Raw genomic sequence first — 230,686 nt, 5'->3', positions numbered from 1 at the left:
CCACTGGCCAAGGCCATGCGCGAACCCAATGGCCTGCTGGCTGCCGGTGGCGACCTGTCGGCCGAACGCCTGATCCAGGCCTACCGCCACGGCTGCTTTCCGTGGTTTTCCGAAGGCCAGCCGATTCTGTGGTGGTCGCCCGACCCGCGCACAGTGATTTTCCCCGACGAGCTGCATGTGTCACGCAGCCTCGGCAAATTATTGCGCCAGCAGCGTTACACCGTGACATTCGACCAGGACTTCGCTGCCGTCATCCAGGCCTGCGCGGCGCCTCGTGCCTACGCCGACGGTACGTGGATCACCGAGGGTATTCAAAGCGCCTATCAGGAGCTGCACCGGCGCGGCTATGCGCACTCGGTGGAGGTGTGGGACAACGGCGAGCTCGTCGGCGGCCTGTACGGCCTGGCCATGGGCCGACTGTTCTTTGGCGAATCCATGTTCAGCCGTGCCGACAATGCCTCAAAATTCGGCTTCGCCACCCTCACCCGCCACCTGCAGGCGTGGGGTTTCGTGCTGATCGACTGCCAGATGCCCAACGATCACTTGCACAGCCTCGGCGCCCGGGCCATCCCGCGCGAAGATTTCGCCAACTATTTGCACAACCACCTGGATCAACCCTGCTCTGGACCGTGGGTTTCCTAGGCGACTTGCTCGCACCTGGCTTACACTTATTTCAAAGCTTATCCGAGGGTTGATCATGACCGAGCTGGCGCGCTTGAAGTTTTATGCCACTCAAGCCCACTCTTGCAGCTATCTGCCCGACGAGCAGGCCACCACGCTGTTCCTCGACCCCAGCCAGCCCATGGACGTGCACGTGTACGCCGACCTGTCGGAGATGGGGTTCCGGCGCAGCGGCGATCATTTGTACCGCCCCCATTGCCAGAACTGCAACGCGTGCGTTCCGGCGCGCATCCCGGTGGCGCAGTTTCTGCCGGACCGTAACCAGAAGCGCATCCTCAAGCGCAATGCCGACCTGACGGTCACCGCCACCAAGCCGCACTTCAGCGAAGAGTATTTCGACCTTTACCAGCGCTACATCGAACAACGCCACGCCGACGGCGATATGTTTCCGCCCAGCCGTGACCAGTTTTCAACGTTTCTGGTGCGCGACCTGCCGTTTTCACGGTTCTATGAGTTCCGCCTCGACGGCCGCCTCGTGGCCGTCGCCGTAACCGACCTGCTGCCCAACGGCCTTTCGGCGGTGTACACCTTTTATGAACCTGCGGAAGAAAGGCGCAGCCTGGGCCGGTTCGCCATCCTGTGGCAAATCGGCGAAGCATTGCGCCTGGAACTGGAAGCGGTATACCTCGGGTACTGGATCAAAAACTGCAAAAAGATGAACTACAAGACCCAATATCGGCCCATTGAGCTGCTGATTAATCAAAGATGGGTCGTGCTTAACTAGAACCCCTTGGCTTGAACACCCTTTTTCGGGCACAATGCACGCCGCTTTTGCCTGGCGCAGTTGCACCGGGCCATTCACTGGATACCGAGGGCTTTACTGCATGTCGAAAGAAGACAGCTTCGAAATGGAAGGCACTGTCGTCGACACCCTGCCCAACACCATGTTTCGTGTGGAGTTGGAAAATGGGCACGTCGTAACCGCGCATATCTCCGGCAAGATGCGCAAGAACTACATTCGTATTCTTACCGGTGACAAAGTGCGCGTCGAGCTGACGCCCTATGACTTGAGCAAAGGGCGCATCACTTACCGCGCTCGCTAAGCAAGTCAATACAAAACGCCCGGTTATGCCGGGCGTTTTTGTGTGTGCGATTTACCTGATACCACATGACCCATGTGGGAGCTGGCTTGCCTGCGATAGTGGAGTGCCAGTTGCAAAATACTTTTCTGACAGACCGCCATCGCAGGCAAGCCAGCTCCCACAGGTGATCTTCATTTGATCCGACAGGCGAATTCCAACACAGCAAAAAGGCGCCTTTCGGCGCCTTTTGCTTTGTAGCGGTCAGTTATCAGGCCATTTCAGCCGTGGTTTCGAACTCGAAGGTCAGCTCGCCGTCCTTCAGGTCGATATGCACCACGCCACCATGGTCGGAAAGCTCGCCAAACAGGATCTCTTCGGCCAGTGGCCGCTTGATCTTGTCCTGGATCAGACGTGCCATTGGGCGAGCGCCCATGGCTGCGTCGTAACCACCCTCGGCCAGCCAGCTGCGCGCCGCGTCCGTAACTTCCAGCTGCACGCGCTTGTCTTCCAACTGCGCTTGAAGCTCGGTGAGGAACTTGTCCACCACGCTTTTGATGACCTCATGGCTGAGGCGACCAAACTGGATAATGGTGTCCAGACGGTTGCGGAACTCCGGCGTAAAGCTTTTCTTGATCACTTCCATGGCATCGGAAGAGTGATCCTGATGGCTGAAACCGATCGAGGCCCGCGCGGCCGTTTCGGCACCGGCGTTGGTAGTCATGATCACGATCACGTTGCGGAAGTCCGCCTTGCGCCCGTTGTTGTCGGTCAGGGTACCGTGGTCCATCACCTGCAGCAGCAGGTTGAAGACTTCCGGGTGAGCCTTCTCGATTTCATCGAGCAACAGCACGCAATGCGGCTGCTTGGTGATCGCTTCGGTCAACAGGCCACCCTGGTCGAACCCGACATAGCCCGGAGGCGCACCGATCAGGCGCGACACAGTGTGGCGCTCCATGTACTCGGACATGTCGAAACGGACCAGCTCGATGCCCATGGCCTTGGCCAACTGGCGCGCCGCCTCGGTCTTGCCCACGCCGGTCGGGCCGGCGAACAGGAACGAACCGACAGGTTTGTCTGGCGACTTGAGGCCCGCACGCGACAGTTTGATCGCCGTGGACAACGAGTCGATGGCCGCGTCCTGACCAAATACGGTCAGCTTGAGGTCACGCTCCAGGTTACGCAGCAGTTCCTTGTCGGAGCTGGTGACGTGTTTTGGCGGAATCCGCGCGATCTTCGCCACGATGTCCTCAACCTGAGGCACGTCGATACGCTTCACACGCTTCTCGACCGGTTGCAGACGCTGGAAGGCGCCCGCCTCGTCGATCACGTCGATGGCCTTGTCCGGCATGTGCCGGTCATTGATGTAGCGCGACGCCAGCTCAGCCGCCGAACGCAGGGCCTCATCGGTGTACTCGATGCCGTGGTGCGCCTCGAAGCGCCCCTTCAGCCCGCGCAGGATGCCGATGGTGTCTTCAACCGAAGGCTCGGACACATCGACTTTCTGGAAGCGACGCGCCAGGGCACGGTCTTTCTCGAAGATGCCGCGAAATTCCTGGAAGGTGGTGGAACCGATGCAGCGGATATCACCCGAAGACAGCAACGGCTTGAGCAGGTTGGACGCATCCATCACGCCGCCGGATGCCGCACCGGCACCGATGATGGTGTGAATTTCGTCGATGAACAGGATCGCCTGCGGGCGTTTTTTCAACTCGCCGAGCAGCGCCTTGAAGCGCTTCTCGAAATCGCCACGGTACTTGGTCCCGGCGAGCAGCGCGCCCAGGTCCAGAGAATAGACGACGCTGTTGGCCAGCAAGTCCGGTACCTGATTATCAACAATGCGCTTGGCCAGGCCCTCGGCAATCGCGGTTTTACCCACGCCCGCCTCGCCCACCAGCAACGGATTGTTTTTACGACGACGCGCGAGGATCTGCGCTACGCGCTCAACCTCAAGCTCACGCCCCACCAGCGGATCGATCCGCCCCTGGCGCGCCAGCTCGTTGAGGTTGCTGGCATAGGCATCCAGTGGGTTGCTTGAAGAAGAAGACTCACCGCCCTCGTCGTCCTGCATATCCTGCTCACCCTCGGAATGATCGCCGTGCCCGGGCACCTTGGAGATACCGTGGGCGATGTAGTTGACGACATCGATACGGGCAACGCTCTGCTGTTTAAGCAGGAACACTGCCTGGCTTTCCTGCTCGCTGAAAATCGCCACAAGCACGTTGGCGCCTGTAACTTCTCGCTTGCCGGAGCTCTGTACATGGAATACGGCACGCTGAAGTACGCGCTGGAAGCCCAGGGTTGGCTGGGTTTCACGGTCTTCATCGTGCACGGGAATAAGTGGCGTAGTGGAGTCGATAAACTCCTGCAGGTCATGCTTGAGTTTGTCGAGGTTGGCGCCGCACGCACGCAAAACGGTGGCGGCAGCTTCGTTATCCAAAAGTGCCAGCAGCAGGTGCTCGACGGTCATGAATTCATGACGCTTCGAACGAGCCTCCTTGAAGGCAAGATTGAGGGTGACTTCGAGCTCGCGGTTTAACATAGCTTCACCTCATACCCAAGTGGTCGGCGTTAACCGTCCTTCTCGATTTCACAGAGTAGCGGATGCTGGCTTTCCCTGGCGTACTGGTTGACCTGCATGGCCTTTGTCTCGGCGATGTCGCGGGTAAACACTCCACATACTGCCCGTCCTTCTGTGTGAACGGCCAGCATTACCTTGGTCGCCAACTCGCGGTTCAGGTTAAAAAACACCTCGAGCACTTCGACGACGAAATCCATCGGTGTGTAATCATCATTAAACAAAACCACCTTGTACATCGGCGGCGCCTGCAGAGCGGGCTTGGCCTCCTGAACAGCAATGCCTGCAGAACCGTCGTCGTCATGTTCCTGATCCGGGCGATCCTGATTGAATGTTAGTCGAATCTGGCTGTTTGCATGCATGGAAAGAAAGGTTCGTCAGTGGTTCAAATACAGTGGTGGGGGCGACCTGTCAGAAATTCAACTCTGAACGTCGGGCTGCCTTGACTATCGGTGAAACGGTGTTACAACCAATAGAACCCACAGTGGGTAAAAAAGGTCCGCGCAGTCAACCTTATTTATTCGGGTTAGGACGGATAAACTGGATGATACTCCAGTGATGGAGTCTGGTGCAGAGGGATATGGCTATGGCTAGCGGTAAAGTCAAGTGGTTCAACAATGTCAAGGGTTACGGCTTCATCAACGAAGACGGCAAGGAAGAAGACCTTTTTGCGCATTTCTCGGCGATCCAATTGGACGGGTACAAAACGCTGAAAGCCGGCCAAGCGGTTTCATTTGAGATTACTCAAGGACCGAAAGGCTTGCACGCTTCGAAGATCATAGTGCAAACCGCGACTGACACCCCAAAGGAAGGCCACACTCAACAATCAGTAAGACTACCGGCCTGACTGAGTAAACCCAATTAAAAAGCCAGCCACTCCGTTTCACAGGGGTGGCTGGCTTTTTAAGCGGCTGCGTTACATATGCGAAATCAACGCATCCCCAAAGCCAGACGACGACACCAGCTTCGCGCCGTCCATCAAGCGCTCGAAGTCATAGGTCACGGTCTTGGCCGAAATTGCGCCATTGGTGCCCTTGATAATCAGGTCGGCCGCCTCGGTCCAGCCCATGTGCCGCAGCATCATTTCCGCCGACAGAATCAGCGACCCCGGGTTGACCTGGTCCTTGCCCGCGTATTTAGGCGCCGTGCCGTGAGTGGCTTCGAACATCGCCACGGTGTCGGACAGGTTGGCGCCCGGCGCAATACCGATACCGCCCACCTCTGCCGCCAGGGCGTCAGACAAGTAGTCGCCGTTCAGGTTGAGAGTCGCGATCACGTCATACTCGGCCGGGCGCAACAGGATCTGCTGCAACATGGCGTCGGCAATCGCGTCCTTGACCACCACGTTCTTGCCGGTTTTCGGGTTCTTGAACTGCATCCACGGCCCGCCGTCGAGCAGGGTCGCGCCGAACTCTTCAGCCGCCACCTCGTAAGCCCACTCCTTGAAGGCCCCCTCGGTGAACTTCATGATGTTGCCTTTGTGCACGATGGTCAGCGAGTCACGGTCATTATCCACCACATATTGCAGGGCTTTGCGCGCCAGACGCTTGGTGCCCTCCTTCGAGACAGGCTTCACGCCAATCCCGCAATCCTGATCAAAGCGGATCTTGGTCACGCCCATCTCTTCTTTCAGGAACTTGATGACCTTGATCGCTTCGGGCGAGCCGGCCTTCCACTCGATCCCGGCGTAAATGTCTTCGGAGTTCTCACGGAAAATGGTCATGTCCACATCACCCGGTTTCTTGACCGGGCTGGGCACACCTTCAAACCAGCGCACCGGGCGCAGGCACACATAGAGGTCGAGCTGCTGACGCAGGGCCACGTTCAGCGAACGGATACCGCCACCCACCGGCGTGGTCAGCGGCCCTTTGATGGACACGACGTAATCCTTGACCGCATCCAGGGTTTCCTGGGGCAGCCAGGTGTCCTGGTCGTAGACTTGAGTTGCTTTTTCGCCAGCATAAACCTCCATCCAGGAGATTTTGCGCTTGCCGCCGTAGGCCTTTTCAACAGCGGCGTCGACCACCTTGATCATCACCGGGCTGATGTCGACGCCAATACCGTCACCTTCTATATAAGGGATGATCGGCTGGTCAGGAACATTGAGAGAATGGTCTGCGTTGACGGTGATCTTTTCGCCGACTGCCGGAACCTGAATCTTCTTGTATCCCATGTTGAACTCCATCTATGGATTGAACATCTGGCTGCGTTCGAGCCTACTCCAGATAAATGGCGACTGAAACCTCGCGCCATGCTCATTTGCATCGAAAACAGCACATTAAGTCGCCTACAAGCTTCAGATAGAAGGCAAAATCGCCAATCTTGAGCACATCGCGCTCACTGCAGCAGCGTCTGGCACCTGCGACCTTTAGACCAATGGACGACACACCTTTTGTATGAAGGCTCGGCGTAAGCATAGCGACCTATGTATAATGCCGCCGCTGACCCAAGAGTCACGACGGCGGACCGCTCTAGAACCGGGCCTTCCACCAGAAAGCAGGACTATTACAATAGTCCACCCGCTTGACGCTCGACTGATGCAACCCAACATCACCGCGAAGAAACCTCGACATTTCGCTCATGGATGACTTTGAACGAACGCGCTCCACCCGGCGCATCTCGAGTTTCTGCGCACGCTTTCAGCAAAGAAGAGAGTTAATCCGAATATGCCCACCCGCTCGAAGATCATCTACACCTTCACCGACGAAGCCCCAGCCCTCGCCACCTATTCACTGCTGCCTATCGTAGAGGCCTTCACCGCTTCAGCTGATATTGCTGTGGAAACCCGCGACATCTCCCTTGCCGGGCGCATTCTCTCCAGCTTCCCCGAGCAACTGGGCGCCAAAGCCGTACCGGACCACCTCGCCGAACTGGGCGACCTGGCCGTAACGCCTGAAGCCAACATCATCAAACTGCCTAACATCAGCGCCTCGACCCCTCAGCTGCAAGCTGCGATCAAGGAACTACAGGCCCTCGGCTACGCCCTGCCGGACTACCCGGAAACCGTAACCACCGACGCGGAAAAAGAAACCCGCGCACGTTACGACAAGGTCAAGGGCAGCGCCGTGAACCCGGTACTGCGCGAAGGCAACTCCGACCGCCGCGCACCGCTGTCGGTCAAGAACTACGCACGCAAGCACCCGCACAAGATGGGCGCCTGGGCTGCAGACTCCAAGTCGCACATCGCTCACATGAGCAGTGGCGACTTCTACGGCAGCGAAAAAGCCGTACAGATCGAAGCCGCTGACACTGTCAAAATCGAGCTGATCGCCAAAGACGGCACTGCGTCCGTTCTGAAGGAAAAAACCTCGGTACAGGCCGGCGAAATCATCGACACCGCCGTGCTGAGCAAAAAAGCCCTGCGCGCGTTCATCGCCGCCGAAATCGAAGACGCCAAGAAACAAGGCGTACTGCTGTCGGTTCACCTGAAAGCCACCATGATGAAGGTCTCCGACCCGATCATGTTCGGCCAGATCGTTGCCGAGTTCTATAAAGACGCCCTGACCAAACACGCTGACGTGCTGGCCCAGATCGGCTTCAACCTGAACAACGGCATCGGCGACCTGTACGCTCGCATCAAGGCTTTGCCTGCCGAGCAGCAAGCGCAGATCGAAGCGGACATTCAGGCGGTCTACGCCGCTCGCCCATCGCTCGCGATGGTCAACTCCGACAAAGGCATCACCAACCTGCACGTGCCGAGCGACGTGATCGTCGACGCCTCGATGCCGGCCATGATCCGTGACTCCGGCAAAATGTGGGGCACCGATGGCCAACTGCACGACACCAAAGCCGTGATCCCGGATCGCTGCTACGCCACCATCTACCAGGCGGTCATCGAAGACTGCAAGGCCAATGGCGCTTTCGACCCGACCACCATGGGCAGCGTGCCAAACGTTGGCCTGATGGCGAAAAAAGCCGAAGAGTACGGTTCCCACGACAAGACCTTCCAGATCAAGGCTGACGGCGTGGTTCGCGTCACCGACAGCAAGGGCACCCTGCTGATGGAACAGGCGGTTGAAGCCGGCGACATCTTCCGCATGTGCCAGACCAAAGACGCGCCGATCCAGGACTGGGTCAAACTCGCCGTCAACCGCGCCCGCGCCAGCAACACCCCGGCCGTTTTCTGGCTGGACCCGAAACGCGCGCACGACGGCGTCGTGGTCGAGAAAGTTCAGGCTTACCTGAAAGACCACAACACCGAAGGCCTGGACATCCGCATCATGTCGCCGGTCGACGCGATGAAATTCACCCTGGAGCGCACCCGCAAGGGCCTGGACACCATCTCGGTGACCGGCAACGTGCTGCGTGACTACCTGACCGACCTGTTCCCGATCATGGAACTGGGCACCAGCGCCAAGATGTTGTCCATCGTGCCGCTGATGAACGGTGGTGGCCTGTTCGAAACCGGCGCCGGCGGTTCGGCTCCGAAACACGTGCAGCAACTGGTGGAAGAGAACTTCCTGCGCTGGGATTCCCTGGGCGAGTTCCTGGCCCTGGCCGCCTCGCTCGAGCATTTGGGTGTGACGTACAACAACCCGAAAGCCTTGGTACTCTCCAAAACCCTGGACCAGGCCACCGGCCAGTTCCTGGACAACAACAAGTCGCCATCGCGCAAAGTCGGCAACATCGACAACCGCGGCAGCCACTTCTACCTGGCGCTGTACTGGGCACAAGCCCTGGCTGCCCAGACCGAAGACACTGCACTGCAAGCGCAGTTTGGCGAACTGGCCAAAACCCTGACCGAGAACGAAGCAACCATCGTTGCCGAGCTCAACGCCGTACAGGGCAAGCCAGTGGACATCGGCGGTTACTACTCGCCGAACCCTGAGCTGACCAGCAAAGCCATGCGCCCAAGCAACACCCTCAACGCGGCCATTGCCAAGTTGAAGTAAGGTTGTAAGGATGCAAAGAAGCCCCGGCCCCGTGCCGGGGTTTCTGTTTACACCCCGTATTCACTGAACAAACCCAATCAACTGTGGGAGCTGGCTTGCCTGCGATAGCGGTGTATCAGCCAAACACTGGCTGACTGACACTCCGCTATCGCAGGCAAGCCAGCTCCCACACTGACTGCGCCACGCTCTAAATCGAGGCCCCCTTATGACCTGGCAACCCCACATCACCGTCGCCACCATCGTCGAAGACAACGGCCGCTTCCTGATGGTCGAAGAACTCAAGGGCGGCCGCGCCGTGCTCAACCAGCCTGCCGGCCACCTCGACCCACATGAAACCCTCACCGAAGCCGCCGTGCGCGAAACGCTCGAAGAAACCGGCTGGGACGTGGAAGCCACCGGCATCGTCGGCATCTACCTGTACACAGCCCCAAGCAATGGCGTGACCTACCAGCGGGTTTGTTTCATCGCCAAGGCACTGAAACACCACCCGGACTATCAGCTCGACGAAGGCATCCTGCGCGCCCGCTGGCTGACCCGTGACGATCTGCTGGCCGTGCGCGACGACTGGCGCAGCGAGCTGATCATCCGCTGTATCGACGATTATCTGGCCGGCCACTGCCACAGTCTCGAACTGATCCGCCCTTCTCTTTAGCCTTGAAGGCCCGAGCCTGATAGAATCGCGTCCTTTTTCAAGACACCCGTTGAAATCCTATGCGTGATCCAGCCCCTTCTGACACACAAAAGAAGCGCGTCATCGTCGGCATGTCCGGCGGCGTGGACTCTTCCGTTTCCGCCGTTCTGCTCATGGAGCAGGGCTATGAGGTGGAAGGCCTGTTCATGAAGAACTGGGAAGAAGACGATGGAACGGAATACTGCACCGCCATGGACGACCTCGCGGACGCCCAGGCCGTGTGCGACAAGATCGGTATCAAGCTGCACACCGCCAACTTCGCCGCCGAGTACTGGGACAACGTGTTCGAGCACTTTTTGGCCGAATACAAGGCGGGCCGCACGCCGAACCCGGACATCCTGTGCAACCGTGAAATCAAGTTCAAGGCGTTCCTCGACTACGCCATGATGCTCGGCGCCGACCTGATCGCCACTGGCCACTACGTGCGCCGCCGCGATATCGATGGTCGCACCGAACTGCTCAAAGGCCTGGACCCGAACAAGGATCAGAGCTATTTCCTGCATGCCGTGGGCGGCGAACAGATCGCCAAGACCCTGTTCCCGGTCGGCGAGCTGGAAAAACCTGAAGTGCGCAAGATCGCCGAGAAACACGGCCTGGCCACCGCCAAGAAGAAGGACTCCACCGGCATCTGCTTCATCGGCGAGCGCCGCTTCAGCGACTTCCTCAAGCAATATCTGCCGGCACAACCGGGTGAAATCAAAACCACCGACGGCGACGTCATCGGTCGCCACCATGGCCTGATGTACCACACCATCGGCCAGCGCCAGGGCCTGGGCATCGGCGGCTTGAAAGACGCCGGTGAAGAGCCGTGGTACGTGCTGATCAAGGACCTGGAGCACAATGAGCTGATCGTTGGCCAGGGCAATGAGCACCCACTGCTGTTCTCGGGCGCCCTGCTCGCTTCGGAAATCTACTGGGTCAACCCGATCGACCTGAGCACCCCGCGCCGCCTGACCGCCAAAGTACGCTATCGCCAGAGCGACCAGCCTTGCACCCTGGAAAAAACCGCCACCGGCTACCGCGCCACCTTTGATGACCCGCAACGCGCGGTCACGCCTGGCCAGTCCGTGGTGTTCTACGACGGCGAAATCTGCCTGGGCGGCGGCGTGATTGAAGTCGCCGAAGCCTGGAGCACATCGGCATGAGCCCGACCCAGGAGCAATTGACGGCATTGGGCGGGGTGTTTCTCGCCGCCGTGCTGGTGGACAAGATTGCCAAAACCGGCCAGGTCACCGAAGCCGGCCTGACCTGCATGCTCGGCAGCCTGCTGATCCGCGACCCCAAGGACACCCTGGAAGTCTACGGCGGTGATGACCTGGCGCTGCGCGAAGGCTACCGCGCGCTGATCGGCGCCCTGGAGCGCGACCCGAGCACCCTGCAGCGCGAGCCGTTGCGCTACGCCCTGTCGATGCTCGGCCTGGAGCGCCAACTGGCCAAGCGCGAAGACATGCTGGAAACCATCGGTAAACGCCTGCCACAGATTCAGTCCCAGGTGGAACACTTCGGCCCCGCCCACGAAAACGTGATCGCAGCCTGTGGTGCGCTGTACCAGGACACCCTGAGCACCTTGCGCCAACGCATTCAGGTGCACGGCGACATGCGCAACCTGCAGCAACCGAACAACGCCTCGAAAATCCGCGCCCTGCTCCTGGCCGGCATTCGTTCGGCGCGGTTGTGGCGCCAGTTGGGTGGCCATCGCTGGCAGCTGGTGATCAGCCGGCGCAAATTGCTCAAAGAGCTTTACCCGTTGATGCGCAACGAATAAGTCGCACCAGCAGGCCATTTTCAAGCCGTTACGCGTAATACGCCGGTCAGTTGGCGACGGACCGGCGGATTTTTTCATGTATGATACGCGCCCCATTTCGTTGCCCGACTGTCCGAGAACACCCCATGCAGCTCTCTTCGCTCACTGCGGTTTCCCCTGTTGACGGCCGCTACGCCGGCAAAACCCAGGCCCTGCGCCCTATTTTCAGCGAATACGGCTTGATCCGTGCTCGTGTTCTGGTTGAAGTACGCTGGCTCCAGCGTCTGGCCGCTCACCCCGCCATCAGCGAAGTGCCAGCGTTCTCCGCCGAAGCCAATGCTGTGCTCAACACCCTGGCGGAAAACTTCTCCCTGGAGCACGCCGAGCGTGTGAAAGAGATTGAGCGCACCACCAACCACGACGTAAAAGCCATCGAATACCTGCTCAAAGAGCAAGCAGCCAAGCTGCCGGAACTGGCCCAGGTCAGCGAGTTCATCCACTTCGCCTGCACCAGCGAGGACATCAACAACCTGTCCCACGCCCTGATGCTGCGCGAAGGCCGTGATGACGTGATGCTGCCGCTGATGCGCCAGACCGCCAACGCCATCCGCGAACTGGCCATCCGTTTCGCCGACGTGCCGATGCTGTCGCGCACCCACGGCCAGCCGGCCTCGCCGACCACCCTGGGCAAAGAACTGGCCAACGTGGTGTACCGCCTGGAGCGTCAGATCGCTCAAGTCGCCGCCGTACCACTGCTGGGCAAGATCAACGGCGCCGTGGGCAACTACAACGCCCACCTGTCGGCCTACCCCGAGATCGACTGGGAAGCCAACGCCCGCGCATTCATCGAAGACGAGCTGGGCCTGGGCTTCAACCCGTACACCACGCAGATCGAACCCCACGACTACATCGCGGAGCTGTTCGACGCCATTGCGCGCTTCAACACCATCCTGATCGACTTCGATCGTGATATCTGGGGCTACATCTCCCTGGGCTACTTCAAGCAGCGCACCATCGCCGGTGAAATCGGTTCGTCGACCATGCCGCACAAGGTCAACCCGATCGACTTCGAAAACTCCGAAGGCAACCTCGGCATCGCCAACGCGCTGTTCCAGCACTTGGCCAGCAAGTTGCCGATCTCCCGCTGGCAGCGCGACCTGACCGACTCCACCGTACTGCGCAACCTGGGCGTGGGCTTCGCGCACAGCGTGATCGCGTACGAAGCCAGCCTCAAAGGCATCAGCAAGCTGGAGCTCAACGAGCAGAAAATTGCCGCTGACCTGGACGCGTGCTGGGAAGTCCTGGCTGAGCCGATCCAGACCGTGATGCGTCGCTACAACATCGAAAACCCGTACGAGAAACTGAAAGAGTTGACGCGCGGCAAGGGCATCAGCCCTGAAGCGCTGCAAACTTTCATCGACGGCCTGGATATGCCGGCTGCAGCCAAGGCCGAGCTGAAATTGCTCACCCCGGCCAACTACATCGGTAACGCTGTAGAGCAAGCCAAGCGCATCTGATCTTCGCAAGACCCTTTGAGACGCCCGGCCGCGCCGGGCGTTTTTATTCCAGTCTGAAAAGTGCTTTCTTTCAATAGGTTACACATGAATCCTGATATTCCTCTTCAACTTCTGGGCGGCATCACGGCGCGGGAATTCCTGCGCGACTACTGGCAGAAAAAACCGCTGCTGATCCGCCAGGCCATTCCTGACTTCGAAAGCCCGATCGACGCCGACGAACTGGCCGGCCTGGCCCTGGAAGAAGAAGTCGAATCGCGCCTGGTGATCGAGCACGGCGAGCGCCCGTGGGAACTGCGTCGCGGCCCGTTCGCTGAAGACGCGTTCAGCACCCTGCCCGAGCGCGAGTGGACCCTGCTGGTGCAGGCGGTCGATCAGTTCGTGCCTGAAGTCGCCGAACTGCTCGAACAGTTCCGCTTCCTGCCAAGCTGGCGCATCGATGACGTGATGATCAGCTTCGCCGCACCCGGCGGCAGCGTGGGCCCGCACTTCGACAACTACGACGTGTTCCTGCTGCAAGCCCAGGGCAAGCGCAACTGGAAGATCGGCCAGATGTGCAACTCCGAAAGCCCGCTACTGCAGCACGCTGACCTGCGCATCCTCGCCGAATTCGAAGAAAGCGCCGAGTGGGTGCTGGAACCGGGCGACATGCTCTACCTGCCGCCGCGCCTGGCGCACTTTGGCATTGCCGAAGACGACTGCATGACCTACTCGGTCGGTTTCCGTGCACCGAGCGCCGCCGAAGTGCTGACCCACTTCACCGACTTCCTCAGCCAGTACCTGACGGATGAGGAACGCTACACTGATGCAGATGCACAGCCTGTGAGCGACCCGCACCAGATTCAGGGCGACGCACTCGACCGCCTCAAGGGCCTGTTGGCCGAGCACATGAGCGATGAGCGCATGCTGCTGACCTGGTTCGGCCAGTTCATGACCGAGCCGCGCTACCCGGAACTGGTGGCAGGTGAAGAAGTGGGCGAAGAAGATTTCATCAGCGCCCTGCAAGACGGCGCAATTCTGGTGCGCAACCCGAGCGCACGCCTGGCCTGGTCGGAGGTGGACGATGACGTGCTGCTGTTCGCCAGCGGCCAGAGCCGTTACTTGCCGGGCAAGTTGCGCGAACTGCTGAAAATGATTTGCGCCGCCGACGCCCTGCACGCCGAAAACCTCGGCCCATGGCTCGCGGACGAAGACGGTCGTGATCTGCTGTGCGAACTGGTCAAGCAAGGAAGCCTGGGATTTGCCGATGAATAAGATTCACGTAAGTGTCGCGGACTGGCGAAAGGATATCGACGAGATTCGGCGCATTCGTGAAGCGGTATTTGTTGCCGAACAATCGGTTCCACCTGAATTGGAGTGGGACGCGGACGACGCAGGTGCGGTGCATTTCCTCGCATTTGAAGGCGACTTTCCGATTGGCACCGCCCGCCTGCTGCCCAGCGGCGAGATCGGGCGTGTGTCGGTGCTCAAGGACTGGCGCGGACTGAAAGTCGGCGACAAGCTGATGGAAGCGGTGATTGGCGTAGCCGAGAAGCGCGGCCAGACCCGGCAGTTCCTGAGTGCACAGGTCTATGCGGCGCCGTTTTATGAGCGGCTGGGCTTCAAGATCGTCAGCGAGGAATTTCTTGAAGTCGGGATTCCGCATGTAGATATGGTGCGCGGCGACTGATCCGCGACCGCGTCGCTTGCATCGCAGGCAAGCCAGCTCCCACATTTAGCCGAGTGATTTCCTTGGAACGCGGTCAACTGTGGGAGCGGGCTTGCCCGCGATAGCAATACCAAATGCCCTGCCATGTCAGGGCATTTTGCCGTCTACGATTCAACTTGCGACCTGCCAGGCCGACAAACTGGCACTATCAAGCCTTTGACTCGCAGAGATAACGGACATGTCCCTACGCACCCTGCTCACCGCCCTTCTCCTCACCGTCAGCGCCTCAGCCATTGCCGACACCGAAGTCGTCAACCTGAGCAACCGCACCAGCGCCGACCTGCTCCCGGTGGCGCAGAACTTCATCGGCAAGGACGGCGCCGTCAGCGCCTACGGCAACCAACTGATCGTCAACGCCGACCCAGGCAAGATCCAGGACCTGCGCGCCCTGCTCGCCCAACTGGACACGCCCGCCAAGCGCCTGCTGATCACCGTTGACACCAATGAGAATAACCAGCAGAACACCGGCGACAGCCAAACCCGCATCATCAGCTACGGCACCGCCAGCCGCGACGGCGGGATCCAGCAGATTCAGGCCAGCGAAGGCGTGCCCGCGCTGATTCAGGTCGGCCAGAGCGTACCGCTGACCACCACCCAGCAAGACAGCTATGGGCGTCTGCAAAACCAGACCCAGTATCGCAACGTCACCCAGGGTTTCTATGTGACGGCAAGCGTCACCGGCGAGACCGTTCACCTCGCCATCAGTACCAACCGTGACCGCATGAGCCAGGAACGTCCCGATGTAGTGAATGTTCAGAGTACCGACACAACCGTCAGCGGTCGCCTGGGTGAGTGGATTCCCCTGGCCGGCATCAATCGCGAGACACAGGCCGACAAATCCTCTGCAACCCGCAGCTACTCTACTCAGGGCCGTGATGACCTGACTTTGCGGGTCAAAGTCGACACTCTGAACTGAAGCACCAAAAACTGACTGTCGAGTCGTATTAGACCAAAGATGTAGTGCCATGAAAAAAGCACTACAAAACATTTGACGAGCCAAAAATCCATGGGCATGATGGCCTCGCTCCCGCTAATCAGGGGCCCTGGCAAGGGCCTTCGGATCGCCGCTCCAAGCTACCCACCCGAGCCGATTCGTGTCTGTACCGCCCACAAGGCGTGTTTGACTTTGGTTGCGACTGGAACGAAGTTGTCCCGAGGGACGGAAGCCAACCAGGTAAACCGGCTACACGCTGATGGAACGTACAAAGGCCCACGATGCCCGAAGACTGTCCGCAGTTCGCCCTTACCTGCTCAACTCCCCCTTGAGCACCACGTTCATCCCGTCGCCTTCCCCGCCAGACCCGACATGACCGCCTAAGCTTCTGGTCAGCGAGCAGCCCTGCCCACGCATTGAATGCACGGCTGGAAAACGGATCTTCTAAACGCGACGAGGTTTATCTCCATGGCACTGACACGCGAACAGCAAATTGCAGCCCTTGAAAAAGACTGGGCTGAAAACCCACGCTGGAAAGGCGTGACCCGCGCTTATTCCGCTGCTGACGTCGTCCGCCTGCGTGGCTCGGTTCAACCTGAGCACACCTTTGCAAAACTCGGCGCCGAGAAGCTGTGGAACCTGGTGACCCAAGGTGCCAAGCCTTCCTTCCGTCCCGACAAAGATTTCGTCAACTGCATGGGCGCCCTGACCGGCGGCCAGGCAGTGCAACAGGTGAAAGCCGGTATCCAGGCGATCTACCTGTCCGGCTGGCAAGTGGCAGCGGACAACAACTCCGCCGAGTCCATGTACCCCGACCAATCGCTGTACCCGGTGGACTCGGTGCCGACTGTGGTCAAGCGCATCAACAACTCGTTCCGTCGTGCCGACCAGATCCAGTGGAAAGCCGGCAAGAACCCGGGCGATGAAGGCTACATCGACTACTTCGCACCGATCGTGGCTGACGCCGAAGCGGGTTTCGGCGGCGTGCTGAACGCCTATGAACTGATGAAGAGCATGATCGAGGCTGGCGCTGCCGGCGTGCACTTCGAAGACCAACTGGCTTCCGTGAAAAAATGCGGCCACATGGGCGGCAAGGTATTGGTGCCGACCCAGGAAGCCGTACAGAAGCTGACCGCTGCCCGTCTGGCCGCCGACGTTGCCGGCACCCCGACCATCATCCTGGCCCGTACCGACGCCAACGCAGCAGACCTGCTGACTTCGGACTGCGACCCGTATGACAAGCCGTTCGTGACCGGCGAGCGCACCCAGGAAGGTTTCTACAAAGTCCGTGCCGGCCTGGACCAGGCGATCGCCCGCGGCCTGGCCTACGCGCCGTACGCCGACCTGATCTGGTGCGAAACCGCCAAGCCGGACCTGGACGAAGCCCGCCGCTTTGCCGAAGCGATCAAGAAGGAATACCCGGACCAACTGCTGTCCTACAACTGCTCGCCTTCCTTCAACTGGAAGAAGAACCTGGACGACGCGACCATCGCCAAGTTCCAGCGCGAACTGTCCGCCATGGGCTACAAGCACCAGTTCATCACCCTGGCCGGCATTCACAACATGTGGCACAGCATGTTCAACCTGGCGCACGACTACGCCCGCAACGACATGACTGCCTACGTGAAGCTGCAGGAGCAGGAATTCGCTGACGCCGCCAAGGGTTACACCTTTGTAGCGCACCAGCAGGAAGTGGGCACCGGCTACTTCGACGACATGACCACCGTGATTCAGGGCGGCACTTCGTCGGTGACCGCGCTGACCGGTTCGACCGAAGAAGAGCAGTTCCACTAAGCAGCAGCGAGTACACGGCCACTGCGGCCCCACGGAAGACCTAACCGCAGTGCCGCACAAAGATCACGCCCCGACCTGTTCGGGGCGTTTTTTTTGTTTCGGGCACACCAAAAATCAAATGTGGGAGCTGGCTTGCCTGCGATAGCGCCGGGTCAGACACCCCATTCATCTCTGATGCACCGCCATCGCGGGCAAGCCCGCTCCCACAGGGGGAATGAATTCAGTCAGGCGTTTTTTTGCGCAAAACATTGATCCAGAGCGGTATCCGCGCGAATCAAATCAGCTAAAAGATCCGTTCCAGCAACTAGCGACATTCAAGCAAGTAACAACAACTTCCCCCGCCACACGAGAAACATTCGCTTAAACCCCACGCAAACAATATTCATTATCATTTAGCGCATGAAAACTTCTTTACCGCTTAAACAAAACATAATTGGTGAAAAGCTCTCTAATCCCCGCCCGGCAAGGGCTGCAGCCCCACAAAGGTGCACTATGTCCTTATTCCATCGAATAATTTCGCCACAGGAATTTTACTTGCCCGGTGTTTAGCCATAAAATCACCGCGATTGATTGCAGTGCGACATATCGTCACTGCATCGTTACTTTTTCGAGCTCAGAGACCTTTGCTCTCTGTTAAGGATTTCCAGCATGACCGAAGCGACAGGACTCATGGCCCACAACTGGGGCTTTGCCATTTTCCTCCTCGGTGTTGTCGGCCTCTGTGCCTTCATGCTCGGTGTCTCCAGCCTCCTCGGGTCAAAAGCCTGGGGCCGCAGCAAAAATGAACCGTTCGAGTCCGGCATGCTGCCTACAGGTGGCGCCCGCTTGCGGCTCTCAGCCAAATTCTATCTGGTCGCGATGCTGTTCGTGATCTTCGATATCGAAGCCCTCTTTCTCTTTGCCTGGTCTGTGTCCGTCCGCGAAAGCGGCTGGACCGGATTCGTCGAAGCTCTCGTTTTCATAGCAATTCTGTTGGCAGGCCTTGTCTACCTATTCCGAGTGGGCGCCCTTGACTGGGCTCCGGAAGCTCGTCGTAAGCGGCAAGCGAAGCTGAAACAATGAGGCTTTGGCGATGCAATACAATCTCACCAGGATCGACCCGGATGCTCCTAACGAGCAGTACCCCATCGGCGAACGGGAAACCGTTTCCGACCCGTTAGAAGACCAAGTCCACAAAAACATCTACATGGGCAAGCTCGAAGACGTGCTGAGTGGCGCGGTCAACTGGGGGCGTAAAAACTCCCTGTGGCCTTACAACTTCGGCCTTTCGTGCTGCTACGTGGAAATGACCACCGCCTTCACGGCGCCCCACGACATCGCGCGCTTTGGCGCCGAAGTTATCCGGGCCTCGCCGCGCCAGGCGGATTTCATGGTTATCGCCGGTACCTGCTTCATCAAGATGGCGCCGATCATTCAGCGTCTCTACGAGCAAATGCTCGAGCCGAAGTGGGTTATCTCCATGGGTTCGTGCGCCAACTCCGGTGGCATGTACGACATCTACTCCGTCGTTCAAGGGGTGGACAAGTTCCTGCCCGTGGACGTCTACGTGCCTGGCTGCCCGCCTCGCCCTGAAGCGTTCCTGCAAGGCTTGATGCTGCTGCAGGAATCGATTGGCAAGGAGCGTCGCCCGCTGTCCTGGGTCGTTGGTGATCAAGGCGTGTATCGCGCCGAGATGCCTTCGCAAAAGGAAGAGCGCCGCGAACAGCGAATCGCAGTCACCAACCTGCGCAGCCCTGACGAAGTCTGATCCAGCCCGCTTCTTTTATAGAACGAACACCTGGCTTCATTCTTTACGTTGACCGAAAGCGATAAAAAAACCATGACTACAGGCAGTGCTCTGTACATCCCGCCTTATAAGGCAGACGACCAGGATGTGGTCGTCGAACTCAATAACCGTTTTGGCCCTGACGCCTTCACCGCCCAGGCCACACGCACCGGTATGCCGGTGCTGTGGGTGGCGCGTGCCAGGCTCGTCGAAGTCCTGACCTTCCTGCGCAACCTGCCCAAGCCGTACGTCATGCTCTATGACCTGCATGGCGTGGACGAGCGCCTGCGTACCAAGCGTCAAGGGCTGCCAAGCGGCGCCGACTTCACCGTGTTCTACCACCTGATGTCGCTGGAACGTAACAGCGACGTGATGATCAAGGTCGCCCTGTCTGAAAGCGACTTGAGCATCCCGACCGTCACAGGTATCTGGCCGAACGCCAGCTGGTATGAGCGTGAAGTGTGGGACATGTTCGGTATCGACTTCCCGGGTCACCCGCACCTGTCGCGCATCATGATGCCGCCGACGTGGGAAGGTCACCCGCTGCGCAAGGACTTCCCTGCCCGCGCCACCGAATTCGACCCGTTCAGCCTCAACCTCGCCAAGCAGCAGCTTGAAGAAGAAGCGGCGCGTTTCCGTCCGGAAGACTGGGGCATGAAACGCTCCGGCACCAATGAGGACTACATGTTCCTCAACCTGGGCCCGAACCACCCTTCGGCTCACGGTGCCTTCCGTATCATCCTGCAACTGGATGGCGAAGAAATCGTCGACTGCGTACCGGACATCGGCTACCACCACCGTGGTGCCGAGAAGATGGCCGAGCGTCAGTCCTGGCACAGCTTCATCCCGTACACCGACCGTATCGACTACCTCGGCGGCGTGATGAACAACCTGCCGTACGTGCTCTCGGTCGAGAAGCTGGCCGGCATCAAGGTGCCAGACCGCGTCGACACCATCCGCATCATGATGGCCGAGTTCTTCCGGATCACCAGCCACCTGCTGTTCCTGGGTACCTATATCCAGGACGTCGGCGCCATGACCCCGGTGTTCTTCACCTTCACCGACCGTCAGCGCGCCTACAAGGTGATCGAAGCCATCACCGGTTTCCGCCTGCACCCGGCCTGGTACCGCATCGGCGGCGTCGCCCACGACCTGCCAAATGGCTGGGAGCGCCTGGTCAAGGAGTTCGTCGAGTGGATGCCCAAGCGTCTGGACGAATACCAAAAGGCCGCGCTGGATAACAGCATCCTTAAAGGCCGTACCATCGGCGTCGCCCAATACAACACCAAAGAAGCCCTGGAATGGGGCGTCACCGGTGCTGGCCTGCGCTCCACCGGCTGCAATTTCGACCTGCGTAAAGCGCGCCCGTACTCCGGCTACGAGAACTTCGAATTCGAAGTGCCGCTGGCGGCCAATGGCGATGCCTACGACCGTTGCATCGTGCGCGTCGAAGAAATGCGCCAGAGCCTGAAGATCATCGAGCAGTGCATGCGCAACATGCCGGCCGGCCCGTACAAGGCGGATCACCCGCTGACCACGCCACCGCCGAAAGAGCGCACGCTGCAGCACATCGAAACCCTGATCACGCACTTCCTGCAAGTTTCGTGGGGCCCGGTCATGCCGGCCAACGAATCCTTCCAGATGATCGAAGCGACCAAGGGTATCAACAGTTATTACCTGACGAGCGATGGCGGCACCATGAGCTACCGCACCCGGATCCGTACCCCAAGCTTCGCCCACTTGCAGCAGATCCCTTCGGTGATCAAAGGCGAGATGGTCGCGGACTTGATTGCGTACCTGGGTAGTATCGATTTCGTTATGGCCGACGTGGACCGCTAAGCATGAACAGCACGCTTATCCAGACAGACCGTTTCACCTTGAGTGAAACCGAGCGCTCGGCCATCGAGCACGAGCTGCATCACTACGAAGACCCGCGCGCGGCGTCGATCGAAGCCTTGAAGATCGTCCAGAAGGAACGTGGCTGGGTGCCGGACGGCGCCCTCTACGCCATCGGCGAAATCCTCGGCATCCCCGCCAGCGACGTTGAAGGCGTGGCCACGTTCTACAGCCAGATCTTCCGTCAGCCGGTGGGCCGCCACATCATTCGCGTGTGCGACAGCATGGTCTGCTACATCGGTGGTCACGAGTCCGTGGTCAGCGAGATCCAGAACAAGCTGGGCATTGGCCTGGGCCAGACCACCCCGGACGGCCGCTTCACGCTGCTGCCGGTGTGCTGCCTGGGCAACTGCGACAAGGCGCCGGCGTTGATGATCGACGACGACACATTCGGTGACGTGCAGCCTGCTGGCGTGACCCAATTGCTTGAGGGCTACCCATGACCCTTACATCTTTCGGCCCGGCCAACCTGATCAAGCGTTCGCCTGAGACCCACCCGCTGACCTGGCGCCTGCGTGACGATGCCGAGCCGGTATGGCTCGACGAATACCAGGCCAAGAACGGTTACGCGGCTGCGCGCAAAGCCTTCGCCGACATGGCCCAGGACGATATCGTCCAGACCGTGAAAGACGCCGGCCTCAAAGGCCGCGGCGGTGCAGGCTTCCCCACTGGCGTTAAGTGGGGCCTGATGCCCAAGGACGAATCCATCAACATCCGTTACCTGCTGTGCAACGCGGATGAAATGGAACCCAACACCTGGAAAGACCGCATGCTGATGGAGCAACTGCCCCATCTGCTGATCGAAGGCATGCTGATCAGTGCCCGCGCGCTGAAAACCTACCGGGGCTACATCTTCCTGCGTGGCGAGTACACCACCGCTGCCAAGCACCTCAACCGTGCCGTGGAAGAAGCCAAAGCCGCAGGCCTGTTGGGCAAAAACATCCTCGGTTCGGGTTTTGACTTCGAACTGTTCGTGCACACCGGCGCCGGGCGTTATATCTGCGGTGAAGAAACCGCACTGATCAACTCCCTGGAAGGCCGCCGCGCCAACCCGCGCTCCAAGCCGCCCTTCCCTGCCGCCGTGGGCGTGTGGGGCAAGCCGACGTGCGTAAACAACGTCGAGACCCTGTGCAACGTGCCGGCGATCATCGCCGACGGCGTGGACTGGTACAAATCGTTGGCCCGCGAAGGCAGCGAAGACATGGGCACCAAGCTCATGGGCTTCTCCGGCAAGGTCAAGAACCCAGGCCTGTGGGAGCTGCCATTCGGCGTGACCGCCCGCGAGCTGTTCGAAGACTACGCCGGCGGCATGCGCGACGGTTACACCCTGAAAGCCTGGCAGCCTGGCGGCGCCGGCACCGGCTTCCTGCTCCCTGAGCACCTCGACGCACAGATGTATGCCGGCGGTATCGGCAAGGTCGGCACCCGGATGGGTACGGGCCTGGCGATGGCGGTGGACAACACCGTGAACATGGTCTCGCTGCTGCGCAACATGGAGCAGTTCTTTGCCCGTGAATCGTGCGGTTTCTGCACCCCATGCCGCGACGGTTTGCCGTGGAGCGTGAAGCTCTTGATGGCGATCGAGAAAGGTGAAGGCCAGCCAGGCGACATCGAGACCCTGCTGGGTCTGGTCGGTTTCCTCGGCCCAGGCAAGACCTTCTGTGCTCACGCACCGGGCGCCGTGGAGCCATTGGGCAGCGCCATCAAATACTTCCGCTCGGAGTTCGAAGCCGGCATCGCGCCCAAAAGCGCGGCCGTCCCGCCTCTGGCAAGGCCGATTGTAGTCGGCGCATAACGTTTCAAAAGGCGAAGGGTCCGTGCCCTTCGCCTTTCTCATGGGCTGACGCCGTAAAGGCTGTGTTGATGCCCATGAATAACAAGATTCCATTAGCCACGCCCGCTGACAACGGGCCAACGAAGAACTTTGAACCATGGCCACTATCCACGTAGACGGCAAAGCGCTCGAAGTCGATGGGGCAGACAACCTGTTACAGGCGTGTCTGTCACTCGGCCTCGATATTCCGTATTTCTGCTGGCACCCCGCTCTCGGTAGCGTCGGTGCCTGTCGCCAGTGTGCGGTCAAGCAATACACCGACGAGAACGACACCCGTGGTCGCATCGTCATGTCGTGCATGACCCCAGCCACCGACAACACCTGGATCTCCATCGACGATGAAGAATCCAAGGCGTTCCGCGCCAGCGTCGTCGAATGGCTGATGACCAACCACCCCCACGACTGCCCGGTCTGTGAGGAAGGCGGTCACTGCCACCTGCAAGACATGACCGTGATGACCGGCCACAACGAGCGCCGTTATCGCTTCACCAAGCGTACCCACCAGAACCAGGACCTCGGCCCGTTCATTTCCCACGAAATGAACCGCTGCATCGCCTGCTACCGTTGCGTGCGCTTCTATAAGGACTACGCCGGCGGCACCGACCTGGGCGTGTTCGGCGCCCACGACAACGTGTACTTCGGTCGCGTCGAAGACGGCGTGCTGGAAAGCGAGTTCTCCGGCAACCTCACCGAGGTCTGCCCGACCGGTGTGTTCACCGACAAGACGCACTCCGAGCGCTACAACCGCAAGTGGGACATGCAATTCGCCCCGAGCATCTGCCATGGCTGCTCCAGCGGTTGCAACATCTCCCCGGGCGAGCGCTACGGTGAACTGCGTCGCATCGAAAACCGCTTCAACGGTTCGGTCAACCAGTACTTCCTGTGCGACCGTGGCCGTTTCGGCTATGGCTACGTCAACCGCGAAGACCGCCCGCGTCAGCCACTGCTGGCCAATGGCGGCAAGCTGAGCCTGGACGATGCGCTGGATAAAGCCGCCGACCTGCTGCGCGGTCGCAACATCGTCGGTATCGGTTCGCCGCGCGCCAGCCTCGAAAGCAACTTCGCGTTGCGCGAGCTGGTGGGTGCCGAGCACTTCTACTCCGGTATTGAAGCCGGTGAACTGGAGCGCATCCGCCTGGTCCTGCAAGTGCTGAACGACAGCCCGCTGCCGGTGCCGAACATGCGCGACATCGAGGACCACGACGCCATCTTCGTGCTCGGTGAAGACCTGACCCAGACTGCTGCCCGTGTCGCCCTGTCCCTGCGCCAGTCGGTCAAGGGCAAGGCAGAAGACATGGCTGACGCCATGCGCGTACAGCCTTGGCTCGACGCCGCCGTGAAAAACATCGGCCAGCACGCGCTGAACCCGCTGTTTATCGCGAGCCTGGCTGAAACCAAGCTCGACGACATCGCCGAAGAATGTGTGCACGCCGCGCCGGACGACCTGGCCCGCCTCGGTTTCGCCGTGGCCCACGCCCTGGACGCCAGCGCGCCTGCCGTCGAAGGCCTGGACACTGAAGCCGTTGAGCTGGCCCAGCGCATCGCCGACGCCCTGCTGGCCGCCAAGCGTCCATTGATCATTGCCGGTACCTCGCTGGGTTCCAAGGCGCTGATCGAAGCCGCCGCCAACATCGCCAAAGCCTTGAAGCTGCGCGACAAGAACGGTTCCATCAGCCTGGTCGTGCCGGAAGCCAACAGCCTTGGCCTGGCCATGCTCGGTGGCGAGTCCCTGGACGCCGCGCTGCAAGCCGTGACCGATGGCAAAGCCGACGCCATCGTCGTGCTGGAAAACGACCTGTACACCCGCACCGATGCCGCCAAGGTTGACGCTGCGCTCAACGCCGCCAAGGTGCTGATCGTTGCCGACCACCAGAAGACCGCCACCAGCGAGCGTGCCGACCTGGTCCTGCCAGCCGCCACCTTCGCCGAAGGCGACGGTACCCTGGTCAGCCAGGAAGGCCGCGCCCAGCGCTTCTTCCAGGTGTTCGATCCGAAGTACATGGACGCCAGCATCCTGGTTCACGAAGGCTGGCGCTGGCTGCATGCCCTGCGCGCCACCCTGCTGAACCAGCCGATCGACTGGACCCAGCTCGACCACGTCACCGCCGCCACCGCCGCGAGCGCGCCACAGCTGGCCCGTATCGTCGACGCTGCACCGTCCGCCGCGTTCCGCATCAAGGGCATGAAGCTTGCCCGTGAGCCGCTGCGTTACTCCGGTCGTACCGCCATGCGCGCCAACATCAGCGTGCACGAACCGCGTACCCCGCAAGACCCGGACACCGCGTTCGCCTTCTCCATGGAAGGTTACTCGGGTTCGGTCGAGCCGCGTCAGCAGGTGCCATTCGCCTGGTCACCGGGCTGGAACTCGCCACAGGCCTGGAACAAGTTCCAGGACGAAGTCGGTGGTCACATCCGCGCTGGCGACCCGGGCACCCGCCTGATCGAAAGCACCGGTGACGCGCTGAACTGGTTCGCCGCCGTACCACGTCCGTTCAACCCGGCCCAGGGCACCTGGCAGGTTGTGCCGTTCTTCCACCTGTTCGGCAGCGAAGAAAACTCTTCCAAGGCCGCACCGGTTCAAGAGCGCATTCCGGCCGCCTACGTTTCCCTGGCCAAGTCGGAAGCCGACCGCCTGGGCGTCAACGACGGTGCCCTGCTCAGCCTGAACGTGGCCGGCCAGACCCTGCGTCTGCCGCTGCGCATCAACGAAGAGTTGGGCGCTGGCCTGGTTGCACTGCCGAAAGGTTTCGCCGGCATTCCAGCGGCCATCTTTGGCAAAACCGTTGACGGTCTGCAGGAGGCAGCGCAATGACTTGGTTCACTCCTGAAGTGATCGATGTGATCATCTCGGTTCTAAAAGCCATCGTGATCCTGTTGGCCGTGGTCGTCGCGGGCGCCCTGCTCAGCTTCGTCGAACGTCGCCTGCTGGGCTGGTGGCAGGACCGTTACGGTCCGAACCGCGTTGGCCCGTTCGGTATGTTCCAGATCGCGGCCGACATGCTGAAAATGTTCTTCAAGGAAGACTGGACCCCGCCGTTTGCCGACAAGGTGATCTTCACCCTGGCACCGGTAGTAGCCATGAGCGCCTTGCTGATCGCCTTCGCGATCATCCCGATCACCCCGACCTGGGGCGTGGCGGACCTGAACATCGGCTTGCTGTTCTTCTTCGCCATGGCCGGTCTGTCGGTCTACGCGGTGCTGTTCGCCGGTTGGTCGAGCAACAACAAGTTCGCCCTGCTGGGCAGCTTGCGGGCCTCGGCCCAGACCGTGTCCTACGAAGTGTTCATGGGCCTGGCGCTGATGGGCATCGTGGTGCAGGTCGGCTCGTTCAACATGCGCGATATCGTCGAGTATCAGGCACAGAACCTGTGGTTCATCATTCCGCAGTTCTTCGGCTTCTGTACGTTCTTCATCGCCGGCGTCGCCGTGACTCACCGTCACCCGTTCGACCAGCCGGAAGCGGAACAGGAACTGGCCGACGGTTATCACATTGAATATGCCGGCATGAAATGGGGCATGTTCTTCGTGGGTGAGTACATCGGCATCATCCTGATCTCGGCCCTGCTGGTCACGCTGTTCTTCGGCGGCTGGCACGGTCCGTTCAACATCCTGCCGCAGTTGGCCTTCTTCTGGTTCTTCCTGAAGACCGCGTTTTTCATCATGTTGTTTATCCTGCTGCGCGCTTCCATTCCGCGTCCACGATACGACCAGGTGATGGATTTCAGCTGGCGCTTCTGCCTGCCGCTGACCCTGATCAATTTGCTGGTGACGGCTGCCGTTGTGTTGTTGAACACGCCAGCCGGCGCGGTTCAGTGAGGATTTGACCCATGTTCAAATATATTGGCGACATCGTTAAAGGTACCGGTACCCAATTGCGAAGCCTGGTGATGGTGTTCGGCCATGGCTTCCGCAAACGCGACACCCTGCAATACCCGGAAGAGGCGGTCTACCTGCCGCCGCGCTACCGCGGCCGCATCGTGCTTACCCGCGACCCCGATGGTGAAGAGCGTTGCGTAGCCTGCAACCTGTGCGCCGTGGCGTGCCCGGTGGGTTGTATCTCCCTGCAGAAAGCTGAAACCGAAGACGGTCGCTGGTACCCGGACTTCTTCCGCATCAACTTCTCGCGCTGCATTTTCTGCGGCCTCTGCGAGGAAGCTTGCCCGACCACCGCCATCCAGCTCACGCCGGATTTCGAGATGGCCGAGTTCAAACGTCAGGACCTGGTGTACGAGAAAGAAGATCTGCTGATCTCTGGTCCCGGTAAAAACCCTGATTACAACTTCTATCGTGTTGCAGGTATGGCCGTTGCCGGTAAGCCGAAGGGCGCCGCACAAAACGAAGCCGAGCCGATCAACGTGAAGAGCTTGCTGCCTTAAGGAAGAAAGATGGAATTCGCTTTCTATTTCGCGTCCGGTATTGCAGTGGTGTCCACGCTTCGCGTGATCACCAACACCAATCCTGTGCACGCCCTGCTCTACCTGATCATTTCGTTGATCGCCGTGGCCATGACCTTCTTCAGCCTCGGCGCACCGTTCGCCGGTGTGCTGGAAGTGATCGCCTACGCCGGCGCCATCATGGTGCTGTTCGTGTTTGTGGTGATGATGCTCAACCTGGGGCCGGCTTCGGTCGCCCAGGAGCGCGTCTGGCTCAAGCCCGGCATCTGGCTCGGCCCGGTTGTGCTGGCAGCCCTGCTGCTGGGTGAACTGCTGTATGTGCTGTTCGCTCACCAGAGCGGCCAGGCCATCGGCCACACCACCGTAGACGCGAAGGCCGTGGGCATCAGCCTGTTCGGCCCGTACCTGCTGGTGGTCGAACTGGCGTCGATGCTGCTGCTCGCTGCAGCCGTCACCGCCTTCCACTTGGGCCGCAACGAAGCCAAGGAGCAATGACGATGCCTGCTATCCCTTTGGAGCATGGTCTGGCGGTCGCCGGCATCCTGTTCTGCCTTGGCCTGGTCGGCCTGATGGTTCGCCGTAACATTCTGTTCGTGTTGATGAGCCTGGAAATCATGATGAACGCCGCCGCACTGGCTTTCATCGTTGCGGGTGCACGTTGGGGCCAGCCGGATGGACAAGTCATGTTCATTCTGGTGATCAGCCTGGCAGCCGCCGAGGCCAGTATCGGCCTGGCGATCCTGCTGCAACTGTATCGTCGCTTCCACACGCTTGATATCGACGCTGCCAGTGAGATGCGCGGATGAACATGATCTTTCTGACTTTCGTATTCCCCCTGATCGGTTTCCTGCTGCTGTCGTTCTCTCGCGGACGCTGGTCGGAAAACCTCTCGGCCCTGGTGGGCGTGGGTTCCATTGGCCTGTCGGCCATCGTGGCCGCCTACGTCATCTGGCAATTCAACGTGGCACCGCCGGAAGGCGGCCACTACACCCTGGTGCTGTGGCAGTGGATGTCGGTGGAGGGCTTCAAGCCCAACTTCGCCCTCTACATCGACGGCCTGTCGATCACCATGCTCGGCGTGGTGGTGGGTGTAGGCTTCCTGATCCACCTGTTCGCGTCCTGGTACATGCGCGGTGAAGCGGGCTACTCGCGCTTCTTCTCGTACACCAACCTGTTTATCGCCAGCATGCTGTTCCTGGTGCTCGGCGATAACCTGTTGTTCCTGTACTTCGGCTGGGAAGGCGTGGGCCTGTGCTCGTACCTGTTGATCGGTTTCTACTACAGCAACCGCAACAACGGTAACGCGGCCCTTAAAGCCTTCATCGTGACCCGTATCGGTGACGTGTTCATGGCCATCGGCCTGTTCATCCTGTTCCAACAGGTGGGCACGCTGAACATCCAGGAACTGCTGGTGCTGGCACCGCAGAAATTCCAGGTTGGCGACTTCTGGATCACCCTTGCTACCCTGATGTTGCTGGGCGGTGCTGTGGGTAAATCCGCGCAACTGCCGCTGCAAACCTGGCTGGCGGATGCGATGGCCGGCCCTACCCCTGTTTCCGCACTGATTCACGCGGCAACGATGGTAACGGCGGGGGTCTACCTGATCGCCCGTACCCACGGCCTGTTCACCCTGGCGCCGGAAATCCTGCACCTGGTGGGCCTGGTAGGCGGTGTGACCCTGGTACTGGCCGGCTTCGCTGCGCTGGTACAGACCGACATCAAGCGTATCCTCGCCTACTCGACCATGAGCCAGATCGGCTACATGTTCCTGGCCCTGGGCGTTGGCGCCTGGGACGCGGCGATCTTCCACCTGATGACTCACGCCTTCTTCAAGGCCCTGCTGTTCCTCGCTTCCGGTGCGGTGATCGTTGCCTGCCACCACGAGCAGAACATCTTCAAGATGGGCGGCCTGTGGAGGAAACTGCCGTTGGCCTACGCCAGCTTCATCGTCGGTGGTGCCGCCCTGGCCGCCCTGCCGCTGGTGACCGCAGGTTTCTACTCGAAAGACGAAATCCTCTGGGAAGCCTTTGCCAGCGGTAACCAGAACCTGCTGTACGCAGGCCTGGTGGGTGCATTCATGACCTCGCTGTACACCTTCCGGCTGATCTTCATCACCTTCCACGGTGAAGCCAAGACTGAAGCACACGCAGGCCACGGCATTTCGCACTGGCTGCCCTTGTCGGTACTGATCGTGCTGTCGACCTTCGTCGGCGCCCTGATCACCCCGCCACTGGCTGGCGTGCTGCCAGAAAGCGCCGGCCATGCCGGTGGCGCTGCCAAGCACAGCCTGGAAATCGCCTCGGGCGCTATCGCTATCGCCGGCATCCTGTTGGCCGCGCTGCTGTTCCTGGGCAAGCGTCGCTTCGTGACCGCCGTGGCCAACAGTGGCATTGGCCGCTTCCTGTCGGCCTGGTGGTTCGCTGCCTGGGGCTTCGACTGGATCTACGACAAACTGTTCGTCAAGCCTTACCTGGCCATCAGCCATGTACTGCGCAAAGACCCGCTTGACCAGACCATCGGTTTGATCCCGCGCGCCGCCAAGGCCGGTCACACCGCCCTGAGCCGCAGCGAGACTGGCCAGTTGCGTTGGTACGCTGCTTCCATGGCTGCCGGTGCGGTACTGGTGATCGGCGCCATCGTTGTGGTAGCGGTCTGACTATGAACTTTGCCAACTTTGCGAACTTGCGAAAGGAAACGAGCCTGTCATGATTCTGCCCTGGCTAATCCTGATCCCCTTCATCGGCGGCCTGCTCTGCTGGATGGGTGAACGCTTCGGCGCCACCCTCCCCCGCTGGATTGCGTTGCTGACCATGTCCCTGGAACTCGCACTCGGCCTCTGGCTGTGGGCCCATGGCGACTATTCATTTGCTCCGGCACCGGGTGTCGATCCAACGTTCGCGCTTGAATTCAAGCACGTGTGGATCCAGCGCTTCGGCATCAACGTGCACCTGGCCCTCGACGGCCTGTCGCTGTTGATGATCCTGCTGACCGGCCTGCTGGGTATCCTCTCGGTACTCTGCTCCTGGAAAGAGATCCAGCGTCACGTGGGCTTCTTCCACCTGAACCTGATGTGGATCCTGGGTGGCGTCGTCGGCGTGTTCCTCGCCCTCGACCTGTTCATGTTCTTCTTCTTCTGGGAAATGATGCTGGTGCCGATGTACTTCCTCATCGCGCTCTGGGGTCACAGCTCTTCGGACGGCAAGAAAACCCGGATCTACGCGGCGACCAAGTTCTTCATCTTCACCCAGGCTTCCGGCCTGATCATGTTGGTGGCGATCCTGGGCCTGGTACTGGTCAACTTCAACAACACCGGCGTGATCACCTTCAACTACGCCGACCTGTTGAAAACCAAGATGTCCCTGACCACCGAGTACATCCTGATGCTGGGCTTCTTCATCGCGTTCGCGGTGAAGCTGCCGGTGGTGCCGTTCCACTCCTGGCTGCCTGATGCTCACGCCCAGGCGCCGACCGCAGGTTCCGTAGACCTGGCCGGTATCCTGTTGAAGACCGCTGCGTATGGTCTGCTGCGTTTCGCCCTGCCGCTGTTCCCGAATGCCTCGGCCGAGTTTGCGCCGATCGCCATGACCCTGGGTCTGATCGGGATCTTCTACGGTGCGTTCCTGGCCTTCGCACAAACCGACATCAAGCGTCTGATCGCCTTCTCGTCCGTTTCCCACATGGGTTTCGTGCTGATCGGCATCTACTCCGGCAGCCAACTGGCGCTGCAAGGCGCGGTGATCCAGATGTTGGCCCACGGTGTTTCGGCCGCTGCCCTCTTTATCCTGAGTGGCCAGTTGTACGAGCGCCTGCACACCCGTGACATGCGTGAAATGGGTGGCGTGTGGTCGCGCATCGCTTACCTGCCGGCGATCAGCCTGTTCTTCGCCGCCGCGTCCCTGGGCTTGCCGGGCACCGGCAACTTCATCGGCGAGTTCCTGATCCTGATGGGCTCGTTTGTGCAGACGCCGTGGATCAGTGCCATTGCTACCTCCGGCCTGGTATTCGGTTCGGTCTACTCGCTGATCATGATCCACCGCGCCTACTTCGGCCCGGCCAAGTCCGACACCGTCCTGCAAGGGATGGACGCTCGCGAACTGATCATGGTGCTCGGCCTTGCGGTATTGCTGATCTACATCGGCGTGTACCCGCAACCGTTCCTGGACACTTCTGCCGCAACGATGCATGGCGTGCAGCAGTGGTTCGGCACCGCCTTCTCTCAACTCGCTTCGGCCCGGTAAGAGCGCTATGGAATTCACGATCCAACACTTTATCGCGCTTGCGCCGCTGCTGATTACCAGCCTCACCATCGTGGTGGTGATGCTGGCAATCGCCTGGCGCCGCAATCACTCGCAAACGTTCCTGCTGTCCTGTGCCGGTCTGAACCTGGCCCTCCTGTCGATCATCCCGGCCCTCAAGGTCGCGCCACTGGCGGTCACGCCATTGATGATGGTGGATGACTTCGCCCTGCTGTACATCGCGTTGATCCTGGTGGCCACCCTGGCTTGCGTCACCCTCGCCCACGCCTACCTCGGCGAAGGCGGCACCGGCTACCCGGGCAACCGCGAAGAGCTGTACCTGCTGATCCTGCTGGCTGCAGCCGGTGGAATCGTGCTGGTCAGCGCACAGCACCTGGCGGGCCTGTTCATCGGCCTGGAGCTGCTGTCGATCCCGACTTACGGTCTGGTGGCCTATGCGTTCTTCAACAAGCGCTCCCTGGAAGCCGGCATCAAGTACATGGTGCTGTCGGCGGCCGGTTCTGCGTTCCTGTTGTTCGGTATGGCCCTGCTCTACGCAGAAGCCGGCAGCCTGAGCTTCACCGGTATCGGCCACGCTCTGGCCGCGACCAACATGCCTGCGCCAATCGCCCAGCTGGGCCTGGCCATGATGTTGATCGGCCTGGCGTTCAAGCTCTCCCTGGTGCCATTCCACCTGTGGACCCCGGACGTGTACGAAGGCGCTCCGGCGCCCGTGGCTGCGTTCCTGGCCACTGCGTCCAAGGTTGCAGTGTTTGCAGTGATGGTGCGTCTGTTCCAGATCTCTCCGGCTGCCAATACCGGCGTGCTGAGCACCGTGCTGACCGTGATCGCCATTGCGTCGATCCTGTTCGGTAACCTGCTGGCCCTGACCCAGAACAACCTCAAGCGTCTGCTGGGTTATTCGTCCATCGCCCACTTCGGCTACCTGCTGATCGCCCTGGTGGCGAGCAAAGGCCTGGCCGTGGAAGCCATGGGCGTGTACCTGGTCACCTACGTGATCACCAGCCTGGGTGCATTCGGTGTGATCACGCTGATGTCCTCGCCGTTCAAAGGCCGTGACGCCGACGCCCTGTACGAATACCGCGGCCTGTTCTGGCGCCGTCCGTACCTGACCGCCGTACTGACCGTGATGATGCTGTCCCTGGCCGGTATCCCGCTCACTGCCGGCTTCATCGGCAAGTTCTACATCGTCGCCACCGGTGTTGAAGCCCACGAGTGGTGGTTGGTCGCGTCCCTGGTACTGGGCAGCGCCATCGGCGTGTTTTACTACCTGCGCGTGATGGTCACCCTGTACCTGATCGAGCCAAACCTGCGCCGTGTTGACGCCGAGCTGCACTGGGAACAGAAGGCAGGCGGCGTGATGCTGCTGGCCATCGCCCTGCTCGCGTTCTTCCTGGGCGTGTACCCTCAGCCGTTGCTCACCCTGGTGCAGCACGCGGTGTTGGGGGTTTGATCGCTTAAGCAGATGCAGTAAACAAAACGGCGCCTTCGGGCGCCGTTTTTGCGTTCTGGCTTTTGTGGGAGCTGGCTTGCCTGCGATGGCATCAACGGTGTGTGCCTGATGTACCGAGGTGTCTGCATCGCAGGCAAGCCAGCCCTCACAGAAAAGCAGATCTGTGCAGATAGTGACGCCTTACTCGCGCCCACATTTGAACCGGCTCACACGCGGCAACCCGCGTCAGGCAAACGCCTCATCAAGACGCACGCTAAAGAGGCGCACGTTACATTTGTGCACACAGATACCCCCCTCTCCAAAAAATTGGTTCAGATAGCGCCGAACCAATCACATTTGACTCCAACGCCTCATACCGGTCCGTCCATACGCTCACTGCCATAAGCCCACCCCCCAGCAAAAGCGGACTGCCCTGCCAGCGAACCAATTGAAATTGGCATCACGCTTGCAATCCCCCTTCCACCGCAGATCGTGGGTCCACCCCCTCCCTGCTCGCATTTTCTGGTCAGTCACGAGAAACCATTATGGAAAGGTTCGAGACCGAAGCATCCCCCAACAAGTCCTCGAAAATGGCGCTGGACGTGCTGCGCCAAATGGTCGCCCAGCACGCCTCGACACCCCAGCGAGCGTTGCCTACCGAGCGTGAACTGGCTGCCGAGTTTGGCGCCAGCCGCCGGGCAATCCGGCATGCACTCGCCGTGCTCGAAGCTGAAGGGCGTATCTGGCGACGGCAGGGAAAAGGCACCTATGTCGGCCCCACCCCGCCGAGCGCCAGCATGACGTTTGCCAAAGTCGCCAGCCGAACCAATTTCAGCGAAGTCATGGAAGCCCGCCTCTACCTGGAGCCCGCGCTGGCCTCGCTGGCCGCCGTGCGTGCCAGCGGTGAGCAAATGGCGATTTTGCGCCGCTTGGTCGAGCGCACCAGCTTCCAGCAGGGCGTGGACGAAACCGACGCCGAATCCATCGAGCTCTGGGACAGCGCCCTGCATCGCGCCATCGCCGAAGCTTCAGGCAACCGCTTGATGCTGGACCTGTTCGAAATGCTCGATGCCATCCGCCTTGATCCGGTCTGGCGCGACCTGCGGCACAGGGCCCGCAGTAACGAGCGCCTGGAAATGTACAGCCATGACCACGACGACATTGTCAGCGCCATCGAAAGCCGTGACCCGGTCAAGGCCGCAACCGCCATGCGTGGTCACCTGCGCGCCCTGCAACAGGCCCTGGAAGCCGTCGTCCAGCAAGACCTTGAGGCCAGCCTATGAATCCCGACCTTTCCCCCGTACTGAGCATCGACAACCTGACCGTGCGCTTTAAAGGTGCCCCGGCCAACGTGGTTGATGGTGTGTCGTTCGCCGTGCTAGCCGGCAAGACCCTGGCCATCGTCGGCGAATCCGGCTGTGGCAAAAGCGTGACCTCAATGGCGCTGATGGGCCTGCTGCCCGACACCGCCACGGTTGAAGCCAGTGCCTCAAGCCTGTTGGGCGAAGCGTTGCTGCACATGGCCGACGAACGTTTGCTGGATGTACGCGGCAATCATATGGCGATGATTTTTCAGGAGCCGATGACCTCGCTCAACCCTGTGTTCACCATTGGCGAGCAGATCGCCGAGAGCGTGGTGCGGCACCAGGGGCTCTCCCCTGCGCAAGCCCGCCAGCGCGCGCTGCAGATGCTGGAAAAGGTCCGCGTGCCCGACGCCGCGCAACGCCTGGACGCTTACCCCCATGAGCTTTCGGGCGGGATGCGCCAACGGGCGATGATCGCCATGGCCCTGGCCAATAACCCGAAACTGATCATCGCCGACGAACCCACCACCGCCCTGGATGTGACCATTCAAGCGCAAATTCTCGCGCTGGTCGGCACGCTGCAAGCCGAAACGGGAACCTCGATGATCCTCATCACCCACGACCTCGGCGTTGTCGCCGAAGTCGCCGACGACGTCATGGTGATGTACGCCGGGCAGGTGGTTGAAAGCGGCCCGGTCAAAGCCCTGTTCGATGACCCGCAACACCCTTACACCATTGGCTTGATGGGTTCGATGCCCTCCATAGGCCCGCGCGAAGGCCGGTTGGCGACCATCAACGGGCGTGTGCCGACGCCCGCCGAAATGCCCGGCGGTTGCCGGTTCGCCGGGCGTTGCCCGTTTGCCCTTGCAGCCTGTCGCGAAGCGCGCCCGCCATTGCTGGAAGTCTCGAACGGGCATTTCGCCGCCTGCCTGCGCGTGCCACTGGAACAGCACCTGGGAGCAACCGCATGAAAGCACCCGAATGCAACCTCGGTACGAGCCCGGGCGCAGAACAGCCGATCCTGCAAAGCGTCGCCGTCAGCAAGCACTTCAAGCGCGAAACCGGGTTGTTTCAGCGCAAAAAGCCGCCCGTGCAGGCGGTCAATCAAGTGTCACTGGCGGTACGCAGGGGCGAAACCCTGGCACTGGTGGGGGAGTCCGGCTCCGGCAAGTCCACCCTTGGGCGCTTGCTGCTGAACCTGCTCAATCCGACCGCCGGTGATGTCATTTATGAAGGCCACAACCTGGCGCATTTGGCACAGGAACAGCTGCGCCAGGCGCGCCGCGATCTGCAAATCATCTTTCAAGACCCGTTCGCTTCGCTGAACCCGCGCATGAGCGTGGAGTCGATCATCGGCGAACCGATCTGGCTGCACACCGACAACAGCCGCAGCGCACGCCAAGACAAGGTCGCCGAACTGCTGCGCACTGTAGGCCTGGCCCCGGAGCACGGTCGGCGTTTTCCCCACGAGTTTTCCGGTGGACAGCGCCAGCGCATCGGCATCGCCCGGGCCCTGGCCTCTGAACCCCGTTTGATCCTCGGCGATGAACCCGTGTCGGCGCTGGACGTGTCGGTGCAGGCCCAAGTGGTCAACCTGCTCGAAGACCTCAAGCATCAATTTGGCCTGACCCTGGTCATCGTCGCCCATGGCCTGGCCGTGATCCGCCACATGAGCGACCGCGTGGCGGTGATGTACCTGGGCGAGATCGTCGAACTGGCCCCCGTGGACGCACTTTTCGAAACGCCACTGCACCCGTACACCCAAGCCCTGGTCGCCGCCGTGCCGGTCAGCCACCCCGACTTGCGCCAGCCGCGCCAGGTGCTGGGAGGTGACATGCCCAGCCCGAGCTCACCGCCATCAGGCTGCCGCTTCCATACCCGCTGCCCCCACGCCAAAGCAGTGTGCCGTGACGTCAAGCCGGTGTTTGAGAGCGTCGACGCCGAGCGTCAGGTCGCCTGCCATTACTGGCGTGAAATCGCCAACGCCGGCGCAGGTTCGCTGACGGTACCCACACCCAGCGCGGCCTATACCCAACGCCTGAGCCTGTTCAAAAGCCATCAAGCCCTATCTCTGGAGAGTCAGCCATGAAGTTCGCCCACCTCATGTCGGGAACGCTGCTACTGCTCGCTGCGAATGCTGCGGTTGCCGAATCCACGTTGCGCATCGGCATCCAGGATGACCCGGACGTGCTGGACCCGCACCGCTCGCGCACCTATTCAAGCCGGCTGGTCTATGCCGCGTTGTGCGACAAACTGGTCGACATCAATCCGCACCTCGAATACGTACCGCAACTGGCGACGGCCTGGCACTGGAGTGAAGACAACAAGACCCTGACCATGACCCTGCGCGACGGCGTGACCTTCCACGACGGCGAACCCTTCGACGCCGCCGCCGTGAAGTTCAACCTCGACCGCGCCCGCACCCTGCCCGACTCGCTGCGCAAGAGCGAATTGTCGTCGGTGGACAGCGTTGAGGTGGTCGATGCACGCACGGTGGCAATCAGGGTCAAGCAACCCGACGCCACGTTGATATCCCAACTGTCGGACCGCGCCGGGATGATGTTGGCGCCGAAAGCCTCGGCGACGGAGGTGGGCTCAAGGCCCATCTGCTCCGGCCCCTATAAGTTCGTGCAGCGCGTGCAGCAGGACCGCATCGTGCTGGAGCGCTTCGACAACTACTGGAACAAGCAGGCGTATCACTTCGACAAGGTAATTTTCCTGCCCATTCCTGACACTTCAGTACGCCTTGCCAACCTGCGTTCGGGCGACCTGCAGATGATCGAGCGCGTCGCTCCCACCGACGTCAAAACCGCCAGGGCCGACAGCAAACTGCAAGTCTTCAACACGCCGGGGCTGGGCTATATGCAGCTGATGTACAACACCAACAATGGCGAGCGCGCCAAAACCCCAATGGGCCAGGACAAACGCGTGCGCAAGGCTTTTGAACTGGCGATTGACCGCGATGCAATCAACCAGGTGGTGTTCGAAGGGCTTTATGCACCCGGCGCCCAACCGTTCCCCATGAGCAGCCCGTATTACGACAAAAGCCTGCCGGTCCCCGCGCGTGACGTGGAACACAGCAAAAAACTGCTGGCCGAGGCCGGCGTCACACTGCCGCTGGCAGTGGAGTTGAAAGTCGCCAACAACCCCATCGCGCAACAGGTGGGCCAGATCATTCAGGCGATGGCCGGCGAAGCAGGGTTCAAGGTCAACCTGGTCGCCACCGAGTACGCCACGCTGCTCAGCGAACAACAGTCGGGGAACTTCCAGGTCGGCATGAGCGCCTGGTCGGGCCGCCCGGACCCGGACGGCGACATCTATCAGTTCGTTGCCTGTAAAGGCGGCCAGAACGACGGCCACTTCTGTGACCCGAAACTCGATGCATTGCTCGACAAGGCCCGCACCGTCAACGACCAGGCGCAGCGTCAAGCGTTGTACTTCGAAGCGCTGCGCCTGCTCGCCGATGACGTGCCCGCCAGCTACCTGTATTTCGACCCGCGAATCATCGCCATGCGCGCCGACATCAGTGGTTTCGTGCCGAACCCGGACGGGCTGATCCGTCTGGAAAACGTCGTCATCAAGTAATGCGTTTGCACACCCCGATACTCTTTGAGGGTTCGTCATGCTGATCTATATCGTCAGGCGCCTGCTCAGCGCCATCCCCACGCTGGTTCTGGTCTCACTGTTCGTGTTCACCCTGCAAAAACTGCTGCCGGGAGATCCGGTGCTCGCCATGGCCGGTGAAGAGCGTGACCCTGCGGTGATGGAGTACCTGCGGGAAAAATATCGCCTCAACGACCCGCTGCCGCTGCAATACATTCATTGGGTCGGCAACGTGCTGCAAGGTGACTTCGGTACCTCGCTGCGCACCGAACAGCCGGTGACCACACTGGTGGCCTCCAAGCTGCCGGTGACGATTGAGCTATCGGTGCTGGCGCTGGTCATCGCGCTGCTGATCGGTATCCCCGCCGGGGTGATTTCCGCGGTGCGCAAGGGTACCGCCGTGGACTATGGGGCCAATATCGTCGCGTTGTCCGGGATCTCGATTCCGCACTTCTGGCTGGGGCTTTTGCTGATCATGATCTTCGCGGTGAAGCTGCAATGGCTGCCGGCGTCGGGCTTTGTGCCGCTGAGTGAAGACGTGCTGCAAAACCTGAAAACACTGATACTGCCGGCCTTCGTGCTCGGCGCCGGGTTGTCCGGCGTGCTGATGCGCCATACCCGCAGCGCCATGCTCGAAGTGCTGCGCGCCGACTATGTGCGCACGGCCCGGGCCAAAGGGTTGTTCCCGCGCACGGTGATTCTCAAACACGCCCTGCGCAATGCGCTGATGCCCATCGTCACCCTCACCACGCTGTTGTTTGGCGAGTTGCTGGGCGGCGCAGTGCTGACCGAGCAAGTGTTCAGCATTCCCGGCTTCGGCAAAATGATCGTCGATGCCGTGTTCAACCGCGACTACGCCGTGGTGCAAGGCGTGGTGCTGTGCGTCGCCATCGGTTTCCTGTTGTTGAATCTGTTGGCTGACGTGCTCTACCGCCTGATCAACCCACGCTTGAGGACGGCCTGATGACCGCTATCGCTTCGGCTGCTGCGCCTGTTGGCGACTGCGTATTGAAACCGCGCACGCGCTCGCCATTCGTACACAAATTCCTCGCCAACAAAGGCGCGGTGATCGGCGCAACGGTGCTGCTGGTATTTATCGCCGCTGCCCTGCTCGCCCCTTGGATCGCACCGTATGACCCGCTCAAGGCCAACTTCCTCGCGGTGCGCAAGGCGCCGTCGATGCTGTATTGGCTGGGCACCGACGAACTCGGTCGCGACCTCTTTTCACGACTGCTGTGGGGCGCGCGCAGCTCGCTGGTGGCGGGCGGAGTGTCGGTGGCGATTGCCATGGCCATCGGCGTGCCGCTGGGGCTGATCGCCGGTTACTTCGGCGGCAAGCTTGACGCGATGATTTCCCGTGTTGTTGACGCGTTGCTGTCCTGCCCGTTCCTGGTATTGGCGATTGCGCTGGGTGCGTTTCTCGGCCCGAGCCTGACCAACGCAATGATCGCCATCGGGCTCTCGGCCATGCCGATTTTTTCCCGCCTGACCCGCGGCCAGGTGCTGGCCATTCGTCACGAGGATTACCTCGAAGGCGCCCGCGCCATTGGCCTGCCGGACCGCTGGATCATCCTGCGCTACGTGCTGCCCAACGTGATGTCGCCGCTGGTGGTGCAAGCCACGCTGACCATCGCGTCGGCCATCCTCGCCGAAGCCAGCCTGTCGTTCCTCGGCCTGGGCCAGCAACCGCCCTCGCCTTCCTGGGGCTCAATGCTCAATACCGCGAAAAATTTCATGGAGCAGGCGCCGTGGATGTCAATCGCGCCCGGTGTGGCGATCTACATCACCGTCCTGTGCTTCAACCTGTTGGGGGACGGTTTACGTGACGCCCTGGACCCCAAACATTAACCACTGCCGAAAGAGAGCCACGCATGTTTGATGAACTGGATTACAGCCAACCCTACCCATCCGCGCGCTCACCCGTGATGGGCAATAACATGGTCGCCTGCTCCCAGCCACTGGCCGCTCAGGCTGGGCTGGAAATGTTGCGAAAAGGCGGCAACGCCGTCGACGCCGCTATCGCTGCCGCCATGGTGCTGACCGTGGTTGAGCCCACCGGTTGCGGCATCGGCAGCGATGCGTTTGCGATTGTCTGGGACGGCAAAAAGCTGCAAGGCCTGAATGCTTCGGGCCGCTCGCCGCAAGGCTGGACGGCTGAGCATTTTTCCGGCCAGGCGCAAATGCCCCAGCGCGGCTGGGGCTCGGTGACTGTTCCGGGGGCTGTGTCAGCCTGGGTTGCATTGTCCGGGCGCTACGGCAAATTGCCTTTTGCCACACTCGCCGAACCTGCGATTGCCCATGCGCAAAACGGTTATCAGGTCACGCCCATCATTGCCGAGTTGTGGCGCCTGGGTGCCGAGAAATTGAAAGACCAACCGGGGTTTGCCGAGTGCTTTTTACCCGGCGGTAAAGCACCGACAGCCGGCGAGAAAATCCAGCTGAAGGACCACGCAAACACCCTCAAAAGCATCGCTGATACCCAGGGCGAGTCGTTCTACCGGGGCGAACTGGCACACGCCATCATTGCCCATGCCAAGGCCAACGGCAGTGTGATGAGCCTGGATGACCTGGCCGATCACCACGTCGACTGGACCGAAACCCTCTCGGTGCCCTACGCCGGCGCCGTGGTGCACGAACTGCCGCCCAACGGCCAAGGCATCGCCACGCTCGCGGGGCTGAGCATGCTTGAAGCACTCGGTGTCGGTGAGCATCCGGTGGACAGCCCCGAGACGCTGCACCCGGTGCTGGAAGCGATGAAACTGGCGCTGGCCGACCTGCAGCATCATGTGACCGACAGCGACCATATGCGCCTCGACCCTCAGCGCTTGCTTGATCCCGCGTACCTGCGCGAACGTGCTGCGCAGGTCAATGAGCACGCCGCTGATCCGGGCCACGGCTCCCCCAAAGCCGGCGGTACCGTGTGCTTATCGGCGGCAGACGAAAGCGGAATGATGGTCTCATTCATCCAATCCAACTACATGGGCTTCGGCTCCGGCGTGGTGGTGCCGGGAACCGGTATCAGCCTGCAAAACCGTGGGGCTGCTTTCACGCTTGACCCTGAACATGTCAACGCCGTTGCGCCGGGCAAGCGGCCCTTTCACACCATCATTCCGGGTTTTGTGATGAACACCGACGGTACGCCGTTGATGGCCTTCGGCTTGATGGGCGGGCCGATGCAGGCGCAAGGGCACTTGCAGATGATGATGCGCATCCTGCGCTACAAGCAGAACCCGCAAGCAGCCGCCAATGCGCCGCGCTGGCGGATCGAGACCGGGCTGCAGGTGGCGGTGGAGCGCGCGTTCGATCAGCACGTGGCGCAGGCGCTGCGCGCCAAAGGCCACACCATCGACTTTGAGGACCCTAGTGGCGTATTCGCCTTTGGTGGCGCGCAGATCATCCAGCGCACCCGGCATGGTTATGTGGGCGGGACTGACCCACGCAAAGACGGATTGATTGCCGCTTACTGACACACGTCCCCAGCCTGAGCGCTGTCGATCGACAGGGTTCAGGCTGCTCTTTTTCTTTTACCTCCCCCCATCGCGGAAAATTCCCCGCCTCCCTGCCTCCTCCTCTGGCATCCACCCGTTGGAGGCCGCCGTATGGTGGCTGCGTTTTAGGAAAGTTCCCACAACCAGGTCACTTGACCTCAAGCGTGTGGGCCAACAAACTATACGCAGTCTACGTACAGAACATGGAAGCTCTATTTATCGAACTGCCGGCCTTCGAACGGCATCGCAAGGACTACTTGAGTGATGAGCTTTTTCACGGTTTTCAACAGGAATTAATGAAAAACCCGGAAGCAGGCGATGTGATTGAAGGAACAAGCGGCCTACGAAAAGTTCGTTTCGTCGATGAGCGACGAAACAAAGGCAAGCGCGGTGGCCTGCGGGGTCATTTATTACTGGTGGTCGGGCGGTACGCAATTCTGGTTGTTCACCCTGTACGGCAAACACGAACAGGACGACCTGACACCCCACCACAAAAAAGCGCTTAAACACATGCTGGACAGGGAAATCAAAGCGAGGGCACATGATGAAACGTGAAATCTTTTCCGAACTGGTCGAAGGCTTTGACGCGCTGGCGGACGAACGCCAAGGCAAAATCACCCTGCGTACCCACAAGGTTCACCTCAACAAGCTGGAACCGCTCACCGCCGAGGAAGTGGTCGCCGTCCGCCAGCAACTCAACCTCTCCCGGTCGGTGTTCGCGATGTATCTGCGCACCAACACCCGCACCCTGGAAAACTGGGAGCAAGGCCGGGCCAAGCCCAATGCCCAAGCCGTCACCCTGATTCGTCTGGTGGCGCGCTTTCCGGAAACCGTTGCACAATTGGCAGCCTTGGGTTCGTGAAGCCGTCGGGTTAAGAACACTATGGCGAGCGAGCTTGCCACAACAGGCCCGCTCGCTACAGCCCGCCAATCATATCGGCAAAAGTCTCGCCATCCGGCAACCCCTCCCCCACCCAGATCGACGGCGCCACTCGCGGCGAGCCTTCGGTCCAGAACAGGGAATGTCCGGCAAGTCCGAGCGCGTCGATCTGTGCACTCAATTGCGGCATGCCGTCGCCGATACGCTCCGGGTCCGGCAGATCAAGCCAGCGGGCCGGTGTCGACACATCATGTGTGTAGCTTGCCGGCGTCCAGCAGCCCGGCGATGGCAGCGCCAGCAACGCCTCATCAAAGGCGTCCAGGGAAAACACTTCGCTCAGCGCCGACAACGCAAGACGCTCCAGCTGACCGTACCAGAGCACATCGCGCTCCAGCCGCGCCAGCAATGGCACGTCTTCACCCGCCGTGGCGAGGGTCAGCGGAAAATACCGCCCCACGCGGTCCACACTGGGGATCATCACCCCCGCCCAACCGCTGTCACCACACACCCCCGCCGCCAGCGCGAAATGCCAGATCGGGCTGCACAGGTACACCTCCAGCCATTGCTCACCGAGGCGCTCGCGACTGCACTGCAAGCCGGCTTGCAGGCAGGCGTCCCAGGGGTTCAGAAAGGTCGACGGCAAACGCCGGCTGACAAAATCCCCCAGGCTTGCGACCTTGCCGAAAAATCCATTCATGGCTGATCCTTAAAAGCTGCTGGGGCAATGGAACGACTCTGAACCGTCGCGGCGGAACGGGTTGATCACACTGCTGGCGCGCAACTGGTACGCCACGCGGTGGCCCTCCACGGTGAAGGTCAATTGCAATTGCTCGTCCTGAGCGCTGACCGCCGCCTTGTCCATCATGCGCAGCCAGCCCCATGGGCCGTCACTGCGCAACGGGTTGACCAGCGCCGGCGTGGTGTCCAGGCGTACCAACCCGCCAGACTTGCCGCTGGGCAGGGAGATGCTGGTGAAATCCGGCGAAGTGCCGGTGTCGTACACCACGGGCTGGCCATCAATGTCCAGCGTCACTTTGGTCAACGCCGGGTCGGCCCCCAGGGCCTTGAGATCAAAACGCATCGACGGCTGGCGCGCCCCCGCCACAAAAAACATATCGCGCAGTTTGGCGCCACGCTGGAACTGGTTGAGCACATCCTGGGAGATATTCAGCGGCGTCACGCCGGTTGAACGCCAGCGCCACTGGCTACCGCTCATGTCGACGTAAGGCGCGAGGTTCTTGCTGAAAAAGTCATCCATCAAGCCGCCGGGGCCGAAGAATTTGCCGAAGTCATCGGCAGTGGCATCGCGGCCGGAGCTGCGCACCAACGGGTAACGCCCATCGATGGCAACTCGGCAAAACGGCGCGCCGGTGGCCTCCCACAGCGCGTTCAAACGGGCCTTTTCGTTGCCCAGCGTCAGCGCGGTACCACCGGCCTCCACATCGCGCAGCAAAGTCGACAAAGGTGCCGGCTGGGTATCGCCCGAGCGCTTCAAGCGCCCCAACACTTCATTGGACGGCGCCGGTGCAGCGCTGCGACGGGCGGCGTCGGCGCTGTCGAAGAACTGCCCGGCGTCTTTCAACGACGCCAGTACTTCGTCCAGTGGCTGCGGGCCACTGCCCGAGCCCACCAGGCGATGCAACGCGGCAAAATGCTGGTCCACCGGGTTGGCCGAAGCCTCCGCCACCGGCGCCGGACTGTCGCCGCCCAGGGCCGTTTGCAGCTTCTGGGTGGCGGCGGCGATCTTGTCGCGCACGCGCTGGTCGGTGTCTTTGCTGGTGGCCGAAGTCAGGGCGCCGTCCAGGGTGGTTTCCCTGGAGACGGCCTGCAGCAAAGCCTTCAGCGGTGAATCGGTGGCGGCCAGCGCATTGGTCACCTGGGACGCCTGGCCCAGGCTGGTCAAGGGCGACAGGTGCACGTCGGCCAGAAACGTGTCCCACTGGCGGATGTAATCGGCGTAATACAGCTCCAGCACCGCCGCCTGCATGGCCGGGTTGCCGCCGGCAATCTGCGCCGACTCCTGGCGATCAAGTACCCAACTGTCCTTGGCCATGTCGGCCACGGCTTGCGGGGTCTTGTCGGTCAGCTCACGGTAACCGGCGATCCGGTACACGCCGCTGACCCCACGGGACAACGGCTCACCACTGGCGCGGGTAAACAGCGACGATACGTCCCGCCCCACCGCGCTGTTGACGCTCAACTCCGGCAAATGCTGCTGATCCACCTGGCGTTTCACACGGTTATAGATGCGCTGGGACAGCGGCATGCTCGCCAGCGCCAGGCGCACCTTGGCGATCAACGCGCTGTCCAGTTGCACCGGTTCGGCCTCGTCGTCAGCTTCCAGCAGCGCCGCCACATGGTCCGACAGCTGCTGCAACTGCGCGGGCGTGGCCTGCGGCAGTTCGCGGCGCCAATCCACATCGACCCAGGCCTGCACGGAGGCCGCATCGAAGTACTGCCGTTCGCCGAGCATCAGGTAGGCGCGCAGGGTTTCATAGAGGAACTCCTGATTGCTGGCATCGCCCCGGCGCAATGCGTTTTCCATATTGGCGACGATGTGCGGCAGCAGCGTACTGCGCAGCAGACGGCGATACAGGGTGATCGCCCCTGCACCCAGCTTGTTGCCCTGGTACAGACCCATGCGGCTGAGCAGCGGCACGCTGTTGTCGGTGTCGGCGTAACCGCTCGGCAAGCTGCGCGCAGCGTTAAGCAATGGCAACGTCACCAGCACATCGCCTTCGGCGGGCAGCGCCTTGGCCAGTTGCGCGACATTGGCAGCGGCGCTCGACGCATCGGCGATCAGTTGCAGGTTGCGGTTGTAGCTGATGGTCATTGCCGCCAGCAGCAGCACGAACACCGCCGCCGCCGTGATCCGCCCGGCCCGGCCGAGCAAACGCCGACGCCGCTGTTCCTGATGATTAACCCCGGCCAGCCCGGCCTCCTTGAAAATCACCTCACGCAGCAAACGGGTGATGAAGTAGCTGCGCCCGCTGGCCACATTGGGCGCCAACACCTTGCGACCCAGGCCAAACGACGCCGCCAGCGACGTCAGCACGCGATCAATCGGGCTGCCTTCCTGGGTGCCGCTGGTGAAATACACCCCGCGCAGCAACGCCGGTTCCTGATAACGGTTGGCTTCGAACACGGTATTGAGAAAGCGTGTCAGGCCCTCGCCGAGGCTGGCGAACTGTTGCGGAAAGCTGTAGAGCAAGGCGCGGCGCGACAGGTCGCGCTCCTGCTGCAAACGCTCCAGCACGCGCCGCTGCAGTTGGCGCTCCAGCGCATCGAATTCGCCGGGGAACGACGCGAGGCCGGTATCGGCCTGTGGTGGTTGTGCCAGCGGGAACGTCACGCCCCACACTTGCGCGCGCTCATCACGGCCGAAGTGCTCGAAAAACTCCGAGAAGCCCGCGAGCAAATCGCACTTGGTGATAATCACATACACCGGGAAGCGCAGGCCCAGGCGCTCATACAACTCGTTGATGCGCGCGCGAATCGCCAAGGCCTGAGCCTGGCGTTGGGCTTCGGTCTGTTGCAGCAGGTCGCTGACGCTCAACGCGACAATCACACCGTTGACCGGGCGTTGGCGACGGTACTTTTTCAGCAGGTCGAGAAACCCGCCCCAGGCCGCACGGTCCACTTCGGTGTAGCTGTCCTGGGTGGTGTAGCGCCCAGCGGTGTCGAGCAACACCGCTTCGTCGGTGAACCACCAGTCGCAATGCCGCGTACCGCCCACACCGCCGATGGCGCCGCTGCCCATGGCCTCACGCAGGGGAAACTGCAGGCCGGAATGGGTCAGCGCGGTGGTCTTGCCGCTGCCCGGTGCGCCGACAAACATGTACCACGGCAGCTGATACAAATACTGCCCGCTCATCTTCCAGCCGGGGTTGGCCTTGCGCAGCACCGCCATGGCCGAACGCATGCGCTCGCCCAGCTCCGCCACTTCGGCCTGGGTTTCGCGCACACCGGGGGCCACCGCGGGCGCCTCGGCCACGCCGGCCATCAGGCCACGGTTGGCCCGCCACGCGCGCCACAGGCGCCAGGCAAAATAGCCTGCCCAAATCAGCACAAACAGCGCGATCAAACCCCACCGACGCGACTCCGGCGCCAACGGCTCGCTGCCGTTGAACGCTAGCAACGGGCCTTCGTACCACACCAGCAACGACAGCAGCGCCACGCCGATCAGCGACAACAACCACGGCTTGAGCAGCCACAGAATAAAGCGCTCCACCGGGGACCATAACAATGAGAAAAACGAAGAAAAGTTCATGGTTATTGCGCCTGGGAAGGGATCAACACGGTGATATCGACGCGGCGGTTACGCGCGCGATTGGCCGCTGAATCGTTGGGGACCAGCGGCTCGGTTTCGCCACGGCCCTCGCTGCGGTAACGCTCGGCCGGTCCGGCACGCTGCGCCAGCAACCGCGCCACGGTCTTGGCCCGCGCCTGGGACAGGTCGAAGTTGGAGCCTAGTCGCGAGGTCGCCGACGGCCGCACGTTGTCGGTGTGGCCGACCACCACCACATCCCCCGGCACCGTGGCCAGGGCGTCACCGATGCGCGCAAGCAAACCGTCGAAGTTGCTCGACACCTCGGCACTGCCGGACGCAAACACGCCGTCGCCGCGCAGGGTAATCACCGAACGGTCCGCACTGTCCTTGACCACCACCAGGCCCTGGGCCACTTCCGGCGCAAGAAAGCCAGACAAGCGCACCGGCGCCGGTTCCGCCGGCGCCGCTACCTTGAGCGGCGAGGCCACGCGGATCGAACCGAGCTGGGCAAACACCGGGTCGGATGCCCGGTTAAGCAACCAGCTGTAGGTCAACTGCACACTCAACAGCAGCACCGCCGCCACCGACGCCAGCACCCACAGCGGCACACGGCGCAGCATCGACGCCTGGGGCGCCTCGGCGCCGCGCCAGCGTGGCGACAGGTCCTGTTCCTGATTGCCGCGCTGCTGGTTGATCAATTGCAGCAGGCGCTCGCGCAACAGGCCCAGTTGGTCGAGGCCGCGGTCCAGCACGCGATAACGCCCTTCAAGGCCCAGCGCCATGCACAGGTACATCAACTCCAGCACATCGACATGGGTGCGCAGGTCCTGGCTCAGGCGCTGCAGAATCATGAAGAACTTTTCGCCGCCCCACGCTTCGTTGTGGAACGTCACCAACAGGCTGCGGCTGCCCCAAACGCCTGCGCCCCATGGCGTGCTGGCGATGGTTTCGTCCACCAGCGTGCACAGCGCGTAGCGCGCAGCGGCGACGGTTTCCACGTCCACCTGGCTGGCGCGGGCCTGGGCTTCGAAGGCCTGCACCGCCTGAATCAAACGCTGGCGCAGGCTTTCCATATCCGGCATCGCGGTCAGGGTGCGCAGCGGTACCACGAGGTCGAGCAACGGGTTGGCGGCGCGCACCAGCGGGTTGAGGCCCTTGCCATGCAGCACCAGGGCGGCGCGCTGCACATCACCGGCAGGCGCACTCGCAGGCGCGGCCCGGCGCCCACCGGGCGTGGGGATCAGCAAGGTGCGGTCAGGGTCCTGGCCGCCATCAAAAGTGTCGTTCACGTCAGTCACCCTGCCTTAGTTCCGAATGGCCCAGAACTGCATTTCCAGCCCCGGGAACACCCCGGCGATATGCATGGCAAAGCCGGCCGACTGGCTGAGCAATTGCCAATATTCGCTGCTGCGATCGAGTTCGAAATAGGTAAAGCCGGCATGGAACGGCAACTGCCGCGGCGCCACCGGCAATGGGCGCAGGCCGATGCCTGGCAACTGCAGGTTGACCAGGTCGCGGATCTTCTCCACCGAGCCGATCTTCACTTGCGGCGGGAAGCCGTTGCGCACGCTTTCGGCGGACATTTGTGCCTGTACCGCGAGGATGAAGGTGGCCGAACGCAGCAGTTCCTGGTCGGGCAACACCGCCACGCGAATCCCGTATTGGCGCTCCTCCAGCGGGATGGCGATGGCCCGCACGTCCATCACCGCCGACAGGGCGCGGCGCAGGTCGAGCATCACCGGGGCGAAGGTTTCCGCCAGCGCGGCATGGCGATACACCGGGTAGCTGGCAGCGCGTTTGTCGTCGCGGGTAAAGGTCGCCAGCTCACCGGCCAGCGACGCGAGGTCACGGTACAACTGCTCGGGGTGCAGGCCGGTCATCGCCGACAAATGCCGCACCAGCGGCAAGCTGCGGTTGAGCAACTGCAACAACAGGAAATCGGCGATTTCCGCCGCGCCGCTGCCGTCGGGGCGGGTCAGGCGCGACGCCAACGCTTCGACCCGTTGCTGCACCAGGCCCAGCAATTCATCGTTGAACGCCCGCAGGCGCTCGGCGGCGCGGATATCCAGGCACGGCGGGCAGTATTCGCGGTCGAGCACCACACTTTTGTCCGCGCGTTTTTCCACCACATGGGCGATGCCCAGCACGCTGTGGGTGTCGACCACATCGCCTTCAAATGCCAGGCGCAAACGCAGTTTGCCGATACTCATCAGCGCGCTGCTGTCCAGCCCATTGCTGTCCCAGGCCTCGTATTCACTGCTGCGGTGGCGAGCGAAGTTTTCAAAGCCGGGGGTGTCGTCAACCTCGGACACGCCGGGGCGCAGGCTCGGCAAGGCCAGCACCACCTTGAGGTCGCGGGCGTCGTCGGGGATCTCCAGCGGCAGCGGCATTTCATCATCAAACGGCAGGCCCACGGGCGTGCCATCGGGCAACACGCCGCTGTACGACAGCAGCGACAACTTGCCCATCGCCAACTGCTGCGGGTCGATTTCCAGTTTGGAAAACCCCCAGCCATAGGCACGCAAAGTGGCGACCCGCGCTTCCAGTTGGGTTTGCAGAAAACGGTCATGTTGCTGCAGGTGCTGAGGCTGCAACAGCATGCCTTCGGACCAGACTACCTTGTTATTCCAGGACATAAATTCTTCTCTCAAACTGAGCAGACAGTTGCGGCAAAAGGCCGTGGCAAGAGGCTTTCTGTGGCGAGCGGGCTTGCCCCGCGTTGGGCTGCGAAGCAGGCCTTTACTGCCTCATCCGCGCCACCTGCTCCTCATAAGCCTTGGAAAACAGCTCGCCGAACAACCGCTGCAAATCCTCATCGGCGTCCCGCGCCAAATCCTCGTAACGCTCCACCAGGCGGTCCCACAACCGCGCCTTGCGCCGCGCCGGCATCCATTTGTCGAGCGCACCGTGGGTGGTGCGACGCTGCTCCACACGCGCCGGATCAAAACGCTGCACCACCGCGCCCAACGCCGCGCGCATGCCGGCAATCACCGCCAGTTCATGGGCCTTGAGGTCATCGAAGGACGCATTCATGGCTTTGACCGGGCGCATATAGGCCGGCGAATCACCATTGAGCATCTGGGTGAGCGCGCTGTCGGCGTCGGGGAAAAACTTGAGCGGGTTGTTGGAATAGGCCCCGATCATGGTCATGTCGATGTGGCTTTCACGCTTGGTCAGCGCGCGGGCCATGAGCACGTCCATGGTGCCGCCGGTGGCGGCGCGCAGCATTTCACCGACCAGTTGGGCAAGCTCGGTGGGGGTGCGGGAGGTGTGGAGGTCGGGGAGGCCTAAACCTTGGAGCAATGCATGCAACACTGCGTTCTCACTGGTGGGCACTGTCGGTGTGGGAGCGGGCTTGCCCGCGATGGCCTCAGGGACAATGATTTTTTCCGGAATTACTTCAATCTCAGAGACCGCCATCGCGGGCAAGTCGAATCGTCGCACCGCCGCTCCCACAGTTGGTTCCGGGATGACTGCGGGTTGGGTGGCCAGCCCATGGAGCGGGTCGTAGTCATCCGGGATCACCTGGGGCTCGGCCTGCCAGATCGGCGGGGTGAATGCCTGCATCTGCGGCGCTACATGGTCGCTCTCGGTGCCCCGAAACACGGGTGTCAGCGACGGGTTCAAACCCAGCGGATCGGACAGCGGCATGGCGCCGTCAAACAGCGAGTTGCCTTCCAGAATGCGTGCACCGGCAAGGTCATCGTGCAGCAACACCGGCACCACCACTTCGGGGTCGCGCACCAGCGGCTGCGGCACTTCCAGCGGCGGCAACTCGGCGGCCACCGGCGGCGGTGGCGGTACAAACAGCGGCGGCAGGATGCGCGTGGCGAGCGCATCGTCTTCCGGCTCCGGCGCGACAGGCTGTTCCAGGCGAACCTCCAGCGCGTAGTCGCCGATCACCAGGCGGTCGCCCTCTTCCAGCGCGCGTTCGCGGCCATTGCCCAACGGGCGTTCGTTGACCAGGCTGGGGTTGCTGCCGGTGTCCGTGATAAAGAACTGCTCACCGCGCAACTCGACGCGCGCGTGCACACGCGAGATGTATTTGCCCGGGTCATCCAGGGTCAGGTCATTGTCCGGCCCGCGGCCAATGGAACCGCCGACCTCGGTAAAACGGCAGATCACGTCGCCGGGCATCGGTTGGTCGCGGTAGCTTTTAACCAGCAGGATCAGGTTCATAGCGGGCTCCAGAATGAATTACTTGCCATCGTCGGCCTCCTTGGGCGGCAGCGGCGTGCCGGCGGGTCCGGTGGCGGCCGTCAGGGCCAGGGCTTGCGCTGCCGAGGCGGCTTCGGGCAATGGCAGCGGGATGGTGGAGGCGACGATCATGGCCGGGGTCAAGGTAAGAAACGTCGAGCCGACTTTCAGGGTGATGGTCGCCCCGGCCTCGATCACCACGTTCATGCCGCCCTTGATGTAGGTGTCCATGCCGGCAGTGATGCCGGTCTTCATGCCACCGTTGATGATCATGTTGGCGCCCGCCGCCATCGACACGTCACCGGTGGCTTTCTCGTTGCGGTGGCCGCCCACCGAGGAATGCCGGTCACCGCCAACTTTCTCGCGCAGGTCTTTGTCGACCTTGGAATGGCGGTCGCCACCGACCCAATCCAAAGAATCCTTGAGCACGCGTTGGTCGAGGTTTTTCTGCGCGTGCAGGAACACCTGCTCCGAGCCTTTTTTGTCCTCGAAGCGCAGTTCGTTGTAGCCACCACCGCCCTTGGACGAGTTGCTTTTGATGGTCGAGCGCGTGGCATTTTCCGGCAGTGAATACGGCGGCATGGTGTCGGCGTTGTACACACTGCCGGTGACCAGCGGCTGGTCGGGGTCACCTTCAAGAAAGCTGACCACCACTTCCTGGCCGATGCGCGGGGTGTACAGCGCGCCCCAGCGCTTGCCGGCCCAGCTCTGCGCCACGCGGATCCAGCACGAGCTGTTTTCGTCGCGCTTGCCTTCGCGGTCCCAGTGGAATTGCACCTTGATGCGCCCGTACTTGTCGGTCCAGATTTCCTCGCCCTGCTTGCCCACCACCATGGCGGTCTGCGGGCCTTGCATCAGTGGTTTGCGCGACACGCACGGCGCGCGGAACTGCTGCTGGCGCGACAGCGCGACGAACTCGCAACTCAGTACCGGCGCGGGCTCGGCCGGTGGCGTCGGCTCGTAGGTGTCGGAGGACAACGCGTAACGCGCCTCCAGCAACAGGAACTGCGCGTTCTGCTCGCTGCGCGGGTGTTCGGTCAGGGTCACCAGCGCCCCCGGAAACAGGCCCCGAGCGCGGGTGGCACCGGTGACGCGCTGGGTGCCGGTGTGCAGGGATTCAATCAAGGTGCGCGCGTAGTTTTCACCGTTTTTGCGCTCGGTGTACTTGCCCGGATAGTCGTAGCGCTCATGCCGCGATTGCGGATAGCTGCCGGCCAGGGTGGATTTGGCCAGCAAGTTGGCGCTGGGCTTTTCGAAATCGAAATCCTGCAGGCTGTAGCCGCCCGGTTCCACATCGCCGCCCATGCGCCAGTCGTAGATCACTTCGCTTTCGCGCATGGCGTGGTCTTCGGCGGGCATGAAGCGCACCTGGGCGTAACCCGGCGCCGGTGAGTGGGCGCCGTAGGAATCGGCCAGCACCAGGGTGTGACGCCCGGCAGCACTCTTGAAGTAGTAGTAGATACCCTCCTGTTCCATCAGGCGGCTGACGAAATTGAAATCGCTCTCGCGGTACTGCACGCAGTAAGTCAATGGTTTGTAGCTGCCACTCAGGCCCGAAGTGTCGACGTCGGCGATGCTGTACGGCGCGAACACCTGCTTGAGGATGTCCGGCACGCTCAGCTCCTGGAAGATCCGGCAGTCGCTGGCCAGGGTCAAAAACCACAGCCACGGCCGCAGCACGGCTTTGTAGGTGCAGTAACGCCCCTGCCGCGTGCTGAACGAAAAGTGGCTGACATGCCCGCTGAAATAGCGGCTGCCGCCCTTGGGCAGGTCCACCGCCACCGTCATCTGGGTGGCCAGCAAGTCGTCGATATTCAGGTCGGCGCGCTCACTGTACAGCTCCAGCTGGTATTCGCTGAGCTGCGACAGACCCTCGGTGGCCTGCATGCGCCGAAACAGCAGCACATCGGTGCCGAGCACGCTGGTTACTTGTATTTCGCGGTGCTGTTGAAGAGTCGCCATCGTTGGTGTTCTACCTGCAAGGCAAATGGAAAATGCTGTCCAGGCCGTCCGAGCTACGCGCGATCAGTCCGCTCACCTGGACAGAACAGTCAGGCAAGCGGATTTATTCCACAGGAGGGTTCAGCGACCGCGTGAGGTGACGGTTCTAGGGCGCCTCGAAGCCATAGGTAAACTCGCCGCCCTCAACGCCTACCTGCACCCGCGTCGCCGGTTTCCCCAGCAGCAGGCGGTTGAGAAACTCGGTGCTGATGGCCGGCAGCATCGAGTTGGTCAGGATCGCGTCGATCATCCGCCCGCCGCTTTCCAGCTCGGTGCAACGGCTGGCAATCAGCTGCACCACGTCGTCGCTGTAGGTGAACGGAATTTTGTGGTTGTCTGCGATGCGTTTTTCGATGCGCCCCAGTTGCAGGCGGATGATGCTGCCCAGCATGGCGTCGCTCAGCGGGTAATACGGGATCACCACCAGGCGCCCGAGCAAGGCCGGCGGGAACACTTCCAACAGCGGTTCGCGCAGGGCCTTGGCGATATCGTCCGGCGCGGGCATGGTCTGCGGATCGCGACAAAGGCGGCTGATCAACTGGGTACCGGCGTTGGTGGTGAGCAGGATCAGGGTGTTTTTGAAGTCGATGATCCGGCCTTCGCCGTCCTCCATCCAGCCCTTGTCGAACACCTGGAAAAACAGCTCGTGCACATCCGGGTGAGCCTTCTCCACTTCGTCCAGCAGCACCACGCTGTAAGGCTTGCGCCGCACCGCTTCGGTCAGCACGCCGCCCTCGCCGTAACCCACGTAGCCAGGTGGCGCGCCTTTCAGGGTGGAAACGGTATGGGCTTCCTGGTACTCGCTCATGTTGATGGTGATGACGTTCTGTTCGCCGCCATACAACGACTCGGCCAGCGCCAGGGCGGTCTCGGTCTTGCCCACGCCGGAGGTCCCCGCGAGCATGAACACGCCCACCGGTTTGCCCGGGTTGTCGAGGCCAGCGCGGGAGGTCTGGATACGCCGCGCGATCATTTCCAGCGCGTGGTTCTGGCCGATGATGCGCTGGCCGAGGCGGTCGGCCAGGCGCAGCACGTTTTCGATTTCATTCTTGACCATGCGGCCCACCGGAATGCCGGTCCAGTCCTGTACCACCGAAGCCACGGCCTGTTCATCGACGCTGATCAGCACCAGCGGGTGTTCGCCCTGCTGCACCGCCAATTCGTCCTGCAACTGGCGCAGCTCGACCAACCCGGCCTCGCGGTCGCTGGAATCGGCCAACTGGCTGCGCAGGCGCTGAATCTGCTCCACCAGCGCCAACTCGTTGTCCCAGCGCCCTTCCACGTCGTCCAGGCGCTCACGTTCGGTGCTCAGCAAGGCTTCGACCGAGGCGCGGCGGCTGGCGGTTTCAACGCCAATCGCGGTTTCGCGCTCGATGATCGCCAGTTCGGTTTCCAGGGATTCAATGCGTCGACGGCTGTCGTCCACCTCGGCAGGCGTGGCGTGCAGGCTGATGGCCACGCGCGCACAGGCGGTGTCGATCAGGCTGACCGCCTTGTCCGGCAACTGACGCGCCGGGATGTAGCGATTCGACAAGCGCACCGCCGCTTCCAGCGCGGAATCAAGAATGTGCACCTGATGGTGGTTCTGCATGGTTTCGGCGATGCCGCGCAACATCAGCAAGGCGCGCGCTTCGTCGGGTTCATCAACCTGCACGGTCTGGAAACGCCGGGTCAGCGCAGGGTCTTTTTCGATGTGTTTTTTGTACTCGGCAAAGGTGGTCGCGCCGACGGTGCGCAAGGTGCCACGGGCCAACGCCGGTTTAAGCAGGTTGGCCGCATCGCCGGTGCCGGCTGCACCGCCCGCGCCGACCAGGGTGTGGGTTTCGTCGATAAACAGCACGATGGGTTTGACGCTGGCCTGCACTTCGTCGATCACCGAGCGCAGGCGCTGTTCGAACTCGCCTTTCATGCTCGCACCGGCCTGTAACAGGCCCACGTCGAGCGCGAGCAACTGCACGTCTTTCAGGCTCGGCGGCACGTCGCCACGGGCGATGCGCTGGGCAAAACCTTCGACCACGGCGGTTTTGCCGACGCCCGCCTCACCCACCAGAATCGGGTTGTTCTGGCGGCGGCGCATCAGGATGTCGATGACCTGGCGGATCTCTTCATCACGGCCCACGATGGGGTCCATCTTGCTGCTGCGCGCCTGTTCGGTGAGGTCGACGGTGAAGCGCTTCAAGGCTTCCTGCTTGCCCATCGCCGCCGGCGCCAGGGCACCGGCGTCTTCACCGGGCACCTGGAAGCCGTCACTGGCGCTCATCTGCGCTTCGGGGGAGTCCTTGAGCAACGCGCCGAATTGTTCGCTCAGGTCATCGATGCCGACCTTGTTGAACTCGCGGGACACGCCATACAAACCATTGCGCAGGCTCGGGGTTTTCAGCAGCGCCAACAGCAAGTGCCCGGAACGCACCTGGGACTCGCCGAGCATCAGGGTGGCGTAGACCCAGGCGCGTTCGACCGCCTCTTCCACCTGAGAAGACAGGTCGGTGACCGAGGTCGAGCCACGGGGCAGACGGTCCAGCGCGGCGGTCAGGTCGCGGGCCAGTACCGCCGGGTCGATGCCGTAATGGCGGATCAGCCGCAACAGGTCCGAATCGGTGAGCTGCAGGATTTGCTGCAGCCAATGCACCAGCTCAACGTAGGGGTTGCCGCGCATCTTGCAAAACACGGTACTGCTTTCGATGGCCCGGTAGCACAGGCTGTTGAGTTTGCCGAAAAGCGCGACGCGACTGATATCAGCCATGGGCAGATCCTTGAGAAGAGGTGGAGATTCGCGGATTGATCAGCAGTTGCCGGTCATCCTGCTCGGGAGTTTTGCTGCTCAGCCAACTGGTCCAGCCCAGGGGCGCGGAACCCAGGCGCAGGCCGGGCAATTGTTCTTTTTTGACGATCAGGTTGACGTCCCAGTCCATCGCTAGGCCGACGTATTGGCGCACCCAATCCTGCACGCGTTGCAGGCTGTCGCCGCCGGGCAACAGACGCCGGGTTTGTTCAAGGTCGAGGGGGCCTATCAGCAGGCGGAATTTGTGCTGGGTGTTCCAGACTTTCTTGCCCATCACGGTGGTCTGGCCGAGTACCGCGGCGTCTGGCCCGCTGCGCAGCGCGCACAGACCGTCGGCGGGCAAGGTCATCCAGTGGCCGACAAACTGTTCGACCTGCACCGGTACGCCGAGGTAGTCAGAGAGCAACGCCGCCAGGCCTTCGGCATTGCGCGTCTGCGGCCCGAGGCGCCCGGCGAAGTGCAGCTTGGCCACGTCCGGCACAGCGTTGCGATTGAGCAACGACGGCTGGCCGATGCCGATCAATGAACCCAGGTATTGGGCGAAACGGTCCGCTCCCGGCCGATCAAGGCTCACCGCTGGCTGGGCACTCGCCCAGGCGCGGTAGAACAGGCTGATCATGCGGTGGTGGAACACGTCGCAGAATGCGGCCAGGGTCGGGTCATTCAGGTTGCGCTGGCGGTCACGGATGTATTCGGTGAGGTGAATCGGCAGCGGGCCGTTGGCGCCCATCAGGCCGAAAAAATTCAATAGCAGCTTGGGCGTTACCCCAGGCTTGAGCGCGGCAATCATTGCCGGTTCGAAGGCCAGTGACGGTTGCTGGCCAAAACGCACGGCCTCATCCGCCGGGCGTGCGGCCTGGCCGATGCGTGGCAGTTGCGGGAAGGCGCACTCCAGCTGGCGCAACGCGCCATAGAAGTCGAAGCGCCCCGGGTGCGCTTCAAGCTCGCCCAGCAGGGTCAGAGGATCTCGCATCTGCCCACCCGCGCCGGCCATTGCATGATCACGCCGCGTGCCGTGCTTTTGATCACCGTTTCGGTGAAGGCATTGAGCGATACGTACTTGGCAAAAAACTGCTCCAGTACCGAGCCCAGCACAAATACCCCGGCACCTTCAAAGGCCGACTCATCCAGGGTCACGCCTATTTGCAGGCCGCGCCCGTAGGTGATCGGCCCCGGCAGCGGCAGGCGCCGCACGATGCTCTCGGCGGTGACGGAACGCAGGCCTTCAATCTGTTTATGCGCGGCTTCGTCGTCGATGCGGCAGTACAGGCGCAGCAGATCGCGCAAGGCCGTGGCGCCCTGCTCCTTGTCTTGATCCAGCAGCGACAGATAGTTGAGGGACAAATGGCTGACCAGCCGCCAGGCCGTCTCACCCTCGGCAAACGACGCCGCCGGCACCGTGGGCCCGGCCACGCAGCGCACCGACTGCACCGGCGCGCCGGACTCAACGGTGAAATCGGTACGCCCGCTGCCCACCGGCATGCTCAGCACCAGGTCGCGGTTGCTGCACAGGGTATCGATGCCCAATTGGCGCAGGTCACTGCGGTGCGGCGCTTCCTGGGCGTCCACCAGCGACAGGAACAGCTCGCTGCCGATGTAGCTGGAACGCGGGCCCTGGCGCCGCTGTTGTTCGGAGAGCACCCGCGCATCGCGGCGCACTTGATAAAAGGCTTTGGGCGGCGTGCGCGCGTGCAGGTCATTGGCGCGGTAAAACGATTCAAAGGTCTGGCTGGCCTCGGCACCGCTGCCGTAGCCGGTAACGCCTTCGATCTGGTAGATCTCGTAATCCATCGGCCGCGTGCGGTCGGGGATCACGTGGTATTCCGATTGCTGGTCCGACAGGTGCACGCGCTCGGTGCGCATCGGAAACAGGTTGATCGCGGGCGTACAGTACAACCCGAAATTGGCGGCGCTGAGGCTCTGTTCCAGCATCGGATCGAGCTTCTTGAACAGCACAATTACGTCCAGTTGCTCGGCAGTGCAGCGGCTGACGCTGTTCGCGAGCCCCGCCACGTCGGCGAACATGAAGCGCTGGGGCATGGCGAAGTATTCCTGCAACAGCCGGTAGCCCTGGAACGAACGCGGGCCGCTGGGCAGCAAGGCTTCACTGTCGCTGTAACCCATGCTGCGAATCGCGCTTTTGGGCAGGAACTGGTGCCAGTCGACATGCTCCTGCACTGGCATCACCAACACACCGGCCGTCTGGGCCAGCAGTTGTTCGAGGATGCGCGAAGGCATGACTTCGCCGCCACGAATGTGCAGCGGCAAATTATCCAGCGTCAGGTCACTGAAGGTGAGCCCGGCACCGACGCGCAAGCGCAGCCGCAGTGCCGCCTTCACGCCGCCCAGGCGTGACAGGTCGACCCCGGCCACTTGCGCGCCACAGGCAAAGTAGCGTGCTTCCACCAGTTCCACGGGCCACAGATCGACGTCGTGGGCAGTGCGAAATTCGCACGCGGTCTGGTCGCCCTTACCCAACTGGCTGTGCAACGCGGTGCCACGGGCTACCTTGAACCCGGCGGCCAGGCTGCCTTCGCTCATGTCCGGCTGCAATTGCACCACAGCCATCGAGGGCGTGGGCGCCAGGTATTGCGGGTACACCAGCTCCAGCAAATGGTTGGTAAAGCGCGGGAATTCGGCATCGATTTTCAGCTGCACCCGCGCCGCCAGAAAACTGAAACCCTCCAGCAACCGCTCCACATACGGGTCGGCGCAGGCGTAGGTTTCCAGCCCCAGACGACCGGCGACCTTGGGGTAATCGCGGGCGAACTCGCCGCCGACTTCCCGCAGATGGGCCAGTTCACGTTCGTAATAGCGCAGCAGTTTGGCGTTCACCGCACGTCCCTTGTCTCGATATCAAAAACCTTCGCCTCGCCTGCTTCCAGATCGAGTTCGGTCTTCAGGTACAGGCGCTCGGGCAACGGTTGGCCCCAGAGTTCGCCATGAATTTCAAACGCCATCTGGTTAGGGCTGGCTGCATTGCTGGCGGGTGCAACCGGCACCACGCGCACGCTGTCACGTAAAATCCGCGGTTCGAAATCCCAGATCGCCTGGCGGATGCGCCGCCCCAGCTCTTCACGGTCCAAACCGGCGGCGGTCTTGCCGGCAAGATCCGGCAGACCAAAATTGATGACCGATTGCCCGGCCAGAGGGTGAGCACTGAGGTCACGAAAACTGCCCAGGCTGGTGCTGTTAAGCAGCCACCCCAGATCACGCAACACCGCCTTGCGCAGACCACGCATGGACAGCACGCGCTTGTCACGCGGCTCCACGGCGTGTTCGGTGTCGTCGTCGCTCAGGCGATCGAGCAGCGACGGTTGCAGGCGTTCGCGACTGGTGAGCTCAGCCATAAAATCAGTACTCCATCATGTTGCTGCGAGCGAGCTTTCTGTGGTGATCAGGGCTGTTGTGGCGAGCCCGCTCGCCACAGAAAACCCGGTTGCCAGAACTGCCCCGCCCGCCGCACCAGGCCGAGCCAGAATCAGATCTTCTGGTTCTTTTCCAGGTCCCACTTCTTCGGCGTACCGGTGATCACGGTGTCGCCGGTGAAGGAGTCGTACTCGTAGCTGATGGTGGTGAAGTTGATGGAGAAGGTTTCGCTCGGGCGCTCGCCGTTACTGCTGGCGGAGTAGGAGCTGATGATCGCCTGGCCAAGGATCAGCTTGAGGAACACCTGTTGTTTCTTGTCCGGGCCGCCGGTCTGGATGAAGTGGATCTCGGCATCGCCCAGGCTTTTGCCGCACACGGCTTGCATGAACAGGTCAGCCGACGCCAGGTCGGTGGCCTTGGTCATGGAAATTTCCGAGAACGACGGGTTGCTGGTGTCGCGGTCGGTACCGCCGCCGCTGATGGAGATGGCGCGGCCGACGCCCATCTGGATCGCGTCGATGGTGATCCAGTCCTTGTGCGCGTCGACAGTGGAAGTGCCCTTGATTTGGGTGCCTTTGAAGTTCAGCAGGATCATGGTCGTTACCTTTCAGGTTGATCAGTTGGATTTGGTGGACGGCAGCTTGGAGACCAGACGCAGGGACACGGTCAGGCCTTCGAGCTGGTAGTGCGGGCGCAGGAAGAACTTGGCGCCGTAATAGCCGGGGTTACCTTCGATTTCTTCAACCACCACTTCGGCGCCGGCCAGCGGTTTGCGCGCCTTGTCGGCGTCGGTGGCCGTGGCCGGGTTGTGTTCCACGTAGCGGCCGATCCAGTTGTTGAGCCACACCTGCATGTCGTCGCGCTCTTTGAACGAGCCGATCTTGTCGCGCACGATGCACTTCAAGTAGTGGGCGAAACGGCAGGTGGCGAACAGGTACGGCAGGCGCGCGGCCAGGTTGGCGTTGGCGGTGGCGTCCGGGTCGTCGTACTCGGCCGGTTTGTGCATCGATTGCGCACCGATGAACGCGGCAATGTCGCTGTTCTTTTTATGCACCAGTGGCATGAAACCGTTCTTCGCCAGCTCGGCTTCGCGGCGGTCGCTGATGGCGATTTCGGTCGGGCAAGTCATGTCCACACCGCCGTCGTCCGTCGGGAAGGTGTGCACCGGCAAACCTTCCACCACACCGCCGGACTCGATGCCGCGAATCTGCGAGCACCAGCCGTAGTGTTTGAACGAACGGTTGATGTTCACAGCCATGGCGTAGGCAGCGTTGGCCCAGGTGAAATCCCTGGCACCGGCGGCGTCGGTGGTTTCTTCGAAGTCGAACTCTTCCACCGGGTTGGTCTTGGCGCCGTAAGGTGCGCGGGACAGGAAGCGCGGCATGGCCAGGCCCACGTAACGCGAGTCTTCACTGGCGCGGAAGCTGCGCCAGGCGGCGTGTTCCGGGGTCTGGAAAATCTTGGTCAGGTCACGCGGGTTGGCCAGTTCCTGCCACGACTCCATCAGCATCACGCTCGGGTCGGCGGCGGTGATCAGCGGGCAGTGGGCGGCGGCGCTGACGCGGGCCATCTGGGTCAGCAGCTCCACATCCGGCGCGCTGTTGTTGAAGTAGTAATCGGCCACGAACGCGCCGTATGGCTCGCCGCCGAACTGGCCATATTCCTCTTCATACAGCTTCTTGAAGATCGGGCTCTGGTCCCACGCCACACCCTTGAACTTGCGCAGCGTCTTGTGCACCTCGTTCTTGGAGATGTTCATCACGCGGATTTTCAGGGTCTCGTCGGTCTCGGTGTTGTTGACCAGGTAATGCAGGCCGCGCCAGGCGCTTTCAACGCCCTGGAATTCCTCGTGGTGCAGGATGTGGTTGACCTGTTCGGTGAGCTTCTGGTCGAGGGCCGCGATCAGGCCTTCGATGGTGCCCAGCACGTCATTGGGCATCAGGTTGGTGCCGTGCAGCGCTTGTTCCGCCAGGGTGCGCACTGCCGTTTCCACCGCCTCTTTGGCCTTGTCGGTCTTGGGCTTGAACTCTTTTTGCAACAGGCTGGCGAAGTCGCCGGCGTCAAAATCCGTGGCGGGGGCAAGCTGCCCTGGCTGTTCAGATTGGGTCGTGGACATGAAGGCATCCTCAAATTTTGGGCAAAGCGTCCCCGTACCGGGGCAAACGGGGCACCGGCGGCGTTAACGGTTATTCAGTTATTCGGTTGGCTTGGGAGCCGAGCTCAAGGCTTGCATCACGGTCGGGTCCGCCAGCAGCTTGGCCAGCAACTCCTCGGCGCCGACCTTGCCGTCCATGTAGGTCAGCAGGTTGGACAATTGGCTGCGTGCGGTGAGCAACTGGTTAAGGCTTGGCACCTTGCTGGCGATGGCGGCCGGGGTAAAGTCGTCCATCGATTCAAAGGTGATTTCCACCGGCAGGTTGCCTTCACCGGTCAGGGTGTTGGGCACCTGGAACGCCACGCGCGGCTTCATCGACTTGAGGCGCTCGTCGAAGTTGTCGATATCGACTTCCAGGAACTTGCGCTCGGCCACCGGCGGCAACGGCTCGGCAGGTTTGCCGGAAAGGTCCGAAAACACGCCCATCACGAAGGGCAATTGCACGGTTTTTTCCGCGCCGTAGATTTCCACGTCGTATTCGATCTGCACGCGTGGCGCCCGGTTGCGAGCGATGAACTTCTGACTGCTTTCTTTGGCCACAGGAAAAGCTCCAGTGAGTGGGGTTGATACAAAAAGGGTCAGTCGTCGCTGTTGCGAATACCGCTGACCAGCGCCAGTTGCGCGAGACCATCAGGGGCGAGGTCTTGCAGCAATTCCATGAAATTCTTGTCGATCAGCTTCTTCGCGCGCTGCAGCAGAATCGGTACCGGGCTGGCAGGCTCGAAGGTCTGGAAATAGGTGCACAGGCGGTCGATGGTCTGACGCGCGTCTTCGCGGCTGTTGATCTCGCCGCGCAGGGCCTGTGGAGCAGCGACAGCAGCAGCGGTTGCTATGGGCGCGGCGACCGCCGCGACGTCGACAGGGGCCTCGCCAGGCAGGCGACGACGGATAACGTCACCGGCACGGCGCAGCACAGTCGCCAGGCCGCTGAGGTCGATGGCGCGACCGACACCGACCTTTTCAGTCAGCAGTTGCTCAATCCGGACGCTCAGGTCCAACGCCTGCGTCAGCGCCGCGTCGGTGGCCGCCAGCTCCAGTGGGTCGGCTTCGATAAACGCGCCTTCGATCATTGCCAGGCTGACGTTTTCGCCCTCCCCGCTTTGCTCGCCACTGGCCAGTTCGAACTGACGCAGGGTCACGGCGCCCAGGTTGCGAGCGCTGACCAGGGGCGCGTCGAGCACGTCTCGCAGCACGCCGGCAGGCTCACAGAGAAACGCCAGGATGTTAATGCGCAGCAGCGGGTCGTTGTCGTCGTCAGGATCCAGCTGAGGGTGCAGGCCATCCCAGCAGTGTTCCAGCAGGGCTTGAACCAGTTCGAGCCCGGCCGCCAGACCCGCGATGCCGTTCAGGTTGAGCTGGGCGCGGGTCAGCCAGATGGCCAGGCGCAGGTCACGGCTGCGTTCCAGCAGAGGCTGCGCAAGGACCATCACGCGCTTCCAGTTCGGCTCGACGGCCTGGGTGATGGTGTCGCCGTATTGCACCTCGGGTTTACCGAGGGCTTCCTCTTCCAGCTCAAGAAACTGCGGGTCGTACTCAAGGTTCTGGCCACATGCGTCGGCCTCGCCCAAAGGCTGGGCCAGCGCGGTGAAATCCAGTGTTTGAGCTTCGGTGGGCAGGCCCATCGTACTTCCCTCGTTCAAGTTGTTCTGGGAATAGAACAAGCGAGGGAAATGATTTATTCCGCGTGACGGGAAAAATTCTTAATGGGCGTTCTCTTCCTCGACGCGCCGCCGATGGGATTCGGCATACGCGGCCTCGCGCGCCATGAGCAACGGGTCATCCGACGGCCCGATGCCGTCGGGCAGTTCCAGCGGGTTGAAATCCACATCGCGGCACAGCCCTTCGACCTGGGATTGCTGGTCGTCGATGACCAGCGTGCCGGCGTTGATCTGCCGCCGTCCTTCAGGCCAGCGCACGGTGGCGTCGGTGGTCACGTCGCCGGGGTTGGCCAACGTGATGATCAGGTGCCAGCGCACCGGCCCCTGCTCAAGCTGCTTGGAGAAACCATAGGCGAGGAAATCCGGGTCGCGGGATTGGCCGCTTGTCATCGGTTTGTAAGGTGTCTCAGGCACCATGCTCCAGCGCACGAAGCGCACCCGACCCTGGGCGTCAGTCATGCGAAAAGCATTCACGCTGTAGAACGTGGAGTTGTCGAAACCTGACGCTTCCGGATGCTCCGCCAGCCAGGTCTCAAACGAACGCATTTCAGGGTGGGCAGTTTTGAAGGCCTGCATTTTTTGCGGATCAGGACCGCTGCCGCCGTACTCGGGCATCGAGGCACGCAACTGCTCATACAGGCCTTCGGGCGTATTCACCGGGAACACCGGCACGGAATTCATCGCCATGTACCAGGTTTCGCCATCGGCGGCGGCCATGCGCAGGGCCATGCTGCGGATCATGCCATGCACGTCGGCCTGGGACGGGTCGCCACCGGCCGCCGACAAGCGGCCGATCAACGGCACGCTGCCAGGCTGTAACAGGGACGCGCGGGAAATTTCTGCCGCATTGCCGTTGCTTTCAAAACGGCCGCTGATGCAATGACCTTTGGCATGGTTGCGACGAAAGCCGGGATGCGCACCACCGGCCACCGCTTCCATCTCATCGACGATTTGCGCGGCAGTGGGCGAAGGCGAATAAAAGGACGGCAACAGCCAGGCACCGAGGCCTGTGACAACCACAGCAGCGAGGGCAAGAGGCAGGTAATGACGTTTTTTCAGCAAGAAGTTTTTTTTCATCTAGCTATCTGGGATCACGACATTGGGAACCAATGCCCGACCCCAGCATGGTCATTTCTGGATGGCGGCGATCCACATCGGTGCGGGCACGGCAGCGAACAGCTGGGCAGCACTTCGGTCGGCGACAAGTCGGGCAACGGCGTTGAGGTCTACACCTTCGGGCTCGCCGATAAGGGCGTAGCCCAGTTCAGACTGGCGCCAGGTTACTACGTTCATTTGCGCGACGCTTTGTTGTGCAATGGACTGATCCGGCTTGGGCTCTTTCATCACGCACAATGCAACCGGCGCGCCATTGGCCGGCAGGTACACCAGCTGGATCAACGCCTTGTTGTTGAACCGCAGCCGCTGCACGCGCTTGAAGGTCAGGCCGGCGGAACTCAGGTCCGGGACGCGCAGCGCCAAACCGTCTACCTGGCGGATATCGGCCAGGGTCTGGGTCACGGCATCTGCGGGCTGGGCGCCGTAAGCCACGGTTTCACGGGTATAGAGATGCTGATACGCAGCAGCCTGTTGAACCCAGGGAGAGGTCTGGGCAACGGCTGGAGCGGCAGCATCGAAGCCCGGTTTAAGGGCACCGCTGAACGCACCAATTTGAAGCACGAGGGCATAGCAGGCTGCACCCGCAACGAACGTCAGGGCCGGCCATGCAAATTTAGGCTGGAGGAAGGCGAACAGGCGCGAGAAAACGCTGTCTTCTTTACCGGAAGAGTTCACACCGCTCGTCGGAACAGTCCCCACAGGCGCTTGGGCAGCCGAATGCTGAGCCGCCAACGCTGCAATATTGAGCTTCAGGCTCTCGGGCACCGGTGGCAGGTTCTGGCGGGCAAATGCTTCCTCGTAAGGCAGGCAGGAAGCCATCAACCGAGAGACTCGCTCAGCCAGATCCGGCGAGGCGTCTATGAGCCGCTCAAGCTCCTGGTTCTGTTGCGACGAAAGCTCGCCGTCAACATAGGCCATTAGCAAGGCATCATCCGCTACCATGGGGTTATCTCTCCGTTTGTATTCATCAATTTCTGCTGTGTGATTCCGGCCTTGTGGGCCGAAGCGGCGAGTCAGCGGGTAGCGACAAGCCATCATATTGACATCACCGTTGCCGTGGCAACAGGGCAAAAGAACTTTAAAGCAACCTGGAAACACTCGGTGACACGTGCAAATACTCTAAGAGAACACCCTGGAATTGAAAATATTCCCAGCGCCGAATAAATCTTATATGTTTCACCATGTATCGGGGGAAATTTCCTGACACAGCTGTCAGTATTATTGGCCTGTTACCTGCATAAGCTGTCAATAACCTTTCAAAATCGATCCAAATTGATACAATTTGTCAGCATCTTGATACAATTCATTTAGACCAAGGGACCCTCAGCACCGCAAAAAGGACGCCGCGACACAGGCATCCGCTACGGTATCGACCTCGTAGCCTGACCGCACCATTTTAGGCATCAAGAAATAAAAAGAGGAAATATGTCGATCACCGGTGCTGACTTACCCGCACTGCTTCCAGAACTGCTGCCACGCCTGTGGGCATTCGCGTTGCGCATTTCCGGCGACAAGCACGATGCCGAAGACCTGGTTCAGCTCGCCTGCGTGCGCGCACTGGAACGCTCCCATCAGTTGCAGCCCGATACGTCGGTGCTGAGCTGGATGTTTTCCATCGTCCATTCCACCTGGATCAACGAACTGCGCTCGCGCAAAGTGCGCAGTCGTTCGCGCATGGACTGGAACGATGAATTCCTGGAAACCGTCAGCGACCCCGAGGCGCCCAACCCGGAGTCCGACCTGATGCACCGGCAAATCATCGAAGCCGTGGAGAAGCTTCCCGACGGCCAGCGCGAAGTCATGCTGCTGGTGGGCGTGGAGCGCTTCAGCTACAAGGAGGCGGCCGAAATGCTCGACCTGCCGATCGGCACGGTCATGAGCCGGCTGTCCCGTGCGCGTCAGGCGATCGGCGCGCTTTTTGATTCGCCGAAAAGCAAACCTTTGCGCGCTCGACCGCAAAGTTCGTCTGCTTCCTGAAACCGCTCTAGACCGGCGTCCTGAACGGGACCACTCTACGGACTACGCCAGCCCTCCCCCCTCACCGCGAAACGCACTGGGGCTTACCCCCGTCCAGCGTTTGAATGCGCGTCGGAAACTGCGTACATCGCTGTAGCCGACTTCCTCGGTGATGCGTTCGATGGACAGCCCTGGATTGCCTAGCAACCCCATGGTTCGCGCGCGCCGCACCTGCTCCAACAAGGCTTCGAAGGTCAGGCCGTGCTCGGTCAGACGCCGGCGCAGGGTGCGGCCACTCATGTTCAGGTCGCCGGCGACCTTCTCCAGTTGGCTGCCCTGCAAGTCCCGCGAGATGGCGCGTTCCACGGCCTGGATCAAGTCCATCTTCTGATGCAACTGCGCGCTCTCCAGCTCCAGCAGGTCCAGCGCCTGGCGCAACGCCAACGGGTGATGGTTGGGCAGGCGCGTGTCCAGCCAGTGTGGCGCCAGCACCATGCGGTTATGCAGGCAGCCAAAACGCACGTCTTCGCCGAACAGACGCTGGTAATCGCCAACGTAAGAGGGCGCCGCGTGTACGAACTCCACCCGCTGCGGGTGAAAATCCGCCCCCACCAGTGCCCGGCCATACACCATCAGGCTGGCGAAGAACTCTTCAGCGGCAAACACCTGCACATCTGCGTACGGCAGCAGGCATTCGACGTCGACACACACGTGCTGCGCGGTTTCATAGGTTCGGGTGGTGGCGATGCCGCCGGAGGTGTGTTGATGCCGCTCGCCGATGGCAAAGGCATCGCGCAGGGTCTTGCACAGGGAAATCACATGCCCGAGCAAGCCCAGGGTGCCCAATACGTTCTGATGGCCTACCCACAGGCCCAGGCCCTGATCGGGCAAGGCTTTGAGCGCGCGCTGAATCATGGCCACGGCCTGGCGGTAGGAAATGCGCTGCGAGGGGTCGTCCAGGTCGGCGAGGGTAAAGCCCAGCCCACGGCACAGAGCCTCGGCACTGGCGCCCTTCTGTGCCACCACTTGCCCCAGGGTTTGCAACAGGAATGGCGACACCAGCGCCAGTTCGAACTGCGGGTCAACGGCTTTCCTTTGCATGGATCACGGGTTCCTGACTGAGTACTTCAGTTCTTGTTTTAGAAACATTCTGACAATCATAGGCGCTTGCAAGAGTCGCTGCACCCTGAGTGAAACCTGTCCGGCAAAGCCCCCCTATCTGGCCGCCAAAACCCTGCCCCGCCGGCTTCCCAGGGCTTATTTCTATGGCCAGCAGTGCCCTAACAATAATAATGAGGCCAGACATGAACCCCACTCGTGCACTTCTTGCGTCGCAACTCGCGTTGTTGAGCCTGATCAGCCTGCAGGCGCTGGCCACCGAAGGCGGCGTCGACAACATCGGCCCCGGTACCGATGGCTTCTATATTTTGCCCCTGGACGTGAACAACCTGCCGGACCACATGTTCGCCTTCAATCTGTATTACAACCACTACGAAGCGCGCAAATTGAACATCAGTTCCCTGGGCGGCAAAGTGCCGGACGTGCGCATCAAATCCGACGCGATCATTCCGCGTCTGGACTACCTGAGCCCGGTGCGCATCTTCGGCGGGCGCCTGGGCGGTTACGTGGCTCAGCCTTATCTCAAACAACAGGTGTCGCTGTTCGGCACGTCCGACACCCGCGAAAGCATGGGCGACACCACCCTGGCGCCGATCATTCTGTGGGACATGGGCCCGACGCTGACCCTCGCCGCCGCCGTGGAAATCACCCTGCCCACCGGCGAATACGACGCCACGCGCCTGGCCAACACCAGCAACAATTTCTACACCTACAAACCGCTGGTGTCGGCGACCTGGATGCCCAATGAGCGCACCGAGTTGTCGATCAAGACCACTTACAGTTTCAACGAAGAAAACCACGACACCGACTACCGCTCCGGGCAGATTTTCCACTTCGATTATTCAGCCAGCTACAAGGTGACCGACAACCTCAGCCTGGGGGTCAACGGCTACTACCTCAAGCAAACCACCGACGACAAGCAGTACGGGCGCACTGTGGTGAACATCTACGGCGAAGACGTGAATGACGGCGTGCGCGGGCAAGTGTTCGCCATCGGCCCGGCGGTGTATTTCACCTTCCTCAAATACGCCAGCGCCGAGGTGCGCTGGGCCAAGGAGTTTGATGTGAAGAACCGGCCGGAGGGTGACATGGTGTGGGCCAAGCTCACCATTCCGTTTGCCCTGTAACCCTGACCGACCCTCTGTGGGAGCCAGCTCCCACAGAGGGTCGCGTCATTCAGTTGTTATAGACAGGCCAGGTCTCGACGATTTTGCCGCCGCGAACGGCCAGCAGGTCCCCGAACTGCAGCAACACGAACTCGCTCTGGGTTGGCCGCAAGAACACCTGATCCTCGATATTCAAACCCACCGCTGCCGAACCGTTGACCATTTCCTGGTTGGAACTGCGCCCGTACAGGTCATTGCTTTGCAGCCCCTGGGGCGACTCGAATTCAGCCATCCAGTTACCGCCGTAAATAAAGTACGTCTGACGCTGATTCGGGTCCCACCACGAAAATATCCGCGACTTGCCGTCCAGCGCCGGAATATTCACCGCGCCTGTGCTTTTCAATACCGGCGTGGCAATAAATGCCGCCGGCACATGTTCACTGAGGGACGGCAGATCGTAATGGGTGGGCTTGAGCAACGCCGTGCCCACCGACACTTCCGTGCTGAGGGTTTCCTGCTCATGAATGCGATAACTGGGGCTGCCCGCGGTGTTCAGCGTCAACCCCTCACGCCATAACCCGGCAAATTGCTGGCGGGTGAAATCCACAAAACCGTTGTAGCGCTGCATCACCTGTTCAAACAGCGCCTGGGGCGAACCGAGAATGCCCGGCACGCCCATGCCCACGAAAGGGTCGTAACCCATGAACCCGGCAAACGCCAGGTGCTGCGGGTTGGCCTTGATCAGTGAGAGCATTTGCCCCAGCGCGGCGTTGTCGCTGATGCCGCCGCGATGCAGCCCCACGTCCAGTTCGATATTGACCCGCAATGGCGTGCCCAACCCTTGGGCCAGCGCCAGGTACTGCTGCAAACGCTCGGGCGTATCGAGCAGCCACTGCAACTGCCGCGAAGGGTCGAATGTGCCCTGGTGCGTCTGGTAAAACAGCTGCGCCGAGCGCACCGGCAGGGGCTTGCCGATCAGGATGTCGGCCTCGGGAAACACCTGCGCGTCATGATTCAAAAACGGCTGATGAAACGACATCAACCGCTGCGTGCCAGCACGCTTGGCGATATACGCGAGCAGCCCCGGCGACGGCAGCGACTTTTCCACCAGGCGCAAGTGTTTGCCGCCGCGCTGCACCGACTGGGTGACCACATCAATGTTGTGATCCAGGCGGTCCAGATCGATCAGCATCACCGGGCGCATCGGGCCGTGGGCTTTAAGCTCGGCATTCAATGCGCGGAAATACTCGGTGTACGGGCCGCCGTGATCACTCGGACGCAGTAGCCAGGCGCCGGCCGCCAACACGGCGCCGGTGCCCAACACGAAATGTCGACGGTTCATCAGGCCACTCCCAGAATGGATGACAGGTGGGCATTGAGGAATTTCCCACGCGGGTCCAGCTCGCGGCGCACGCGGGCAAATTCGTCCCAGCGCGGGTACAACGGCTGCAAGGTGCGCGCATTCAGGGTGTGCAACTTGCCCCAGTGCGGGCGCCCGGCGTACTTCCAGAAAATCGGCTCCACAGCGGCAAAAAAATTGTGATGGTCCATGGCGTAGTGCTGGTGCACCGAGATCGAACAACTGTCGCGGCCCTCAAACATGCTCAGCGGAATGTCATCGGCCTTGACGTAGCGGTACTCGATGGGAAACCAGGTGCGCAGGTCCTTGTCGGTGATCAGCTTGAGGATCTCCCGCAGACACGCCGGGCCATGTTCGGCGGGCACCGAGTATTCCATCTCATTGAATCGCACATTGCGCACATTGGCGTAGACCTGGAACGACTCGGCCACGCGGTCTTCGAAACCGGCAAAAAAGCGCAGGCTATTGAGCAAGGTGCGACGGGTGTCGGGGAAGTCGCTGGTGTACTTGTCGAGTTTTTCGATGATCGTCACGAACGCGTTGCCACCGGCCTCGGCCGGGTCAATCGGCGGCGTTTCCGGGTCGCTGGTTTCGTTGAGGGCGATGGACAGTGCGTAGTCGGAATGGGTGACGACGAGCATTTCCCAATGCTGGTTTTCCCGGGTGTTTTTTTCGACGTCTTCCAAAAGCTCTTCAGTCCTGGCGATCCACTGGCGTTCACGCAGGCGGTACGGCGCCCGGTTCTGCGAACGGATTTGGGTGGCCACGCCCAGCGCGCCGAGCGATACACGGGCGGCGCTGAACACCTCGGGATGGCGCGAGGCGTCGCAGTCCAGCACCTCGCCCCCGGCCGTGACCAATTGCAGGCCCGTCACGCAGCCCGAATACGAGGTAAAGCCCACGCCGGTGCCGTGGGTGGAGGTAGAAATGGCGCCGGCGAGGGTCTGGTAATCGATGTCCGCCATGTTCGGCAACGCCTGCCCTACGGCCTTGAGCGCCGGCCCCATGCGCGACATCGGCGTGCCGGCGGCGAAGGTGGCTTGCAGGGTCGCCGGGTCGTGGTCGAGCAAACCGTTGAAGAAACTCAATGACAGCAAGGTGCCGTCAGTCGGCACCAGCGCGCTGAACGAATGCGCCGAGCCGACCGGGCGCACCTGCCCCGGCGCCTGGCGGATGACCTGCACCAACTCGTCCAGGTCCTTGGGCGCCAGGCGCGCCATCGGCAGGCAAGTCTGCGCCCCCGACCAGTTGCGCCACGGGATCAGCCTTGGCGCGCGCGCCAGTTGGGCCAGCACCGGGTTACTCGTCACCGCCAGAAAAGCCCCGGCCAGGCCTGAGCGTTGCAACAATTGCCGCCGTGAAAGCGCCATCCACCACCTCTGCTTATTGTTGGAGTTCTACACCGGCCATGAAGCTGATCAGCGCCAGAAACTGCGCCTCGGTGCACTGCATGCACAAGCCCATCGGCGGCATGCCGTTGTAGCCGTTGATACTGTGGTCCAGCAGGGTGTCGGCGCCCTGGGCCACGCGTGGGCGCCAGGCCGCGTGGTCACCGCTCAGCGGCGCGCCAGACGCTGGGTTGGCATGACACAGCTTGCAACTGGTGTCATAGACCTGGGCCAGCGCCGGGTCAGCAGGCATGCCCGTAGCGGCGTGGTCGGAGTTTTTTTTCGGGGAGTCGTCACAGGCCGTGAGCAGGCCCAATACCACGAGCGATAGCAGGATGCGGCGCATGGCCACCCTCTCTTCTTGTGATGTGGAAAGCTGGGTCCACACTAAGACAGCGGCGGCGCCGCGTTGAGGGTTTTGGGGGACACAAAGGGGGCTTGGGCGGACACCCGCCACAATGCCCCCATGTGACCAGCAGACTTGTGTGATGAGCAGGCTTTTGTGAAGGGCAGGCCTGTGTGATGAGCGGGCTTGTTGTGGCAAGCCCGCTCGCCACAACAAGCCAGCTCAACACAGCAAGCCCGCTCGCCACAAATGGGCTCATACTGTGTTAGAAGGCAATACCCACTTTGAAACCATACTCGTCACGCTTGAGCTTGGTGTTGTCGGCCACGTAGGAGTCGTCGTCGAGCTTGTACTCGGTACGCGTGTAATACAGGCCTGCCATCACCGGCAAGTCGCCTTTCTGGTTCATCAGCAGGCTGACTTCGGCGTAGGGGTTGGTGCGGTCCTTGAGGTCCACGGTGTCGCTGCCGATGCCGTCCACCTTGAGTTTGGTGCGGCCATCGATGGTGCGGCGGGCGCCGGCCTCGACGCGCAGGGTCATGTCGTCGAACTGGTGGTTGTAACCCAGGGCAGCCTTGGCGAAGGGCGATTTGTTGGTGAGTTTGACGTCGTAGTCGTTGGTGTCCGGCTCGTAGCGCGTCCAGCTGTAGCCGCCGCCGACGATCACGTCGACAAAGTTGCGGGCATCCAGTGCGGCGCGCCAGCCCAGGTCGATATCGGCCTGGCCTTCCTTGAGTTTGTTGTCGTTTTTCTTGCCGAACTTGGCTTCGACGCCCGCCTGGTAGATAAAGCCCGACTCAGCGGTGAGCTTGTTGCCGAAGTTGTAGAACAGCCCGGCTTCGGGCATGTGGTCCTTGTCGCTTTCGCTACCGCCTTCAAACTTGAAGTCGTTGTAGCTGCCCAGCAGCCCGAACGTGGAAATCGGTGCGGTGGACGGCGCGGCGAACGCCAGGGTCGGTGCAGCCACCAGGGCCAGCAGCGAGGAATGCTTGAGGAATTTTCCGAATAGCTTGGACATCGTTTTACATCTCCTTGTCTGGTGAGCAAATTATTCAGGAATCGCTTCGAACCCCGGCTCGCGCCAAAGGTTCGAATTAATTTGCACCGATTTGGAGAAAAAACGGTTCAGCGAAGGCTCTATCTCAAGGTTCCTGCGAGTTAGCTACTACAAGGCCATCAAGTGTTTCGCGAAGTTGCGGATGCGCCGGCAAGCGAATACCGAAGGTGGCCTGCAGCAGGGTCAGCAGTTCATCGACGCTTTGAATCGAACGTTTTTCACTGGGTCGGTCCAGTGAGTGCACGGCATAGTTGGCGTTGTTCAGCGTATGGCGTTTGCCCGGCGCCAGCAGCGCCGCCTTCAGTTGGCCGACAAAGGGTGAAGCCGGATGCGTGGAGACGTACCAGTTGCCGATTTCATAATCGATATCCGCCTGCGGCTGCAGGTCGAACACATACAGGCCGCGCCACTCCTCACCCACCTGGGCCCACAGGGTGTAGGCGCCGTCGCTGAAGGTCAGCCGATAAGGTTCGTGGGCGGTGGCCTGGGTTGCATCGCTGTCCAGTTGCAGCGGGCTGCTCGGCACCATGCCGCCAAAGCCGACGTCGGTGATATAGCGCACGCCGTCCAGCGTCACCAGGCTTAACCGGTGCGTGCGCCCGGTCCGCACGTCCACAGGCCCGCCCATCACCACCCAGCCGGTCAGGCCGCGTGCTTCAAAGCCCAACTCCTGCAACAGGGTCAGGAACAGGTAGTTCAATTCGAAACAATACCCGCCGCGCCCGTCGAACAGCACTTTTTGCTCGATGCTCGGCAAATCGATGGGCACGGGTGAGTGCAGCAAAGTCGACAGGCTCTCGAAGGCGAAGGTGCACACATGACGCAATTGCAGCGCCTGCAGCGTTTGCAGGGTCGGTGGTGGCGGCGAATCGTAGCCCAGGCGTTGCAGGTAGAGCTGGCTATGAGTCAGGCGAGGCATGGCGCGGTCCTCTGGCACGGGGCAAAAGCGTCACTATGCCGCGCGTGCGCAGGATTTGTCATTTTGAATGAACCTTTTGGAGCGCCAACCTATCCATCTATAACAAGACAGGGAGGCAACATGAGTACCGCAAAAATCTACACCATCCACTATCAACTGCACGGTCAACCAAAATCCTTTGTGGTGCGCGCCGAAGTGATGAACAACGCCGAGGCCTGGCACTGGGCGGCAGTGGATGCCGACATTGCCCATGTCAGCCGAATCGGCCGCGTGGGTCACGAACAAGTGAAAAAAACCACCCGGCCCTGGGCGGAAAAATTTGGCATTACCGAGGTCACCTGGGTCGCGCCCAAGTAAACAAAAGCCCCGCTCAACGGCGGGGCTCGGTTCATCCCTTCAAGTCGCCCAACACCTCGTCGGGCGGCTTTTTTTTGCATGCTTCACAAGGGGCGGGCCTTGTCGTGCAGGTTTTCCAGATCTTCCTCGACCCGCTCCACGTCGCTTTCCTGACGCTCCGCCGGGTCGTTGGGGCGTAACGCATCGTTGTCACGCTCCTCTTCGCCGGGTGTGCGGTCAGGATTCGGGGTGCCGGGCGGCGGCTGCGTATGTTCACTCATGATGGTTCACCTCAGTGGGTCTACACAGCGTTAGAGAAACCGCCACGGGCCATCGTTCAAACTGATTACGTCAACACGCCGATGCGCTGTCCATCCGGCCAGAACAGCGCCGCCTGCCCACAGGCCTTGCCGGCGTCATCCAGCAAGGTCCATACCTCGACCGCATGGATCAGGAACGGCTGGCCGTGCGCATCCACCCGCCAGCCGCTCTCGGCCCTGGCAATGCCATCGGCGCTGACTTGCTCCAGCAGTACCTGACGCTCGGCACGCTCAAGCTGCGAAGCACTGAAACGCGACGGCATGCCGATAAAGGTCTCGGGCGGGTATTTGAAACACTGCATCGTGCGCTCGTTGCCGTAGGTAAAACGCGGGTCGACGGCGCCGTCGTGGGCCAGCAGGGTGTAGGGCGCCTCGTTGTGCAGCCAGGCCAGACGCTGTTGCGGGGTCAGGTGCTCAGGGGCCGGCAGTCCCTGGCCGGTCCAGTGGCGATACGCCTTATCCAGCAGTTGCACGAAATCTTCTTCAAGGGACACAAACAACCTCACATCAATGGGTGGGAAACCTTTGCCCGCCAGCAGAACACCGCGCTGACGGCGATGGCTGCGCCGGCCAGGCCAAACACCACCGGCGCCGAAGCGATCGGCAGCAACACACCGGCCAGCAACGGCCCGAGGCCCGCACCGACGTCACGCCACACGGCGTTGGATGCCAGTGCCGAAACCCGCATCGACCCCGGGTTGCGCTCGGCCACCAACGTGGTCACCAGCGGCAATTGCAGTGCGCGCAGCACCAGCACCGCCGCCGCGCCGACGATCACCCAGTAACTGCCGAACGCGGTCAAGGCCAGGGCGCTCATGAATGAAAACAGCAGCAGCATCGAGGTGGCGCCAAAACGCTGGGCCGCGCGGCCGCCCAACGGGCTCAGGAGCATTTCCGAGGCATACCGCAGGGCCATCAGACCACCGGCGATCAGCACCGCGTTGCCGCCGAGGATCTTCTGCGCCTGAATCGACAGGCCGAAGATAAACAGGCCGTCCAGCGCTACGCCCTCAATAAACGACCAGGTCGCCACACTGTCCGGCCATTTGAAGCGACGGCCCGTGCTGTGCAGATTGTGCCCGGCGCGCGGCAAACCGTGGGCGGCCCACACGCCCAACAGACAACAGCCGGCCAGAATCAGAAAGATCGGACGCGGCCCGGCCCATAACGTCAGCCAGCCGCCCAACGGCAGCGCGAGCATTGGCCCCAAAGCAATCACCGCCCGTGAGCGCCCGGCCCGACGCGCCGCCCCCGCAGGTTCCGAGGTGGCCAACACCTGGGTCGACAGGTTCAACGCAGCAAAACACAGGCCCCAGATCAGCCGCAGCCCGAGCAACGCGGCAAAACCCGACAGCATGGAGTTGCCCAAGGCGCATACCGTGGCGGCACCGGCGGCGATCATGCAGGTCAGCCGGTCGCCGTTGCGCGCGTAGAAGTTCAGCACATGCCGGTAGCCAAAAATCCGCACTAGGCGGTTGGCGGCCAGCAACACGCCCGCCTGGGCCAGGGTGATGCCGAAGGCCTGGGACTCCATCGGCAACAGCAGGTAGAGCAACACGTCACTGGGCAGGCATAAAGCAAGGGTCAGCGCGGCGCGGCGGGAAGACACATCGGCAGTGCGTTGGGCCAGACTGGACATAAATCTGAAACATCCCGAAATATTCAGGTCGCCACGGTAGCCTTCCGCCGCGGTGTTTTACAACGCCCGATCAAACCTTTTTGTCATAGGGCAACAAGCGCAACCAACTGGCGACGGCCCCCGCCAGGGCGAAGGCGCACCCCAGCCACAGCGCAATCTGCGGGCCGCTGCCCAGGGATAAATGGAAACAAAAAGCCACGAGCGACGCGCCCAGCGTTTGCCCCAGCAAGCGCGAAATCGCCACGATGCCGCTGGCCCCGCCACTGCGAGCCAGAGGCGCGCTGGTCATGATGGCCTTGAGGTTGGGCGACTGGAAAAAGCCGAAACCGGCGCCGCACAGCGCCATGCGCCAGCCGATATCAAAGGCCGACGCGCCGCTGCCCAGGGTCGCCAACGCCGCCATGCCAACGCTGAGCATCAACAAACCGATGCCGCACAACATGCCCAGCGACACCCGGTCCGCCAGGCGCCCCGCCACCAGCGCCATCACCGCCACCACCGCCGGCCACGGCGTCATCAGAAAACCGGTTTCCACCTGGCTATGCCCCAGCGCCGCCTGCAACAGAAACGGCAACGAGACAAACGCCAGGCCCTGGGCGCTGAACGCACAAATGGCCGTGAGGGACGACAAGGCAAACACCGGACGCTTGAACAAGTCCACCGCCAGCATCGGCGCCGGGTGGCCCGATTCGCGGCGCAGCAGCAAGGCGCCGCACACCAGCGCCACCGCAATCAAGCCCAGCGTCAAGGCGCCCTGAGCCCCGTGCACGGCGGTGCCAAGCCCCAACACCAGCAAGGCAAACAGCCCGGCACACAGCACCGCCGCGATACGGTCGAAGGCATGCCCGGTCAACGGCAGCACCGGCAACGAGCGAAAACCCAGGCCCAGTGCCAGCAGGCCCAGCGGTACGTTGATCAGGTACAGCCAATGCCAGGTCGCCACCGACAAAATGGCCGATGCCGCGGTCGGGCCGAGGGTAAAGGCCAGCCCGACCACCAGCGAGTTGTAACCGAGCCCCCGGCCGAGCATTTTCGAAGGGTAGATGTGTCGCAGCAGCGCCGTGTTGACACTCATCAGCGCCGCCGCCCCCAGCCCCTGGGCCACTCGCGCGGCCGTGAGAGTCAGCAGCGACCCCGCCAACCCGCAGAACAGCGACGAAACAATAAACAGCAGCAACCCGCCCAGGTACACCCGACGGTGCCCCAGCACATCACTCAAGGATGCAAACGGCAGCACCGTGGCGATGATCGCCAACTGGTAGGCGTTGACCACCCAGATCACCGACGCCGAGTCGGTGCCGATCCCCTGGGCCAGCGTCGGCAATGCCGTGTTGACGATGGCCGTGTCCAGGGTTGCCATGCCGATCCCCAAAGACAGGGCGATCACTGCCGGCAAGCGTTTATTGAAGGGCAACCCATCGGCGACAGAAGACATGAACCACTCACACAGGTGACGAAGGCCTCTAGAGTACGGGCAGACGGGATTTTTTTCAGTGGCCTATTGCCTGGCTGTCAATATTTTCATGTTCGATTACCCCCACAATCAATTCACTGCCCAGCCAACCGGCCAGGTATTCACCGGCCTGCATCACGCCGGCCTCCTCCCCCAGGCACTGCACCAGAAACTCGCACAGCCGGGCAAAACTGCCGTCCGTCTGCAGCTGCAACAGGGCCTGCAACTCCAGGGCATCCACCTGACGCAGTCGAGAGGTGAATTCACGCCGCCACACCAACAGGCCGCCCGCCTCGTCCAGCATCGCCGCATCGGGCGCTGGTGTTTCCTGCCAGAGCGCTGACCAGATGGCTTCGGCGTTGGTGGTCAGGGCGTGGCAGCGCAGGGACGGGCTCAGTTGCAGCACCGCCGTGTCCCAATCCAGGTGCGCCAGGGTGTCCATCGCCAAAGGCCGCGCATCGGCCGCGACAAAGGCGTCGTTCAGTGCCGACTCGATCCAGGCCAGTTCGTGCACGTCGGGGTTGTGGGGAAACAACGTTTTCAGCGTCTGGTGAAACCCTGCAGGGTAGGCGTCCAGGCTCCAGGCGTGGGGCGGCTGTTGGTCGATATGGTGGATGCTGGCCGCCAGAAACGCCTCGTCCCCCACCCAGCGGCGCAGGTTGGGAAACGCCTGTTCCAGGCACCCGATCAATTGCGCCCGGTAGTTGTTCTGGTACACCGCAAGGCCCGCGTGGTGATTGCCGAGCGCCTCTGCCGATTGCGCCGAGGCGCTCACCAGCCAGCCGCGAAAAGCCTGTTGCCACTGCGCCAGGTTCATTGCGCCGCCCCCAAAGCACGCGCCATGGAGAGCTCCTGCAGCAGGTCGGCCAGTGGCGGAATCGCATCGTCACGCTCGATCATGGTCGCCACCGGGCCGAGTTTGGCGCGGGCCTTGGCGTAAAGCGCCCACACGCCACCACACACCGGGCTGTCATGGCTGTCGATCAACAACTCGCGGCCCTGGCTGTGGCCGGCCAGGTGAATCTGGCGCACGCGTTCGGCGGGAATGCCGTCGAGAAACGCCAGCGCATCAAACCCATGGTTGCTGGCGCTGACAAACACGTTGTTGACGTCCAGCAACAGCTCGCAACCGGTGCGCTCGGCCATGGCGGCGATAAAGTCCCACTCGCTCATCACGGCGCCGTCAAAGACGAGGTAGCTGGACGGGTTTTCAAACAGCATCGTGCGGCCCAATGCATCCTGGGCCTGATGAATATTGCTGCACACCAGGTCCAGCGCTTCCTCGGTATAGGGCACGGGCAGCAAGTCATGGGCGTTGAAGCCGCCACTGCGGGACCAGCTCAAGTGGTCAGACACAAACAGCGGCTCGATCTCGTCCACCAGCGCCTTGAGGCGGCGCAGGTAGGCCTTGTCGAGCCCCTCAGCGGTGCCGATGGACATCGACACCCCGTGCAAGGCCACCGGGTGGCGTTCACGCACCTGGCGCAGAATGTGCCGGGGCTGGCCGCCTTCGACCATAAAGTTTTCGGAGATCACTTCGACGAAATCCACCGGCACCGAGGTCTCCAGGAAGTCGCCGTAGTGCTCCTTGCGCAGCCCCAGGCCGTAGCCGGAAAAATGGGGGTTGGGTGTGGACATGGACCGTTCTCCATCAAAATCTGTGGCGAGGGAGCTTGCCCCCGCTCGGCTGCGCAGCAGTCGCCGCTTTTTGGGGATGCTCCGCATCCCGGCGCAAGCAAGCTTGCTCGCCACAGGGGGGTGGATTACTTCGGCTCGGTCAGCGTGCCGCCAGCCTTCAGGCACTCGGACGGGGTCTTGACGATCACGCCTTCACCCTTGCAACTGTTGAGGCCCTTGCAATCGTTTTTGGCGGTGGCGCACAGGCTGGTGCCCTTGCAGGTGTTGACGCCGTAGCAACGGCCCGGCTTTTCATGCTGGTCGGCGGCGCTGGCGGCCGTGGCGAACGTGGCAGAGGCCATGGCCACCAGGGCAGCGGCGGCGGCGAGGCTCAGGCGGGATTTGAGTGCAGTGTTCATGGGTGTTTCTCCAGGGTTGGGGTGAATTACTTGATAACGGATGCAGCGTCTTCGATGACCTTCGCCACAGCCTCGGGCTGGGAGATGTACACCGAGTGGCTGGCCTTGATTTCGGTGACCGTGGAACCGGCGCGCTTGTACATCCAGCGTTGCAGGTCCGGGCTCAGGGCGCGGTCTTCGGTGGACACCACGGCGTAGGTCGGCTTTTTATGCCAGGCCGCGGCCCACACGGTGCCGCCGAACAGCGCGGTGGTGGCCGGCACTTGGGAGGCGGCCATGAAGTCGGTGCGGTTGGTGGTCAGGTCGGCGGCGAAGTCCGCGTTGAACTTGGTGCGGTCGAAGAACAGGTGACCGTCGCGGCTGGCCTTGATGTCATCACTGGGCGCCGGCATGGAGCCGATCAACTGGGCCATGTTCTCGCCCACTTCCGGTTGCAGCGCCGACACGTAGACCAGCGACTTGACCTTGTCGCGGTCCCCGGCAATCGAGATCACTGCGCCGCCGGAGCTGTGGCCCACCAGTATCACCGGGCCGACTTGCTGCTCCAGCACCTCTCGCGCCTCGGCCACGTCGGCGGCGAGGTTTTCGTGGCCCTGGTGCACCACCGTCACCTTGTAGCCTTTGTGAATCAGGATGTCGTGCACCACGCGCCAGCCGGAGCCGTCGACAAACGAGCCGGGCACGATCACCACGCTTTTACCGGTGCCGGGCTGCGGCGCATCGGCCGCGTGAGCCAGCATCGGCACGGTCAGGGCCATGGCAATGGCCAGGGAAGAAAGCATGCGCATCAGAAAGTCTCCATCAACGAACAGTTAAAGGTTTGGCAAACAGCAAACGGTCCAGCGACCACGCCCCGCCGCCACAGGCCAGCAGCGGCAGCAACAGGCCCGCCCAGGTCAGGTGCACCGGCCAGGCGTCGGGGTACACAAACACCTCGATCACCAGGGTCATGCCCAACAGCGCGGCAGCTGCCGGACGGGTCAGCAGGCCCAGCACCAGCAGCAGCGGAAACAGGTGTTCGGCGTAAGTCGCCAGGTGCGCGGCCCACTCCGGCGGGATCAGCGGCAAGGCGTATTCCGACCGGAACAGCGTGTAGGTCGAGGGTTTCAGCTCCAGAAAACCGCTGACCTTGGTGCGCCCCGAGAGAAAGAACACCGACGCGATGCCCACCCGCGCCACCAGCAACAGCAGCGCGTCGGGCAGCAGGCGGCGGATCACCGCTGCCGGGGCCGCTCGGCTCATGGTTGCTCCGTCAGGCTGCCGTAGCCTTTGGGGGTTTTGATTTGGGTGCAGGTGCCTTTGTCGACCAGCACCCAAGCATTGCCCTGGTAGTCGGCAGTGGCGGTGCCGGCGCACGAGGTGCCTTTACCGGCCGCGCAGTCGTTGGCGCCGGCCAGGGCCACGCCAAAGCATTTCTCCTGGGGCTTGGCTTCATCGGCATGGGCGACGGCCGCGAAGGCGCCGAGGGACAGGGCAAGGGTGGCCGCGAGGGCTGCGTAAGGACGCTTCATCGGTGTATCTCCTGGCTTGACTGAGTGTGGCCAGGGCGCCTGAGGTGGTGGGTAACCACCGGCGCCGGCTGGTGAACAGAGTTAAAGCCAGGCGTGTATCCGGTCTGTGTCGCAAACACGACAGAACGTCATGCAGGTGTATCAGGCTGGGCTGGGGATACAGTGCGATACACAGCCGGAAAAACAGCGCCAATTCACCGCCGTTTTATTCGGCTTCCCGAACGACACAATTGGAAATATTCGCCTTTCCGAACGGGCGTACCGAAAACTCGTCGACGACCACAAAAATCACCATAAATTTCATGCGGTTGTTGTCATCTTCGTTACATGCCAACTGGCATACATTCTGCTTTATCCAGGTTTCTGGTAATAAAATGTTTCAGGTTTGAGACAGTCTCATCAACTGAAACAAGCTCCGTGACACGCCTATAAAAACGACATGCCCCACAGGAGGGCGGCCTTTCCGACTCTTTGATCGACGTCAACTTTCCAAGACTGCTGCTGCACATCTGCACCCAAAAGGGCGAATGGCCTGATCGCCAATAACAAGCCCGACTATAAAAAGGACGAATTGATGAGCTCGAGCAAATCCCACGCAGTGTCCTGTATGGACGCAGACCACCCGGCCCCGGTGACTACCGAGAACGCCCTCGGCTTCGGCCCCTTTCTGTTACTGGCACGCCAGCATGTGTTGTTGCGCAACGGCGAGCCCGTCACCTTGGGTAGCCGCGCCCTGTACCTGCTGATCGCCCTGGCTACCCGCGCCGGCGAATTGCTGGAGAAATCCGAACTGATTTCCTTCGCCTGGCCCAAAGTGGTGGTCGAAGAGTGCAACCTGCGGGCGCAGATCGTCGCGCTGCGCCGAGCCTTGGGCGACGATGGCAATTTCAGCTATATCGTCACCGTGCCGGGCCGGGGTTATCGCTTTGTGGCGCCGGTCACCGTACAGGCTGCCGGCGACGAAGCCTTGCCAGTGGCCTATACCCGCGCGGAAGAACCCAGCCTGCCCGCACCTGCCGGCGAAGTGATCGGCCGCGATGCCTTGGTCACCCACCTGGCCGGGCAAGTCATCAGCCAGCGCTTCGTGACCATCACCGGCCCGGGCGGCGTGGGCAAGACCACCGTGGCCATGGCCGTGGCGCATAACCTGGCCAGCGAGTTCAACCTCGACACCTGCTTTGTCGACCTGGCCCCCGCCATCAGCGGCCAATGGGTGGCCGGCATGCTCGCCAGCGCCTTGGGCATCCAGACCATCAGCGAAGACCCGCTGCACAGCATCGCCGCCACCCTGGCCGAGCGCCGCCTGTTGCTGGTACTGGACAACTGCGAACACGTACTGCCCGCCACTGCCGAGGTCGCCGAAACCCTGCTGCGTGCCGCGCCCCATTGCTGCGTGCTGACCACCAGCCGCGAGCCGCTGCGCGCCGACGGCGAGCGCGTACACGACCTGGCACCGCTGCAAGTGCCGGATCAAACCGCCAGCCTGAATGCGAGCGAAGCCCTGGCCTGGTCCGGCGTGCGCCTCTTTGTGGAGCGTGTGCGCGCCCTCGATCCCGAATTCGTGTTCAAGGATGCCGACGTGGCGGCCGTGAGCGCCATCTGCCGCAAACTCGACTGCAATGCGCTGGCCATTGAAATTGCCGCCGCGCGGGTGCGCACCTTTGGCATTCAGGACCTGGTCGGCCTGCTCGACGGCAGTTTCCGCCTGCAAATGACCGGCCGGCGCACCGCCCTCGCCCGCCATCGCTCCCTCAGCGCGACGCTGGACTGGACCTATTCCATGCTCAGCGATGACGAGCAGGCGATGCTGCGCCAACTGGCGGTGTTCACCGGCTCCTTCACCCTCGACGCGGTGAAGGCCATGACCGCCAGCAGCACCCTCGACCCGCGCAACGCCCTGCCCCTGCTGGAAAGTCTGATGGACAAGTCGCTGCTGATCGCCGGTGAATCGCAGTTGCTCAAACGCTACCGCCTGCTGGAAACCACCCGCGCCTATGCCCAGGAAAAGCTGATCGAATACGGCGAAGCCAACTCCACCGCACAGCGCCACGCCCAGTACGCCCTGGGCGTATTGCAGGAAGCCGGCCAGACCCTCGACGGGTTGTCTCCCGAGACCTGGATCGCGCTGTATGGCCCCGAAAGCCACACCGTTCGTTCGGCCCTCGAATGGGCGTATTCCTCCACCGGCAACCTGGCGCTGGCCATTGAACTGACCCTGGGCGCCGTGCCGTTGTGGCTGCGCCTGTCGCTGGTCAGCGAGTGCCGCACCTGGGTCGACAAAGGCCTGGCGAGCAATGCAATCAGCCCCTTGCCGGTGCGCCAGCGCATGCTGCTGCAAACCGCGCTGGCCAGCGTGCTGATGCTCACCTACGGCACCGGCGGCCCGATGCGCGAAGCCTGGCGCCAGGTACGCGAAGACGCCCGCGACCTGGGTGACGCCGAACACAAATTGCGTGCGTTGTGGGGCTTGTGGACCGACCGCGTCGGGTGCAACCAATACACCGAAGCCCTGGAACTGGCTGAGCGTTATATCGCGCTGAACAACAGCGGCAACCAGCAACTGCTCGGCAAACGCATGCGCGCCGTGGCCTTGTTTCACATGGGCGACCTGGCCGGCGCGCGGCAGAATATCGACGAAGCCCTCGGCTCGCCGTCGGCACCGCGCTCGCACATCATCGACGTGCATTTCGACCAACGCATCGCCGCGCGCACCCTCAAGGCCAAGGTGCAATTGCTGGAAGGCGACGTTGACCCCGCGCTGCGCATGATTGGCACCTGCGTCGACGAGGCCGTCTCGCTCGATCATCCGGCGACCCTCTGGTACACGCTGTGCATGGGCGCCATTCCTCTGGCGTTGCTGGCCTCGAACCTGCCGAAAGCCCGCCACTACCTGGGTTTGTTGCAAGACAGCACGACGCGCCAGGATCTGCATATCTGGCGGCTGTTCCGCTTGTGCTTCGAGAGCACGTTGTTGATTCGCCAGGGCTCGCCGGAAGAAGGCGTGCCGCAGTTGGGCGAGGCACTGCATCAGTTGCAGGGCCAGGGCGACAGCCAGCTCTACAGCATGCTGCGCTGTGAATACGCGCTGGGGCTGGCGCGCCTGGGCCTGGAAAAGCTGGCGCTGGAGGTGTTGGAAGACACCTTGCAATTGGCGCTGGGGCGGCATGAACGCTGGTTTGTGCCGCAGATGTTGCGGATCAAGGCGCAGTTGACATTGCGTCAGGGGCATTACGGCTCGGTGGAGAAGGCCAAGGTGTTGCTGCGCCAGGCGTGGGTGGATGCGCAGTTGGCGGGGGCGCATTTTTGGCGGGCACAGATTGCGACGGATCTGGCGCGGTTGCAGGAACCTAAATTGAGGATCGCTTCGTTGCCGCGGTTTCAGCATCGCTGAAGGTTGGTTGGGGGTATATCCGTTATCGGGGTAACGGCGGATATTGGTTCCGCTCTTACAGCGGCTCACTTTTGAACAGCGCAAAAGTAAGCAAAACGCTCTTGCCCCAACACTCGGCACCTCGCCTAGGCTCGGTGTGCCCGTAATCCGACAGGAATTTGGGGGGCCGCCGCCACGCGCCATCCATGGCGCGGGGCGGCTAAACCGGCATCCCTGCCGGTTTACCCCCCAAATCCCTGTCGAATTCCGGCCAGCGTGTTTTAACGGGGCGCCCAGGATCAAGATCAAAAGCAAGAGCACGGCGGCCTAGTAGCCGACCTGAGTGGTTAGATCAAAAGCGATTCGGTGAAGGAGCTGGCTTTTGTGGGAGCTGGCTTGCCTGCGATGGCATCAACCAGTTCCGCCTGATGTACCGAGGTGTCTGGATCGCAGGCAAGCCAGCTCCCACAGAGAAGCAAAGCCGAACTCGCTCCCACATTTGGATATTCATTTGTCTGGGAGAACGCTATCTGCTCTAGAAAAAACAGCGCTTTTGATTCAACCACTCAGGCCGGCTGTCAGGCCGCCGTGCTTTTGCTTTTGATCTTGATCTTGATCCTGGGCGCCCCGTTAAACACGCTGGCCGAACGCAGGCTTGAATCCGTGGGTAACCCGGCAGGACGCCGGGTTAGCCGCGCTGGGCCAAGGATGGCCCATCGCGGCGGCCCACGGATTCAAGCCGGAGTGAGGGCACACCGAGCCCAAGCGAGGTGCCGAGTGTTGGGGCAAGAGCCCTTTGGTTACTTTGGGGCTTTTCCAAAGTGACCCGCCGTAAGGGCGGAACCCTAAGCAGCCGTTACCCAAATACCAGATATACACCCAAAAGCACACCCAAATGACACCCTCATTTCACAGCTGTGAAAGCTTGTGCGATCTTGTCAACAAACCCGTTTTCACGCCCCGTCAGCGCCTAGTATCGAGTCCTCGTGCGCCCCCACTCACATGGACTGAATGATGATCAACCGACCCGAGAAAACCGCCTCACCCCGCGTCGCTGAAACCAAGGCACCGGAGCGTATTTTCGATGCGCTGTTGAACAAGGCCAAAACCTTGGCCGCCGCCGGGTCAGGCGATAAAACCTTCAAGCCCAAAGTGCTGGCGGCGCAAACCGGTGAAGGCCTGAAAAAGCCCGGCGAGATCAAGCCCGACGACTACAAGGAAGTCACCGCCCTGCCTGCCAAGCTCGACATCGACAAGCTCAAGGTCGTGTCCGAAGACAAGGACGCCGGCGTCATCTATTTCGAGCAGGACGGCAGCAAGTTCAAAATCACCCGCGAGAGCGCCGAAAACGTCCAGGACGGTTTCGACAGGCTCAAGGGCCTGCACTTCGGCCACGCGGTAGCTCCCGTCAATCAAGGCGGCCCGGACGAAGGCACACCGCTCTACGACCTGCTGCACACCCTCGCCGAAACCCAGGGCACGCCCGCCGGCAAGGAAATCCGCGAAGCACTGCGCAACCCGGACCAACAACTGCTGCGCGAAGACGACCCCACGGTGCGCCTGGCCAATATCAAGTCGGTCGGTGAAGCCAAGGACGGTGTGGTCAAGGTCGAGATGACCAGCGGCCAGACCCTGGTGATTTCCGAAGCACTCACGCCCCAGGCCTTTGCCAGCTTCAACAGCGCCGGGTTGACCAAGCAAGCCCTCGCCGACGGCAAGGCCAAGGGGTTTGAGGAAGTCACCAGCCTGCCGGGCGACCTGGACTTCAGCCAGCTCAAAGTGGTCTCCGAAGACACGAAGTCCGGGGTGATTCTGTTCGAACACCAGGGCAAGAAATACATGATCAGCCAGTCCGAGGCCGCCCTGCCCCAGCCCGGCGCCGACCTCAGCAACCCGAACCCCAACGCCGGCAGCAGCCTCTACAACTTCCTGCATGCCGTGCACGCCAGCGAAGGCACCCAGGCGTTCGACTACATCAAGAACGCCCAGTCCCTGCCCGGCCAGGAGCTGTTGCGCAAGGACGAAGCCAGCCTCCAGCTGGGTGACATCAGCAAGGTCGATGCGCCCATGGACGGCATCCTGGTGGTCAATCAGGCTGACGGCAAACTGCTCGTGGTTTCCAAAGACATTACCCCCGAAGCCTTCGCCGCCTACACCACCAAAGGCCAGACCCTGGCCGGCATCGAGAAGGCCAAGGGCGATGGCTACAGCCTGGCCGGGCCGGATGCGTACCTGTCCTCGACCGAAGACATCATGAGCGTCGGCGGCGTGGGCGATTACGGCCCCGGCCTCATCGCCTTCACCCAGCACAAACCGGGCGGCAGCGAAGAAAAAATCGTCGTCAGCGAAGAAACCAATCCGCAGATGTTCGAGCAGATTTCCGGCTACCGCACCGATATCGCGCAGCAAACCACCGACGTCGACAAACTGCGCGCCGACAACGGCCTGCCGCCGCTCAAGGACGTGTCGGCCGACAATCTCGCCACCACGGAAAAAGACGACAACGGCAACCCGTTGACCGTGCAGGACCTGTCGATGAAAACCCTGGTGGACAGCTACCGCGCCGGGGTCAAGGACGGCAGCATCGCCAAGGACGACCCGCGCGCCAAGTTCCTGCGCGCCGTGGAAGCCAAAAGCATGGCCGACAACGGCATGTCGATCATTCCCGAGCACGGTTTCACCAATCAGGGCACCGCCACTCCGCCGATCGACGTCACCTCGCGGGATGTGCGCGACAACATCTTCGACACCAAGTCCATCGACAAAACCATCAGCGAACTGCTCGGCGACTCGACCATCCAGGCCGACATCAAGGCCAACCACGACGCGGCGCTGGGCAAGGTCGATGGCGGCCAGGCCAAGGTCGATGAAGTGCACCAGAAGCTGATCGACAGCACCTCGTCGGAGAACTTCACCAAGTACATCAAGTCCCTGCAGGACAGCGGCAAGACTGAACTGGCGACCCAGGAAATCCAGACCGCCTACACCGCCCTCGCCGATATAGACCCGGCCAAGGCCGACAGCTTCATGCAGAACCTGCAAATCGACGGCTATACCGACGCCGTTGAAAAGCTGATGGACGACCCGAGCAAGATCAGCGACGACAACACCGCGCTGGCCACCCAGGACAACACCCTGGCGATTCTGTCGATGCTCAAGGGCAGCGCCGACGGCCTGCCGCGCCAGGCGCTGGGGGTGTATTCGAAGTTCGTCGACCAGTTGCTCAAAGACAAGAACGCCGCCGCCGACTTCGGCAAGGCGATGATTTCCCTGGGCGACACCTGGCAGAAAAACGGTGTGATCAGCTTCAGCGACATCGAGCACGCAGTGAGCAAGGAAATCATGCCGGGCCTCAGCGAAGAGAACCGCAGCTCGTTTGTGAAGAACTTGAGTTTCCTCAAGGACAATGGCGTGCTCGGCTCGGTCGGCGGCGCTATCGGCATGGGCCGTATCGTCTACCAGCTCGCAGGCCAGGGCGGCAAGCTGGCAGACACGCCGATGAAACGCCTGGGGATCGCCAACGACTTCCTCGGCTTCCTCGGCACCGGCTCACACTTCGCCACCCTGGGCTTGAAGGTCTACGACAAACTGCGCGGCACCAACGCCTACAAACTCATGGGCTTCGACCGTTCCCTGCCCGACCTGTGGGCCAAGCCTGGCGAGGGCTATCACGCCCTGCCCAAGGATGCCGAGGCCATCCAGAAGAAGTACTTCGACATCGTTGACCAGGCCATGGACGACGGCAAGGACGTGGGCAAGGTGCTCAACAGCGGCGGCTGGAGCGACGAAGGCGCCAAGAAGGTTCAGGAAGGTATCGAAAAAGGCATCGCCAGCCGTGGCGGCGTGGCCGGTGCGGGCTTTGGTGCGAAGTTCGCCAGCAGTGCGATCAAGGTCATCGGCATGGCCACCGACGTGGCGGGCGGCGTGATCAGCGTGGTGCAGGCTGCGTTCACCCTGCGCGACGGCGTACGCGAGAAAGACCCGATGAAAATTGCCGGCGGCTCACTGTCCCTGGCCGGCGGTGTCAGCAGCCTGGTGGCCGCCGGCGGCGGCGTGCTGACCACCCTCGGCATCACCGGGCGGGTCATTCCGTTCCTGGGGCCGGTGGGTTTTCTGGTCTCCGGTGCGCTGTCGTTTATCGGCGCGATCCTCAGCACCGTGCAGTCGCACAAGTTGCACAAGATTTCGATGCAGAACTGGGACCAGATCCAGGACTTCAAGCAGGACGGTTTGCTGAAACCCAACGGTGACGAGGCCTATGTATGGCTGCAAACCTACCTGTCTGACTGGAGCCAGCGCGACGCGCCCCAGGACCAGAGCATTTTCGACTTCCGCAAAAGCGAGTGGGATGCCCGCGCCAGCGTGCGCAGCGGTGACCACCAGCGTGATCACGCCGACTACATCGGCGACGGCAACAACCGCAGGTCGGAGGACTTCAAGTACTCGCTCAAGCCCTCGGAATGGACCGATGACAATCACAACATCATCTGGCGGGTGGGTGATGGCTACGGCGGGCCTTATCACGATGTAGACAACGGCTGACTGTGGCGAGGGAGCTTGCTCCCGCTGGGGCGCGAAGCGGCCCCAAAGACAGGACTGCTTCGCAGCCCAGCGGAAGCAAGCTCCCTCGCCACAGAGACAGCGCTGTTCGGTGCATCACAAAAAGCGATGAATACCCGTGAGTATTTGTCGCTTTTTTTTGTGCGCCATTCGGCACTTAATCACCCCCAAATACCCGCAACACAAGGTTCTGCGCCGTCGTGAACACCACCGTCATTCACCCAAGTCTTTCCATCGGTAAAACTGCCCTGCTGGGCCTGTTGCAAATCCTGACCTGGGGCGGCTCCTTTTACCTCATGGCCGTGCTCGCAGACCCCGTGGTGGCAGACACCGGGTGGTCGCGCGAATGGGTGCTGGGTTCCGTGTCCATCGGCTTGCTGACGGCGGGTGTGGTCGCGCCGGCGTGCGGCAGGCTGCTCGTACGCTACGGCGGCCGACGTGTGCTGGCGTGCCACGGTTTCCTGATGGCGGCCGGGCTGTGGATCATGGCCAGCGCCCATACCCTGCCGCTGTTTCTGGCGGCCTGGGTGTTGATGGGAATGGGCATGGCAGCGGGACTCTATGACGCCCTCTTTTCCGCGCTGGGTGCGCTCTACGGAATGAAGGCGCGCGGCACCATTACCGGCGTGACCCTGATCTCCGGTTTTTGCACCACTTTAATCTGGCCGCTGCTGGCCTTGCTGGTGCACACCCTGGGATGGCGGGGAACCTGCTACTTGTACGGCCTGGTCCTGATGATCGGCATTTACCCGCTCTACCAGTACTGCCTGCCGCACCAGCAGACTCCGTCGGAAAAAAAACCGACCACGGCCCGCACGGCCCTGTCCATGGACCCGACGCTCTATTGGCTGATGACCGTGCTGTTTTCGCTGTCTGCGGTGCTGATGACGGCTATCTCGGTGGTGGTGATCGTGCTGCTGCAAGAGCGTGGCAACTCTCTGGCTGCGGCCATTGCACTGAGTGCGATCATCGGCCCCGCCTCGGTGGGGTCGCGCATCGTCGACCTGCTGACGCGCAACAAGCACCCCATGTGGACCATGCTGGTGTCGGTGTTCATGACTGCTGTCGGGCTGTGCATGCTCGCCTTCACCGCGCAATTTGCCGCCTGGGCCCTGGTGCTCTACGGCGCCGGCAACGGGCTTCGAGCCATCGTGCGAAGCACATTGCCGCTGGCCATCGTGCCCTTGAAAGACTACGCCATGGTCTCCAGCAAAATGGCCGCACCGGTGTATTTCAGCCAAGCGATGACGCCCTTGGCCATTGGGTATCTGTTGGCCCTGACGGGCGCCGAGGTGACGGTATCCCTTTTGGCAGTGCTGTCGATCGCCACGCTGGCGGTCGCGTGCTATCTGGTACTCAGCATTCGGCATAATGATTCACAGGGCAAAAACGCTTAGTTCCATTTTGGATCACTTTAAGCAAAAAAATTATAGTGACACTTTCGAACTATTCCATTTGCACCACTCTAAACGTGCCAGTAGTATAACTATTACAAAATGAATATTTATTCATTGGATCCAAGTTAAGTAACTTCACACGCCTGGATCCAACTTGTGATTCTGTATGTTTGCCGCTCGAACGGGATGATGGCTATACGCCGCATATTCTCGTGACGGTATAAACGCCCTATTTGGATAGAGAGGCTCACCCACTTCCGTTGGGAGAGTTATCTGTGAATGTGTGATGGATCACCGATCTCAACTGGCTGTAACCTTAATGAGAGAGTGATATGCGAAGCTTAAAAAAAATAATGTTTGCATCCTTGCTGAGTCTGGTCGCCGCTGGCGCTTCTGCGGGTGACCTGCTGAAAGGGAAAACCCTGGAAGTCGCTGTCTCCCCCAACTCGCCGCCGATGCTGTTCAAGGATCAGAGCGGCCAGCTGCAAGGCGTTGACCTGGAAATCTTCAACGGTTACTGCAAGTCTCGGGGCTGCACGATCAAAACCACGGAGTACGACTGGGACGGCATGTTGGGCGCAGTCGCCAGCAAACAGGCAGACCTCGCGTTCTCGGGTATTTCAATTACCGACAAACGCAAGAAAGTGATGGACTTCTCAATCCCATATTATGAGAACTCTTTTAATCTGGTGAGTCTGGAATCCAAAAAACTGACCATTACCGACTTGTCGCAATTGAAAAAATACAGCATCGGCTACCCGCGCGGCATGGCGTACGCTGATTTGATCAAGTCCGACCTGGAACCCAAGGGCATTTACAAAGTTGCCGACGCCAAGTTGTACCCTTCGTACAATGAAGTGATCACTGACCTGCAAAACGGCAATCTGGATCTGGCCTTTATTGAAGAGCCGGTGTACGACAACTACAAGTTCCACCAAAAACTGCCCATCGCCGTCAGCTACTCTTTCAAGGGCGTTGACCACCTCGGTTTTGCCTTCCAGCAGGGCTCGCCGATCCGCGCGGACTTCGATGCCTACCTCAAAGAACTCGGCCCGCAGAAGTTGGCCGCCATCATGGACAAATGGCTGAAGTCGTAACTGATGTTTGATCGTCAGTTCTTCGATGTCATTGGGCTGTTGCTGCACGGCGTGGTGGCGACGTTCTACATCACGCTGTCGTGCTTCATCACTGCCTTTGCATTGGGGTTGGGGGTCGCCGTGTTACGGCGGCTTTCCGGCCAGCGCACAGGCGCCGTGCTGAGCGCCCTGGTGTTCATTGTTCGCTCGATTCCGGTGCTGGTGCTGCTGTTCCTCGTGTATTTCGGTTTGCCCAGCCTGGGCATTCGGCCCTCGCCGATGATCGCCATGAACCTCAGCCTGGGCGTGATTGGCGGTGCCTATATTTCCGAGGTATTTCGCGGCGCGTTGGGCTCGGTCGAACACACTGAACGGGTGGCGGCCCAGTCGATGGGCTTCAGCGACCTGCAGGTGGTGTTCCATATCGAGCTGCCGCAGATGCTGCGCTTCTCCCTGCCGGGCGTGATGAACGAACTGACCGCCATTTTGAAAAACACACCCTTCGCCTACACCGTCGGTTTCACCGAGATCCTCGGGCAAGCCAAGGCACTCACGGCCTCCACCTCACTGGGCGTGAACATCTACCTGGTGGCTGGCCTGATGTATTTTTGCATCTATAAATTGTTCGCCGTGGCGATGCTGATGATTCGGCGCCGCTTTGCCGAGCAGTGATACCGGGAAGAAAGCATGGCGATCCTGCACATAAGCAACCTGACCAAGGCATTTGGCGATCATGTGGTATTGAACGGCATCGACCTCACGGTACATGCCGGCGACACACTGGTGATCATGGGGCCTTCGGGCTGCGGCAAGACCACCCTGATCCGCTGCATGAACCTGCTGGAACGACCCGATCAGGGCACAATTCTGTTTCACGGCGAAGACTTGCTGAGCCCGCAACTGGATATTCGCAAGTTGCGCAAGAACATCGGGTTTGTGTTCCAGAATTTCGCCTTGTACCGGCACCTCAGTGTGCTCGACAACATCACCCTGGGCCTGCGCAAGCTGCAAGGCAAAAGCCGCGAAGAAGCCCGGGCCCTGGCGCTGGAAGAGCTGGCCTACTTTGATATGGCCGCCCATGCAAAAAAGTTTCCGGCCCAGCTGTCTGGCGGCCAGAAGCAACGTGTGGCGCTGGCACGCACCCTGGTGATGAAACCTGAAATCGTGATCCTCGACGAACCCACCTCGGCGCTGGACCCCTTGATGAGCCAGGAAGTGGCCTTGCTGATCAAGAAGCTCGAAGCCCGGAAAATCACCACCGTGTGCGTGACCCACGACATCGCTTTTGCCGACCAAATCAGCCAGAACGTGGTGTTCATGTACGCGGGGAAAATCGTTGCACAAGGGCCGGTTGCAGAACTGGCCGTGCACGCGCCGATTCCCGAAGTCGCCTGGTTCTTCGGGAAGAAACGTGATGCTTGAGAGTTGGCTGAGTTTTTATCAGGACTTCGTTGAGCAGTGGCCATTGATCGCGTCGGGCATCCTGGCGACCGTGAAACTGACCCTGACCGTTTCAGTCACCGGCTTCGCGCTGGGCGTGCTGGTGTTTTACCTGAGCCTGAGCAAGCGCGCCGGAGTCGCCCGGTGTGTTGAGGCATACAAGTCGTTTTTCATCGGCACGCCGCTGATTTGCATCATTTATATTCTTTACTACGGCCTGCCAGGCATGGGGCTGCGGCTCAGCCCGTTTGAGGTGATGGTCATCGGCTTTACCGCCAACGTGGGCGCCTACAATGCGGCCTATTTACTGACAGCCTATAACGGGCTGGACAAAAGCCAGCTGGAAGCTGCCACCGCGCAAGGCTTCAGCGATATGCAGATCTACACGGGGATCATCCTGCCCCAGGTGCTGCGCACCTCGATTCCCGCGTTGACCAACCAGATCATTTACAACCTCAAAGACAGCTCCATTGCGTTTCTGGTGCAGTACCCGGAGTTTTTTGCGCGCATGCAGGAACTGGCCGGGGGCAACTTCGAGTTCTTCAAAACCTACACGCTGACGGCGGTGTTCTACGTGCTGCTGGCCTCTGCGGTGTTTTTCGCCTCCAGGACCCTTGAGAAGCGCAATGCACGGTTGTCCTGGGAATAAGTCTGTGGTGGGTGATTCATTGTGGCGAGCGGGCTTGCCCCGCGTTGGGCTGCGAAGCGGCCCTAAAACCTGCCACCTCGGTTTAACTGAAAGCACGCGGTGGCCTTGATGGGGCTGCTTCGCAGCCCAACGCGGGGCAAGCCCGCTCGCCACCGTGACGGGAATAAAAACCGCCTTCAATTGTTTTAGTCAGGACGGGACACGATTTCCCTACTGCCAACAGCCGAAGGAACACCATGAACCAATCGCCCCCAGCCCTGCTCCCTCTCGTTGTCACTCCGCAAGAGGCGTTGCCGGTACGCCCCTTCGGGCTCGACATGCATATTTTGCTCAGCACCGAAGCCAGCGGCGGCGCGACCTCCGTGATTATCGCCAGCCACAACCCCGGTGAAGGCCCGCCCCACCACCTGCATCACTCGCAGGAGGAGTACATCTTCATTGTTGAGGGCACCTACCAGGTGATCGTCAACGGGGCTGAACAGACGGTAGGGGCCGGGACGTTGCTGTTCATTCCGCGCGACACCGTGCACAGCTTCAAGAACGTCGGCGACACAGTCGGTCGCATGCTCGACTGGACCTTGCCCGGCGGGCAGGACAAGTACTTCAAGGCCATTGATCAACTGGCGGCCGAAGGCGGTTTCAGCCCGGAAAAGGCCAAGGCACTCAGCCTGGAATACGACACGCACTTTCCACAGGTGTAAGCCTTCAGATCAGGCGTGCCGCCACCAGCCAGTCCGCGACCGCCTGAAACGACGCGTCCGGCACCGGGTCGCCCGGTACGGTCTTGCGCGCAATCTCGGAAGCCAAGGGCTTGTCCGGCGCATGGGGAATGCCCAGGTCATAGGCTTCCTGCAGCATCAATAACGCTTCCTCCGGCGCGGCGCGGCACACGATCACCGGCACCGGTGTCTCACCACGCACGTAACGCACACCCACCACCCAGCCGTCGGTGGTGCCGATCATCATCGAGGCGCGGCCCAAGCCAAGCTTGGTGGCCAGGGCCTGCATTTCGTTGCGCTGGCGGCGGCGCTCGCTCTTGATCAGCGGGTCGCCGTCGATGTCCTTGCGTTCGCGCTTGGTTTCGCTGCGGGTCATTTTCATGTCGCGGCCGAACAGCCAGCGCTGCATCATCACGTCCACGCCCCCCACCAGAATGAAGGCGCACAACACGGTAAACACCAGCGGCTTGAGCACCAGGAAAAACGTCGACTCCATGCACTCCGCGCCACAGCGCGACGACTCCATCAACGCCTGCAACGCATGCTTGCCCACCACGTAGAAGGCGATCGCCAGTACGTGCACCTTGATCAAGCCTTTGATGAATTCCACCAGGTTGCGCAGGGCAAAAATTTTCTTCATGCCCTCCGCCGGGTTGATGCGCTTGAACTCGGGTTTGATCGGGTCCACCGAGAACACAAAGCCGCGCATGGTGATGATGTTGGTCAGGATCACCACCCCGGTGGTCACCGCCATCACCGGCAGCGTGATGCTGATCACCAGTTGTTCGGCATGGTCTAGCACCCTTGGCCACACGGTGGCGAACGGTTCGGTATAGATCTGTGCGGTCAGGTCGAGCAGCGCCGTCACCTGAGCCTTCGCCCGTGGCGCGAGAATGGAAATGCACAGGGTGCAGAACAAAATGACCATGCCCGACACCAGGTCCTGGCTCTTGGCGACCTGGCCTTTTTTGCGTGCGTCCTTGAGTTTTTTGTCCGTGGCCGGCTGGGATTTCTCTTCGCTGGTATCCGCCATGGGCTACTCCATGCCGGCCAGGGTTTTGAGCAGCTCGACGGTGCCGCGAAACTCCGCCAATTGGTCGAGCATCAACGGGATCAAAAAGCCGATGTAGATCACCATCAAGATGGTGAAAAACAGGTTTTTCACCGGCAGCGACAGGTCGAAAATATGCAGGTTCGGCGCCATGCGTGACAGGTAGGCGAGCATCAAGTCGGTGATCAGCAACGAGATCAGCAGCGGCGACACCATCAGCACGCCCACCCGCATGATCTGGTCAAGGATCGACAACACCGCCAGCAACGCGGAGCTGGCAAATACCGGAGTAAACGAGGTCACCGGCCACAACTGGTAGCTGTGGTAGTAGCCATCGACCATCAGGATAAAACCGCCGGACATGAAGAACAGCGTGATCAGCATCACCGTCAGCAATGTCGCCATCACGCTGGACTCCCCGGACGATAACGGGTCCACCAGCTGTGCCATGGTCGAGCCGCGTTGCAAGTCGATCAACTCCCCCGCCACCTCGGCGGCCCAAAACGGAATGCCGAACAGCAGGCCGATCAGAATGCCGATCAAAAACTCCTTGATCAGCAACCCGGCGATAAACACGCTGCCGTGTTCGGGCATCGCCGTGAGCGCCTCGAACACCGGAAAGAACATGGGAATGGAAATGGCCACGGCCACACAGCCACGAATCATGCCGGTGAGGCCCAGGCGGTTGAACGCCGGGGTGATCACCACCACGCCCATGGCGCGGCAGGCGGCAAGCGAAGCGGAACTGATCACCGGGTAGGCGACTTCCAGGAACTGCGCGGTCAGGCTGGCATCCATGGGCGGTCAGCGCGTCCACATCGGGAAATTATCCAGCACCTGGCCGCCCAGTTCCGCCACCTGGCCTGCGAGCACCGGGCCAAGAAATACGATGGTCAACAGTACCGCCACCAGCTTCACCACCTGGGGCAAGGTCTGGTCCTGGATCTGCGTGAGCGCCTGGAACAGGCCCACGCTCAACCCCACGATAATGGCCACGCCCAGGGCCGGTGCGGAGAGCATCAGCACGGTCATCAGCGCCTGTTTCATCAAGGATAAAAATACATCCTGGCCCATCACTCACCCCTTAAATGCACATTCACCCTGCAGGGCTCAGCCGCCGTAACTCAATATCAAACCGTGCATCAAGCGCGACCAGCCACTTAACGACACGAACAAGAAGATTTTCAGCGGGATGGAAATCAGGTTCGGCGAGACCATCGACATGCCCATCGCCATCAACACGTTGGACACCAGCAAATCCACCACAAGGAACGGGATGTAGAGCAAAAAGCCAATCTCGAACGCGCGCGTCAGTTCCGAGCTGACAAACGCTGGAATCAGCACCACCAGGTCGTCGTCACGCAGGTCGGCACGGGCTTCCGGCGACCAGATGGTCTCGGTGGCCTGCACAAAAAAACCGCGCTCGGACTCGTTGGCAAAGCGTTTCAAGTGCGCCTGCAACGGCGGGCGCAGGGCGTCGCCAAGGTCCTTGAGTTGCTCCACATGCTCGATATTGAGGTCGCGGCCCTCCACTTGCCGGTACATGTCGCCAATCAACGGTGTGGTCACGTACACCGACAGAATCAGGGCGATGCCATACAGCACCAGGTTCGGCGGGGTCTGTTGCACCCCGAGGGCGTTGCGGATCAGGAACAGCACCACCGAAATTTTCATGAAACCGGTGAGCGTCACTACCGCCAACGGGATCAGCCCGATCGTCGCGACGACCAGGATGATCTCGATCAGGTTCGGCTGATAACCGGTCATGGGGTGGCAAAACTCAGCAGGCGTACGCCCAGGCCATCACCGATTTTCACCAGTTGGCCCTGGCCGACGCGGCGCCCGTTGACCATCAGGTCCACGTTGTCCACGCCAGGCGAATTGAGCTGCAACAGGCTGCCCGCGCCCAGCTCGCGCAATTGCGCGAGGGTCAGTTCCAGGCTGCCCACCTGGCACACCAGTTTCAGCGGCAAGTCATCCAGGGCCGCAGCCGCATCAACATCAGTCATTGTGTTCTCCATGTCCAAAAGGGGCGCTTTCAATTCTTCCTGCACACGCAGCGAGTCACCCTGGTGTTGGCAGCGGGCCTGCAAACGGCCATCCAGATCGAGCAGCAAACCCGAGCCCTGCTCCAGCATCAGCACATCGCCGGGGCGCAGGCTGCGTAACTCACCGAGGGTCAGCCACTGCCGCCCGGCCACCACTGCCAGGGTCTGGCGCAGGGCTGGCAACGGGTCGGGTTCAAGTTCGGCGTACTGGGTCAGCAACTGCGCCACCAGCACGGCGGCGCCTTCGCTCAGGTCCAACTGCGCATTCATGGCGGGGCCATTGCCGAAGCTCAATTCCAGGGCCAGGTGCACGGCAAACGGCCGCTGCTCCAGACCTTCAGTGGCTTCAAGCAATTGCACGGGGTGGCCCAACAACGGCTCCAGCGTCTCGATCAGGTCGAGCACCGCCAGTTCCAGCAACAACGAACGCGGCAACGACGGCAGTTGCTGCACATCAAATTGCAAAGCCAGTGGCACCATCACCTGCTCAAGGGCGCCCGCCGACAACCGCAGGCGCACCGGGGCGCGACCAAGCAACAGCAGCACATCGCGCGGCGCACCGAGGGGCTGCAATTCGGTGGCCCAGCTGACGCGCACGTCTTGCCCGGCACAACGGCCCTGCCAGGCACGGCGGCGACGGTGCAATTGGTTATGCAGCGCCAGCAATGCCGGGTCGTAATGGGTCAACCACGGCGACAATGGGTCGGCAAGGGCTGCGATCATGTGCCGACGCCTTCGTCACGCAGCTCGCCGATGCGGCGCTCATCGCTCTCGCGGCCTTCCACCAGGCTTTGCCAGGCATCGGACTGGCGCTGACGGCTCAAGCGCTCCTGGCGAAACAGGTCGCGCTCGCGCTCCTGGCTTTCCAGGGTGATGGACACGTGCGTCACGTCGTTTTCCAGTTGCTGCTGGTCGTCCGACAGCCCGCGCAAGCGGTCCTGGGCGGCCTGCCAACTCGCCACCGACAACCCCTCGGTGAGCGAGGCATACACCTGCCGCGCCTCCTCGGCGATGGCTTCGCGGTGCAGGCGCAGTTGTTCCTTGGCGTCGTTCAGCACGCCGTGGGTTTGCTCACAACGCTGCTGCTGGGCCGCCAGCTGGCTGGCGGCACGTTGCTCGCGCAGCACCCGCAGGGTTTGCAGGGTGCGCAGTTCATTGGTTTTCATCAGCTTTGCTCCTTTGTCATGCCAGCACAACAATCTGTAAATCCATGGAAATCAACGGTGGGCGCTGGCTTGCCTGCGATGGCAGTGGTTCAGCCAGCCCTTGTGTCACTGATACACCGCGATCGCAGGCAAGCCAGCTCCCACAGGGGTTCGGGGTACATTCCTGCAATCTCATGCCAACACCTGGCGCATACGGATCAGCGTCTGTTCCAGGCTGCTGGGTTCGCCGGCGTTCTGGCGCAAAAAGGCTTCAATGGCCGCGTGCCGGGCAATGGCTTCGTCAGCCAACGGGTCGCTGCCGGCGGAGTATTCCCCCACGCGGATCAGCATTTCGATTTCGCCATAGCGCGCCATCAGCTCACGAATGCGCATGGCCAGACGCTTGTGTTCTTCCCCGGCGACCTGCTCCATCAAACGGCTGCGGCTGCGCAGCACATCCACCGCCGGGAAGTAGTTGCGCTGGGCCAGTTCGGCGCTGAGCGCTATGTGCCCGTCGAGGATCGAACGCGCCTCTTCGGCCACCGGGTCACTGGCGGCGTCGCCTTCGGTCAACACGGTGTACAGCGCGGTGATGCTGCCGCTGGGACCAGGGCCGGCGCGTTCCAGCAGGCGTGGCAACGCCGAAAAGAACGACGGCGGATAACCCCGGCGGGTCGGCGGCTCGCCCACGGCCAGGCCGATTTCACGTTGGGCGCGGGCAAAGCGGGTCAGGCTGTCCATCAGCAGCAGCACATTGCGCCCCTGATCACGGTGGTATTCGGCAAGGGTGGTGGCGACAAACGCCGCACGCACCCGCTCGGCCGCCGGGCGATCCGAGGTGGCCACCACCGCCACGGTGCGCGCGCGGGCCTTGGCGTCGAGCTGCACGTCGAGCAATTCACGCACTTCCCTGCCCCGCTCACCGATCAGGCCGATCACGATCACGTCGGCTTCGCTGTTGCGGATAATGCTCGCGAGCAACGAGGATTTGCCCACGCCAGGCTCACCAAAAATGCCCATGCGCTGGCCCTGGGCCAACGTCAGCAAACCGTCGATGGAGCGAATGCCCAGCGCCATCGAGCGCACGATCAACTGCCGCGAAAAGGGCGCAGGCGGTTCGGCGTGCAGCGGGTAGCGCTGCAGGGCCACGGTCGGCGGAACACCGTCGCCATCGAGAAATTCACCCATGGGGCTGATCACGCGCCCCAATTGCGCATCGCCCACCGCCACCCCGAGGGTTTCGCCGGTGGCGGTGATTTGCGTGCGCGTCGACAGGCCTTCCATGGAGCCGATCGGCGACAGAATCGCCTCGTCGCCATCAAAGCCGATCACCTCGGCACTGAGGCTGCGACCACTGCCCGGGTCGCGCAACTGGCACAGTTCACCGATGCTGGCGCCGGCCACACTGGCACGCAGCAACACACCGCGAATGCTCAGCACGGTGCCGTGCATGGGCCGCAGTCGCGCCTGGGCCAGGCGCTCGTTCAGGCGCGGCAGCAACTGCTCCAGGTTCATGCCACACCTTCTTCGGCAAACGGCAACAGGCTGCGACGCAGGGTTTGCAATTGCGCTTCAAGGCCCAGTTCCACAGAACCGGCCGGGCTGTTGAGACGTGCCTGGCCGGCGCTCAGTTGCTCGTCGCCATCCACGGCAATGGCCAGGTTTTCCACTTTGAGGCGCTGACGCAACGCGTCCACTTCGGCGGGCGGCACCCACAGGGTCAGGGCCTGGTCCTGACGAAACGCGCTCAACGCCTGGCGCGTGCAGCGCACCACGCGGTCGGCGTTATCCAGCTCACCCAATACTTCGCGCACGATGCCCAGCGCCAGGTCAGCCAGCGCGGCCTCCAGGCTGCTCAAGTAGTGCTGCACCTGGGACTGGGTGTGCACCAGCAATTGCGCGACCTGCTCGGCGCCCTCTTGGCGCGCGCTTTCAAACCCTTCGGCGCGGGCGGCGTCCAGCCACTGGTCGCTGTCGGCCTTGACCTGTTCGGCGCGGTCTTTGGCGGCTTGCAAAAAAGCAAAGCCTTCGGTCCAGAGTTCGGCTTCTTCGGCACGCAGGATGCGCGCGGTGGGGCGGCTCGGTAATTCACTCATGCGTCAGCATCCTCGGCCGCCAGGCACGCCGCGGCGGCCTGAACAATTTCCAGGTCGCGCGGCAACCGCGCGCTGTGACCCTGGGGAAAGGCGAAGCGCAAGCGCAGCCAGCCCTGAAAATCAGCGTGTTGCGCGTGCAGCCAGGCGGCGACACAGCCCTGGCCGTCACGGTCGATGGCGTCGATCAACTCGGCCGGGTCGCGCAGCAAATCAGCTGCGCCGCCCAGGTGTCGCAGGGCCAGGGCCTGGCTGAACACGTCAGCGCCCAGGCCGGCGCGCAGCTCGTTGACCACGTCACGGCGAATCTCGCGGCTCAGGGTCGAGGCGTGCCAGATCGCGCCGCACAACCTGGGCAGGCGGGCAAATTGCGCGTCCGACAACAGCAGCACCGGCAAGTCGGCAGCCAATGGCGACACCAACTGTTCCAGCGGCGTCAGTTGGTAGTGGCTGACCAGCAATTGCTCCAGGCGCTGGCGAAACCGCGGTTGGGCCTGCAGGGTATGCAGCACTTCGTCCGGCAGCTCATGGGTAAAACAGGCACCCAGGCTCGGCCCGCGCACAAATTGCAGCGGCTCGGCGATCAGCCCTTGCCAGCGTTCGAACAAACTCATTCACCCTCCTTGAGTACATACAGGGCCTGGGACTGGCGACGCACCCAGTGCTGGCGGGCCAACACACCGAGCGAACCGAGGGCGACCAGCAGCAACGTACCGAACATGAAACGCGCCTGAGGCAGGTTGTCTTCGAGCATCCACAGGCCCATGAAACGGGCCAGGCGCGGTTGCGCCGGGTTCTGGCTGATGGCCACGGCAGCCTTGATCGCCGTGACGGACACGCCGTCGTAGCTCAGGCCGGAGATGCCGTTGGCCACCAGGGTCTTGATCTGCGGGATCAGCGTGTTGATGTCGGTGCCCGGGTCGTAACGCACCAGTACCGAGGCCGAAGACGGCGAAATCACCCGCTTGAGCAAGTCGTTGTCCGGCAGCACCACATGCACGCGCGCGGCCACGATGCCGTCGATCTGCGACACCGAGTGCGACAGTTCTTCGCTCAGCGCATAAATCATCTGCGCCCTCTCCTGCACCGGCGACGACACCAGGCCATTGCCCTTGAACACCTCGCCCATATTGGAAAAGCTCTGTTGCGGCAGGCCGGCGTTGTCGAGCAGGGTCATGGCTTCGGCGAAGCGCTCTTCGTCGACCACCACCTTGAGCTGGCCGTTGTCCTGGGTCTTGCGCTCCGCCGGGATGCCACCGCGCAGCAGCACCGCGACCATGGCGTTGGCATCGCGCTCGCTGAGGTTGGTATAGAGGTCGGTGTTGCACGCCTGCAGCAGGCTGGCGAGCAGGCCGATCAGCAACAGGCGCAGGGCTCGGTTTGGGCTTGGCATGGCGTTATTGACCCTTGAGCAGCGTGTTGGCGGAACCGGAAATCTGCGTCGCACCGCGCACCACCATCTGGGTTTCGATGGAGTAGTCGAACATCTTGCCCAGGGAGTGGACGATCTGGTCGACCTGTTGCTCGCCGACTTTCTTGCCCGGCTCGCCTTGAGGCGAGGCACTGGCCGTGCGGATTTCCGCCGAGGCCGGTGGTGGCGCCGACGGATTATTGGTGAGCACGTCGGCACGTTCGGAAAACGCCCGAGTGCGGTCGATAAAACTGTTCATGCGCTCCATCAAGCCCGAGCCGATCTGGTGCGGGCTCGCGCCTTCGGGCATGCCCTTGGCGGTATTGGCCATGTGCTCGAACAGATTCTGCGAGGCCCCGGCGGGCCCCGCGCCAGCGGACGGCGGCAAAGCCGAAGCGCCGGCGGCGAGACTGATAGTCATATGAGGTTCCTACTCGTCGTCGTCATCGGACATGGCATCGTTCAGCAGTTCCTGCATCTTCGGCATGATGATGAACTGACCACCGATGGTGACGGCCTGGGTGATCAACGCATCGTTGAACTTGGCATCGTCTGCATCCGAGGTGTCTGCCGGTTGGTCGGCGGCTTTGGCTTTATCCACCGCGGCATTGAACTTGGCTTCAGGGCTGGCGCCACCAGGGGCGAGATTGCTGTCTACGGCCGTTACGGACATGGTGCTGCTCCTTTACTGGTTTGGGGTTTCAGTGCTGACTTGCGCGCCGCGGAACACCCGCACACCCTGCCCGCGCGCCACCGGGGCGGCCACACGAACGGGTTGCAGGTGATCGACGTGCTGTTGCACCAACGCCAGGTACGGCGGTGGTCCGGACACGAATACTTCATCGCCCTCGGGGCCATTGCGCATGGACAGTTGCTGGCCGAACACATCGAGGTTGTTCAGGTAGGCCTGCAACTGGTCCAGGTTCAGGGCGCTGGCCTTGAACAGCTTGGTGGTGATTTCATCGCTGGCGTTGAGGTACAAAAGGTTGCCGTCGAAGTACCAGGTCAGGCCGTTGGTGCTGCACAGGGTTTGCAGAAACTCACCGGCGGTGGCCGCACGAATGGTGCTGCGCGCCTTGCCGCGCACCTTGTCCGAGAGCACCAGCGGCACGTCGAGGTTGTGGCCGAATTCTTCCAGGGCGCTGCGTACATCCTGGTCCACCAGCACGTAGGCGTAGGGTTTGGAGAACCACGCCGGCTCTTCGGCGGCACGGGCAAAACCGGTACTGAACAGGCATAGGAGCGCCATGAAAAATATGCTTACATGGCCTGCGCCTTCGCCCGATGAGTTGTGACGATGACCAAGATTTTCCTGCTTGCCAGTACCCTGCTTCTCGCCGCCTGCTCCAGCAAACCTGCGACCGATTCCGACAAGTCCCTCCAACTGGCGGGCGACCTGAGCAAGCGCGGCGACTACGCCAGCGCCGCTGCCCTGTACGAGCGTGCGACCCAGCAGCCGGGGGCCGGCATTGAGCTGTGGCTCAAACTCGGCCAGGCCAAGCTCGACGCCAGGGACGCGCTCGGCGCCGAACGTGCCTTCCAGCAAGCCCTGGGGTTTGACGCGCGCAACGCCGACTCCTTGCTCGGCCTCGGCACTGCGCAGCTGCAACTGGGCAAGACCCAACGCGCCGTCACAGCCCTGAGCCAGGCCGCCGAGCTCAACCACCTGCCGCTCGCCTACACCCGCCTGGGCGTCGCGCAAATCCTCAACGGCCAGGCCGCAGCCGCGCAAACCACCTTCGCCAAGAGCCTGAGCCTCAAGCCCGACGACCTCGACAGCCGCTGCAACCTGGCCCTGGCCTACGCCCTTGGCGGGCAGTCGCAACAGGCGCTGGACACCATCGCCCCCGTCACCCAATCGCCCCGCGCACTGCCACGGCACCAGCGTAACGAGCTGTTGGTGATGGTGCTGGCCGGCTACGAGCAACGGGTTGCCGGCCTGCCGCTGGACGACATCCCCGCTGCCGAGCGTGAGCGGTTGGTGACGGAAGCCAAGCGCATCAAGGCGATCAGCGACCCGGTGGCGCAAGCCAGGGAATTGGGGTTGGTTGACCCGCGTTGAAAAACCAATCTCCCGCTTGTGATCTGGCTTTTGATCTGCTTTGGATCTCAATCGCCCCATAAAACCACGCTGGCCGAACGCAGGCTTGAATCCGTGGGTAACCCGGCAGGACGCCGGGTTAGCCGCGCTGGGCCAGGGATGGCCCATCGCGGCGACCCACGGATTTAAGCCTGCGTTCGGGCACACCGAGCCTAGGCGAGGTGCCGAGTGGTGGGGCGAAGGCCTTTTGGTTACTTTTGGGCCTTTCCAAAAGTGACCCGCTGTAAGAGCGGAACCATAGGTAGCCGTTGCCGAAGCAATGGATATGTACTCCGACCCAAAAGATCCAGCGCCTGACCCATAGCTTTCGCGAGCAAGTCGAATCGTCGCACCGCCGCTCCCACATTTGGGTTGAGGGGTGTCAGGGAGATGTGGGTTGGTTGGGAGGGCGCTATCGCAGGCAAGCCAGCTCCCACAGTGGATCGGCGTACGAGAGGTCATTGCCCGCCCCCCGCCGCTTCAGCCTTGGCCTCTTGCTGGTCCTTGCGCCGCTGCAACTGCTCCCGATCAAACCCTTCGATATACACCTGCGCGGCCCGGCCCACCGGTGCGGCCATGGCTGGCCCGGTGGCGCGGCCCTGGTTCAGGTCCTGTTTGCGCTCCACCATCTGCATCAAATTCAGATTGTTCGCACAGCCCAGCGGCAAGGTCGGTTTGAAATCTTCATTCAGGCCGATCGTGTCGGTCGCAGGCGGTTGCTGACACTGGGTCGGCAAACCGTCGGCGCGGTATTCAGGTGAGTAATACACCGGCGCCAGGTGGGTCTGGCAGCCCATCAGCGCCAGGGGCAACAGCATCAATACACGCAAAGCAGTCATCGCAGGCCCCCTCATCAATTCATGTAGAAACCGAACGCCCCGCCGCTGCGCGGTCCGGTGGCCGCTGCGGTAGCCGGTTGTGCGTCCAGGGGCGTGGCGAGGGTGCGACCGCGCACCGGCTCCACGAGGTAAGGCGTAATCAGGATCACCAATTCGGTTTCATTGCGCTGGAAACGCTTGGAGCGAAACAGGTTGCCGAGGATCGGCAGGTCACCCAGCAATGGCAGTTTCTCGATGTCCTGGCTGCTTTCGCGCTGGAACAGGCCAGCGATGGCGAACGTCTGCCCGCTGCCGACTTCCACTCGCGTATCGGCGCGGCGCACGCTGAAGGACGGCACATGGAAGTTGCCGAAATCCACGGTGCCACCGCTGACCACGCTGCTGACTTCCGGGCGCACTTGCAGGGCGATGCGGCCATTGGGCAGCAGCGTCGGGTTGAACAGCAGCGACACACCGAACGACTTGTATTCAATGCCCACCAGGTCGCGGTTGACCGGCACCGGAATCGCCACTTCGCCACCGGCGAGGAAGCTGGCGGTCTGGCCGGTCATGGCGGTGATATTCGGTTCGGCGAGAATCTGCAGCACGCCGTTGGCTTGCAGTGCGTCGAGCATGCCGTCGATATTCACGTTGCCCGAGCCGGTGCCCGCCGTGGCCAGGCCACCGGCAGTGGCCGCCGCCAGCGGGCCGCCGGTAATCAGGCCAAAGGAGAAGGTGCCGTTGTTAAACATCGCGTTCCAGTTCACGCCGTAATGCAACAGCTCGGAACGCGACACTTCGGCAAAACGCACGCGCAGGTTCACCTGGGCGGAACCGTTGTATTCGGTGGTGTTGATCGCGCTTTGAAAGCCCTGCCCCTGGGGGTTGAGCAGTGCATTGAGGTCGGTTGCCTCAGCCACCGAACCAACGGTGCCCTTGGCGATCAGGCGGTTGCCGGCGCCGGTGATTTGCGCGCGGTTGCCAGGGTGCAATTCCTGCATCGGCGCGGTGACACCCTGGGTGCCGCTGCTGACCGACAAGGTCAGGCTCGCCAGTTGTTTGCCGTTTTCACCCAGGGCGATCAGGCTGGTAGTGCCCGGTGCCTTGCCGAAGATGTACAGCGTGCCCGGCGACACCACTTGCAGGTCGGCCACGTTGGGCTCGGCCACCAGCACCGACTCCACCGGCGCAACAAAATGCAGAATGCGCCCTTCACCCGACGCCAGATTGATCGAACCACCGGCACCGGCAGCAATGTCCTGAGCCTGGCACACACACGAAAACACACTGAGCAACAGCACACAAAAACGCATCATGAGGCAGACGCCAGGGGGGTGACGGAAGCCGCAGCAGGCGCGCGGCGGTTGGAGATGTCGGTGAGGCTGATGGTCACCAGCGCTTGCAGGTTGTACTCGGTGGCCAACTCGCGGAACGACAGCACCGCCAGTTCCAGCTCGCCGCGCAGCACCAGGCGGCGCAGGCTGCGGCGCAATTCCGGGTGCACCAGCAACACGGCGCTGTTGACTTCACGGGTGTTCTCGCAAGCCTGGCGCAACTGAGTCAGCAGAGCCCGGCTGACCTCTTCGGGGATCAATTCACGCTGGGGTTCCTGGCGACGCAGCGAGGCACGCAACTGGTCTTCCAGGCCCGGCGCCAACACCAGCGCACCAATCACGCGGTTGCGGTCGGCGTACTGATGGCTGATCTGCCGCGCCAGGGCCGCACGCAAGTGTTCGGCCAAACGCCCGGCGTCGGTCTCGCGGGCGCCCCACTCCACCATGGCCTCGAGCAACGCACGCTGGTTGCGGATCGACACGCCCTCGCCGACCAACAGGCGCAGGGTTTCGGCAACACGCTGCAAGGGCACCAGGCGCAAGGCCTCCTTGACCAGTTCGCCATAGGTGGCCTCGGTACGTTCCAGCAGCAACCGGGTTTCCTGAATGCCGAGGAAGTCGGCGGCATAACGGCGCAGGCTGCGTTCCAGCACGCCGCGCAAGACTTCATCCGGCAACAGGAAACCGATACCGGCGTTGCGCAGCGATTCTTCGTGCTGGCGTTCGATCCAGTGGGCGTTGCGACCGTTGAGCGGCGAGTCGGCCTGCAGGGTGGCAATATCGAGCAACTGCACATGCACCGGATCGTCCTGCAGCAGCAGACAGTTGACCGGCATTTCGCCTTCGCTCACCGGCACGCCTTCGAGCGACACGCGGAAACCGCCCGGCGGCGCCTTGGGCTCCATGTAAATGCCCGGCACCGGCACATCCACGCCCAGTTCGGTGCGGATGTCGTGACACAAGGCTTCGATACGCTGACGCAGCAACTGGCGCGGCGCACTCTGGGACAGGCCATTGCCGATGGTCAGCAGCACGCGCGTGTCGGGCAGCAGGTTGTCGTCCAGTTCGGCCTGCACTTCCACCACCGGCTCCGGCGCCTCGGCCAGCACTTCCAGTTCGCCCTGGGGCTGGCGGGTGTGGCGGCGGTACATCATGAACGCGGCACTACTGAAAACCGCGGACAAGCCGAGGAACACCCAGGTCGGAAAGCCTGGCAGCACGCTCACGCCGATCATGATCAACGCGGTCAGGCCAAGGGCGCGGTAACTGGCGCCGAGTTGCTTGATGATTTCACTGCCCAGGTCGCCGGCTTCGCCATCGCTGTTCACACGGGTGACCACGGTACCCGCCGCCACCGAAATCAGCAGCGCCGGGATCTGTGCGATCAGGCCGTCACCCACAGTCAGCAGCGAATAGGTGTGCACCGCCACGCCGAACGGCATGTCGCGCTCGACCATGCCGATCAGCATGCCGCCGAGCAGGTTGACCGCCAGAATCACCAGACCGGCGATGGCGTCACCTTTGACAAACTTCATCGCACCGTCCATGGCACCGAACATCTGGCTTTCACGCTCCAGACGCGAGCGACGGCGACGGGCTTCGGCCTGGTCGATATCGCCATTGCGCAAGTCGTTGTCGATGCTCATCTGTTTGCCGGGCATGGCATCCAGGGTGAAACGCGCCGCCACTTCGGCCACGCGCTCGGCACCCTTGGTGATCACCACGAACTGCGCCACGGTGATGATCAAAAACACCACCATGCCCACCACCACCTGGCCGGCGATCACGAAGTCGCCGAACGCCTTGACGATATGGCCGGCGTCGCCGTGCAGCAGGATCAAACGGGTGGTGGTGATCGACAGGGACAAACGAAACAGCGTGCTGAGCAGGATCAGCGGCGGCAGCGCGGAGAACTCCACGGAATGGCCGATGTAGAACGCGACGATCAGGATCAGGATGCTCAAGGCGATGTTAAGGCCGATCAGCGCGTCCACCAGGTAGGTAGGCAGCGGGATGATCATCATCACAATCGCCATCAACATGAACGCGACGATGATCACGTCGGTGCGTTGCGCGGCCATGCGCGCGAGGTTGTTCAAGCGATTGACAGCACTCATGCGCCAGCCCTGCGTGCGGCCAGGTAACGTTTGAAGCACTGGCGCGCTTCGTCTTTGCGCTCGCCGTACCACAGCGCGCGGGCACGCAGCAGCAACAGGCTGGCGGATTCGCCTTCCTGCGCCACCAGGCGGTCCAGCGCGCCGAGGGCGCGCGTGGCATCGCCGCTGTCGGTGAAGGCCAGCACCAGCGAGCGCAGCAGCACGCCGTCGTGGGGCGCAACGCTGACGGCGATCAACAACATCACCAGCGCGCGCTGGGACTGGCCATTGCGCCGGTACAGCTCGCCGATGCCCTTGAGCAGTTGCACGGCGTCGTCGTTATCGCGGGCCATCAGGCATGTACCTCCGAGCGTTGCTGTTCGAGGTTGCGGCGCACTTCGATCTCTTCGCTGATCAGGTCGTGGGCCAGTTCCTTGATTTCCGGCTCGGCGTCGAGGCCGGGCAGGATGTGTTCCATCACGTGTTCCAGCAGCTCCAGGGAACGGGCGCTACCGAACAACAGCGAGTCGACGCCGGCAGCGCTGGTGAGTTCTTCCAGGTCACTGCGCAGCGAGCGGCGGGTCTGGGTCTTGCGGGTTTTCAGGACCGCTTCGAAGGCGGTCGCCTGGCGCGAGTTGACCGGGCGAATGGCTTCGACCGGCGCGCTGCGCACATCACTGGGAATTAACGGGCGGGGTTCGACTTTCATCCCAGGGCCTTAGCTAAAAAAGCGTGGTCATAACGTGAAGGTAAAGCGCTCCTCGCCTCGGGCGAGAACCACCTGGTTATTCTCGATGCGCTCCAGCACCCAGTTGTCCGCCAGCGCCGCGCCGGGGTACAGGCGCTTGCCGCTGTCGTTGATCACATAAGGATTGGTGCCGAACCAGACCGCCTGGAAGCGCACCCGCGGCCGTGCCGCATCCGCGCGCACCGCCACTTTCGGGTTGAGCACGATCTGCTGCCCGTAACGCTGGTCGAAGGCCTGTTGCAGCGCCACCCACTGCGGTTTTTGCGATTGCTCGAAGGTGCCGGTCGCACTGAGCTGGCCATTTAGGTTGCTGACTTTGATGTCATCCAGACGGGCCGCCTGCAACTGTTGCTCGAACCAGGCCTTGGCCTGTTCGCGGGAAGGTTTTTTAACGGCGGGCACTTCAGCCACGCTGGCCGCCGAAGCCAGCGGCGTCTCACCGCGAAAGGCCAACGCGCCCGCGCACAGGAACAACAAGGCTCCCGCCACGATCCAGGGCGTCAATTTGCGCGGTGCGGCGACGGGTTTTTCTGCGCCTTCAGGCAGCGCCAGGCTTACGCCCGCCGTGCCGATACGCAGCTGCAAAGGCAAGCGCGCGCGATGCCCGCTGCCCTGGGGGATGCGCACATTGGCGCTGAGCAGTACGTCACCGCCCAACGCTTCGACCGCCACCTGGCCACCTTCAAAAAAACGCAGGCGCAGGTGCAGGCCGGCAATGCCGGGATCGCTGAGTACCAGGTCGGCAGCGAGGTCCGCGCCGATGGTGTAGACGGGCTGGTCGAGCACCAGGGAACTGCCCTGGTGCAAACCGCCGGTCACAGTCAGGGTCGGTGCGCCAATACCGGCGACCGGGCCCAAGGAAATCAAGGCTGTCATGTTCGGGTTTGCCCCCTTGAGAATCACAGGCCGCATGCACGCCTGCGTGGATCAACAACGGTGCAACGTTTTTCAAACAGTGGTGTTTCAAGCGACAAGCGATGGGTAAACGGGCAGCGCCGGCGCCGCCCGTTTGGCAAATCAGTTCTGCGGACGCTGTTTGGTGGCGTCGAGCTCAGCTTTTTTCGCGGTGCTGATTTCGGTGATCTTGGCCGACTTCTCGATAGCCATGTTGAAGGTCGCTTCCATCTTCGCGATAGCGTCGTCGGCGCCGCCTGCTTTTACTGGTGGGACATCAGCCATGTTCATCTCCTTGCATCGATAGGGAAGTTATTCAGTTGCGCAACAGCAAGCTGAAAGTATGCAAACCGGTGAATGCCCAAAACGTCAGACAGTGAGCTTTCGAACCGCCGTTGGTTTGCATGGGTTCCATACTACTCACGATCAAAACGCCTTCGCTGTGAAAGCTTGTGAAACGTTTCAGACGAGAGGTGTGAAAGGTTTGGCTCAACCTGGCGTTGAAAAAATCTCATCTCTTTGCGGGCGTTGAACTTTTTTCAAAAAACAAGGACACGCTGAACGCCACGATTTACGAGGCTTTCGCGTCGGTGCCGGCTGCAGCACTGAACAATGCAGGCGGATTTTGACGGGCATCGAGGCCTCACTTCACAGGTTTTTTCGTATCGACTTCACATTTTTCGCTAATAGCCCTTTGCCCAACTTTTCAGATATTTCAATTTGTAACAAAAGCGACTTAATCATCGCGTTTCATACCTCGGCGCGAGCGGCCTTACTGCCGGTAACCAACTAATTTCGCACGCCCGATTAGTACAGTTGCACTAATAGCCGAAAGCCTTAGTGCAGGGGCTTTCATATATAAAACAACTTCCAGGTGATCCATGACTGCGATTCCGAGTGGCCTTGATCCGGCCGAGAGCAAGGGCACGGACGGCCCCCAGAAGAAATTCGAAACCGCGTTGTTCACTGCCGTCAACCAGCCTGCCTTCGACCCCTCCAAGCTGCGCGGCCCCTCGATTCCCCTGCCCTATCAAAACGTCCAGGCCCCGGTGAACAACACCATCATCTACACGCCGCTGGGCAGTGACAAGCCGGTAACGCTCAAGCAGATCGATAACCCGAGGCTCTTCGAAACCCTGGTGGATCAATACAACGCCCAACAAACCGACGCCGGTTTTGAAAAAAACCTGGCCGACAGCAAAGCCGCCGGTTACACCGAAGCCGACGCCAGCACCGTGGCGCCGGGCCTGGGTAACTACAAGGCGATCGGCAGCCCGACCGAACTGGGTCCCGGGTTGATTCGCTACGAGACCACTTCCGGCGACAAAATCGTGGTCAGCCAGAAAGACACCCCACAACTGTTCGATCAGGTCAGCGGCGACTTCACCAAACTGGGCGCCATCGACACCAGTTTGTCCGAAGGCTACCGCCTCGCGGGCCCGAACGAGACCATGGACCCGACCGTCGCCGTCGGCCCGCCCGAAGAGGTCGGCCCAGGGCTGATCCGCTACACCACAGGTGCCGGCGACAAGGTGATCGTGTCCCAGGACATCACCCCGGCCCTGTACGACCAAATGGCCAAACTCTACGCCGGCACCACCGGCGCGGCGGGTACCTCGGACACCTCGTGGATCGATAACTCGTCCTTTGGCGTGTCCGGCGCCAAGGATTGGGACACCATCACCGGCAACACCAGCGGCACGCCGACCAAAGAAGAACTCGACCTGAACCGCCCGCGCGCCGCCGCGCAATTGCTCTCGCAGAACTGGGATGCGTGGGGCCTGCATGGCGCGCCCATCGACTTCGCCAACCCGCCGACCACCCTGCCGCCCGAAGCCCAGGCGGTGCTCAAGTACGTGGCGAGCAGCCCGAACCTGATGGCCGCGCTGGACAGCGGTGGTCGCGGCAAGGCCGATAACGTGATCACCCATTCCGACGTCGACCACTTGATCGGCAACATGAACAGCGATGTCGGCGCGGCGTGCAAATCCTTCGGCAGCTTCATGGGCAGCAACCCCGGCGACCTGGCCAAGGCCAACGCCAAGTCCGCCGCGATCCTGATGGCCAACGAAAGCCTGGTCGCCAGCTCGGGCACCGTCATGCGCCCCGGTGACAACCAGCGCAGCAACGACGGCATGATCCGCCCCGACAACCTGCAAGCCCTGGGCAGTGATTCGGCCCTGAGCAGCGAGCTGACCGGCGCTGCCGCCATGTGGTCGCGCCCCGGTATGTTCCACGCCCTGGAAACCGGCGGCGACAACCCGGCCACCGGCAAATCGGACAACATCGGCACCCGCGACAACATCGGCAACTGGCTGGAAAAACAGGCGCCGAAAACCGACAGCGACACTCTGACCTTCCTCGACGGCGCGGCCACCCGCGATGCCGTGGCCGGTGTGGACACCTCCAAGCTCACCGCCGATGTGCTGGCCAACCCGCAGAACTACACCGGCGAGCAGAAAGCCGCCGTGCTGGTGCAACTGACCGACGCACAGACGCGCGTGCTGGTCAGTGACTATGTGGGCAACGAAGGCTTGATGGACAAGTACACCTCGCCCAACTGGGGCCTGAACCCCAATGAGGACAAGATCAAGGCGCAGCTGCAAAGCGGCATCGAGACCCTGTCGGCCGACCCGGACGTGCAAGGTTTTCTGGCGAACAACCGTGGCCCCGCGTTGAGCGATATCGTCGGCAGCGACCCGACCCTGAAGGTCGCGATGCAGAACTATTTCGCCGACAGCATCGAGTCCGGCAAGAACCTCAATGACAACCTCAATGCCAAGGACCAGAACGGCAAACAGATCGACATGGGCATGGGCCTGCAGAACGCCGCCAACGACGCTGGCATCGCCAACCTGGCGCTGGGCGGCAACGGCAATGTGGACCTGAGCAAAATCGCCGCCAATAGCGGGCAGAGCGACGCGATCCTGAGCTACTACAAAAACGAACTGGTCACCGGCAAAGCCTTCACCGACGCCGTGGCCGGTGGCATGGACCCGACTGTGGCGGCCAGCAGTTTCGCGGCAAGTACCGCATCGACCCAGGCCTTCCTGGGCGACAAGGCCACGGCGGATGACGCGGCGACCCTGCAGGTCAACTTCAACGAAAACCTCGGCGACGCACTGCTCGGCGGCGCCACCAATGACACCCTCAATGTCACCCTCGGCGATGGCAACGGCAACTTCGACGAAGCCAAAGTCACGGCAGCGATCAACGACGCCCAGCAGAAAGACCCGGAGATGTTCACCACCGCCGACGGCGGCAAGATCGACCCGGCGCAAGTGGTGTCGATGCTGCGCTCGGTGTGGGACATCGGCCGCCAGGGCGACAAGATCGCCGACGCGCTGCCCAAGGCCATCGAAGGCATGAAGTTCGGCGACGTCAGCCCGGCCTTCAAACAGGGCCTGCTGCACATCGGTAGCGCGGTGTTGATGAGCGGCGTGCTGATGGCGCGCTCGGCCAGCGGCAGCACCACGCCGGTGGCGGATGCCAACCGAGTGTCGGCCGGCCTGCAATTTGCCGGGCTGCTGCTCGAAGGCGGCACCAAATACGCCAAGGAGGCCGGTTACGGCATCACCTGGGTCAACCGCCCGGACGGCGGCGGCATTGGTGATTTCCCCGGCAAGGTGCCGGTAGGCAAAGGCCCGTTGTCGCCGCAGCAGATTGCCAACATCGGCACAGCGGGCAAGGTCATCGGTTCGGCCGGCGGCATTATCGGCGGCGTGATCGGCATCATCGGTGGCGTGGACTCGCTGAAAAAAGGTGACTACCTCACCGGCAGTTTCTCGGTCGCCACCGGCGTTCTCGGCACCGGTGCAGCCGTGGCCAGCCTGGTGGAAGCCGGTGCCGGCCTGTACGGGGCCACGGAAGTCGGCGCAGTGGCCGGCACCATTGGCGGCATTCTTGGCGGTGCAGCGGCGATTCTCGGCGGCATCGGCAGTGCGTTCCTGCCATTCGCTCTGGCGGACGCCCATGGCAAGGCGCAAGACGCGTTTTACGGACAACTGGCCCCGGTGCTGCAGCAATACGGTTTGACCGGTGGCCCGACCATGGACGGCGATTACCCGGCAGACCCGATCCCCGCGATCAACACCTGACCCTCCCTGGCAGCCCGGCGCGATAGGGAGCCACGCCGGGCTGTGTTTTCAACGCATAAAGGTTTAATGACATGACGTACTCGACTCGCAGCCACCTTACCGATGACGCTTCCTTTGAGATCCACTTCGGCCCGTTCAAACTGCTGCCCAAACGTCATCTGCTGCTCAAACACGGGCAACCCGTGGCCGTGGGCAATCGCGCCCTGACCCTGTTGGTCGCCCTGGCCTCGCGGCCTGGCGAGCTTATAGAGAAAACCGAATTGCTCGACATCGCCTGGCCACGGCTGGTGGTGGAAGAATGCAACCTGCGCACGCAGATCAAGACCCTGCGCCGCGCCCTGGGCGACGACGATTCGTCCTATATCGCCACGGCGGCGGGCCAGGGCTACCGGTTTGTCGCGCCTACCTGGTTCGAACAGGCACCCGCGCCGATTGTGAAGGAGCCCGTGGTGCTGGGCGTGTACGGTTGCCGCCACTGCCGGGGGGCGGCGTCAATGCCGTTTTTTGCGCCCATGCAGCCCCTGCGGATCGATATGCAAAACAGCTGATACGCGAGGGTTATTCCGTTGGAAAAATATGTTTTTTCCAACGGAATGATCGGCGCGGCCCAATCGTTGTAGTTCCTGAGACTGCCCAACACTCATAACTATCAGGAACTCTTTTTATGAATCGCTCCGTTCTGCTCGGCCTGCTCAGTCTTCTTGCGGTCGGCACCGCACACGCGGCTTCGCTGCAAGTACCGGTCAGCCTGGTGAGCGCCGATGGCGCGCCGCAGCCGGTGGGCCGCGTGACCATCAGCGAATCAGCCTACGGCCTGATCTTCACCCCTGACCTCAAATCCCTTCCTGCCGGTGTGCACGGCTTTCATATCCATGAAAACGGCAGCTGTGAAGCGGGCGTAAAAGACGGTGTGAAAGTCGCGGCCCTCGCCGCCGGCGGCCACTTCGACCCGGAAAAAACCGGCAAGCATCTGGGCCCTTACGCCAACGGCCACCTGGGCGACCTGCCCGCGCTGTACGTAAGCATGGACGGCACCTCCACCAACCCGGTGCTGGCACCGCGCCTGAAAACCCTCGACCAGATCAAAGGCCGCGCGCTGATGATTCACGCCGGTGGCGACAACCACTCCGACATGCCCAAACCCCTGGGTGGCGGGGGTGAGCGGTTGGTGTGCGGGGTGATCTGACAACCACACCGATCAACTGTGGGAGCTGGCTTGCCTGCGATGGCGGTGTGTCAGTTTGCCTGTCTATTGCGGGTAGACCGCTATCGCTGGCAAGCCGCCTCCCACACTTGACCGGGTACACCCGTGGAATCTCGGCAGGCAGTGCAAAAAAGGTGCACAGCGCACGGGCGAACCTGGCCTGCGCCTGACCTAAAACCTGTGTGAGCTGGCTTGCCAGCTCACACCTTTTATATCTGCGGTGTAATGGCGAGCGCACTCAAATCCAGATGCCCATCCTTCACCGGCGGGCACCAGTAGTAGCCGCCGGTCAACGGTGTGCTGATACGGTACAAACCATCGACAATCCCATCTTCCAGCCCGCTCATACGCCGCAGTTGCGCTTCGAACGCATCGAACGAGTGGCCAAACGCAAGGAACATCAACCCCGCCTGGCCGTTTTCGGCCCACGGCATCGAGCGGCGTACCACAAACGCCTCGGGCGTGAAGCTCTCTTGGGCAGTGCGTTTGGTGTGGGCCGATTCGGGGGCGTCGTCCAGTTCTTCGTTGTCGCCATGACGACGGCCGATGATGTGATCGCGCTCCTGGGCAGGCAATGCGGCGAAGCCGTCAAGGTCGTGCTGCCATTGCTGGATGGCGGCAAAGCTGGCGCCGCTGTCGGTCAACGCGGCTTCCACGGCGGCGTCGTCGTGGGGGTTTTCGGTGCCGTCTTCATAGTCGGTAAGGTCGAAACCGGTCTTGTAGCGGAAACCTTCGGTCATCTGCACCAGGCGAAACGCCGGGGCCAGGGCCTTTTCAAATGCGCGGCTGCGCAATAGCAGCTCACCGCGATCCACCCCGTGCAACCACACCCACAGCGCCTGTTGGGTGGACGGGTTGTGCGCGCCCGGCCCGCTGACGGCAGGGAATGTGCGCAGCCCGGCTACCTGAGCACCCAACGCGTTGACCAGCGGTTCACCGAAACCGACCACTGCAGCCGAGTCCGCCAACGTCACCAGTGCGTCCAGCACGGCGGGCACGGCAGCCTGGTCTTCCACGGCAAAAAACAGGTGGCGTGCCTGCAACGGCACCGGTGCGGCAAGAATGCCCGGCTGGTACTGACTCATGTGAACTCCTTCTGAAAAGCCGCGCAGTTTACCCGCAGGCGTACAAGAAAGCGCGCAAGCCTTGCCATAGAGCCTGTTGTTGGGTGACTCTCTAGTCATGTTTTGCAACTATTCCAGGGGTAGCAACATGACCACCAGCAACCTGCTCGCCCAGCTGTTTCCCGCCTCCGCCGCCGAAGTGCCCGAGCAATTCCGGTTGGGAGCGCCGATTGAACAGCGTGATTACCTGGTCGACGGCCAGTTGCACGTGTGGAACGGCCCATTGGCCAAGGTGCAAAGCCCGGTGCAGTTTGGCGACGAGCGCGTGCACATCGGCAGCACGCCGTTGCTGGACGCCGACACCGCCCTCACCGCCCTCGACGCCGCCGTGCGCGCCTACGACCGTGGCCAGGGCGAATGGCCGACGATGCGCGTGGCCGACCGCATCCAGCACGTTGAAGCCTTTTTGCGGCGCATGCGCGAACAGCGCGACGCGGTGGTCAAGCTGCTGATGTGGGAGATCGGCAAAAACCTCAAAGACTCGCAGAAAGAATTCGACCGCACCTGCGACTACATCACCGACACCATCAATGCGTTGAAGGAACTCGACCGTCGCTCCAGCCGCTTCGAACTGGAACAGGACACCCTCGGGCAAATCCGCCGCGTGCCGCTGGGCGTTTCGCTGTGCATGGGCCCCTACAACTACCCCTTGAACGAAACGTTTACCACGCTGATTCCGGCGTTGATCATGGGCAACACCGTGGTATTCAAACCGGCCAAGCTCGGCGTGCTGCTGATTCGCCCGTTGCTGGAGGCCTTCCGCGACAGCTTCCCGGCCGGCGTGATCAACGTGATCTACGGCAGCGGCCGCGAGACCGTCAGCGCGCTGATGGCCAGCGGTAAAATCGACATCTTCGCGTTTATCGGCACCAACAAAGCCGCCAGCGACCTGAAAAAACTGCATCCCAAACCCCACCGCCTGCGCGCCGCGCTGGGCCTGGACGCAAAAAACCCCGGTATCGTGCTGCCCGAAGTGGACCTGGACAATGCCGTGAGCGAGGCCGTTACCGGCTCGCTGTCGTTCAACGGCCAACGTTGCACGGCGTTGAAAATCCTGTTTGTGCATGAAGATGTGGTCGCAAGCTTCATCGAGAAATTCAACCAAAAGCTCACCACGTTGAAACCCGGCATGCCGTGGGAAGACGGCGTGGCGCTGACGCCACTGCCGGAAGTCGGCAAGGTGGACTACCTCAACAGCCTGGTGGCTGACGCCGCGCAGCATGGCGCCAGGGTGGTGAATGAGCATGGCGCTGAAAGCCGCGGCTCGTTTTTCTATCCGGCGGTGCTGTACCCGGTGAACCCGCAGATGCGCGTGTACCACGAGGAGCAGTTCGGCCCGGTGGTGCCGATCGTGCCTTATCGGGACGTGGAGACGGTCATCGACTATGTGCTGGATTCGGACTTCGGCCAGCAGTTGAGCATCTTTGGCACCAACGCCGTGGAAGTCGGCCGGCTGGTGGACACCTTCGCCAACCAGGTCGGCCGCATCAACATCAACGCCCAGTGCCAGCGTGGGCCGGACACCTTTCCGTTCAACGGCCGTAAAAACTCGGCCGAGGGTACGCTGTCGGTGCATGACGCCTTGCGCGTGTTTTCGATCCGCACCCTGGTGGCGACCAAGTTCCAGGAGAGCAACAAGGCGTTGGTCAGCGACATCTTGCGCAACCGTGACTCGAGCTTTTTGACCACGGACTACATTTTCTAAATAGGTGGGGGCTGGCTTGCCTGCGAAAGCCTGCTCCCACACTTCAAACCGAGTTCACCCCTGACCACCGAGGCCACCTTAATACCGATGAACCTCCCCCTCTTCGCCCGGCGCCTGCTGCGCCCCCTGCTGGACCCCTACCGCCGCTACCGCCACGCCAAGCTGATCCACGCCGTGCGCGTGTCCATCGGCCTGCTCGCGACCATCCTGCTCACCACCGGCATTAACCTGCCCCACGGCGAATGGGCCTCGGTGACCATGCTGATCGTGATCGGCGGCCTGCAGCACCACGGCAATATCGGCAAAAAAGCCGTGGAACGCGCCTACGGCACCCTGATCGGCGCCAGCGTGGGCCTGGCCATCGTGGCGCAACAGGCGTGGCTCGGCCAGCCGCTGCTGACCTACCTGCTGATGTCCATCGTGTGCGGGTTTTTCTCGTATCACGCCATCGGCAAAGGCGGCTACATCGCGCTGCTGTCAGCGATCACCGTGTTTATCGTCGCAGGCCACGGCGACAACCCGCTGTCGGACGGGCTGTGGCGTACGGTCGATATTCTGATCGGCATCGTATTGGCCCTGGCCTTCTCCTTCGCCCTGCCGTTGTATGCCGTGTACTCGTGGCGCTACAACCTGGCCAGCGCCCTGCGCGACTGCGCCGCCATCTATAGCCGCATCATCAGCGGCCAGTCGGTCACCGATGACGAACACCTCAAACTGCTCAACCGCCTCAACGCCGCCATGCTGCAACTGCGCTCGTTGATGCCGTCGGTGTCCAAGGAGGTGAAGATTTCCATGAATGAGCTGGATGCCATCCAGCGGCATTTGCGGATGTGTATCAGCACGTTGGAGATTTTGGGTAATACGCGGCCGGATCCACGGGATGAGCAGGCGATGGCAAGGATGCAGATGCTGTTGAAGGCGGAGCATCGGCAGATTCGGGTGCAACTGGTGGGGATGGCGCGGGCGTTGAAGTCGGGGGTTACTGAAAGGCTGGAAAGGAGTGCTTCGCCAGTTGTCGACGAGAGTGGGTTGGAGGCGCCGGTGCAGAGTGCGATGGATGGGTATCGGTTGTTGACGGTGCAGTTGGTGGGGAATGTGGAGGGGATGCGAGGGCGGTTGGCGAAGACGGCAAGTTTTTGGAAAATATGAGTGGATAAAAGGACAGTCTACCTTTGGCAGAACTGTCCTTAATATTCCGCAATGCCCCAATGCAGGGAGGGCTTATGTTTAATTAAACTCTGAATATTCTATGGTAGGCGGAAATCACACCTCTGTCTGAGTCCTCTACAGCATAGTGATCTTGGGGACTTGGCCACCCACTGAAGGCTGCCCAAGTTTGCCAAACGGTAGTTCCAGCGGGAATGTTCAGTAGATAGCCTCCGGCATCATGGGGGCCCATTCGAATTTGTCGAAAATAAGGACGGGATTCACAGGTGCCATGGACAACAAGAGCACTCCCCTCCGCCGCGGCAACCGACCCTCCATTAGCTACGCCTCTACCCGATGCGGCTACAAGCACATGAGTAATAACAGGCGGCCGCAACCTGGTATTCGCCGTATAGCTTGCCGACTGAAAAGCCACTGGCCTTGTATGAATAGCACTACCGTCATACATAACCCAACCCGTGATTGATAGAACACCGTTGACGGGCAACCCTAACAACCAGTTACGCGACACCGGTATATTTACTAAACCATTTGACGCTTCCGCAGCAGTGATTGCATGGGCACTTCTAATAGCAAGCGTCTGGCCCGCACACGTCAGGGTTATCCATACACGCTGTCCTGCTTTACTTAAAGGCCATTTCGGCAGTGTTAACAGTGCATCTGCCGTAAGGCTGTTTATATGGAAAGTTGCACCACTCGCCAGATTATTGATAAGAGGCCTCGGCATGTTCGGTGCAGCGATCGTACTCACATTGACTGTTTGCACATTGGACGAGGTCGTTTTGCCGTTACGCACAATCGAGTACTTTAATTGCACCACGCTATTGACACTATTATGCAGCACCTGGCTCGACGTAAAATCAAAAACTACCGATCCACTCGTCGCCCCTTTGAGCGTTAAAGGAATCTGAGTGCCGTCCCATTGAATCCACTGCATCGTAATAACGTCAGTTACGAGCATACCCGCGTAGGCAACCGTCGCACTGACTTTACTTTGAATTGTCAATGGATCAACCGTAACAGTCTGTGCAGTGCTTGAAATACCATTAAGGGTTGGGTGTGCCAACACCGCAGGCAGTTGCTGGATTAAGTAGTTCGCTGTGCCAAACGGTGTCGCTGTTTGCGGACTGGCAATGCCCGGAAAACTGACCGAACCCTCGATCCTTAACGATGATCCGTCCTGCAACGTATTCATATCCGCCAGAGGCACAAGCACCGATATACCGCTGACAAGATCTTTGGCGGTCACCTTATACGCAATCAGAATAGTGTTAGCGTAACTTGCGCCATCCGCCCGAGTTCCCGTGCACGTCATCCATACCGGTTGCCCAATGAACATGAACTCCCACGGTTCTATCTCAATCACCGTTGTAGCGGTCAGTTGGCTGACCGGCAACACGGTCGCGCTCCCAAACCCGCTGATCCTCACTGTTGGCAAGGAAGCGAGAGGCAGTAGCACCAGTTTCAAGTCGTCGAAGGCGTAGCGAGTTTGCCCACGTATCAGTTCGCAACTGACGGTAATGCCATTACCATCAGGACGCAGGCCCATCGCTACAATCTCACTCGGGATGGCCACTGTGATGCTTGCAGCCGCCGAACTGACCTTTATCTCTCCCTCGACTTTGCTCACGTCATACTGACCATTCCACTTCCAACGGAGCACATCGTCTACACGTTTCTGCGAGTAATCTATTACAAGGGTGGCGCCGTTAAGTACATTCGTCGGCGCAATCGTCGCAGCGGATGCATTGGCTTCAAGTATTTTAAGCGTTTTCAGAACCACCGGTACGCCGATGGTGTAGTCACGCACCTGCGAGACCAAGCGAGTGGGCGGTGAGCCCGGCGTCATCACGGCGTAGCTGACACGGATGCTGCCATCAAGATTACTGTTGAGCACACTTAACGACAAAGGAATTCCCAGAGTCGTAAAGGTTGGGCCTTCAGTTGCTTTGGTAACTTTTATGACGGTGGCGAACGAACTCTGCGGATCCTTCCCTATCACGTTCACATGCACTTCGTCGCCGTTAACCGTACCGTCGTAGGTAATGAACATCAATGTTTCAGGACCTTTTACATCAGCAAGGTCAATATTTCCTGATTTCGCATGTTCAATTTCGATAGGGGTCAAGTCTGCAACTTGAGTACCAATCTCCATATCGAGTTTTTCCGATTGACGAATGGCTGAGGAACTGCCGGTGCCGTTATCGGTCTCGTAATAAACCTGAAAGATACCTTTATCTTGAAACCTATTGAGAGAGGTCTTGGACAACTGACGGACACCACCCTGTGTGCCCGCCAATTGTTTGAAAGTGACGAGATCACCACCGCCAACTGGGTCCATCCTTTCGCACTTCACCGTTTCCAGCCACGTCGAATCGTGAGGCGTGTAGGTTGGAACAGTCGCTTGAACATCAGTATCCGGCGGAACAACTCCCGCCAAAAACGGAACAAGCGATAAAGCCGGCATCAATGTTGGCGTGCCGAATACCGTCACCAAATAGCTGGGCGACGTTTCCAGCACCGCTCCAGCAGGGCTCAGCCACTCGAACCATATCCGCACACGGCTACCCGCCAATTCCTTGAAGAGGGCATTGTTCACAGGGACCGTCTCCCCTCTCAAATTCCTATCGGGAACGGCCGGCAATCGTACGATGGAGGTCTTGTTTTCCCCCGCGGTAGTTTCAAAAATCACCACGACCTGGTTACGCAATGGAGCAGCTGGCGGTCGACGAGGCAAACTGACAACTACCGCACAGACTATGGTGCTGACTAGCGTATCGAGGTCCACTTGATTGGACTCATTACCGTCCAGCGTGAAAATCGGATTATCCAGCACACCAGGTTTCATTTCACTCAAAAGCATGATGGGCTTGGAAAGCCAATATTTCCCTTGCGGTTTATTTCCCACTACGTCTACAACCGTAAAAACAATACCTATTGGTCCGAATAAAGAAATTTGATCAAAGAGGGCTGCCGGTATGCAGATTTCGAGAGGTTTTTTACTTGCGGCTTCAGCGGGGCTTACAACATATTCAAACAGAATGCCATCGACATAGATCATGATGACGTCATTCTTGCGTATGTTCAGATAAGGCTGAATCACAACCCAAATTCCATTTTGAACAACCGTTGGATTTAGGATGTCGCCTTCAGTCAGATCCCTGAGCCACATAAAGTAGCCACTGTGCCAGGGCTCCCAGATTCTGCGGTCTTCACCACCTGGAATAGTTTGTTTGCACAGAATTTTTTTAGTGGCCGAACGGCTCTCCTGCAAACTGCCGACGCGCACAACTCGGGCAAAATAATCATTGTCCCCCTCAGGAATTAATTCGCTCCTGACGTTAACGGAGTATTGTTTCTGCAGGGTATCCGCCTCTCCGGACGCACTAGGCTTGGTCAGGTCGCCCAAACGAAAACCGTAGTAATCTCGGGGACTCCACTCATGCCAAGCGTCAATTAAGAAGGTTGCAAAGGGCCATAAACCACGCCGCCCGAGTCCTTCTGTAGATAATTCCGGGAATTTGGTCTTGGTCAAGTCGGTCGTGGGGTAAGCCGAGTAGGGGTCGGAAGGAAGATCATCATAGGGAGGGGGCACAGTAGACATAGCAGTCACCTTGCTGGGTTTTGGCACGCGAACTATCGCGCGACGGGCAAGGTAAATAAGGCGCCTGAGGCGATATTTGAATCTACTGTCAGAATTGACAGTGACGACGAGTGGTAGAAGCAAGGGCACAGTTAGCCGACATGAAAGCCATCGCGAATCTCGTGCCCACCACCCTTTTTCCTACAATTTTTTCACGATTTATTCACATCCGCAGACGTAGGGTGAAGCCTCATCCGTTACAAACGTTGCACATCAAGCCCGCCGCCCCAGCGGGCTTTTTTTTGGCTGGGATTTGGTGTCAGCGGGGCGATAAATTGAACGGCTCTTGTGGTGGCCAGGCTTCCTGTGGCGAGGGAGCTTGCTCCCGCTGGGCCGCGAAGCGGCCCCTGCTCTTTGTTTAAAAAGCCTGGGACTGCTGCGCAGTCCAGCGGGAGCAAGCTCCCTCGCCACAGGTACAGCGTTCGCCCTTAACTGACTGGCATTAGGGCAAGCCCGCTCGCCACAGCCACGGAGCCCACTCGTCAATGGGGTGGGTAGGCTTTACGCCTTGGCAGTGACGGGCAGCGCCGTTTTTTCGCGAATGGCGCGCTGGGTGTCGAGCACTTTGGCCAGCGCAGTTTCCGCTTCGGGGCTTTGCTGCGGTACTCGAATCGCCGCCGACACCAGGGTGATCAGCTTGGCCATCACCTCAGCATCCGTCGCCGGGCGACCGAGGCTCATGGAGTTCATCAGCAGGCGCAGTTCGGTGCCGGCCATCACGCCGGAAATCGCCTTGAGGGCAAATTGCAGGCGCACCCCCAGTTCGTTGCGCGGCAGGTCCGGCAGGGCCAGGGCGAAGGCTTCGAAGAAGCGCTGGAACACCGGCTGGTAATGCACCTTGAGGTATTCCTGAATAAACGGTGAGGTGTCGCTGTACACGCGGCCAAGGAAACGGATGAAGGAGCGCCCTTCCCCGCTGGCCGGGTCGCTGCGCTCCAGGCCCATCGCCGGGGCGAACAGCACACCCAGTAACGTATCGCAGTCGAGGGGGCCGTCGGATTCGGCTTCGCAGCGCGCGAGCAACTCAAGGCGCTGCTCGTTGAGGGGTTCCAGGCGCTGCATCAACAGGGTTTTCATCAGGGAATCCTTGTCCCCGAAGTGGTAATTCACGGCGGCCAGGTTCACCTGGGCCCGCTCGGTAATCTGCCGCAGCAGCACGGCGTCGTAGCCGTATTTGATGAAGAGAGCCTCTGTCGCATCCAGCAGTCGAGTCTTGGTAACGTTTGGAGCGCTGAGTTTCTTCGCGACCATAAAGAGTTCCACGGGGGAAATATTGTTTTAAAAAATAATTTGATTTTTTATACCGGGGCAGCCTGTTGAAAGCAAGTAGTGACACACCGCCATATCATCAAAACCCCGTGTAACCGGGCACATGGAGACTGGCGCGAGGCATTGACGGGTGACTGCAGCGCACCGCCAAAAATTCGTTTCAAAGGGTAAAACCGCTCTACATCCACGGCTGGCGAAGCCCCTTGAACGCGGGTACTATTCAAACAATATTTTAAAAACAAGAAATAAAACCAGTCCGTGACACGTACCAGGCAGCTCCCGAACTTGTTACAAAGCTTTACCGGGGTTGGACGGTACCGTCGAGACTGCAGGCGTAGTCATGATGACAGAGAACCCCGCGCACCCAGGCTTGATCTCCCTGCAAGGCATCGGCAAAAGCTATCAGCTGGCCGGGCAGCACCTGTCCATTCTCAATGACGTTTGCCTGAACATCGCCCGTGGCGACAGCTGCGGCATTCTCGGTGCGTCCGGCTCCGGCAAAAGCACCCTGCTCAACATCCTCGGCTTGCTGGACTTGCCCAACGGCGGCCAATACCACTTCGCCGGCCATGACATTTTCAACGCGAGCCCGGATGAGCTGGCGGCCATCCGCAATCAGCAGATTGGTTTCGTGTTCCAGAGCTTCAACCTGCTGCCGCGCCTCAGCGCCCTGGACAATGTGGCGTTGCCCCTGAGTTATCGCGGGGTGTCGCGCCATGAGTCGGTGGAACAGGCGCAACGCATGCTCGAACAGGTGGGCCTGGCCGAACGCGCGCACCACCGCCCTGCCGACCTGTCCGGTGGCCAGCGCCAGCGCGTCGCCATTGCCCGCGCGCTGGTGGGCAAGCCCTCGGTGATTCTGGCCGACGAACCCACCGGCAACCTCGACAGCAGCACGGCCCAGGAGATCATGGACTTGCTGCTGGCGCTGAACCGCGAGCAGCAGGTCACGCTGATTATCGTCACCCACGACCCGCACATCGCCGAGCGCCTGGAGCGCAAGATTCTGGTGCGCAATGGCGCGGTGCATGAGGCTGCGCGCCCATGAGCCTGCGGGTCGAACAGAGCCTGAGCCAACTGCTGCATGAAGCCCTCGTCAGTTTGCGCACCCTCGGCAAGCGCTCGGTGCTGGCGCTGCTGGGCATCGTGATCGGCAGCTCATCGGTGGTGGCGTTGATCAATATCGGGCATAACGCCGCCGTGGACGCGGCGCTGATTTTCAAGGACATGGGCACCGACACCCTCATCGCGCAATTCCCGGCCAAGGGCGGCAGCAACACCCCCATGCGCACCCGCCTCGACCTTGACGCCGTGCGCCAGGCGGTGCCGGGCATCGCGCATCTGGGTGCGCTCAGCCTGTTCAGCGGGCCCATCGTGTTCCATGGCCGCACCGCCAACGCCAACTTTGTCGGCAGCACGCCGGGCATCAAAGAGGCCATGCGCCTGAACCTGCGTGAAGGGCGGTTCCTGAGCGCGTTTGACGCCAATGAAACCTACGGCGTGATTGGCGATCAAGTCGCCCAGGCCCTGAGCGCACCGGGGGACCCGCTGCAACTCGGCGATCGCGTGCGCATCAATGACTACCTGTTTCTGGTGGTGGGCATTTTGCACAACCAGCCCCGCGCGATGCTGATGCCGGTGCAGGCCAACGAATCGCTGTTCATTCCCGCCGAGGGCATGCGCCGTATCTACCCCACTCCGCAAATCGGCAACGTGATCATCCGCGCCAGGCCCGATCAGGACATGGAACGCCTGGCACACGACGCCGCCGCTGCCCTGAAAAGCCAGCTCACCGACCACGACGTGGACATTCAGGTGCCCCAGCAAATGATCGACGGCATGACCCGGCAAAGCCGCACGTTCGCCTATTTATTGCTGGCCCTGGGGGCGATTTCCCTGGTGGGCGGCGGCGTTGGGGTAATGAACGTGATGTTGATGAACGTGTCGGAACGCCGCCGTGAAATCGGCATTCGCATGGCACTCGGCGCGCGCCAGCGGGATATCCGTAACCTGTTTTTGCTCGAAGCCGTCACGCTCACCGCCGTCGGCGCCCTGTGCGGTGCGGTGCTGGGCATGACGGCCGCGTGGCTTTACGCCTGGCTATCGGGCTGGGCATTTGCCCTGGCCGCCGCCGCGCTGCCATTGGGGGTGGGCAGCACGTTACTGGTGGGTTTGTTCTTCGGCATCTACCCGGCGGTCTCGGCCTCGCGGCTACAACCGGTGGAGGCTTTGCGCGATGAATAAATGGCTGCTGGTGCTCGCGCTGACAAGCCTGCCCGTGGCCGCCGCCGACGTGGTAATCCACCCGTCGGCGCCCAGCACCACACGCAGCGGGTACGACCGCAGTGTTTCCCTGAACGCCCAAGTCACCACCCTGACCCTCGGCGACGCGGTGTACCTGGGCCTGCGCAACAACCCGGCCATCCGCAGCGCGTACCTGCAGCGCGTGGCGCAGAAATTCGACCTGCGGGTGGCCGAAGACACCTTCAACCCCAAGCTCACGCTGAACAGCTATTACCGCAACAGCCGTGGCTCGGCCGACAACTCGCGCAACGCCAACCTGGCGCCGAATGCCACGCTGCTCGGCGAATACGGCACCCGCCTGAGCATGGCCTGGACCCAGCAACTGAACAACGCCGACCGCGCGGGCCGCTACCGCAGCGACGGCCTGGACCTGGCGTTGATCCAGCCACTGATGCGCGGCGCCGGCTGGGACGCCACCACCGCGCCATTGCGCCTGTCGCGGCTGTCGGAACAGGCCAATCGCCTGAACCTCAAGGCCACCGTGGCGCAGACCATCAGCCAGATCATCGCCACTTACCGCGAATTGCTGCGCGCCCAGGAGCAACTGAGCATCGTGCAGGACGCCCTCAAGCGTTCCGGCACGTTATTGGAAGTGAACAAGGCGCTGATCGCTTCGGGGCGCATGGCCGAATTCGAAATCGTGCAGACCGAAGCCGATATGGCCACCCAACAACTCGGCGTGGAAGAAGCGCAAAACCAGCTCGACACCAGCCGCCTGGCGCTCTTGCGCCTGCTGGCGCTGGACCTGTCGACGCCGATCCGTGCCAGCGAAGCGCTGGAAGCCAAGCCGATGAACATCGACAAGCGCCAAGCCTTCAATCTTGCGCAAACCCAGCAACCGGAATACCTCGCCGCCCTGCTCGGCAGCCAGCAGGCCGACCTCAACCTGGTGATCGCCAAGGACTCCGGGCGCTGGCAGGTGGACCTGGTGGCCGGCGCCAACCAGGTGCGCGATGCCTACAATAATGACAACGGCAACACCAACAGCCGCAGCTGGAACAGTTACGCCGGAGTGCAGGTGCAGATTCCCATCGGCGACATCAGCACCCGCCAGGCCGAAGTGCGGGCGCGGGTGAACGTGGAAGACCAGGAGGTGCGCATCACCGACGCGCGCCAGGAGCTGGAGCGCAACGTCAACGATGTGGTGCGCGACCTCGGCACGCGCTGGCGCCAGTATGAAATCTCGCAGCGCGCGGTGGAGCTGTCGCGGCGCAAGATTGAAATCGAGCGGGAAAAACTCAGCGCCGGGCGCTCCAGCAACTTCCAGGTGCTGAGTTTCGAGACTGACCTGCGCAACGCCGAAAACGCACAGCTCAACGCGCTGATCGCTTATTTGAACGCCCAGACCCAGCTCGACTTGACCCTGGGCATGACGCTGGAAAGTTGGGAAATCGCCCTCAATGACTACTAACAGGAAATACCTGCTGGCCGCTGTGCTGGTGCTGCTGGCAGGTGCCGGCCTGGCCCTGCGCAGCCCCGCCACCGGCCAGGCGCCGGCGGCCGAACAATGGCTGGCGGTAAAGCCCGACGCGCTGGTGCATCAGATCGGCCTGGTGGGCAAGATCGAGCCCGACACCACGCTGATTCTGACCGCGCCGTTTGACGGCAACGTGCTGGCCAATCTGGTGGAACAGGGCCAGCGGGTCGAGGCCGGCCAGGTGCTGCTGCGCATGGACCCGTCCACCCTCGAAGTGCAGCTGCGCGACGCGCTGTCCGTGCAGCTCAAGGCGCGGCGTACCGTGCAGGAAATGCAGGACTGGGACAGCAGCCCCACCGTGACCCGTGCGCGCCGCAGCCTGCGCACCACCGAAATGACCGCCGGCAACACCCAGCGCAAACTCACCGAGAGCGAAAACCTGTTTAAACGCGGCATCATCCCGCGCAACGAGCTCGATGACCTCAAGCAACAGGCCCAGCAACAGCAACTCGACCTGGCCTCGGCGCGCAGCGAGCTGCAACAGGCACAGGATCAGGGCAAAGGCGAATACCGCCAGATCGCCGAGATGGAGCTGACCAACGCTAACGTAAAGTATGACGCGCTGCGCAAACTGCTCGACGGCAAGGACGTCAAGGCGCCGTTCTCCGGCATCGTGGTGCCAGCCCCCGGCAGCAACAGCTCACCGCAAAATGGCGGCAACACCAGCGCGCCGGTGCAGGCCGGCAGCAAGGTCGGCCAGGGCCAGGTGCTGTTTGGCCTGGCGAATATCGAACGGCTGAAAATCGTCGCCAAGGTCTCGGAACTGGACATCAACCAGTTGCATCAGGGCCAGGCGGTCGAGGTGATGGGCGACGGTTTTGATGGCGAGCGGCTGAGCGGTTCGGTCAGCGTGGTCAGCGGCCTGGCGATCGCCAGCGACAGCCAGGGCAGCGCGCAATTTCCGGTGACCCTGTCGATACCGGCGCTCACGCCGCAACAGCTGCAGCGGGTGCGGCTGGGCATGAGCGCGCGGTTGACGATCGTGACGTATAACAATGAGCAGGCGATGGTGGTGCCGGCGCAAGCGATCATCGGAGGTGAAGTGGAGTATCGGGAGGCGATGGATAAAGCCGTTGAACGGGTCAAGGTGACAACCGGCCAATCGACGCCACAGGGCGTCGAAGTCTTCGGCCTCAAACCCGGCTTCGTGAAGGTTGGCGGCTGAAACACCACCCTCCTGTGAGAGCTGGCTTGCCTGCGATAGCGGTGGCACGGCCAAAACAGATATCGCCCATACCGCCGCCATCGCAGCCTCGCCGGGGCTCGACAGCTCCCACAGGGGAGCTGCGGAGCCGGAAATATCTCTGTTGCCGGGTCCGTCGCAGAGCTTTGCCAGCAACACAAAACCATTGTGGGAGCTGGCTTGCCTGCGATGGCGGTGGGTCAGCCACTGTTGTTTTAGCTGACGGTCCGCTATCGCAGGCAAGCCAGCTCCCACAGTTAGAGTTGCGTGAGCGTGGCGGCGAGTGCCTTGGCCTGGAGCGCTACATCAGTGACCGCGGTGCTCTCCCACCACATACCCCGCAACGGCGGCCCCATTGCAAACAAGCGCCGGCTGACCTGGCCCTGCGCATCCAGCACCGCCCCCGACTTATCCGCTTCGATACCCAGCGCCAGCGGCCCGGGCCTGATCAACCCGTGTTTGAGCAACTGCTGCGGCAAGGGTCGGGCCACGCGGCGCCAGTCGTATTCGATGCCGCTGGAATTGATCAGCGCCGCACCGGACACCTCACTCACCGCTTGCTCGCCCCGGTAGCGCAAGCGAATGGTCACGCCCTGCGGCGAAGGTATTAACCCCTTGAACGAGGCCGCCTGAATCCGCAAGCGTCCTTCCCCGTGCAAACGCGCCACCAATTGCGCGCTCAAGGGCGGTGAACGGTGGTGATGGCTTTCCCACCACGGCCGTACATGGCGCACGAACTGGCGCTTCTCCCGCTCGCTGGCCTGGCTCCACAACCGCCCGATGTGCGCGCGCACGGTATCCAGCGGCGCTTGCCAATCGATGCCCTGCGCCTGGGCAAGGCGGCATTGGCGGCGCACTTCACGCAGCAGTTGCCGCGGGCTGCGCAGGCGGTGGTCTTCGGCGAGAAAATCGACCCAGGCCGGCGGCTGGCGACGCACGTGGGGCAACAGCCCGTGGCGCGAAAAAATCTCGATGGGTCCGCGATGGCCGGCCTGCTCAAGCGACACCACGGCATCCACCATGGTCAGCCCGGAACCGATAATCAGCACCGGCGCCTGCGGGTCAATCCGGGCCATGGCCTTGACGTCCCACGGGTCGACCGCCGCGGCGTTCAAGCCGCTGGATTCGGTCTGCGGTGTGCGCGCCGCCGGGAACATGCCCGTGGCCAATACCGCATGCGCACCCCGCAACTGCTGGCCGTTATCGAGGGTCACAACGGTGAACGTCTCGCCCACGTGCAAATCGATGACTTCAGCGCGGACATGCTCGACAGTGGACGCGGACAGCGCCTTGGCCTCGGCCAGACGTTGCTGGGCGTACAGGCCGAAAATCCCGCGTGGCGGGAACAGTTCGCTGATGGGCACGTGCTGCTGGTCCGATTCCGGCCAGCCGCCGGCGCCGATGTAGTCGGTCAGCCATTGGGTCAAATCATCGGCGTTGTCCGGGTCAACGCTCATGCGTGCAGCGTTGCCATTGAGCGTGTGGCCCAACTCAACGGCGCTGTAGGCCTCGCCACGACCGAGTTCGGCGCGCGGCTCAATCACCAGGATCTTCCGCTGCCCCGGCAGGCGCAGCAATTGCACCGCCAGCATCGTGCCGCTCAAGCCGCCGCCGATGATCAAGACATCGGCGTTGCGGGTGGATTCAGTCATGCCTTTTCGCCCTTAACGGTTTACCCGGATAAATATCATGCACGTCACTCGGCCCAGTATCCCGCAAGCCGCCACAGGACGCCTAGCCAAGCGCGACACCTAGTTCAAACGCTTGAAGCCGGACAGGCCTTTGAGCCACCTGCGCAGGCCGGTGGGTGCCAGTTCATTATGATCACGCTGCGCCGAGGTCGGGCTTTCAGGGAAAGCCAGGCTGTGTCCGCTGTTGAGCCACTGCGCGAACACCCCCGCCAAGCCGCCCTGGCGGTGCGTTCCCTCTTCGCTCCATAAGAAGGTTTCGCCGTACGCTTGCCACCAGCGCTGGCGGTACTCCGCCGGTTCTGTCGGGCCAAGCAACGCGGCGAAATCCAGCAGGTTAGCGGCATGCCAGTGACGCACCTGCTGAAGGTTCTGCACATAGGAATGAGTGGGGCGAATGCGCCACAACTGTTGATAGAGCACCTCCGGCTCGAGGTCATCGGCCAGGGTCAGCGCCTGCCCACCGACGGACTGCGCCGCCAGGGCGAGCAGCAACAGGTTGGGCTCAAAGGCACCGCTGAGGGCCAAGCGTGATTGTTCGTTGAAACCCTGCTGGCGCAGGCCATCGGCGAGGCGTTCGACATCACGCAACACGTCGATCCAGCGCCAGGCGTACCACTGGCCCTCGCGCTTGTGGCGCAGGGCGGTTTGCAACGGAGTGATCTGTGCCCAGTGTTGCAGTTGCGCCAACGCCTCTGGCAGGTTATCGAGCCTTTCGGCGGGCCATTCCGGGGCCGGCGGACGGTTAAGTGCGTGCACGCTCATAGGGGTACTACTCCTATTGTGGGTGGCTGCGTGCGGTGGTCCGCTGGCTGAAATAGAACAATCAACACCGATCAAAGGTGGGAGCTGGCTTGCCTGCGATGGCGGTGGATCAGTTGCATATTAGTTGCCTGACAGGGGTGGGTCAGTTACAGCGTGGTGGCTTTGAGGTCACGATAGCCCGCCCCCGGATGGTTCGCCCCGAGCCGCGCACCGTCGCCAAACAACTTTTCGCGCAAGGTGCCCTGGGCGTACTCGGTCTTGTACACACCACGCTTTTGCAGCTCCGGCACCAGCAGGTCCACGGCGTCGATAAAGGTTTCGTGGGTCAGTGCATACGCCAGGTTGAAGCCGTCCACGTCGGTTTCTTCAACCCACTCCTGCAACAAATCCGCGACCGTTTCCGGGCTGCCGACGAACAGCGGGCCGAAGCCGCCGATGCCTACCCAATCCGCCAGTTCATTAGGCGTCCAGACCTTGTTCGGGTCCGCCGTGGAAAAGGCTTCCACCGCCGACTGAATGGCATTGGTGTGCACGTGCTTGAGCGGTTCGTCGGGCTTGAACTGGCTGAAATCGATACCGGTCCAGCCGGAAATCAGCGCCATCGCGCCTTCGTAGCTGACGTAAGATTTGTACTCGTCGAACTTGGCTTTGGCCTTGGCATCGGTTTCGCCGACGATCACCGTCTGCAGGTTGAAAATCAGGATTTTCTTCGGGTCACGCCCGGCCTCGGCGGCGCGGCGGCGGATATCGGCGACGGTCTTTTTCAGCAGCACCTTGGACGGCGCCGCTACAAATACACATTCGGCCTGCTCGGCGGCGAACTGCTTGCCACGGCTGGATGCACCGGCCTGGTACAACACCGGTGTGCGCTGCGGCGATGGCTCGCACAGGTGAATGCCGGGCACCTGAAAGTGTTTGCCGACGTGGCGAATCTCGTGGATTTTGCTCGGGTCACTGAACACCCGGCGCTCGCGGTCACGCAGTACGGCGCCCTCTTCCCAACTGCCTTCCCAGAGTTTGTAGCACACCTCCAGGTATTCCTCGGCGTAGTCGTAACGCGCGTCATGTTCGGTCTGGGCCTTCTGGCCAAGGTTCTTGGCGCCGCTTTCCAGGTAGGAGGTGACAATGTTCCAGCCGATGCGGCCTTTGGTCAGGTGGTCGAGGGTCGAGAGCCGGCGGGCGAACGGATACGGGTGCTCGAACGACAACGAAGCCGTCAGGCCAAACCCCAGGTGCTCGGTGACCAGCGCCATCGGTGCGATCAACGACAACGGGTCATTGACCGGCACCTGCGCCGCCTGGCGAATCGCCGCATCGCCATTGCCGTTGTACACGTCGTAGATGCCGAGTACGTCGGCGATAAACAGCCCATCGAACTTTCCGCGCTCTAGGATTTTGGCGAGGTCGGTCCAGTATTCGAGGTCCTTGTACTGCCACGAACGGTCACGCGGGTGCGCCCACAGGCCGGGGGATTGGTGGCCGACACAGTTCATGTCAAAAGCATTCAAGCGAATTTCACGGGCCATCAAAGCACTCCGTTGAGGTGGTAGTTGCCGACAACCTGATACTTCCAGCGCAGCGGGTCATCGAGGGTCGGCGGCAGTGGGGTGCGTTGCCCGGTCAGTTCGAATTCGGCGTTGCTCAAGGCGATCAGGGCTTCGGCGGCGGCAATGTGCGCTTCGGTAGCCGCCACCGGGCTCGGGTGGGTTTCAGCACGTTCAAACAATGCGGCGGCCACATCAACGCGGATCTGCAGGTCGCCGAAGCGGCTGATTACGTAGGGGTCGGCGCTTTTGCCAACCTGCTGCAGGGTGCTTTCCAGCAGTTGGCGCGCTTGGTTCAGGGCGGTCATGGGCAAGTCTCCTCAGTTCCAGGCGTGGCGCGCGGGTTTCACGCCGTTAAGCACAAAATTGCCGATCAGGTGGTATTTCCAGCGCGCCGGGTCGTGCAGGGTGTGGGTCCGCGCGTTGCGCCAGAAGCGGTCGAGATTGTGTTTGCCGGTCACCGAGCGGGTGCCGGCCAGTTCGAAGAGTTTGCTGCTGGCGAGCAAGGCGGTTTCGGCGGACAGCACCTTGGCCTGGGCAACCACCAGCGAGGCCTGGGCGACCGTGTCTTCACTCGGCTCGGCGAGGGCGCGGTCTACCGCCAAGCCTGCTTTGGCGAGGATGGCTTCGGTGCCGTGCACGCGCCACTCCAGGTCGCCGATGGCGGCGATGGTGAACGGGTCTTGCCAGCCGTGCTCCTGCTGGCTGTCGATCCAGGGCCGCGCCTGGCGTGCGAAAGTTTTCGCCTGCTCCAGGGCGCCGAGGGCGATGCCGGTGTCGACGGCGGCCTGGATGATTTGTGAAATCGGGCCGTTGGCGGTGGGTTGGTCGAACGCCTGGTGCGCCGGGATCACCGCGCTCAGAGGCACGCGCACACCATCGAGGGTTACGCCGCCGCTGGCGGTGGTGCGCTGGCCAAAGCCGTCCCAGCTGTCGATGACGGTCAGGCCGGGCGCATCGCGTTCGACAAAAGCAATAAACGCCTGGTCGTTTTCGTTATTGCCGACGGTGGGCACGATATGCGCGAACAGTGCGCCGGTGCAGTAGAACTTCTCACCGTTGATGTGCGCGGTGTCGCCGTCAAACCGGATTTGCGTCTCGAAAGTGCCGGCGTTTTTGCTTTTGGCTTCGGAGAACGCATTGCCGAAGCGGTACCCCTGCAACACCTTGGCGAAGTAATACTGCTTTTGTGCCTCGGTCGCGGTTTGCAGGAGGATGTCGACCACGCCCAAGTGGTTCTGCGGAATTTGCCCCAGCGACGGGTCGGCGGCGGAGATCAGCTTGATCACTTCAGCCACGGTCACGTAGGACACTTCGGCGCCGCCGTAGGCTTTGGGAATGGTGATGCCCCACAGGCCGCTGGCGGAAAACTCGTCGAGCTCGGCCACCGGCAGGCGGCGCTCGCGGTCGCGCACGCTGGCGTCGACGGCAAAGCGCGCGGCCAGACGGGTCGCCACCTCGATGGCTTCCGCATCCGAGCGGATAATGTGGGCAGGGTGTTGAGGGTGGGCTGACATGGGCCGACTCCAGGCTCCGAGGGAATACCGGAGGGATTGCAGGAGTCGTGCCTGAAGTTAATCGCCCGTGAAATCAGCGGGTTGCCGGTTATTTGAGAGGCGGGTGCGCGTTTCAAACCAGCAAAGTGTCCATCCACTGTTGCCGGGCGAACAGTTAGATCACCACGTTGCGCACAAACCGCACAGACACCTCGCCATCATTGCGATAGCCATGCACGTGTCGGCTGGCGAACATATAAAACTCACCGGCGGCGACCTGTTTTTCGTCCTCGCCCACCAGCAGCGTGAGGCAACCTTCGAACACAAACAGTTGCACGCTCCAGCCTTCCGGGTCCGGATCGGGGCTGTAGCGGTCACCGGGTTCCAGTTGCATTTCCCACAACTCGACTTCACGCCGCGCCGTGGCCTTGGCCAGCAGCACCGCTTTGCTGCCGGGAGTCTCGCCGGCCCAGGCCAGCTCATTGATGCGGCTGTGGTCGGGGGCGTCGGGGGCCTGGATGAGGTCGCTGAACGCCACCTCCAGGGCTTCGGCCACACGGTCCAGCGTGGACAGGCTGACGTTCTTTTCCCCGGCTTCGATGGCCACCAGCATACGCCGGCTGACCCCGGACTTTTCCGATAGCGCGGTCTGGCTCAGGTCCGCAGCATGGCGCAGCCGGCGAACGTTCTGGCTGACGTGTTGCAGGACCGAGGCCCGGTGTGGATTTTCTTTGTGCACTATATTGCTCAATGGGTGGGTGTGCGCAGTATACTGCCCAGCGTGCGGCGCATTGTGCGGTCCGTCCCCTTCCCTTGCAAGACCGAGCCGCCATGACCACCCCAAACGCCTCTTCCCGTTTCAACCGTTTCAGCAAAGCCGAATGCATTTTGGTGGTCATCACCATGATCTGGGGCGGCACCTTTTTGCTGGTGCAACACGCGATGACCGTCAGCGGACCGATGTTTTTCGTGGGCCTGCGGTTTGCGGCAGCGGCGATTGTGGTGGGTTTCTTTTCCTTGCGCACGTTACGTGACCTGACCGTGTTCGAATTGAAAGCGGGTGTGTTTATCGGCGTGGCGATCATGTTTGGTTACGGCCTGCAGACCATCGGCCTGCAGACGATCCTGAGCAGTCAGTCGGCGTTCATCACGGCGCTGTATGTGCCGTTCGTGCCGTTATTGCAGTGGCTGGTGCTGGGCCGTCGCCCGGGGTTGATGCCGAGCATCGGCATAATGCTGGCCTTTACCGGGTTGATGTTGCTGACCGGGCCTGCCGGGGCTTCGCTGAATTTCAGCCCTGGCGAAATCGCCACGCTGATTGGCGCGGTGGCGATTGCCGCCGAAATCATCTTGATCAGCGCCTTTGCCGGGCAGGTGGATGTCCGTCGGGTCACGGTGGTCCAGTTGGCAACCGCCTCGGTGCTGTCGTTCATGATGGTGGTGCCGATGGGCGAGGCGCTGCCGGGGTTTTCGTGGTTGTTGCTGTTCAGCGCGGTCGGCCTGGGCTTGACCAGTGCGGTGATCCAGGTGGCGATGAACTGGGCGCAGCAGAGTGTTTCACCCACGCGCGCCACCTTGATTTATGCCGGTGAGCCGGTGTGGGCAGGCGTGGTGGGGCGGATTGCCGGAGAGCGCTTCCCGCCGATTGCGATGCTCGGCGCGGCGTTGATTGTGGCGGCGGTGATTGTGAGTGAGATGAAGACCAAGGGGCAGAAGGCGCTTGAGTTGCGAGATGCGAGGGAACAGGAACAACAAGGCTGAGGTCCCAATGCTGGCGGTGGCTGTCAGATCGCCATCGCGGGCAAGCCCGCTCCCACCGGGGCGCAGTGAGGCCTGAAACAATGCCAAATGGGAAGTTTCAGCCTACCTTGTAGGATCCTGCCACATGTTGCCGTTTGGTGATCGAGAAAGCGGCACGTATGATGCATCCCAAACTCCCGCAGATTAGAAGCCTATGTCCCTGATAGTTCTACTGCTTCTGCCGTTCATTGGCAGCTGTCTGGCGGCCTTGCTGCCGCACAATGCACGTAACACTGAATCCCTGCTGGCCGGCCTTGTGGCCCTGGTCGGCACCCTTCAAGTCGCCCTGCTCTACCCCCAGATCGCCCACGGTGGCGTGATTCGCGAAGAATTCATGTGGTTGCCCAGCCTGGGCTTGAACTTCGTGCTGCGCATGGACGGTTTTGCCTGGCTGTTCTCGTTGCTGGTGCTCGGCATCGGCACGCTGGTGTCGCTGTATGCGCGCTACTACATGTCGCCGGACGACCCGGTGCCGCGCTTCTTCGCGTTTTTCCTGGCCTTCATGGGCGCCATGCTCGGGCTGGTGATTTCCGGCAACCTGATCCAGATCGTGTTCTTCTGGGAACTGACCAGCCTGTTCTCGTTCCTGCTCATCGGCTACTGGCACCACCGCGCCGACGCGCGACGTGGCGCCTATATGGCGTTGATGGTCACCGGCGCAGGCGGCTTGTGCCTGCTGGCGGGGGTCATGTTGCTGGGGCATATCGTCGGCAGCTACGATCTGGACCAGGTGCTGGCGGCGGGCGATCAGATTCGCGCGCATTCGCTGTACCCGATCATGCTGGCCCTGGTGTTGATCGGCGCGCTGAGCAAAAGCGCGCAGTTCCCCTTCCACTTCTGGCTGCCCCACGCGATGGCCGCCCCCACGCCGGTGTCGGCGTACCTGCATTCGGCAACGATGGTGAAGGCCGGCGTGTTCCTGCTGGCCCGTTTGTGGCCGTCGCTGTCCGGCAGCGAAGAATGGTTCTACATCGTCGGCGGTGCCGGCGCGCTTACCCTGCTCCTCGGCGCTTACTGCGCGATCTTTCAGAATGACCTCAAGGGCCTGCTGGCCTATTCCACCATCAGCCACCTTGGCTTGATCACCCTGCTTTTGGGCCTCAATAGCCCGCTGGCCGCCGTCGCTGCGGTGTTCCATATCCTCAACCACGCAACCTTCAAAGCCTCGTTGTTCATGGCCGCCGGCATCATCGACCACGAAAGCGGCACCCGCGATATTCGCAAGCTCAGTGGCCTGGTGCGGTTGATCCCGTTTACCGCCACCCTGGCGATGGTTGCCAGCGCTGCCATGGCCGGTGTGCCGTTGCTCAATGGCTTTCTGTCCAAGGAAATGTTCTTCGCCGAAACCGTGTTTATCTCGTCCACCGCCTGGGTGGAATTTGCCCTGCCGGTGATCGCGACCATCGCCGGTACCTTCAGCGTGGTCTACGCCCTGCGGTTCACCGTGGATGTGTTCTTCGGCCCCACCGCCACCAACCTGCCGCACACCCCGCACGAGCCGCCACGCTGGATGCGCGCACCGGTGGAATTGCTGGTGTTCACCTGCCTGCTGGTGGGCATTTTCCCGGCCCAGGTGGTCGGTTCCATCCTCGCCGCCGCCGCCTTGCCGGTGGTGGGCGGCGTGCTGCCCGAGTACAGCCTGGCCATTTGGCACGGCTGGAACGCGCCGATGATCATGAGCCTGGTGGCCATGAGCTGCGGCGTGGTGCTGTACCTGGTGTTGCGCAAGCAACTCAAGCGCGGGCGTTTCAAATACCCGCCGCTGATCAGTTATTTCAACGGCAAGCGCGGTTTCGAGCGTTGCCTGGTGGTGATGATGCGCGGCGTGCGCAAAATCGAGAAACGCATCAGCACCAAGCGCCTGCAAACCCAGCTGTTCCTGTTGGTATTGGCGGCAGTCATCGCCGGCTTGATTCCGATGCTCAACAGCGGGCTGAGCTGGGGCGACCGGCCGAAGATTCCCGGTTCCATCGTGTTCGTGACCCTGTGGCTGCTGGCAATCGCCTGCGCCCTGGGCGCCGCCTGGCAAGCCAAGTACCACCGGCTGGCAGCCCTGACCATGGTCAGCGTGTGCGGCCTGATGACCTGCGTGACCTTTGTATGGTTCTCGGCGCCGGACCTGGCGCTGACCCAGTTGGTGGTCGAGGTGGTCACCACCGTGCTGATCCTGCTCGGCCTGCGCTGGCTGCCACGGCGGATCGAAGAGGTCTCGCCCCTGCCAAGCTCACTGCGCAAGGCGCGCATTCGCCGCTTGCGTGACTTTCTGTTGTCCACCGTGGTCGGCGGCGGCATGGCGCTGCTGTCCTACGCGATGCTGACCCGCCAGACGCCCAATGACATTTCCTCGTTCTACCTGAGCCGTGCCCTGCCCGAAGGCGGCGGCAGCAATGTGGTGAACGTGATGCTCGTGGACTTCCGTGGCTTCGACACCCTCGGCGAAATCACCGTGCTCGGCGCCGTGGCGTTGACCGTGTACGCCCTGCTGCGCCGCTTCCGCCCATCGAAAGAAAGCATGGAGCTGCCTCCGCAACAACGCCAATTAGCAAAAGACGTGGCCACCGACCTGGTCAACCCGCGCCAGGCCAGCGATACCGCCCTGGGCTTCATGATGGTGCCGGCGGTGCTGGTGCGCCTGTTGCTGCCCATTGCGCTGGTGGTGTCGTTCTACCTGTTCATGCGCGGCCACAACCAGCCGGGCGGCGGTTTTGTCGCCGGGCTGGTGATGTCGGTGGCGTTTATCCTGCAATACATGGTCGCCGGCACGCAGTGGGTGGAGGCGCAGATGAGCCTGCGGCCGATGCGCTGGATGGGCTTTGGCCTGCTCTCCGCGACCCTGACCGGGTTGGGCGCGTTGTTCGCCGGTTACCCGTTCCTCACCACCCATACCTGGCATTTCAGCCTGCCGGTGCTGGGCGACATCCACATCGCCAGTGCGCTGTTCTTCGATGTCGGCGTGTACGCCATGGTCGTCGGCTCCACGCTGCTGATGCTCACCGCCCTCGGTCACCAGTCCGTGCGGGCCCACAAACCGAGCAACCAGCCCAAGACGGTTGCCGCGACCGAAGGAGCCGCCTGATGGAAGAAGTCATCGCAATAGCCATTGGGGTCCTGGCGGCCTCCGGCGTCTGGCTGATCCTGCGGCCACGGACATTCCAGGTGGTGATGGGCCTGTGCCTGTTGTCGTATGGCGTGAACCTGTTCATTTTCAGCATGGGCAGCCTGTTCATCGGCAAGGAACCGATCATCAAGGACGGCGTGCCGCAAGACCTGCTCAACTACACCGACCCGCTACCCCAGGCACTGGTGCTCACGGCCATCGTGATCAGTTTCGCCATGACCGCGCTGTTTCTGGTGGTGCTGCTCGCCTCCCGGGGCCTGACCGGCACGGACCATGTGGACGGCCGGGAGCCCAAGGAATGACGTGGATGAATCAACTGATCGTCGCGCCGATCCTGCTGCCGTTGCTGACGGCGGCCCTGATGCTGATGCTCGGCGAGAAGCATCGCCCGCTCAAGGCGCGCATCAACCTGTTCTCCAGCATGATCGGGCTGGGCATCGCCATTTTGCTGCTGTACTGGACGCAAAAAGGCGGCCCCGGCTCGATCGGCGTGTACCTGCCGGGCAATTGGCAAGTGCCATTCGGCATCGTGTTGGTGGTGGATCAACTGTCGGCGCTGATGCTGGTGCTCACCGGCATTATCGGTGTGAGCGCGCTGCTGTTCGCCATGGCCCGCTGGGACCGTGCCGGTACCAGCTTCCACGCACTGTTCCAGATTCAGATGATGGGCTTGTACGGCGCCTTCCTCACCGCCGACCTGTTCAACCTGTTCGTGTTCTTCGAGGTGCTGCTGGCGGCGTCTTACGGTTTGATGCTGCACGGCTCGGGCCGCGCGCGCGTTTCATCAGGGCTGCATTACATTGCGATCAACCTGCTGGCGTCGTCGTTGTTCCTGATTGGCGCGGCGATGATCTATGGGGTCACCGGCACGCTGAACTTTGCCGACCTGGCGCTGAAAATCCCGCTGGTGCCTGAGGCTGATCGAGGGCTATTGCACGCGGGTGCGGCGATTCTCGCGACGGCGTTTCTGGCAAAAGCCGGGATGTGGCCGCTTAACTTCTGGCTGGCGCCCGCCTACTCCTCGGCCAGCGCGCCGGTGGCGGCGATGTTTGCGATCATGACCAAGGTTGGCGTGTACACCGTGTTGCGCCTGTGGACCTTGCTGTTCTCCGGCCAGGCGGGTGCATCTGCGCTGTTTGGCGGCGACTGGCTGGTGTACGGCGGCATGGCAACCATCATTTGTGCGGGCCTGGCGATGGTGGCGGCGCAGCGGCTGGAGCGCATGGCCAGCCTGAGCATTCTGGTGTCGGCAGGCATTTTGCTGTCGTGTGTCGGGTTCGCCCAGCCAAGCCTCACCGCCGGCGCGCTGTTCTATCTAGTCAGCTCGACGCTGGCATTGAGTGCGCTGTTCCTGCTGGCCGAGCTGATCGAACGCTCGCGTTCGGCCAATGATTTGCCCTTGGATGAAGAGATCGATGCGCTGCCCAAGGCCATGGAGTCCCTGCACCCACGCCCCGGCGTGAACCTCGATGATGAACAAAAAGCCGTGGTCGGCCAGGTGATTCCCTGGACCATGGCGTTCCTCGGCTTGAGCTTTATCGCCTGCGCCCTGCTGATCATCGGCATGCCGCCGCTGTCGGGGTTTATCGGCAAGCTGAGCTTGTTGAGCGCGCTGGTCAACCCGCTGGGGCTTGGCGCGAGTGTGGACGAGCCAATCCGGCCTGCCGCCTGGGGCCTGGTGGCACTGCTGATCCTCTCCGGCCTGGCCTCGCTGATCGCCTTCGCCCGCCTCGGCATCCAGCGCTTCTGGACGCCGGAGGAGCGCCCTTCGCCGCTGCTGCGCCGTTATGAGTGCGTGCCGATCTTCTTCCTGCTGGGCCTGAGCATCGCCCTGACCTTCAAGGCCGAGCCGCTGATGCGCTACACCCAGGCCACCGCCGACAGCCTGAACAACCCCGAACATTACGTGATGGCTGTGCTGGCGACACGACCGGTCCCGAGCCCCGAAGCCAAAGCCGCCGCGCTGGAGGTGCAGCCATGAAACGCCTGTTCCCTGCTCCGTGGTTGTCGTTGGCATTGTGGGTGTTGTGGTTGGTCCTGAACCTGTCGGTAAGTCCTGGCAACCTGCTGCTCGGCGCGCTACTGGGCTTCCTGGCGCCGTTGATGATGGCGCCGCTGCGCCCTTTGCCGATTCGCATTCGCCGGCTTGGCGTGATCATCCGCCTGTTCTTTCTGGTGGGCCGCGATGTGATCGTCTCCAACCTGCAAGTGGCCGGGGGTGTGCTGGTGTGCGGCTCACGCCCACCGCGCTCGCGTTTTATCAAGATCCCCCTGGACCTGCGCGACCCCAACGGTCTGGCTGCGCTGTCGATGATCACCACCGTAGTGCCCGGCACCATCTGGTCGGAACTGGCGCTGGATCGCAGCATCCTGCTGCTGCACGTATTCGATCTGGACGATGAAGCGCCGTTTATCGAGCACTTCAAAACCACCTACGAGCGGCCCCTGATGGAGATCTTCGAATGAGCGCCCTGCTCTCCAATGCGATCCTGTTCAGCCTGTTCCTGTTCTCGCTGGCCATGGTGCTGACCCTGATCCGCCTGTTCAAAGGCCCCTCGGCCCAGGACCGGGTTCTGGCGCTGGACTACCTGTACATCCTGGCCATGCTGATGATGCTGGTGCTGGGCATTCGTTACGCGAGTGACACCTACTTTGAAGCGGCGTTGCTGATTGCGCTGTTCGGTTTCGTCGGCTCGTTTGCCCTGGCGAAATTCCTGCTGCGTGGCGAGGTGATTGAATGATGCCGTTATGGGTAGAAGTGATCGTGGCGGTGCTGCTGGTGCTCAGCAGCGTGTTTGCGCTGATTGGCGCGGTGGGGCTGTTGCGGATGAAGGACTTCTTCCAGCGCATGCACCCGCCTGCGTTGGCCTCGACATTGGGCGCGTGGTGTGTGGCGTTGGCGTCGATCATCTACTTTTCGGTGCTCAAGTCCGGGCCGGTGTTGCACGGCTGGCTGATTCCGATCTTGTTGTCGATCACGGTGCCGGTGACCACCTTGCTGCTGGCGCGTACGGCGTTGTTCCGCAAGCGCATGGCCGGGGATGATGTGCCGGCGGAGGTCAGCAGCCGCCGCTGATTCTTTGAAGCAAACACCGTCAAAAATGTGGGAGCTGGCTTGCCTGCGATAGCGGTGGGTCAGCCAACATATTGGGTGACTGACACTCCCTCATCGCAGGCAAGCCAGCTCCCACATTGGGTTTTGGGCTAGGCGAAGGATCGGATTCTGGCCGCCAGTTCTGCCAACCCGGCATCATCCGCCCGCACATGGTCATGGGATGAAATATAGCCCTCGTAGGCCTCGAAGAACTTGTCCACCTTCGAACTCAACGGTTTGAACGTACTGTCCGAACCGGTCCCATGCATGGGAAACAACTTCGCATGCAGGTGATCCACGCCATAGCCTTCCAGCATCATCCCCGTGCGCGCCACATCGGGGAATGCCCGGTCGATCAGCAACGCAGTCTTCTTGGTGGCCACCATCAATTTCGACAAAACGTCATCCGACTGCGCAAACGCATAACTACCGTAATGCTGCTTGGGGATCACCACGCTGAAACCCGGGGTGTTGGGGAAGATCGAGAGGAACGCCATGTGCTGGTCGTCTTCCCACAGGATGTGCGCCGGGGAGGTTTTTTTAACGATGCTACAGAAAATACAATCCATTTTAATCACTGCCCTTTTCGTCGTGGATTTGATCGTAGGGTTATCTAAAGCCACGATTCGGCACACGTCAAAACAAACAGGAAAAAGGAGAAATATCCCACATGGAAATCAAGTGCTCGGTATTTATCGCAGCCAGCGTTGACGGTTTCATTGCTCGACCAGACGGTGACATCGAGTGGCTGCACCGCCCTGAATACGAAATCGCCGCTTTGAATGGCGTGACGTATGAACACTTCATCAGCACCGTCGATGCCTTGGTCATGGGCCGCAAGACCCTGGAGAAAGTCCTGTCCTTTCCCGAGTGGCCTTATGAGGGTTTGCCGGTCATCGCACTCTCTCACCAGGCGCTGGAGATTCCCGCGCATCTACAGGGCAAAGTGGAAGTGCTGGCGGCGGATGTGGGTACACTGGTCAGGCAATTGGCCAATCGTGGCATGAGGCATCTGTATATCGACGGCGGACAGACGATCCAGGCGTTTCTTGAGGCGGGCCTGATCGACGAGTTGACCATCACGCGAATCCCGGTGTTGCTGGGGCAAGGCATTGCGTTGTTCGGCATGTTCGGCAGCGAGCACGCGCTTCGCCATCTTGGCACAGAGGTATCGGCAAACGGCTTTGTGCAGAGCCGCTATGCCATCCATCGATCAATCTAAAATCGAAGAATTCGCAAAGCGGGCACGGTAAAAAATGTGGGAGCTGGCTTGCCTGCGATAGCGGTATATCAGCCAGCCTATTCGGGACTGACACTCCGTAATCGCAGGCAAGCCAGCTCCCACAGGGGATTGAGTAAGCCGTTAAAACGCCGTGCAAAAAAAACGCCCATGGCGGTGAGCTGGTCGCGGATACGGTCGGATTCCGCCCAATCCTTGTTGGCCCGCGCGGTCAGGCGTGCCTGGATCAGCGCGTCCACTTCAGCGCCATCCACACGCCCTTCGGCGCCGACTTGCAGGAAGTCCTCAGGCTTCATTTGCAGAACCCCAAGCACACTGGCCAGTTCTTTCAGGCGAGCCGCCAGACCGGCCGCGGCGTCGAAATCGCTCTCGCGCAGGCGGTTGATCTCGCGCACCATCTCGAACAGCACGGCGCAGGCTTCCGGGAAATCCAGCGGGTCCTGCTTGGCTTCGGCGACTTCGATGCGTGCGCCAATGCGCAGGTCTTCGATTTTCTTGCGCGACAGCTTGCCGTAGCCCATGAACTTGGCGACGCGGTAGTACACGTCGCCATTGCCCAGGATCTCCAGACTAAAATATCGAATATTCCTACATCCGGCTCACACTATAAAAAGTGAAGCGTCTGATATTTCTTATTTATTCTTTTGCGTATGTTCAGGGTAAAAAACCCAGAGTGTTTACCCCATGGCATACCACGGCTACATGTCCATCAAAGGAAAATCCCAAGGTCTGATTTCGGCTGGCTGCTCGACCCAGGACTCTATCGGTAACAAGTGTCAGGAGGGGCACACGGACGAGATCATGGTGATGTCCTTTAACCACAATATGCTCAATACAGGCAACGTCAGGGCCTCTACCCATGGGCCGGTGGTGATTACAAAGAACATTGATAAATCATCGCCCTTGTTGGCCGTGGCGTTATCAAACCGAGAAGAACTGAGCTGCGTTATTAACTTTTATCGCACCTCGCAGTTTCGTCAGCTCGAGAAGTACTACACCGTCGATATCAGGGGCTGCATCATTACCAGCCTGACGATCGAAGTGCCGCACGCGGTTCTGTTAACCGATGTAGAAGCGCAGGAACACCTGGCGATTCGTTATCGAGAGATTATCTGGACCCATCATCTCGCGGGCACCAGTGGTTATGGCTCATGGGAAGCCGCACGATGAAATCGAAAAGCAAAAGCCAGGCCCCGACGTTCCATGATTTATGGGAAGTCAGCCAAGCTGCAGGAAGATTGACCAGCCAAGCGTGCACCATCAGCGCGCGCCATCTGCAGGATGGTATTACGCGGTCAATGTTCAATCGTGAAGTTGCTTATTACGCTCACAGCATCGTTAGCGACGTGGAGCAAGCAAAAAAGACAGCCGCAGAGGGGCTCATCGAACTTAAGAACGAGCAGCGTAGCCTGCTGAATCAGTCAATGGAAATCGGGCAAAAAGGAATAGGCGTTGTCGCTGGCGCACTTCAAATGGCCACAGGTGCTGGAATTTGTTATGCCTCCGTTGGCACGCTTTGCCTTATTGCCGGGGTGCCGTTGATGGCGCATGGTGCAAATAACGTCTATGAGGGTGGGCGTAATCTGATGACAGGGCAATCGGATACTGTGGGGCCGGTACGTGGCGCGTATCAATCGGCAGCGTCCGCTATGGGTTATGACGAGCGAGAAGCCAATATTGCCTATGGTTCAGTTGATATTGGGCTATCCGCCTACAGCATTGCGAGGCGTGTACTAAAGCCGGACGCTTGGCGTTTGTTCAGATACATAGACACAGACCGTATTCGAGTCTATAAAACCATGCATCCCATTTCATTGACGACCGAAGCGGCCGTAGACGCACTGACACTAAAACAAATACACCGAGAGCTGGAGAAATGATTGTATGGGCCTTTCCGGCATTTTCAGTTCTGGGGCTGATATTTGCATACAGCACAAAAGTAATTCTTTCCAGCAAAAACCTCGGATACACGAAGTTCTACGTTGGCTTCGCAATCAATATATTTTTCATGGTCACACTCATGGACGCTGTTAAGTTTGATAACTACATCTATTTTGGAAGTTGCCCTGAACTCATCGACACCTACCCGTCAATTGGCTGGTTCGCGCTCGTGTGTTTCTTTCTGCACACACTGGCTCTTCCGGTAAAGCATGATTTGAACTGGTGGTGGAAACGCTAAAGAGCATCGCTATTTTGCTGTGCAAAAAAAACGCCCCGAACCAGTCGGGGCGTTTTTCATTCAGCGTTTACCAATCAACCCTGATCAGCCAACCGCCACGTTGTCCCACCCTTCCCGTCTTCCAACACCACGCCCATGGCGGTGAGCTGGTCGCGGATACGGTCGGATTCCGCCCAATCCTTGTTGGCCCGCGCGGTCAGGCGTGCCTGGATCAGCGCGTCCACTTCAGCGCCATCCACACGCCCTTCGGCGCCGGCTTGCAGGAAGTCCTCAGGCTTCATTTGCAGAACCCCAAGCACACTGGCCAGTTCTTTCAGGCGAGCCGCCAGACCGGCCGCGGCGTCGAGATCGCTCTCGCGCAGGCGGTTGATCTCGCGCACCATCTCGAACAGCACGGCGCAGGCTTCCGGGGTGCCGAAGTCGTCGTTCATCACTTCGGTGAAGCGGGCCACGAAGGCTTCGCCGCCGGCAGGCGCAACACTCGGCAGGCCTTTCAACGCGTGGTAGAACCGCTCCAGGGCGCCCTTGGCGTCCTTGAGATTGTCTTCCGAATAGTTGATGGCGCTGCGGTAGTGGCTCGACACCAGCAGGTAACGCACAACCTCAGGATGGTACTTTTCCAGCACATCGCGAATGGTGAAGAAGTTGTTCAAGGACTTGGACATCTTCTCGCCATTGATGCGGATCATGCCGCAGTGCATCCAGGCGTTGGCGTAGGTCTTGCCGGTGGCGGCTTCGCTCTGGGCGATTTCGTTTTCGTGATGCGGGAACTCAAGGTCGCTGCCGCCGCCATGAATGTCGAAGGTCTCGCCCAGGCAGCAGGTGGACATCACCGAGCATTCGATGTGCCAGCCCGGACGGCCCGCGCCCCATGGCGACTCCCAGCTCGGCTCGCCCGGCTTGGTGCCTTTCCACAGCACGAAATCCAGCGGATCCTGCTTGGCTTCGTCGACTTCGATGCGTGCACCAATGCGCAGGTCTTCGATTTTCTTGCGCGACAGCTTGCCATAGCCCATGAACTTGGCGACGCGGTAGTACACGTCGCCATTGCCCGGGGCGTAGGCGTAACCCTTGTCGATCAGGGTCTGGATCATGGCGTGCATGCCCGGAATGTGGTCCGTGGCGCGCGGCTCCATGTCCGGCTTGAGGATGTTGAGGCGCGCCTCGTCCTCGTGCATCGCGGCGATCATGCGCTCGGTCAGCGCGTCGAACGACTCGCCGTTTTCGTTGGCGCGGTTGATGATCTTGTCGTCGATGTCGGTGATGTTGCGCACGTACGTCAAGTCATAGCCGCTGAAACGCAACCAGCGGGTCACCAGGTCGAAGGCAACCATGCTGCGGCCGTGGCCGATGTGGCAGTAGTCGTACACGGTCATGCCGCACACGTACATGCGCACCTTGTTGCCATCCAGCGGCTTGAAGACTTCTTTGGTCTTGCTGAGTGTGTTGTAGATCGTTAGCACAACGGCTTCCTTAGAGAATCACTGGCCCCACGAATCACGCAAGGTCACGGTACGGTTGAATACCGGGCGACCTGGTTTCGAGTCCTTGATATCTGCGCAGAAGTAACCTTCGCGCTCGAACTGGAAACGGTCTTCCGGCTGTGCTTCGCCCAACGAGGGTTCGGCACGACAACCAGTGAGTACTTGCAGGGAGTCAGGGTTGATGTTGTCGAGGAAGCTGGCGCTGTCTTCGGCCTTTTCAGGGTTCGGCGAGCGGAACAGGCGATCGTACAGGCGCACTTCGCACTCGATGCTGGCCGCCGCCGGCACCCAGTGGATCACGCCCTTGACCTTGCGGCCTTCAGGGTTCTTGCCCAGGGTGTCCGGGTCGTAGGAGCAACGCAGTTCGACGATGTTGCCATCGGCGTCCTTGATCGCTTCGTCGGCGCGGATCACATAGCTGCCACGCAGGCGCACTTCGCCATTCGGCTCCAGGCGCTTGTAGCCTTTTGGCGGCTCTTCCATGAAGTCATCGCGGTCGATGTAGATTTCACGGGCAAACGGCAGCTTGCGCACGCCGAGTTCTTCTTTCTGCGGATGGCGCGGCAGTTCGAGGTTGTCGACCTGGCCTTCCGGGTAGTTGGTGATCACGACCTTCAACGGACGCAGCACGCACATGGCACGCGGGGCGTTGGCGTCGAGGTCCTGGCGGATGCTGAATTCGAGCATGCCGAAATCCACCACGCCGTCAGAACGGTTGGTGCCGACCATGTCGCAGAAGTTGCGGATCGACGCGGGGGTGTAGCCACGACGGCGGAAACCCGACAGCGTGGACATGCGTGGGTCGTCCCAGCCATTGACGTGCTTTTCATCGACCAGTTGCTTGAGCTTGCGCTTGCTGGTGATGGTGTAGTTCAGGTTCAGGCGGCTGAATTCGTACTGACGCGGATGCGCCGGCACCGGCAGGCTGTCGAGGAACCATTCGTACAGCGGGCGATGGCTCTCGAACTCCAGGGTGCAGATGGAGTGGGTGATGCCTTCGATAGCATCCGACTGACCGTGGGTGAAGTCGTAGTTCGGGTAGATGCACCACTTGTCACCGGTCTGGTGGTGATGGGCATGGCGGATGCGGTACATGATCGGGTCGCGCAGGTTCATGTTAGGCGAGGCCATGTCGATCTTGGCGCGCAGCACGCGGGCGCCGTCCGGGAACTCGCCGGCACGCATGCGGGCAAACCAGTCCAGGTTCTCTTCCACCGAACGGTCGCGGAACGGGCTGTTCTTGCCCGGCTCGGTCAGGGTGCCACGGTATTCCTTGGCCTGTTCCGGGCTCAGGTCGTCGACGTAGGCCTTGCCGGCCTTGATCAGCTCGACAGCCCAGTCGTGCAATTGGTCGAAATATTGCGAGGCATAGCGCACTTCACCGGACCATTCGAAGCCCAGCCACTTCACATCGCTTTCGATGGCGTCGATGTATTCCTGGTCTTCCTTGGCCGGGTTGGTGTCGTCGAAACGCAGGTGCGTGACGCCACCGAACTCCTGGGCCAGGCCGAAGTTCACACAGATCGACTTGGCGTGACCGATGTGCAGGTAGCCGTTGGGCTCTGGCGGGAAGCGGGTGACGATCTGCGTGTGCTTGCCCGAATCCAGGTCCGCCTGGATGATCGGGCGCAGGAAATTGACCGGGACGGCAGGTCCGGCCTTGGAATTCGAGGTAGGGTCGACAGTGGGCTTGCTCATAGGATCCTTGAACAGACAGGTACGTGGCCGGGTCAGGCCAGATAAAACAAAGGCGATATCATAGCTGATGCTGTCAAGTACCTGACAGAGCGTGGTCGAAAACTGCTGCATTTATTGCATGGGCGGTAAAAAACCACCTCGAAATTCCCGCAGGTCACGCTAAACTGCGCGCCTTGGCCGAAGTTTTACCAAAGAAGTTTCGCCAAACCGGTAAGACGCCCCGGCGTCCACACCCACGAATTCCTTGAAAGAGAAACGACCATGACTCAAGTCAAACTGACCACCAACCACGGTGACATCGTCATCGAACTGAACGCCGAGAAAGCGCCGATCACCGTCGCCAACTTCATCGAGTACGTGAAAGCCGGCCACTACGAAAACACCGTTTTCCACCGCGTCATCGGTAACTTCATGATTCAGGGCGGCGGTTTCGAGCCTGGCATGAAAGAAAAGAAAGACAAGCGCCCAAGCATCCAGAACGAAGCGGATAACGGCCTCTCCAACGACAAGTACACCGTCGCCATGGCCCGTACCATGGAGCCGCATTCGGCCTCCGCGCAGTTCTTCATCAACGTGGCCGACAACGCCTTCCTGAACCACAGCGGCAAGAACGTGCAGGGTTGGGGCTACGCGGTGTTCGGTAAAGTGACTGAAGGCCAGGACGTCGTCGACAAGATCAAAGGCGTGCAGACCACCGGTAAAGCCGGTCACCAGGACGTACCGGTAGAAGACGTTATCGTCGAGAAAGCCGAGATCATCTAAGCGTGATACTGCTTATTTCAGATTTGCATCTGGAAGAGGAACGCCCGGACATTACCCGGGCGTTTCTGGATCTGCTCCACGGCCGCGCCCGTGGCGCCCAGGCGTTGTACATTCTGGGGGACTTCTTTGAAGCCTGGGTGGGCGACGATGGCATGACCCCCTTCCAGCGTTCGATTTGCAGCGCTTTGCGCGAACTGAGCGACAGCGGCACCCCGATTTTCATCATGCACGGCAACCGTGACTTCCTGATCGGCAAGGCCTTCTGCAAAGCAGCGGGCGCCACGTTGCTCAAGGACCCGAGTGTCGTGCAGCTCAATGGCGAACCCGTGCTGTTGATGCACGGCGACAGCCTCTGCACCCGCGACGTCGGCTATATGAAGCTGCGGCGCATCCTGCGCAATCCGATTGTGCTGTTCATCCTGCGCCACCTGCCCCTGCGTACCCGTCACAAGCTGGCGCGCAAGCTGCGCAGCGAGAGCCGCGCGCAGACGCGTATGAAGGCCAACGACATCGTCGATGTGACCCCCGAGGAAGTGCCACGGGTGATGCAGCAGTTCGGCGTGCGCACCCTGGTCCACGGCCACACCCACCGCCCCGCCATCCACAAGTTGCAGATTGGCGACCAGGCCGCCAGGCGCATTGTGCTGGGGGATTGGGACAAGCAAGGGTGGGCACTGCAGGTGGATGAGCAAGGGTTTCAACTGGCGGCGTTTGATTTTGTGAACCCGCAGTTGGCGTTGCCTGGGGCCTGAACCTTGCCTCTACACTGAACAAAATGTGGGAGCTGGCTTGCCTGCGATGCAGACACCTCGGTACATCTGATGCACCGAGGTGATGCTATCGCAGGCAAGCCAGCTCCCACACAAGCCAGCTCCCACATTGGATTGCATGCCACACTTCCTGGATCAGTGACCAGAAGCCTCCGGCCCGGCCTTGGCGCCAAACGGCGGCTTGGCCAGCCACACCAGCAACATCAAGCCCATGAACATCCACCCCAGCAACGTGAAGTAATCCACGGTGGACATCATGTACGCCTGGCTGGTGAGGATTTGATCCAGCTGCGCATACGCCTTTTGCCCTGCGCCACCCAGCGCCTGCAAGGCATCGCGCGTCGCGGAGTCATAGGTGGTCATGTTCTCGCTCATGTACGCGTGATGCTGGTCCGCCCGGCGAATCCAGATCCAGGTGGTCAACGAGGCCGCGAAGCTGCCGCCCAGGGTGCGCAGGAACGTCGCCAGCCCCGCGCCGTCGGCGATCTGGTGCGGCGGCAGGTCGGACATCAGGATGCTCAGGGTCGGCATGAAGAACAGCGCCACGCCGATCCCCATGAACAGTTGCACCAGGGCGATGTGCTGGAAATCCACCTGATTGGTGAAGCCCGCACGCATAAAGCAACTCAAGCCAATCGCCAGGAACGCCAGACCCGCCAGCAAGCGCAGGTCGAACTTGTGCGCGTACTTGCCCACAAACGGCGACATCAGTACCGGCAGAATGCCAATCGGCGCCACGGCCAGGCCCGCCCACGTAGCGGTGTAGCCCATCTGGGTCTGCAGCCACTGCGGCAGGATCAGGTTGATACCAAAGAAACCCGCGTAACCCAGGATCAACACGATAGTGCCAATGCGGAAGTTGCGGTACGCAAACAGGCGCAGGTTGACCACCGGGTGCTTGTCCGTCATCTCCCAGATGATGAATACCGCGAGCGCAATCACCGAAATCACCGCGCCGATGATAATGAAATTGGATTCGAACCAATCGAGGTCATTGCCCTTATCGAGAATGATCTGCAAGGCGCCCACGCCGACAATCAGGCTCAGCAGGCCCACATAGTCCATCGGCTGCGGGCTGGTGACCACCGGGCGTTTCTTGAGCTGCGAACGCACCACCATCACCGCAAAGACGCCGATGGGCACGTTGATAAAGAAGATCCATGGCCAACTGTAGCTGTCGGTGATCCACCCGCCGAGGATGGGCCCGGCAATCGGCGCCACCACCGTGACCATCGCCAGCAGCGCCAGGGCCATGCCGCGCCTCGCGGGCGGGTAGACGGCAATCAGCAATGTTTGGGTCATCGGGTACAGCGGCCCGGCCACCAGGCCTTGCAACACCCGAAAGCCGATCAGCTCGGGCATCGAGGTCGACACGCCGCACATGAATGAGGCGAGCACGAACAGCATGGTCGCCCACAAAAACAGTTTCACTTCGCCAAACCGCCGGCTCAGCCAGCCGGTCAGCGGCAAGGCAATCGCGTTACTCACCGCAAAGGAAGTAATGACCCAGGTGCCCTGCTCCGAACTCACGCCCAGGTTGCCGGAAATGGTCGGCAACGCCACGTTGGCGATGGTGGTGTCGAGCACCTGCATGAACGTCGCCAGCGACAGGCCGATGGTTGCCATCAGCAGGCTGGGCGGCGTGAACGACGCGGGGGCGTTGGCGCTCATCAGCGTTGCACAGCCTTGGGAGCGGCGACGCTGTTGTCATGGATCAGTTGGTTGATCATGGCATCGGCTTCGGCCAGTTGGCGCTCATACACGTTGGTGGTGAACGACGCCTGCTGCGGCGCCTGTTGCGCCAGCACCGGGCCGCTCTGGTCGTGCAGGTCCACCTTGACCACCGTGCTCAAGCCCACGCGCAGCGGGTTCTTGGCCAGCTCCTCGGCGTTGACATGAATGCGCACCGGCACCCGTTGCACGATCTTGATCCAGTTACCCGTGGCGTTCTGTGCAGGCAACAGGGCAAACGCACTGCCGGTGCCCGCACCAAGACTGTCGACGGTGCCGCTGAACTTCACGTCGCTGCCGTAGATATCGGCTTCGATGTCCACCGGCTGGCCGATGCGCATGTCACGCAGCTGGGTTTCCTTGAAGTTGGCGTCAATCCACAGCTGGTTCAGCGGGATGACCGCCATCAGCGCAGTGCCCGGCTGAACACGCTGGCCCAGTTGCACGGTGCGTTTGGCCACATAGCCGGTGACCGGCGCAATCAGGGTACTGCGGGCGTTGGCCAGGTAGGCCTGACGCAGTTGCGCGGCGGCAGCCTGCACGTCCGGGTGGGAGGAAATCACCGTGTCGTCCACCAGCGCATTGGTGGTTTTCAGTTGTTGCTCAAGGTTGGTCAGCGCGTTTTTCGCCGCCGTCAGGCTGTCACGGGCGTGGGACAGTTCTTCCTGGGAAATCGCCCCGCCCTGGGCCAGGGTTTTACGACGGTTGAAATTGTCCTGGGCCGTTTGCACATCGGCTTTCTGGGCGTTGACCTGGGCTTTCATGCCATCGACATTGCTGTACAAACCGCGCACCTGGCGCACGGTGCGCGCCAGGTTGGCCTGGGCACTTTGCAGGCCGACGGCCGCATCGTTCGGGTCGAAATTGACCAGCACCTGGCCTTCATGGACCAGGTCGCCGTCGTCGGCACCAATGCTCACCACCGTACCGGTGACCAGCGGCGTGATCTCCACCACGTTGCCGTTCACGTAGGCGTCGTCGGTGCTTTCACTGAAGCGCCCGTAAAACTCGTACCAGCCCCACACGCCCACGGCGCCGAGAATGACGATCAGCGCCAGGCCGATCAGCATCACCTTGCGTTTGCGCGGGTTCTTGTCCTCTGGTTGTTCTGTTGTGTTGCTTTGGGCAGTGGCCATGACAAATACCTCAAATTATTCCGTACGGGTGGCGGGGCTGGTCGTGGTCGCTGCCACGTTATCGGCGTTAAAGCCGCCACCCAGGGCTTGCATCAATTGAATCGACAGATCGATCTGCGCGGCATTCAGCGTCGCCAGCTGACGCTGGGCCTGCAGCAGTTGCTGCTCGATGCTGAGCACATCCAGGTAGTTGCCGATACCTGAGCTGTAACGCTGCACACCGGTGTCGTAGGACTGCTGCGCAATGTCTGCGGCGTGTTGCTGCGCCTGAATCTGGCGCCCGGTTTCGCGCAACTGCACCAGGCTGTTACCGATATCACCCAGGGCTTGCACCAGGGTTTTGTTGTACTGGGCCACGGCCAGGTCGTAATCGGCGTCGCGGGCATCGAGGTCGGCACGCAGGCGGCCACCGTCGAAGATCGGCAATGAGAGGGTCGGCGCAATACTGAAGAAACGGCTGGCCGACCCGAACATCGCGTCACCCAGCAACGACTCGGCCCCGGCGCTCGCGCTCAGGTTGAGGTTGGGGTAGAAGCGGGTTTTGCTCGCGGCCACATTTTTACTCGCGGCCTCCACACGCCATCGGGCGGCGATCAGGTCCGGGCGACGGCCCAGCAGTTCGGCGGGCAGCACCGACGGCACCGCAACCGCTCCGGGTTTCAACACGTTCGGGCGCACCAGTTCACTGCCACGGTCCGGGCCTTTGCCGAGCAATACGGCCAGGGCGATTTTCGCACTCTGCAGTTGTTTCTCCGCATCGATCAACTGCGACTGCGAGCTGGCTTCCAGGCTTTCGGTTTGCTGGTACTGGTATTCGCTGTCGATGCCCGAGTTCAGGCGACGCTTGCTCAGGTCGAGCATCTGGCGGGTGCGTTTGAGGTCGTCATTGGCCAGGTCGCGCACGATATGGGCCTGGCCCAGGTCGCTGTAGGCCTTGGCGACGTTGGCGGCCAGGGTCAGGCGCGCAGCCTGCCGGTCGATTTCGGCGGCGCGGGCTTCGCCCAACGCGGCTTCCCAGGCGGCGCGCTGGCCACCCCAGAGGTCGAAGTTGTAATTGAAACTGGCGCCGATGTTACGCACGGTGGCGTAGGCATCGCCTTCGCCACGCGGGTCCTGATCCTTGGCCAGGCGCGAGCGGGTTACACCGGCGCTGGCATCCAGGGTCGGCAGGCGAGCGGCGTTGGCGGCATAGGCAGCGGCTTCGGCCTGATGGGCGCGAGCGCTGGCGACTTGCATGTCCGGGCTGTTTTGCAGGGCTTCGGCGATCAGGCCGTCCAGCTGCGGGTCGCCCAGGCTTTTCCACCAATCGGCAGTTGGCCAGGCGGCGTTCGAGAGGGTCACACCGCTCAAGGACTTGCCGGTTTGCAAGGTATTGGCGTCGAGGCGTTTGCCTTGGGTGTCCAGGCCACTGTAGTTGGCGCAACCGGCCAGCGTCATCGCTACCAGCACCAGGCTCAATGCGCGAGTGTTCATTTGTTACCTACTACCCGCTGGATGACGATGGCGTCACCGGCAGCTACCAGAATTTTCGTGAGGATGCGCTCCAGGTCTTGCAACTCGCCGGGCGCGAGCGCCCCCGTCAGCTCGTTCAACGACTGCGCGCCAATGTGCGGCAGCATGTCCGCCAGGCGCTGGCCGTCTTCGGTCAACACCAGCCGCACCTGGCGCCGGTCTTGCTCGGAACGCTGACGCGCCAGCAACCCCTTTTGCTCCAGACGATCGAGCATGCGGGTCATGGAACCGCTGTCCAGGGACAGGTTGCGGCACAGCTCGGCAGGCGTATCGACATCGAACTGGGCAATGATGATCAACACCTTGAACTGCGCGGCGGTGACGCCGTGCGGCTCCATGTGGGTGTCGATGATGCGGTCCTTGAGCAGCGCAGCGCGGCCGAGCAGCAGGCCGAGGTGGCAGTTGCGAAAGCTGTCGGGGGTGAAGTGGGTCATCGGAAGTCACCTTATTACTGCCTAAGCAGTGAATGTATGACAGGATGTTACTGCTTAGGCAGCGAATGTCAAATGGAATTATTAGCTTGCTTGCTATTTCCGCGACGAGTGGCCGGGCACCTAACAACTGTGGGAGCAGGTTTGCCTGCGATTACGGTCTTTTGATCGTTCCCACGCTCTGCGTGGTAATGCCGCCCGGGACGCTCCGCGTCCCGCCAGCCCCGCAGGTTTCAAGCCTTGTGCATGCGACGCGGAGCGCCACGGGCTGTATTCCCACGCAGAGCGTGGGAACAATCAAGCGTGTACCGGCTTTAAAAATCCCGCTTGTAGAAAATATTGATCGTTCCCACGCTCTGCGTGGGAACGCCGCCTGGGACGCTCCGCGTCCCGCCAGCCCCGCAGGTTTCAAGCCTTGTGTATGCGACGCGGAGCGTCACGGGCTGTATTCCCACGCAGAGCGTGGGAACAATCAACCGTGTACCGGCTTTAAAAATCCCGCTTGTTTGATCGTTCCCACGCTCTGCGTGGGAATGCCGCCTGGGACGCTCCGCGTCCCGCCAGCCCCGCAGGTTTCAAGCCTTGTGTATGCGACGCGGAGCGTCACGGGCTGTATTCCCACGCAGAGCGTGGGAACAATCAACCGTGTACCGGCTTTAAAAATCCCGCTTGTTTGATCGTTCCCACGCTCTGCATGGGAATGCCGCCTGGGACGCTCTGCGTCCCGCCAGCTCCGCAGGTTTCAAGCCTTGTGCATGCGACGCGGAGCGTCACGGGCTGTGTTCCCACGCAGAGCGTGGGAACAATCAATTTCCGCGACCAGTGGCTGGGTACATAACAACTGTGGGAGCTGCGGTGCGACGATTCGACTTGCCTGCGATAGCGGTTGATCGTTCCCACGCTCTGCGTGGGAATGCCGCCCGGGACGCTCCGCGTCCCGCCAGCCCCGCAGGTTTCAAGCCTTGTGCATGCGACGCGGAGCGCCACGGGCTGTATTCCCACGCAGAGCGTGGGAACAATCAAGCGTGTACCGGCTTTAAAAATCCCGCTTGTAGAAAATATCCAGCGAACTGGCCACGCCGCTCGCCACTTCCAGATACACCTTCTTGCTCAACAGGTAGCGCAACGCGATGGTGTTGGCCGGTTCGAACACCCCCACCCCGTAACGCAGGCTGAGTTTCTCGGTGATCTTGCCACTGGCCACCACGGCGGTGTTGTTGCCGCTGCCCTGGGTGTCGAGGTCGAAGTCCTGGATGCCCAGCTTGTTGGCAATGTCCGACGTCACCCCGGCGCTGCCCATCAGGCCAAGCCCCAGCGCCGCCTGAGCGAGCATGTTGTTGTCTTCGCCGGTGGTACTCAGCGGACGCCCCAGCACCAGGTAAGACAGCGCCTGCTCCTGGCTCATCGCCGGCTCCGAGAAGATCTGCGTGGTCGGCTGCTCGGCGCTGCCGCTCAGGCGGATGCCGGCCGTCACGTCGTCGGTCTTGCGGATGGCTTCGATGTCCAGGTACGGCTGGTCGAGCGGCCCGGCGAACAGCAGGCGCGCACGGCGCACGTCGAGCCGCTGGCCGTAGGCGCGGTAACGACCGTCGTTGAGCCACAGTTCGCCACGGGTGTCCATGTTGTCGCCGATATGCACGTGGCCCTGCACCTTGGCCGTCAGGCCAAAGCCCGAGAAGCTGAGTTTGTCTTCGCCCACCACCACGTCGATGTCCATGGCCATGGCCATCGGCGGTTTGCCCTCTTCGGTCTGGCTGCCGACGATCACGGTGTCATCCGACACCTTGACCGTTGACGGCGGCAGTTCGCGCACGGTGATCTCGCCACGCGGGATTTGCACTTTGCCGGCAATCGCGAGCTTGTCGTTTTTAAGGCTGATCTTCAGGTCCGGCGCCACTTCCAGCACGGCGTAAGGCTCCACCGTGACCGGCAATTGCGAGCCTTGCAGGCTCAAATCCACCACCAGCGCCTGGCCCCAGTCGATTTGCCCCTTGAGGCTGCCCTGCCCCGCCTTGCCGCTGCGCCACGCGCCATTGAGCTGCACGCTTTCGCCGGCGATCAACGCCTGCACATTCAAGCCTTCAAGGCTGACCGGCAGTTCCGGCCCGGAGACTTCGCCGTCCACCAGGTTCACGTTGCCGTTGACCTGCGGCGCCAGCAACCCGCCGGATATGCGACCGCTGCCGTTAAGTTTGCCGGTGAGTTTTTCCACCATCGGCACGAATGGCCGCGCGACGGCGAGATCGAGACCGTTGAGGGTGAAATTACCGGTGATCGGCTTGTTTTTCGGCAGCGGGTTGATCTGTGCCTGCACCAGCAACTCGCCGAGCTTGCCGCCACGGAAGTTGAGCTGGGTGTCGATGCGCCTGGGGTTGAGCGTAGTGTCCAGTTTCAGGGTGTCGTAGGGGAAGTCCACCCACTGGGTTTTGTCTTTCACGCGCAAGGTGCCACCGCTGGCGTCTACCGCAATCACGCCTTTGGGGCCACTGTTCGGCAGGTCGAGCTGCACGTCGGCGTTGAGCTTGCCTTGCCAGGCGAAATCCTTGGGCAAAAACGCTGCCAGGCTGTCGATGGGGAATTGCTTGAGGTGGTAACGCAGCTTGGGCTCGGGCATCAGGCGTTGGTCTTCACCACACAGGCTGGCCGGGCCGGAGACCCAGCAATGCGCAGCAAAAGTCAGCTTGCCGTCAGTCAGCCGTTCGATCTTCGCCGGGGCTTGCAGCTTCCAGTCCTGGCCGCCGGCCTGCACGTCACCGCTGGCCAGGCGGCCGCGCCAGTTGCCCTTGTCGAGGTTGCCGTCCAGCGCCAGGGCGAGCTTGACCAGAGGCCCGGTAAGGTCGAGCTGGACCTTTTGGCTCTTGATATCGCCCTGGGCGCTGGCGGTCAGCGTGCCAACCTGGGTCTCACCGGCCTGAATGCCACTGCCCTTGAAGTCGATCTTGGCGCGCTGGGCGTTGTCGAGCGTCGCGTCGAGGGTCAGGTTTTGCAGCTGATTATCGGCGAAGGCCAGTTGTTGACCTTTGAGATCGAGCTTGCCCTGGGGCGCTTTCAGGCTGCCGGCCACATCGACACGCCCATTGATTTGCCCACGCAACTGCGGCCACAGCTGGGCCAGACGCGCGAGTTTGATATCGATTTGCCCGGCCAGCCGCTGTTGCAGGCTGCCACTGCCATTGATGCGGTTATCGCCCAGGCGGATATCCAGGTTGGCGAGGGTCCATTGCTCACCCGCGCCTTCGGCCTTGGCCGCAAGCACTGCGGTTTGGCCGCGCAAGCGGCCCTTGAGGTCGAGGTCGGCGTTCAGCTTGAGCTGCTCGTTCTTGAACCCGCCTTTGCTGCGCAACGGCCCGGCCAATGTACCCGGCAACTCCGCCACCCAGTACGCCGGGTTCAGCGCCGATAGATCCAGCGCCGTGTCCCAGGCAATGCCGTCGGCGAACTGCACATTCAAATGGCCCTCGGCCTTGCCTTGGCCGGCGGTCAATTTCAGCTCGGGCAGGAAGACTTGCTTGAGGTCGCCACTGAACGGCGTGACCACATTGAACTTGCCGGCCGGGCCATCGAGGTCGGCATTCAGGTTGCCGAGGTAATTGCCATCTTTGTAGGAAATCTCGCCATTGAAGGTGCGCAAGGTGACTTGCGGTTCGTCGATCAATGGGTAGAGGCGGTGCCAGGGGAAATCCAGCCAGGCGATTTTCGCATCGGCGCTGAAGCCTTGCTGCCAATCCAGGTTGGCACTGAGCTTGAGGCTTTGCTGGTCACCGGCATTCAGGTCCAGGCCGGCGATTTGCGCGCCTTTGGCGTCGACCCTGCCTTGCAGCAACAAGTCCACCGGGCCTTTTTCCGCAGGCAGTACCGCTTTGCCCAGCAATTGGTAACCATTTTTCAGGTCGCCTTTGGCGGTAAGGTCCAGGCCGTTGAGTTGCAAGGTGTCGGGCAGATCGGCGCTGGGTTTGAAGCTGTCAGCGGTGATGTGCAACTGCGCGGGCAGGTTTTCCACCAGCGGTTGCAACTCGCCGCTGAGCTTGGCAGGCAGGTAGCCGCTGCTGTCGGCATCCAGTTTGAGGGTCTTGAGCAGATCACCGTCAACCTTGAGCGCCAGCTTCCACGGCGCTCCGCCGGGCGCGTAGGGCAGGCTCAGGTCGCCGGTGGCGTTGAGCGGCCAGTCGCCGTGAGGTTGCAACAGGCCGTTGAGGTCGAGCACCAGGCCGTCACGTTGCAGGTGCACCGCGTCAATCTGCAGGCCGGCAGCCGTCCAGTGCGCCGCCAGTTGAAGGCCCTTGAGCTCTTCGCTGCCATTAAACAGCAGGCGGCCGACGCGAACGTCGCCCAACTGGATGGCCACCGGCAGTTTCAAGTCGGGCAACTGAATCGGCCCGCTGCTTTCATCGGCGCCCGGTGGAAATTGCAGGCTGACCTGTTCCACGTCCAGCTGATTGATGCACAGCGTCATGCGCAGCAGGCACGCGGGCGACCAATCAAACGTCGGCGTGCCGAGTTCGACCCGGCTGGCATCTTGCTGCCAGAGCAAATGGTCAGCACGCCATTGGCCACCCAGGTGGCCCTGGAAATTCTCTACGGTCAAACCCGGCACCTGACCTAACGCCCAGCGGCTGCCCGCCTGAGTGCCGAGCACCGTCCACAGCGCCAGCACTATCAAGGCCAGGGCTGCCACCACGGCCAGCCCTGCTATTTTCAAACCACGCATCACAGCTCAGGCCCCATGGAAAAGTGCAATCGAATGCCGCCCGGGTCTTCCAGGGCATGGGCCAAATCGAGGCGAATCGGACCGACCGGCGATACCCAACGCACACCCACGCCCACGCCGGTTTTCAGGCTCGGCAGGTCGAGGTTGTTGAAGGAGTTGCCCTGGTCGATAAAGGTCGCGATCCGCCATTTATCGGTGATGGAATATTGGTACTCGGCGCTCAGCGCCACCATGTAGCGGCCGCCGATACGGTCGCCGCGATCATTTTCGGGCGACAGGGTCTGGTACTCGTAACCACGCACGCTTTGGTCGCCACCGGCAAAGAAGCGCAGTGACGGCGGTATCGACTTGTAACCATTGGTGGCGCTGCCGCCGAACTGGGCGCGGCCGAGGAAACGGTGGTTGTCCCACAACGTCGTCAACCCCTTGAGGGTGGCAGTGCCATAAAGCAGGTTGGTGTCGGAACCCAGGCCTTCCTTGGCGACCTTGGCATCGAACGCCAGGCGGTAGCCGTTGTGCGGGTCGATACGGTTGTCACTGCGCAGGTAGGAATAGTTGATACCCGGCATGACCAGGTTGCTCAGGCCTGAGTCATTGCCCTCGCGGTATTCTTCACGTTGGTATTTGAGCGAGATGATGCGGGTCCAGCCGCTGGGCAATTTGCTGTGCCACTCAGGGCCCAGGGTGAGCAACTTACTCAGTGTGTCGCTGTTGGCCAGTTCTTCGTTCTGGTAGCCGCCGGCGAAGCGCAGTTTGTCGGTCAATGGCGGGTCGAGCGGAATGTCGTACCACAGGCCGACGTTCTGCCGGGGCGCCGACAGTTCGGCTTCCCAGCCATAGCTGTGGCCCAGGGGGTTGACCCAGTGCCGCGTCCAGTTGGCTTTGCCGCGCGGGCCGACGTCGGTGGAATAACCCAGGCCCAGGCCCATGGTGCGTGGCTTGCGCGTCTGCAGTTGCACCGCCACCGGAATCACGTCGTTGGCCGACGCGGCGGGCGCGGCGTCCACACGCACGCCTTCGAAGAAGCCACTGCCTTGCAGGTTCTGGTTAAGTTCGGCGATCAGTTCGGAGTCGTACGGCGTGCCGCTTTTGAACGGCACCATGCGTTGCAGCAGGTCTTCATCAAACGGCGTATCGCCGGTGAAGCTGACCTTGCCCATGGTGTAACGCGGACCGCTGTCGTAGATAAGTTCGATATCGGCCACACCCGCCTGCGGGTCGACCGAGAGTTTTTGACGGATAAAGCGCCCGCTGAAAAAACCGTAACGCGAGGCCTGGTTCTGGATCAGCCGCTTGGCGTCTTCGTAATGGCCATGGTTGAGCACGGCGCCGGACTTGAGGTCGTCACCGCCAGGCACACGAAAGGATTTAAGGTCTGCGGCCTGGCCATCGACCCGAATGGTCACGTCGCGCAAATGCACCGGCTCGCCGGGGTTGATGGTGAGGATCAGGCGCGGGTTCTTGCCGCCCTTCACATCACTTTTGATCAGTGGCTGATAGTAGCCCAAGGCCTGGGCGGCTTTGCGCGCCTGCTCCTCGGCGCCACGGCTGAACCGCAGCAAGGCTTCTTCATCACGATCGCCTACCCCGCCGATATAGCCTTCGATGTTGGCTTTCAACGCGTCGTTTGAGGGCTTGATGCGCACGTCCAATTCGCTTTGCGCCAAAGCGCCGCAGCTTGTGAACAGCAGAATCAAGCCGCTGGTAAATCTTCCTGGAAACTTCATAGGCGCGGATGCTACACGAGCTTGGGAGACTCTTTGAACCCGGAATTGTCTGAATAATTCTGTCTCAAACCGTTGCAGCCTGTAACGCCTGGGGGTTGGCATGAAAAAACACGTGCTCCAGGACCGGTCCTACTGCAACTTCACCGATTTCCTCGTAGCCCTGACGCTTGTAGAACTCCAGATAACGCGAGTTGCCCGTATCGAGCACCACACCGGACGAATGCGGGTCTTCCGCGCACCAGTTGTGCACCGCTTCCAGCAGTTGCTCGCCGTAATGCTTGCCCTGGAATTGCGGGTGAATGCCCAACAATGGCAGTACGTGCACTGAATCTCCGGGCAGGCAGGCCAGCACGGCGTGATGGTAATCCAGATAGCGCCGGGTACCCCGTACGCCGGTGCTCAGCCACATGCGAATCTGCCAGGCCCAGCTTTCGGTGATGCCCAGGCGCCGTTGCGGAGGCGCGATCAGGGCAATGCCGATCAGCCGGTCGTTGACGAACAACCCGATGGCGGGCAGTTTTTGAAAGAAGTGTTGCTTGACCAGTTCCCGCACCGTGGCGCGCACACGCTGTTCGTAACCCGGCCGCTCGGCTTCGAAGATATAGGCAAACGTCGGCTCATGCCGGTAAGCCTGGTACAGCAGCGAGCGGGCTTCGCGGGAATAACCGCTGTTGAGCAGGCGGATGTCGGCAATGGCAGTCGGCGTGTCAGGCATACGGTCAATCTCCCTGGGCGCCATTGAAAAGGATGACGCTCTTATAGGTACGAACTTACGCGGCACCAGTCGTTCCCAGACATTAGCAGCGCATCTGCCCTACCGCCACGCTGGCCCCCGTCCGACTTGTCGGCTAGCATCGCCCTTTTGCCAGACTGGACTGCCGACCATGAAAATCGTCTCCTTCAACATCAACGGGCTGCGCGCCCGCCCTCATCAGCTGGCGGCACTGATCGAGAAACACCAACCGGATATCATCGGCCTGCAGGAAACCAAGGTACACGATGACCAGTTCCCGCTGGCCGAAGTAGAGGCCCTGGGCTATCACGTGTATTTCCACGGGCAGAAAGGCCACTACGGCGTGGCCCTGTTGTCTCGCAAACCGGCTCTGAGCCTGCACAAAGGTTTCGCCAGCGACGAAGAGGATGCCCAGCGCCGCTTTATCTGGGGCACCTTCGCCGACGAACATGGCCAGTCGATCACCGTGATGAACGGCTACTTCCCCCAGGGCGAAAGCCGCGACCACCCGACCAAATTCCCGGCCAAGCAACGCTTCTACGAAGATTTGCAGCAACTGCTGGAAAGCCAGTTCAAGAACGACCAACCGCTGGTGGTGATGGGTGACATCAACATCTCACCGGAAGATATCGATATTGGCATCGGCGCCGACAATGCCAAGCGCTGGCTGAAAACCGGCAAGTGCAGCTTCCTGCCGGAAGAGCGCGAGTGGATGGCCCGCCTGAAAAACTGGGGCCTGGTGGACAGCTTCCGTCATCTGAACCCGGACGTCGCGGACCGCTTCAGCTGGTTCGACTACCGCAGCCGCGGGTTTGAAGATGAGCCCAAGCGCGGGCTGCGGATTGATGTGATCCTGGCCTCCAATGGCCTGGTGTCGCGGGTCAAGAATGCGGGGGTGGATTACGAATTGCGCGGGCTGGAGAAACCTTCCGACCATGCGCCGATCTGGCTCGAATTGAGCTAACAACACTATTGAGTGTGGGAGCTGGCTTGCCAGCTCCCACATTTGAACCTGGGGTGTGCCCGTCATATTTATGCAACCTGCCTGACTTAATCTCCCGACACTCCCTTTGGCTTGAGAAGGTGCCGGCATGAAGCTGCGCGTTCTGTTTCTGCTGACTGTTTTCCCCTTCTACGCTGCTGCTAGTCCCCTCCCCGTTCCCGATCAAGGCCCTGCGTTGCGCATCCAGGGTTCCAACACCATTGGCGCGGCGCTGGGGCCGGCACTGGTGATGGGTTTGATGGAGCACCAGGGGTTGCAGGGCGTGCACAGTCAGCCGGCTGAAGGCGCCAACGAGCAACGGGTGATTGGCAAGACGCGTCAGGGCAAGACGGTGACCATTGAAGTCGCAGCCCACGGTTCCAGCACCGGCTTTGCCGCACTGAAAAAAGCCAGCGCCGACCTCGCGGCGTCTTCGCGCCCGATCAAGGACAGCGAGCTGGTTGACCTGGAACCCCTCGGCGACCTGAAAAGCCCCGGTGCCGAACAAGTGATTGCCATCGACGGGCTGGCGATCATCCTCAACCCGCGCAACCCACTGAATACCTTGACCACCGAGCAGTTGGCGCAGATTTTCAACGGCGAAATCACGACCTGGGAAGCACTGGGCGGCGTCGGCGGCGCGATTCATCTGTACGCCCGCGATGATCAATCCGGCACCTACGACACGTTCAAGGAACTGGTGCTGCGCCTGCGCGGTAAACCCCTCGCCCCTGACGCCAAGCGGTTTGAATCCAGCGAAGAATTGTCCGACGCGGTCAGCCATGACCCTCAAGGCATCGGGTTTATCGGCCTGCCCTATGTGCGCCAGGCCAAGGCGGTGGCGATTGTCGACGGCGACTCGCAGCCCATGCTGCCGATCACCAGCCTGATTGCCACCGAGGATTACCCGCTGTCGCGCCGGCTGTATTTTTACCTGCCGCCGTCGGGGCACAACCTGTGGGCCAACGCGCTGGTGAGTTTCGCCCAGAGCAGCAAGGGCCAGGCAATCGTCGCGGCCAACGGGTTTATTGCGCAGCACGTGCAAGCCATCGCGGTGGAACCGCGTGCCTCCATGCCCGAGGACTACCAGGCCATCGCCCGTGACGCCCAGCGTTTGACCGTGAATTTTCGCTTCGAAGAAGGCAGTGCCAGCCTGGACAACAAGGCACGCCAGGACTTGCAGCGGGTGGTGGCCTATTTGAAAAGCCATGACAAATTGGACAAACAGGTGACGCTGGTGGGGTTTGGCGATGCCAAGAATGACCCGCAGCGGGCGGCTTTACTCTCGAAATTGCGAGCGATGGCGGTACGGCGCGAACTGGTGAAAAGCGGCGTGGTGTTGCGGGATATTCGCGGGTTCGGCGCACAGATGCCGGTGGCGGCGAATACAGCCGATGAGGGGCGGATCAAGAATCGGCGGGTAGAGGTTTGGGTGTACTGAACCTTGGGCTTTGTGCTGTAAACACTGGCCTCATCGCGGGCAAGCCCGCTCCTGCACTCGGTCGCATTCTCAAGTTGGAACTCGGTCAAATGTGGGAGCGGGCTTGCCCGCGATGCAGGCGACGCGGTGTTACTGCCCGCTGCGCATCAGTTCTTTGGGCACATACTTGCCGATCTCGAACTTGCCGATCGCCGCGCGGTGCACTTCGTCCGGCCCATCGGCCAGGCGCAGGGTGCGTTGCATGGCGTACATGTAGGCCAGCGGGAAGTCATTCGATACTCCTGCGCCGCCATGCATCTGAATCGCGCGGTCGATCACCTTCAGCGCCACGTTCGGCGCCACCACCTTGATCTGGGCGATTTCGCTTTTCGCGACTTTGTTACCCACGGTGTCCATCATGTACGCCGCTTTCAGGGTCAACAGGCGCGCCATGTCGATTTCCATGCGTGAGTCGGCGATCTTGTCGATATTGCCGCCCAGGCGTGCCAACGGCTTGCCGAACGCGGTACGACTGACGGAGCGTTTGCACATCAATTCCAGTGCCCGTTCGGCCATGCCGATGGAGCGCATGCAGTGGTGGATACGGCCCGGCCCCAGGCGGCCCTGGGCGATTTCAAAGCCACGGCCTTCACCCAACAGCACGTTTTCGTACGGCACGCGCACGTTGTCGAACAGCACTTCAGCGTGGCCGTGGGGCGCGTCGTCGTAGCCGAACACCGGCAACGGGCGCACGATTTTCACGCCGGGGGTGTCCACCGGCACCAGGATCATGGAGTGCTGCTGATGGCGCGGCGCGTCCGGGTTGCTCAGGCCCATGAAGATCAGGATCTTGCAGCGTGGGTCGCAGGCGCCGGAGGTCCACCATTTCTTGCCGTTGATCACCCATTCGTCGCCCTGGCGCTCGGCGCGCGCAGCCATGTTGGTGGCGTCCGAGGAGGCTACGTCAGGTTCGGTCATGGCGAACGCCGAACGGATCTCACCGCGCAGCAGCGGTTCCAGCCAGCGTTGTTTCTGTTCTTCGTTGGCGTAGCGCACCAGCACTTCCATGTTGCCGGTGTCGGGAGCCGAGCAGTTGAACGGCTCCGGACCCAGCAGCGAGCGACCCATGATTTCGGCCAGCGGTGCGTATTCGAGGTTGGTCAGGCCCGCACCCAGTTCGGACTCGGGCAAAAACAGGTTCCACAGGCCGTCAGCCTTAGCCTTGGCTTTCAACTCTTCCATGATGGCGGTGGGCTGCCAGCGGTCGCCTTCGCTGACCTGGCGTTCAAACACCGGCTCGGCCGGGTAAACGTAAGCATCCATGAACGCGGTGACGCGTTCACGCAGTTCCTGAACCTTGGGCGAATAGGCGAAATCCATGAGCAGCTCCCTTCTTTGAGAGGTTGTTTAGGTCATGCAATCGATGCTAGAACAGCGTTGATAATTTACCTAGCCTATTCTCGGCGTGTATTAACATTCATCACCGATATATGATCGGCCTATCGGCACCTAACAATAAGAGCGCAACGCAATGAATCTGAGCAAGGTCGACCTTAACCTCTTCATCGTCTTCGACGCGATCTACACCGAAGCCAACCTGACCCGCGCCGGGCAGATCGTGGGCATCACTCAGCCGGCGGTGTCCAACGCCCTGGCGCGCTTGCGCGAAACCTTCAACGACCCGCTCTTTGTGCGTACCGCCCAAGGCATGGTGCCCACCCCGATGGCGCAAAACATCATCGGCCCGGTGCGCAACGCATTGTCGTTGCTGCGGGTGTCGGTGCAGGAAAGCCGGATTTTCAACCCCCAGCAAGCGGCCAAAACCTATCGCATCAGCATGACCGACCTCACCGAAGCGGTGATTTTGCCGCTGCTGTTCCAGCGCCTGCGCCGCCTGGCACCGACGGTGGTGATCGAGAGCTTTCTGTCCAAACGTCGCGAAACCACCAAGGAACTGGCTGCCGGACGCCTGGATTTTGCCGTGGATGCGCCGCTCAACACCGACCCCCAGGTGCGTCACGTCAAGCTGATGGAAGACCGCTATGTATGTGCCATGCGCAAGGGCCATCCGCTGGCGGGCAAAGACAAGTTGACCCTGGATGACTACCTGGGGCTGACCCATATCCATATTTCCAGCCGCCGCAACGGTTTGGGCCATGTGGACCTGGCGCTGGGCAAGATGGGCCTGCAGCGCAAGATCGCCCTGCGCTCCCAGCATTACCTGATGGCTTCGCAGGTGTTGCAACAGACCGACATGGTGATGACCGTGCCGGAACGCTTCGCCCGCCGCCATGAACTGCACTGGTTCAACCTGCCGGTCAACGACGTGCCGCCGGTGGAAACCCATTTGTACTGGCACGAAAGCACCGACCAGGACCCGGCGAACCGCTGGATGCGCGAGCAGATGATTGAGTTGTGCCAGCAGGTGACGGCGCACGAGAAAAAGCTGGATGGCAAGCAAGCCTGACCGCTTCTGTGGCGAGGGAGCTTGCTCCCGTTGGCCTGCGCAGCAGGCCCATCTCTTGGGGCCGCTTCGCGGCCCAGCAGGAGCAACCTCCCTCGCCACAGGATAAGTGCCCATGCGGGCTATTTGCTTGACGTTTACGTCAACCTGCCATTAGCTTAGCGCCAAGACCTTCTTGAGCGCCGCCATGAGCACCACCTACAGTATTTCCGACCTCGCCCGCGAGCTCGATATCACCACCCGCGCCATCCGTTTTTATGAAGAACAAGGCCTGCTGGCCCCGGAACGCCGGGGCCAGGAGCGCATCTACTCGGCGCGGGACAAGGTCAGCCTCAAGCTGATTCTGCGCGGCAAGCGCATCGGGTTTTCCCTGGCAGAGTGCCGTGAGCTGATCGAACTCTACGACCCCAGCAGCGGCAACCACATCCAGCTCAACAGCATGCTGGCAAAAATCGCCGAGCGTCGTGAGCAGCTTGAACAGCAATTGCTGGATATCGAACAGATGAAACTGGAACTGGACACCGCCGAAGAGCGCTGCACCCAGGCTCTCGCGCAAACCATGGGCCAGGCTGGCCATTGATCAGAAGGTGAATTGCCATGTCTCTCCCCTCACACGTTCGCCTGGTGGAAGTCGGCCCGCGCGACGGTTTGCAGAACGAAGCACAACCCGTCAGCGTGGCCGACAAGGTGCTACTGGTGGATGCGCTGAGCGCGGCCGGCTTGGGCTATATCGAAGTGGGCAGCTTTGTTTCGCCCAAGTGGGTGCCGCAAATGGCCGGCTCTGCCGAGGTGTTTGCGCAGATCGAGCGCAAGGCGGGCGTGACCTATGGCGCGCTGGCCCCGAACCTGCGCGGTTTTGAAGATGCGCTGGCCGCCGGCGTGAAGGAAGTGGCGGTGTTCGCGGCAGCCTCCGAGGCGTTTTCCCAACGCAATATCAACTGTTCCATCAGCGAAAGCCTGGAGCGCTTTGTACCGATCATGGCAGCGGCCCAACAAAACGGCATCAGCGTGCGTGGCTATGTGTCGTGTGTGTTGGGCTGCCCCTACGAAGGCCAAATTGCGCCGGAGCAAGTGGCCGCCGTCGCACGGGAGCTGTATGCCATGGGCTGCTATGAGGTTTCCCTGGGCGACACCATCGGCACCGGCACGGCAGGCGCCACGCGGCGGTTGTTCGAGGTGGTCGGAGGGCAGGTGCCGCGGGACAAGCTGGCCGGTCACTTCCATGACACCTACGGCCAGGCCATCGCCAATATCTACGCCAGTCTGCTTGAGGGTATCAATGTGTTCGACAGCTCCATCGCGGGCCTCGGCGGCTGCCCGTACGCCAAGGGCGCCAGCGGTAACGTCGCGACTGAAGATGTGGTGTACCTGCTCAACGGCTTGGGGATCGAGACCGGTATCGACCTGGACGCATTGATTCGCGCGGGCGAGCAAATCAGCCAGGTACTGGGCCGCCCGACCGGTTCGCGGGTTGCCAAGGCACGTAATGCCGTTTGAGTAGAACGGCTGTGACAATGTGTTACCGCACGTCTACCTTTCGAGTAACACGGGAACATATTTTGTCGCATTTGCTGAAGGGCATGTCCTACAAAAAAATCAAACCGTTGATTTTAAAGGACTTTTAGAAGTTGGCACGGCTTCTGCTATCTCTATGGCATAACAAGAATAAAAAGCGCCAAACCTAATAAAAATAAGACGAAACGACTCTGACATAACAAAAACAACACGGCAGAGACGCAGCTAACAGATTTTTTTGGAGAAGATGGGCTTCGCAGGGTACGGCATGCCGAAACCCGCAACCGGTTAGAGAAAAATAAAACTACCTCAGGTAGCTACCCACTGGTTGGATCGATTACGAAGAAGCAGATCAGCGTTCAAAAAAATACGTTTGCTCTTGACCCCGGATGGGGGTCGCCAAAAACAGCGGTAAAGGGTAACGGTTGCCAAAAACAACAATAGACCGCCCCTCAATAATAAAAAAAGAGCACGCAACGACAAATTAAAGGGGACCTTCGGGTCCCCTTTGTGCTTTCTGCACCTGACACTCAGCTGTTCAATCTGTGGGAGCTGGCTTGCCTGCGATTGCGGCCTGTCAGGTTCTGTATCCGTGCCTGATGCACCGCTGTCGCAGGCAAGCCAGCTCCCACATGGGCCCGTTGACGTTAGTTGGATCGGGCTCGCAATTCTTCGATGGAAATTTCGCGCATGCGGAATTTCTGGATCTTGCCCGTCACCGTCATCGGAAACTCATCCACGAACTTGAAATGCCTGGGCGTCTTGAAGTGCGCAATGCGGCCCTTGCACCAGGTTTGCAGCTCCAGTTCATTGGCCACGTGGCCAGGGTGAAACTTGACCCAGGCGACGATTTCTTCGCCGTAGCGCTCGTCGGGAATGCCGATGACCTGTACATCCGCCACTGCCGGGTGGGTGAAGAAAAACTCCTCCAGCTCGCGCGGGTACACGTTCTCGCCACCGCGAATGATCATGTCCTTGTTGCGCCCGGCAATGCACACGTAACCCTGTGCATCCATGGTCGCCAGGTCGCCGGTGTGCATCCAGCCGGCCTCGTCGATGGCGTCGCGGGTGCCTTCAGGGTTGTTCCAGTAGCCGAGCATCACGCTGTAGCCACGGGTGCACAGCTCGCCGATTTCACCGCGCGCTACGGTGTTACCGGCGGTGTCGATGATTTTGTTTTCCAGTTGCGGCTGGGTACGCCCGACCGTGGTCACACGTCGCTCCAGGCCGTCATGTGCACCGGTCTGCAATGACACCGGGCTGGTTTCGGTCATGCCATAGGCAATCTGTACTTCGCTCATGTGCAACTCGCTGATGACACGGCGCATCACTTCGATGGGGCACGTGGCGCCGGCCATGATGCCGGTGCGCAGGGTCGAGAGCGCGAACTCACCCCGGCGCGGGTGGTCGAGCATCGCGATAAACATGGTGGGCACGCCGTACAGGCCGGTGGCGCGCTCTTCGGCGACGGCGCTCAAGGTGAGCAAGGGGTCAAACCCGTCATTCGGATAGATCATGGTGGTGCCGTGGGTGATGCAACCCAGGTTGCCCATCACCATCCCGAAGCAGTGATACAGCGGCACTGGAATCACCAGGCGATCCTGTGCCGTGAGGCCCAGGCTTTCGCCGACCATGTAACCGTTATTGAGGATGTTGTGGTGGCTGAGGGTGGCCCCCTTGGGGAAGCCGGTGGTGCCGGAGGTGTACTGGATGTTCACGGGCTGATCGAAATGCAGGCTGGCCTGCCGGCTGTGCAACTGCTCGGGCGGGATGCCTGCGCCAAGCGCCGCCAACTGCGACCAGGGCAGAAAGCCGGAGGGCGGGTTGGGGTCGAGGCTGATCATGCCACGCAAGTCGGGCTTCAATTCCAGCAACATCGCGTGGTAATCCGAGGTCTTGAACGACCCGGCACACACCAGCCACTGACAGCCGGATTGCTTGAGCACGTATTCCAGTTCACTGCTGCGATAGGCCGGGTTGATGTTGACCAGAATCACACCCAGCTTGGCGCTGGCGATCTGGCTGATGCACCACTCGGCGCAATTGGGCGACCAGATGCCCAAACGGTCGCCAGTCTGCATGCCCAGCGCCATAAACGCGCGGGCATGCAGATCAACGGTCTCGGCCAATTGTCGCCAGGTGTAGCGACGTTGCTGGTGGCGGACCACGAGGGCCTCGCCGTCCGGGTACTGCGCAGCGGTGTTATCGAAGGCCTGACCAATGGTCATGGCCAGCAAGGTCTTGTCCTGAGAGCCACGGCTGTAGCTCGGGTTCGGTTGATCCATAACGACCCCTTTTGTCTTTTTTGTAAGGTGGACGGCGGCTGCTTGACGTAAACGTAAACTACGATTGACAGCCTCGCAACGCAAGCTTACGTTAACGTAAAGGTGAGCGCCCTTCCCCCGGCGCCGTCCACACAAAAACAAAGCTCACATTAAGGTGCCTGTCCATGAGTTACCCGTCCCTGAACTTCGCCCTCGGTGAAACCATCGACATGCTGCGCGACCAGGTGCAGGCCTTCGTGGCCAAGGAGATCGCGCCCCGCGCGGCGCAGATCGACAGCGACAACCTGTTCCCCGCCGACCTGTGGCGCAAATTCGGTGACATGGGCCTGCTCGGCATCACCGTGCCGGAAGAATACGGCGGCGCAGGCCTGGGTTACCTGGCCCACGTGGTGGCCATGGAAGAAATCAGCCGCGGCTCGGCGTCGGTGGCGCTGTCCTACGGTGCGCATTCCAACCTGTGTGTGAACCAGATCAACCGCAACGGCAACCACGAGCAGAAACTCAAATACCTGCCCAAACTGATCAGCGGCGAGCACGTCGGCGCCCTGGCCATGAGCGAGCCGAATGCGGGCTCCGATGTAGTCTCGATGAAACTGCGCGCCGACAAGCGCGGCAACCATTACGTGCTCAACGGCAGCAAAACCTGGATCACCAACGGCCCCGACGCCAGTACCTACGTGATCTACGCCAAGACCGACCTGGAAAAAGGCCCTCACGGCATCACCGCTTTTATTGTCGAGCGCGACTGGAAAGGCTTCAGCCGCAGCAACAAGTTCGACAAGCTCGGCATGCGCGGCTCCAACACCTGCGAGCTGTTTTTCGACGACGTGGAAGTGCCCGAAGAAAACATCCTCGGCATCCTCAACGGCGGCGTGAAAGTGTTGATGAGCGGTCTCGACTACGAACGCGTGGTGCTCTCCGGCGGCCCCACCGGGATCATGCAGGCCTGCATGGACCTGATCGTGCCCTACATCCACGACCGCAAGCAGTTCGGCCAGAGCATCGGCGAATTCCAGCTGATCCAGGGCAAGGTCGCCGACATGTACACCCAATTGAATGCCAGCCGTGCCTACCTCTACGCAGTGGCCCAGGCCTGCGAGCGCGGCGAAACCACGCGCAAGGACGCCGCCGGGGTGATCCTCTACAGCGCCGAACGCGCCACGCAAATGGCCCTGGATGCCATCCAGATTCTCGGCGGCAACGGCTACATCAATGAATTCCCCGCCGGGCGCCTGTTGCGCGATGCCAAGCTGTACGAAATCGGCGCCGGCACCAGTGAGATTCGCCGGATGCTGATCGGTCGCGAACTCTTCAACGAAACCCGCTGAAGGAGCGCGCCACATGGCCACCTTGCACACCCAGCTCAACCCGCGCTCGCCGGAATTTGCCGCCAACAGTGCGGCCATGCGCCAGCAGGTCGACGCCCTTCACACCCTGCTCGCCCAGGTGCAGCAAGGCGGCGGCGCGAAAGCCCAGGAACGCCACACCTCGCGCGGCAAGCTGCTGCCCCGCGAACGTATCAACCGCCTGCTGGATCCGGGCTCGCCGTTTCTTGAGCTGAGCCAATTGGCGGCTCATCAGGTGTACGGCGAAGACGTGCCGGCTGCCGGCGTGATCGCTGGCATTGGCCGCGTGGAAGGCGTCGAATGCATGATCGTCGCCAACGATGCCACGGTAAAAGGCGGCTCCTACTACCCGCTCACCGTGAAAAAACACCTGCGCGCCCAGACCATCGCCGAGCAGAACCGCCTGCCGTGCATTTACCTGGTGGACTCCGGTGGCGCCAACCTGCCGCGCCAGGATGAAGTCTTCCCGGACCGCGAGCATTTCGGGCGCATTTTCTTCAACCAGGCCAACATGAGCGCCCAGGGTATTCCGCAAATTGCCGTGGTGATGGGCTCGTGCACCGCCGGCGGCGCCTACGTGCCGGCGATGGCGGACGAGGCGATCATGGTGCGCCAGCAGGCCACCATCTTCCTCGCCGGGCCACCGCTGGTGAAGGCCGCGACCGGCGAAGTGGTCAGCGCCGAAGACCTGGGTGGCGCCGATGTGCACTGCAAGATTTCCGGCGTGGCCGACCACTATGCCGACAGTGACGAACACGCCCTGGCCCTTGCGCGGCGCAGCGTGGCCAACCTCAATTGGCGCAAACAGGGCGAACTGTTGCAACGCCCGCCCATCGCGCCGTTGTACAGCAGCGAGGAGCTTTACGGCGTGATCCCGGCCGACGCCAAGCAGCCGTTTGACGTGCGTGAAGTCATCGCACGGCTGGTGGACGGTTCGGTGTTTGATGAGTTCAAGGCACTGTTCGGCACCACGCTGGTGTGCGGTTTTGCGCATTTGCACGGCTACCCGATGGCGATCCTGGCCAACAACGGCATTTTGTTCGCCGAAGCTGCGCAAAAAGGCGCGCACTTTATCGAACTGGCCTGCCAACGCGGTATTCCCCTGCTGTTCCTGCAGAACATCACCGGGTTTATGGTTGGCCAAAAATACGAGGCTGGCGGTATCGCCAAGCACGGCGCCAAGCTGGTGACGGCGGTGGCGTGCGCCAAGGTGCCGAAATTCACGGTCATCATCGGCGGCAGCTTTGGCGCCGGTAACTACGGCATGTGCGGCCGCGCCTATGACCCGCGCTTTTTGTGGATGTGGCCGAATGCGCGCATCGGCGTGATGGGTGCCGAACAGGCGGCCGGCGTGCTGGTGCAGGTCAAGCGCGAGCAGGCCGAACGCGCGGGCAGCGGGTTCAGTGCCGAGGAAGAAAGCGCGATCAAGCAGCCGATCCTCGACCAGTACGAAACCCAGGGCCACCCCTACTATTCCAGCGCGCGCCTGTGGGATGACGGCGTCATCGACCCGCTGCAGACCCGCGACGTGTTGGCCCTGGCCTTGTCCGCTTCGCTGAATGCCCCCATCGAGCCGAGCCGCTTCGGCGTGTTCCGCATGTAAATGGAGCCGTACCCCATGAGCGATTTCAACACCCTCGAACTGATCACCGACAGCCGTGGTTTCGCCACGCTGTGGCTCAGCCGTGAAGAAAAGAACAACGCGTTCAATGCCGAGATGATCCGCGAACTGATCATCGCCCTCGACCAGGTGCAAAGCGACGCGTCCCTGCGCTTTCTGGTGTTGCGCGGGCGTGGCAGGCACTTCAGCGCCGGCGCCGATCTGGCCTGGATGCAACAGTCTGCCGAACTCGACTACCACACCAACCTGGACGACGCCCGCGAGCTGGCAGAACTGATGTACAACCTGGCCAAGCTGAAAATCCCGTCCCTGGCGGTGGTGCAAGGTGCAGCCTATGGCGGCGCGCTGGGTCTGATCAGTTGCTGCGACATGGCGATTGGCGCCGATGACGCGCAGTTCTGTTTGTCGGAAGTGCGCATCGGCCTCGCCCCGGCGGTGATCAGCCCGTTCGTGGTCAAGGCCATCGGCGAACGCGCCGCCCGGCGTTATGCCCTGACCGCCGAACGTTTTGGCGGCCAGCGCGCGCGGGAGATCGGCTTGCTGGCGGAAAGCTATCCGGCCGCCGAGCTGGATCAACAGGTCGAAAAATGGGTCGCCAACCTGCTGCAAAACAGCCCGGCCGCGATGCGCTCCAGCAAGGATCTGTTACGTGAAGTGGGCAACGGCGCCCTCACCCCGGCCCTGCGCCGTTACTGCGAAAATGCCATTGCGCGGATTCGTGTCAGCCCAGAGGGCCAGGAAGGTTTGCGGTCCTTCCTGCAAAAACGCCCGCCCAGCTGGCAAGCCCAGGAGCCACGTTTATGAGCAAACCATTGACCACCGTGCTGGTGGCCAACCGTGGCGAGATTGCCTGCCGGGTCATGCGCACCGCCAAAGCCATGGGCCTGACCACCGTGGCTGTACACAGCGCCATCGACCGCGATGCACGCCACAGCCGTGAGGCGGATATTCGAGTGGACCTGGGTGGCAGCAAAGCCAACGAAAGCTATCTGCAAATCGACAAAATCATCGCCGCCGCCCAGGCCAGCGGCGCCCAGGCGATTCATCCGGGCTATGGCTTCCTGTCGGAAAACCCAGGCTTTGCCCGCGCCATTGAGGCCGCCGGGTTGATCTTCCTCGGTCCGCCCGCCTCGGCCATTGATGCGATGGGCAGCAAATCCGCGGCCAAGGCCTTGATGGAAACCGCCGGAGTGCCGTTGGTACCGGGTTATCACGGCGAAGCGCAAGACCTGGAAACCTTCCGCGCCGCCTGTGAGCGCATCGGCTACCCGGTGCTGCTCAAAGCCACGGCCGGTGGTGGCGGCAAAGGCATGAAGGTGGTCGAGGATGTCAGCCAACTCGCCGAGGCGCTGGCCTCTGCTCAACGTGAGGCGCTGTCCTCTTTCGGCAACGGGCAGATGCTGGTGGAGAAATACCTGCTCAAACCCCGGCATGTAGAGATCCAGGTGTTTGCCGATCAGCACGGCCATTGCCTGTACCTGAACGAGCGCGATTGCTCGATTCAGCGTCGGCACCAGAAGGTCGTGGAAGAAGCACCCGCGCCCGGTTTGAGCGTTGAACAACGCAAGGCCATGGGCGAAGCCGCCGTGCGTGCAGCCCAGGCCATCGGGTACGTGGGTGCGGGCACGGTGGAGTTTTTGCTGGACGCCCGTGGCGAGTTTTTCTTTATGGAGATGAACACGCGGCTGCAGGTGGAACACCCGGTGACCGAGGCGATTACCGGCCTCGACCTGGTGGCCTGGCAGATTCGTGTCGCGCAGGGGGAAGCGCTGCCGATCACCCAGGAACAGGTGCCGCTGATCGGGCATGCAATTGAAGTACGGCTGTACGCCGAAGACCCGGCCAATGATTTCCTGCCGGCGACCGGGCAGTTAGCGCTGTACCGGGAATCGGCAATCGGCCCTGGCCGCCGCGTGGACAGCGGCGTCGCACAGGGCGACAGTGTTTCGCCCTTTTACGACCCGATGCTCGGCAAACTGATCGCCTGGGGTGAAGACCGCGAACAGGCGCGTCTGCGGTTGCTGGCCATGCTGGATGAATTTGCGGTCGGTGGGCTGAAGACCAACCTTGGCTTCTTGCGGCGCATCATCGGCCACCCGGCATTTGCAGCGGCAGAATTGGATACCGGGTTTATCCCGCGTTATCAGGATGAGCTGCTGCCCATTCCCGGCGAATTGAGCGACGGGTTCTGGCAAGCGGCGGGCACGGCCTTTATGCAGAGCTTGCCGGCGGGTGAAGGTCCTTGGGCGGATACGCGCGGGTTTCGCGCCGGGTTGCCGGCAGAGATCTCGCTGCACCTGAGCTGCGCGGGTCAGGACCGTTTGGTGACCCTGGAAGATCACGCTGCGTACTTGCAGGGCGAACAGTTGGTGATCGAGCGTGACGGCATCCGTCGCAACCACCTTGCCGTGCGTCACGAAGGCACGGTGTACCTGCGCTGGGACGGCGAGATGCAGGCTATAAGCTTGTTTGACCCGATTGCAGCTGTCGAGGCCAACGCTTCCCATCAAGGCGGCCTGACAGCCCCGATGAACGGCAGCATCGTGCGGGTGTTGGTGGACGTCGGCCAAGCCGTTGAGGCCGGCACGCAATTGGTGGTGCTGGAGGCGATGAAGATGGAGCACAGCATCCGCGCGCCCCAGGCGGGTGTGGTCAAGGCGCTGTTTTGCCAGGAAGGCGAAATGGTTGCCGAAGGCAGCGCGCTGGTAGAACTGGAAACGGCGGACTAAAACTTCGCCGTGGCCTGCACCACCACGCCGAGCACTCGGCAATCCTCGGTGAACAGCTGCTTGGGATAGGTGGGGTTGAGGGGTATCAGGTAAAGCTGGCCGCTTTCTTCCATCAACTGCCGGAAGGTTGCCTGGGGGCTGTCGGCCCATTGGGCGACCACCAACTTGCCGGGCTCGGCGTCGATGGCCGGATCGACCAGAATCATCATCCCGGCGCCGATGCTCAGGCCGCTGGGGGCGGTCATGGCGTCGCCCGTCACGGGCAGCCAGAAGGCTTCGCCACGGGCGTGGTAGTCAGTCAATTCGAAACGTGCGGCGCCGTAGGCCGGGCGTTCTTCGCGAATTTCGCAGACGCCTTTCCAGTCACTGACCGGGTAGCGGAAATACGGGTTGTAGTGTTTTTCCGCAGCGGGGTGTTCGTCGACCCTTTCACGAATTTCCAGCGCGACTTCCAGGTACTCCAACCCCAGCTCGGCGAGCACCCGGTTCATATCCGCCAGGCTGGGAACCCGGCGCTTGTTGAGCCAATGGCCTACGCCGCCTTGGGACATGCCCAGGCGTTCGGCCAGTTCGTCTTGTGTGACCTTGCGGTCTTTCATGTTGGCTTTGACCAACGCTATCCATTTATCCATGGGGCCTGACAATACGGTGCGTATTTTTCCGGGCAATAAACAGTTTGTAGTAATCCATAAAATGACATAAATACGATACGTACTAATATCGGCTCTATGGATTTTCGCCCACTGACCGAGTACACAACTCTATGACGACCGCCCCGTACCTCCTGCCCGACAGCCCCCAAAATGACGAGCTGCATGGCATGCGCAGCAGTGGCGCTGCCCAGCGCGCATTGGACTATTACTTGAAGGAAGAGCTGTCGGCACCGCTGCCGGACGGAAACTTTTTCGCCATCAAGCCCGGCATCAGCCAGGAAGAAGCCCTAGTGCACGCTTCCGATCTGCTGCGCAGTGCTGCGGCCACGGCTTACGAATCGGCGAGCAGCCATCAGGGCAACCAGCGCGACCTGGCGTTCTCGGTGGTGTATTTGATTGATATGGCGAAAGCGATGGTAGAGCGGTCGTTGCAGGTGCCTGCTTCGAGTCAGGCAAGCGGATAACAGACGCGAAGAAAAATATTTCTATCTCACGGATAAAAACATTTGACTTGCAAATGATAATGATTATTATTGGACCCAGCTGATCGCGAGATCAGTCGATAGACCAAGGGACCTTAGGTCGGACTCTTGGAATATCTCCTCATCAGGCTAATCACGGTTTTTGACCCGGCTCTTTGGCCGGGTCTTTTTTTTGCCAGTTTCCCTGGCGTGGCTTCAGGCTAATGAAGACTGTGTGTTGCTTGATGGCGCGCATGGTAGCAAAAGACTATCGCCAAAAGAAAGCCACACGAACGCTCTAGCCCGGATCTTTGCGAAATAGCGCTTGAGAATCAATCTCATAGATTCTAAGCTGCTGGCGCGTCATGGATGACGCCCCCTCCCCCCGCGCAACAATTTTGCATCAAGATTTTGCCTGACTCCTGTGTAAGATATCCGCCACAACACTCATATTCAGGCAGCCAGACTATGACCGTGGCCTTGACCTCCATCAAGATCAGCACCGACTTCGACAGCGGCAACATCCAGGTCCTGGATGCCAGCGACGCGTATCAATTGCTGCTGGCCATCAAACCCGATACCCGCAGCCCGCATTTCCAATGGTTTCACTTCAAGGCAGAAGGCATGCATGTGGGGCACACCCACAACTTTCGCCTGAGCAACGCGAGCCAGTCTTCCTACAAGAATGCCTGGAGCGGCTACAACGCCGTGGCGTCCTACGACCACATCAACTGGTTCCGCGTGCCCACGCGCTTTGACGGCGAAACGCTGCACATCACCCTGGAAACCCGCGAGAAACACGCGTGGTTTGCCTACTTCGAACCTTACAGCCGTGAACGCCACGACTGGCTGATCGAACAGGCCATCAACCGTGCCGGTACCCAACTGCTCGCCACCGGCAAAAGCGCCGAAGGCCGTGATATTCAGTTGCTGCGGCGTGGCAAGGGGGGCGAAGGCCAGCGCAAGGTCTGGATCATCGCCCAACAACATCCCGGCGAGCACATGGCCGAATGGTTTATGGAAGGCATCATCGAACGCCTGCAACAGGACGGTGATGACGAGCTGAAAAAGCTGCTGTCCGTCGCCGACCTGTACCTGATCCCCAACATGAACCCTGATGGTGCCTTCCACGGCCATTTGCGCACCAATGCCATGGGCCAGGACCTCAACCGTGCCTGGCAAAGCGCCAGCCAGGACATCAGCCCCGAAGTGCTGTTCGCCCAGGAACAGATGGAAAAATACGGCGTCGACCTGTTCCTCGATATCCACGGCGACGAAGAAATCCCCTACGTATTCACCGCTGGCTGCGAAGGCAACCCGGGCTACACGCCACGTATCGAGGCGCTGGAAAAGCGCTTCCGCAGCCACTTGAGCGCCCTCACCCGCGATTTCCAGACCACCCACGGTTACACCCGCGACCTGCCGGGCGAAGCCAATATGACCCTGGCCTGCAACGCGGTGGGCGAAAAGTATGACTGCCTGTCGCTGACCCTGGAGATGCCCTTCAAGGACAACGACGACGCGCCCAACCCGAAAACCGGCTGGTCGGGTGAGCGCTCCAGGCAGTTGGGCAAGGACGTATTGAGCAGCGTGGCGGATATCGTCACCGTCTTGCGCTGACTCCCACCTCTCCCTGTGGCTGTGGCTGTGGCTGTGGCTGTGGCTGTGGCGAGCGAGCTTGCTCGCGCTGGGACGCGAAGCGGCCCCCGGCAGGCATCGCTAATTCATCTGACACATAGCGCTGTCAGGTAGAGGGGCTGCTGCGCAGCCCAGCGCGAGCAAGCTCGCTCGCCACACAAAGCTCAGGTGTCACGCTAATCACGTCAGTCCCTGGTGCCCGTCATGCTTTGCAACACACCGTCACGGCGAATCAACCCATGGAACAACGCCGCCGCCAGGTGCAACAACACCGTCAAAAACAACAAATAGGCGAGATACCCGTGAGCCTTGCGCAGTAGCGCAAACAACGGCGCATTCGCCCCCACCAGCGCCGGCAATTGCACGGAACTGCTGAGCATCACCGGGTCACCCGCCGCTGAAATCATCGCCCAGCCCAGCAACGGCAGCACCAGCATCAGCGCATACAACACCACATGGGACGCCTTGGCAGCCAAGGCTTGCCACAGTGGCAAATCGGCAGGCAACGGCGGCTGGCGTGTTGAAAAACGCACCGCCAAACGCACGATGACCAACGCCAGAATCGCGATACCCAGTGGCTTGTGCAGGTGGATCAGCCATTCGTGCCGCTCGGAAACCGATGCCACCATACCCGCGCCGATAAACAGCATGGCGATGATCATCAGCGCCATCAGCCAGTGCAGCAAGCGCGCCAGCGGGGCGAAAAACCGTGGTTGAGCATTCATGGCTTCGACTCCTGTGGGGCACTGTGCAACGGGCTCACTTCACCCGCACGACGCACATACGAACTGGCATAGGCGGCCGAGCGCGCGGCCAGCAGCGGGTCATTTGACGCTTCGATGCCACTGGGCAAAACCAGCGGATCAAAGTTGATATCACGGCAATCACCGTCCGCTTGCGGCTGGCTGCTTTGCAGCACCAGGGTGCCGGCGTTCAGTACTTTGTGCTCGCCAGCCCATTGCTTGCTGGCATCGTCGAGCGGGTCGCCGGGGTTGGCCAGGGTCATGTTCAACTGCCAGCGCAACGGGCCCGAGGCCAGGCGCTGTACCAGGTCTTTTTCGAGGAAGTCACTGCCCGACGGCGCGGTATCACCTGGCGCGTCCTGGCTTTGCGGCACCACGCCCCAGCGCACGGCCTGGCGTTTGCCATCAGCGCTCACCAGGAAAAACGCATTGATGCCGTTATAGGTTTCGGTCGCATAGCTGGCCGACGGCTTGGCAGTCTTGACCCACGCCAGGAACGGCGCGGTCTCCGGATGAGCGGCAAAAAACGCCGGCATATTCGCCGGGTTCGGCTTGCCGGTGGCCGGGTCTGGCGCGCCGGCCTTGAGCATCTGGTAAAACGCCTCGGGCGTGCCCACCGGGAACACCGGCATGCTGTTCATCCCGGTTCGCCATTGCTGGCCATTGGCCTGGCTGAATTGCAGGGCAAAACTGCGGATCGGCACGCTGCTGTCCGGCGCGTAGGGGTTCCCGCTGGGGAGCGCCAAACGACCGACCACCGGGGTTTTCGCCTCGCTGAATACCTGGGCGCTGGAGTAGGCGCGCGCTTCGGGGCTGCTCTCGAAGTAACCGGCCACGCACACGCCCTTGGCATGGTTACGCCGGAAGCCTGGGTGAATGCCATTATTGGTTTCCAGGGCATTGACCAACGTTTTCGGGCGCAGGCGCTGAGGGTCGAGTGTGCCATTGACGTAGGCAAACGCCCCGGCAACAACCGCAACCACGGCGCCGATCCCGGCGAGTCGCGCGATCAGGCTCGCAGTGCTCAGCGGCGGACGGGGCGGTGATGAGTGATCTACCATGAAGTAACTCCAGGGCCAGAGGCCTTAGGGGGTGAAACACAAGGTCGGAGCATTGAGACGAACGCCGATCGGCTCTATTCCAGGCCCTTGAATTTATTTTTCACCCAAAGGAATAACCTTCGACGCCGTACGTCTCTCATGTCCCAGCGTAGTGACCAGCCAGCCAACCATGCATGAACTCGACGAACAGTTACGTGAACTCATCCCCAGGCTGCGGCGTTTTGCCGTGTCCCTGACCCGTAACGCCAGCAGCGCCGACGACCTGGTGCAATCCACGCTGGAACGGGCGATCGTCAGTTGGGCCGACAAACGCATCGAAGGCGACCTGCGCGCCTGGCTGTTTTCAATCCTGTACCGGCAGTTTCTCGATGCCCACCGCCGCAGCCGCCGTTATGCGCGCATGCTTGAATTCTTCACCGGCCGTGACGACACACAGCCGTCGGTCGAACGCACCGTCATGGCTCAATCCGCCCTCAAGGCTTTCGACCAGCTCAACGCCGAGCAGCGCGCCCTGCTGCTGTGGGTGTCGGTCGAAGGCTTAAGTTACAAGGAAGTCGCGGAAATTCTCGATGTACCCATTGGCACCGTGATGTCACGCCTGTCCCGCGCGCGCCAAGCTCTGCGTCAACTCAGTGACGGCGAAATGGCCAGCCCTTCCCTGCGGATACTCAAATGATCAGCCTGCCCCCCAGCGAACGCGATTTGCATGCCTACGTCGACCACCAGTTGCTGGAAAGTGACCGCCGCGCACTGGAAACCTGGTTGGCCGCCCACCCCGATGTCGCCGCCCAGGTACAGGCCTGGCAACAGGATGCGCAGCTGCTGCGTGCCTCCTTGAGCGGCGCCCTGCAACAACCGGCCAACCCCGAGCTTGACCCGGCGCTGATTCGCCAACGCATCAAGCATCAGTCACGCCGGCATTTCGCCACGGCGGCCGTGTTGCTGATCGCCGTCAGCCTTGGCGGCCTTGGCGGCTGGCAGGCTCGCGAAGCCACCCAGCCGTCCGTTGCGCCCATGGCCGATGCGATGCAAGCGTTCCGGCTGTTTGCGCAAGACGGCATCATGCCCGCCGATTACAACACCCGGGACGGCGGCACCATGCAGGCCTGGCTGGATCGCTATTTCAACCAGGCCCATCGCCTGCCTGACCTGAGCCAGTCGGGCTTCAAGCCGGTGAGCGGGCGCTTGCTCACGACCGAGCAAGGCGCTGCCGCCATGGTGCTGTACGAAGACCCGCAAGGCCGGCGCATCAGTTTCTACATCCGGCCACCGGGCCCGGAAAACGGTTTCCTGCCCCGTGGCCGCCGCAGCGCCGACGGGCTGCAGGCCGAATATTGGTCGGGCGCGGGCTACAACTATGCGGTGGTCAGCCCGGTGGACCAGCCGACCACGCAGATGTTGAAGTTCTAGAAGCCCACGTCCAGTACCACGTTGTCCAGGTAAGTGCCCCCCGGTGGCGTGGTCTGGTCGGTATAGATTTTCGCGTTGTAGTTGAACACCTGGCTGCCGGTGCCCAGGCCGTTGCCGGGGTTGACCTCGGCGGTGGAGCTGGCTCGCCGCGCCGCACCGACACTGCCCCAGCGCGTGGTGCCGGCGCTTTTGAAGATGTCGTAAGCCAGGTAGTTGGTGCCGGAAATCATGCGCCGCCGACCACCGACGCTGACCGGGTTCTGGCCGTCGCTCAAGCCCACGGTGTAGGCGCTGCCCTTGGTGCAGGCGATGTTGATGGTCTGCCCGGTCACGGCCGTAAAGCCACTGACCACCGGCGCACTGCCGAAACTGATGTTGGGCGCAGTGATCTGGCAATCGTTGGTCACCGTCATGCTGACCGTCAGCGTCGCCGTTCCATTACCGATATCACGCCCCAGGCAAATGCCGCCAATGCCGATGCCCGAACAATAGTTCCAGCTCCAGGCGATGTTCAGCGTTTCGGTATACACGCCTGCGGCCACATTACTGCCGGTGATGCTGCTCAGGTACAAGGGCACGGTTTTCGCGCCAGGCCCCGCAATCAAGCCAATGCTTTGGGCGATCCCTCCGGCGCCGCCAAAATCAAATTGCGTGCCCCGGGTGATCGGAAAGCTGCTGCTGTTGTTGCCGTAAATCGTGTAGCCGATCACATCACCGGTCGGCCCGACCAGGCCGCTCTGAGCCGAGGTGATGGTGGCGTAAAAGTGGTCCGTGGACACCAGCAGCGAAATGAGTGCAGAGGTGCAGCTCAGCCCCGCGTTGGTGGTCGAGCTGGTTTGCGCTGCGGTGCGCACCGTCATTGAGCTGATCGAACCGAAACCGGCCGGTGCCGTGGTCACCACCGAACACAGCGCCATGACCTGGCCCGAAAACAGTAGCCCCAGCAGATACAACCCTCCCTTGCCCCACACGTTCACTCTCCTTGTTCAGCCCTCATTGGCATACCAACGGCCCGATCAGGGGCACGTCCTGTTGCTGCTCATCGATGTCGAAAGTCGCCTGGCAGGTACGGCCCTCGGCGAGGCTGACCTGCAGCGTGTTATGGGCGCTGAGGTTTTCCAGATAGACCAGGCCATCCCAGCCGACCACGGCCTGGCTGTTGCTCTGTTCGTGAACCACCAGGCTGCCCAGCGGCAATTGCTGATGCTGGCTGTCGACCAGGGTGATGCTCGCAGCCAGCACCCGGCGTAGTGGAAACTCCAGCAAGTAACCGCTGCCACGGCGCACCGCTACCCGTTGCTCCACGTTCGGGCTCTGCACATTCGGCGGCAGGTTCAACGGGTCTATTTCATATTTGGCGCGGTAATAGGCGCTGCTCCACGGCACCAGCAATTTGCCATTACGGTCCGTCTCGCCCACCAACTGGTTTTCATAGCGCACCGGAATACCGCCAAAGCCCTGGGTGCTCACCACCACAAACGCGTCATTGATGCGGTTGGCGGCGAAGGTGTCGCCGCCCATCCACACCAGCGAGCCACTGGCATCCGCCCAACGGGTTTCGGCGTCGCTGCTGCCGTACACGCCGGCCTGCAATTGCACCGATTGCAGGCGCCAGGTCAGGTCGGCCTGGCGATAGGTCGGGCCGTCGCCCTTGGCATACCCGAGGTTGTAGCCCAGCCCGCCGTCACTGGGCACCGCACTGCTGTAGTTGATACGTTGGCGACTGGCGCCGTCCTTGCTGCGCTCGGTGCTCAGCGCCAGGCTGCCATTGAGATCGAACGGAATGACCAGTTGCGCCTGCATCGCCCAATTGCTGTCGCCGATCTCACGATTGGCCGACAGATAAAAACTGGTGTTGCGCCACAGCGGTTTGCTCCAGCTGAGGTTGAGCAGGCGCGTGCGCGAATCGTCGGCGGCCTGCACGTCGAAATAGCCGAAGCCCAGGCTGCCGAAACGCTCAAGGTTAAGGCTCAAGGTGACTTGCTCGCTGCGCTTGCTGAGGCTGGCGTAGGGCGTGTCGACCAGGGTCAGGTCGGCGTACTCATCGTGCCGTTCCACCCTCTGGTACGAGAGGCTGTAGCGTGAGCTGTTGTATTGGTAGCCCAGGCTCAATTGCTGGCCGGTGCGCCCATCGAACCGGCTCTGGCTGACGGCGGTGTTGAGCACGCCGAAATTACCCAGCCGCAGGTTGCCGCCCAGCCCGCCAAGGGTCAGGTCCCTGGAGGCTTCGGCGTGGCTTTCCAGGGTCAGGTTGTCGGAATAACCGTAACGAAATGTGCCACTGGTTACGCCCGGGCCGTAGCCGAAGTCACGCACGGTGTAGTCCCGACGCAAGGTCCCGGCGGCCACCGAGAAATCCGTCAAACCCTTTTGCAGCAGCGTGCTGGTGACGTAAAACGGTACCGTGGTCGACACCTGGCGCCCCAACGCGTCAGTGGTCACCACCACCGCTTCACCGGCGCCGTTGATAAACGGGATGTTGGTCAGGGTGTAGGGCCCCGGTTGCAGCAGCGCACTTTCGGATTTGTAACCGTTGATAAACAGGTCGACCGAGGACGGCACCGCCGCTTCGCCGGCAAATTGCGGCAAGGGGTAAGTGACCAGGTCCGGGCGCACCGCAAAATCCCGCGACAATTGCACCCCGCCCAGGCGCACCGAACTGCTCCAGGGCAGCGAACCGCTGATCACGTCGCCAGCTTCATAGGTCAGCAACCGCTCGTCATCAGAAAAACGCCAGGTGGTGTCGTAACGCCGGTAGCCGTTATTGAGCGTGCTGTCGCTGACCCCGCCGGCCAGGGTCTGACGGTACTGCCCGGTGTTGGACAAAGTGCCCCAATTGTCGAACAGCCGCACTTCGTTCCAGGCCGCCAGGTAGCTGCCGCCGTCATCGGTGTCGTTGAAATACACGTCATAGTTGAGCAAGGCACCGAAGCTGCTCATCGCCTGGGTGCGCGGGTAGGTATTGCGGTTGCCGATAAACTGCTCCTGCAGCCACGACGGCGGCACGTCCAGCAGCAGCCGCTGGCCATTGCTGTCGTAATCGCTGTGCAGGCCAGGCACCTTGTCGAGGTCGATGCTGCCGCTCAGGTCGCCAGGCAGTTTCATGCCCACGTCCTGCAATGCGCTGGCCGGCACGTAAAGTTGCCCGGCACGCTGATCGACCGCGATGACCCGGCCCGTGTCCATCTGGTTGACCACCAGCTCCAGAAACAGCTGTGCATCGGCGACCGCCTCCATACTGCCGGGCGGCGGCGGCAGGTCGCCCGCCACGCCCGGAAGCGCGATCATTGCGCCCCACAGCCCGCTCACCACTGCCAACGACGGCCACCTACAACGAGCCAGACCACGGCTCCATGGCGTTGTGTCCTTCAATGGACATCTCCATCCTGTTAAACCCGGGCATCATCCCGTCCCGCTGCAAAAACGCTTATCGCTTGGGCGCCAGGCTCTCCAATTGGGGGGCGCCGTTAACGCGCACCTGCAATGGCTGGTCGGCGGACAACGCATCCGGCACGGGCCAACGCATGGTGGCGCCCGGCAACACGTAGCCCAGCAACCCGTCGACCAAGGGGCGAGTCTGCCCACCCTGCTTGAACGAGGCATCGGTCAGCCGCGCATGCACGGCGCCCTGGTTGCGCACCTCGATGTAGGTGCGCCCCGCTACCGTGACTTTTTGCCAGCTCAGGTCCGGTTTGCCCGCGCCCTTGGGGTCACGCTGGCGGGCAGCGTCGTCCTTGCTCCACAGCCCCGCGCCGTAGGCGAACAGCGGCACCGAATAACGCATCTGAAAGCGAATCGCGGCGGCCGTATTCTTGCCTTCCGGCGGCGGCGGCACCTGCAGGGCCGTGGGAATTTCATCAATGATGATGCGATAGGCCAGCTCCTGGCCCGGCGGCACTTCGCGGGTGCGCGTCAGGCGTACCAGTTGCTTCTGGCCCGGCTCGATCTTTGCCACCGGCGGGCTGCCGATCACATCGCGCTGGTTCTGGTACTGCTCGTCAAAACCGCTCTGGCTCCAGGCAAACACCCGGATCTGCAGGCTGGCGGTCTCGGTACCACGGTTTTCCAGCCACAGCGCGCTGGCCTGTTGGTCGGCCTCCAGCACGGGGTCGATCGGCCAGATCAGCACCGAGCTTGCAGCCTGCACACACCCTGCGGCGCACACGGCCCCCAGGGCAACACCCGCGGCCCACAACCGCCGGGAAGTCGAACGCATAAACCCACTCCTTATACCGATAGCCCCTACCACGTCAGCTGCACCTGCAGCGTGTCGCTGTACGTCCCCCCAGGCTGATTGCCCGGTAACTGCACCCGGCCGTAAATCGGCAGGCTGATGTTGTTTGCATCGCTGTAGGTCACATTGACGCTCTGACTGACCCCCAGGGCCTGGCTGAACGCCGCATCCCGAAACAATTGGTAGGCCACCCGCGCACTGCCGCTGTTGAGCTGCAAATTGCGCCCGGTGCCGCTGTGCAGACCGCCGTCGACGCTCATGCTCAACGTCACGCCAGGCGTGCATTGCAAGGTCACACCGCCGGTCAGCGCCGCCGTGACGGTGCTTGTCGCCAGGGCCGAATAGCTGCCGTAGGTCAGTGCACCATAGTTGGAGCCGCCGCCCACGATCAGGCAGCCCGGCGTGATGGTCGCGCTCACCTGGAAGCTCTGGCTGGTCACCGCCGACAACGGCAGCGGCACCACCAGCGTGCACACCAGCACTGCCCTCGCCACCGAACGGTTCATGGCGTCAGAACGTCAGTTCCACTGCCACCGTGTCCGTGTAGGTTCCGGCCGGCAGCCCCGCCTTGCCCACCGCACGCCCGTAGAGGTTCACGGTCTGCGCCACGCCGGTACTGGCCGCCAGGGTGATGACCCCGTCGATGGCCAGCAACGCGGAATGCCCGCTGTCGGTGTAGAAGTCATAGGGCACGAAGTTGCCGGCACCGTCCGCCAGAGCACGAGTGCCGCCGGGGGAGGCATTGTCATGGGCCCCGGCGCGCACCTTGATGGCGGGCGTGGTGCCCGCCGAGCACAGCACTGACAGCGCACCGCCGGTGCCGGTGCCGCCGAGCAATTGGGCGTCGGCGTTGGTGAACAGGCTGTTGGTGGTGCCGAAGTTCAGGCTACCGAAGTTCAGGCCGGTGGCTGCGCCGGAGCCGTTGACCTGGCAGCTGGCGATCAACGTCAGGGTGGAGCTGATCTGGCCGGTCACGGTCGTCGCCGCATTGAGGCTGGAGGTCATCGCCAGGCCCAATACACACAGGCCAATCCGAGATACACGTGCATGCATGATGTTCATCCTCTTGATTTACCAGTCCAGTGTCACCGTCAAAGTGTCGGTGTAGATCCCTGCCGGTAAGGCACTGGTATTTGCCACCACGGAACCGAATACCGGGATCGGTATCTGGGTACCCTTGGCCACGACAAAATTGCGTTGCTGCCCGATGCTGTAACTGCTGCGCCCCTGAGGGTCAGCAGACAATCGATAAGGAATGGTCTGACGCCCGTTGCTCAGGCGCCGCGTAGTGCCATCGCCATTGGTGCCGCCGTCGATGGTCACGGTAAAACTGGAGACCGAGGGGTTGCACGACACCGCCAATGGCGCCTTGTCGCCATCGGAAATACCCGCGCCGAGCGTGTTGTTCCAGGTCGGGCCCTGGCTGCCGAAATCCAGCAACGCCGTGCCGCCCGTGGGGCTGACCGGCGCGCTTTCGGAGCCCTTGCTCACCTCGCAACTGGCGGTGATCACCAACCGCGCGTGAATCTGCCCGCTCACGGCCGCCGCCTGGGCGTCGTCGGCCAGCAGCAACAAGCCGCCCATGGCCATCACGGCCAGATAGCGGCTTACCATGTGACGGTGACCTTGAGCAGGTCGGAGTAGCGGCCGACGGCAGGAATGTCTTTGAGCGGCTCGATGCGGCCATACAGCGGTAAATCGACCGAGCCGGAATCCGGTACGCGGCCGCTGACCGGCACGTTGACCGGCAACGGGATCAGCCGCGCGGCGTCGGCGTAGATACGATAGGGAATGGGTTTGCTCGACGGGCTCGCGGCGCTCAGGTAGCGCACTTCGCCGACGCCGCCGTGCAGGCCGCCGTCCACGCGCATCTGGTAAGGGGTGTCGGGGTTGCATTCCAGGCGTGGCTGACGCTGGCTGATCAGGGCCGCACTCAGAGGCCCGGCCGGGTCATCCAGACGCGGGCCGCTGCCGAAATCCAATGTGCCAAGTTGCTCGATGCCAGCACTGCGGGTGGTGCCCACCAGCTGGCAGCCGCGCTGCACGTCGATACGCACCTCCACCTGGAGCTGCGCAGCGCCGGCCGTGCTGCAAAGCATCGCGCCCATGACTGCCAATACCGCTCGTCCCTTCACGGCCCCAATTCCTTATACAGGGGTGACTGCTGTGTAGGAGGTTAGTCACTCAGGGCGAAACTGCCAGTCTTGGCAGGATTGCGCCTGCGCCATGCCCTTTTGAGATAGCTGAGGCGACCCTTCTCTATTGGTCAAAACACCCCGCTCGCCCTAAAGTGAGCAACCACCGAGACACAGAGTGACCCGCCTTGGCCGTGCTTTCCCTGATCCAGCGCCTGCTCGGCAAGAAAACCGAGCCCCCCGTCGACACCGCCATCCCGGCGTTTTTCCAGGACCGTGCAGAGCAGCAGGGCTATACCCTCAGCGACGGCCAAAACCGGGCGGTGGCCGCCCTGGCCCGGGAAACCGCGCACCTGCTCGCCGGGCAAGCGACCCGCAGCCTGTACCTGCACGGCCCGGTGGGGCGCGGCAAAAGCTGGCTGCTCGACGGGTTTTTCCAGGCATTGCCGGTTGCCGAGAAACAGCGGGTGCACTTTCACGAGTTCTTTACCCGTCTGCATCGCGGCATGTTCAAGCACCGCGCGCAAGACGACGCCCTCGGGGTGACCCTCGACGAGTTGCTGGCGGGCTGCCGAGTGCTGTGTTTCGACGAGTTCCATGTCCACGATATCGGCGATGCCATGCTGATCAGCCGGTTGTTCAAGGCGTTGTTCAAACGCGGCGTGCTGGTACTGGTGACCTCCAATTACCCGCCCGAGGGTTTGCTGCCCAACCCGCTTTATCACGAGCGTTTCAAACCGGTGATCGACCTGATTGCCGCGCGCATGGACGTGCTGGAAGTCAGCTCGCCGCAGGATTTTCGCAGCCTGCCCCAGGCGCGCAGCGCGCAGCGCTTCACCCGCGGACACTACGTGTGGCCCGGCACGGCGCCACAGCGCGAGGCACTTGGCCTGCCGCCCAGCGATTGCCCGCCGCAACCCTTGACCGTCGGCGCTCGGCAATTGACCTGCCGCCACCACACCGCGCGCACCATTGCCTTCACTTTCAACGACCTCTGCGAGCAGCTCACCGCCGTAATGGATTACCTGCTGCTGTGCGAGGACTACGACCACTGGATCATCGACGGCCTGCCACAACTGGCCGATTGCCCGATCGCCGTGCAACAACGCTTCATCAATCTGGTAGACGTGCTGTACGACCGCGACAAGCAACTGACCCTGATCGGCGAGCAGCCGCTGGACACCGCCCTGAGCGGCCAGGCCATCGACCTCGCGCGCACGGCGAGCCGCCTGAATCAATTGCAAACCGTCAGCCCGCAACACGCAGCCGACCCGGTATCATGAGCGCCATTTACGCCCTCTAGCCGAGTAGCCGCGCCGTTCATGAATACCCTCGCCCAACTCAAGGCTGGCCAATTGGCCGGCATCACACGCCTGGACCTGGCCTGCGGGCTGACCGAATTCCCTCGGGAAATCTTCGAACTGGCCGACACCCTGGAAATCCTCAACCTCACGGGCAACGCCCTGAGCAGCCTGCCCGACGACCTGCACCGCCTGAAGCACTTGCGCGTGTTGTTCTGTTCGGACAACGCCTTTACCGAGCTGCCGGAATGCCTGGGCCAGTGCTCGAACTTGAGCATGATCGGCTTCAAGGCCAACCAGATCAGCCGGGTACCCGCCGCCGCCCTGCCGCCGCAGCTGCGCTGGCTGATCCTCACCGACAACGTCATCAGCCAACTGCCCGATGAGCTGGGCGAGCGGCCGCTGCTGCAAAAACTCATGCTCGCCGGTAACCATTTGGCACACCTGCCGCCAAGCCTGGCGCAGTGCCACAACCTTGAGTTGCTGCGCATCGCCTCCAACCGCTTCACCCAGTTGCCGCACTGGCTGCTGACCCTGCCAAGCCTGACCTGGCTGGCCTACGCGGGCAACCCGGTGGAAATGGCGGTGGACGTGGCAGCTGACGACACAACGCCGGATATTGACTGGTCGGAACTGGCGCTGGGCGAAGTGCTGGGCGAAGGCGCTTCGGGGATTATCCGCAAGGCACTCTGGAAGCCTGCCGCCAAGCCGGTCGCGGTCAAACTGTACAAAGGCACCATCACCAGCGACGGCTCGCCGCTGCACGAAATGCAGGCGTGCATCGCCGCCGGGTTGCATCCGAACCTGATCAAGGTGGAGGGCCGCGTGGTCGGCCATCCGGATAACCAGGCCGCGCTGGTGATGGACCTGATCGAGCCGAACTACCGCAACCTGGCGGCCCTGCCGAGCCTGGCGTCGTGCACACGCGATGTCTACGAGCCGTCTACGCGGTTCAGCCTGGAGGTCGCGTTACGCATGGCGCGGGGCGTGGCCTCGGTGGCGGCGCATCTGCACCGGCACGGCATCACCCATGGTGACCTGTACGGCCACAATATTTTGTGGAATGAAGCGGGTGATTGCTTGCTGGGAGATTTTGGCGCCGCGTCCTTCCATGCCACGGCGGACACTCTGGAAACACGGGCGCTGCAGCGCATTGAAGTACGCGCCTTCGGGGTGTTGCTGGGGGAATTGCTGGAGCGGGTTGACGGAGCGAATGACGCGGCGCTGAAAGCGCTGCAGGAACGCTGCTGTCAGCCGGATGTACTGGCGCGGCCCGGGTTTGAGGAAATCGAAGCGCTGCTCAATTCTGTCAGACACCCCTAAGCCATTGTGGGGGCTGGCTTGACTGCGATACGGCCCTATCATTCACCCTTTCAGTGACAGATACACCGCTATCGCAGGCAAGCCAGCTCCCACATTTTAGCCAGCCAGGCCGACAAACATATCCTGCACGTCGTCATGGTTGTCCAAGCCTTCGAGGAAGGCTTCAACTTCGGCCATCTGCTCATCGGTCAAACCGCTGACCGGGTTTTTCGAGATGTAACCCAGCTTGGCCGACAGCACGGTGAAACCCTGTTCCGGCAGGGCTTTCTGCACGGCGTCCAGGTCAGTGGTCTCGGTGATGAACAAGGTGCTGCCTTCTTCTTCGCCGTCTTCGAAATCCTGCGCGCCGGCTTCAATCGCGGCCATTTCCGGATCGGCGTCCGGGGTATCCGGCGACGCTTCGATCAGGCCGACGTGGTTGAAGTCCCAGGCGACGGAGCCGGAAGCGCCCAGTTGGCCCTTGCGGAACGCCACGCGGATTTCTGCCACGGTGCGGTTGATGTTGTCGGTCACGCACTCAACGATCAGCGGCACCTGATGGGGCGCGAAGCCTTCATAGGTCACGCGGTGGTACTGCACGGTTTCGCCCAACAGGCCGGCGCCTTTCTTGATGGCGCGGTCCAGGGTTTCCTTGGGCATCGAGGCCTTTTTGGCCTGTTCCACCACCAGACGCAGGTGGGCGTTGGTCGCGGTGTCGGCCCCGTTGCGGGCGGCAATGGTGATTTCTTTCACCAGCTTGCCGAAGATCTTGCCCTTGGCATTGGCTGCCGCTTCTTTATGTTTGACTTTCCACTGTGCGCCCATGACTCACTCTCTTCTCGTCCATCGCGCCCAAACGTCTACTGGCTGGCGCTTTGGGGGCAGAGTTTATAGGGCAGGAAAAGATCGTTCCAGCAAAAAACCGTCAGGACGCCAACTCGAAAAACGCCTGGATCAGCCGCAATGCGCGACGCCGCTCCATGCAGCCGAGCATGTGCCGGTTGACCAGCCCGTCGCCTTGCAAGGGAATCGCCTGCACCCGTGGATCGCGACTGACTTCCATGGATGACACCACCCCAACCCCCAACTCAGCGGCTACAGCCTCGGTCACTGCCTCACGGCTGTCCAGCTCCAGCAGCACCCTGGGCTTGACGCCCGCGGCGGCGCAGGCGTCGTCGAAGGTGCGGCGAGTGATCGAACTGGGTTCACGCAGCACCATGATCTGCTCATGCAACTGGTCCAGACGAATACCGTCAGGGTCTGCCAGCCACGGATGCCCCGCCGGTACCAGTGCGCAAATCCGTGACTCGTTCAACGCTTGCAGATGCAGACCGTTGCGCGGTTCTACCTCGGTCAGCACCGCCACGTCGGCATGCTCGGACAACAGCGCCGCCAGGGTTTCCTGAGCATTGCCCAGGCGCAGGTTCACGGTAATGCCCGGGTAGCGTTCGCGCAGTCGCGCAATCATCGGCATGACCAGGTGCGGACCATCCGCCGCGACCTCCAGACGCCCGGTGAGCAGTTGGCGATTGGCTTCGAGCAACGTTTGCGCCTCGTCCACCAGGCCGAAAATCGCGCGGGTAATGGCCGCCAGGCGCGTGCCCTCCTCGGTCAGCTCCACCCGCCGCGCAGTGCGGCGCAGCAGGGGAATCTGGTAATGCTCCTCAAGCGCCTTGATATGCCCGGTCACCGCCGGCTGGCTGATAAACAGCCGGGCCGCCGCACGGGTAAAACTGCCCTCACGGGCCACGGCATCGAATGCGCGCAGTTGAAACAAATTCATGGCTATCGGCCTCACTGATAGCTCGCATAACAACAAACAATTTGATTGATGACAAGCCAAACTGCAATTTAGGCGTCGTAGATTCAGCCCCAGTTTTGCGAGGACTCGATATGCCCACCGCCGCGCCCATCCTGCTCACTCCCGGCCCGCTGACCACCTCCGCCCGCACCCGCCAGGCGATGCTGGTGGACTGGGGCTCATGGGATGACCGCTTCAATCAGCTCACCGCCAGCGTCTGCGAGCAGTTGCTGGCAATTGTTCACGGCGCCGACAGCCACCACTGCGTGCCGTTGCAAGGCAGCGGCACCTTCGCCGTCGAAGCCGCCATCGGCACGTTGGTGCCGCGCGACGGTAAAGTGCTGGTGCTGATCAACGGCGCCTACGGCAAGCGCCTGGCGAAGATTTGCGAAGTGATCGGCCGTGAGTTCAGTACCTTCGAAACCGCCGAAGACCAACCCACCACCGCCGCCGATGTGGACCGCCTGTTGCACGCCGACGGCGCCATCACCCACGTGGCACTGATCCACTGCGAAACCAGCACCGGCATCCTCAACCCGCTGCCGGAAATCGCCCAGGTGGTGAAACGCCACGGCAAGCGCTTGATCATCGACGCCATGAGTTCCTTCGGCGCCCTGCCGATCGACGCCCGTGAAGTGCCGTTCGACGCCCTGATCGCCGCCTCGGGCAAGTGCCTGGAAGGCGTGCCGGGCATGGGCTTTGTCTTCGCCGACAAGCACGCGCTGGCCGCCGCCGAGGGCAACTGCCATTCCCTGGCGATGGACCTGTTCGACCAGCACCGCTATATGGCCAAAACCGGCCAATGGCGTTTCACCCCGCCGACCCACGTGGTCGCGGCCCTGCATGAGGCACTGCTGCAATACGCCGAGGAAGGCGGCTTGCCCGCACGTCACAGGCGTTACGCGCGCAATTGCCAGGCCTTGCTCGACGGTATGGCCGAACTGGGCCTGCGCAGCTTTTTGCCGGCGGCGATTCAGGCACCGATCATCGTCACCTTTCATGCGCCGCAAGACCCGCGTTACCACTTCAAGGACTTCTACGAAGGGGTCAAGGCCAAGGGGTTCATCCTCTACCCCGGCAAGTTGACTCAGGTCGAGACCTTCCGCGTCGGCTGCATCGGTGACGTGGACGCCACGCAGATGCACGCCGCCGTGGCCGCCATCGCTGAAGTCCTGCAGGCCCTGCACATCAACCTTCCCTCGTCTGGATCGCACCCATGAACTATGAAAACCCCAACACCCTGCAAGCCGTGATCCTCGACTGGGCCGGCACCGTGGTCGATTTCGGCTCGTTCGCGCCCACACAAATCTTCGTCGAGGCCTTTGCCGAGTTCGACGTGCAAGTCTCCATCGAAGAGGCCCGCGGCCCGATGGGCATGGGCAAGTGGGACCACATCCGCACCCTGTGTGACCAGCCTCAGGTGGCCGAACGTTACCGCCAGGCGTTCGGCCGCACGCCGACGGATGACGATGTGACCGCCATCTACCAGCGCTTCATGCCGCTGCAGATCGAAAAGATCGCCGAGCATTCGGCGCTGATCCCCGGCGCGCTCGACACCATCGCCCGCCTGCGCGTGCAAGGGATCAAGATCGGCTCCTGTTCCGGCTACCCCAAACAAGTGATGGACAAGGTCGTCGCGCTGGCGGCCACCAACGGCTACATCGCCGACCACGTCGTCGCCACCGACGAGGTGCCGAATGGCCGCCCGTGGCCGGCACAGGCACTGGCCAATGTGATCGCACTGGGCATTGATGACGTAGCGGCCTGCGTGAAGGTCGACGACACCGTGCCGGGCATCCTCGAGGGCCGCCGCGCCGGGATGTGGACCGTGGCGCTGACCTGTTCCGGCAACGCGCTGGGCCTGACCTACGAACAGTTCCGCGCCCTCGACCCGGCAACGCTGGCCAGCGAGCGCAAACGCATTGAGGCGATGTTTGAAGGCTCGCGCCCGCACTACCTGATCGACACGATCAACGACCTGCCTGCGGTCATCAGCGACATCAACGCGCGCCTGGCGCGCGGTGAAATGCCGCAAAGCCACTGATAGAGGTCAAAACAACGGCACTTGTGCCAGGCGAACCGCTCAAAACCGGCATACAGTTAAACCACTCCATCACAAGAATGGAGGTTTGCCCTGATGAGTGAGGAACCCAGCGATGCCGTGGAAAAACTCCGATACGCGCTACAGCACCATGTCGATCGCGCTGCACTGGTTGATGGTGGTGCTGCTGGCGGTGGTTTACGCCTGCATCGAGCTGCGTGGCCAGTTCCCCAAAGGCAGCGGTGCGCGCACGTTGATCGTCGAAATGCACTTCATGTTCGGCCTCACCGTGTTTGTGCTGGTGTGGCTGCGCCTGTTTGCGCGCAGCCTGGGGGTGGCGCCGAAAATCGTGCCCGCGCCACCACAATGGCAAAGCTTATTGGCCACGCTGATGCACGTTGCGCTGTACGCCTTGATGATCGGCATGCCGATTGCCGGGTGGCTGATCGTCAGCGCCGAAGGGCATTCGGTGATGTTTTACGGCATCGAACTGCCGCCGTTGATCGCGGAAAACAAGGCGCTGGCCAAGCAAATCGAGGGCTGGCATGTGCTGTTCGGCAAGATCGGTTATTGGCTGATCGGGCTGCATGCGTTGGCGGCGTTGGTGCATCACTATGTGCTGCGCGATAACACCGCAATGCGCATGATGCCAGCCCGCTCCCACAGGGTTTTGCGTTAGACGGTAAAGCCCCGGCGGCCCTGCAAGCCGCCGGTGTGCACAAAGATCAGGCGGGTACCGGGGGCAAAGCGCCCGGCGTCGATCTGTTGCTTGAGGGCCAGCAGCGCCTTGCCGGTATAGAGCGGCTCCAGCGGTAAGCCACAGGCATGCTCTGTGGCTTTGATGAAGTCCAGCAACGGCGCGTCAACCTTGGCGAAACCGCCACGGCTGGCGTCCACCCATTCATACCCGCCCCGCACGATAGCCTCCACGTTTTTCGCCACGCCGTGATCATCCGGCACCGCCATCGCCCCGTAGACCGGGTGCGCCCCCGCTTCCGCCAATGCCAGGCCGGCCAGCGTGGTACCCGTGCCCGCCGCCAGCCACCACCCGTTGTAATCAGCCCAACCCAGAGCGTTCAACTGTGCACGGGCTTGCTCAACCAACACCCCGCAACCCTGCGCCCCTGCAATGCCCCCACCGCCTTCAGGCACAGGGTGCAGCTGCGGATATCTCTCGCGCCAGGGCAGCCAGAAACCCGGCTCGTGACGCGCGCGATAGCCGCCATAACCCAGCCAGTGCAGCTGCATGCCGAACGATTTGAGGTCGAGAACAGTGGGTGTGTCTTGCGGGTGACCGCGCAGCAGGCCGACGGTCTGAAAGCCAAAACGCTGCCCCGCCGCCGCCAGTGCGTGCAGATGGTTGGAGTAAGCGCCGCCCAGGCTGATGACGCCCCTGGCCGTCTGCGCCTGGGCCAAATGCCCGGTGAGCTTGAACCACTTGTTGCCGCTGATCAGCGGGTCGATGCGGTCCAGGCGCAGCACCGCCAGCTTCACACCTTGCAGCCAGTCCAACTGCAAGGGTTCAAGGGGAGCGTGGGGCAGCCAATCGAAAGGACCCATCGGGCGGGCTCTGCATGAAAAAGGGGCGGTAGTCTAACACCGCCCCTTCCCCGGCCTTACAGCTCGGCGGCGAGGCGCGAGCCCTGGTTGATGGCGCGTTTGGCGTCCAGTTCGGCCGCCACATCGGCGCCGCCGATCAGGTGCACGGTCTGACCGGCGGCGACCAGGCCGTCCTGCAGCTCACGCAGCGGGTCCTGCCCGGCGCAGATGATGATGTTGTCCACCGCCAGCACTTGAGGCTCGCCCTCGGCACCGATGCGGATATGCAGGCCGTCATCGTCGATCTTCAGGTACTCGACGCTGTTGAGCATTTGCACCTGCTTGTTTTTCAAGCCGGTACGGTGAATCCAGCCGGTGGTTTTGCCCAGGCCGTCGCCGACCTTGGACGTCTTGCGCTGCAGCAGGAACACTTCGCGCGCCGGCGCGTGGGGCTGCGGCTTGATGCCGGCCACACCGCCACGAGCTTGCAGTTGGGTGTCGATGCCCCACTCTTTCCAGAACGCTTCGCGGTCGAGGCTGGTGGACACGCCCTGGTGCACGAGGAATTCGGACACATCGAAGCCGATGCCGCCCGCGCCGATCACCGCCACGCGCTTGCCGACCGGCTTGCGCTCCAGAATCACGTCCAGGTAACTCAGCACCTTGGCATTGTCGATACCGGGAATCGCCGGGGTACGCGGCGCGATGCCGGTGGCAAGGATGATCTCGTCATAACCGCCGGCCTTGAGTTGCTCGACGTCCACGCGAGTGTTGAGGCACAGCTCGACGTGGGTGGTCTGCAATTTGCGCTTGAAGTAGCGCAGGGTTTCGAAAAACTCTTCCTTGCCCGGCACGCGCTTGGCAATGTTGAACTGGCCGCCGATCTCGCTGGCCGAGTCGAACAAAGTCACCTGATGGCCGCGCTCGGCCGCCACGGTGGCCGCCGCCAGACCTGCCGGGCCGGCACCGACCACCGCGATTTTCTTGATTTGCTTGACCGGCAGATAGTTCAGCTCGGTCTCGTAGCACGCCCGCGGGTTGACCAGGCAGGTGGTCAGCTTGCCGCCGAAGGTGTGGTCCAGGCAGGCCTGGTTGCAGCCGATGCAGGTATTGATTTCATCGGCACGCCCGGCGGCGGCTTTGTTGACGAAGTCCGGGTCGGCCAGGAAGGGGCGCGCCATCGACACCATATCGGCGTCGCCTTCGGCCAGGATCTGCTCGGCAATTTCCGGGGTGTTGATGCGGTTGGTGGTGATCAGCGGGATGTTCACCGCGCCACGCAGCTTGGCGGTGACTTTACTGAACGCGCCACGCGGCACTTTGGTGGCGATGGTCGGGATGCGCGCTTCGTGCCAGCCGATGCCGGTGTTGATGATCGTCGCACCGGCGCCTTCAATGGCCTTGGCCAGTTGCACGATTTCTTCCCAGGTGCTGCCGCCTTCCACCAGGTCAAGCATCGACAGGCGGAAAATAATGATGAAGTTCGGGCCTACGGCTTCACGCACGCGGCTGACGATTTCCACGGCCAGGCGCATGCGGTTTTCGTAGCTGCCACCCCAACGGTCCGTGCGGTGGTTGGTGTGGGCGGCGAGGAACTGGTTAATGAAGTAGCCTTCCGACCCCATGATTTCCACGCCGTCGTACTCGGCGACCTGGGCCAGCAGCGAGCACGTGACGAAATCCTGGATCTGCTTCTGAATACCCTCTTCATCCAGCTCCTTGGGCTTGAACGGGTTGATCGGCGCCTGGATCGCGCTCGGTGCAACCTGCTTGGGGCTGTAGGCATAACGACCGGCGTGGAGAATCTGCATGCAGATTTTGCCGCCTGCCTCGTGCACGGCCCGGGTCACGATCTTGTGCTTTTGCGCCTCTTCGTCGGTGGTCAGCTTGGCTGCGCCGACGTACACCCCGCCCTCATCGTTCGGGCCAATGCCGCCGGTAACCATCAGGCCGACGCCGCCACGGGCGCGTTCGGCAAAATAGGCGGCCATGCGTTCGAAACCGCCGGGTTTTTCTTCAAGGCCGGTGTGCATCGAGCCCATCAGGGTACGGTTGCGCAGGGTGGTAAAACCCAGGTCCAACGGGGCCAGCAGGTGCGGGTAGGCAGCAGCGGTCATGGTACAGCTCCACAACGGATCATCACGGGACGTGGGGCATTCGAATGACACCCCATCGGTTTATGTCCCACAGACTAAGAGCCGATTGCCTACCGCTCAATGACTGAAACTCACAAGTTATTGATCCAAATGCACACCGCCCCTTGGCAAGCCAGGCCGTGGGCCCTACCCTAGTCGGCGAACCCTATACCCGGTCTGTTGTCTGTTGCCCCATGCGTAAACTTTTAGCGTTCACCGTCTCCATGGCCCTGGTTGCCGCCGTCGCCGCGTATCTGGTCTGGACCCAGGAGCGCCCTGTGGCGCATTACCTGTCGGACCTGCGCATTACACTGGCCGTCAACGAAGGCGTGCCGGCGGATCGCGGCAATTTGCTGGGCATCCAGCCGGAGTTGTTCCCGGCCGATTTTCAGAGCCTGGATCGCTTGCACTTAAAGCTTGCGGCTTATTTGCAGAAGGCCCGCGACCAAGGGCTGATCAACGGGAAAACCATCGTCGTGCTGCCGGAACATATCGGCACCTGGCTGATGCTCAGCGGCGAAAAAAACGAGCTGTACCAGTCGATCCATCTCAAGGATGCAATGAACTGGCTGTCGGCCAGCAACCCCTTTTTGTTTGCACGGGCATGGCTTAGCGCCACCGGTGAGAACCGCATGGACGACGCCTACCTGCGCATGAAAGCCCCCGCCATGGCGCACGACTATCAGGCCCTGTTCGGCGGCCTGGCCAGGGAGTTTGGTGTCACCCTGGTGGCCGGCTCCATTGCCCTGCCGAACCCCAGCGTGAGAGACGGCCAATTGCACGTCGGCCATGGTGCGCTGTACAACGCCAGCCTGGTGTTTGGCGCTGACGGTTTGCCGGTGGGCCAACCGCAACGCCAGTTCTATCCGATCTACGATGAGCGCGGCTTTATCGAGCCGGGCGATGAAAACCTGATCAGCGTGGTCGATACCCCGGCCGGGCGCCTGGGCATCCTGATTGGCAGCGACAGCTGGTACCCCGACAACTACCGCAAGCTTAACGAGCAAGGTGCGCAGTTAATCGCCGTGCCCGCCTTCGTCACCGGTCGTGACACGTGGGACCGCCCATGGCGTGGCTTCAAAAGCGTGTCTACGCCGTCCGAAATCAGTCTCAAACCCGAAGAGCTCAGCGAAGGCGAAGCCTGGCGCCGCCTGACCCTGATCAGCCAGCAACCCATCAGCCAGGCCAACGCCGGCATGAGCGTGTTCCTGCGCGGGCAGTTCTGGGACCTGGGCACCGCCGGGCACAGCTTTCTCAGCAGCAACGGGCAGATCACCGCCGACAGCGATGCCCGCGGCGCACGTTTGCTGAATATCTGGTTGTAGTGCCTTGAAGCCGGTGCGCCTGGGGGACTTATCGGTAGGCTTCGTGCAAGCCCTGGCCGATGCGATTGACAGCCACGGTGTGGATCCGCAACCGCTGCTGCTGCAATACGGCCTGGACCCGGCGCGCCTTGCCGAAGCGGGTGCCCGCCTATCGATCCCGCGCTATATGCGTTTGGGCCACGCGGCCATTCAGCTCACCGGCGACCCCGGGCTGGGCCTGCGCATGGGCCAGCTGAGCCGCTTGAGCCAGGCAGGCCTCGCCGGCGTCACCGCCGCGCAGGCGCCAAACGTACGCGAGGCCGCACGTACGCTGACCCGCTTTGAAGCCTTGTACGGCTCCAACTATCGCGGGCAGTCGAGCTTTCATGAGGACGCCGAAGGCGCCTGGCTGCGCTTCTACTCCATCAGCCCGTATAACGCCTACAACCGCTTTGTGGTGGATTCGATCATCGCCGGCTGGCTGCACCAGCTGTCGAGCCTGACGCAGCAAACGGTGCACGCCCAGCGCATCGAGATTGAGTTTGAAGCCCCGGAGTACAGCGAGCAGTACGGCGTGCTGGGCGACAGCCCGGTGCAGTTCGGCGCCGCCGCCAACCAACTGCGTCTGAACCAGGCGACCCTGGCGCTGCGCAACCCGCAGCATTGCCCCAGCACCTGGCATCTGTTGCTGCAGCTGTGTGAAAGGGAGTTGGAGCAGCTTACCCGCACGCGCAGCCTGCGCGAGCGCATTACCCGCTTGCTCGGGCCGATGCTCAATGGCGGCCGGGAACCCGACCTGGAAGAAGTGGCGGCACGCCTGAAGCTGCCAACCTGGACGCTGCGCCGCAAACTGGCCGATGAAGGCACGCAGTTTCGCGCGATTCTCAACGATACCCGCCGCGACCTGGCCATGACCTACATTCGCGACACGGAACTGGCATTCGGCGAAATCGCCTTCCTGCTCGGTTTTGCCTCAGCCCAGGCATTTCAACGGGCGTTCAGGCGGTGGAACAACCAGACCCCAGGGGAATTTCGCCGCAGTCAGCGGCATTCCGCCTGAAGTCGGTCTTACAGCTCGGTGGCGTCATCAGCCGGATCCAAGGGATCCATTTCAAACGCGTGGTACTCCAGCAGTTCTTCCTGGTAATCGTCCATGGTGGACTCCTTATCTGTAAAAAGCGGTTGCAGTTAAATGACCTGCAAACCCAGCCTAAAGTGCCGTGATGACGAAAAAATGTCTACGCCATGACGTTCCTGCACTTACAGATAAAACGTAGCAGGGCTGTGGGAATTTATCCCGCAGCCCTGCGGCTTATTTCGCGGGAGTCGGTAAAGGCGGAATCGCCTCGGTCGGCGCGGGCAATGCAGGGTTGCTTACCGGTGGAGCCACCACCGGCTCTGCCTGAGGCGCAATCGGAGCCGGTTCCGCCGGCGGCGCTACCGGTTGTGAAACCGGCTGTGTAACCGCAGGAGCAGGCGCTGCTTCTTTCGGTGGCTCAACCTTGTCCGCAGGCGCCGCCGCAGCCGCAGCTGCAGCGGCCGGCTCGGCCTTGGGCTCGGGCACCCCCAGGTCAGCCTTGGGCTTTTCGGGAATATGCTCGGCCTTTTTCACTTCCTGGGGCAGAAATACATCCACCAACGCGAAGTAACGGTCGTAGAACTTCGGCGCCGAGACGGTCTCGCTCGCCACCTTGACCATCGAATCGTCGGTGGAGCCGATCGGCATCGACACCGAACCCAGCACGCCCACGCCCAGGCTCGCGGAGTTGTTTACCTTCTTCAGTGCGTAGCGGTCCTGCAAGGCGTTGGCGAACATCGTCGAGTGGTTCGAGCCCTTGCTGCCGTCGGCAGCACACACCACGTTGAAGCTGATTTGCAGGTGGGTTTCACCGGTCTGTTGAAAGCTCTTGTTACCCACTACCAGCTTCGGGTCGCTGCTGGTGATGATGTAACCCTGGCTCAACAGCGCACGACGCGCCGCCTCACAGGCGGCCACATCGCTGACCGGATAATCGCGGGAAAACGTGCCGGAGTCGTCGAAATTTTCATGTTCATAAATAGCGGTCTTGGGTGACGAGCAGCCCGCGGCGCCCGCCAGCACCAGCGCCAGCCCGAGGCTACGCAAGTGAAATGATGTCGACATTGAAAATCCTGAGGAAAACGGTCCGGCCGGTATTGTGCAACAGAACGGTGGCTTGGCGCGCGCATTCCTGTCGGTAAAACGTCACAGGCTTAATAGACACGGGCGCCGGAAAAGGTAACTACAGCCTGTTAACTGAGGATTCGGAGCGCGAGCGCATAAAAAAGCCCCCGCACCTTCTCAGGCCGGGGGCTTTTTGTTCAAGCCGGCATCAGAACTTCTTGATGTCAGCCTTGGCTTCCAATTGCTTGCGGAACGCAGCGAAGTCTTGCTGGCCAATACGGGAAGCGAGGAAGCGGCGGTATTGCGCCTTTTCTTCGTCCGTAGGGGCTGCGGCTTCGTTGACGCCGTTCAAGCGCACAATCACCAGGCTGCCATCAGCGAGGGTCACGGTGGTGAAGGTCGGCTTGTCCTTGGCCGCAGGCTTTGGCATGCGGAACAGGGCTTGCAGCACAGCCGGGTCAATCGCTTCGGCGCTACGGGTAGCCGCTTCGGTGACTTTCCAGGCCTGGCCGTCAACCGGCTGGTTCAGCGGGGTCTTGCCATCACGCAGGCTGGCGATCAGCTCGTCGGCATGGGCCTTGGCCGCCGCGCTGGCACGCTCTTTGGTCATCTGAGTGCGGATCGCTGCCGACACGCTTTCCAGCGGCAGTTGCGAAGGCTTCAGATGCTCTTTGGCACGCAGCACGATGATGGTTTCCGGGTCCAGCTCAATGGCGGAACTGTTGGCGCCTTCATCCAGAACTTCCGGGCTGAATGCAGCGGTGACCACGGCACGGTTGGCCGCAACACCTTCGCCACCTTCACGGCCAAATGGCGCAGAAGTGTGCACGGTCAGCTTCAGGTCTGCCGCTGGCTGGGCCAGGTCGGACGCTTCAAACGCAGCATCTTCCAATTGTTTGGTGGCTTCTACGTAGCGCTGTTCAACCTGTTGCGTCTTGAGCTCGCGGGTCAGCTTGTCTTTCAGGCTGGCAAACGTTGGCACCTGAGGTGCTTCAACGCCCAGCAGCTTGATCAGGTGCCAGCCGAAAGAGGTACGCACCGGAGCCGAAACCTGATCTTTGTTCAACGCGTACAGGGCCGTTTCGAAGTCAGGGTCGTAAACGCCAGGGCCGGCAAAACCGAGGTCACCGCCATTGTTGGCCGAACCCGGGTCCTGGGAGAATTCCTTGGCCAGGGCTTCGAACTTCTCGCCCTTGGCCAGGCGCGCCTGGATCTCTTCGATCTTGGCCTTGGCTTGGGCCTCGGTCACCTTGTCGTTGACTTCAATCAGGATGTGCGCGGCACGACGCTGTTCGGCGAGGTTGGCGGTTTCTTTCTGATAGGCCGCCTGCAGTTCTTCGTCCTTCACGGTGACCTGGTCGAAGAAGGAAGACTTCTTCAGTTCCAGATAGTCGATGACCACCTGATCCGGGGTCATGAACTCTTTGGCGTGTTGGTCGTAGTAAGCCTTGACCTCGTCGTCGGTGAGCTTCACTGCAGCTGGGTCAGCCTTGATGTTGACGGTGGCGAAATCGCGGGTCTGTTTTTCCAGACGCGCGAATGCCAGCACTTCGGCATCGGTCACGAAACCACTGCCGACGATGCCTGCACGAACCTGGCCGATCAGCATTTCCTGGGTCATCATCTGCCGGAACTGCATGCGGCTGTAGCCCAGCTGACGGATCACCTGGTCAAAGCGTTCGGCATTGAATTTGCCGTCCACCTGGAATTCCGGCGTCTGCAGGATAACCTGATCCAGTGCCGCTTCAGAGAAGCCGAACTTGGAATCCGCAGCACCTTGCAGCAACAGCTTGCGATCGATCAGACCCTTGAGGGCCGCATCGCGCAGCAGTTTTTCGTCCAGCAGCGAAGCATCGAAATCCTTGCCCAGCTGTTGCATCAGCTGACGGCGCTGCATGTCGACGGCCTGGCTCAATTCGGTTTGAGTAATCTCTTCACCGTTGACCTTGGCCACGTCCTGCTTGTTGTTGGTCGAGGCCTGAAAAATCGCCTCGATACCGGTGAACGCCATCAACGCGACGATGATCCCGATAATGGTCTTGGCAATCCAGCCTTGTGAATTGTCCCTGATATTTTGCAGCATGCGTCCCCCAGAAACGGTTGAACTTCAAAGATTAGGCAACCGTGGAGCGTGGGTAGAGTACGGATATAAGAAAGGCGCATCCTGGGATGCGCCTTCTCGCAACTGGCGGAGCGGACGGGGCTTCGGTTCTCCCCCCGGTTTGGCGACCCGATGTATACAGGGGTCAGTGACCGCTCCGCTCCCAGGTCGAACCTGCGTTCGGCCCGGGTAGGTAAGGCTGGGTCGAAGCTTAGTTAACGGCTTCTTTCAGGGCTTTACCGGCTTTGAAACCTGGTTTCTTGGCAGCAGCGATTTGCAGTGCTTTGCCGGTCTGTGGGTTACGGCCAGTGCGAGCTGGGCGGTCAGTCACAGAGAAAGTACCGAAGCCTACCAGTACCACGGAGTCGCCGGCCTTCAGAGCGCCAGTGACGGATTCGATTACTGCATCCAGCGCACGGCCAGCAGCAGCTTTCGGGATATCAGCGGATGCAGCGATAGCATCAATCAGTTCCGACTTGTTCACTCTAAGTCCCCTTATATATCTATTGAGTATGATTCTAAGTTTTTTGGTGAAAGCAAAAACCAGTGCTGAATGGCCTACAGACACTTAAGAGCCGCTTTATAACAAGGGCTCTAAAAAGCTGTCAAGGAAGCCACCCGGCTTAATCGCATTAATGCGTGCTAATTCTTTCCTTGGAATCAGACTCGCGTTTTTCGTCCTTCGAGACTATCTCCGGAGCCACATCCGGCAAGGGCTCCGGCGCGTATTGCAGCGCAATTTGCAGGACCTCGTCAATCCATTTAACCGGTTTAATCTGAAGATCCTGCTTGATGTTGTCCGGAATTTCTTTCAAGTCGCGAACATTCTCTTCCGGAATGATCACAGTCTTGATACCCCCCCGGTGTGCCGCCAGCAATTTCTCTTTCAGGCCACCGATAGCCAATACCTGACCGCGCAGAGTAATTTCACCCGTCATAGCCACATCGGCGCGCACAGGAATGCCGGTCAGTGCCGACACCAGGGCCGTGCACATGCCTACGCCTGCGCTAGGGCCATCTTTCGGGGTCGCCCCTTCCGGCATGTGGATGTGGGTGTCGTGCTTCTCGTGGAAGTCCAAGGGAATCCCCAGGCTCTTGGCGCGGCTGCGCACCACGGTCTGCGCGGCAGTGATGGATTCGACCATCACATCCCCCAGCGAACCGGTCTTGATCAACTGGCCTTTGCCTGGGATCACGGCGGCTTCGATGGTTAGCAATTCGCCACCCACCTGGGTCCACGCCAGCCCTGTCACCTGACCGACCTGGTCCTGCTGCTCGGCCAGGCCGTAGCGGAATTTACGCACGCCCAGGAAGTGCTCCAGCGAGTCGGCCGTGACCTTCACCGAGAAGCGTTTTTCCAGCGCATGTTCCTTGACGGCCTTGCGGCAAATTTTCGCAATCTGACGCTCAAGCCCCCGTACACCGGCCTCGCGGGTGTAGTAGCGCACGATGTCGCGGATCGCCTCGACCTCAAATTCGATCTCGCCTTTCTTCAGGCCGTTGGCCGAAGTCTGCTTGGGCGCGAGGTATTTGACGGCAATGTTGATCTTCTCGTCTTCGGTGTAACCCGGCAGACGAATCACCTCCATCCGGTCCAGCAACGCTGGCGGAATGTTCATGGAGTTGGAGGTGCACAGGAACATTACGTCGGACAGGTCGTAGTCGACTTCCAGGTAATGGTCGTTGAAATTGTGGTTTTGCTCGGGGTCGAGCACTTCGAGCAATGCGGACGCAGGATCGCCACGCATGTCGCTGCCCATCTTGTCGATTTCATCGAGCAGGAACAGCGGGTTGCGCACACCCACCTTTGTCATCTTTTGAATCAATCTTCCTGGCATCGAACCGATGTAAGTACGGCGATGACCACGAATTTCCGCTTCATCACGCACACCGCCGAGGGCCATGCGCACGAATTTGCGGTTGGTGGCGTTGGCAATCGACTCGGCCAGGGACGTTTTACCTACCCCGGGCGGACCGACCAGGCACAAGACCGGGCCACGAATTTTCTTAACGCGCTTTTGCACGGCGAGGTATTCGAGGATGCGCTCCTTGACCTCTTCAAGGCCATAGTGGTCGGCGTCGAGGATGTCTTCGGCGCGAGCCAGGTCCAGACGTACTTTGGTCTGAGCTTTCCATGGCACCTGTACCAGCCAGTCGATGTAGGAACGAACCACGGTAGCTTCGGCCGACATGGGCGACATTTGCTTGAGCTTGTTCAGCTCGGCAGTGGCTTTGGTCAGGGCGTCTTTAGGCAGGCCGGCGGCATCGATGCGCTTTTTCAGCTCTTCGATTTCGTTGTGGCCTTCCTCGCTGTCACCGAGCTCTTTCTGAATGGCCTTCATCTGCTCATTCAGGTAGTACTCGCGCTGGCTGCGCTCCATTTGTTTCTTCACACGACCGCGGATGCGCTTCTCAACCTGCAGCAGATCGATTTCGCCATCGAGCAACGCCAGCACGTGTTCGACGCGGGCAGACAGGTCGATGATTTCAAGGATGTCTTGCTTCTGATCGATCTTCAGCGCCATGTGCGCAGCCATGGTATCGACCAGGCGGCTTGGTTCATCAATGCTGTTGAGGGAGGACAGCACTTCAGCCGGGACTTTCTTGCCCAACTGCACATACTGCTCGAACTGCGAGAGCAAGCTGCGCACAAACACTTCGGACTCGCGCTCAGGGGCCTCGACTTCGTCGATCAGCGCCACTTCGGCGCGCAGGTGGCCATCCACCTCCATGAAACGCTCTACAGCACCACGCTGCTCACCTTCCACCAACACCTTGACGGTGCCGTCAGGCAGCTTGAGCAGTTGCAAAACAGTCGCAACGGTACCAACGCGGTACAGGGCGTCTTCGCCCGGATCATCATCGGCAGGATTCTTTTGGGCCAACAGCAGGATTTGCTTGTCGCCCGTCATCGCGGCCTCGAGGGCTTCGATAGACTTCTCGCGCCCCACGAACAGCGGGATAACCATGTGCGGATAGACGACGACATCACGCAACGGCAGGAGAGGCAATTCAATGGTTGTCTTCATGATTTCGCCTCTATGACAGTTGAAAAATAAGCTTGAAACCAAGATGGGGGCTGGATGCAAAAAAAACAAGCGCAATGCCAGCAGTTAAACGCATGAATAAACGCAAATTTAAAGGCTGCCCCCAAAAACCGCCCTAAAAAACTAAGGGGCCCCTAAAGGCCCCTTGTTTGTACCGCCACTGCAAAACGCTTACGCGTCCGGTGCAGCCTTGGCCGTCGGCTCACTGTTTTCATAGATGTACAGTGGCTTGGACTTGCCTTCGATAACGCTTTCGTCAATCACCACCTTGCTCACCTCGGACTGCGAGGGGATTTCATACATGGTGTCGAGCAGGACGCCTTCGAGAATCGAACGCAGACCCCGTGCACCGGTTTTACGCTCCAGTGCCCGCTTGGCCACCGATTTGAGCGCGTCGGTACGGAATTCCAGGTCTACCCCTTCCATCTCGAACAGTTTGGCGTATTGCTTGGTCAGGGCGTTTTTCGGCTCGGTGAGGATCTGAATCAAAGCAGCCTCATCCAACTCGTCCAACGTGGCCAGGACTGGCAAACGGCCAACGAATTCCGGTATCAGACCGAACTTGACCAAATCATCAGGCTCGACTTCACGCAGGGACTCACCAACCTTTTTGCCTTCTTCCTTGCTGCGCACTTCTGCACTGAAACCGATGCCACCACGGGTGGAACGTTGCTGGATAACCTTTTCCAGACCCGAGAATGCACCGCCACAAATGAACAGAATGTTGCGCGTATCAACCTGAAGGAATTCCTGCTGCGGGTGCTTGCGGCCGCCTTGTGGCGGTACGGAAGCCACCGTGCCTTCGATCAGTTTCAGCAAGGCCTGCTGTACGCCTTCACCGGAAACATCCCGGGTGATCGAGGGGTTGTCGGACTTGCGCGAGATCTTGTCGATTTCGTCGATGTAGACAATACCCATCTGGGCCTTCTCTACGTCGTAGTCACATTTTTGCAGCAGCTTCTGAATGATGTTCTCAACGTCCTCACCCACGTAACCAGCCTCGGTGAGGGTGGTGGCGTCGGCGATGGTGAACGGAACATTCAGCAGGCGAGCGAGGGTTTCTGCAAGCAGGGTCTTACCCGAGCCTGTAGGACCGATCAGCAAGATGTTGCTCTTGCCAAGCTCAACTTCATCGCCTTTTTTGTCACGCTGGTTCAAGCGCTTGTAGTGGTTGTACACCGCTACGGCCAAAACCTTTTTTGCACGCTCTTGACCGATTACGTACTGGTCAAGGATGCCGCTGATTTCTTTAGGCGAAGGCAATTTATGCGCGCTGCTCTCGGCCTGGGCTTCCTGCACCTCCTCGCGGATGATGTCATTGCACAGGTCGACGCACTCGTCGCAGATAAACACCGAGGGGCCGGCAATCAATTTGCGTACTTCATGCTGGCTTTTGCCGCAGAAGGAGCAATAGAGCAGCTTGCCGTTGTCCTCGCCGTTGCGGGTGTCAGTCATTCGTTCGATCCAAATCCGATAGGCTTGCAACACAAGATGAAGGCTTATGCGGGCTTTTTCAAGCCCGCCAATGGTCAGACATACCGACCAGCCCTATTTTGAGCGGCTTATATTAAGCGGGGCGCTTGTCGATCACTGCGTCGATCAACCCGTATTCACGGGCAGCTTCTGCGCTCATGAAGTTGTCACGGTTTGTATCGCGCTCGATTTCTTCCAGGGTACGCCCGCTGTGCTTGGCCATCAGTGTGTTGAGGCGCTCGCGGATGAACAGGATTTCCTTGGCATGGATTTCAATGTCCGACGCCTGACCCTGGAAACCGCCCAGTGGCTGGTGAATCATCACGCGCGAGTTCGGCAGGCAGAAGCGCTTGCCCTCAGCGCCGGCAGTGAGCAGAAATGCACCCATGCTGCAGGCTTGGCCGATGCAAGTGGTCGATACGTTCGGCTTGATGAACTGCATGGTGTCGTAGATCGACATGCCCGCCGTTACCGAACCGCCCGGAGAATTAATGTAAAGATGGATGTCCTTGTCCGGGTTTTCGGCTTCAAGGAACAGCAGCTGCGCACAGATCAGGTTAGCCATGTAGTCCTCTACGGGGCCAACCAGAAAGATCACTCGCTCCTTGAGCAGGCGCGAGTAGATGTCGTAGGCGCGTTCGCCACGAGCGGACTGCTCTACAACCATCGGGACCAGGCCGCCGGCGGCCTGGATATCAGAGTTCTGCTGAATATAGGAATTACGGAACATGCTCTGCAGTTACTCCCAAATAGTCATGTCTTGAAAACGCATAAGCCAGCGCGAGGCTGGCTTATGGTTGAATTTCCAACGAGTTGGACAATCAGTCGGCTTGTGCTGCTTCCGCCGGTTTGACTGCTTCTTCGTAAGAGACCGCTTTATCGGTCACCTTAGCCTTCTGCAGAACAGTATCCACAACTTGTTCTTCCAGCACAACCGAACGTACTTCGTTCAGTTGCTGGTCGTTCTTGTAGTACCAAGCCACGACCTGCTCAGGCTCCTGGTAGGCCGAAGCCATTTCCTGGATCATTTCGCGAACGCGATCTTCGTCAGGCTTGAGGTCGAACTGCTCAACCACTTTTGCCACAACCAGACCCAGCACAACGCGGCGCTTGGCTTGCTCTTCGAACAGCTCGGCCGGCAATTGGTCAGGCTTGATGTTGCCACCGAACTGCTGAACCGCTTGAACGCGCAGGCGATCGACTTCGTTGGACAGCAGAGCCTTGGGCACTTCGATCGGGTTGGCAGCCAGCAGGCCGTCCATTACCTGGTTCTTGACCTTGGACTTGATGGCCTGACGCAGCTCGCGCTCCATGTTCTTGCGAACTTCGGTGCGGAAGCCTTCGATGCCGGTTTCCTTGATGCCGAATTGAGCGAAGAACTCTTCGTTCAGCTCTGGCAGCTTGGGCTCGGAAACACTGTTGACGGTCACGGTGAACTCGGCGGCTTTGCCAGCCAGGTCCAGGTTCTGATAATCAGCCGGGAAAGTCAGGTTCAAAACGCGCTCTTCGCCGGCTTTGGCGCCAACCAGGCCGTCTTCGAAGCCAGGGATCATGCGGTTGGAACCCAGCACCAACTGAGTGCCCTTGGCGGAGCCGCCAGCGAAGACTTCGCCGTCAACCTTGCCAACGAAATCGATGTTCAGTTGGTCTTCGTTCTGGGCGGCACGATCGGCCACTTCGAAACGAGTGTTCTGCTTGCGCAGGATTTCCAGCATGTTGTCCAGGTCGCTATCGGCCACGTCAGCGCTCAGGCGCTCAACAGCGATACCGTCGAAACCGGCAACTTCGAATTCCGGGAACACTTCGAATACGGCTACGTATTCCAGGTCCTTGCCGGCTTCCAGGGACTTCGGCTCGATCGAAGGCGAACCGGCAGGCTTCAGGTTTTGCGCCTCAACGGCCTCATAGAAGGACGCCTGGATCACGTCACCCACAGCGTCCTGACGCGCATCGGCGCCAAAACGACGCTTGATTTCGCTCATTGGCACTTTGCCTGGACGGAAACCAGCGATCTTGGCCTTTTGGGCAGTCTGCTGCAGACGCTTGTTGACCGCAGTCTCGATACGCTCTGCCGGCACGGTGATGCTCAGGCGGCGCTCGATAGCAGTAGTATTTTCAACAGAAACTTGCATGGATATTCCTCGTTGCACAGACGTTAGCCGGCCGTTTCCGACCCCAGAATCAAGGGCATGCATTCTAGTGGGTCAAACTCAAGAAGTCACCCTACTGAAAACGGGTAGAAAAACAGCAGGCCATTTATAGGTTCAAGTGCACGCATGCACCTTATCCCGTTAGCAAATACAGCTCATTACGCCAAGGCTCTGCATCAACGCTTCTATATATAGAAGAGCCTGAATGCACTGCCTCGACCACCCGCCCTGCAAACAAGGCCGGGAGGGCACGGCGGCAGCATCGCGAAACACAAATACGACGAAACGCCTTACCCCGAGAATTCAAAACGCTCAAACAAAAACGGCACAGCCCTTGTTCAGGTACTGCGCCGTAATTCGCTATTAAATAGCTGCACTGGCCCAAATAACGCTCAGGGCCTGCTCCACACGCTCAAAACCGGCAACGATTCTAACGCCAAGGCATTGAGAATGCTTGTTTTTTCTTGACATCAATAACCGGAGCACGCGTGATACCGATCAATCGCGGCAAACACCCGGATTCGCGCCCTGTGCAGCAGCACGCGCGCATTGCAAAGGCTGACGCCGAGCAACTCGGCAATATCCTCCAGCTCAAGCCCTACCCGCTCGCGCAACACCAGCGCACCACTCTGAGCCACAGACAATTCATCCAGAGTCCGCTCAATCCACTCACGCAATTCGTTTTCGCTCAGCAGCGCTTCAGGCGTGTCCTCATGCCAGCCAGATAACCACTGCCCAGCAACCACCGCCGAGCAATCACCGAGCCACTCGCCTTCAAACATTACGTCGCGACAGTTGCGGCCATAGCGGCCTTTCGCTTTATTGGCGGTGATCGTCAGCACCCAGGTCTTGAGGCTCGATCGCCCCTGAAAGCCAGCCAAACCCCGGACCACCGCCAACCAGGCATCCTGCACCACATCATCAACATGCCGATGCCCGGCAATGGCCAACGCTACGGCCCGCATCGCACCCTGGTAGGCGTGGACCATTTCTCGGTAGGCCGCTTGCTCGCCCTGCATGAGCCGACCCAGCAGCTGCGCCTCAGCGCTGATCAACCCCCGACCTTCACCCTGTTGTCGTGCCAGCATTTTATTGCCCTCAATGGCCCAGCCCCATGAGGACCCCGCCCCTTCCCAGGCCATCCTCGCCAATACATACGAGGCAAAGCATTTTTCGGATGCAAAAAAAAGCGCCAGATCATTGATCTGGCGCTTTTCTGAATATGGGGTGGACGAAGGGGATCGAACCCTCGACAACGGGAGTCACAATCCCGTGCTCTACCAACTGAGCTACGCCCACCATTTTGCATCAGCAAGAAACTCGAATATCTTTCTTGCCTGGCTTCACTCTGCCCAAGAACGGAGTGAGGCTTGATTGGTGCGGATGAAGAGACTCGAACTCTTACGCCTCGCGGCGCTGGAACCTAAATCCAGTGTGTCTACCAATTCCACCACATCCGCGGGTGAAGCGCTTAAAGCAAAAGCGCCAGACGATTAATCTGGCGCCTTTCGAAATATGGGGTGGACGATGGGGATCGAACCCACGACAACAGGAGTCACAATCCTGTGCTCTACCAACTGAGCTACGCCCACCATATAACGCTACTTGTGCCAAAGCTGCCTAATGGCGCACCCGGCAGGACTCGAACCTGCGACCATCCGCTTAGAAGGCGGATGCTCTATCCAGCTGAGCTACGGGCGCCTTATTAATCTGTACTCTTGGAGGATTACAAACTAAGTGCTTTCCAGCCTTGCAGAACAACAATCCTGCTCGACCTTCTTAACCAGTGCTAGGCTGTGCCCGACAAGTGCGACGAATAGTATAGACGCCCCGGAAACCCGTCAAATCTTTTTTGAAAAAAATTCATTTTATTTAAGGGGTTAGGGCAATTTGCAGACCAAGCGCCTTTGCCCTCACGTCTTGGCGTGCGAGAATGCGCGCACTTTTCTTCCCCCTCTCGATGGTTAATCACGCGTAATGACTGCACAACTTATCGACGGCAAATCAATCGCCGCCAGCCTGCGCCAGCAGTTCGCCAAACGAGTCACCGAGCGCCGCCAGCAAGGCCTGCGCACGCCTGGCCTCGCGGTGATCCTGGTCGGCAGCGATCCTGCCTCTCAGGTTTATGTCTCGCACAAGCGTAAAGACTGTGAAGAGGTCGGCTTTATTTCCAAAGCCTATGACTTGCCTTCCGAGACCACCCAGGCGGCCCTGACCGACCTGATCGATGGCCTCAACGACGACCCGAACATCGACGGCATCCTGCTGCAACTGCCGCTGCCGGAACACCTGGACGCGTCCAAATTGCTGGAGCGCATCCGCCCCGACAAAGACGTCGACGGCTTCCACCCCTATAACGTCGGCCGCCTGGCCCAACGTATCCCACTGCTGCGCCCCTGCACGCCCAAAGGCATCATGACCCTGCTGGAAAGCACCGGTGTCGACCTGTACGGCCTCGACGCCGTCGTGGTTGGCGCCTCCAACATCGTCGGTCGCCCCATGGCCATGGAACTGCTGCTGGCCGGTTGCACCGTCACCGTCACCCACCGCTTCACCAAAGACCTCGCTGGCCACGTCGGCCGAGCCGACCTGGTGGTGGTCGCCGCCGGCAAGCCGGGCCTGGTCAAAGGTGAGTGGATCAAGGAAGGCGCCATCGTTATCGACGTGGGCATCAACCGCCAGGACGACGGCAAGCTGGTCGGCGACGTGGTATATGAAACCGCCCTGCCCCGCGCCGGCTGGATCACGCCAGTACCGGGTGGTGTAGGCCCGATGACTCGCGCCTGCCTGCTGGAAAATACGCTGTATGCAGCAGAGACCCTGCACAGCTGATAACCAGCCGTAATGAAAAAGCCCTGCCTTATCGCAGGGCTTTTTGTTGCCTCAAATAAATCTGTTTTTTCTTAGTTTTTAAGTACTTTCGTCTGGTTCTCGAAGAACATTCGACAGTTTCTGATCCATACTCCTAAAATGTAACGGCATTTGTCATATAACCCGTTCCAGAACGGTATTTCCTTACTTTTTTAGCGAGTTCACCCGCGTGAAAATTCGTCTCTCTATTGTCAGCCTATTTTTTGCATTTACAGGCACCTTTGCACACGCCGCCGAATCCACCCTGGCGCCGCGTGATACCTCCAAACTGCAAATCGCTTCCGGCAGCGCCATGCTGGTGGACCTGCAGACCAACAAGGTCATCTATTCCAGCAACCCTGACGTGGTGGTACCCATCGCGTCGGTGAGCAAGTTGATGACTGGTTTGGTCGTGCTGGAAGCCAAGCAGAATATGGATGAGTACATCGATATCAACATCAAAGACACGCCGGAAATGAAAGGCGTGTTCTCCCGCGTGAAGATCGGCAGTGAAATGCCGCGCAAGGAAATGCTGCTGATCGCCCTGATGTCTTCGGAAAACCGCGCCGCCGCCAGCCTGGCCCACCACTACCCGGGCGGCTACCCGGCGTTTATCGCGGCGATGAATGCCAAGGCCAAGGCGCTGGGCATGACCAGCACGCATTATGTTGAGCCCACCGGCCTGTCGATTCACAACGTGTCTACCGCTCGTGACCTGAGCAAATTGCTGGCCGCCGCGCGCAAATACCCGATGCTGAGCCAACTGAGCACCACCAAGGAAAAGACGGTGGCGTTCCGCAAGCCCAACTACACCCTGGGGTTTTCCAACACCGACCACCTGATCAACCGCGCCAGCTGGGATATCAAACTGACCAAGACCGGCTTCACCAACCAGGCCGGCCATTGCTTGGTGCTGGTGACGAGCATGGGCAATCGCCCGGTATCGCTGGTGATCCTGGATGCTTTCGGCAAATTCACCCACTTCGCCGATGCCACCCGGATTCGCAACTGGGTCGAGACCGGCAAAAGCGGTTCGGTGCCGGATGTGGCCTTGCGCTACAAGGCCGACAAAAACCTGAAGAACCGCCCGAACGCCGCTGAAGTACGCCGTTAAACACACGCGGATCCAATGTGAGAGCAAGCTTATTTGGGAGCCGGGCTTGCCCGCGATGCAGGCAACCCGTTTTTCCAGTTGGAACTCGTTGAGGCTATCGCAGGCAAGCCAGCTCCCACACAAGCCTGCCCCCACATTTATATTCAGTGCCTTGTTACTTTTTCTCCGCCAACACTTTAAGTGCCTGCGCCGCCGCCTGCTCCTGCCCGGCCTGCGCGGTTGCATTCGCCGCATCACGCCAACGCTGTGCATCAACGTTTGCCGGCAACTGGCTCGGACGCTGAGTGAGGATTGCCCAGTGGCCGGCGCTCTTCCAGGCGGACTCGAAGTCGCTGAAGCTCATCAACAAACGACGCTCAAGGCCTGACCGCAGCAACACCGTGCTTTTCTGCTGGTTAAACCCCACCACCACCACATACCGCGTGCCGGACCACATGCTCGGGTTGATCCGCGCCATCACCGGGTGGCCCGCCGACACCTGCGCCAATACGGCCGTCAGCTGGGTATCCAGCGGGTACACCATCAGCCCGTATTCGCGCGCCAGCACCTGCATGTTGCGCTCCAGGTCCGCTTCGCCGCCCGGCAAGTGCAGCGGCTTATCCAGTAAGCCCGGTGTCATGACAATGCCTTGTTGCGACAGCATGCTGGCCAAAGCACTCGGGCCGCTGAGATAAGCCTCGCTGCGAAAGGTCGGCACGCCATTGAGTTCGACGCGCTCCGGCAAGCCTGCAAGCCTGGACGGTTGGCCGGAACAGGCTGCAAGCCCCAGGGCGCAGGCCAATAACAAGGAGGTTTTAACGTTCGAGCGTAAACGCAATTTTCTGCTCTCTTGATCAACTGCCGGTAGGGGCCCTGATCATAGGGCGCGCGGCAGTGCGGGTATAGCCTTGAACGTTAGTAAAACGCTCGGGATAGAGCAAACAAGTTGGACGGACTCGACCATTGGTCAATAGCAGGCAACCGTCAGGTAGCTAGACTGTCCATTGAGAAGACTGTGTGTGCCCCGTGCGGGGCGAAAGGAGGCCCGAATGAGCCTTGCAACGACGATTTTCCTGTTGATCTGCGGTTGGCTGGCGGTCGCTGCCGCCATGTTGTGGGGCGTGATGCGCATTACTCGCCGGCATCATCACCCCCACGTCAAACCCGCTGCACCCGCCAAACCCCGCAAGGTGGCGGTGCATCACGCTTAGCCAGGCATGCAACTGAAGTCCTGCGTCGCCGCGACTTCCTTGCCGTGCTCATCCTTGAGGGAGGCGCGCACGGTAGTGCCCAGGCTCGATTCCACCAGCGTGTAGTGCTCACCCGCCTTGAAGTTCTTGTACTCGACCCGGCCCTGGCAGTCTTGCTGGTTGTCGTCGCCTGGCTCCTCTTCAAACAGCGTCACGTCCAGACGATGGTCGCCGGGGGGCACTTCAAAGAAGCGGCCGTCATCCACGCGCTTGCCATCCACCCGTTCGGCCATCAGGTCATTCGGCGCTTCTTCCTTCAAGCCGATCCAGGCTTCGCTGGGGTCAGCCTTCGGCAGGGGCCCGGCGCAGGCTGACAACAGCAGCACGGCGCCGAGGGCAGGAATCAACAAAAGTGGTTTAAGTGACAGGTGCTTGAACGACATGGCAGGGCTCCAAAGGGCATCAGTAAACTGAGTGGACGCTACACAAATGTGTCGTGTCCGATGGGTTACAAGCTTGGAGAGCGGCCTTATGTAGAACAAATGAATACATATGAAACGATCTTCAGCCGTTAACTAAATGTTCCTTCACCTGACTGAAAGGTGCGTGTTAGGTGGGTCGGGCAAGACTGCCGGGGTTTGCAATTCTGCTCCCTCGGAGGTTCACGCATGCTCGGGCTGGTAAAGACCGCACTGCAAAAGCCGTACACGTTTATCGTGTTGGCCATATTCATCTGCATCATCGGGCCGATGGCGGCCCTGCGAACCCCTACGGATGTTTTTCCCGATATTGGCATCCCCGTGGTCGCCGTGGTCTGGCAATACAACGGCCTGTCACCGGACGCCATGGCCGGTCGGGTGATCTACACCTACGAACGCTCCCTGAGTACCACCGTCAACGACATCGAACATATCGAATCGCAATCGCTGCCCGGTATGGGCATCGTCAAAATCTTCTTCCAGCCCGGCGTGGATATCCGCACCGCCAACGCCCAGGTAACAGCGGTTTCACAAACCGTGCTCAAGCAGATGCCACCGGGCATCACGCCGCCGCTGATCCTCAACTACAGCGCCTCTACAGTACCGATCCTGCAACTGGCATTTTCAAGCCCCAGCCTCTCGGAAGCCAAAATCCGCGACCTGGTGCAGAACAACATCCGTCTGCCCTTGAGCGCCCTGCCCGGCTTGGCCATGCCAACGCCCATGGGCGGCAAGCAACGCCAGATCACCCTTGATCTTGACCCGCAGGCGCTGGCCGCCAAGGGCCTGTCGGCGCAAGACGTCGGCAACGCCCTGGCCCTGCAAAACCAGATCATTCCGGTGGGTACCGCCAAACTCGGCCCCAACGAATACACGATCCTGCTCAACAACAGCCCCAAGGCCATCGATGAGCTCAACGACCTGCCGATCAAAACCGTCGACGGCGCGTTGATCACCATTGGCCAAGTGGCCCACGTACGTGACGGTTCGCCGCCGCAGACCAATATCGTGCGCGTCGACGGCCATCGCGCCGTGCTCATGCCTGCCCTGAAAAACGGCAGTATCTCCACCCTGTCGATCATCGACGGCATCCGCCAGATGCTGCCGCGCATCAACGAAACCTTGCCGCCGTCGCTGAAGACTTCACTGCTCGGTGACGCCTCGGTGTTCGTGAAACAGTCAGTGGGCAGCGTGGCCCAGGAAGGCATCATCGCCGCGCTGCTGACCAGTGCGATGATCCTGCTGTTCCTCGGCAGCTGGCGCTCGACCCTGATCATCGCCGCCTCGATTCCCCTGGCGGTGCTGTCAGCCATCGCCCTGCTGGCCGCCACCGGGCAAACCCTCAACGTGATGACCCTCGGTGGTTTGGCGTTGGCGGTAGGGATTCTGGTGGACGACGCCACGGTGACCATCGAGAACATCAACTGGCACCTGGAACAGGGCAAGGCGGTAAAGACCGCGATCCTCGACGGCGCCGCACAAATCGTCGGCCCGGCGTTCGTGTCGCTGCTGTGTATCTGCATCGTGTTCGTGCCGATGTTCCTGCTGCAAGGCATCGCCGGTTATCTGTTCCGGCCAATGGCCCTGGCGGTGATCTTCGCCATGGCCAGCTCGTTCATTCTTTCGCGCACGTTGGTGCCGACCCTGGCGATGTTCCTGCTCAAACCGCACACGCCGGAGCAAGGCGCGGGGCACCACCCGGAAGATGCATTCATCAACCATCACGAAGGTGAACAACACCCGAAACCGCGCAACCGCGTGCTGCAATCGGTGCTGAATTTCCAACAGGGTTTCGAGCGTCATTTCTCGAATATCCGCGACACTTACCACGGCCTTTTGATCCTTGCACTGGGGGCGCGCAAACGCTTTATCGTCGGTTTCCTGGCCTGCGTGCTCGCCTCGTTCCTGCTGCTGCCGAGCCTGGGCCAGGACTTCTTCCCGGCCACCGATGCCGGCGCCCTCGCCCTTCACGTGCGCTTGCCGCTGGGCACGCGTATTGAAGAAAGCGCGGCGGCGTTTGACCGCATTGAAGCGCGGATTCGCGAAGTCATCCCGGCTGAAGAACTCGACACCATTGTCGACAACATCGGCATTCCGCTCAGCGGCATCGACATGGCTTACAGCAGCAGCGGCACCATCGGCCCGCAGGATGGCGACATTCAGGTCACCCTGAAAAAAGACCATGCCCCCACCGCCGACTACGTGAAGAAACTGCGTGAAGCCCTGCCGGAAAGTTTCCCCGGCAGTCACTTCGCGTTCCTGCCCGCCGACATCAGCAGCCAGATCCTCAACTTCGGCGCCCCGGCCCCGCTGGACGTGAAAATCTCCGGGCGCAGCGATGAAGAAAACCGCGCCTACGCGGTGGAACTGGAACGTCGCCTCTCGCATATTCCGGGCATCGCCGACCTGCGTATCCAGCAGTCCACCGGCTACCCGTCGCTGCAGGTCAACGTGGATCGCATGCGCGCCAACGGCCTGGGCATTACCGAGCGCGATGTGACCAACAGCATGGTCGCCTCCCTCGCCGGCAGCTCCCAGGTGGCACCGACCTTCTGGCTCAACCCGGCCAACGGTGTGTCGTATTCAATCGTGGCGGCCACCCCGCAATACCGCCTCGACAGCCTGCCGTCACTGGAAGCCTTGCCGGTAACCGGCACCGACGGCCAGTCGCAAATCCTCGGCGGCGTGGCAAGCATTTCTCGCGTGCAAAGCCCGGCAGTGGTGACCCACTACAACATCGAACCGACCCTGGACCTGTACGCCAACGTGCAGGGCCGTGACCTCGGCGGCGTAGCGCGCGACGTGCAAAAAGTGCTGGATGACACCGCATCCATGCGCCCCAAAGGCGCGGTGATCAGCCTGCACGGGCAGATCGATGCGCTGCACGAAGCCTTCAGCGGCTTGAGCTTCGGCTTGCTCGGCGCCGTGGTGCTGATTTACCTGCTGATCGTGGTCAACTTCCAGTCGTGGGCCGACCCGTTCGTGATCATCACCGCCCTGCCGGCAGCCCTCGCGGGCATTGTGTGGATGCTGTTCCTCAGCGGCACCTCGCTGTCGGTGCCCGCGCTGACCGGCGCCATCCTCTGTATGGGCGTGGCCACCGCCAACTCGATCCTGGTAGTGAGCTTCTGCCGCGAACGCCTGGCCGAACACGGCGACGCGTTGAAGGCGGCCATGGAAGCCGGCTACACGCGCTTTCGCCCGGTGTGCATGACCGCCCTGGCAATGATCATCGGCATGCTGCCGCTGGCACTGTCCGAGGAGCAGAACTCCCCGCTCGGCCGCGCCGTGATCGGTGGTTTGATCTTCGCCACCATCGCCACCCTGTTGTTTGTACCCGTGGTCTTCAGCCTGGTCCACGGTCGTCACCCCACTCGCGCAACTGCTGGAGAAACGCCCCATGTCGTCTGATCACAAACCCTCGCGCAAGCGTCTGATGCTCATGGGTGTCGGTGGCCTGACACTGGCCGCCCTGCTGGTCGCCAACGGCCTGCATGCCCGCACATTGCACGAACAGTCGGTCACCGCCTGGACGGAAACCGCCGCCATCCCGCAAGTGATGGTGTTCCAGCCCAAACAGAACGCCGCCGGTGACACCCTGCGCCTGCCCGCGCACCTGGAAGCCTGGAGCAAGGCGCCGATTCATGCGCGGGTGAGTGGTTACCTGAAAGACTGGAAAGTCGACATCGGCAGCCAGGTCAAGGCCGGGCAAATCCTCGCGCAAATCGACAGCCCGGACCTCGACCAGCAACTGGCGCAAACCCACGCCCGCCTGGTTCAGGAACAGGCCAACGCGCGCCTGGCCGAAACCACCGCCATTCGCTGGCAAAACCTGCTGGCCAGCCATTCAGTGTCACGCCAGGAAGCGGATGAAAAAACCTCCAATGCCGCCGCCGCCAAGGCCAACGCCGAAGCGGCGGCTGCCGACTACGCACGGCTGTCGGCACTGGAAAGCTACAAGACCATCCGCGCGCCGTTCGCCGGCACCATCACCGCGCGCAACACCGACATCGGCCAGTTGATCAAGGCCGACACCGACAGCGACCCGGAACTGTTCAACATCGCCGACACCCATCAGTTGCGCCTGTATGTGCCGGTGCCGCAGAACTACGCGGCGGTGATTCATCCAGGCCTTGAGGCCGAGCTGACCGTGCCCGAGCATCCCGGCGAACACTTCAAGGCCCACCTGATCGGCGACTCCACCGCGATCGACCGGCGCTCCGGCACGCTGCTCGCGCAGTTCGTGGCCGACAACCCCAACGGCGAATTACTGCCCGGTGATTACGCCGAAGCCACTTTGCCGATTCCGGCGGATACCCACGGCGTGAGCATTCCGGCCAGCGCACTGATTTTCCGCGCCCAAGGCACCCAAGTGGCGGTGCTGGATGCGCACAACCATGTGCACCTGCAAGACATCCACATCGGCCTCGACCTCGGTGCGCGCCTGGTGATCGACCAGGGCCTGAAGCCGGCGGACCGCGTGGTGGACAACCCGCCGGACGCCCTGCGCGAAGGCGACGCCGTGCAATTGGCCGAAGCCGGAGGTGCCCATGCGCCCAAGGCTTAAGCCCCTCGCGGCGTTGATGCTGCTGGTGCTGCAAGGTTGTTCGATGGCGCCGACTTACACGGTGCCCTCGGTTGACCTGCCGGCGGGCTATCGCGAACAAACCAGTGACGGCCCCTGGCACAGCGCGCAACCGTCCGACCAGCTCGCGCCTGACTGGTGGAAGCTCTACAACGACGCGCGCTTGAATGACCTGCAGCAGCAGCAGTTGCTCAAGGCCAACCCGAATCTGGCAGCGGCGCTGGCGCACTTCGACGCGTCCCAGGCCTATGCCAGCCAACTGCACGCCGGTTTGTTCCCGCAGATCACCGCCAGCGCGCAGCCTTTGCGCCAACGCCAATCCGACTCGCGGCCCCTGCGTGGCGATACACAACCGTCGGTCTACAACAGCAACACCGCAGCGTTTTCGCTGAGTTACGACCTGGACCTGTGGGGCAAAATCCGCAACCAGGTGGCGGCCGGCGATGCCCAGGCGCAGGCGTCGGGCGATGATTTGGCGGTGGCGCGCTTGAGCCTGCAACACCAGTTGGCGACCCTGTATGTGCAACTCAACGGACTGGATGCACAGAGCCGGATTCTCAACAGTTCGCTGGATGATTTCAGCCAGGCGCTGCAACTGACCCGCAGCCGTTATGAGGGCCAGATCGCCTCGGAACTGGACCTGACCCGCGCGCAAAACCAACTGGCCGAGGCTAAAGCGCAACTGGATGAAGTGCGCGGGCAACGCAACCTCACCGAGCACGCAATTGGCGAATTGGTTGGCGTCGCGGCGAGTGATTTCTCGCTGCCGGCGAGCCAACAGTTGATCGCGCTGCCGGGGATTCCATCGCAGTTGCCGAGCCATCTGCTGCAACGTCGCCCCGACATTGCAGCGGCGGAACGCCGGGTGTTTGCGGCCAACGCAAATATCGGCGTGGCCAAGGCGGCGTGGTACCCGGATTTCAGTCTGACCGGCTTGATTGGCGGGCAGACCCAGGGCGTGGGCAACCTGCTGTCGGCGGGTAATCGGTATTGGGCGCTGGGGCCTTTGGTCAATCTGCCGATCTTTGATGGCGGCCGCTTGAGTGCCAATGAACGCCAGGCCAAAGCAGAGTTTGAAGAAGCCTCGGCGCAGTACCGCAGCCATGTGCTCAAGGCCGTGCGCGAGGTGGAAGACAACCTGGCGCAACTGCGTGATTTGCAGCAGGAAGCGCAGGACGAGCAGGCGGCAGCGGATGCGGCGGAACATACCCAGGCACTGGCGATGAACAGCTATCAGGCCGGGGCCGTGAGTTATCTGGATGTGGTGACCGCGCAGACGGCGGCGTTGCAGGCGCAAAGAACATTGCAGGCAGTGCAGACGCGGCAGTTGCAAGCCAGCGTGGGGTTGGTGACCGCCCTCGGCGGCGGCTGGCAACCGGGCGCCTGAATGATCGTTCCCACGCTCCGCGTGGGAACGCATCCGGTGACGCTCTGCGTCACGCCTTCAAAAGCGGACGCGGAGCGTCCGGGGCGGCATTCCCACGCGGAGCGTGGGAACGATCATTTCAGGCGGCGAGTTTGCCGCTGGCAATCGCCGCCGAAGCCGCCACCATCGCCCGCAGCAACACCGCACACCCGGCCGCCAGATCATCCGGCGCGGCATTCTCGATTTCGTTGTGGCTGATGCCACCTTCACAAGGCACGAAGATCATCCCCGCCGGGCCCAACTCGGCAACAAAAATCGCGTCATGCCCTGCCCCGCTGACGATGTCCATATTCGATAAGCCCAGCCCATTCGCCGCATCGCGCACAGCATCCACGCAGCCTTTGTCGAAGTACAGCGGCGGGAAATCCGCCGTGGGCTCCATCTCGAAACTCAGGCCATGCTTGGCGCAGGTGTCATCAATCACCTGGCGCACCTGGGCAATCATCGAATCGAGCCGGGCGGGTTCCAGATGACGGAAATCCAGGGTCATGCGTACCTCACCCGGAATGACGTTGCGTGAGCCCGGATAAGCGTGCAGGCAACCCACCGTGCCACACGCATGGGGCTGATGCCCGAGCGCCGCCGCGTTCACCGCCGCCACTACGGCCGCCGCGCCGACCAGGGCGTCCTTGCGCAGGTGCATCGGCGTCGGCCCCGCGTGGGCTTCAACGCCGCGCAGTTTCAGGTCGAACCACTTCTGGCCGAGCGCGCCCAACACCACGCCGATGGTTTTCTTTTCATCCTCAAGAATCGGGCCCTGCTCGATGTGCGCTTCGAAATAGGCGCCGACTTTATGGCCACTGACGGGTCGCGTGCCGGCATAGCCAATAGCGTTCAGCGCATCGCCCACGCTGACGCCGTCCACGTCCACCTTAGCCAAGGTGTCCGCCAGGGTGAATTTCTCGGCAAACACCCCCGAGCCCATCATGCACGGCGGAAAGCGCGAGCCTTCTTCGTTGGTCCACACCACCACCTCCAGGGGCGCTTCGGTTTCCACCTTGAGGTCATTGAGCGTGCGCAGCACCTCCACACCGGCCAGTACACCAAAGCAGCCATCGAACTTGCCGCCCGTGGGCTGAGTGTCGATATGGCTGCCGGTCATCACCGGCGGCAGGTTGGGATTACGGCCAGGGCGGCGGGCGAAAATATTGCCGATACCGTCGACGGTCACCGTGCAACCGGCCTCTTCGCACCACGTCACGAACAGGTCGCGGGCCTTGCGGTCGAGGTCGGTCAGAGCCAGTCGACACACGCCGCCCTTGGGCGTGGCGCCGAGTCTGGCCAGGTCCATCAGGGACTGCCACAAGCGGTCGCGGTTGATGTGCTGATGGGTGGATTGCAGAACGTCGAGCGCAGCGTTCATGGGGATCTCCTCAGGCTACATTTTTATAGGTTGACTCAATCAAAGGTGGGAGCTGGCAAGCCAGCTCCCACATTGACCGTGTTTACAGCGGTGATTTGGCGGTGACCGGGCTGAGGCCACGCTTGGCATTCAAGCCGTAATACATCAACCCGCCCAACGCCGAACCGGTAAACCAGCCATAGCTGTAGAACCAGCTGAAGGCATCACTGCCCAGCGACAGCAGCGTCAGCACCACCGGCACGCCGAAAGCGATAAAACCACTCCAGTTCCACGCCGGGTACACGTCATCGCGGTACAAACCGGCCAGGTTCAGTTGCTGTTTGCGGGTGATGAAATAGTCCACCACCATGATCCCGGCGATGGGCCCCAGCAGGCTTGAATAGCCCAGCAGCCAATTGGAATACACAGTTTCCAGGCTCACGTCGGAGACGATCAGCCCGAGTTTTTTCAGCAGTTCATGGCCCATCAACGCCAGCCCCACCAGCCCGGTGAGGATCACCGCCGTGGTGCGGTTGATCAGCTTGGGGGCGATGTTCTGGAAGTCATTGGTGGGTGAAACGATGTTCGCCGCCGTATTGGTGGACAAGGTGGCGATGATGATCAGCGCCATGGCAATCGCGACCCACACCGGGCTCTGGATATGCCCGATCAACGTCACCGGGTCGGACACGCTCACGCCTACCAGTTTTACCGACGCCGCGGTCATGATCACGCCGAGGGCGGCGAACAGGAACATGGTCAGCGGCAGGCCGAAAATCTGCCCGAGAATCTGGTCTTTCTGGCTTTTGGCGTAGCGGCTGAAGTCCGGAATGTTCAGCGACAGGGTGGCCCAGAAGCCCACCATCGCGGTCAGGCCGGCCATGAAGTAGCCGGTGAGGCTCGCGCCTTCCGGACGCTTGGGCGGGATCGCCATCAGCTCGCTGATCGACACATTGGGCATCGCCCACACCAGCAAGCCAATGCCCACCGCCACCAGCAATGGCGCCGACAACGTCTCCAGGCGCTTGATCGACTCGGCGCCGCGCAGCACCACCCACAAATTCAGGCACCAGAAAATCATGAAGCCGATCACCTCGCCAGTGCCGCCCAACGATTTCCAGCCCTCGAAAATCGAGCCCAGAAACAGGTGAATCGCCAAGCCGCCAAACATCGTCTGGATGCCGAACCAGCCGCACGCCACCAGCGCGCGGATCAGGCACGGCACATTTGAGCCGAGGATGCCGAAGGATGAGCGCAGCAATACCGGAAACGGAATGCCGTACTTGGTGCCGGGGAAGGCGTTGAGGGTCAGCGGAATCAGTACCACGATGTTGGCGAGCAAAATCGCCATCAGCGCTTCACCCACCGACAACCCGAAATAGGCGGTGAGCACGCCCCCCAATGTGTAGGTGGGCACGCAGATCGACATGCCGACCCACAGCGCGGTGATGTGCCATTTGTTCCAGGTGCGTTCGTGCACCTTGGTCGGTGCCATGTCGTGGTTGTAACGAGGACTGTCGAGGACGTCGGGGCCGGCGTCGAGTTCGTACAGGCCGTTGCGTTCAATGACTTGCGATCTGTTCTGTTGCATGGCCGCTCCACGGTTTTTTCGAATTATTGTTGCTCACCCAACGCCTTGCGCCGGGTGGCCGGAGTACCGCGTAAACAACATGACATCACGGCCCGGCCAGCCGCCACTGCACTCAATATCCGTGCCGACAACCGTTACCGAATCCGTACCGCTTATATAACTCACTGATGTTTATCAGCTTTCCGATGGCCCCTTCGGTACTTGCCGCGTTACTCAGGCTCAATAACGTGGACGTTATGCGAACTGTCAGGACTCAATCTGGTGCAACACAATTATTTTTATTTCCCATGGCCGTCAAGCGGCATATCACAAGCGTCTGATTTGCAATAAGAAATGTTGCTCAATTAGCCAACCTGTCAAGTGCGTCAAAATGGTGAGAGGAAGCTACATTTTGGTGATTCCATATTTTTATCGCTATTTTTCAGCTACTTAAATCAAGTATAAGCTTATAAAAAATATTCTTGCCCTATCGAAAAACTCAAGCTAGTTTCTATTCCTGTCACCGATGACAGGATTTAATTCTTCATCGGCAAGCAGCATTACAACACTTAGAACTGGCACAAGCCGGTCAAGCCTGTGAGGAACTCGACATGTCGCTGTTGATCCGTGGCGCTACCGTAATTACCCATGATGAAAGTTACCGCGCCGATGTTTTATGCGCAGGCTGTCTAATTCGCGCTATTGGCACGAATCTGGATATTCCCGCCGGCACTGAAACACTCGATGGCAGCGGCCAATACTTGATGCCCGGCGGCATCGATCCCCATACCCACATGCAACTGCCCTTCATGGGCACCGTGGCCAGCGAAGATTTTTTCAGTGGCACGGCGGCAGGCCTCGCAGGTGGCACCACCTCGATCATCGACTTTGTGATTCCCAACCCGCAGCAATCCTTGCTGGAAGCCTTTCACCAGTGGCGCGGTTGGGCGGAAAAATCCGCCGCCGACTACGGTTTTCACGTGGCGATCACCTGGTGGAGCGAGCAGGTGCGCGAGGAAATGGCCGAGCTGGTCAGCCATCACGGCATCAACAGCTTCAAGCACTTCATGGCCTACAAGAACGCAATCATGGCGGCGGATGACACCCTCGTCGCCAGCTTCGAACGCTGCCTGGAACTGGGCGCGGTGCCCACCGTACATGCGGAAAACGGCGAGCTGGTGTATCACCTGCAACGCAAGCTGATGGCCCAGGGCATCACCGGGCCGGAAGCGCACCCGCTCTCGCGGCCATCCCAAGTGGAAGGCGAAGCGGCCAGCCGCGCGATTCGCATCGCCGAAACCATTGGCACCCCGCTGTATCTGGTGCACGTATCGACCAAGGAAGCGCTGGATGAAATCACCTACGCCCGTGGCAAAGGCCAACCGGTGTACGGTGAAGTGCTCGCCGGCCACCTGTTGCTGGACGACAGCGTGTACCAACACCCCGACTGGAACACCGCCGCCGGCTACGTGATGAGCCCGCCCTTCCGCCCGCGCGGGCACCAGCAAGCCCTCTGGCATGGCTTGCAATCGGGCAACCTGCACACCACCGCCACCGACCATTGCTGCTTCTGCGCCGAGCAAAAAGCCGCCGGGCGCGATGACTTCAGCAAGATCCCCAACGGCACGGCCGGCATCGAAGACCGCATGGCGCTGCTGTGGGACGAAGGCGTGAATACCGGACGGTTATCGATGCAGGAGTTTGTCGCGCTGACCTCCACCAACACCGCCAAAATTTTCAACCTCTACCCACGCAAGGGCGCGATCCGCGTGGGCGCCGACGCCGATCTGGTGCTGTGGGATCCCCAGGGCACGCGGACCATTTCCGCCAAGACCCACCATCAAAAAGTCGACTTCAACATCTTCGAAGGCAAGACCGTACGCGGCGTGCCGAGCCACACCATCAGCCAGGGCAAGCTGGTCTGGGCCGATGGCGACCTGCGCGCCGAACGCGGTGCCGGGCGGTATGTGGAGCGGCCGGCGTATCCGGCGGTGTTTGAGCAGTTGAGCAAGCGGGCGGAGCGTTCCAGGCCCACTGCCGTGAAACGCTGATACCGCCAATCGCGGGCAAGCCCGGCTCCCACAGTTTTGATCTGTGAACACATTCAAATGTGGGAGCTGGCTTGCCTGCGATAAGGCCAGCACAGGCAACACAAAAACCACTGCCCCTCAGAGGCAGCACCTCAATAACCGTGAGGCCAACACCGTGATCCAGACCCTGACCCACCTCCCCCACCCCCATGAAGACGGGCCGACGCTCGCCAGCCATTTCACCGACCTGGCGCCGCCGCTCAATGCTCGCCAGGCACAGCTGGAAGCCTCGCGCTGCCTGTATTGCTACGACGCGCCGTGCGTGAATGCGTGCCCCAGCGAGATCGATATCCCGTCGTTCATCCGCAATATCCACACCGAAAACGTGCAAGGCGCGGCGCAGAAAATCCTGTCTGCCAACATCCTCGGCGGCAGCTGTGCGCGGGTCTGCCCCACGGAAATCCTCTGCCAGCAAGCCTGCGTGCGTAACAACAGTGAGGAATGCGCGCCGGTGCTGATCGGCCTGTTGCAACGCTATGCTGTGGACAACGCACACTTCAGCGAACACCCCTTCCAGCGCGCCGCGCCCACGGGCAAGCGCATCGCCGTGGTCGGCGCCGGGCCTGCCGGTCTGGCCTGTGCCCATCGCAGCGCGTTGCACGGTCATGACGTGGTGGTGTTCGAGGCCCGGGAAAAAGCCGGCGGCCTGAATGAATACGGGATCGCCAAGTACAAACTGGTGGATGACTTCGCACAGAAGGAGCTGGATTTCCTCCTGCAAATCGGCGGCATCGAAATCCGCCACGGCCAGCGCCTGGGCGACAATCTGACGTTGAGCGAACTGCACCAGCAATTCGACGCGGTGTTCCTCGGCCTCGGCCTTGCCGCCAGCAAACAACTCGGCCTGCCCCATGAAGAGGCACCGGGCCTGCTCGCCGCCACCGACTACATCCGCGAACTGCGCCAGGCCGATGACCTGACCCAGCTGCCCCTCGCCGACCGCTGCATTGTGCTCGGCGCCGGTAATACGGCCATCGACATGGCCGTGCAAATGGCTCGCCTCGGTGCCCGCGATGTCAACCTTGTGTATCGCCGAGGCCTGGCCGACATGGGCGCCACCCACCACGAGCAGGACATCGCCAAGGCTAATCAAGTGCGCCTGCTGACCTGGGCACAACCCGAGGAAGTTCTGCTGGACGACAGAGGCCACGTGCGCGGCATGCGTTTCTTGCGCACTCGCATGGAAAACGGTCGCCTGCACCCCACCGGCGAAACCTTCGAACTGGCCGCCGATGCGATCTTCAAGGCGATCGGGCAAGGCTTCGACAACGCGGCGCTGCACGACCCGCTGGCCCAGCAACTGCACCGCGTGGGCGAGCGGATTTTCGTCGATGAACACCTGCAAACCAGCATTCCGGGCGTGTATGCGGGAGGCGATTGCGTCAGCCTCGGCCAGGACCTCACCGTGCAGGCGGTGCAACACGGCAAGCTGGCCGCCGAGGCCATGCACACCCAACTCATGCTGAATGTGGAGGCTGCGTAATGGCCGATCTCTCGATTGTATTTGCCGGTATCAAAGCCCCCAACCCGTTCTGGCTGGCGTCCGCGCCGCCGACCGACAAGGCCTACAACGTGGTGCGCGCCTTTGAAGCCGGCTGGGGCGGCGTGGTGTGGAAAACCCTCGGTGAAGACCCGGCGGCGGTCAACGTGTCGTCGCGCTACTCGGCGCACTATGGCGCCAACCGGGAAGTGCTGGGCATTAACAATATTGAGCTGATCACCGACCGCTCGCTGGAGATCAACCTGCGGGAAATCACCCAGGTGAAAAAGGACTGGCCCGACCGCGCGCTGATCGTGTCGCTGATGGTGCCGTGTGTTGAAGAATCGTGGAAACACATCTTGCCATTGGTGGAAGCCACCGGCTGCGACGGCATCGAGCTGAACTTCGGCTGCCCCCACGGTATGCCCGAGCGCGGCATGGGCGCGGCAGTCGGCCAGGTGCCGGAGTACGTGGAACAGGTGACGCGCTGGTGCAAGACGTATTGCTCGCTGCCGGTGATCGTCAAACTTACGCCGAATATCACCGACATTCGCGTGGCAGCGCGGGCGGCCTATCGCGGTGGTGCGGATGCGGTGTCGCTGATCAACACCATCAATTCCATCACCAGCGTGGACCTTGAACGCATGGTCGCCCTGCCCGTGGTCGGCACCCAAAGCACCCACGGCGGTTATTGCGGCTCGGCGGTCAAACCCATCGCGCTGAACATGGTGGCGGAAATCGCCCGTGACCCGCAGACCCAGGGCCTGCCGATCTGCGGCATTGGCGGCATCGGCAACTGGCGCGACGCGGCGGAATTCGTTGCCCTGGGCTGCGGTGCGGTGCAAGTGTGCACGGCGGCGATGCTGCACGGCTTTCGGATTGTGGAAGAGATGAAGGACGGGCTGTCGCGCTGGATGGACAGTCAGGGTTACCAGAGCCTGCAGGCATTTTCCGGTCGGGCGGTAGGCAATACCACCGACTGGAAGTACCTGGACATCAACTATCAGGTGATCGCGAAGATCGATCAGCACGCCTGCATTGGCTGCGGGCGTTGCCACATCGCCTGCGAGGACACTTCGCACCAGGCCATCGCCAGCCTGAAACAAGCAGATGGCACGCATAAGTACGAGGTGATCGATGACGAGTGCGTGGGTTGCAACCTGTGCCAGATCACCTGCCCGGTGGCCGACTGTATCGAGATGGTGCCGATAGACACGGGCAAGCCGTTCTTGAATTGGACGCAGGATCCGCGCAACCCTTATCGGGAGGCTGTGTAGTGCTGTAGACCGCTATCTCAGGCAAGCCAGCTCCCACATTTGAAGGTGTTC

Annotated in this window: 200 protein-coding genes, 4 tRNA genes and 1 pseudogene (1 of these 205 cut by a window edge); 98 read left to right on the top strand and 107 right to left on the bottom strand. The window is 61.3% G+C overall.

The features are described 5' to 3' along the window. The 3 genes from aat to infA form a co-directional block, all read left to right on the top strand. Positions 1-642, top strand: the 3' portion of a protein-coding gene (aat, locus tag ATI14_RS19425) for a leucyl/phenylalanyl-tRNA--protein transferase (protein WP_016969262.1). 39 nt of this gene lie to the left of the window's left edge; only the last 642 of its 681 coding nucleotides appear in the window; the start codon falls outside the window, past its left edge; its stop codon occupies positions 640-642. A gap of 55 nt (positions 643-697) precedes the next feature. Further along, complete coding sequence (locus ATI14_RS19420; RefSeq protein ID WP_016969261.1) at positions 698-1,405, top strand: arginyltransferase; 708 nt, start codon at positions 698-700, stop codon at positions 1,403-1,405. Positions 1,406-1,505: 100 nt separating this feature from the next. Continuing rightward, positions 1,506-1,724: a translation initiation factor IF-1 gene (infA, locus tag ATI14_RS19415; RefSeq protein ID WP_002553999.1), complete on the top strand. Its 219-nt coding sequence runs from the start codon at positions 1,506-1,508 to the stop codon at positions 1,722-1,724. 247 nt (positions 1,725-1,971) lie between these two features. Here the strand turns inward: infA and clpA are convergent, their stop codons facing one another. Both clpA and clpS read right to left on the bottom strand, forming a co-directional pair. After that, positions 1,972-4,242 (bottom strand): ATP-dependent Clp protease ATP-binding subunit ClpA, encoded by a 2,271-nt coding sequence (gene clpA, locus ATI14_RS19410; protein ID WP_016969260.1) that lies wholly within the window; start codon positions 4,240-4,242, stop codon positions 1,972-1,974. Positions 4,243-4,271: 29 nt separating this feature from the next. Further along, complete coding sequence (gene clpS / locus ATI14_RS19405) at positions 4,272-4,640, bottom strand: ATP-dependent Clp protease adapter ClpS (RefSeq protein WP_005789091.1); 369 nt, start codon at positions 4,638-4,640, stop codon at positions 4,272-4,274. A gap of 224 nt (positions 4,641-4,864) precedes the next feature. Here clpS and cspD point away from each other — a divergent pair, with 224 nt between their 5' ends. Then, positions 4,865-5,125, top strand: a complete 261-nt coding sequence (cspD, locus tag ATI14_RS19400; RefSeq protein ID WP_130886687.1) for a cold shock domain-containing protein CspD — start codon at positions 4,865-4,867, stop codon at positions 5,123-5,125. 69 nt (positions 5,126-5,194) lie between these two features. Here the strand turns inward: cspD and icd are convergent, their stop codons facing one another. Then, entirely contained in the window at positions 5,195-6,451 is a 1,257-nt protein-coding gene (icd, locus tag ATI14_RS19395) for an NADP-dependent isocitrate dehydrogenase (protein WP_026083185.1), read from the bottom strand. Between the two features lie 493 nt (positions 6,452-6,944). On the opposite strand from icd, the gene ATI14_RS19390 reads away from it, so the two are divergent. From ATI14_RS19390 to ATI14_RS19235, 31 genes and pseudogenes are all read left to right on the top strand, one after another. Continuing rightward, positions 6,945-9,170: an NADP-dependent isocitrate dehydrogenase gene (locus ATI14_RS19390; protein ID WP_016969257.1), complete on the top strand. Its 2,226-nt coding sequence runs from the start codon at positions 6,945-6,947 to the stop codon at positions 9,168-9,170. A 205-nt stretch (positions 9,171-9,375) separates the two neighbouring features. After that, positions 9,376-9,822: an NUDIX hydrolase gene (locus ATI14_RS19385; protein WP_016969256.1), complete on the top strand. Its 447-nt coding sequence runs from the start codon at positions 9,376-9,378 to the stop codon at positions 9,820-9,822. Positions 9,823-9,881: 59 nt separating this feature from the next. After that, complete coding sequence (gene mnmA / locus ATI14_RS19380) at positions 9,882-11,006, top strand: tRNA 2-thiouridine(34) synthase MnmA (RefSeq protein WP_016969255.1); 1,125 nt, start codon at positions 9,882-9,884, stop codon at positions 11,004-11,006. Then, the gene (gene hflD / locus ATI14_RS19375) at positions 11,003-11,626 is read left to right on the top strand and encodes a high frequency lysogenization protein HflD (protein WP_016969254.1); all 624 of its coding nucleotides are present in this window, start codon (positions 11,003-11,005) and stop codon (positions 11,624-11,626) included. Before mnmA ends, hflD begins: the two co-directional genes overlap by 4 nt. A 125-nt stretch (positions 11,627-11,751) precedes the next feature. Next, positions 11,752-13,122 carry an adenylosuccinate lyase gene (gene purB, locus ATI14_RS19370; protein ID WP_010209589.1) on the top strand — a complete coding sequence of 457 codons (1,371 nt, stop codon included), beginning with the start codon at positions 11,752-11,754 and terminating at the stop codon, positions 13,120-13,122. Between the two features lie 84 nt (positions 13,123-13,206). Beyond that, on the top strand, positions 13,207-14,373 hold the full coding sequence (locus tag ATI14_RS19365; protein ID WP_016969253.1) for a ribosomal protein uL16 3-hydroxylase: 1,167 nt from the start codon (positions 13,207-13,209) through the stop codon (positions 14,371-14,373). Continuing rightward, positions 14,366-14,788 (top strand): GNAT family N-acetyltransferase, encoded by a 423-nt coding sequence (locus ATI14_RS19360; RefSeq protein ID WP_016969252.1) that lies wholly within the window; start codon positions 14,366-14,368, stop codon positions 14,786-14,788. Before ATI14_RS19365 ends, ATI14_RS19360 begins: the two co-directional genes overlap by 8 nt. A 217-nt stretch (positions 14,789-15,005) precedes the next feature. Continuing rightward, positions 15,006-15,743, top strand: coding sequence for a secretin N-terminal domain-containing protein (locus tag ATI14_RS19355; RefSeq protein ID WP_016969251.1), 738 nt, complete (start codon positions 15,006-15,008; stop codon positions 15,741-15,743). A gap of 486 nt (positions 15,744-16,229) precedes the next feature. After that, the gene (gene aceA, locus ATI14_RS19350) at positions 16,230-17,555 is read left to right on the top strand and encodes an isocitrate lyase (protein WP_016969250.1); all 1,326 of its coding nucleotides are present in this window, start codon (positions 16,230-16,232) and stop codon (positions 17,553-17,555) included. 648 nt (positions 17,556-18,203) lie between these two features. Further along, the gene (locus tag ATI14_RS19345) at positions 18,204-18,617 is read left to right on the top strand and encodes an NADH-quinone oxidoreductase subunit A (RefSeq protein WP_003219575.1); all 414 of its coding nucleotides are present in this window, start codon (positions 18,204-18,206) and stop codon (positions 18,615-18,617) included. Between the two features lie 10 nt (positions 18,618-18,627). Further along, positions 18,628-19,302 carry a NuoB/complex I 20 kDa subunit family protein gene (locus ATI14_RS19340; protein WP_016969249.1) on the top strand — a complete coding sequence of 225 codons (675 nt, stop codon included), beginning with the start codon at positions 18,628-18,630 and terminating at the stop codon, positions 19,300-19,302. Positions 19,303-19,374: 72 nt separating this feature from the next. After that, positions 19,375-21,159 carry an NADH-quinone oxidoreductase subunit C/D gene (gene nuoC / locus ATI14_RS19335; protein ID WP_080520794.1) on the top strand — a complete coding sequence of 595 codons (1,785 nt, stop codon included), beginning with the start codon at positions 19,375-19,377 and terminating at the stop codon, positions 21,157-21,159. Positions 21,160-21,161: 2 nt separating this feature from the next. Beyond that, a complete protein-coding gene (gene nuoE, locus ATI14_RS19330) occupies positions 21,162-21,659 on the top strand; it encodes an NADH-quinone oxidoreductase subunit NuoE (protein ID WP_003174721.1) in 498 nt (165 codons plus the stop codon). Next, positions 21,656-23,011, top strand: coding sequence for an NADH-quinone oxidoreductase subunit NuoF (gene nuoF, locus ATI14_RS19325; protein WP_016974050.1), 1,356 nt, complete (start codon positions 21,656-21,658; stop codon positions 23,009-23,011). The genes nuoE and nuoF overlap by 4 nt, the downstream gene beginning before the upstream one ends. A gap of 136 nt (positions 23,012-23,147) precedes the next feature. Further along, on the top strand, positions 23,148-25,862 hold the full coding sequence (nuoG, locus tag ATI14_RS19320) for an NADH-quinone oxidoreductase subunit NuoG (protein ID WP_080520532.1): 2,715 nt from the start codon (positions 23,148-23,150) through the stop codon (positions 25,860-25,862). Beyond that, positions 25,859-26,866, top strand: coding sequence for an NADH-quinone oxidoreductase subunit NuoH (nuoH, locus tag ATI14_RS19315; protein ID WP_016974049.1), 1,008 nt, complete (start codon positions 25,859-25,861; stop codon positions 26,864-26,866). Before nuoG ends, nuoH begins: the two co-directional genes overlap by 4 nt. Positions 26,867-26,877: 11 nt before the next feature. Continuing rightward, complete coding sequence (gene nuoI, locus ATI14_RS19310) at positions 26,878-27,426, top strand: NADH-quinone oxidoreductase subunit NuoI (RefSeq protein WP_003174725.1); 549 nt, start codon at positions 26,878-26,880, stop codon at positions 27,424-27,426. Positions 27,427-27,435: 9 nt separating this feature from the next. Then, positions 27,436-27,939, top strand: coding sequence for an NADH-quinone oxidoreductase subunit J (nuoJ, locus tag ATI14_RS19305; RefSeq protein ID WP_016974048.1), 504 nt, complete (start codon positions 27,436-27,438; stop codon positions 27,937-27,939). Between the two features lie 2 nt (positions 27,940-27,941). Continuing rightward, positions 27,942-28,250, top strand: a complete 309-nt coding sequence (nuoK, locus tag ATI14_RS19300) for an NADH-quinone oxidoreductase subunit NuoK (protein ID WP_003174727.1) — start codon at positions 27,942-27,944, stop codon at positions 28,248-28,250. Continuing rightward, positions 28,247-30,100, top strand: coding sequence for an NADH-quinone oxidoreductase subunit L (nuoL, locus tag ATI14_RS19295; RefSeq protein WP_016974047.1), 1,854 nt, complete (start codon positions 28,247-28,249; stop codon positions 30,098-30,100). The genes nuoK and nuoL overlap by 4 nt, the downstream gene beginning before the upstream one ends. 49 nt (positions 30,101-30,149) lie before the next feature. Continuing rightward, on the top strand, positions 30,150-31,682 hold the full coding sequence (gene nuoM / locus ATI14_RS19290; protein ID WP_016974046.1) for an NADH-quinone oxidoreductase subunit M: 1,533 nt from the start codon (positions 30,150-30,152) through the stop codon (positions 31,680-31,682). A gap of 7 nt (positions 31,683-31,689) precedes the next feature. Next, positions 31,690-33,153, top strand: a complete 1,464-nt coding sequence (gene nuoN / locus ATI14_RS19285; protein WP_016974045.1) for an NADH-quinone oxidoreductase subunit NuoN — start codon at positions 31,690-31,692, stop codon at positions 33,151-33,153. Positions 33,154-33,677: 524 nt separating this feature from the next. Continuing rightward, on the top strand, positions 33,678-34,415 hold the full coding sequence (locus ATI14_RS19275) for a FadR/GntR family transcriptional regulator (protein ID WP_016974044.1): 738 nt from the start codon (positions 33,678-33,680) through the stop codon (positions 34,413-34,415). Then, on the top strand, positions 34,412-35,407 hold the full coding sequence (locus ATI14_RS19270) for an ABC transporter ATP-binding protein (RefSeq protein ID WP_016974043.1): 996 nt from the start codon (positions 34,412-34,414) through the stop codon (positions 35,405-35,407). Before ATI14_RS19275 ends, ATI14_RS19270 begins: the two co-directional genes overlap by 4 nt. Continuing rightward, complete coding sequence (locus ATI14_RS19265) at positions 35,404-36,525, top strand: ABC transporter ATP-binding protein (RefSeq protein WP_016974042.1); 1,122 nt, start codon at positions 35,404-35,406, stop codon at positions 36,523-36,525. The genes ATI14_RS19270 and ATI14_RS19265 overlap by 4 nt, the downstream gene beginning before the upstream one ends. Further along, on the top strand, positions 36,522-38,021 hold the full coding sequence (locus tag ATI14_RS19260; protein ID WP_016974041.1) for an ABC transporter substrate-binding protein: 1,500 nt from the start codon (positions 36,522-36,524) through the stop codon (positions 38,019-38,021). The genes ATI14_RS19265 and ATI14_RS19260 overlap by 4 nt, the downstream gene beginning before the upstream one ends. 37 nt (positions 38,022-38,058) lie before the next feature. After that, positions 38,059-39,003 (top strand): ABC transporter permease, encoded by a 945-nt coding sequence (locus tag ATI14_RS19255; RefSeq protein ID WP_016974040.1) that lies wholly within the window; start codon positions 38,059-38,061, stop codon positions 39,001-39,003. Then, positions 39,003-39,887 (top strand): ABC transporter permease, encoded by an 885-nt coding sequence (locus ATI14_RS19250; RefSeq protein WP_016974039.1) that lies wholly within the window; start codon positions 39,003-39,005, stop codon positions 39,885-39,887. Before ATI14_RS19255 ends, ATI14_RS19250 begins: the two co-directional genes overlap by 1 nt. Positions 39,888-39,910: 23 nt before the next feature. Beyond that, the gene (locus ATI14_RS19245) at positions 39,911-41,506 is read left to right on the top strand and encodes a gamma-glutamyltransferase family protein (RefSeq protein ID WP_016974038.1); all 1,596 of its coding nucleotides are present in this window, start codon (positions 39,911-39,913) and stop codon (positions 41,504-41,506) included. Positions 41,507-41,730: 224 nt separating this feature from the next. Further along, positions 41,731-42,082 (top strand): annotated as a pseudogene (locus tag ATI14_RS19240) (toxin). Continuing rightward, entirely contained in the window at positions 42,072-42,389 is a 318-nt protein-coding gene (locus ATI14_RS19235; protein ID WP_017255233.1) for a helix-turn-helix domain-containing protein, read from the top strand. Before ATI14_RS19240 ends, ATI14_RS19235 begins: the two are co-directional and overlap by 11 nt. 55 nt (positions 42,390-42,444) lie before the next feature. Here ATI14_RS19235 and tagF read toward each other — a convergent pair whose 3' ends face one another. From tagF to ATI14_RS19155, 16 genes are all read right to left on the bottom strand, one after another. Beyond that, the gene (tagF, locus tag ATI14_RS19230) at positions 42,445-43,104 is read right to left on the bottom strand and encodes a type VI secretion system-associated protein TagF (RefSeq protein WP_016974036.1); all 660 of its coding nucleotides are present in this window, start codon (positions 43,102-43,104) and stop codon (positions 42,445-42,447) included. Between the two features lie 9 nt (positions 43,105-43,113). After that, positions 43,114-46,677: a type VI secretion system membrane subunit TssM gene (gene tssM / locus ATI14_RS19225; RefSeq protein ID WP_080520533.1), complete on the bottom strand. Its 3,564-nt coding sequence runs from the start codon at positions 46,675-46,677 to the stop codon at positions 43,114-43,116. 2 nt (positions 46,678-46,679) lie between these two features. Beyond that, positions 46,680-47,966 carry a type IVB secretion system protein IcmH/DotU gene (icmH, locus tag ATI14_RS19220; RefSeq protein ID WP_017255231.1) on the bottom strand — a complete coding sequence of 429 codons (1,287 nt, stop codon included), beginning with the start codon at positions 47,964-47,966 and terminating at the stop codon, positions 46,680-46,682. A gap of 15 nt (positions 47,967-47,981) precedes the next feature. After that, entirely contained in the window at positions 47,982-49,313 is a 1,332-nt protein-coding gene (gene tssK / locus ATI14_RS19215) for a type VI secretion system baseplate subunit TssK (protein WP_016974033.1), read from the bottom strand. A 103-nt stretch (positions 49,314-49,416) separates the two neighbouring features. Beyond that, positions 49,417-50,856: a type VI secretion system-associated FHA domain protein TagH gene (gene tagH / locus ATI14_RS19210; RefSeq protein WP_016974032.1), complete on the bottom strand. Its 1,440-nt coding sequence runs from the start codon at positions 50,854-50,856 to the stop codon at positions 49,417-49,419. Positions 50,857-50,874: 18 nt separating this feature from the next. Continuing rightward, positions 50,875-52,836 carry a type VI secretion system Vgr family protein gene (locus ATI14_RS19205; RefSeq protein WP_017255989.1) on the bottom strand — a complete coding sequence of 654 codons (1,962 nt, stop codon included), beginning with the start codon at positions 52,834-52,836 and terminating at the stop codon, positions 50,875-50,877. A 145-nt stretch (positions 52,837-52,981) separates the two neighbouring features. Beyond that, a complete protein-coding gene (tssH, locus tag ATI14_RS19200; RefSeq protein ID WP_016974030.1) occupies positions 52,982-55,618 on the bottom strand; it encodes a type VI secretion system ATPase TssH in 2,637 nt (878 codons plus the stop codon). Beyond that, on the bottom strand, positions 55,611-56,630 hold the full coding sequence (tssG, locus tag ATI14_RS19195) for a type VI secretion system baseplate subunit TssG (RefSeq protein ID WP_032807143.1): 1,020 nt from the start codon (positions 56,628-56,630) through the stop codon (positions 55,611-55,613). The genes tssH and tssG overlap by 8 nt, the downstream gene beginning before the upstream one ends. Then, positions 56,615-58,492, bottom strand: coding sequence for a type VI secretion system baseplate subunit TssF (gene tssF / locus ATI14_RS19190; RefSeq protein ID WP_016974028.1), 1,878 nt, complete (start codon positions 58,490-58,492; stop codon positions 56,615-56,617). The genes tssG and tssF overlap by 16 nt, the downstream gene beginning before the upstream one ends. Continuing rightward, positions 58,489-59,007, bottom strand: a complete 519-nt coding sequence (gene tssE / locus ATI14_RS19185; RefSeq protein ID WP_016974027.1) for a type VI secretion system baseplate subunit TssE — start codon at positions 59,005-59,007, stop codon at positions 58,489-58,491. The genes tssF and tssE overlap by 4 nt, the downstream gene beginning before the upstream one ends. 131 nt (positions 59,008-59,138) lie before the next feature. Beyond that, on the bottom strand, positions 59,139-59,621 hold the full coding sequence (locus ATI14_RS19180; RefSeq protein WP_016974026.1) for an Hcp family type VI secretion system effector: 483 nt from the start codon (positions 59,619-59,621) through the stop codon (positions 59,139-59,141). 21 nt (positions 59,622-59,642) lie between these two features. Then, complete coding sequence (tssC, locus tag ATI14_RS19175) at positions 59,643-61,142, bottom strand: type VI secretion system contractile sheath large subunit (RefSeq protein ID WP_016974025.1); 1,500 nt, start codon at positions 61,140-61,142, stop codon at positions 59,643-59,645. A 78-nt stretch (positions 61,143-61,220) separates the two neighbouring features. After that, on the bottom strand, positions 61,221-61,721 hold the full coding sequence (gene tssB / locus ATI14_RS19170; RefSeq protein ID WP_016974024.1) for a type VI secretion system contractile sheath small subunit: 501 nt from the start codon (positions 61,719-61,721) through the stop codon (positions 61,221-61,223). A gap of 38 nt (positions 61,722-61,759) precedes the next feature. Further along, a complete protein-coding gene (gene tssA / locus ATI14_RS19165) occupies positions 61,760-62,803 on the bottom strand; it encodes a type VI secretion system protein TssA (RefSeq protein WP_016974023.1) in 1,044 nt (347 codons plus the stop codon). A gap of 78 nt (positions 62,804-62,881) precedes the next feature. Continuing rightward, positions 62,882-63,916, bottom strand: coding sequence for a catalase family peroxidase (locus ATI14_RS19160; RefSeq protein WP_231124369.1), 1,035 nt, complete (start codon positions 63,914-63,916; stop codon positions 62,882-62,884). A 51-nt stretch (positions 63,917-63,967) separates the two neighbouring features. Beyond that, complete coding sequence (locus ATI14_RS19155; RefSeq protein WP_231124370.1) at positions 63,968-64,993, bottom strand: anti-sigma factor family protein; 1,026 nt, start codon at positions 64,991-64,993, stop codon at positions 63,968-63,970. Positions 64,994-65,380: 387 nt separating this feature from the next. Between ATI14_RS19155 and ATI14_RS19150 the strand changes: the two genes are divergently transcribed. Then, complete coding sequence (locus ATI14_RS19150) at positions 65,381-65,932, top strand: RNA polymerase sigma factor (RefSeq protein WP_016974020.1); 552 nt, start codon at positions 65,381-65,383, stop codon at positions 65,930-65,932. 42 nt (positions 65,933-65,974) lie between these two features. Here ATI14_RS19150 and ATI14_RS19145 read toward each other — a convergent pair whose 3' ends face one another. Next, the gene (locus ATI14_RS19145; protein WP_016974019.1) at positions 65,975-67,012 is read right to left on the bottom strand and encodes an AraC family transcriptional regulator; all 1,038 of its coding nucleotides are present in this window, start codon (positions 67,010-67,012) and stop codon (positions 65,975-65,977) included. Positions 67,013-67,215: 203 nt separating this feature from the next. On the opposite strand from ATI14_RS19145, the gene ATI14_RS19140 reads away from it, so the two are divergent. Then, the gene (locus ATI14_RS19140; protein ID WP_016974018.1) at positions 67,216-68,157 is read left to right on the top strand and encodes a SphA family protein; all 942 of its coding nucleotides are present in this window, start codon (positions 67,216-67,218) and stop codon (positions 68,155-68,157) included. A 49-nt stretch (positions 68,158-68,206) separates the two neighbouring features. Here the strand turns inward: ATI14_RS19140 and ATI14_RS19135 are convergent, their stop codons facing one another. The 5 genes from ATI14_RS19135 to ATI14_RS19115 form a co-directional block, all read right to left on the bottom strand. Next, entirely contained in the window at positions 68,207-69,418 is a 1,212-nt protein-coding gene (locus ATI14_RS19135; protein ID WP_165448230.1) for a DSD1 family PLP-dependent enzyme, read from the bottom strand. Positions 69,419-69,477: 59 nt separating this feature from the next. Then, positions 69,478-70,806 (bottom strand): D-arabinono-1,4-lactone oxidase, encoded by a 1,329-nt coding sequence (locus ATI14_RS19130; RefSeq protein ID WP_165448229.1) that lies wholly within the window; start codon positions 70,804-70,806, stop codon positions 69,478-69,480. A gap of 73 nt (positions 70,807-70,879) precedes the next feature. Next, the gene (locus ATI14_RS19125) at positions 70,880-71,230 is read right to left on the bottom strand and encodes a c-type cytochrome (RefSeq protein ID WP_026083330.1); all 351 of its coding nucleotides are present in this window, start codon (positions 71,228-71,230) and stop codon (positions 70,880-70,882) included. A 265-nt stretch (positions 71,231-71,495) separates the two neighbouring features. Next, positions 71,496-72,248: an outer membrane beta-barrel protein gene (locus tag ATI14_RS19120; RefSeq protein ID WP_016974014.1), complete on the bottom strand. Its 753-nt coding sequence runs from the start codon at positions 72,246-72,248 to the stop codon at positions 71,496-71,498. A 124-nt stretch (positions 72,249-72,372) separates the two neighbouring features. Beyond that, entirely contained in the window at positions 72,373-73,206 is an 834-nt protein-coding gene (locus ATI14_RS19115; protein WP_016974013.1) for an arylamine N-acetyltransferase family protein, read from the bottom strand. A gap of 120 nt (positions 73,207-73,326) precedes the next feature. Between ATI14_RS19115 and ATI14_RS19110 the strand changes: the two genes are divergently transcribed. Beyond that, positions 73,327-73,563 carry a DUF6555 family protein gene (locus tag ATI14_RS19110; RefSeq protein ID WP_016974012.1) on the top strand — a complete coding sequence of 79 codons (237 nt, stop codon included), beginning with the start codon at positions 73,327-73,329 and terminating at the stop codon, positions 73,561-73,563. A gap of 83 nt (positions 73,564-73,646) precedes the next feature. Here the strand turns inward: ATI14_RS19110 and ATI14_RS31435 are convergent, their stop codons facing one another. From ATI14_RS31435 to ATI14_RS19065, 10 genes are all read right to left on the bottom strand, one after another. Next, positions 73,647-73,823, bottom strand: a complete 177-nt coding sequence (locus ATI14_RS31435; protein WP_016974011.1) for a hypothetical protein — start codon at positions 73,821-73,823, stop codon at positions 73,647-73,649. A gap of 65 nt (positions 73,824-73,888) precedes the next feature. Then, the gene (locus ATI14_RS19105) at positions 73,889-74,362 is read right to left on the bottom strand and encodes an MEKHLA domain-containing protein (RefSeq protein WP_016974010.1); all 474 of its coding nucleotides are present in this window, start codon (positions 74,360-74,362) and stop codon (positions 73,889-73,891) included. 2 nt (positions 74,363-74,364) lie between these two features. Beyond that, positions 74,365-75,501, bottom strand: a complete 1,137-nt coding sequence (locus tag ATI14_RS19100; protein WP_016974009.1) for an MFS transporter — start codon at positions 75,499-75,501, stop codon at positions 74,365-74,367. Positions 75,502-75,571: 70 nt separating this feature from the next. Next, positions 75,572-76,936, bottom strand: coding sequence for an MFS transporter (locus ATI14_RS19095; protein WP_016974008.1), 1,365 nt, complete (start codon positions 76,934-76,936; stop codon positions 75,572-75,574). 55 nt (positions 76,937-76,991) lie between these two features. Beyond that, positions 76,992-77,771, bottom strand: coding sequence for an HvfC/BufC N-terminal domain-containing protein (locus ATI14_RS19090; protein ID WP_016974007.1), 780 nt, complete (start codon positions 77,769-77,771; stop codon positions 76,992-76,994). Then, on the bottom strand, positions 77,768-78,592 hold the full coding sequence (gene bufB, locus ATI14_RS19085; protein ID WP_016974006.1) for an MNIO family bufferin maturase: 825 nt from the start codon (positions 78,590-78,592) through the stop codon (positions 77,768-77,770). Before bufB ends, ATI14_RS19090 begins: the two co-directional genes overlap by 4 nt. A 125-nt stretch (positions 78,593-78,717) precedes the next feature. Continuing rightward, the gene (bufA2, locus tag ATI14_RS19080; RefSeq protein ID WP_016974005.1) at positions 78,718-78,990 is read right to left on the bottom strand and encodes a BufA2 family periplasmic bufferin-type metallophore; all 273 of its coding nucleotides are present in this window, start codon (positions 78,988-78,990) and stop codon (positions 78,718-78,720) included. Positions 78,991-79,016: 26 nt separating this feature from the next. Then, entirely contained in the window at positions 79,017-79,778 is a 762-nt protein-coding gene (locus ATI14_RS19075; protein WP_016974004.1) for an alpha/beta fold hydrolase, read from the bottom strand. A gap of 13 nt (positions 79,779-79,791) precedes the next feature. Continuing rightward, positions 79,792-80,232 (bottom strand): DoxX family protein, encoded by a 441-nt coding sequence (locus tag ATI14_RS19070; protein WP_016974003.1) that lies wholly within the window; start codon positions 80,230-80,232, stop codon positions 79,792-79,794. Continuing rightward, a complete protein-coding gene (locus ATI14_RS19065) occupies positions 80,229-80,501 on the bottom strand; it encodes a BufA1 family periplasmic bufferin-type metallophore (RefSeq protein WP_016974002.1) in 273 nt (90 codons plus the stop codon). The genes ATI14_RS19070 and ATI14_RS19065 overlap by 4 nt, the downstream gene beginning before the upstream one ends. Positions 80,502-80,631: 130 nt before the next feature. On the opposite strand from ATI14_RS19065, the gene ATI14_RS19060 reads away from it, so the two are divergent. The 9 genes from ATI14_RS19060 to ATI14_RS19020 all read left to right on the top strand — a co-directional run bounded on the left by ATI14_RS19060 (position 80,632) and on the right by ATI14_RS19020 (position 93,694). After that, entirely contained in the window at positions 80,632-80,871 is a 240-nt protein-coding gene (locus tag ATI14_RS19060; protein WP_016974001.1) for a hypothetical protein, read from the top strand. 204 nt (positions 80,872-81,075) lie between these two features. After that, positions 81,076-83,892, top strand: a complete 2,817-nt coding sequence (locus ATI14_RS19055) for an ATP-binding protein (RefSeq protein WP_051032816.1) — start codon at positions 81,076-81,078, stop codon at positions 83,890-83,892. A gap of 993 nt (positions 83,893-84,885) precedes the next feature. Continuing rightward, positions 84,886-88,413 (top strand): hypothetical protein, encoded by a 3,528-nt coding sequence (locus tag ATI14_RS19050; protein ID WP_016969179.1) that lies wholly within the window; start codon positions 84,886-84,888, stop codon positions 88,411-88,413. A 218-nt stretch (positions 88,414-88,631) separates the two neighbouring features. After that, a complete protein-coding gene (locus tag ATI14_RS19045) occupies positions 88,632-89,828 on the top strand; it encodes an MFS transporter (protein WP_231124422.1) in 1,197 nt (398 codons plus the stop codon). 353 nt (positions 89,829-90,181) lie between these two features. After that, positions 90,182-90,925 carry a transporter substrate-binding domain-containing protein gene (locus ATI14_RS19040; RefSeq protein ID WP_016969178.1) on the top strand — a complete coding sequence of 248 codons (744 nt, stop codon included), beginning with the start codon at positions 90,182-90,184 and terminating at the stop codon, positions 90,923-90,925. A 3-nt stretch (positions 90,926-90,928) separates the two neighbouring features. After that, a complete protein-coding gene (locus ATI14_RS19035) occupies positions 90,929-91,576 on the top strand; it encodes an amino acid ABC transporter permease (protein WP_017255663.1) in 648 nt (215 codons plus the stop codon). A gap of 15 nt (positions 91,577-91,591) precedes the next feature. After that, complete coding sequence (locus ATI14_RS19030; protein ID WP_016969176.1) at positions 91,592-92,326, top strand: amino acid ABC transporter ATP-binding protein; 735 nt, start codon at positions 91,592-91,594, stop codon at positions 92,324-92,326. Continuing rightward, the gene (locus tag ATI14_RS19025) at positions 92,319-92,993 is read left to right on the top strand and encodes an amino acid ABC transporter permease (protein WP_016969175.1); all 675 of its coding nucleotides are present in this window, start codon (positions 92,319-92,321) and stop codon (positions 92,991-92,993) included. Before ATI14_RS19030 ends, ATI14_RS19025 begins: the two co-directional genes overlap by 8 nt. 236 nt (positions 92,994-93,229) lie before the next feature. Then, positions 93,230-93,694 carry a cupin domain-containing protein gene (locus tag ATI14_RS19020; protein ID WP_016969174.1) on the top strand — a complete coding sequence of 155 codons (465 nt, stop codon included), beginning with the start codon at positions 93,230-93,232 and terminating at the stop codon, positions 93,692-93,694. A gap of 4 nt (positions 93,695-93,698) precedes the next feature. On the opposite strand, the gene ATI14_RS19015 is transcribed toward ATI14_RS19020, so the two are convergent. The 13 genes from ATI14_RS19015 to ATI14_RS18955 all read right to left on the bottom strand — a co-directional run bounded on the left by ATI14_RS19015 (position 93,699) and on the right by ATI14_RS18955 (position 102,709). Further along, a complete protein-coding gene (locus ATI14_RS19015) occupies positions 93,699-94,745 on the bottom strand; it encodes an EscU/YscU/HrcU family type III secretion system export apparatus switch protein (protein ID WP_016969173.1) in 1,047 nt (348 codons plus the stop codon). A gap of 3 nt (positions 94,746-94,748) precedes the next feature. Then, on the bottom strand, positions 94,749-95,561 hold the full coding sequence (gene sctT / locus ATI14_RS19010) for a type III secretion system export apparatus subunit SctT (protein WP_016969172.1): 813 nt from the start codon (positions 95,559-95,561) through the stop codon (positions 94,749-94,751). Positions 95,562-95,567: 6 nt separating this feature from the next. After that, positions 95,568-95,837, bottom strand: a complete 270-nt coding sequence (locus ATI14_RS19005; RefSeq protein WP_016969171.1) for an EscS/YscS/HrcS family type III secretion system export apparatus protein — start codon at positions 95,835-95,837, stop codon at positions 95,568-95,570. Between the two features lie 36 nt (positions 95,838-95,873). Further along, positions 95,874-96,530, bottom strand: a complete 657-nt coding sequence (sctR, locus tag ATI14_RS19000) for a type III secretion system export apparatus subunit SctR (RefSeq protein WP_016969170.1) — start codon at positions 96,528-96,530, stop codon at positions 95,874-95,876. After that, the gene (gene sctQ / locus ATI14_RS18995) at positions 96,527-97,534 is read right to left on the bottom strand and encodes a type III secretion system cytoplasmic ring protein SctQ (protein ID WP_016969169.1); all 1,008 of its coding nucleotides are present in this window, start codon (positions 97,532-97,534) and stop codon (positions 96,527-96,529) included. The genes sctR and sctQ overlap by 4 nt, the downstream gene beginning before the upstream one ends. Next, positions 97,531-97,977: a hypothetical protein gene (locus ATI14_RS18990; RefSeq protein ID WP_016969168.1), complete on the bottom strand. Its 447-nt coding sequence runs from the start codon at positions 97,975-97,977 to the stop codon at positions 97,531-97,533. The genes sctQ and ATI14_RS18990 overlap by 4 nt, the downstream gene beginning before the upstream one ends. 171 nt (positions 97,978-98,148) lie before the next feature. After that, positions 98,149-99,471, bottom strand: a complete 1,323-nt coding sequence (locus tag ATI14_RS18985) for a FliI/YscN family ATPase (RefSeq protein WP_016969167.1) — start codon at positions 99,469-99,471, stop codon at positions 98,149-98,151. Next, positions 99,468-100,052 (bottom strand): type III secretion system stator protein SctL, encoded by a 585-nt coding sequence (sctL, locus tag ATI14_RS18980; RefSeq protein WP_016969166.1) that lies wholly within the window; start codon positions 100,050-100,052, stop codon positions 99,468-99,470. Before sctL ends, ATI14_RS18985 begins: the two co-directional genes overlap by 4 nt. After that, a complete protein-coding gene (locus tag ATI14_RS18975; RefSeq protein ID WP_016969165.1) occupies positions 100,049-100,663 on the bottom strand; it encodes a hypothetical protein in 615 nt (204 codons plus the stop codon). The genes sctL and ATI14_RS18975 overlap by 4 nt, the downstream gene beginning before the upstream one ends. Next, on the bottom strand, positions 100,660-101,442 hold the full coding sequence (gene sctJ / locus ATI14_RS18970) for a type III secretion system inner membrane ring lipoprotein SctJ (protein ID WP_016969164.1): 783 nt from the start codon (positions 101,440-101,442) through the stop codon (positions 100,660-100,662). The genes ATI14_RS18975 and sctJ overlap by 4 nt, the downstream gene beginning before the upstream one ends. Before the next feature lie 4 nt (positions 101,443-101,446). Beyond that, positions 101,447-101,881, bottom strand: a complete 435-nt coding sequence (locus tag ATI14_RS18965; RefSeq protein ID WP_016969163.1) for a hypothetical protein — start codon at positions 101,879-101,881, stop codon at positions 101,447-101,449. Between the two features lie 9 nt (positions 101,882-101,890). Beyond that, complete coding sequence (locus ATI14_RS18960) at positions 101,891-102,133, bottom strand: hypothetical protein (RefSeq protein ID WP_016969162.1); 243 nt, start codon at positions 102,131-102,133, stop codon at positions 101,891-101,893. Positions 102,134-102,145: 12 nt separating this feature from the next. After that, complete coding sequence (locus ATI14_RS18955; protein WP_016969161.1) at positions 102,146-102,709, bottom strand: hypothetical protein; 564 nt, start codon at positions 102,707-102,709, stop codon at positions 102,146-102,148. Between the two features lie 48 nt (positions 102,710-102,757). Between ATI14_RS18955 and ATI14_RS18950 the strand changes: the two genes are divergently transcribed. Beyond that, the gene (locus ATI14_RS18950) at positions 102,758-103,522 is read left to right on the top strand and encodes a tetratricopeptide repeat protein (protein WP_016969160.1); all 765 of its coding nucleotides are present in this window, start codon (positions 102,758-102,760) and stop codon (positions 103,520-103,522) included. Positions 103,523-103,998: 476 nt separating this feature from the next. Here the strand turns inward: ATI14_RS18950 and ATI14_RS18940 are convergent, their stop codons facing one another. From ATI14_RS18940 to ATI14_RS31430, 7 genes are all read right to left on the bottom strand, one after another. Further along, positions 103,999-104,379: a hypothetical protein gene (locus ATI14_RS18940; RefSeq protein WP_016969012.1), complete on the bottom strand. Its 381-nt coding sequence runs from the start codon at positions 104,377-104,379 to the stop codon at positions 103,999-104,001. A 14-nt stretch (positions 104,380-104,393) separates the two neighbouring features. Continuing rightward, on the bottom strand, positions 104,394-105,674 hold the full coding sequence (locus ATI14_RS18935; RefSeq protein WP_017255809.1) for a type II and III secretion system protein family protein: 1,281 nt from the start codon (positions 105,672-105,674) through the stop codon (positions 104,394-104,396). Further along, on the bottom strand, positions 105,671-107,809 hold the full coding sequence (gene sctV, locus ATI14_RS18930) for a type III secretion system export apparatus subunit SctV (RefSeq protein WP_016969014.1): 2,139 nt from the start codon (positions 107,807-107,809) through the stop codon (positions 105,671-105,673). The genes ATI14_RS18935 and sctV overlap by 4 nt, the downstream gene beginning before the upstream one ends. Next, entirely contained in the window at positions 107,806-108,141 is a 336-nt protein-coding gene (locus tag ATI14_RS18925; protein ID WP_016969015.1) for a tetratricopeptide repeat protein, read from the bottom strand. The genes sctV and ATI14_RS18925 overlap by 4 nt, the downstream gene beginning before the upstream one ends. Next, a complete protein-coding gene (locus ATI14_RS18920; protein WP_016969016.1) occupies positions 108,141-108,497 on the bottom strand; it encodes a hypothetical protein in 357 nt (118 codons plus the stop codon). The genes ATI14_RS18925 and ATI14_RS18920 overlap by 1 nt, the downstream gene beginning before the upstream one ends. A gap of 27 nt (positions 108,498-108,524) precedes the next feature. Continuing rightward, positions 108,525-109,412 carry a SctD/MshK family protein gene (locus tag ATI14_RS18915; RefSeq protein WP_016969017.1) on the bottom strand — a complete coding sequence of 296 codons (888 nt, stop codon included), beginning with the start codon at positions 109,410-109,412 and terminating at the stop codon, positions 108,525-108,527. 141 nt (positions 109,413-109,553) lie between these two features. Beyond that, positions 109,554-109,715 (bottom strand): hypothetical protein, encoded by a 162-nt coding sequence (locus ATI14_RS31430; RefSeq protein ID WP_016969018.1) that lies wholly within the window; start codon positions 109,713-109,715, stop codon positions 109,554-109,556. Between the two features lie 596 nt (positions 109,716-110,311). Here ATI14_RS31430 and ATI14_RS18910 point away from each other — a divergent pair. The 3 genes from ATI14_RS18910 (at position 110,312) to sodC (ending at position 114,713) form a co-directional block, all read left to right on the top strand. Continuing rightward, positions 110,312-113,527, top strand: coding sequence for a type III effector HrpK domain-containing protein (locus ATI14_RS18910; protein ID WP_080519987.1), 3,216 nt, complete (start codon positions 110,312-110,314; stop codon positions 113,525-113,527). Positions 113,528-113,598: 71 nt separating this feature from the next. After that, positions 113,599-114,075 (top strand): winged helix-turn-helix domain-containing protein, encoded by a 477-nt coding sequence (locus tag ATI14_RS18905; RefSeq protein WP_016969021.1) that lies wholly within the window; start codon positions 113,599-113,601, stop codon positions 114,073-114,075. A gap of 116 nt (positions 114,076-114,191) precedes the next feature. Further along, entirely contained in the window at positions 114,192-114,713 is a 522-nt protein-coding gene (gene sodC / locus ATI14_RS18900; RefSeq protein ID WP_016969022.1) for a superoxide dismutase family protein, read from the top strand. Positions 114,714-114,940: 227 nt separating this feature from the next. Here the strand turns inward: sodC and ATI14_RS18895 are convergent, their stop codons facing one another. Beyond that, positions 114,941-115,816, bottom strand: a complete 876-nt coding sequence (locus ATI14_RS18895; RefSeq protein WP_016969023.1) for a Dyp-type peroxidase — start codon at positions 115,814-115,816, stop codon at positions 114,941-114,943. A gap of 127 nt (positions 115,817-115,943) precedes the next feature. Between ATI14_RS18895 and ATI14_RS18890 the strand changes: the two genes are divergently transcribed. Further along, positions 115,944-117,560: an NADP-dependent glyceraldehyde-3-phosphate dehydrogenase gene (locus ATI14_RS18890; RefSeq protein ID WP_016969024.1), complete on the top strand. Its 1,617-nt coding sequence runs from the start codon at positions 115,944-115,946 to the stop codon at positions 117,558-117,560. An 87-nt stretch (positions 117,561-117,647) separates the two neighbouring features. After that, positions 117,648-118,709, top strand: coding sequence for an FUSC family protein (locus tag ATI14_RS18885; protein ID WP_016969025.1), 1,062 nt, complete (start codon positions 117,648-117,650; stop codon positions 118,707-118,709). Positions 118,710-118,791: 82 nt separating this feature from the next. On the opposite strand, the gene ATI14_RS18880 is transcribed toward ATI14_RS18885, so the two are convergent. Next, a complete protein-coding gene (locus tag ATI14_RS18880) occupies positions 118,792-122,331 on the bottom strand; it encodes a hypothetical protein (protein WP_016969026.1) in 3,540 nt (1,179 codons plus the stop codon). A 540-nt stretch (positions 122,332-122,871) separates the two neighbouring features. Continuing rightward, complete coding sequence (locus tag ATI14_RS18870; protein ID WP_016969027.1) at positions 122,872-123,621, bottom strand: TetR/AcrR family transcriptional regulator; 750 nt, start codon at positions 123,619-123,621, stop codon at positions 122,872-122,874. Positions 123,622-123,979: 358 nt separating this feature from the next. On the opposite strand from ATI14_RS18870, the gene ATI14_RS18865 reads away from it, so the two are divergent. Genes ATI14_RS18865 through ATI14_RS18850 form a run of 4 tightly spaced genes read left to right on the top strand, consistent with a single transcriptional unit; the run spans position 123,980 to position 128,585 of the window. Beyond that, positions 123,980-124,687 carry an ABC transporter ATP-binding protein gene (locus tag ATI14_RS18865; protein WP_016969650.1) on the top strand — a complete coding sequence of 236 codons (708 nt, stop codon included), beginning with the start codon at positions 123,980-123,982 and terminating at the stop codon, positions 124,685-124,687. Next, on the top strand, positions 124,684-125,883 hold the full coding sequence (locus ATI14_RS18860; protein ID WP_016969649.1) for an ABC transporter permease: 1,200 nt from the start codon (positions 124,684-124,686) through the stop codon (positions 125,881-125,883). The genes ATI14_RS18865 and ATI14_RS18860 overlap by 4 nt, the downstream gene beginning before the upstream one ends. Continuing rightward, positions 125,876-127,354, top strand: a complete 1,479-nt coding sequence (locus ATI14_RS18855) for a TolC family protein (RefSeq protein WP_016969648.1) — start codon at positions 125,876-125,878, stop codon at positions 127,352-127,354. The genes ATI14_RS18860 and ATI14_RS18855 overlap by 8 nt, the downstream gene beginning before the upstream one ends. Beyond that, positions 127,344-128,585 carry an efflux RND transporter periplasmic adaptor subunit gene (locus tag ATI14_RS18850; protein ID WP_016969647.1) on the top strand — a complete coding sequence of 414 codons (1,242 nt, stop codon included), beginning with the start codon at positions 127,344-127,346 and terminating at the stop codon, positions 128,583-128,585. The genes ATI14_RS18855 and ATI14_RS18850 overlap by 11 nt, the downstream gene beginning before the upstream one ends. Before the next feature lie 275 nt (positions 128,586-128,860). On the opposite strand, the gene ATI14_RS18845 is transcribed toward ATI14_RS18850, so the two are convergent. The 6 genes from ATI14_RS18845 to ATI14_RS18820 form a co-directional block, all read right to left on the bottom strand. After that, positions 128,861-130,255 (bottom strand): FAD/NAD(P)-binding protein, encoded by a 1,395-nt coding sequence (locus tag ATI14_RS18845; protein ID WP_016969646.1) that lies wholly within the window; start codon positions 130,253-130,255, stop codon positions 128,861-128,863. A gap of 99 nt (positions 130,256-130,354) precedes the next feature. Then, positions 130,355-131,056: an AMP-binding protein gene (locus ATI14_RS18840; RefSeq protein ID WP_016969645.1), complete on the bottom strand. Its 702-nt coding sequence runs from the start codon at positions 131,054-131,056 to the stop codon at positions 130,355-130,357. Positions 131,057-131,202: 146 nt separating this feature from the next. Further along, on the bottom strand, positions 131,203-132,582 hold the full coding sequence (locus ATI14_RS18835; RefSeq protein WP_016969644.1) for an LLM class flavin-dependent oxidoreductase: 1,380 nt from the start codon (positions 132,580-132,582) through the stop codon (positions 131,203-131,205). Then, positions 132,582-132,908 carry an acyl-CoA dehydrogenase gene (locus tag ATI14_RS18830; protein ID WP_016969643.1) on the bottom strand — a complete coding sequence of 109 codons (327 nt, stop codon included), beginning with the start codon at positions 132,906-132,908 and terminating at the stop codon, positions 132,582-132,584. The genes ATI14_RS18835 and ATI14_RS18830 overlap by 1 nt, the downstream gene beginning before the upstream one ends. Positions 132,909-132,920: 12 nt before the next feature. Then, positions 132,921-134,117 carry an SfnB family sulfur acquisition oxidoreductase gene (locus tag ATI14_RS18825; protein ID WP_016969642.1) on the bottom strand — a complete coding sequence of 399 codons (1,197 nt, stop codon included), beginning with the start codon at positions 134,115-134,117 and terminating at the stop codon, positions 132,921-132,923. Positions 134,118-134,271: 154 nt separating this feature from the next. Further along, positions 134,272-134,835: a helix-turn-helix domain-containing protein gene (locus ATI14_RS18820; protein WP_016969641.1), complete on the bottom strand. Its 564-nt coding sequence runs from the start codon at positions 134,833-134,835 to the stop codon at positions 134,272-134,274. Positions 134,836-134,927: 92 nt separating this feature from the next. On the opposite strand from ATI14_RS18820, the gene ATI14_RS18815 reads away from it, so the two are divergent. The 7 genes from ATI14_RS18815 (at position 134,928) to ATI14_RS18785 (ending at position 142,090) form a co-directional block, all read left to right on the top strand. Further along, complete coding sequence (locus tag ATI14_RS18815) at positions 134,928-135,857, top strand: DMT family transporter (protein WP_016969640.1); 930 nt, start codon at positions 134,928-134,930, stop codon at positions 135,855-135,857. A gap of 193 nt (positions 135,858-136,050) precedes the next feature. Next, positions 136,051-138,972 carry a monovalent cation/H+ antiporter subunit A gene (locus ATI14_RS18810; RefSeq protein ID WP_016969639.1) on the top strand — a complete coding sequence of 974 codons (2,922 nt, stop codon included), beginning with the start codon at positions 136,051-136,053 and terminating at the stop codon, positions 138,970-138,972. Next, positions 138,972-139,316, top strand: a complete 345-nt coding sequence (locus ATI14_RS18805; RefSeq protein WP_003192163.1) for a Na+/H+ antiporter subunit C — start codon at positions 138,972-138,974, stop codon at positions 139,314-139,316. Before ATI14_RS18810 ends, ATI14_RS18805 begins: the two co-directional genes overlap by 1 nt. After that, a complete protein-coding gene (locus tag ATI14_RS18800; protein WP_031319566.1) occupies positions 139,313-140,995 on the top strand; it encodes a monovalent cation/H+ antiporter subunit D in 1,683 nt (560 codons plus the stop codon). Before ATI14_RS18805 ends, ATI14_RS18800 begins: the two co-directional genes overlap by 4 nt. Continuing rightward, on the top strand, positions 140,992-141,480 hold the full coding sequence (locus tag ATI14_RS18795) for a Na+/H+ antiporter subunit E (protein ID WP_016969636.1): 489 nt from the start codon (positions 140,992-140,994) through the stop codon (positions 141,478-141,480). The genes ATI14_RS18800 and ATI14_RS18795 overlap by 4 nt, the downstream gene beginning before the upstream one ends. Next, positions 141,477-141,755: a K+/H+ antiporter subunit F gene (locus ATI14_RS18790; RefSeq protein ID WP_005789171.1), complete on the top strand. Its 279-nt coding sequence runs from the start codon at positions 141,477-141,479 to the stop codon at positions 141,753-141,755. The genes ATI14_RS18795 and ATI14_RS18790 overlap by 4 nt, the downstream gene beginning before the upstream one ends. Continuing rightward, positions 141,752-142,090, top strand: a complete 339-nt coding sequence (locus ATI14_RS18785; protein WP_016969635.1) for a Na+/H+ antiporter subunit G — start codon at positions 141,752-141,754, stop codon at positions 142,088-142,090. Before ATI14_RS18790 ends, ATI14_RS18785 begins: the two co-directional genes overlap by 4 nt. Positions 142,091-142,218: 128 nt before the next feature. On the opposite strand, the gene ATI14_RS18780 is transcribed toward ATI14_RS18785, so the two are convergent. Next, positions 142,219-142,677 carry an HIT family protein gene (locus tag ATI14_RS18780; RefSeq protein ID WP_016969634.1) on the bottom strand — a complete coding sequence of 153 codons (459 nt, stop codon included), beginning with the start codon at positions 142,675-142,677 and terminating at the stop codon, positions 142,219-142,221. A 101-nt stretch (positions 142,678-142,778) separates the two neighbouring features. Here ATI14_RS18780 and ATI14_RS18775 point away from each other — a divergent pair, with 101 nt between their 5' ends. Next, positions 142,779-143,330 (top strand): dihydrofolate reductase family protein, encoded by a 552-nt coding sequence (locus tag ATI14_RS18775; RefSeq protein ID WP_016969633.1) that lies wholly within the window; start codon positions 142,779-142,781, stop codon positions 143,328-143,330. A gap of 77 nt (positions 143,331-143,407) precedes the next feature. Here ATI14_RS18775 and ATI14_RS18770 read toward each other — a convergent pair whose 3' ends face one another. After that, entirely contained in the window at positions 143,408-143,893 is a 486-nt protein-coding gene (locus tag ATI14_RS18770) for a DALR domain-containing protein (protein ID WP_428842650.1), read from the bottom strand. 139 nt (positions 143,894-144,032) lie between these two features. On the opposite strand from ATI14_RS18770, the gene ATI14_RS18765 reads away from it, so the two are divergent. Both ATI14_RS18765 and ATI14_RS18760 read left to right on the top strand, forming a co-directional pair. Next, the gene (locus ATI14_RS18765) at positions 144,033-144,518 is read left to right on the top strand and encodes an Hcp family type VI secretion system effector (protein ID WP_016969631.1); all 486 of its coding nucleotides are present in this window, start codon (positions 144,033-144,035) and stop codon (positions 144,516-144,518) included. Further along, a complete protein-coding gene (locus tag ATI14_RS18760; RefSeq protein ID WP_016969630.1) occupies positions 144,515-145,228 on the top strand; it encodes a DUF4225 domain-containing protein in 714 nt (237 codons plus the stop codon). The genes ATI14_RS18765 and ATI14_RS18760 overlap by 4 nt, the downstream gene beginning before the upstream one ends. Before the next feature lie 373 nt (positions 145,229-145,601). Here the strand turns inward: ATI14_RS18760 and cysS are convergent, their stop codons facing one another. Beyond that, positions 145,602-146,990, bottom strand: a complete 1,389-nt coding sequence (cysS, locus tag ATI14_RS18750; protein ID WP_016969628.1) for a cysteine--tRNA ligase — start codon at positions 146,988-146,990, stop codon at positions 145,602-145,604. A gap of 18 nt (positions 146,991-147,008) precedes the next feature. After that, positions 147,009-148,709 carry a glutamine--tRNA ligase/YqeY domain fusion protein gene (locus tag ATI14_RS18745; protein WP_016969627.1) on the bottom strand — a complete coding sequence of 567 codons (1,701 nt, stop codon included), beginning with the start codon at positions 148,707-148,709 and terminating at the stop codon, positions 147,009-147,011. A 261-nt stretch (positions 148,710-148,970) separates the two neighbouring features. On the opposite strand from ATI14_RS18745, the gene ATI14_RS18740 reads away from it, so the two are divergent. Beyond that, positions 148,971-149,471 carry a peptidylprolyl isomerase gene (locus tag ATI14_RS18740; RefSeq protein WP_016969626.1) on the top strand — a complete coding sequence of 167 codons (501 nt, stop codon included), beginning with the start codon at positions 148,971-148,973 and terminating at the stop codon, positions 149,469-149,471. Positions 149,472-149,473: 2 nt separating this feature from the next. Continuing rightward, entirely contained in the window at positions 149,474-150,223 is a 750-nt protein-coding gene (gene lpxH, locus ATI14_RS18735; protein WP_016969625.1) for a UDP-2,3-diacylglucosamine diphosphatase, read from the top strand. A 153-nt stretch (positions 150,224-150,376) separates the two neighbouring features. Here lpxH and ATI14_RS18730 read toward each other — a convergent pair whose 3' ends face one another. The 7 genes from ATI14_RS18730 to ATI14_RS18700 all read right to left on the bottom strand — a co-directional run bounded on the left by ATI14_RS18730 (position 150,377) and on the right by ATI14_RS18700 (position 162,201). Beyond that, on the bottom strand, positions 150,377-151,912 hold the full coding sequence (locus ATI14_RS18730; RefSeq protein ID WP_016969624.1) for a DHA2 family efflux MFS transporter permease subunit: 1,536 nt from the start codon (positions 151,910-151,912) through the stop codon (positions 150,377-150,379). After that, the gene (locus ATI14_RS18725; protein WP_017254168.1) at positions 151,912-153,108 is read right to left on the bottom strand and encodes an HlyD/EmrA/EmrK family protein; all 1,197 of its coding nucleotides are present in this window, start codon (positions 153,106-153,108) and stop codon (positions 151,912-151,914) included. The genes ATI14_RS18730 and ATI14_RS18725 overlap by 1 nt, the downstream gene beginning before the upstream one ends. A gap of 15 nt (positions 153,109-153,123) precedes the next feature. Continuing rightward, positions 153,124-154,581: an efflux transporter outer membrane subunit gene (locus ATI14_RS18720; protein ID WP_016969622.1), complete on the bottom strand. Its 1,458-nt coding sequence runs from the start codon at positions 154,579-154,581 to the stop codon at positions 153,124-153,126. Continuing rightward, positions 154,578-155,054, bottom strand: a complete 477-nt coding sequence (locus ATI14_RS18715; RefSeq protein WP_016969621.1) for a MarR family winged helix-turn-helix transcriptional regulator — start codon at positions 155,052-155,054, stop codon at positions 154,578-154,580. Before ATI14_RS18715 ends, ATI14_RS18720 begins: the two co-directional genes overlap by 4 nt. A 1,033-nt stretch (positions 155,055-156,087) precedes the next feature. Next, positions 156,088-159,759 (bottom strand): translocation/assembly module TamB domain-containing protein, encoded by a 3,672-nt coding sequence (locus tag ATI14_RS18710; RefSeq protein ID WP_080520401.1) that lies wholly within the window; start codon positions 159,757-159,759, stop codon positions 156,088-156,090. Next, on the bottom strand, positions 159,759-161,486 hold the full coding sequence (locus ATI14_RS18705; protein ID WP_080520402.1) for an autotransporter assembly complex protein TamA: 1,728 nt from the start codon (positions 161,484-161,486) through the stop codon (positions 159,759-159,761). Before ATI14_RS18705 ends, ATI14_RS18710 begins: the two co-directional genes overlap by 1 nt. A gap of 64 nt (positions 161,487-161,550) precedes the next feature. Then, entirely contained in the window at positions 161,551-162,201 is a 651-nt protein-coding gene (locus ATI14_RS18700; RefSeq protein ID WP_016974058.1) for a GNAT family N-acetyltransferase, read from the bottom strand. A gap of 169 nt (positions 162,202-162,370) precedes the next feature. On the opposite strand from ATI14_RS18700, the gene xthA reads away from it, so the two are divergent. Both xthA and ATI14_RS18690 read left to right on the top strand, forming a co-directional pair. Continuing rightward, on the top strand, positions 162,371-163,183 hold the full coding sequence (gene xthA, locus ATI14_RS18695; RefSeq protein ID WP_017255589.1) for an exodeoxyribonuclease III: 813 nt from the start codon (positions 162,371-162,373) through the stop codon (positions 163,181-163,183). A gap of 127 nt (positions 163,184-163,310) precedes the next feature. After that, a complete protein-coding gene (locus ATI14_RS18690) occupies positions 163,311-164,642 on the top strand; it encodes a substrate-binding domain-containing protein (RefSeq protein WP_016974060.1) in 1,332 nt (443 codons plus the stop codon). A 129-nt stretch (positions 164,643-164,771) separates the two neighbouring features. Here the strand turns inward: ATI14_RS18690 and ATI14_RS18685 are convergent, their stop codons facing one another. After that, the gene (locus tag ATI14_RS18685) at positions 164,772-166,001 is read right to left on the bottom strand and encodes an acyl-CoA dehydrogenase (RefSeq protein WP_016974061.1); all 1,230 of its coding nucleotides are present in this window, start codon (positions 165,999-166,001) and stop codon (positions 164,772-164,774) included. Between the two features lie 151 nt (positions 166,002-166,152). Here ATI14_RS18685 and ATI14_RS18680 point away from each other — a divergent pair, with 151 nt between their 5' ends. From ATI14_RS18680 to ATI14_RS18670, 3 genes are all read left to right on the top strand, one after another. Continuing rightward, entirely contained in the window at positions 166,153-167,088 is a 936-nt protein-coding gene (locus ATI14_RS18680) for a LysR family transcriptional regulator (protein ID WP_016974062.1), read from the top strand. Positions 167,089-167,272: 184 nt separating this feature from the next. Further along, positions 167,273-167,665: a MerR family transcriptional regulator gene (locus ATI14_RS18675; protein ID WP_016974063.1), complete on the top strand. Its 393-nt coding sequence runs from the start codon at positions 167,273-167,275 to the stop codon at positions 167,663-167,665. Between the two features lie 17 nt (positions 167,666-167,682). After that, positions 167,683-168,582 (top strand): hydroxymethylglutaryl-CoA lyase, encoded by a 900-nt coding sequence (locus ATI14_RS18670; protein ID WP_016974064.1) that lies wholly within the window; start codon positions 167,683-167,685, stop codon positions 168,580-168,582. Positions 168,583-169,247: 665 nt separating this feature from the next. Here ATI14_RS18670 and ATI14_RS18665 read toward each other — a convergent pair. After that, positions 169,248-170,885, bottom strand: a complete 1,638-nt coding sequence (locus ATI14_RS18665; RefSeq protein ID WP_016974065.1) for an AMP-binding protein — start codon at positions 170,883-170,885, stop codon at positions 169,248-169,250. A gap of 164 nt (positions 170,886-171,049) precedes the next feature. Here ATI14_RS18665 and ATI14_RS18660 point away from each other — a divergent pair, with 164 nt between their 5' ends. Genes ATI14_RS18660 through ATI14_RS18645 form a run of 4 tightly spaced genes read left to right on the top strand, consistent with a single transcriptional unit; the run spans position 171,050 to position 176,581 of the window. Continuing rightward, complete coding sequence (locus tag ATI14_RS18660; RefSeq protein ID WP_016974066.1) at positions 171,050-172,213, top strand: isovaleryl-CoA dehydrogenase; 1,164 nt, start codon at positions 171,050-171,052, stop codon at positions 172,211-172,213. A gap of 13 nt (positions 172,214-172,226) precedes the next feature. After that, entirely contained in the window at positions 172,227-173,834 is a 1,608-nt protein-coding gene (locus ATI14_RS18655; protein WP_016974067.1) for a carboxyl transferase domain-containing protein, read from the top strand. A gap of 15 nt (positions 173,835-173,849) precedes the next feature. After that, a complete protein-coding gene (locus ATI14_RS18650) occupies positions 173,850-174,656 on the top strand; it encodes a gamma-carboxygeranoyl-CoA hydratase (protein ID WP_016974068.1) in 807 nt (268 codons plus the stop codon). Further along, entirely contained in the window at positions 174,653-176,581 is a 1,929-nt protein-coding gene (locus ATI14_RS18645) for an acetyl/propionyl/methylcrotonyl-CoA carboxylase subunit alpha (RefSeq protein ID WP_080520403.1), read from the top strand. The genes ATI14_RS18650 and ATI14_RS18645 overlap by 4 nt, the downstream gene beginning before the upstream one ends. Here the strand turns inward: ATI14_RS18645 and ATI14_RS18640 are convergent. Beyond that, a complete protein-coding gene (locus ATI14_RS18640) occupies positions 176,578-177,213 on the bottom strand; it encodes a LexA family protein (RefSeq protein WP_016974069.1) in 636 nt (211 codons plus the stop codon). The two genes, ATI14_RS18645 and ATI14_RS18640, sit on opposite strands and share 4 nt — an antisense overlap. Before the next feature lie 131 nt (positions 177,214-177,344). Between ATI14_RS18640 and ATI14_RS18635 the strand changes: the two genes are divergently transcribed. Both ATI14_RS18635 and ATI14_RS18630 read left to right on the top strand, forming a co-directional pair. Next, positions 177,345-177,698, top strand: coding sequence for a DUF6124 family protein (locus ATI14_RS18635; protein ID WP_016974070.1), 354 nt, complete (start codon positions 177,345-177,347; stop codon positions 177,696-177,698). A 465-nt stretch (positions 177,699-178,163) separates the two neighbouring features. Then, positions 178,164-179,315: a M14 family metallopeptidase gene (locus tag ATI14_RS18630; protein ID WP_016974071.1), complete on the top strand. Its 1,152-nt coding sequence runs from the start codon at positions 178,164-178,166 to the stop codon at positions 179,313-179,315. A 203-nt stretch (positions 179,316-179,518) separates the two neighbouring features. Here the strand turns inward: ATI14_RS18630 and ATI14_RS18625 are convergent, their stop codons facing one another. Both ATI14_RS18625 and ATI14_RS18620 read right to left on the bottom strand, forming a co-directional pair. Beyond that, complete coding sequence (locus tag ATI14_RS18625) at positions 179,519-180,058, bottom strand: cytochrome b (RefSeq protein ID WP_016974072.1); 540 nt, start codon at positions 180,056-180,058, stop codon at positions 179,519-179,521. Continuing rightward, a complete protein-coding gene (locus ATI14_RS18620) occupies positions 180,055-181,137 on the bottom strand; it encodes a catalase family peroxidase (protein ID WP_016974073.1) in 1,083 nt (360 codons plus the stop codon). The genes ATI14_RS18625 and ATI14_RS18620 overlap by 4 nt, the downstream gene beginning before the upstream one ends. A 169-nt stretch (positions 181,138-181,306) precedes the next feature. On the opposite strand from ATI14_RS18620, the gene ATI14_RS18615 reads away from it, so the two are divergent. Further along, the gene (locus tag ATI14_RS18615) at positions 181,307-181,813 is read left to right on the top strand and encodes an RNA polymerase sigma factor (protein ID WP_026083242.1); all 507 of its coding nucleotides are present in this window, start codon (positions 181,307-181,309) and stop codon (positions 181,811-181,813) included. Next, positions 181,810-182,547 carry an anti-sigma factor family protein gene (locus ATI14_RS18610; RefSeq protein ID WP_016974075.1) on the top strand — a complete coding sequence of 246 codons (738 nt, stop codon included), beginning with the start codon at positions 181,810-181,812 and terminating at the stop codon, positions 182,545-182,547. The genes ATI14_RS18615 and ATI14_RS18610 overlap by 4 nt, the downstream gene beginning before the upstream one ends. Here ATI14_RS18610 and ATI14_RS18605 read toward each other — a convergent pair. The 7 genes from ATI14_RS18605 to ATI14_RS18575 all read right to left on the bottom strand — a co-directional run bounded on the left by ATI14_RS18605 (position 182,544) and on the right by ATI14_RS18575 (position 188,889). Next, the gene (locus ATI14_RS18605) at positions 182,544-183,464 is read right to left on the bottom strand and encodes a Csu type fimbrial protein (protein WP_051032818.1); all 921 of its coding nucleotides are present in this window, start codon (positions 183,462-183,464) and stop codon (positions 182,544-182,546) included. The two genes, ATI14_RS18610 and ATI14_RS18605, sit on opposite strands and share 4 nt — an antisense overlap. Before the next feature lie 76 nt (positions 183,465-183,540). Further along, on the bottom strand, positions 183,541-185,835 hold the full coding sequence (locus tag ATI14_RS18600) for a fimbria/pilus outer membrane usher protein (RefSeq protein ID WP_031320388.1): 2,295 nt from the start codon (positions 185,833-185,835) through the stop codon (positions 183,541-183,543). Between the two features lie 139 nt (positions 185,836-185,974). Beyond that, complete coding sequence (locus ATI14_RS18595; protein ID WP_016974077.1) at positions 185,975-186,763, bottom strand: fimbrial biogenesis chaperone; 789 nt, start codon at positions 186,761-186,763, stop codon at positions 185,975-185,977. 26 nt (positions 186,764-186,789) lie between these two features. Continuing rightward, positions 186,790-187,287 carry a Csu type fimbrial protein gene (locus ATI14_RS18590; protein ID WP_016974078.1) on the bottom strand — a complete coding sequence of 166 codons (498 nt, stop codon included), beginning with the start codon at positions 187,285-187,287 and terminating at the stop codon, positions 186,790-186,792. 4 nt (positions 187,288-187,291) lie between these two features. Further along, positions 187,292-187,834: a Csu type fimbrial protein gene (locus ATI14_RS18585; protein WP_026083208.1), complete on the bottom strand. Its 543-nt coding sequence runs from the start codon at positions 187,832-187,834 to the stop codon at positions 187,292-187,294. 18 nt (positions 187,835-187,852) lie between these two features. Continuing rightward, positions 187,853-188,395 carry a spore coat protein U domain-containing protein gene (locus ATI14_RS18580; RefSeq protein ID WP_016974080.1) on the bottom strand — a complete coding sequence of 181 codons (543 nt, stop codon included), beginning with the start codon at positions 188,393-188,395 and terminating at the stop codon, positions 187,853-187,855. Further along, entirely contained in the window at positions 188,389-188,889 is a 501-nt protein-coding gene (locus tag ATI14_RS18575) for a Csu type fimbrial protein (protein WP_032806828.1), read from the bottom strand. Before ATI14_RS18575 ends, ATI14_RS18580 begins: the two co-directional genes overlap by 7 nt. Before the next feature lie 215 nt (positions 188,890-189,104). Here ATI14_RS18575 and zapE point away from each other — a divergent pair, with 215 nt between their 5' ends. Further along, a complete protein-coding gene (gene zapE / locus ATI14_RS18570) occupies positions 189,105-190,199 on the top strand; it encodes a cell division protein ZapE (RefSeq protein ID WP_016974082.1) in 1,095 nt (364 codons plus the stop codon). A 39-nt stretch (positions 190,200-190,238) separates the two neighbouring features. After that, positions 190,239-191,540, top strand: coding sequence for a protein kinase (locus ATI14_RS18565; RefSeq protein WP_016974083.1), 1,302 nt, complete (start codon positions 190,239-190,241; stop codon positions 191,538-191,540). Between the two features lie 96 nt (positions 191,541-191,636). Here the strand turns inward: ATI14_RS18565 and ATI14_RS18560 are convergent, their stop codons facing one another. Then, the gene (locus ATI14_RS18560) at positions 191,637-192,344 is read right to left on the bottom strand and encodes a YebC/PmpR family DNA-binding transcriptional regulator (protein ID WP_016974084.1); all 708 of its coding nucleotides are present in this window, start codon (positions 192,342-192,344) and stop codon (positions 191,637-191,639) included. A gap of 100 nt (positions 192,345-192,444) precedes the next feature. After that, positions 192,445-193,302 carry a LysR substrate-binding domain-containing protein gene (locus ATI14_RS18555; RefSeq protein WP_016974085.1) on the bottom strand — a complete coding sequence of 286 codons (858 nt, stop codon included), beginning with the start codon at positions 193,300-193,302 and terminating at the stop codon, positions 192,445-192,447. A 110-nt stretch (positions 193,303-193,412) separates the two neighbouring features. Between ATI14_RS18555 and ATI14_RS18550 the strand changes: the two genes are divergently transcribed. The 3 genes from ATI14_RS18550 to ATI14_RS18540 all read left to right on the top strand — a co-directional run bounded on the left by ATI14_RS18550 (position 193,413) and on the right by ATI14_RS18540 (position 196,040). Continuing rightward, positions 193,413-194,540 carry a 2-aminoethylphosphonate--pyruvate transaminase gene (locus tag ATI14_RS18550; RefSeq protein WP_016974086.1) on the top strand — a complete coding sequence of 376 codons (1,128 nt, stop codon included), beginning with the start codon at positions 193,413-193,415 and terminating at the stop codon, positions 194,538-194,540. Beyond that, entirely contained in the window at positions 194,537-195,364 is an 828-nt protein-coding gene (gene phnX / locus ATI14_RS18545) for a phosphonoacetaldehyde hydrolase (RefSeq protein ID WP_016974087.1), read from the top strand. The genes ATI14_RS18550 and phnX overlap by 4 nt, the downstream gene beginning before the upstream one ends. Positions 195,365-195,476: 112 nt before the next feature. Further along, the gene (locus ATI14_RS18540; protein ID WP_016974088.1) at positions 195,477-196,040 is read left to right on the top strand and encodes a cytochrome b; all 564 of its coding nucleotides are present in this window, start codon (positions 195,477-195,479) and stop codon (positions 196,038-196,040) included. Here the strand turns inward: ATI14_RS18540 and ATI14_RS18535 are convergent. Together ATI14_RS18535 and ATI14_RS18530 are read right to left on the bottom strand one after the other, a co-directional pair. Continuing rightward, positions 196,037-196,921: a 1-aminocyclopropane-1-carboxylate deaminase/D-cysteine desulfhydrase gene (locus ATI14_RS18535; protein WP_016974089.1), complete on the bottom strand. Its 885-nt coding sequence runs from the start codon at positions 196,919-196,921 to the stop codon at positions 196,037-196,039. The two genes, ATI14_RS18540 and ATI14_RS18535, sit on opposite strands and share 4 nt — an antisense overlap. Before the next feature lie 56 nt (positions 196,922-196,977). Beyond that, on the bottom strand, positions 196,978-199,017 hold the full coding sequence (locus ATI14_RS18530) for an NADPH-dependent 2,4-dienoyl-CoA reductase (protein WP_080520404.1): 2,040 nt from the start codon (positions 199,015-199,017) through the stop codon (positions 196,978-196,980). Between the two features lie 212 nt (positions 199,018-199,229). Here ATI14_RS18530 and ATI14_RS18525 point away from each other — a divergent pair, with 212 nt between their 5' ends. Both ATI14_RS18525 and ATI14_RS18520 read left to right on the top strand, forming a co-directional pair. Next, entirely contained in the window at positions 199,230-200,360 is a 1,131-nt protein-coding gene (locus ATI14_RS18525) for a carbon-nitrogen hydrolase family protein (RefSeq protein WP_016974091.1), read from the top strand. A gap of 4 nt (positions 200,361-200,364) precedes the next feature. Continuing rightward, positions 200,365-201,399 (top strand): AraC family transcriptional regulator, encoded by a 1,035-nt coding sequence (locus ATI14_RS18520; protein ID WP_016974092.1) that lies wholly within the window; start codon positions 200,365-200,367, stop codon positions 201,397-201,399. A gap of 252 nt (positions 201,400-201,651) precedes the next feature. On the opposite strand, the gene ATI14_RS18515 is transcribed toward ATI14_RS18520, so the two are convergent. The 12 genes from ATI14_RS18515 to ATI14_RS18460 form a co-directional block, all read right to left on the bottom strand. Then, entirely contained in the window at positions 201,652-202,482 is an 831-nt protein-coding gene (locus ATI14_RS18515) for a DUF2242 domain-containing protein (protein WP_016974094.1), read from the bottom strand. Between the two features lie 208 nt (positions 202,483-202,690). After that, the gene (locus ATI14_RS18510; RefSeq protein ID WP_016974095.1) at positions 202,691-204,565 is read right to left on the bottom strand and encodes a SurA N-terminal domain-containing protein; all 1,875 of its coding nucleotides are present in this window, start codon (positions 204,563-204,565) and stop codon (positions 202,691-202,693) included. A 229-nt stretch (positions 204,566-204,794) separates the two neighbouring features. Continuing rightward, on the bottom strand, positions 204,795-205,082 hold the full coding sequence (locus ATI14_RS18505; RefSeq protein WP_221034285.1) for an HU family DNA-binding protein: 288 nt from the start codon (positions 205,080-205,082) through the stop codon (positions 204,795-204,797). A gap of 133 nt (positions 205,083-205,215) precedes the next feature. Beyond that, complete coding sequence (gene lon / locus ATI14_RS18500) at positions 205,216-207,612, bottom strand: endopeptidase La (RefSeq protein ID WP_080520405.1); 2,397 nt, start codon at positions 207,610-207,612, stop codon at positions 205,216-205,218. A gap of 189 nt (positions 207,613-207,801) precedes the next feature. Further along, the gene (clpX, locus tag ATI14_RS18495) at positions 207,802-209,085 is read right to left on the bottom strand and encodes an ATP-dependent Clp protease ATP-binding subunit ClpX (RefSeq protein ID WP_003238279.1); all 1,284 of its coding nucleotides are present in this window, start codon (positions 209,083-209,085) and stop codon (positions 207,802-207,804) included. A 112-nt stretch (positions 209,086-209,197) separates the two neighbouring features. Further along, the gene (gene clpP, locus ATI14_RS18490; protein ID WP_016974096.1) at positions 209,198-209,833 is read right to left on the bottom strand and encodes an ATP-dependent Clp endopeptidase proteolytic subunit ClpP; all 636 of its coding nucleotides are present in this window, start codon (positions 209,831-209,833) and stop codon (positions 209,198-209,200) included. A gap of 91 nt (positions 209,834-209,924) precedes the next feature. Next, positions 209,925-211,235, bottom strand: coding sequence for a trigger factor (gene tig / locus ATI14_RS18485; RefSeq protein WP_016974097.1), 1,311 nt, complete (start codon positions 211,233-211,235; stop codon positions 209,925-209,927). 488 nt (positions 211,236-211,723) lie between these two features. Continuing rightward, positions 211,724-212,341 (bottom strand): RNA polymerase sigma factor, encoded by a 618-nt coding sequence (locus ATI14_RS18480; RefSeq protein ID WP_418330835.1) that lies wholly within the window; start codon positions 212,339-212,341, stop codon positions 211,724-211,726. Between the two features lie 135 nt (positions 212,342-212,476). Further along, positions 212,477-212,552, bottom strand: a tRNA-His gene (locus ATI14_RS18475). Between the two features lie 76 nt (positions 212,553-212,628). After that, positions 212,629-212,713, bottom strand: a tRNA-Leu gene (locus tag ATI14_RS18470). Positions 212,714-212,769: 56 nt separating this feature from the next. Beyond that, positions 212,770-212,845 (bottom strand) — tRNA-His (locus tag ATI14_RS18465). Positions 212,846-212,877: 32 nt separating this feature from the next. Next, positions 212,878-212,954 (bottom strand) — tRNA-Arg (locus ATI14_RS18460). A gap of 276 nt (positions 212,955-213,230) precedes the next feature. Between ATI14_RS18460 and folD the strand changes: the two genes are divergently transcribed. Continuing rightward, positions 213,231-214,085: a bifunctional methylenetetrahydrofolate dehydrogenase/methenyltetrahydrofolate cyclohydrolase FolD gene (gene folD / locus ATI14_RS18455; protein WP_016974099.1), complete on the top strand. Its 855-nt coding sequence runs from the start codon at positions 213,231-213,233 to the stop codon at positions 214,083-214,085. Between the two features lie 208 nt (positions 214,086-214,293). Next, on the top strand, positions 214,294-215,217 hold the full coding sequence (pbpG, locus tag ATI14_RS18450; protein WP_016974100.1) for a D-alanyl-D-alanine endopeptidase: 924 nt from the start codon (positions 214,294-214,296) through the stop codon (positions 215,215-215,217). Between the two features lie 154 nt (positions 215,218-215,371). Here pbpG and ATI14_RS18445 read toward each other — a convergent pair whose 3' ends face one another. Then, complete coding sequence (locus tag ATI14_RS18445; protein WP_016974101.1) at positions 215,372-216,034, bottom strand: peptidase C39 family protein; 663 nt, start codon at positions 216,032-216,034, stop codon at positions 215,372-215,374. Positions 216,035-216,245: 211 nt separating this feature from the next. On the opposite strand from ATI14_RS18445, the gene ATI14_RS31425 reads away from it, so the two are divergent. Then, complete coding sequence (locus ATI14_RS31425; RefSeq protein WP_016974102.1) at positions 216,246-216,407, top strand: hypothetical protein; 162 nt, start codon at positions 216,246-216,248, stop codon at positions 216,405-216,407. Here ATI14_RS31425 and ATI14_RS18440 read toward each other — a convergent pair. Next, on the bottom strand, positions 216,404-216,814 hold the full coding sequence (locus ATI14_RS18440) for a PA0061/PA0062 family lipoprotein (protein WP_031320393.1): 411 nt from the start codon (positions 216,812-216,814) through the stop codon (positions 216,404-216,406). The two genes, ATI14_RS31425 and ATI14_RS18440, sit on opposite strands and share 4 nt — an antisense overlap. A 240-nt stretch (positions 216,815-217,054) precedes the next feature. Here ATI14_RS18440 and ATI14_RS18435 point away from each other — a divergent pair, with 240 nt between their 5' ends. Genes ATI14_RS18435 through ATI14_RS18425 form a run of 3 tightly spaced genes read left to right on the top strand, consistent with a single transcriptional unit; the run spans position 217,055 to position 222,837 of the window. Next, positions 217,055-220,276 (top strand): efflux RND transporter permease subunit, encoded by a 3,222-nt coding sequence (locus tag ATI14_RS18435; protein WP_016974104.1) that lies wholly within the window; start codon positions 217,055-217,057, stop codon positions 220,274-220,276. Then, a complete protein-coding gene (locus ATI14_RS18430) occupies positions 220,266-221,432 on the top strand; it encodes an efflux RND transporter periplasmic adaptor subunit (protein WP_080520406.1) in 1,167 nt (388 codons plus the stop codon). Before ATI14_RS18435 ends, ATI14_RS18430 begins: the two co-directional genes overlap by 11 nt. Further along, positions 221,416-222,837 carry an efflux transporter outer membrane subunit gene (locus ATI14_RS18425; protein WP_080520407.1) on the top strand — a complete coding sequence of 474 codons (1,422 nt, stop codon included), beginning with the start codon at positions 221,416-221,418 and terminating at the stop codon, positions 222,835-222,837. Before ATI14_RS18430 ends, ATI14_RS18425 begins: the two co-directional genes overlap by 17 nt. Positions 222,838-222,955: 118 nt before the next feature. Here ATI14_RS18425 and ATI14_RS18420 read toward each other — a convergent pair whose 3' ends face one another. Together ATI14_RS18420 and ATI14_RS18415 are read right to left on the bottom strand one after the other, a co-directional pair. Beyond that, positions 222,956-224,239, bottom strand: a complete 1,284-nt coding sequence (locus ATI14_RS18420; protein ID WP_016974107.1) for a Zn-dependent hydrolase — start codon at positions 224,237-224,239, stop codon at positions 222,956-222,958. Between the two features lie 82 nt (positions 224,240-224,321). Then, positions 224,322-225,809: an NCS1 family nucleobase:cation symporter-1 gene (locus ATI14_RS18415; protein WP_016974108.1), complete on the bottom strand. Its 1,488-nt coding sequence runs from the start codon at positions 225,807-225,809 to the stop codon at positions 224,322-224,324. 590 nt (positions 225,810-226,399) lie between these two features. Between ATI14_RS18415 and hydA the strand changes: the two genes are divergently transcribed. The 3 genes from hydA to preA all read left to right on the top strand — a co-directional run bounded on the left by hydA (position 226,400) and on the right by preA (position 230,635). After that, positions 226,400-227,839, top strand: a complete 1,440-nt coding sequence (gene hydA, locus ATI14_RS18410; protein WP_016974109.1) for a dihydropyrimidinase — start codon at positions 226,400-226,402, stop codon at positions 227,837-227,839. A gap of 154 nt (positions 227,840-227,993) precedes the next feature. After that, positions 227,994-229,361: an NAD(P)-dependent oxidoreductase gene (locus ATI14_RS18405; protein WP_016974110.1), complete on the top strand. Its 1,368-nt coding sequence runs from the start codon at positions 227,994-227,996 to the stop codon at positions 229,359-229,361. Beyond that, positions 229,361-230,635, top strand: coding sequence for an NAD-dependent dihydropyrimidine dehydrogenase subunit PreA (gene preA, locus ATI14_RS18400; RefSeq protein ID WP_016974111.1), 1,275 nt, complete (start codon positions 229,361-229,363; stop codon positions 230,633-230,635). Before ATI14_RS18405 ends, preA begins: the two co-directional genes overlap by 1 nt. The last annotated feature ends 51 nt before the right edge of the window (positions 230,636-230,686 follow it).

The sequence above is a fragment of the Pseudomonas tolaasii NCPPB 2192 genome, assembly GCF_002813445.1.
GTDB lineage: Bacteria > Pseudomonadota > Gammaproteobacteria > Pseudomonadales > Pseudomonadaceae > Aquipseudomonas > Aquipseudomonas tolaasii.
Note: the sequence above shows the minus strand (reverse complement) of the source record. Positions and strands in the feature narration are given on the sequence as shown.

What these genes read in the sequence shown, in the direction of transcription:
- ATI14_RS19120 (WP_016974014.1), bottom strand. Translation starts at nt 72,248, where the DNA reads ATGTCCAAGCTATTCGGAAAATTCCTCAAGCATTCCTCGCTGCTGGCC.
- ATI14_RS18790 (WP_005789171.1), top strand. Translation starts at nt 141,477, where the DNA reads ATGAGCGCCCTGCTCTCCAATGCGATCCTGTTCAGCCTGTTCCTGTTC.
- ATI14_RS18585 (WP_026083208.1), bottom strand. Translation starts at nt 187,834, where the DNA reads ATGCATGCACGTGTATCTCGGATTGGCCTGTGTGTATTGGGCCTGGCG.
- ATI14_RS18435 (WP_016974104.1), top strand. Translation starts at nt 217,055, where the DNA reads ATGCTCGGGCTGGTAAAGACCGCACTGCAAAAGCCGTACACGTTTATC.
- ATI14_RS18935 (WP_017255809.1), bottom strand. Translation starts at nt 105,674, where the DNA reads ATGATGCGTTTTTGTGTGCTGTTGCTCAGTGTGTTTTCGTGTGTGTGC.
- nuoK (WP_003174727.1), top strand. Translation starts at nt 27,942, where the DNA reads ATGCCTGCTATCCCTTTGGAGCATGGTCTGGCGGTCGCCGGCATCCTG.
- ATI14_RS18910 (WP_080519987.1), top strand. Translation starts at nt 110,312, where the DNA reads ATGACTGCGATTCCGAGTGGCCTTGATCCGGCCGAGAGCAAGGGCACG.
- ATI14_RS18580 (WP_016974080.1), bottom strand. Translation starts at nt 188,395, where the DNA reads ATGGTAAGCCGCTATCTGGCCGTGATGGCCATGGGCGGCTTGTTGCTG.
- clpA (WP_016969260.1), bottom strand. Translation starts at nt 4,242, where the DNA reads ATGTTAAACCGCGAGCTCGAAGTCACCCTCAATCTTGCCTTCAAGGAG.
- ATI14_RS19030 (WP_016969176.1), top strand. Translation starts at nt 91,592, where the DNA reads ATGGCGATCCTGCACATAAGCAACCTGACCAAGGCATTTGGCGATCAT.
- ATI14_RS18810 (WP_016969639.1), top strand. Translation starts at nt 136,051, where the DNA reads ATGTCCCTGATAGTTCTACTGCTTCTGCCGTTCATTGGCAGCTGTCTG.
- ATI14_RS19235 (WP_017255233.1), top strand. Translation starts at nt 42,072, where the DNA reads ATGAAACGTGAAATCTTTTCCGAACTGGTCGAAGGCTTTGACGCGCTG.
- ATI14_RS18830 (WP_016969643.1), bottom strand. Translation starts at nt 132,908, where the DNA reads ATGACCGCCCTGAACCAAGCGCGCCAACTGCTGGAAAGCACCCTGCAG.
- ATI14_RS18640 (WP_016974069.1), bottom strand. Translation starts at nt 177,213, where the DNA reads ATGGATAAATGGATAGCGTTGGTCAAAGCCAACATGAAAGACCGCAAG.
- nuoF (WP_016974050.1), top strand. Translation starts at nt 21,656, where the DNA reads ATGACCCTTACATCTTTCGGCCCGGCCAACCTGATCAAGCGTTCGCCT.
- sctQ (WP_016969169.1), bottom strand. Translation starts at nt 97,534, where the DNA reads ATGATCGCAGCCCTTGCCGACCCATTGTCGCCGTGGTTGACCCATTAC.
- ATI14_RS19055 (WP_051032816.1), top strand. Translation starts at nt 81,076, where the DNA reads ATGAGCTCGAGCAAATCCCACGCAGTGTCCTGTATGGACGCAGACCAC.
- ATI14_RS19090 (WP_016974007.1), bottom strand. Translation starts at nt 77,771, where the DNA reads ATGAACCTGGCGCAGTGGCAACAGGCTTTTCGCGGCTGGCTGGTGAGC.
- preA (WP_016974111.1), top strand. Translation starts at nt 229,361, where the DNA reads ATGGCCGATCTCTCGATTGTATTTGCCGGTATCAAAGCCCCCAACCCG.
- ATI14_RS19390 (WP_016969257.1), top strand. Translation starts at nt 6,945, where the DNA reads ATGCCCACCCGCTCGAAGATCATCTACACCTTCACCGACGAAGCCCCA.
- nuoJ (WP_016974048.1), top strand. Translation starts at nt 27,436, where the DNA reads ATGGAATTCGCTTTCTATTTCGCGTCCGGTATTGCAGTGGTGTCCACG.
- ATI14_RS18890 (WP_016969024.1), top strand. Translation starts at nt 115,944, where the DNA reads ATGACCACCAGCAACCTGCTCGCCCAGCTGTTTCCCGCCTCCGCCGCC.
- ATI14_RS18785 (WP_016969635.1), top strand. Translation starts at nt 141,752, where the DNA reads ATGATGCCGTTATGGGTAGAAGTGATCGTGGCGGTGCTGCTGGTGCTC.
- ATI14_RS18740 (WP_016969626.1), top strand. Translation starts at nt 148,971, where the DNA reads ATGACTCAAGTCAAACTGACCACCAACCACGGTGACATCGTCATCGAA.
- ATI14_RS18880 (WP_016969026.1), bottom strand. Translation starts at nt 122,331, where the DNA reads ATGTCTACTGTGCCCCCTCCCTATGATGATCTTCCTTCCGACCCCTAC.
- ATI14_RS18885 (WP_016969025.1), top strand. Translation starts at nt 117,648, where the DNA reads ATGAACCTCCCCCTCTTCGCCCGGCGCCTGCTGCGCCCCCTGCTGGAC.
- ATI14_RS18760 (WP_016969630.1), top strand. Translation starts at nt 144,515, where the DNA reads ATGAAATCGAAAAGCAAAAGCCAGGCCCCGACGTTCCATGATTTATGG.
- aceA (WP_016969250.1), top strand. Translation starts at nt 16,230, where the DNA reads ATGGCACTGACACGCGAACAGCAAATTGCAGCCCTTGAAAAAGACTGG.
- tagF (WP_016974036.1), bottom strand. Translation starts at nt 43,104, where the DNA reads ATGAATGGATTTTTCGGCAAGGTCGCAAGCCTGGGGGATTTTGTCAGC.
- ATI14_RS18985 (WP_016969167.1), bottom strand. Translation starts at nt 99,471, where the DNA reads ATGAACCTGGAGCAGTTGCTGCCGCGCCTGAACGAGCGCCTGGCCCAG.
- ATI14_RS18800 (WP_031319566.1), top strand. Translation starts at nt 139,313, where the DNA reads ATGACGTGGATGAATCAACTGATCGTCGCGCCGATCCTGCTGCCGTTG.
- ATI14_RS18865 (WP_016969650.1), top strand. Translation starts at nt 123,980, where the DNA reads ATGATGACAGAGAACCCCGCGCACCCAGGCTTGATCTCCCTGCAAGGC.
- sctJ (WP_016969164.1), bottom strand. Translation starts at nt 101,442, where the DNA reads ATGCCAAGCCCAAACCGAGCCCTGCGCCTGTTGCTGATCGGCCTGCTC.
- sctR (WP_016969170.1), bottom strand. Translation starts at nt 96,530, where the DNA reads ATGACCGGTTATCAGCCGAACCTGATCGAGATCATCCTGGTCGTCGCG.
- sctL (WP_016969166.1), bottom strand. Translation starts at nt 100,052, where the DNA reads ATGAGTGAATTACCGAGCCGCCCCACCGCGCGCATCCTGCGTGCCGAA.
- ATI14_RS18950 (WP_016969160.1), top strand. Translation starts at nt 102,758, where the DNA reads ATGACCAAGATTTTCCTGCTTGCCAGTACCCTGCTTCTCGCCGCCTGC.
- nuoE (WP_003174721.1), top strand. Translation starts at nt 21,162, where the DNA reads ATGAACAGCACGCTTATCCAGACAGACCGTTTCACCTTGAGTGAAACC.
- ATI14_RS18895 (WP_016969023.1), bottom strand. Translation starts at nt 115,816, where the DNA reads ATGAGTCAGTACCAGCCGGGCATTCTTGCCGCACCGGTGCCGTTGCAG.
- ATI14_RS18415 (WP_016974108.1), bottom strand. Translation starts at nt 225,809, where the DNA reads ATGCAACAGAACAGATCGCAAGTCATTGAACGCAACGGCCTGTACGAA.
- ATI14_RS18705 (WP_080520402.1), bottom strand. Translation starts at nt 161,486, where the DNA reads ATGAAGTTTCCAGGAAGATTTACCAGCGGCTTGATTCTGCTGTTCACA.
- ATI14_RS31435 (WP_016974011.1), bottom strand. Translation starts at nt 73,823, where the DNA reads ATGAGTGAACATACGCAGCCGCCGCCCGGCACCCCGAATCCTGACCGC.
- ATI14_RS19150 (WP_016974020.1), top strand. Translation starts at nt 65,381, where the DNA reads ATGTCGATCACCGGTGCTGACTTACCCGCACTGCTTCCAGAACTGCTG.
- ATI14_RS18630 (WP_016974071.1), top strand. Translation starts at nt 178,164, where the DNA reads ATGACCGTGGCCTTGACCTCCATCAAGATCAGCACCGACTTCGACAGC.
- ATI14_RS18600 (WP_031320388.1), bottom strand. Translation starts at nt 185,835, where the DNA reads ATGATCGCGCTTCCGGGCGTGGCGGGCGACCTGCCGCCGCCGCCCGGC.
- ATI14_RS19025 (WP_016969175.1), top strand. Translation starts at nt 92,319, where the DNA reads ATGCTTGAGAGTTGGCTGAGTTTTTATCAGGACTTCGTTGAGCAGTGG.
- ATI14_RS18795 (WP_016969636.1), top strand. Translation starts at nt 140,992, where the DNA reads ATGAAACGCCTGTTCCCTGCTCCGTGGTTGTCGTTGGCATTGTGGGTG.
- ATI14_RS18860 (WP_016969649.1), top strand. Translation starts at nt 124,684, where the DNA reads ATGAGCCTGCGGGTCGAACAGAGCCTGAGCCAACTGCTGCATGAAGCC.
- tssM (WP_080520533.1), bottom strand. Translation starts at nt 46,677, where the DNA reads ATGAACTTTTCTTCGTTTTTCTCATTGTTATGGTCCCCGGTGGAGCGC.
- ATI14_RS18685 (WP_016974061.1), bottom strand. Translation starts at nt 166,001, where the DNA reads ATGGATTTCGCCTATTCGCCCAAGGTTCAGGAACTGCGTGAACGCGTC.
- purB (WP_010209589.1), top strand. Translation starts at nt 11,752, where the DNA reads ATGCAGCTCTCTTCGCTCACTGCGGTTTCCCCTGTTGACGGCCGCTAC.
- ATI14_RS19355 (WP_016969251.1), top strand. Translation starts at nt 15,006, where the DNA reads ATGTCCCTACGCACCCTGCTCACCGCCCTTCTCCTCACCGTCAGCGCC.
- nuoM (WP_016974046.1), top strand. Translation starts at nt 30,150, where the DNA reads ATGATTCTGCCCTGGCTAATCCTGATCCCCTTCATCGGCGGCCTGCTC.
- bufA2 (WP_016974005.1), bottom strand. Translation starts at nt 78,990, where the DNA reads ATGAACACTGCACTCAAATCCCGCCTGAGCCTCGCCGCCGCCGCTGCC.
- phnX (WP_016974087.1), top strand. Translation starts at nt 194,537, where the DNA reads ATGAACTATGAAAACCCCAACACCCTGCAAGCCGTGATCCTCGACTGG.
- nuoN (WP_016974045.1), top strand. Translation starts at nt 31,690, where the DNA reads ATGGAATTCACGATCCAACACTTTATCGCGCTTGCGCCGCTGCTGATT.
- ATI14_RS19065 (WP_016974002.1), bottom strand. Translation starts at nt 80,501, where the DNA reads ATGAAGCGTCCTTACGCAGCCCTCGCGGCCACCCTTGCCCTGTCCCTC.
- ATI14_RS19125 (WP_026083330.1), bottom strand. Translation starts at nt 71,230, where the DNA reads ATGCGCCGCATCCTGCTATCGCTCGTGGTATTGGGCCTGCTCACGGCC.
- hflD (WP_016969254.1), top strand. Translation starts at nt 11,003, where the DNA reads ATGAGCCCGACCCAGGAGCAATTGACGGCATTGGGCGGGGTGTTTCTC.
- bufB (WP_016974006.1), bottom strand. Translation starts at nt 78,592, where the DNA reads ATGTCCACACCCAACCCCCATTTTTCCGGCTACGGCCTGGGGCTGCGC.
- ATI14_RS18420 (WP_016974107.1), bottom strand. Translation starts at nt 224,239, where the DNA reads ATGAACGCTGCGCTCGACGTTCTGCAATCCACCCATCAGCACATCAAC.
- ATI14_RS18610 (WP_016974075.1), top strand. Translation starts at nt 181,810, where the DNA reads ATGATCAGCCTGCCCCCCAGCGAACGCGATTTGCATGCCTACGTCGAC.
- ATI14_RS19360 (WP_016969252.1), top strand. Translation starts at nt 14,366, where the DNA reads ATGAATAAGATTCACGTAAGTGTCGCGGACTGGCGAAAGGATATCGAC.
- ATI14_RS19095 (WP_016974008.1), bottom strand. Translation starts at nt 76,936, where the DNA reads ATGTCTTCTGTCGCCGATGGGTTGCCCTTCAATAAACGCTTGCCGGCA.
- mnmA (WP_016969255.1), top strand. Translation starts at nt 9,882, where the DNA reads ATGCGTGATCCAGCCCCTTCTGACACACAAAAGAAGCGCGTCATCGTC.
- ATI14_RS18555 (WP_016974085.1), bottom strand. Translation starts at nt 193,302, where the DNA reads ATGAATTTGTTTCAACTGCGCGCATTCGATGCCGTGGCCCGTGAGGGC.
- ATI14_RS18765 (WP_016969631.1), top strand. Translation starts at nt 144,033, where the DNA reads ATGGCATACCACGGCTACATGTCCATCAAAGGAAAATCCCAAGGTCTG.
- tssA (WP_016974023.1), bottom strand. Translation starts at nt 62,803, where the DNA reads ATGGGCCTGCCCACCGAAGCTCAAACACTGGATTTCACCGCGCTGGCC.
- clpX (WP_003238279.1), bottom strand. Translation starts at nt 209,085, where the DNA reads ATGACTGACACCCGCAACGGCGAGGACAACGGCAAGCTGCTCTATTGC.
- ATI14_RS18605 (WP_051032818.1), bottom strand. Translation starts at nt 183,464, where the DNA reads ATGGCGCTGTGTTCGGTGGTGACCACGGCACCGGCCGGTTTCGGTTCG.
- ATI14_RS18425 (WP_080520407.1), top strand. Translation starts at nt 221,416, where the DNA reads ATGCGCCCAAGGCTTAAGCCCCTCGCGGCGTTGATGCTGCTGGTGCTG.
- ATI14_RS18955 (WP_016969161.1), bottom strand. Translation starts at nt 102,709, where the DNA reads ATGGCGCTCCTATGCCTGTTCAGTACCGGTTTTGCCCGTGCCGCCGAA.
- ATI14_RS18680 (WP_016974062.1), top strand. Translation starts at nt 166,153, where the DNA reads ATGAATCTGAGCAAGGTCGACCTTAACCTCTTCATCGTCTTCGACGCG.
- ATI14_RS18525 (WP_016974091.1), top strand. Translation starts at nt 199,230, where the DNA reads ATGCGTAAACTTTTAGCGTTCACCGTCTCCATGGCCCTGGTTGCCGCC.
- ATI14_RS19155 (WP_231124370.1), bottom strand. Translation starts at nt 64,993, where the DNA reads ATGATGGCTTGTCGCTACCCGCTGACTCGCCGCTTCGGCCCACAAGGC.
- ATI14_RS18540 (WP_016974088.1), top strand. Translation starts at nt 195,477, where the DNA reads ATGCCGTGGAAAAACTCCGATACGCGCTACAGCACCATGTCGATCGCG.
- ATI14_RS19250 (WP_016974039.1), top strand. Translation starts at nt 39,003, where the DNA reads ATGACCGCTATCGCTTCGGCTGCTGCGCCTGTTGGCGACTGCGTATTG.
- ATI14_RS18590 (WP_016974078.1), bottom strand. Translation starts at nt 187,287, where the DNA reads ATGAACCGTTCGGTGGCGAGGGCAGTGCTGGTGTGCACGCTGGTGGTG.
- ATI14_RS19115 (WP_016974013.1), bottom strand. Translation starts at nt 73,206, where the DNA reads ATGCCTCGCCTGACTCATAGCCAGCTCTACCTGCAACGCCTGGGCTAC.
- ATI14_RS18625 (WP_016974072.1), bottom strand. Translation starts at nt 180,058, where the DNA reads ATGAATGCTCAACCACGGTTTTTCGCCCCGCTGGCGCGCTTGCTGCAC.
- ATI14_RS18780 (WP_016969634.1), bottom strand. Translation starts at nt 142,677, where the DNA reads ATGGATTGTATTTTCTGTAGCATCGTTAAAAAAACCTCCCCGGCGCAC.
- tssH (WP_016974030.1), bottom strand. Translation starts at nt 55,618, where the DNA reads ATGGCTGATATCAGTCGCGTCGCGCTTTTCGGCAAACTCAACAGCCTG.
- ATI14_RS18650 (WP_016974068.1), top strand. Translation starts at nt 173,850, where the DNA reads ATGAGCGATTTCAACACCCTCGAACTGATCACCGACAGCCGTGGTTTC.
- tssG (WP_032807143.1), bottom strand. Translation starts at nt 56,630, where the DNA reads ATGCGAGATCCTCTGACCCTGCTGGGCGAGCTTGAAGCGCACCCGGGG.
- ATI14_RS18850 (WP_016969647.1), top strand. Translation starts at nt 127,344, where the DNA reads ATGACTACTAACAGGAAATACCTGCTGGCCGCTGTGCTGGTGCTGCTG.
- ATI14_RS18815 (WP_016969640.1), top strand. Translation starts at nt 134,928, where the DNA reads ATGACCACCCCAAACGCCTCTTCCCGTTTCAACCGTTTCAGCAAAGCC.
- ATI14_RS18960 (WP_016969162.1), bottom strand. Translation starts at nt 102,133, where the DNA reads ATGTCCGTAACGGCCGTAGACAGCAATCTCGCCCCTGGTGGCGCCAGC.
- ATI14_RS18560 (WP_016974084.1), bottom strand. Translation starts at nt 192,344, where the DNA reads ATGGGCGCACAGTGGAAAGTCAAACATAAAGAAGCGGCAGCCAATGCC.
- ATI14_RS19145 (WP_016974019.1), bottom strand. Translation starts at nt 67,012, where the DNA reads ATGCAAAGGAAAGCCGTTGACCCGCAGTTCGAACTGGCGCTGGTGTCG.
- tssE (WP_016974027.1), bottom strand. Translation starts at nt 59,007, where the DNA reads ATGGCTGAGCTCACCAGTCGCGAACGCCTGCAACCGTCGCTGCTCGAT.
- ATI14_RS18670 (WP_016974064.1), top strand. Translation starts at nt 167,683, where the DNA reads ATGTCTCTCCCCTCACACGTTCGCCTGGTGGAAGTCGGCCCGCGCGAC.
- ATI14_RS19365 (WP_016969253.1), top strand. Translation starts at nt 13,207, where the DNA reads ATGAATCCTGATATTCCTCTTCAACTTCTGGGCGGCATCACGGCGCGG.
- ATI14_RS18515 (WP_016974094.1), bottom strand. Translation starts at nt 202,482, where the DNA reads ATGTCGACATCATTTCACTTGCGTAGCCTCGGGCTGGCGCTGGTGCTG.
- ATI14_RS18510 (WP_016974095.1), bottom strand. Translation starts at nt 204,565, where the DNA reads ATGCTGCAAAATATCAGGGACAATTCACAAGGCTGGATTGCCAAGACC.
- ATI14_RS18915 (WP_016969017.1), bottom strand. Translation starts at nt 109,412, where the DNA reads ATGACAGCCTTGATTTCCTTGGGCCCGGTCGCCGGTATTGGCGCACCG.
- ATI14_RS19070 (WP_016974003.1), bottom strand. Translation starts at nt 80,232, where the DNA reads ATGAGCCGAGCGGCCCCGGCAGCGGTGATCCGCCGCCTGCTGCCCGAC.
- ATI14_RS19205 (WP_017255989.1), bottom strand. Translation starts at nt 52,836, where the DNA reads ATGGCGACTCTTCAACAGCACCGCGAAATACAAGTAACCAGCGTGCTC.
- sctT (WP_016969172.1), bottom strand. Translation starts at nt 95,561, where the DNA reads ATGGATGCCAGCCTGACCGCGCAGTTCCTGGAAGTCGCCTACCCGGTG.
- ATI14_RS18990 (WP_016969168.1), bottom strand. Translation starts at nt 97,977, where the DNA reads ATGAAAACCAATGAACTGCGCACCCTGCAAACCCTGCGGGTGCTGCGC.
- ATI14_RS19140 (WP_016974018.1), top strand. Translation starts at nt 67,216, where the DNA reads ATGAACCCCACTCGTGCACTTCTTGCGTCGCAACTCGCGTTGTTGAGC.
- ATI14_RS18925 (WP_016969015.1), bottom strand. Translation starts at nt 108,141, where the DNA reads ATGGCCCGCGATAACGACGACGCCGTGCAACTGCTCAAGGGCATCGGC.
- ATI14_RS18480 (WP_418330835.1), bottom strand. Translation starts at nt 212,341, where the DNA reads ATGCTGGCACGACAACAGGGTGAAGGTCGGGGGTTGATCAGCGCTGAG.
- nuoC (WP_080520794.1), top strand. Translation starts at nt 19,375, where the DNA reads ATGACTACAGGCAGTGCTCTGTACATCCCGCCTTATAAGGCAGACGAC.
- ATI14_RS19270 (WP_016974043.1), top strand. Translation starts at nt 34,412, where the DNA reads ATGAATCCCGACCTTTCCCCCGTACTGAGCATCGACAACCTGACCGTG.
- ATI14_RS18940 (WP_016969012.1), bottom strand. Translation starts at nt 104,379, where the DNA reads ATGACTGCTTTGCGTGTATTGATGCTGTTGCCCCTGGCGCTGATGGGC.
- ATI14_RS18675 (WP_016974063.1), top strand. Translation starts at nt 167,273, where the DNA reads ATGAGCACCACCTACAGTATTTCCGACCTCGCCCGCGAGCTCGATATC.
- ATI14_RS19015 (WP_016969173.1), bottom strand. Translation starts at nt 94,745, where the DNA reads ATGGCGGATACCAGCGAAGAGAAATCCCAGCCGGCCACGGACAAAAAA.
- tagH (WP_016974032.1), bottom strand. Translation starts at nt 50,856, where the DNA reads ATGAACCTGATCCTGCTGGTTAAAAGCTACCGCGACCAACCGATGCCC.
- ATI14_RS18595 (WP_016974077.1), bottom strand. Translation starts at nt 186,763, where the DNA reads ATGCGTTCGACTTCCCGGCGGTTGTGGGCCGCGGGTGTTGCCCTGGGG.
- ATI14_RS19050 (WP_016969179.1), top strand. Translation starts at nt 84,886, where the DNA reads ATGATCAACCGACCCGAGAAAACCGCCTCACCCCGCGTCGCTGAAACC.
- ATI14_RS18745 (WP_016969627.1), bottom strand. Translation starts at nt 148,709, where the DNA reads ATGAGCAAGCCCACTGTCGACCCTACCTCGAATTCCAAGGCCGGACCT.
- ATI14_RS18645 (WP_080520403.1), top strand. Translation starts at nt 174,653, where the DNA reads ATGAGCAAACCATTGACCACCGTGCTGGTGGCCAACCGTGGCGAGATT.
- ATI14_RS19255 (WP_016974040.1), top strand. Translation starts at nt 38,059, where the DNA reads ATGCTGATCTATATCGTCAGGCGCCTGCTCAGCGCCATCCCCACGCTG.
- ATI14_RS18920 (WP_016969016.1), bottom strand. Translation starts at nt 108,497, where the DNA reads ATGAAAGTCGAACCCCGCCCGTTAATTCCCAGTGATGTGCGCAGCGCG.
- tssC (WP_016974025.1), bottom strand. Translation starts at nt 61,142, where the DNA reads ATGTCCACGACCCAATCTGAACAGCCAGGGCAGCTTGCCCCCGCCACG.
- ATI14_RS18855 (WP_016969648.1), top strand. Translation starts at nt 125,876, where the DNA reads ATGAATAAATGGCTGCTGGTGCTCGCGCTGACAAGCCTGCCCGTGGCC.
- ATI14_RS18805 (WP_003192163.1), top strand. Translation starts at nt 138,972, where the DNA reads ATGGAAGAAGTCATCGCAATAGCCATTGGGGTCCTGGCGGCCTCCGGC.
- folD (WP_016974099.1), top strand. Translation starts at nt 213,231, where the DNA reads ATGACTGCACAACTTATCGACGGCAAATCAATCGCCGCCAGCCTGCGC.
- sctV (WP_016969014.1), bottom strand. Translation starts at nt 107,809, where the DNA reads ATGAGTGCTGTCAATCGCTTGAACAACCTCGCGCGCATGGCCGCGCAA.
- nuoG (WP_080520532.1), top strand. Translation starts at nt 23,148, where the DNA reads ATGGCCACTATCCACGTAGACGGCAAAGCGCTCGAAGTCGATGGGGCA.
- ATI14_RS19040 (WP_016969178.1), top strand. Translation starts at nt 90,182, where the DNA reads ATGTTTGCATCCTTGCTGAGTCTGGTCGCCGCTGGCGCTTCTGCGGGT.
- ATI14_RS18720 (WP_016969622.1), bottom strand. Translation starts at nt 154,581, where the DNA reads ATGAACACTCGCGCATTGAGCCTGGTGCTGGTAGCGATGACGCTGGCC.
- ATI14_RS19100 (WP_016974009.1), bottom strand. Translation starts at nt 75,501, where the DNA reads ATGTCCAGTCTGGCCCAACGCACTGCCGATGTGTCTTCCCGCCGCGCC.
- hydA (WP_016974109.1), top strand. Translation starts at nt 226,400, where the DNA reads ATGTCGCTGTTGATCCGTGGCGCTACCGTAATTACCCATGATGAAAGT.
- ATI14_RS19110 (WP_016974012.1), top strand. Translation starts at nt 73,327, where the DNA reads ATGAGTACCGCAAAAATCTACACCATCCACTATCAACTGCACGGTCAA.
- ATI14_RS18730 (WP_016969624.1), bottom strand. Translation starts at nt 151,912, where the DNA reads ATGAGCGCCAACGCCCCCGCGTCGTTCACGCCGCCCAGCCTGCTGATG.
- ATI14_RS18690 (WP_016974060.1), top strand. Translation starts at nt 163,311, where the DNA reads ATGAAGCTGCGCGTTCTGTTTCTGCTGACTGTTTTCCCCTTCTACGCT.
- ATI14_RS18975 (WP_016969165.1), bottom strand. Translation starts at nt 100,663, where the DNA reads ATGAGTTTGTTCGAACGCTGGCAAGGGCTGATCGCCGAGCCGCTGCAA.
- ATI14_RS31430 (WP_016969018.1), bottom strand. Translation starts at nt 109,715, where the DNA reads ATGGCTGATGTCCCACCAGTAAAAGCAGGCGGCGCCGACGACGCTATC.
- ATI14_RS18550 (WP_016974086.1), top strand. Translation starts at nt 193,413, where the DNA reads ATGCCCACCGCCGCGCCCATCCTGCTCACTCCCGGCCCGCTGACCACC.
- tig (WP_016974097.1), bottom strand. Translation starts at nt 211,235, where the DNA reads ATGCAAGTTTCTGTTGAAAATACTACTGCTATCGAGCGCCGCCTGAGC.
- tssK (WP_016974033.1), bottom strand. Translation starts at nt 49,313, where the DNA reads ATGTCCTGGAATAACAAGGTAGTCTGGTCCGAAGGCATGCTGTTGCAG.
- ATI14_RS18530 (WP_080520404.1), bottom strand. Translation starts at nt 199,017, where the DNA reads ATGACCGCTGCTGCCTACCCGCACCTGCTGGCCCCGTTGGACCTGGGT.
- ATI14_RS19245 (WP_016974038.1), top strand. Translation starts at nt 39,911, where the DNA reads ATGTTTGATGAACTGGATTACAGCCAACCCTACCCATCCGCGCGCTCA.
- ATI14_RS18430 (WP_080520406.1), top strand. Translation starts at nt 220,266, where the DNA reads ATGTCGTCTGATCACAAACCCTCGCGCAAGCGTCTGATGCTCATGGGT.
- xthA (WP_017255589.1), top strand. Translation starts at nt 162,371, where the DNA reads ATGAAAATCGTCTCCTTCAACATCAACGGGCTGCGCGCCCGCCCTCAT.
- ATI14_RS18725 (WP_017254168.1), bottom strand. Translation starts at nt 153,108, where the DNA reads ATGGCCACTGCCCAAAGCAACACAACAGAACAACCAGAGGACAAGAAC.
- ATI14_RS18870 (WP_016969027.1), bottom strand. Translation starts at nt 123,621, where the DNA reads ATGGTCGCGAAGAAACTCAGCGCTCCAAACGTTACCAAGACTCGACTG.
- ATI14_RS19160 (WP_231124369.1), bottom strand. Translation starts at nt 63,916, where the DNA reads ATGAAAAAAAACTTCTTGCTGAAAAAACGTCATTACCTGCCTCTTGCC.
- ATI14_RS18535 (WP_016974089.1), bottom strand. Translation starts at nt 196,921, where the DNA reads ATGGGTCCTTTCGATTGGCTGCCCCACGCTCCCCTTGAACCCTTGCAG.
- ATI14_RS19060 (WP_016974001.1), top strand. Translation starts at nt 80,632, where the DNA reads ATGCAGGTGTATCAGGCTGGGCTGGGGATACAGTGCGATACACAGCCG.
- nuoL (WP_016974047.1), top strand. Translation starts at nt 28,247, where the DNA reads ATGAACATGATCTTTCTGACTTTCGTATTCCCCCTGATCGGTTTCCTG.
- clpS (WP_005789091.1), bottom strand. Translation starts at nt 4,640, where the DNA reads ATGCATGCAAACAGCCAGATTCGACTAACATTCAATCAGGATCGCCCG.
- ATI14_RS18635 (WP_016974070.1), top strand. Translation starts at nt 177,345, where the DNA reads ATGACGACCGCCCCGTACCTCCTGCCCGACAGCCCCCAAAATGACGAG.
- ATI14_RS19385 (WP_016969256.1), top strand. Translation starts at nt 9,376, where the DNA reads ATGACCTGGCAACCCCACATCACCGTCGCCACCATCGTCGAAGACAAC.
- ATI14_RS19180 (WP_016974026.1), bottom strand. Translation starts at nt 59,621, where the DNA reads ATGATCCTGCTGAACTTCAAAGGCACCCAAATCAAGGGCACTTCCACT.
- ATI14_RS18710 (WP_080520401.1), bottom strand. Translation starts at nt 159,759, where the DNA reads ATGCGTGGTTTGAAAATAGCAGGGCTGGCCGTGGTGGCAGCCCTGGCC.
- ATI14_RS19075 (WP_016974004.1), bottom strand. Translation starts at nt 79,778, where the DNA reads ATGCGCATGCTTTCTTCCCTGGCCATTGCCATGGCCCTGACCGTGCCG.
- ATI14_RS18905 (WP_016969021.1), top strand. Translation starts at nt 113,599, where the DNA reads ATGACGTACTCGACTCGCAGCCACCTTACCGATGACGCTTCCTTTGAG.
- sodC (WP_016969022.1), top strand. Translation starts at nt 114,192, where the DNA reads ATGAATCGCTCCGTTCTGCTCGGCCTGCTCAGTCTTCTTGCGGTCGGC.
- ATI14_RS18840 (WP_016969645.1), bottom strand. Translation starts at nt 131,056, where the DNA reads ATGAGCGTGCACGCACTTAACCGTCCGCCGGCCCCGGAATGGCCCGCC.
- ATI14_RS18700 (WP_016974058.1), bottom strand. Translation starts at nt 162,201, where the DNA reads ATGCCTGACACGCCGACTGCCATTGCCGACATCCGCCTGCTCAACAGC.
- ATI14_RS18775 (WP_016969633.1), top strand. Translation starts at nt 142,779, where the DNA reads ATGGAAATCAAGTGCTCGGTATTTATCGCAGCCAGCGTTGACGGTTTC.
- ATI14_RS18835 (WP_016969644.1), bottom strand. Translation starts at nt 132,582, where the DNA reads ATGGCCCGTGAAATTCGCTTGAATGCTTTTGACATGAACTGTGTCGGC.
- infA (WP_002553999.1), top strand. Translation starts at nt 1,506, where the DNA reads ATGTCGAAAGAAGACAGCTTCGAAATGGAAGGCACTGTCGTCGACACC.
- ATI14_RS18660 (WP_016974066.1), top strand. Translation starts at nt 171,050, where the DNA reads ATGAGTTACCCGTCCCTGAACTTCGCCCTCGGTGAAACCATCGACATG.
- ATI14_RS18615 (WP_026083242.1), top strand. Translation starts at nt 181,307, where the DNA reads ATGCATGAACTCGACGAACAGTTACGTGAACTCATCCCCAGGCTGCGG.
- ATI14_RS18665 (WP_016974065.1), bottom strand. Translation starts at nt 170,885, where the DNA reads ATGGATCAACCGAACCCGAGCTACAGCCGTGGCTCTCAGGACAAGACC.
- lon (WP_080520405.1), bottom strand. Translation starts at nt 207,612, where the DNA reads ATGAAGACAACCATTGAATTGCCTCTCCTGCCGTTGCGTGATGTCGTC.
- ATI14_RS19345 (WP_003219575.1), top strand. Translation starts at nt 18,204, where the DNA reads ATGACCGAAGCGACAGGACTCATGGCCCACAACTGGGGCTTTGCCATT.
- ATI14_RS18575 (WP_032806828.1), bottom strand. Translation starts at nt 188,889, where the DNA reads ATGGGCGCGATGCTTTGCAGCACGGCCGGCGCTGCGCAGCTCCAGGTG.
- ATI14_RS18565 (WP_016974083.1), top strand. Translation starts at nt 190,239, where the DNA reads ATGAATACCCTCGCCCAACTCAAGGCTGGCCAATTGGCCGGCATCACA.
- nuoI (WP_003174725.1), top strand. Translation starts at nt 26,878, where the DNA reads ATGTTCAAATATATTGGCGACATCGTTAAAGGTACCGGTACCCAATTG.
- ATI14_RS19005 (WP_016969171.1), bottom strand. Translation starts at nt 95,837, where the DNA reads ATGGGCCAGGATGTATTTTTATCCTTGATGAAACAGGCGCTGATGACC.
- ATI14_RS18655 (WP_016974067.1), top strand. Translation starts at nt 172,227, where the DNA reads ATGGCCACCTTGCACACCCAGCTCAACCCGCGCTCGCCGGAATTTGCC.
- ATI14_RS19020 (WP_016969174.1), top strand. Translation starts at nt 93,230, where the DNA reads ATGAACCAATCGCCCCCAGCCCTGCTCCCTCTCGTTGTCACTCCGCAA.
- nuoH (WP_016974049.1), top strand. Translation starts at nt 25,859, where the DNA reads ATGACTTGGTTCACTCCTGAAGTGATCGATGTGATCATCTCGGTTCTA.
- ATI14_RS18965 (WP_016969163.1), bottom strand. Translation starts at nt 101,881, where the DNA reads ATGACTATCAGTCTCGCCGCCGGCGCTTCGGCTTTGCCGCCGTCCGCT.
- ATI14_RS18620 (WP_016974073.1), bottom strand. Translation starts at nt 181,137, where the DNA reads ATGGTAGATCACTCATCACCGCCCCGTCCGCCGCTGAGCACTGCGAGC.
- ATI14_RS19420 (WP_016969261.1), top strand. Translation starts at nt 698, where the DNA reads ATGACCGAGCTGGCGCGCTTGAAGTTTTATGCCACTCAAGCCCACTCT.
- clpP (WP_016974096.1), bottom strand. Translation starts at nt 209,833, where the DNA reads ATGTTCCGTAATTCCTATATTCAGCAGAACTCTGATATCCAGGCCGCC.
- ATI14_RS19265 (WP_016974042.1), top strand. Translation starts at nt 35,404, where the DNA reads ATGAAAGCACCCGAATGCAACCTCGGTACGAGCCCGGGCGCAGAACAG.
- ATI14_RS19260 (WP_016974041.1), top strand. Translation starts at nt 36,522, where the DNA reads ATGAAGTTCGCCCACCTCATGTCGGGAACGCTGCTACTGCTCGCTGCG.
- ATI14_RS31425 (WP_016974102.1), top strand. Translation starts at nt 216,246, where the DNA reads ATGAGCCTTGCAACGACGATTTTCCTGTTGATCTGCGGTTGGCTGGCG.
- ATI14_RS18845 (WP_016969646.1), bottom strand. Translation starts at nt 130,255, where the DNA reads ATGACTGAATCCACCCGCAACGCCGATGTCTTGATCATCGGCGGCGGC.
- cspD (WP_130886687.1), top strand. Translation starts at nt 4,865, where the DNA reads ATGGCTAGCGGTAAAGTCAAGTGGTTCAACAATGTCAAGGGTTACGGC.
- ATI14_RS19275 (WP_016974044.1), top strand. Translation starts at nt 33,678, where the DNA reads ATGGAAAGGTTCGAGACCGAAGCATCCCCCAACAAGTCCTCGAAAATG.
- ATI14_RS19340 (WP_016969249.1), top strand. Translation starts at nt 18,628, where the DNA reads ATGCAATACAATCTCACCAGGATCGACCCGGATGCTCCTAACGAGCAG.
- ATI14_RS18715 (WP_016969621.1), bottom strand. Translation starts at nt 155,054, where the DNA reads ATGACCCACTTCACCCCCGACAGCTTTCGCAACTGCCACCTCGGCCTG.
- ATI14_RS19035 (WP_017255663.1), top strand. Translation starts at nt 90,929, where the DNA reads ATGTTTGATCGTCAGTTCTTCGATGTCATTGGGCTGTTGCTGCACGGC.
- ATI14_RS18825 (WP_016969642.1), bottom strand. Translation starts at nt 134,117, where the DNA reads ATGTCAGCCCACCCTCAACACCCTGCCCACATTATCCGCTCGGATGCG.
- icd (WP_026083185.1), bottom strand. Translation starts at nt 6,451, where the DNA reads ATGGGATACAAGAAGATTCAGGTTCCGGCAGTCGGCGAAAAGATCACC.